Here is a 220,763-nt window from a genome sequence, read left to right on the forward strand (position 1 = left end):
CCAGGTCTAGCTCCTAGGGTTCCGTCTCACGACCGGCCGCTTCTCGTGCCGGGTCGCCCCCCCCTCTGCCTACGAAGGGCACCGCCATGCGTTACCGCACCCTCGGCCGGACCGGCATCGAGGTCAGCACCCACTGCCTCGGCACGATGATGTTCCAGGAGGGCTTCAACGGCGACCACGACGACTGCGTACGGATCGTGCACGCCGCCCTCGACCAGGGGGTCAACTTCGTCGACACCGCCGACATGTACGGGCGGGGCGAGTCCGAGGAGATCGTCGGCAAGGCGCTGCGCGGGCGGCGCGACGACGTCGTACTCGCCACCAAGGTGCACTTCCCGATGGGCGATGGCCCCAACAGGGGCGGAAACTCCCGGCGTTGGATACTCAAGGCCGTCGAGGACAGCCTCGCCCGCCTGGACACCGACTGGATCGACCTCTACCAGGTCCACTTCCCGGACCACACCACGGACATCGAGGAAACCCTCTCCGTCCTCACCGACCTGGTCCGGGCGGGCAAGATCCGGGCCTTCGGCTGCTCGAACTTCCAGCCGGACGAGATCGTCGAGGCGCACCACGTCGCCGAGCGCCGTGCCCTCGGCCGCTTCCGCACGGCGCAGCCGCCGTACTCGATCCTGGCGCGGGGCGTGGAGACCGCGCTGCTGCCGGTCGCCGAGCGGTACGGGATGGGCGTGCTGGTCTGGAGCCCGCTCGCCTTCGGCTTCCTCACCGGCAAGCACCGCAAGGGGCGGACGGCCGACCTGGACTCGGGACGGGCGGCGTTCCGCCCCGGGAACTTCGACCAGTCCCTCGCCGCGAACGCGGCCAAGTACGAAGCCGTGGAACAGCTTTCGGAACTGGCCTCCGACCTCGGCTGCACCCTGCCCCAACTGGCCGTGGCGTTCACCGTGGCGCACCCCGGGGTGACGTCGGCGATTCTCGGCCCCCGGACAATGGAGCAGCTGGAGGGCCTGCTGAAGGGGGCCTCGGTGGTACTGGACGATGCGGCCCTCGACCGCATCGACGCGATCGTCCCCCCGGGCACGAACCTCTACAACCCGGCGGCCTACCTGCCGCCCCGCTCCCTGACCGTACCGGCCCTGCGGCGCCGCCCGCTCGCGGAGCGCGCGGCGGACTAGCGGGCGGGGCCTTGCGGGGGGGGGGCCTTGCGGGGGGCCTTGCGGGGAGGGGGGCGGGGCCGGCGGCCCTCCCCATCTTGACGGCCCAAGCCCGTAGCCATACCGTGGCGCACGCGGCTAACACCGTTAGCCATGGTGACGGGTCGTCATGCGAGAGGGGCGAAGTGACTGACCGCGCGCAGCACATCATGGCCGCCGCAAGGGAATTGCTCGACGCCGAAGGGCCGGACGCCTTGTCGATGCGGCGCATCGCCGAGCGCGTCGGCATCCGGGCGCCCTCCCTGTACAAGCACTTTCCGGACAAGGCCGCCGTCGAGGCCGGGCTCCAGGCGCAGGGGATGACCCGCCTGACAGAGGACCTGGAGGCCGCCGAGGCCGAGATCGGTGCCGACCCGCCCCTGCTCGTGCTCGCCCACGCCTACCGACGGCACGCGCTCGCCGGTCCGCACCTCTACCGCCTCACCCACAGCCGCCCGCTCGCCCGCACCGCGCTCCCCGAAGGACTCGAAGACCGGGCGGCGCTGCCGCTGGCCCGTGCGGTGCAGGGCGACATCGACATCGCGCGTTCGTTCTGGGCATTCGCCCACGGCATGGTCGTGCTCGAACTCGACGGCCGCTTCCCGCCCGGCGCAGACCTGGACGCGGCCTGGCGCACCGGCTGCGAGGCCTTCGCCCAGGCCAAGAGGGCGGGTTCCCAAGGCAGTTGACGGTGAGCGTGGGGCCGTGATGGGCTTTCGCGACCCGTACGCCGGACGCAGTACGCCGGTACGCCCGTACGCCCGTACGCCCGTACGCCCGTACGCCCGTACGCCCATCAGCCCGTACGTCATGCGAGGAGCCCCGTGCAAGAGCCCCTGCCGCACCAGCAGACCACCGTCATACCCCCGCACATGTACGGCCTGCCGGGGGTGGGCTTCGGCGGCTATGCGGCGGGCCTGCTCGCCCGGTGCTTCGAGGGCGGCCCGGTGAAGGTGAGCTTCCGGCGCCCGCTGCCGCTGGGCACGGCGGTGGAGGTGCGGGCCGCCGAGGAGGGAACGTACGAAATCGCCGACGCGGAGGGGACGTTCGCCCGCGCGCAGGCGAGCGGCACCCTGCCGCCACCTCCCTCCATCCCCACCTGGGAGGACGCCCTGCGCGCCGAGAAGGAGCACTCGCTCGCGGACACCCCCTTCTACACCCCCGACTGCTTCGGCTGCGGCATGGGCCGCGCACCCGGCGATGGCCTGCGGCAGAACATCTCCGCGCTGCCGGAGCAGGAGATGGTCGCCACCACCTGGCGCCCCGACCCGGCGCTGAGCCCTGGCCGCGCGTCCCTCCCCGCCGAGCACGTGTGGGGTGCGCTGGACTGTCCCGCCGGATGGACCTGCCACCTGTTCTCCGCCGCCCCGCGCGGCACGGTCACCGCGTACCTCGCGGCCGAGGTGCTCCGCCCGGTCGTTCCGGGCGAGGAGTACGTGAGCTTCGCGTGGAAGATCTCGCACTCCGGCCGCAAGTACGTGGCGGGCAGCGCCCTCGCCACCCGCGACGGCGAACTCTGCGCCCACGCGGAGTCGCTCTGGCTGAGCCCCGCGACGCGCGCGGAATGACCGCTTCCGGACCAGCGGGAGCAGGGCGAATCCCCTTCGATCGGTTGTTCTGTCGTTCATTGGAGTGATTCCGGTTTAGCCGTACATTTTCGGCCACCTACGCTCCGATCCGTGACAGAAAGACACCACGGGCACGCCCCCGCCGAAACGGCGGACGTGATCGTCCTCGGGGCCGGTCCCGCCGGGCTCGTTCTCGCGAATCTGCTGCTCGACCAGGGCATCGACTGCGTCGTCCTGGAACGCGCCGACCGCGCCCACGTCGAGACGCGGGCCCGCGCCGGATTCCTCGCGGCCCACACCGTACGCATCCTGGAACGGCACGGGCTGGCCGACGGGCTGCGGCTGCGCGGCAAGGTCCACAGCACCTGCGAATTCCGGACCGAGGAGGGGCGGTTCCGGCTGGACTACGGCGCGTTGGGCAGCGGTGAAACGCATGTCGTGTATCCGCAGCAGGACCTCGTCAGCGACCTGCTGGCCCGGTTCGTCGGCGCCGGCGGGCAGGTACGTTTCTCCGCCGAGGCCACCGAGGTGCGCGACGCCGACGGCGACCGGCCCACCGTGCACGTCCGCGAGAGCGACGGGCGGCCCGCCCGCTGGCAGGGGCGGTACGTCGCCGGATGCGACGGCAGGCACGGTGCGGCCCGCCGCTCCCTGCCGCCCGGCGCGGTCCGCCGCCGGCACATCGACCACGGGATCTCCTGGCTGGGCCTGCTCGCCGAGGCCCCGCCCAGCCTCGACGCCGTGGGTTACGCGGTGCACGCCCGGGGATTCGCCGGGCACATGGCCCGTACCGACACGATCACCCGCTACTACCTCCAGGTCGCCCGCGGAACGCCCGCGGACTCCTGGTCCGAGGAGCGGATCTGGGACGAGCTGGACCTGCGGACGGGGGCCAAGGAGTACGGCCCGCTGACCCGCGGCCGGATCGTGGAGCGCGCGATCGTCGACCTGGAGTCGGACGTGCTCGACCCGCTGCGCCACGGCCGACTCCTGCTGGCGGGCGACGCGGCCGCGCTCATCAGCCCGTCCGCCGCGAAGGGGGCCAACCTCGCGGTGCTGGAGGCGGAGTTGCTGGCGGGGGCGCTCGGCGACGCGCTGCAACGCAATGACGGCGCGGGCCTGGACGCGTACTCCGCGAAGTGCCTGGCCCACGTCTGGCGGGCGCAGGAGTTCTCCCGCTGGATGATCGAGCTGCTGCACGATCCGTCCGGCTGGCACGGCGGCCCGGCGGGGCCGACCGGGCCGACCGGGCCGATCGGGTCGACCGGGCCGATCGGGCCGACCGGGCCGGAAGACGTCGACGGCCCGTCCGAAGAATCGTTGTTCCTCGACTCCTTGCGCCGCTCCCGCCTCGCCTCTCTCGCCACCTCACGCCGCCAGCAGGACTGGTTCGCCACTCGCTACGTGGGCCTGTGAGCCGGGGCAACCGCCCCGCTCGCGTACCCGCGCATCCGCGCCACCCCATCTCCCACGCACGCTTGAGGATCTCCCCTGCCATGAACACGACACTCACGAGCGACCCCGAAGCACTGAGCGACCCCGCAGAGCTGAGTCATCCCGCAGCGCTGGGCGACCCCGCAGAACCGCGCGACACCACGGACGTCGCGCGGCTGCGTGCCGCCGTCGGCTTCGTCAGGGAGCAGGACGTCGCCACGCTCCTTCCCCTGCTGCTGCCCGGGCTCGACCCGGACGGACCCGAGCTGCGGTCCGTCCTGGAGCACTGCCGGTTCTGCCATGCCGCGCTGCTCGTCTTCCCCGCTGACGACGCCGCGCTGCCCGCCCTGCTCGCCGACTGCGGGCTCGACGCCTCCGCCGAGCCGCGTCCGAGTGTGGTCGTACGCGACCGCCTCGCCCGGCGGCACGGGCTGCCGCCCGCCGGGCTGGACGTCACCATCCACCGCCCGCCGGTGCCGTCCGCCGAGGGCGACCGGCGGACGGTGGAGGTGTTCGCGCTGACCGTCGCACCCGGTTCCGCCGCCGAGACGATCGCCGCCGAGGAGCGCGCCCACCAGCACGAGACGCACGTCGCCTTCCAGGCGGTACGTCCCGACCCGCTGGTCCTGCGCGGCCTGCACGCCGCCTTCCTCGGCCACGGCGCGACCCCCGACGGCGGCGGCTACAACCACCACGAGAACGGCACCGTCCTCTACTTCACGGTGCCCGCGCGGTCCCCGTCCCCGTACCGCCGCATCGAGCTGTACGCCCCCGGCGACCACCGCGACCTGCTGGCCGCCCACCTCGCCGACCAGCAGTCCCGGCAGCCTGCCGAAACGCTCCTGCGCCAGATGACCGGCGCCTGGACCACCCAGGCCCTGGCGGTCTGCGCGCGGCTCGGGCTGGCGGACGTGCTGCGTACGGACGAGACCCTGGACGCGGTGGAGCTGGCACAGAAGCTCGGTGCCGACCCCGGGAGCCTGACCTCGCTGCTGCGCTACCTCACCATGCTGGGCGCGGTCGCCGAACGGCCCGACGGCTTCCGGCTCACCGGACGCGGCACGCTCCTGCGCGAGGACACGCCCGGGTCCATGCGGGCGCTGGCCCTGATGTACGGCGGGCCCTTCTACCGGTCGTTCGCCGAGCTGGAGCACACGGTGCGCACCGGCGAGGTCGCCTTCGACCACCTGCACGGCGAGAACCACTTCGACCACTTCGCCCGCGACCCGGAGCTGGCGGACCTGTTCGACCGGTCGATGGCGGCGAGTTCGCGGATGTTCGAGCCGCTGCCCGCGCACCCGGTGTTCGTCGCCGCCGCCGCGCGTACGGCCCGTACGACCGTGGTGGACGTCGCGGGCGGCACCGGCGAGCTGCTGGCGCGGGTACTGGCCGCGCACCCGTCCCTGCACGGGGCCCTGCTGGAGCGCCCGCAGACCATCGACGCCGCCCGCGTCCTGCTGACCAAGGCGGGCCACGGCGACCGGTGCGCCTTCCACCCCGGCGACTTCGCGGACGTGCCCGCGGGCGGCGACGTCTATCTGCTCTCCCGGGTCCTGCACGACTGGGACGACGACCGCTGCCGGGAGATCCTGCGGCACTGCGCCGACGCCATGCCCGACCACGCGGACCTGCTTGTCGTCGAGCGGATCCTCCCCGACGACGGCGCGCCGTCGCTGGCCACGGCGTGGGACCTGCACATGCGGTGCAACGTGGGCGGCCGCGAGCGCCGGGCCGAGCACTTCGCGCGGCTGTTCGCGGACGCGGGGCTGGTGCTGGTGGACCGTGCGCCGTTGCCGCTTGACGCATCGGTTCTTCAGGTGCGGAAGGTGCTTTAGGTACGGAAGGTGCTCTAGGTAAGCAAGAGGGGTGCGCCCTCCGTATGGCCCACGGGGTCCAGGAGTTGCCCGGCGGCCCGGGCCAGCGACGTCAGTGTGCGTCGCCGGTCCGGGGTCCAGGCGGTCGCCATGCGCTGATGGACGGAGATCACGCCGACGAGGACGCCGTGCCGGGTGGTGACGGGCAGCGACACCACCGCGCCGACCCCGGCGTCCCGGACCGCGTCCATGGCGGGGGTGCCCAGGAAGACCGGGGAGTGGAGCACTTCCTCGACAAAGACGGGCGCCCGGTCCAGGGCGGCGACGCCGCAGGCGGTGTCGCGGTCGTCGACGGTGGCGAAGAAGTCGAGGAAGGGCTGGTGGAAGCCGCGCTGCGAGGTGAGGTGCAGCAGCCCGGTGCCGGGTTCGAGGAGTTGGGCGTTGCCCATCGGGGCGCCGGTGATCCGCAGGGCGAGGGCGAGGGCGTCGCGCAGCAGGGCCTGCCGGTGGCGGTAGTCGTCGCGGGAGAACAGCCCGACGGGGGTGAGGTCGACCCGCAGCCCGGGGTGCCCGCCGCTGAGCCGCAGGGTGCGCAGGACCTGGCTGCGGGCGCTTTCGACCACCAACTCTCGGCCGATTGACCGGAGTTGCTGCGCGGCGCCTGCCATCAGATCCAGGGCGTCCGGTGAGCAGAAGGTGACCTGGCTCAGGTCGAGGGCGAGCCGCCGGGGCGTGCCGGTGAGGGTACGCAGCAGGCGGGCGAGGGAGTGCAGGCAGGCCAGATCGAGTTCGCCGGCGACGCGCAGGGTGATGCCGCGTCCGTCGTTCACGGTCACGGTGAAGCAGGCGGCGGGTCCGAGAGTGGCCCAGCCGACGCCGCCGACGGGTGCGGGAGGCTCCAACTCCCGTACGGATATGGCCGGTTCGCGATCATCACCTCGCAGCAGGACGTCTCTCACCCCGTGCCGTGCGGCCTGCGACTGCGTTGTGCCCATGAGGCACCATCCCACCAATGCACCCCACGAATCGGCCACAAGCTCGCAATTGACCCCCGAAGGGTCAATGATTCAACTTCCGTGTCCGACTTTTTCGGGCACCTCGGCAGGGCGAGGCGGGCCGCGCATCACCCCTGGGGGAGAATGCCGGAATGAGACATGTGTTCGCAGGAATACCGGAGTTGGCGGGCGCCGCCGTCCCCCGCACCGCAGTCGTCGTCGATGTCATGCGTGCCTTCACCGTCGCCGCCTGGGCCTTCGAGCGGGGCGCCGAGAAGATCGTCCTGGCCGCCACGCTGGACGAGGCACTCGCCCTCAAGCACGCGAACCCCGGCTGGCTCGCGCTGAAGGACGGGGCCCTGGAGGAGGGCTTCGACGCGGTCAACTCCCCCGCGCTGCTGCGGTCGGTGGACCTCTCCGGCCGCACCGTGGTGCAGAAGACGACGGCGGGGACGGTGGGCGCCCTGGCCGTAGCCGACGCGCCGCTGATCCTCTGCGCGAGCTTCGTGGTCGCGGGGGCGACGGCCCGGGTGCTGCGGGAGCGGGGGGCCACCGAGGTGACGTACGTGGTCACGGGCGAGGACGGGCGCGCCGACGAAGACCTGGCCTGCGCCGAGTACGTCGCCGCGCTCGCCGGAGGCTCGGCAACCGAGGCGGATCCGTACGTCGAACGCGCCCGGAAGTCACAGGCCGCCGCCGAACTCACCACGGGCGTACGGAGCGGCTCGCACCCGGAGGACGTCGAACTCTGCGTGCAGACGGACCGCTTCCCCTTCGCGATGGAGGCCCGCAGGGAGGGCCCGCTGATGGTGCTGCGGCCGGTCGCCCCGCAGGCCTGAGCCGCCGCTGCCTTCAGCCGAGCAACGGGCCGACGAGCGCCCGCAGTTCGGCCGCCCCCCGGTAGTGGTGGCCGGTCAGTCCCGCCTCGGTCGCCGCCGAGACGTTGGCGCGGGTGTCGTCCACGAACAGGCAGCGTTCCACGGGTACGCCCACCAGGCGGGCCGCTTCCGCGAAGACGCGGGGGTCGGGTTTGGCGATGCCGAAGCGGGAGGTGTTGAACACCGCGTCGAAGGCGTCGGCCAGGCCCTTGGCCGCCAGGTAGGACTCCAGGCGGGTGGTGGCGTTGGAGACCAGGACGACGGGCACCCTGACCCTCAACGCGCCGAGCAGGTCGAGGAGTTCGGCGTCGATGCGGCCGCTGAGTGCGCTCCACTCGCCGACCAGGGCGCGCGCCCGGTCCGCCGAGCCGCAGGTCGCCGTCAGCGCGACGGCGACCTGCGCCCGCCACTCCTCGTCCGTGAGGCGGCCCGTGACCGCCGCCTCCAGCAGCCCGTCCTCGAACGCTGCCCCGGCCAGGGTCCCTTCGGGCAGGCCGCGGGCGCGGTCCAGGGCGGACATGCCGTCGGGGTCCCAGAGGTTCAGTACGCCGTCGAAGTCGACGAGGACGGCGGCGAAGGGCGGGGGCCCCATGGGGTCCGTGGATTCCGTGGCTTCCATGGGGAGGGATGATGCCAGCCGCCCCTCCGCCCGCTCACACCGGCAGGTGCCGCGCGAAGAAACCCCGCACGAGCTGGGACACCGCCCCCGGACGCACCGTCCCGACCATCCCCGCCCGCTGCTCGGCCGTCATCAGGCCCGCCCGCCGAAGCTGCGGGACGAGGGCCGCGTAGTCGGTGAAGGCCCAGTGGTTGGCGTGGGCGAGTTCCCGGCGGGCGACGGGGCCGCCGTGGGCGAGGAGCGCGGACCAGGAACGGTCGAAGCGGGCGTCGCGGAAGCCGTCCGTGCCCGCGAGGAGCAGCGGGCGGTCCGGGCGCTGCCGGGCCACGGGGAACAGCTCGCCGTCCAGACCGTCGAGGTAGCCCTCCATGTTCACGGCGGCGACGACCCGCCGGTCCTCGTGGAACGCCTGGGCGACGGCGGTGCCGCCGGCGGAGTGCCCGTACAGCCCGGCCCTCCTCAGCCCCAGTGCGTCCAGCACGAACCGGAGATCGGCCACCCGGGTCCCGATCATGGTGCGGAAGCCCGCCGCGTCCATGTCCGGGCGCAGCTCGGTGATCCGTACGCGCTCGGAACGTCCGGGTCGCACTCCCGGGAACTCGACCTGACTGGCGTCGCCGGGGTGGTCGACGAGGACGACGTTCCAGCCGTACGAGACGAGTTCTGCGGCCAGGACGCTGCCCATGGTGCGGGAGTCGCCGCCGCCGGGGCTGTGGAGGAGGGTGGGCCGCCGGCCGGGCAACGGGGCGGTGCCGGTACGGGCGTGGGTGAGGGTGGCGGCCCAGTCGACCCCGGCGGCGGGCAGGAACGGCGCGCGCACCATCGGCGCGAGGTCGGTGAAATCCCGGGCCTCGGCGGGCGTGAGCTGCGGCAGCCGCGGTTGCCGCCCGCCGGGCACGGTCGGCCGCAGGAGGGTGACCATGAGCTCACGGACGCCGATCGCGGGCGTCCACGGGTCGTTGCGGCTGCGGTCGACGAGATACCGGATCTCGGCACCGACACCGTACGGCCCGGTGGGCGCGGGCAGCCGAAGCCGCATCCCGTTCGAACTGGCGAGGGCCTGCGCCGGATTGAGGGCTGCGCCCCCCAGGGCCAATGCTGCGGCGACACCGCCCTTGACGAAGGTACGGCGGCCGGGTGCGGGGTTGTCAGTCATGGAAGGCATCCTGGTGACGGGCCCGTCACGGGGACGAGGCTTACGACCGGAGCCGAAAGGCTTGCGCCGAACGGGCCGAACGACCTGAACGGGGGGACCCGCATCACCAGGATCCACTTCACCGCGGCCGACCTCGCCCGTGTCCGGTTCGCCCCGCGCCCCTCGCCCGTTCCCGAGCTGCACGCGGCCCTCATGTCGCTGGCCTCCCCGCACCCGGACCCGCTCTTCGCCCGCTGGCGGAGCCGGTTGCTGCGGTCGCTGCCCCGGGCCGCCGAGCCGCTCGCGGACCTCGTGCCGGGCGGACGGCCGCCCGCGTTCCTCGACGTGCTGGGGGACACGCTGGACGAGGGGTGCGCGCTCATCAGGTCCGCCGAGCCCGCTCTCGTACGGGAAGGGCTGGAGCAGGCGTACGGTCCGCAGCCCGCCCCGCCCTGGATACGCGCCCTGCACGCGGGCGAGCCCGAGGGCTGGCGCACCTGGGAGCGGGCCCAGCGGGCGGCGTACGAGTCGGCCCTCGCTCCGGTCTGGCCGCTGGTCCAGGACCTGCACCGGGCGGAGTTCACCCGCCACGCGCTCACCGTGGCGGAACAGGGCCTGGGTGCGGCCCTGTTGGCACTGGTCCCGGGTTCGCGCATGAACGAGGGGGTCTGGGAGTGGCCCTCGGCGGGCCCGGACGTACACCTCGCCGGGCGCGGACTGCTGCTGCGACCGACCTTCCACTGGCGGCACGGCCCCCTCGTCCAGGACCTCCCGGACCGGCCGGTCGCCCTCGCCTGTCCGGCGGGCCCAGGCCTCCCGCTCCTCGCCCTCACGGAGCCGGAGCCGGGTCCGCCCGCAGACGACCCGCTGGCGGGGGTCCTGGGCCGCACCCGGCTCGCCGTGCTGCGCGCCCTCGACGAGCCGCAGACCACCACGGGCCTCGCCGCCCGCACGGGCGTGAGCAGCGCGACGGCCTCCTCGCACGCCTCGGCGCTGCGTGCGGCGGGCCTGCTGACGACGACCAGGACGGGGCTGTCGGTCAGACATGCGCGCACTCCGCTCGGGGAGTTGTTGATCGGGGGGACGTCCTGGCCGAGGACCAGGGCGGTGTCCGAGCCGGTCGACCCGGCGGGACAGAGGCACCGGCGCTGATTCAACGTAAAGTGTTTCAACGTTGAGATATTCTGTGACCATGAACAAGGCCACGGACCCTGCCCCTGCCCCTGCCCCTGCCCCTGCCCCTGCCCCTGCCCCTGCCCCTGCCCCTGCCCCTGCCCCTGACACTGACGCGGACGAAGCGACCTCCGCCCCCCGCACCGACTCGGTCGACGCGATCATCGACCTCTGGACCCATGAGCGCCCCGACTTCACCGACGCCCTCTGGCCCGTCGAGGTCCTCGGCCGGCTCCAGCGACTCGGGGTCGCCCTGGAGAAGGAGTTCCGTGCCTTTGCCCTCGAACGCGGTCTGGAACTGGGCGAGTTCGACATCCTGAGCACACTCCAGCGCTCCGGCCCCCCGTACGAACTGACCGCCGGCGCGTTCCGCAAGGCGGCCATGGTGACCTCGGGCGCGATCACCAACCGCATCGACCGCCTGGAGGCCAAGGGCCTGGTCGAGCGGGTCCGGGGCACCGAGGACCGCCGCTCGGTGAAGATCCGCCTGACCGAGAAGGGCCACGAGATCACCCGCGCCTACATGACGGACCACCTCGCGAACGAGGCCCGGTTGCTCGCCCCCTTCGACCGGGACGAGTGCACGGACCTCGCCGACAAACTCCGCCGCCTGCTGATCTCGCTCGGCGACACGAGCATCAAGTAGCGCAGCCGGAAACGGCCTACGCGCCTACGCGTCTATGCGCCTATGCGGCGAACCCCACGTTCGTCACGTACTCGTACTGCCCCCAGTCCGATCCGAGATCGACGACCGTGTCGTCCCAGGCCGTCTCCAGACCGCCCGTGTCACCGGCCGCCCAGGCGGTCACGAGCGCGTCCCAGTCGCGGACGTTCATCGTGCGCATGCTCAGCACGCGCTTGTGGGGCTGGGGCACCTGGGACTGGTTCAGCGGGTGGATCTCGATGCGGGTGCCGCGCCCGTCCCGGTTGAGCCGCTTGAGCAGATGCTTGGCGACGTTCTGCCGCCGTACCGCCGTGTACGCCCGCTCGATCTTCTCCAGGCTGGCCCGCGACGGCTGCCGCTTCCCGTCCCGCCAGGCCTTGAGGGTGCGGTCGGTCACGGTCAGGCCCGCGGCCTTGGCCGCCCGTACCGCATGGGGGGTACGGGTGAGGTAGTTCAGCCGGGCCGTCCAGCCGCGCTTGGCCGTGACGGGTGTGGCGATGCCGCCCGCGAGCCGGTCGAGCTGGTTGGCCACGGCCTCGCCGCCCTTGATGCCCCGCGCGCCGAACAGGCCGAATTGAATGCTCTTCTCGGGCACTGACTAGCTCCCCTCCCCCACCGTGTACGTGTCCTTCACCTTGACCTCCGTAACCCCCCTGCCCTCGGGAAAGACACGACGCCAGTCGCCGATGACGTGCAGTTCGTCGGTACCCATGGCCCGCACCACATGCAGCCCTTCCTCGTGCGCCTTCCACGCCTTCATCCACAGGTTGGCGAAGGCCTGCGAGCGGATGAGGTGCATCCAGTCCTGCCGGTACAGCTCCCGGTTGTAGTTCGACTCCCCCATGGTCGAGACGAACTTGGAGTACATCGCCTTCACGTACTCCAGTGTCACCTCGTCGTCCGCCTCGATCGCCCTCGCCCGGGCGTCGGTGAGCGTGACGCGGAACTTCTCCAGGAGGTTCTCGGTCGATCCGGAGGTGTACGACTCGTGGATCTCGGGGGGTTCGCAGAGCCGGTGCTTGGGCCCGGACAACCGCAGCAGGAGCCGCAGCGTCGGCTCGGTCACCCAGAGCGGACCGGGCTCGTCCCGGTTGCCGATCGGGTTCGGGAGTACGTCCTCGTACTCCCACTCCGGCGGGGTGATGAGATGCACCCCGGCGCGCCGCCGGTCGTGCTCGAAGCCGCTGGAGTGCTCCAACTGGCCGATCGGGAGGTGGGTCTTGAGGGCGGAGAGATAGGCCGCGTTCATGTCGAGCGCGGTCACCTCGTGCGCGCCACCGGGCAGCACGCGCCGGGTCCACTTGGGCCGCGCCTCCCAGACCTGATCCGCCCCCTTCGCGGTCTGCTTGCGCAGGATCTTCGGCAGCGCGGGGTGCGCGACGACGTCGTACCTGGCCCCCTTGCGGGTCTCGTCCAGCAGGACCATGGCGTCGGGGATGGCGTGCTTGACCAGGGCCGCGGTGGCGTCGTCGACGTCGCCGCCGTGGTCGGCGAGGGCGGCGGCGACGGCGCGGGTGACGAGTTCACCGGGACCGCTCTCCTCCTGAAAGGCGCGGCCACGGGGCTTGCGGGGGGAGGCTTCGGGGGCGGGGGCTTTCGGAGCGGGGACTTTCGGTGCGGGTTCGGCGGCGGTGCACTCGGCCGGGTCCAGGTGCTGGGCAAAGCCGTCGATGCGCTGGGCGGCGGGGTTCCCGCACAGGACGCACGGCTCGGGTGCGGCGAGGACCTCGACGTCGTCGTCCACGGCGGCAGCAGGAACCGGGGCCTCCTCCGCTTCCGCCTCCTCCTCGGCCTCAACAGCCTCCGCATCCTCAATGGCCTCCGGGGCCAACTTCGCCCGGAGCCCGTCCAGCAGGTACGCGTACCGCTTGCGCACCTCGCCGACCGGGTCGCGCCCCGTCTCCCACCCGGAGACGGTGCTCGGGCTGACTCCGAGGGCCTCGGCGACGCGGGCCTTGGAGAGGTGTGCACGTTCGCGCAGGTCGCGGCGCTCGGCGGGATCGGGCAGCGGGACTTGGGGGGCCACGCCGGACAGCAGTGAGTCGATGGCGTCGAAGTCACTGGAGTCATTCATGGGGTCGGCCCCTTTGCCCGGGAGGAGGTGGTGCGTGCGGTAGTACGTCGATGATGGGCGTCCGGCAACGCCTCGCACGCCCGCGTCGGCCCGTCCAGCAGGTCGAGCGGGCGGACACCGTAGTGGGCGGCGAGGGCGTCGACGTCGTCGAGCTGCCAGGCGGCGGCCCCGGACTGACGGCGCGAGACCTGGGTCTGCGTCAGTCCGAGTATGTCCGCGACGGTGCGCTGCGAGTGGCCGGTCGCCTGCATCAGTGCGGCGACGGTCAATCGCAGCGACTCCTGCAACGTCAGTCCCGTGGGGCCCATGGGGCCGACCCTACCAATCCCTCATGCGAGTTCCGCATGAGACCTCGCTCTCGGGTCAGCCCCATGGGTAATCCGAATGACGACACTCACTCACCCAGCACCATGTACAACCGGGTGCCGTGCGGCCGGAAGCCAACCCGCTCGTAGATGCGCCGGGAGTGCTCGCTCTCGTACTCCAGCCAGACGGAACCGGCCCCTCGGGCGAAGAGGGTCCCGGCCAGTGCGGCGGTGACGGTGGCGGCGATGCCCTGCCGCCGGAAGGCGGGACGGGTGCCGACGCCCGCGAGTTCGGCGGTGCCGACGGAGGGGGCGGAGCAGGTGGCGGCACCGGCACAACTGCCGTCCGGAGCACGGACGAAGCGGACGGCCCCGCCACCCGACTCGATCCGCCGCATCCTGACCGCGCCGGCGGCGGAGGCGTCGCCGCCGTACACCTCGCAGAGGGCGGCGTCGACGGCCGCGAACTCGGCGTCCGTGGAGGGGACTTCGACAAGATGACCGGTGCCCGTCGGCACGGCGAGCGTGTCAGGGGTGCACACCAGATACGAATGCACCGCTTCGGTCGTGAACCCCGCACGCCGAAGGGCGCCCTCGACCGCCGGAGCCCCGTCGGGGGCGAACTCCAGCCGGGGCACGAGCCCGCGCGCACGGAACGCGCCGATCAGGTCGGCGACGTCCCGGGAGGTGGGGCGGGCGCCGGGGAGAGGGGTGGCGTAGTTGAGGAAGGGGCTGCGGGTGGAGGGGTCGAAGCCCGCGACGAATCCGCCGATTTCGAGGGGTTCGGGGCGACGGCGGAGGTTGTGCACGGCGAAGCTCTGGACGTTGGTGTCCATGGTGGAAATGACCTCACGAAGGTGGACGGCGTGTGTACGGGACGGTTGATCACGTCCGCCGTACGCCACTGAGCGCGCGCGGGGCCTGGAAGGCGGGGCGACGGTCAGGGCCGACGGCGGGCACGGGGGCTCGCCGCGTTCATTGGCGTCAGTCCTTCGGAGATGCGGTGGCCCGGGAATCGGGCTGCGGGCACGATCTCATGCGCGGCGCTGCACGGGCAAGGGGATTGCGCGGGGCACCCACCCGGGGGGATGGCTGCCCGAAGGGCATGCCATCAGGGGCGCGGGGCTGTGTCGATTTGCGGCTCCGCCGCGTGGGCGCGACCAGCCACGACGCACCCGCACAGGACCGGGGCCACGAACCAACCCGCACGGGACCGAGACCACCCACGCCCCCGCACGGAACAAGAACCCCACCCCCGCCCAGCCTCGCGAGTTTAGGTGAAGGGGTGGGTCTGGGGCGGCCCGCCGCAGGCGAAACCAGGAGCAAGGAGCCCCACCAACAACCGCCGAACCGTGTCCACGAACAAGGCCGAAGCATCCACCCCCACCTCCCCCGAAAGCGCATCGCGCACATGCGGATGCCCCTCCGCCGCCCGCACCAGATACGCCGCCTGCGCCGCCCCCCTGCCCTCCGCCCCCACCTGAAGCTCCACCCTCGCAAACTGCGCCACCACCGCATTCACCAACGCCACCACCTGAAGCTTCACCGGCCCCGGCAGGGCCACCGGAGCCAGCGCCGCCAGCACATGCTCCAGGTGATCCACCCCCCGCGGCCCCAGCCGCAACGGCTCGGGCGGCAGGTCGACGAGCCACGGATGCCGCAGGTGAAGCTCCTTGACCCGAACGGCGAGCGCGGTGAGGTCGGCCACCGGGTCCCCTGTGAGCGCCTCCTCCCCGACTTCCGCGACGACCGCGTCCGCCATGAGGTCGAGCAGGTCGTCGCGCCCGGCGACGTACCGGTAGAGGGACGCCTGCCCGGTCCCCAGCGCCTGGGCGACCTGACGCATGGAGACCGCCGCGAGGCCCTCCCGGTCCGCCAACTGAACTGCGGCAGCGGCCAGTTCGGCACGGCTGCGCACGGCGGCGGGCCCTCGGGACCCCCGCTCGGGCCGGTCCCAGACGGTGGTCTGCTCCTGCGGCACTGGCACTCCTCCTGACATCCGGCTCCCCTTCCGGAACGGGATCCGGATGCCCTATCCTAAAACTGCGAACACCGATCGCAGTTTCTGAGTCCGACCAAGAATCCGACCGAGAGACGAAAGCAGGCATCCCATGACCCCGCCCTCCCCCTGGGGCCCCCTCCGCTGGGCCACCAACGGCCCCGTCCGCCTCGCCTTCGACGAATGGACGGAACCCACCGAACAAACCACCCCGACAAACCCGGCCGAACCCCTCCTCCTCGCCACCGGCCTCGGCGCCAACCGCTTCTGGGTGCCCGACGGCCTCTGCCGCCTCCTCGCCGCCCACGGCTTCACCGTCGTCCGCTACGACCAGCGCGACGGCGGCCAGTCCACCCACCTGCCGCCCACCGAGGCCCGCAACCCCATCGCCGCCCTGTTCGCCAAGCGCCAGACCGCGTACACCGCCGAGGACATGGCCGACGACGCCATTGCCGTACTCGACGAACTGGGCTGGGAATCGGCCCACTTGGTCGGCGTCTCGCTGGGCGGCGCGATCGTGCAGCGCGTGGCGCTGCGCCACCCGGAGCGGGTGCGCACGCTCACCACCATGGCCTCGGTGCCGGGCGACGTCGCGGGGCTCAAGGCCCTTCCGTACATCAGGCTCGGCACGCTCGCGAAGTTCGCCCGGCTGAAGTTCCCGGACACCCCGGAGGGGACGATCGCGGCGGGCGTCGAGGTGACCCGCCTGCTCGCCTCCCCGCAGCGCCCCTTCGACCCGGCGGTCACCCGCAGGGCCGTCGAGGCCAACCCGGACGCCGGGGTGTACGACGGGGAGGCGCAGAGCCGCCAGATCGGGGCGCAGTGGCACGGTCCGCCGATCAGCGGCATCACCCGCCCGCTGCTCGTCCTGCACGGCGAGGACGACCCTCTGATCAAGCCCCGCGCGGCGAAGGCCATCGCGTCCCGGGTGCCCGGCGCCCGGATGGTCCCGCTGCCCCGGGTCGGCCACGAGGTGCCGGAGCCGTCGTGGGAGCGGATCGTGGCGGAAATCCGGCAGCTGGCGACGCGACAGGCCGCGTAGGGGCAGGGTGCGCAGGGCCTGGGTGCGGAAAACCTCACCCGGGCCGACGGCAACCCTCATACCGGCGCTGAGCTGCGATTCCTAGCGTGGAAGGCGGTCGGGGCGAAGGGCTCCGGCCGCAGACCCCGGGAGCCGCCGTGCACCACACCGTCCTCACCATGTCGCCCTCGCCCGAACCCGCCGACGGGATCGCCGGATGGGCCGCCGGGCTCGTCGAGACCCTGGGCGGGCCCGGGGCCGGGGCGGCCATCGCGCTGGAGAACCTCTTCCCGCCGCTGCCGAGCGAGGTGATCCTCCCGCTGACCGGTTTCGCCGCCGGGCAGGGGACGATCACACTCGCCTCGGCACTGTTCTGGACCACGCTCGGCTCGGTGGTGGGGGCGGTGGTCCTGTACTGGCTGGGCCTGCTGTTCGGGCGGGACCGCATGCACGCGGTGTGGGCGCGGCTGCCGCTGGTGAAGCCGGGCGACCTGGAACGCACGGAGGTGTGGTTCGCGCGGCACGGGACCAAGGCGGTGTTCCTGGGCCGCATGGTGCCGATCTTCCGCAGTCTGGTGTCCGTACCCGCCGGAGTGGAACGGATGCGGCTGCCGGTGTTCGTCGTGCTCACCACTCTGGGCAGCCTGATCTGGAACTCGGTTCTGGTACTCGCCGGTTACTGGCTCGGCGACGGCTGGGAGGTCGTGGAGTCCTCGGTGGGGGTGCTGTCGAAGGTGGTGCTGGTGCTGGTCGTGGTGGCTGTCGGGGTGTACGTGGCGGTACGGGTCCGGAACCGCTCGGCGGGGGCCAGGCACCGGCGGGCGTCGTGAGGCGGGACGCGGGCGGAACAGCCTCCCGGGGGTGGCCCCCCGGGACGCCCCCCGGTGATCTTGCCGGTGCCCGCGCCGGCGGGCTAGGCTCGGTCCCCGTGCAGTCCTCCGGTACGGGTCAACAGGGCGCCGCCACCGGGGAGTTCACCGCCACCCCCTGGCCGCGCCGCGCCCTCGGCACCCTCGCCGGATGCGGCACGGCCCTCCTCCACGCGGGGTACTTCCTCCTCGCCGGCACACCCCTCGCCCCCTTCCTCCTCTGGCCCCGCACCCGTACCACCGCCCTCGGCGTGCTGCTCGGCGGGGCCCGCCGGCTGACGGGTCTGGAGCGCGGCCGCCGGTCCTCCTTCTTCGGGGACCGCTTCCCCGCCCCCGCCGGGCCGCCCGGCCCCGAGGCCCTGCGCTACCTGGCCGTCCGCACCGGCACGGGCCTGCTCCTCACTCTGGTACTCGCACTCCTCCTCTTCGGCGTCGTCCTCGCCGGAATCCTGGCCCTCCGCGCGGTGCAACTCTCGCTCGGCGTGGGCCAGTTGGTGTCCCAGGCAGCCCTGGGCGGAGTGCTCCTGTTCCTCGATGTACAGGGCCTGTACGCCCTGGCCGCACTGGACACCCGTACCGCACACGCCTTCTTCGGACCGTCCGAGCGGGAACTCCTCCAGCGCCGCATCGACGAACTCGCCACCAGCCGGGCGGCCGTCGTCGCCGCCGTCGACACCGAGCGCCGCCGCATCGAACGCGACCTCCACGACGGCATCCAGCAGCGCCTCGTCGCCCTGTCCATGCTGCTCGGCCGGGCCCGCCGGGGCCGCGCCCGGGACCCCGAACGCGCGGACGCCCTGCTCACCCAGGCGCACCAGGAGACCCAGGACGTCCTCGCCGAACTGCGCGAGGTGACCTGGCGGGTCTACCCCTCCGCACTGGACACCCTCGGGCTCCAGGAGGCGCTGGGCGGGGTGTCGGAGCGGTGCGCCCTGCCCGTACGCACGGAGTACGACGTGGACAGGCCACTCCCCCAGCCGGTACGGACGGCCGCGTACTTCGTCATCTCGGAAGCGGTGACCAACGCGGCCAAGCACGCACAGGCGTCGAAGATCGGCGTACGTGTCCAACTCCTCTCCTACACACTCCACTTGACGATCACCGATGACGGCCGGGGCGGGGCGGACCCCGCCGGCGGCGGGCTGACCGGGCTGCGCAGCCGGGTGGCCGCGTGCAACGGCGTCCTGCGCATCGACAGCCCCGCCGGGGGTCCGACCACCATTGCCGCGGAGCTGCCGTGCACGTGATGATCGCCGAGGATTCGACGCTGCTGCGCGAGGGCCTCGTACGCCTGCTGATGGAGGAGGGCCACGAGGTGCCCGCCGCCTGCGGGGACGCGGTGTCGCTCCTCGCGGAGATGGAGGCGGGCCGCCCCGACCTCGTCGTCCTGGACATCCGGATGCCGCCGACGCACACGGACGAGGGCCTGCGTGCGGCGCTGGAGATCCGGGAACGATGGCCGGAAGTAGGGGTACTGGTCCTCTCCCAGCACATCGAGCGCCGGTACGCGGCGCAGCTGCTGGACGCGGGGGCGAAGGGGGTCCCCCCTGCTCGAGCGGAGCCGAGAGCTTGGGGGAGAGTCGGCTATCTGCTCAAGGACCGGGTCGGTCAAGTGGAGGAATTCCTCGACGCGTTGGAGCGGGTGCACGCCGGGGGAACGGTGCTGGACCCGGAGGTCGTACGACAGCTCGTCCTGCGTACGACCCACGGCGACCCCCTCGCCCGCCTGACCCCGCGCGAGCGAACGGTGCTGGAGGCACTGGCCGAGGGCCACACCAACACGGCCATCGCGCGGAAGCTGCACCTGTCGCTGAGCGCGGTGGAGAAGAACCTGGCCGCCGTCTTCGACAAGCTGGACCTCCCCCAGGAGGGCGGCTACAACAGACGGGTCCTCGCAGTCCTGCGCTACCTGGAGTCGTAGCCGGACGCAGCTGTCGGCATGCCGTCGAGGGCGCGTCGGTGACGTGTCGGCGGCTGCTGAGAGCGTGGGCCGCATCACCGTCTTCGCACGTGAGAGGCCCCTCACCATGTCGTACACCCCATCCCAAGCCCCCTGGGACGTCCACCGCCTGCCGCGCGCGGACGACCGCATCGTCCTGGTGACCGGCGGCAACGCGGGCATCGGCTACTTCACCGCCGAACAGCTCGCGGCGACCGGCGCGACCGTCGTGCTGGGCTGCCGGAGCGCGGCGAAGGCCGAGGCCGCGACCGCTTCGATACGTTCACGGGTCGCCGGTGCCCGGGTGCGGGGCGTCCGGCTGGACCTGGCGGACCTCGCCTCGCTGGGCAAGGTCGCGGGGGCGCTCGGGGTGGAGCGGCTCGACGCGGTGGTGCTCAACGCCGGGGTCGCGCGGGACGATCCGCCGCGCGAGGAGACCGCGGACGGCCACGAGCTGATGTTCGGCACGAACCACCTGGGGCACTTCGCGCTCACGGCCTGGCTGATGCCGCTGCTGACGGCCGCTCCGGCGGGACGCGTGGTCACCGTGGGAAGTTTCGCGGCGAAGTCGGAACGGCTGGACCTCGACGACCTCCAGTCCCGTCGGGACTACGCGCCCAAGCGCACCTACGGGCGCTCCAAACTCGCACAGATGCACTTCGGCCTCGAACTCGACCGCCGGCTGCGGTCCTTCGGCAGCAGCGTGACGAGCGTGGTGGTGCACCCCGGGGGCGCGCTGGACTCCCTGACGCCGTCCCGGCCGCCGGTCCACGTCCGTACGGCAGGTGCACGGGTGGGAGCGGCACCGGCGGCACTCCTCGTCCAGGGCAAGGACGCGGGGGCGTGGCCGGCGGTACGGGCGGCACTGGATCCGTCGGTGCACGGCGGCGAGCTGTGGGGGCCCCGCGTCTTCGGCCTGCGCGGCGAACCACGGCGCGAGCGGCTGTGGGAGCACTTGGCGGACGTCCCGACGGCAGGACGCCTGTGGGCGACGAGCCGGGAGCTGACCGGGGTCGATCCGGCCTGAGCTCGCTCTGTGCACGGGTGCGGGAACCGCTCAGTGCACGGCCTCGTCGAGGAGCCCCGACGCGACGTCCGCCGCAGCGCGGACGAACTCCCGCACGCTCTTGGCCGTGTTGTCCTCCCGCCAGATCGGCCCCCGCTCGATCGGCGGGGCGTCCCGCAGGGGTACGTAGGCCACGTCCGGGCGGGGGTAGTAGTGGCGGGAGTGTTCGCCCACGGGCAGGACGCCGCGGCCCATCGCGACCAGGGTCAGCATCTCGGAGAAGGAGCCGCCGGCCGGGCCCTTGGGGACGGGGCGGCCCGAGGGGGTGAAGTCCGGGGTGCGGTCCCGTTTGAAGCCGGCCGAGGTGACGTCCGGGTACTGGACCACCGGGTGGTCGGCGAGCGCTTCGAGGGAGAGCGACTCCTCGCGGGCGAGCGGGTGGCCGGCGGACACGGCCAGGACGCGGTTCTCGGTGAGCAGGACCGGGCCGCGGGCCATCCCGTCGAAGGGGTACGAGGCGATCAGGACGTCGATCGAGCCGTCCACCAGGCTGGAGCGGGAGTTGGCGAGCTGCACCTCCCGTACGTCGACCCGGCAGTCGGGGTGGCGTTCGGTGAAGAGCGCCACCACCTTGAGGAGCGGCGGCGCTGTCCACTCGCCGAGGAAGGCGACCCGCAGTTCGCCGGTGACGCGGCGGCTGGCCTGGGACGCCCTGCGCAGGGCATCCTCCATACCGGCGACCAGCGGAGCCAGGTCGTCGGCCAACTGCCGCCCGACGGGGGTGAGTCGGACCGTCCTGCTGGTCCGCTCGAACAGCGGGCCGCCGACCCGCCGCTCCAGCTTCTTGACCACCTGGCTGACCCGGCCGGTCGTGATGTGCAGGTGCTCGGCGGTACGGCCGAAGTGCAGCTGCTCGGCGAGCGTCAGGAACGTCTCGATCTCCACGCGCTCCAGCACGAGCCCCCCCGTTCGTTGAATCTGGCTCAACGATCGTATGGCAATCCGGCGTTGATCGCGTACGGCTCCCGGCGGATCGTAGAGACCGCAAGAACATCCGCCCCACGCACGCACCGACCCAACGAAGGAACACCGTGAACCTGCACATCAAGGCCTTCGACCACCTCGTCCTCAACGTCTCGGACGTCGAGAAGTCCCTGGCCTTCTACGCCGGACAGCTCGGCCTGGAGCCGGTGCGCGTCGACGAATGGCGGGCCGGGAAGGTCCCGTTCCCGTCGCTGCGCGTCACCGCCGAGACCATCATCGACCTCATGAGCCGCCCCCGGGGCGAGTCCAACGTGGACCACATCTGCCTGACCGTGGAGCCGCTGGACTGGGCGGAGTTCATCGCCTCGGGGGCCTTCACCGTCCTCGAAGGCCCCGTCGACCGCTTCGGCGCGCGGGGGACCGCCACGTCGGTGTACGTCCAGGACCCGGACGGCAACACGGTGGAGCTGCGCTGGTACCCGCAGGACGCGGCAGCCTGACGGCTTTCCTTCCGCTTCATTCCGCGAAGCAGCCTGACCGCCTTCATGCGGCAGCCTGTCCGCTTTCATGCGGCAGCCTGTCCGCTTTCACTCCGCGAACAAGCCCAGCGCCTCCCCCAGGGGCGCCGTCAGCTCCAGGGTTTCGAGCACGGTGAGCAGTTGCCGCTCCTCGTACCGGAAGTGGTTCTCCATGATCGCGCCGATGCCTTCGAGGTGCTGGTCGAGCTCCTCGGGCGGCGCGGCCCGCGCGACGGCCGCGCGCAGGCCGCCGATCAGGTGGGCGATCATCGAGTGGTCCTGCTCCAGCGAACGCAGCACCGGGCGCAGTTCCGGGTGGGCTGCCGCGATGGCCGGGAAGAGGGTGCGGTCCTCGCCCTGGTGGTGGCCGTCGAGAGCGGTGCAGAAGCCGTGGCAGTACAGCAGGAGTTCACGGGTTGCGGCTTCGCCGGGGGTGCCCGTCGCGAGGGACGCGCGGGTCAACGACAGCGCTTCCCGCATCTTCTGGTGCACCCGGCGGATTTCCTGGCTCCAGGCCACGAGCCTGGTCGTCTCGCGCTCAGACACGCGAGAACGAAGGACGCGATGCGTACATCGACGGTCTCCTTCGGTTCGACGCCTCCATGCCTGACACGGTCTGCCACCGGCACGCGACGTTGATCGAACCCTAACCCCGCACGACAGGCCGCGGCCAGCCCCTTTCCCGAAGGCCCCCGCCGATCCCCGGAACAGGAAGATCCTCCTCCGCTCTTCCCATGGGCTTGCTCCACCATGTACCTTGCATCGCATGGAACCAGGTGAATCGACCAAGCAGGCGCGGGCAGCGGCCCAACTCCGCAAGGGCGTCCTGGAGTACTGCGTCCTCGCACTGATGCGGGACAGGCCCCGTTACGGCGTGGAACTCCTCCACGCCCTGGAGGAGTCCGGCGCACTGGCCACCAGCCAGGGCACGGTCTACCCCCTCCTTTCCCGGCTGCGCCGCGACGACCTGGTCACCACCACGTGGCAGGAGTCGTCCTCCGGGCCGCCCCGTCGCTACTACGCGCTCACCGACAGCGGCCGTGCCGCGCTGGAGGAGTTCACCCGCGTGTGGCCCGGGTTCCGCGACGCCGTCGACACCTTCCTCACCTCCCCCCACCTGCCCGGCACCCCCCACCACTCCCCCGGAGATCCCGCATGAAGACCACGTCCGACCTCGTGCACGACTACCTCGCCGCCGTCGAGCGCGAGGCGTCCGCGCTCCCCGCCGAGCGCCGCCAGGAACTCGTCGCCGACCTCGCCGAGCACATAGAGGTGACACGTGCCGAGCGCCCCGATGCGGAGGTCGGCCAGATCCTCGCGGAGCTGGGCGATCCCCGTACGATCGCGGCGACGGCACTGGCCGAGGCGGGCAACGCCCCCTCCTGGGGCACCCCGGCCCCGGCCGGCCCGCCCGCACGCCGGGGCAAGGTGCACCCGGTGGTCCCGCTCCTGCTGCTCACCCTCCCGCTCTTCGTCACGGCACTGGTCCCCGTCATGGACCTCGCCTCGCTCCTGTGCGGCCTGCTGCGGATCACGGGTGCGGTCCTGCTCTGTACGTCGGTGCACTGGACCGGCGTCCAGAAGACCGCCGGCGTGCTGCTCACCCTCGTGGTGCCGAGCACCGCCGTCCTCCTCTGGCAGGAGACGACCATCGCCCCGGCCGGCGACACTCCGGCACTCGTGGCCAACCTGGTGATGGTGGCCGTGGTGGCGGTCACGGCGGGGTGGCTCTGGCGGACCCGCCGCGCCTGAACCGCCGGCGGCGGACGAATGCCCCCGCCCGTGCTCAGCCGACCGCGACCTCCGCGAGGAAGTCGCCGATCAACTGCCCGAGCAGTTCGGGCCGTTCCAGGTGTACGTCATGCCCGGCGCCCTCGACGCACACCACCCGCGCCCCCGGGTGCCGCTCCAGCATTCCGTCGACCTCGTGCTGCGACATGAACCCTTCCTCCCCGCGGACGACCAGGGTGGGGCAGTCCACGCGCCCCCACTCCTCCCAGAAGGCGCGCAGGGCGTTCTCGGCCAGGGAGTCCACCATCACGTCCCGGTCGAAGCGCGGCCACCAGCCGCCGTCCCGCTCCTCCAGCCCGTCCGCCCACCCCTCGCCGACCGGCCCGCCGCCGAGGAAGCGGACGGCCTCCTCCCGGGAGGGGAAGGGCACGGGCCAGGAGTCGAGCCAGCCGCCGATCTCGCCCGGGGTCTGCGGGTTGGGCCCGCCGGGCCCCGCCTCCACGAGGACGAGTCCGCGGAAGCGCCCCGGGTGGGCGGCGGCGGCCAGCAGAGCGGTGTGCCCGCCGAGGGACTGGCCGACGAGTACGGGCCGGTCGAGGCCGAACCGGTCGGCGACCGCGAGGGCGTCGGCGACGTGGGCGGCCCGGGAGACGTCCCCGGGGCGGCGCTCGCTGCCGCCCTGGCCCCGCTGGTCGAAGGCGACGAGCCGAAGGGCGGGATCGAGGTGCCGGGCGAGCGGCTGCCACTCGCCGGAATGCCCGGCGAGCCCGTGCAGCAGCAGGAGGGCCGGGGCACCGGGGCCGCCCCGGCCCGTCGCCGTACCCGGCCGGTCCCGGCAGGCGAGTCGGACGCCGTCACGGACGAGCGGGGATGCGGACCAGGGCATGGCGGCGGGCTTCCTCACGGCGGCGTACGGGGGTGGCCCGCAGGCTACCTGCCGAGGTGAGGAGCTGGAGGGGCCGGGCCCGACGCCTGCCCGGCACAGAGGCGGAGCGGCTCGCAGGCTTCCCCCCCCCTTCCCCCTCCAGCACTCGGAAGTCAGCCGCGCTGCACGAGACTGCCGGTGCCGGTGCCGGGGCGGGCCGCGAGCCAACTCCGCCAGACGTGGACCGTGTTGGGCACCTCGGGGCGGTCGAGGAGCCGGAGGACGTAGCCGGCGTGCCGCCGCGCCCACGGGTCGTCGGACCGGGCGGCACTCTCCAGCCTGCCGCGCAGATCCTCACTGTCCACGGCGCGGGCAACACGCACGTACTCGCGGTCCTTGCAGCGGTATGCCCTCCGCACGACGATCTCGACCAGGTCGGTGAGCTTCGCCCTGACCGTCTCGTCGTGGCCCGCCACTGCCAGGCCCCGTATGAGGCCCTGCTTCGTGCCCCACGCCTTGGCGTGCCGGGTCCACTCCTGCGGATACCTCGCTTCCCACTCCAGGAAGAGGAGCGCGTAGGGCAGACCCTGCCAGCTCCCGACGGGTCCGGCCGGGCGGTTCCACAACGCGTCGGGCAGCGCATGCCTCCCGGCTTCGACGTACCTCCCGTACGCCTGACGGAAGGCCGGATCCTGCCACTTCTCCTGTCCGCCGCCCGGCAGCGTGGAGCGCCACACCTCGTTGTACCGGGCAAGGGCGTCCTGGACGTTCGCCCGCGCACGATCAAGACGGCGCAGTGCCGCCGCGCGCTCGGCCGGATCGTCGGCAATCAGCCCGAACGCCCAGCCGAGCCGCGCTTCCCATGCCTGGGCTTCATCGATTCCCACGCCCACCCCCGCGTCCGCTTCCACACGGCAGATCATCCCCCGGCCACGGGATTCAGTGCTCTGCGGGGGGCCGGGGGGCCGGGGAACTCACGGCATGTCGTACGGCCCGTTGACCCGCCCGTCGACCGGGAGCGTCAGCGCGAGCGCATCCAGCGCGCTCGCCGGAGCGATCAGGTTCGCGGTCCCGCCCCGTGGCACCGCGAGCCGGGGTACCCCGCCGAGGGCACCACCGGGCACGCGGGCGGCTACCGGCCGCCCTCCGGCACCGCCATGCCGCCGCTCCTCCTGGACGACGACGAGGCCACCGCCACCATCGCCCGGGACGGCGAAGGGCCCACCTGCGCACCGTGGCCGACCGCACCCTCCGGGCGACCGGCGGTCAGTAGGGTGCGAGGGCGCAACGCGCGTACTCCCCGACGAAACGAGGCCGAACCCGGATGCCCCCGAACGCCCACGTCGCCGACGGGTCCCTCGCTTCCCGCCGCGCCGTGCACACCGAGATCTCCGCCGCCCTCGCCCACCGCAGCGACCGCGCACTCGTGGAACTCCTGGAGAGGGCAGGGCAGTCGGGGCACGGCATCGGCGGGAAGACCGCCGTCCTGGAGCTCGCCGGCCGGCGTGTCTTCGTGAAGCGGGTCCCCCTCACCGCCCTGGAACTCCGCCCCGAGCACCACCGCTCCACCGCGAACCTCTTCGACCTGCCCGCCTTCCTGCACTACGGAGTCGGAGCGGTCGGCAGCCCGGGGTTCGGGGCCTGGCGGGAGCTCGCCGTGCACGCCATGACGACGGACTGGGCGCTCTCGGGCACATACGAGGGCTTCCCGCTCCTGCATCACTGGCGCGTGCTGCCCGACACGACTCAACTGCCCGACGAACTAGCGGACATCGACCGGGCGGTCGCGTACTGGGGCGGCGACACCCGCCTCCGCCACCGGATCGAAGCCCTCCGGGACTCCCCCGCGAGCCTGGTGCTCTTCCTGGAGCACGTCCCCCACAACCTGCACCAGTGGCTGGCCGAACAGACGGCCGCCGGGGAAACAACCACCGAGCGGGCCTGCGCGCTGGCGGAACGGGACCTGACCACCGGGATCTCCTTCATGGCCGCCCACGGCCTGATCCACTTCGACGCCCACTTCGAGAACATCCTCACCGACGGCCGCCGTCTCTACTTCACCGACTTCGGCCTCGCCCTGAGCGACCGCTTCGCCCTCTCCCCTGCCGAGGCCGCCTTCGCCGCCCGCCACCGTACGTACGACCACGCGTACGCAGTCTGGCACCTGGTGAGCTGGCTGGTCGCCGACCTGTACGGATCCGGGCCCGAGGAGCGCGCCGCACGCATCCAGGCGTACGCACGGGGCGAAACCCCCACCGGCGTCCCGGACCGCGTGGCCGCGCTCCTCACCCGCGACGCCCCGCTCGCGGTGCGGTACGGGGACTTCCTCGACCGCTGGCGAAAGGACGGCCGGGAAACCCCCTACCCCAACGAGGAGGTCCGTCGGCTCGCCGGCCAGGGGAAGCAGCCCCTCAGCCCTCCCTCCGGAGGATCAAGTCGCCTGCCCGCATGAGGACTTCGGTGCGGGTGCGGCCCCCGTGACCGGCGGCCAGCGAGTGGTGGCCGATCGCCACGCAGAAGGCGATCAGGCTGCGGGCCTCGATCTCGTCGGGGTCCTCGCAGAAGGTCGCGAACATCTCGCGCAGCAGGTCCATGCGGCGGTCGTCCACCCTGCGCAGCCGCGCGGCCACCGACTCGTCGCGGCGGGCCCAGTCCCGTACCGCCAGGTCGATCGGGAGCAGCCGGTCGTCAGAGAAGGTGAGCTTCCCGGCGAGCGTCGCCTTCGACCTCGGGTCGCCGCCCTCGCGCTCGACGCGGGCGATCACGTCGTCGGTGCACTCCCGCTCCCAGGTGTCGAGCATCGCGTCGAGCAGGGCCTCACGGTCGGCGAAGTACCCGTAGAAGCCGCCCTTGGTGACGCCGAGCCGCTTGGCCAGCGCCTCGACGCGGACGGCCGCCGGGCCGCCGTCGGCCAGGACCCGCAGGCCCTCCTCGATCCATGCGCCGCGCGGTGTGCGAGCCGCTCCCACGATGTGTCCCACCTCACTCGTCCACCGGATATACGCAACCGTACAACCGTCCTAGCCTGATGTTGTACGCAAGCGTATATCGGGGGCGGCGGACCGTACCCCGGCGCAGGAGAGGCGGCTCAGGCCATGAAACTTCCCCGTACCTCCCACACCGAACTCCCTTGGCGCATCCACGGCATCGCCCCCGACTTCGACGTCGAGGACGTCTGGTCCTTCCGCACCCCGGGCGCCGGGCCCGACGACTTCCCGGTGATGCTGCGCGCGATGCGCGAGGGCGGCCGACTCGACCAGCAGCCCGCCGCCGCCCGGTTCCTGTTCGCCGTGCGCTGGAAGCTGGGCGCGCTGCTGGGCTGGGACAAGGAGAGGGCGGGGCTCGGCGGGCGCGTGCGGCCGCTGCGGGACCGGCTGCCGGAGGAGTTGCGGGCCACGACGGAAGGCGTCGAGAAACAGGGCCCGTTCAGCCCCGTGTTCCAGTTGCCCGACGAGTGCGTGCTGGAGCTGGCGAACGGGACCGTGCACACGCTGATGCACCTGGGCTGGGTCCCGGCCGTCGTCGGCACGGGCGACCACGAGCTGCGGATGGCGGTGCTGGTCAAGCCCAACGGCCGGTTCGGGAAGCTGTACATGGGCTTCATCGCGCCGTTCCGGTACGCGGTGGTCTACCCGGCGCTGACCCGGATGTGGGAGGGCGCCTGGCGGGACCGCGAGCGGCTGCACACCGGGACCGACGGCACGACCGGCCAGCAGCGATGAGCGCCCGGCTCGTACGGACCGTCGTCCCGGCGACCCTGGCCGGGGCCCTGCTCGCGCGCGGCGTGGGCGGCTACGCCCTCAACAGGGGCTCCACGGAGGGCTTCCGCAAGTGGAACTCCGCCCTCTACTCCCCGCTGCGCTTGGGCCTCGCCGCCCTGGCGGGCACGGTCGCGGTCTCCGCCACCCGCCGCGCCTGCGGGCGCGGGTAGAACGCTCGTCCCATGCACCACCCCGCGAGCGACGGTAGAACGCTCGTCCCACTCACCGCACCGGCAGCACCAGCTTCCCCGTGGTGCGGAGGAAGAGACCGGGGAGGGCCCGGTGCTTCCAGTCGGTGGGGTTGAGCCCGCAGGCGTACCGCCGGACCTTCCGCTCGGCGTGACGGCGGGGCGGCCGTCACCGGTCCGCCCCGCCCCGTACCGCATCCGCCCGGATCAGACGACCCCGGAGTTCGTGATCGTGACGGGGGCCTTGGTGGTGCCCTCCGGGGAGCCCTGGGCCTCGGCCTTGCGGACGACGTCCATGCCCTTGACGACCTTGCCGAAGACGACGTGCTTGCCGTCCAGCCACGGGGTCGCGGCGGTGGTGACGAAGAACTGGGAGCCGTTGGTGTTGGGGCCGCTGTTGGCCATGGAGAGGGTGCCCGGCTCGGTGTGCTTCAGGGAGAAGTCCTCGTCCTTGAAGGTGTCGCCGTAGATGCTGCGGCCGCCGGTGCCGTTCCCGGCGGTGAAGTCGCCGCCCTGGAGCATGAACTCGGGGATGATCCGGTGGAAGGTCGAGCCCTTGTAGCCGTAGCCCTTCTCGCCGGTGGCCAGGGCGCGGAAGTTCGCGGCGGTCTTCGGGGCGACGTCGTCGCGCAGGGCGAATTCGATGCGGCCGGCGGACTTGCCGTCGATGGCCACGTCGAAGAAGACGTTCTTGCCCGGGGCGGCGGGCTTGCCCGACGTGGACTTGTCGGCGGCCTCGGGAGCGTCGGCGCCGGAGCAGCCGGTGAGGAGCGAGGCCGCCAGAAGGGCGGAGGAGAGGAGTACCGAGCGACGGCGCACGTGTGCGGGCCTTCCAGGTGAGAGCGAGTACGAGCGGTACATGTTCTCCCGGACCCGGCCGGTGTCCGAAATGGCACCACGCCGGTCACCCGGACGGTGTCCTCACCTGGTCGGCCCGCTCCCCGCCTTCAGCGCCAGCTGCCGGAGCAGATCGGCGGACGACGTGTCCGTACGACCCGAATCGTGCACCTCCGCCAACTGGTGGAAGGCGAAGGCGAACACGCTCACCAGGCGCGCCGTCGACCTCCGCAGCTCGCGTTCCTCCTCCTCGGAGAGCCCTTCCGGAAGCGCCCCCTCCAGGAGTTCGGCCACCAGCTGCCCGACCACCCGCCCGTCCGCCGGATCGTGCCCGTGCGCATCGTGCCCGAGCGGATCACGGTGGATGTCCCGGAACCACTCGCCACTCTGCGTCAGCACGCCGATCACCCGGGAGAGCATCTCTTGTTCGTTCATGGTCCGGAGCGTACGGCGATGCGCGCCGCCGTACGCCCCGAACCCGGGCGATCTCACACGGCAGGCTGCTGCTGCGTGACGCAGTGGATGCCGCCGCCGCCCGTACCGAGCCGGTCGATGTTCAACTGCTCGACCGTACGGCCCGGATAGAGGCGGGCGAGGGTGGCCTTCGCCGCCCGGTCGGCCGTGGTGTCGCCGAAGTGGGCGCTGATGACGGCCCCGTTGCAGAGGTAGTAGTTGGCGTAGGAGGCGAGGAAGTCGGGGTTGGTGGAGCGGATCTTGTCGTAGTCGGGGCCTTGCAGCTGCTGGACCGCGATCGGGGTTCCGCTTGCGGTCGTGGCGGTGGACAGGATGCGCTGCTGCTGGCGGGCGTCGCGGGCGTACGCGTCATTGTCCGAGGCGAGCGGCATCTGCACGAGTGCCTTGCCCGGAGCGAGGAAACGCGAGGTCGCGTCGACGTGGTCGTCGGTGATGTCCTGCCCGCGCACCCCGTCGAACCAGATCACCTTCGACGCCCCGTACGCGGTGCACATCGCCGCCGCCAGTTGCTGCTCTGTCTTCCCGGGGTTCCGGTTGCGGTTGACGAGACTGCTGCGGGTGGCCATGAGGGTGCCCGCGCCGTCCTGTTCGACGGCACCGCCCTCGCCGACGAGTCCGGCGCGGGTGTACGGGACGCCGACGTACGCGGCGATCCGCTCGGCCACCAGGGCGTCCTTGGCGTGGGTCTGCTTGTTGCCCCAGCCGTTGAAGCCCAGGCCGACGGCGTCGAGGCCGCCCGCCCCGTCCGTACGGAAGACGGGACCGGTGTCGCGCGTCCAGCAGTCGTCGACCGGGATCGTGGTGAGCACGGCCACCGAACTCCCGCACAGCGAACGGGCCTTGGCGGCGCTCGCCGGGTTGGCGCACATCACCACGGGCTCGTACTTGGCGACCGTACGGGCGATGAGCGCGATGTCGGCCTGGACGCCGCCCAGTTGCCCGCCCCAGATGCCCGTGCTGTCGGGCCAGGTCATCCAGGTGCGGGTGTGCCGGACCTCCTCGCCGGGGACCCGGAAGGCGGCTGCGGCGGCGGGCCGGGCGCTCGCGGAGCCGGTGGAGGTGCCCGCGAGGGCGGCTCCGGCGGCGGTCAGTCCTGCGGCGGCGAGGAAACGGCGGCGGTTGATGTCAGGTCGGTTCACGTGTGCCTCCTGAAGGGGCCGTGCCTGAAGGGTGGAATGTGCCTGACGGGACGTGCCTTGCGGGTGGTGCTGTACGGGCGGTGCCTTACGAGGTCGCACCCGACCGTTCCGACACCGCCAGCTCCTGCCGCGCCTCCGCGATCCGCCCCGGGTCCCAGCCCGGATGCGGTACGGAGTCCAGGAGCAGCCGCGTGTACGGGTGCTGCGGCGCGGCCAGCACGTCGGACGTGGGCCCCGCCTCGACGACGCGACCGTGGCGCATGACGAGGAGCTCGTCGGTGACGCACCGGACCACGCCGAGATCGTGGGTGATGAAGAGGTAGCCGATGGGGGTCTGTTCGCGGATGTCGGCGAGCAGGTTGAGGATCTGCGCCTGCACGGACACGTCCAGCGCGGCGACGGCCTCGTCGAGGACCAGCACCTCCGGCTCGACGGCGAGGGCCCGCGCGATGGCGACGCGCTGCCGCTGCCCGCCGGACAGCTGCCGGGGCAGCGCTTCGGCGGCCCGCGCCCCGAGCCCCACCTGGTCGAGGAGTTCCCGGATGCGCGGCACGGGGTCCCGCTCGGGGAAGTGCAGCCGCAGGGTTTCGCGGAGGACGTCCTCGGCGCTGGTCCTGGGGTCGAGGGAGAGGTACGGGTCCTGGAAGACCATCTGCACCTGGCGCGCCCCGGCCAGCCGCCGCGCCCGCCCCCGCAGTCGCGCGGGTCGCACTCGTCCCCGTACCCGGACCTCTCCCGCGTCGGCCGACTCCAGCCCGACGACGATCCGCGCGGTGGTGGTCTTGCCGGAGCCGGAGCCGCCGACGATGCCGAGGGAGGCGCCCTCGTTCAGGGTGAAGGACACGTCGTCGACGGCGTGGACGTCCCCGAAGGTGCGGTGCAGGCCACTGACCTGGAGGAGTGGCTCAGGCATCGGCGGGGGTCCCTTCTGCGACGAGCCGGTCGGTGTGGTGGCAGGCGGCGAGGTGTCCGGGCCGCGCGGGGTCGGGCAGGGGTTCGGGTGCGCGCTCGCGGCAGAGGCCGGTGGCGAGGGGGCAGCGCTCGGCGAAGGCGCATCCTTCGATCGTCGTACGGAGATCCGGCGGCTGCCCCGCGATGGCGGCGAGCCGCCCGCCCTGCGCGGTGGGGCGCGGGGTGGAGGCGAGGAGGGCGGCGGTGTACGGGTGCCGGGGCCCGGCGAAGAGGGTCTCGGCGGGGGCGGTCTCGGCGATGCGGCCCGCGTACATGACGTACACCCGATCACTGATGGCGGCGGCGAGGTCGAGGTCGTGCGTGACGAACAGCAGCCCGGTGCCGAAGCGCTCCCGCAGCTTGGTGAGCAGGGCGATGACCTCGGCCTGGCTGACGACGTCGAGGGCGGTGGTGGGCTCGTCGGCGAGGAGGAGTGACGGATCGCCCATGAGGGCGGCGGCGATCATGACGCGTTGCAGCATGCCGCCGGAGACCTGGCTCGGGTACTTGCCGAGGGCGGACGCGTCGAGGCCGACGGCGTCGAGGAGTTCGACGGCGCGGGCGGTCGCCGCCTCCTGTTTCGTGCCGGCCGCCCGGAGCCCCTCGGTGAGGAAGTCGCCGATGCGGCGCAGCGGGTTGAGGGCGGCGCGGGGGTCCTGGAAGACCATCGCGACATCGCCGGTGCGCAGGGCGCGCAGGCGGGCGGCGCTCATGGTGAGGGTGTCCTCGCCCTCCACGCGGACGGTTCCGGAGGCGATGGCTCCGGGCGGCAGCAGTCCGAGGGCGGTGCGGGAGGTGAGGCTCTTGCCGGAGCCGGACTCGCCGACGAGGGCGACGGTCTCGCCGGCCCCGACGGTGAGGTCCACGCCGTCGAGGACGGGCCGGGCGGTGCCGGGGAGGGTGAGCCGGAGGTCCTGGACCTGCAGGACGGGCACGGGAGTTGGGGTCACTTGTCTCTCCTGGCGACTCGGTCGGCCCAGCGCTCCCCGACCACGTTGAACGCGACGACGGTGAGCACGACGAGGACGCACGGCAGGATCGCGGAGAGCGGGTAGCCGTACTGGACTGCGGTCTGCCCGTCGAAGACCATGCGCCCCCAGTCGGGGGTGAGCGGCGGCACGCCGAGCCCGAGGAAGGACAGTCCGGCGAGGTCCATCAGCGCGTAGCCGAAGTTGACGGCGGACTGGGCGAGGACGACGGGGGCGATGTTGGGCAGGATGTGGCGCAGGCAGATCTGGAGCGCGGAGTGCCCTTGGACCTGGTAGGCGCTGACGTAGGGGCGGGCGCGTTCGGCGAGCACGAGCGACCGGGTGAGCCTGCTGACGTACGGCACGTAGGCGACGCCGAGTGCGGCGACGGGGGCGATCAGCCCTTCTCCGTACATCGCGATGACGAGGATCGCGAGCAGCACGCCGGGGAACGCGAAGACCAGCTCGGTGGACCGGGACAGCAGCGAGTCGACCCACCCGCCGCGCCACGCGGCGACCATGCCGACGGCGATCCCGGCGACGGTGGAGAAGACGACGACGCCGAGCGGTCCGAGGAGGGAGGTGCGGGCCCCGGCGATCAACCGGGAGAGGGTGTCGCGGCCGGCGACGTCGGCACCGAGGAGGTGCTCGCCGGAGGGCCCGGCGAGGGCGGAGCCGAGTTCGGCGGAGTTGGGGTCGTGGGGTGTGATCCAGGGCCCGACGAGGGCCGCGAGGACGACGAGACCGACGACCACGAGACAGGCGAGGTGGAGCGGGGAGCGGCCGGACGCGGCACGGAGTTTCGCGAGCCCGGGTCTGCGGGTGAGGGTGGCGGCGGTCATGCGGACCTGCCTTGTTCGCGAGCGGTCAGGGCATTCATGCGGCGGCGCTCCTCGTACCGAGCGTGATCCGGGGGTCGACCAGTGGCAGCACCAGGTCGACGAGCAGGTTGACAGCCATGAAGATGCCGACGATGAGCAGGGAGACGGCCTGGACGGTCGGGAAGTCCTTGGTGCTGGTGGACAGTTCGAGGAGCTGGCCGATGCCGCCGATGCTGAAGGCGGTCTCCACGAGGACCGTGCAGACGAGCAGGGTGGAGACGATGAGCCCGCCGGTGGTCAGCAGGGTGCCGAGCGAATTGCGCAGCACGTGCCGCCGGATGACGAGCCGCTCGGGCACTCCCCGGCTCCGCGCGACGGTAACGTGCTCGCTGTCGAGGGCTTCGAGCATGGCGGTACGGGTGACCCGGGCGAGCAGCCCGATCAGGTACAGCGCGAGCGCGACGGCCGGAAGGGTCAAGTGAAAGACCATGTCCCAGAACCCGTCACCTGCCCCGCTGCTCGGGAACCACCCCAACTGCACCGCGAAGAGCCCCTGAAGCAGCACGGCGGCGACGAAGGACGGCGTACCGATGGCGAGCGTGGTCGCGACGAGCACGGCGGAATCCACCGCTCCACCCCGCACGGCGGCAACCCGCCCGAGCAGCAGCCCGACCACGACGACCACCACGAGAGCCATCCCGACCAGCATCAACGTGGTCGGCAGCCGGTCCGCGAGGAGCCTGGAAACGTCGGTACGGTACGTCAGCGAGCGGCCGAAGTCCCCCTGGACGACGTCCCCGAGCCAGCGCACGTAGCGCAGCGCGAAGGGGTCGTCGAGGTGGTACCGGGCGTTGATCGCGGCGAGGGCCTGGGGCGAGGCGGACCGCCCGGAGAGCAGGAAGCTGGCGGGGCTGCCGGGTGCCAGGTACATGGCGCCGAAGACGGCGAACGAGGCGACGAGCAGCGTGAAGACCATCTCCACGAGCCGCCGCAGGGCGAATCTGCCGAAACCCAGGAGGCTTGCGACGCTCATGACGCGGCCCCCACTTCGGCGGCCCACGGGTAGTACATGTACGAGATGGTGGTGGGGGCGCCGGTGATCCTCTTGTTGAGGAAGACGGCGGTGGGCCACTCGGCGACCGGTATCCAGGGCAGTTGTTCGGAGGCGTGCCGCTGGAGCTCGGCGACGGTCTTCAGCCGTGCGCCACGGTCGTACGTCCCGACCGCACGGTCCACGAGCGCGTCGTACCGCTTGTCGCTGTAGCCGGAGAGGTTGAGGTAGGCGCCGGTCTTGAAGTTGGTGAGCAGGTCGAGCGGGTCGGTGATGGAGTCGTAGTACGTCAACGGGAACATGTCGATCCCGACGCGCGACTCCGGATCGGTGAAGAGCGCGGTGAAGGCATTGGGCGCGATGGACTTCAGCCGGACGTCGAGCCCGATGCGGCTGCCGGCGTCCTGGACGGCGGTGGCGAGGAGGGAGACGTCCTGGCCGATGGAGCTGGTGGCGATGGTGACGGTCTTGCCGGTCGCCCCCGCCTCCTTGACGAGCGCCCGAGCCTTCGCCAAGTCCCTTTTGGTGGACGGAAGTTGCCCGAACACGGACTTCATCGTCTCCGGGGACGCACCCGCCCAGGCCGCACGTGAGGTGACGGAATGCGTCGGGGTGCCCCCGCCGCCGAGCCCTGCGTACACGAACCCGGAGCGGTCGAGCGCGAGCGACAGCGCCCGGCGGACGCGCACATCGCCCAAGGCGCCCTTCATATTGGTGATCCCGAGGTTGACGGTGCTGAGGCCCTCGCCGAAGTACAGCTTCCCGACGCCGCTCTCCCGCAGCCGCTCGTAGCTCTCGGTGGGGATCAGATACCCGCCGTCCGCCTCACCGCTGAGCAGGGCGTTCGTACGGGAGGAGGCGTCGGTCAGGAACTTGAACACCACGTGCTTCGACTTGGCCCGGGCCCCCCAGTACCCCTCGAACCGGTCGAGCCGCAGCGACTGCCCCTTCTTCCACGTCCCGAGGGTGAAGGGCCCGGTGCAGGCGAGGCTGCCGGAGGTGCCGTAGTCCCGGCCGGCCTTCTCCACCCCGTCCTTGGAGGCGACGACACCGGCGGCGGTGGCCATGTACTGGGGAAACTGGGAATCCGGCTTCTTCAGCTTCACGGTCACCTGGAGCGGTCCGGACTTCTTCACGGAGGCGACGTTCTCGAAGTTCTCCGCCCAGGCGGCGGCGTTGTCGGGGTCGCGCTGCCGGTCGAGGCTGAAGACGACATCCTCGGGGGTCATGGTCCGCCCGTCGTGGAAGCGGACGCCGTCGCGGAGGTCGTACACCCAGGTGAGGGGGTCGGGCTGGGTGGCGCTGCGGGCGAGCCCGGGCTCCAGGGTGAGGGAGGGCGACCACCGCATGAGGCTCTCGCAGACGTTGGAGAGGACGGTGTTCTGCGGGTAGTCGAAGGCGACGGTGTAGTCGAGGGTGGGCGGCTCGGCGTACACGGCCCAGGTGAAGGAGTCGATCTCCCCGGCAGCACGGGGAGTGCCCTGGGAGAGCCCGACGGCGGCGGCGCGCGTGGCGGGCGGCCCGGCACAGGCAGTGACACCGAGCCCGAGCACCGCAGCAAGAACCACAATCCTGGACCGACATCGCCCCTCCGGAACACGGGGTGGTGGCATGGGTCCACCTCTCTCTGAGCCTGTAGGAACGCGCCCCGTCAGGGGCGCGGGGAACTGCGCGAGCAACCACAACGAACCCGCAGGGCAACCGCTCACCAAGCCGCACGGCGAGCGCTTTAGGGAAAGGGGCGGGTCAGGGGCCAAAACCGGGGGCCCGGGGGCAGCGCCCCCGGATTGAACAGCAACCCCCACTCACCCGCACCCAGCCCCACCTACCTCCCCGCAACCACCGGAACCTGCTGCGTAATGCAATGCACCCCACCCCCACCCCACGCCACCACCGGCGCCGCAACCCCCACGACCTCCCGCCCGGGATACGCCCCCGCCAACACCTCCAGCGCCGCCGCGTCCTCCTCCACCCCGGCCACGGGAACAACGACTCCCCCGTTCGCGACGTAGTAGTTCAGGTACGACACCTCGACCCGCACCCCCGCGACCTCCGCGAACACGGTCTGCGGAACGTCCACGATCTCCAGCCCCCGCCCCCGCGCATCCGTCGACGCCTCCAGCACCGCCCGGTTCGCCCGCATCCGTGCATAGTCCGGGTGCTCCGGATCATCGGGCAGGGAGACAACGACCTTCCCGGGCGCCGCAAACGCACAGACCCCGTCCACGTGCCCGTCCGTCTCCGTGTCGAGCAGCCCCCCGTACGGCAGCCAGATCACCTTCTCGACGCCGAGCTTCGCCTTCAGCTCCACCTCGATCTCGTCCCGCGTCATGCCGGGATTCCGGTTCGGGTGCAACAAACACTGCTCCGTGGTGATCAGCGTCCCCTCCCCGTCCACGGTGATCGCCCCGCCCTCCAGAATCATCTCGGAGCCGATCCGCTCCACCCCGAGGTGCTCCAGCAGCAGCCCGCTCACCCGGTCATCGGCGTCGAAGGGCGCGTGCTTCCGCCCCCACGCGTTGAACCGGAAGTCGACGCCGGCCCGCCGCCCCTGCCCGTCCAGCACGAAGAGCGGTGCCGAGTCCCGGAACCACGAGTCGTCCAGCGGCAGTTCCACCACCCGGACCCCGTCCTCCCCGCACCACGCGCGGGCGTCGTCCCCGAATCCGGGCGGAGCCACCATCGTGACGGGCTCGAACCGCCCGATCGTCCGCGCGACCTCCGCGTACTCCTTCTTCACGGCGTCCAGAACGCCTTCCCACAAATCCTCACGGGTGGGCCATGCCATCAGGCACCCCTCGTGCTCGGACCACTCTGCGGGCATACGGAATTCAGTCATCACTGCACTCATTTCACTGAAAAGGAATCTCTGAAAAGAACCGAAGAGAACTGGAAATAAACCCGAAGGAAATCAGAGGAAATACAACCGACTGAGCGAAACCTCATCCGCCGCCTCGGACCGCAACGCCACCCCGTCCAGCGTCACCAGCCCGTCCCGCCCGTCCACCTGCACCGCACCGAGCCGGTTGTTCCCGACCAGGTCCGCAGGCCCGATCCCCCGCGTCCCCCGCACGGCGACCCTCCGCCGCCGCGTCGCCATGTCGTCGTACGGCCTCCCGAACGACCCGGAATCAGCGGCGGCCTTGCTGACGAAAGCCACCGAAAGGTCCGCCGGAGTGGCCCCGTGCGCACCGAACAAGGGCCCCAGCACCAACGGTTCACACGTGTCCGTGGCGGCATTGGGATCCCCGGTCACGCCATAAGCAGGAAATCCGGCCTTGATGACCATCTGTGGCTTCGCCCCGAAAAAGGCCGGCCGCCACAGCACCACGTCCGCCAGCTTCCCGACTTCCAGCGACCCGACCTCGTGCGAAAGCCCGTGCGCAATGGCCGGATTGATGGTCAGCTTGGCGACATACCGCAGCACTCGCGCATTGTCGTCGTCCGGCCCGTCCCCCTCCAAGGGGCCCAGCTCGCGCTTCATCTTCCCGGCCATGGCGAAGGTCCGGCGTACGGTCTCGCCCGCCCGCCCCATGCCCTGCGCGTCCGACGAGGTGATCCCGATGGCGCCGAGGTCGTGCAGGACGTCCTCGGCCCCCATCGTCCCGGCCCGGATCCGGTCCCGCGCCATGGCGGCATCACCGGGCAGATCCGTCTTCAGCGCGTGAACGGAAACGATCATCCCGTAGTGCTCCGCCACCGCATCCCGCCCGAAGGGCAGCGTCGGATTCGTCGACGACCCGAGGACGTTCGGCACGCCGGCCATCTTCAGCACATTCGGTACGTGTCCCCCACCGCACCCCTCGATGTGGAGGGCGTGGATGGTCCGCCCCTCCAGCACCCGGAGGGTGTCCTCCACCGACAGGCACTCGTTCAGCCCGTCGCTGTGCAGGGCGACCTGCACGTCGTGCTCCTCGGCCACCCGCAGCGCGGTGTCGAGGGCCCGCGCGTGCGCCCCCATGTCCTCGTGGACCTTGAACCCGGACGCCCCGCCCTCGGCCAGCGCCTCCACCAGCGGCGCCGGGTCGGACGCCGAACCCCGGGCCAGGAAGCCGATGTTGACCGGCCAGGCGTCGAAGGCGTTGAACGCGTGCCGCAGCGCCCACGGCGAGTTGACCCCCACCCCCCAACTCGGCCCGATCTCCTGCCCGATGATCGTGGTGACACCGCTCGCGAGCGACGCCTCCATGATCCTGGGCGAGAGCAGGTGGACGTGCGTGTCGACGGCCCCGGCGGTGGCGATCAGCCCCTCGCCCGGAATCATCGTGGTCCCGGTTCCGACGACCACCTCCACCCCGTCGACGGTGTCGGGATTCCCGGCCCGCCCGATCGCGTGGATGCGGCCTTCGCGGATCCCGATCGACGTCTTCCGGATCCCGAGGACGGCGTCGATCACCAGCACGTTCGTGATGACCATGTCGCACGTCTCGCGGACGGTCGCCGCCTTGAGGTGCATGCCGTCGCGGGCGGTCTTGCCGAAGCCCGCGAGGAACTCGTCGCCGGGCCGCTGCGAGTCCGACTCGACGCGCACGACCAGCCCCGAGTCACCGAGCCGGACCCTGTCCCCCGCGCGGGGCCCGTGCACGGTGGCGTACTCGTACGGGTCGATGTGCCGGCTCTCGCCCGGCGCGCAGTGCTCGCTGTGCCTGCTCGGCCGACTCATACCCGTACCCCTTCCGAACGGCCCGTCCCCGACCCGGCCGACCTGTCCGACCCGTCCGACCCGTCCGCTTCCGTCCTGTCCGCACCCAGATATCCGCAGGCCACAGCCCTCTTCAAGGCCAGTTCTCGAGCCCCGTCGGCATCCAGCGGACCGTCCACGAGACCGGCGAACCCGACCATCACCCGGGCACCCCCGATCGGGACGAGCCCGACCTCGACGTCCTGGCCCGCGTCGAAGCGGGTCGACGCCCCGGCGGGGGCGGCGAGCCGCATGCCGTAGGCGGCGGCGCGGTCGAAGTCGAGACGCGGGTTGGCTTCGAAGAAGTGGAAGTGGGAGGTGACGCTGACGGGGACCGTCGCCGTGTTCCGCACGGTCAGGGTGACGACCGGCTCGGGAACCACGGCGGTCTCCGGCCCGGGCAGCAGGGCACCCGGCGCCTCGTCGTTCCTGGCCTGCGCGTCGTCCCCGCTGCGCGCGCCGAACGGGTCCGCCACGGCGGCGAGCCGCGTCCCGTCGTCGAAAACGGCCTCGACCATCACCTCGGTGACCACGTCCACGACACCGGGCAGCACGTCGGCCGGACCGAGCACGGCCCGCCCCCGCTCGATCGCCTCGGCGAGCCGCAGCCCGTCACGGGCGCCCTCGCACACGGTGTCGGCGACCAGCGCGGTCGCCTCGGGAACGTTGAGCCGCAGGCCGCGGGCCCGGCGGGCCCTGGCCAGTTCGGCGGCGGTGAACAGGAGCAGACGGTCCCGTTCGGTGGGAGTCAGTGGCATGCCGGTCACTGTGGCACTGACTGAAAATTCAGTCAAGAGTCATGACGTACGGGAAAACACCTACGCAGCACGGCCGCACACGGCCGCGCACAACCCCCGGACTGGCCCCCTACTGCTGCCGCAGCCCCGCCACCTCGACCTCGATCGCCTCCGTCACCAGCGCACGGGCGTGCTCGATACCGAGGCTGCCGCTCAGCCAGCGCATGCTCAGCCCCTGGATCAGCGCGGTGAGCCGCTCGGCGGCGGAGGCCAGCGAGGCCGGCGAGGCCAGCGGCCGCACCTGCCCGAGGAGGACCGCCACCTCCTGCACCCACTGGAGCGTGGCCCGGGCCAGGTCCTCCCTCAGCACGGGGTCGAACACGGCGCTGGCCTGGAGTTCTCCCCAGGCCGAGCTGTTCTCCCGTACCTCAGGGGTGTCCTGGAGCTCCAGCAGCAGCACCTGCTCCAGCTCCTCGCGCGGGCCGAGCGGCTCGGCGTCGGGGTCCTCGGTGCTGGTGTAGCGCTCGGCGCGGTCGTTGATGAACTCCAGCGTGTGACGCAGGATGCCGGTGCGGTCCTTGAAGTGGTAGTAGATGAGGCCGGTGGAGACGCCGGCCTCGGTGGCCAATTCCTCCACGCGGAGCCCGCGGACCCCGCGCCGGGCGATGACCCGGGCGGCTGCTTCAAGGATCTGAGTGCTACGAGACGCCATGCCGCAAACCCTATCCGGCCTGTCAGGACACCCGGGGCGGCCGCCCATCACCCCACCACCCCTCCCACCTGCGAAACCTTCCCCGACCTGCGGAAACAGCCCCGCCCGCCCTCTTCTCAGCTTGACTGAAAATTCAGTCAATGTCAGAGTGGCGTCCGTCCACCCCCACATCCGCGCGTGCCCCTCCCGGAGGCGTCCTCCGGGCCCACAGGACTGCACCCGCGTGAACGTCGGGCCCGCGATCCCCGACCACGCGCGCGTCACGCACGCGCCGCGTACCCCGGCCGGATATAACCGCGCCAGCCCATGATCGGAGCCACCGTGTCCCCCCTCCTCCCCTCCCGCCGGCACCCCTCCCGCCGTACGACCCTGCGCGCCTTCGCCGGGATCGGCGGCGCGCTCGCACTCGGCGCCACCGCCTGCGACCCCGACGACGCCCCGCGCGGCAACGCCGCGAACACCCCGGCGGCCGGCGACTCCCCCACCGCGAAGCCCGAGTCCGGCCGCCGCTTCGGCGCCGAGTGGGACAGCCACACCCGCACCTTCATGTCCTGGCCGGCGCTCGCCTCCGTCTGGGAGGACGACCTCCCGTACGTACGCGAGGACATCGCCCGCATCGCGCGGGCGGTCGGCGAGTACGAGGCGGTGGTCATGATGGCCCGCCCCGACCAGCAGGCGGCGGCCCAGAAGGCGTGCGGCAAGGACGTACAGGTCATCCCCCTCGCGGTCGACGACCTGTGGGCGCGCGACACGGTCCCGGTGTTCGTGGAGGACGGCGGCAAGGTCGTCGGCGTCGACTTCAACTTCAACGGCTGGGGCAACAAGCAGGAGCACACCAACGACGCCAAGGTCGGCCGCACCCTGCTCACCAAGTACGGCATCCCCCGCGTGCAGGCCCCGCTCGTCGCCGAGGGCGGCTCCTTCGAGACCGACGGCGAAGGCACCCTTCTCGTCGCCGAGAGCTCGATCGTCAACGACAACCGCAACCGCGGCAAGAACCGCGACCAGATCGAGAAGGAACTGATCCAGACCCTGGGCGTCGAGAAGGTCGTGTGGCTGGCGGGCGTGCGCGGCCAGGACATCACCGACGCGCACGTGGACTCTCTCGTACGGTTCACCGCGCCCGGCGTCGTCCTGCTCGACCAGGCCTTCCCGGGCACGCCCCCGGACTCCTGGTCCCGCTCCGCCGACCAGGCCCGCTCCGTACTCAGCAAGGCCACCGACGCCCGCGGCCGGAAGTTCGAGATCATCGACCTCCCGCAGCCGGACCTGGACCGGATCACCGGCGAGGGCGACGACTTCGTCTCCACCTACGCCAACTTCTACATCGCCAACGACTCCGTCTTCCTCCCCAAGTTCGGGGACCGCAAGGCGGACGACCGGGCGAAGGGCATCCTCCAGGACCACTTCCCCAAGCGGGACATCGTCCAGGTGAAGATCGACACCATCGCCTCCGGCGGCGGCGGAATCCACTGCTCCACCCACGACCAGCCCGGAAAGCCCGCCGCCTGACCATGGCCACACCCCCGCCCGCCCGGCGCCCCGTCCTCTTCGGCACGCTCCTGGTCCTCCTCACCGTCGCGGTCGCCGTACTCGGCGGCCTCTGGCTCCAGTTCGGCGAGCGGGAGGACCAGGACGCGCGCACGACCGTGGGCGGCTCGGCCCCGGACCGTATCGACATCGACGCGTCCGTCCAGCGTGTGGACGCGCTCGCCAGGGAACTGGTGCTGCGCGTCCGCGTCACCCCGCGCGGCGCGTACGCGGAGGCGGGCGGGGTCTCCCCCACCGAGGACCTGACCCTCCAGACCTCCCCCTCGGTCCGCGGCGACCTGACCTTCCTCGCCCACCGCCGCATCGCGTCCGTCGACGTACCGGTCACCCTCACGGGCGGGGCGGTCACCGACTATCCCTTCGACACCTACGAGACCGACCTGGAGTTCGGCACGATGCTGGCCGGGGAGCCGGTCCCCGTCCGTATGTCGCTCAGCAACTCCGACACCCTCTTCGCCCTCGACGTCGAGGGCACGGCGGTGCGGGACGCGGCGGCGTTCACGGCGGACGTGTCGCGCTCGCGGAGCGTGCTGGTGTTCGCGGTGTTCATGATGTGCGCGATGTGGGCGCTGACGGTGGCGGTGCTGCTGGGCAGTTGGTTCCTGGTCCGCAGCCGCAAGGGCCTGACCTGGCCGGCGCTGAGCTGGATGGCCGCGACGCTGTTCGCCTTGGCCGCCTTCCGCAACGCGGCCCCCGGCACCCCGCCCATCGGCAGCCTGCTCGACTACCTGGCCTTCTTCTGGGCGGAGATCCTGATCGCGTTCTGCGTGATCGTGGTGGTGGTGAGCGGTGTCCGCCGCGAGGACCAGACCCCGTCCTGAGCCACCTCACTCCTCCAGTCGCGCCAGCCACGGATGCCCGGGATGTACGAGGTCCAGCCACCCGCGCAGGGCCTCCCGCCGCGCCTGCCCCAGCCGGGGCAGCATCGCGTCGAAGTCGGCCCGGTCCTTGTCCCGTACCGCCTTCGCCTTGAAGAGCAGCACCAACTCCGGCACCAGATAAGGAATCCCGCCCTCCGCCCGCCCGACGACCCTCTCGTACGGCAACCGCACCCGGGCATCCCGCCGGCAGACCCACATGCCGTCCTCGTGCGGCTCCCGGAACACGTCGAACAGGTACCGCCCGCTCGCGGGCTCCCGGAACCAGGTCTGATGGGCGGCCGCCAGCGCCTCGGCCCCGGCCTCCTCCCAGACCTGGCCGGACCCCACCACGTCGCACGCCAACTCCGGGAAGAGCGCCCGCACTTCCTCGAAGTCGCCCTCGGGCACGGCGATCTCCAGGTCCCCGTACTCGCGCGTCCGCTCCCCCAGGAACAGGTCCAGCGCCCACCCGCCTGCGACGTACCAGGGCGTCCCGATCCCGTCCAGCCGCTCCGCGAGCTGCCCGGGCAGCCAGGAGTGCGCCCACCGGGCGTCAAGCTCGTCGTCGTCGAACACGGCACCACCGGGCGGGAGGTTCTCAGTCATCCGCTCAACCTACGACCGTGGGCAGGGAGCGCCACCGGCTCGCTCCCCCTGTCATGGGAGCGAAGCCCACAGGTCGTCGTGATTCTCGGGATCGGGCCGGTCGGGGTGGAGCATCATGCGGACGCAGCGGTGCAGTCCGGTCTCCTGGGATCCCCCGGCGGCGGCCATCCGGGGCAGGTTCTCCATGGCGTGGGCGCGTTCGTCGGAGGCGAGGTCGTCGACGGTGGTGCGCAAGTCGTCGGGGGCGGGCTCTCCGGTGAGGCAGAGCCGGCCGATCGCGGTGGCCAGCCGGATCTCGGGCGCTTGGGTCGGGTCCTGCCGCCATGCGCCGGTCGGCGTGTGGAGGGGGTGCGGGTTGCTTCGGCAGCGGCGGGGCCAGCGGCACCAGCGGCACGGTGTGGAACCAGTACACCGCAGGCCCCCCGGGGCGATGGGGGTGTCCGGGCTGGGCTTCCCCTGAGCTTGCGGGACTCGCCGCAGGTCCGCTTGGGGTGCGGTGTGGGGTGGGGTGGTATTTCGGCACCCGGTGCCGGGGCGGGGTTTTCCCTACCCGCCCCTTCCCGTAACCCTGCGGGGCTGGGAACGGGTCCGTGCGGGGGCGTCGTGGCTGGCGTTTTGCGCAGTTCCCCGCGCCCCTGGAAGGGGCGCGGGGAACTGCGCAAGCAACCACCCACCCAGCCGCGCGGCTGAGCGCTTTAGGTGAAGGGGCGGGGCTGGGGCGAAAATGCCCCGTTACCGGCCAACCGCACAGCGCGGCCCCACCCCCGGCGACCCAGCCCACCACCCTGCGAACTCCCGCACGACCGTCCACCCGGTGGCCGCAGACAGCGCCCGCCCTTCCCCTCCGGTGGCGCTCCGCATCGACCGCCCCGCCCCTGACCCGGGTCCCGCGCCACCCGGCACCAACGCCCAGGAGCAGGTCATGCCACCCCCGCCGGACCCACCTGCCCGTCCCGGAAGGCCGCAAGCGCCAGACGCTGGGCAATCGCCGGAGCCCGGTCGTCGGGCGAGGCGGTGCCGATCGCGTACACGGCACGGCTGTTCAGGTCAGGAGTGGCGAAGACACCGGCCTTGTAGCCCGGGTCGCTCCCCGTCTTGCCCCACAGGAGGGTGCCGTCGGGAAGCGGGAAGGACATCAGCACGGTGCTGTAGCAGGCGGTGCCCTTTGCCGGACCCTGGTTGCAGTTGGAGGCGTCGGCGTACGGCAGCGGCTTGCCGTCGGCGCCGCGCGGGACGGCGAAGAGCTCGGCCTGCTGGGCCGGGCGCAGGAGACGCCCGCTGAACAGGCCGGTGATGAAGCGGTCCAGGTCGGCGGTGGTCGACGTCATGCTGGCGGGCAGGCCGCCCTGCTTGTTGACGTCGACGAGGCGCCCGGTGCTGCGCGGCAGATAGCCCGGGAGGTACGGGCGGGGCACGGACGTGGCGCGCCCCGGCACCGAGGTGGCCGTGTCGCGCATCCCGAGCGGCTTGAGGATGCGCTTGGTCACCTCGTCGTGGAAGGAGTGGCCGGTGAGGGTCTCGATGAGCTTGCCGGCGATGCGGTAGCCGAAGGAGTTGTACTCCTGCTTGGTGCCGGGGCTGAAGCGCGGCCCGGGCCCCGGGCGCCCCTCGGGGCGCAGCGTCTGCTGGATGCTCCTCTCGAAGCTGAGGGAGTCGAAGCGGCCGTCGATCACCGCGTCCAGAGGGGTCGCCGGTGCGCCGTCGAGGTCCTGGGGCAGTCCGCTGGTGTGGTTGAGCAACTGCCGTACGGTGACGGGGGACTTGAACCTGTCCTCGGGCAGCAACCCCGGCAGGTAGTGCTGGACGCTGCGGTCCAGATCGACACGCCCCTCGGCGGAGAGCTGGAGGAGTATCACGGCTTCCATCGGCTTGCCGATGCTGCCGATCCGGAAGTGTGCCCTGCTGCTCACACGCTTGCCGGTCACAGCGTCGCCGGAAGTCCCCCGCCACATCTGACCGCCGCGGTGCACCTCGGCCACGACACCGGCCGCACCGTCGTCCGGGCGCAGGGCGATCGCCTCACGCAGGGCTGCACGGTCCAGCCCCGGGGAAGCACCCGCAGCCGCCTGGGCAGGACCACCAACAGCACACAGTGCAACGGCAGTTGTGACGGCGGCCAGGGAAACGGCCGACAGACGACGCAGGGACATACGGACTCCGCTCGGGAAGGCATGGCACCGGGAACTGGTGTTCCTGGTGGTGAACCCGAGTCTTCCGGCCCGGACGCCCCGCTCGATTCGGGATCACCCTGACCCGCCCCTGAGTCCCCCCTGACGATCACCCTGGCCGTCCGCAGGCCCCGACGTACGGGTTGGGCCCCCTCCCCTCACGGATGCATCCTCGCCCCCTTCAGGACCTTGTCGACGGCGTTCTTCGGGCCGTACACCGCGAGGCCGACCAGGTCGAGGTCGGCCCGGCCCACGGCTCGTACGGCAGCGCGGTTGTCGCGGTCGTTGCCCGTACGGAAGAGGTCGGACGTGAAGACGGACACCGGCAACTCCCTCCCCAACGCCTTCGCATGAGCTGCCGTCAGACGCTCCTTCGTGCCCTCGAAGACCAGTACCGGCTGGCGGAACATCGGCAGGTACCCGGTGTCGTCCGCGTCCGCGTAGGGCTCGCCGATCACCTCGGGGGCGACGGTACCCAGACCGCTGACCAGGAAGGCGGTGACATTCAGCCGCTGCCAGGTCTCCAGGTCCTCGCGCAGCAGAACCGCGATCTTGGTGTCGAAGCGGACGGGGACGACTTCAGCAGGGGTCTCGTTTCTCATGCGTCGAGACTCGCTCGTCGGGCGGCGGCCCGTCTTGTACGTTCCTAGCGTGAGCCCCGCAGTCCCCCGGCGTGCGACGCCACCGGAAGTATCCGCCTGGCAGCCCGCGGTGCCGGGTGTCGTGGAGGTGTTCCACGCCCACTTCACCGAGCACGCGTATCCCATGCATGTGCACGACGCCTGGACGCTGCTCATCGTCGACGACGGGGCCGTACGGTACGACCTGGACCGTTTCGAGCGCGGCACCCCCGGCGACACCGTGAGCCTGCTCCCGCCGCACGTCCCGCACAACGGCTCGCCCGCCACCGCGCACGGCTTCCGCAAGCGCGTCCTGTACCTGGACTCGACGCAGCTCGGCGAGGACCTGATCGGCGCGGCGGTGGACGACCCGGACCTCGCGGACCCTCAACTGCGCACCCGCATCGGACAGTTGCACGCCTCCCTCGCCCACCCCGGCGACTCCTTCGAGTCGGAGAGCCGGCTCGCGCTGATCCGCGAACGCCTCCACCTCCACCTGCGCCCCCGCCTCCTCCTCCCCGCTCCCACCCCCTGCCTCCGGGTCGCCCGGGACCTCCGCGACCTGCTCGACGCCCGCCTGCACGAGGGCGTCACCCTGGAGGAGGCCGCCGGTCTGGTGCACGCCCACCCCACCCATCTCGTACGGGCCTTCAGCAGCGCGTACGGGATCGCCCCGCACCAGTACCTGATGTCCCGCCGCGTCGACCACGCCCGCCGGATGCTGCTCGACGGACGGCCCGCGGGCGAGGTGGCGACGGCGGTCGGCTTCTACGACCAGTCGCACCTGACCCGCCACTTCAAGAGGGTCGTGGGCACGACGCCCGGCCGCTACGCGAAGGGCCCGCACAGGTCGGCGGCCGATCACCCCGGGTCCGATCACCTCGGGTCCGATCGCCCCGGGTCCGATCACCCCGCATAGGGTCCCGGTCATGAGCATCGACCGGACCGCACCCGAACCCGCCCTCGCCGCCTGGGCGCGCATCGAGACTTGGCTCCAGCAGCATGCGCCCCGCACCTTCGCCGCCCTGCCCGCCCCAGCCACCGAGGAGGAGCTCCGCGCGCTGGAGGAAGCCCTCGACCTGCGGCTCCCCGCCGACGTACGCGCCTTCTACGCGGTCCGCAACGGCACCGGCCCGGCCGCCGACTTCGACTGGCCGACCTCCGTCGACGACCCCGACCCGACCGGCTACTTCCTCCTCGGAGGCAGGGGCATCGGCCCGCTCTCGAACATCCCTCTCTGGTTCCAAGGCCCCGTCTCCGGCCTGTGCGACGACGACCACCCCGAGCAGCGTCAACTGCCCCTCACGGTCAGCGACCCGGACGGCTTCTACGGCACGTACGTGGACTGCAGACGCCCGCCCGCCGGGCGGCACGCTCGACCTGCACAAGGGGATGGGCCAACTGGCCCTGGAGAAGGCGGGTTTGCTCGGTGAATTTCAGGAGCTGTCCCGTCCCGAGGGGCAGGCCATGCGCATCCTGGACCCGGACGGCACGGTCCTGCGCGACTGGCGGCCGGACCCGGACGAGCAGGCCAACCCGGAGATCGACCGCGGCCGTCTCCGCGACCTGCTGCTCGGGCCGTTGGAGGTCCGGTGGGGGCGTACGGTCAACGAGGTGATCCCGGGTGGCCCCGACGGCACCCTGGTCCGTTTCGCGGACGGGGAGGAGGAGGCGTACGACCTGGTCGTCGGCGCCGACGGCGCCTGGTCCCGGACCCGGGCGGCGGTCTCGCCCGTGGTCCCGCAGTACACGGGCGTCAGCCTGATCGAGACTTCGCTCGACGACGTCGACACGCATCACCCTGACCTCGCCCGGCTGGTGGGGGACGGTTCGGTGGCGGTGTACGGGGTGAACCGCTCGGTGGTGGCCCAGCGCAACAGCGGGGGCCATGTGAAGGTGTACGCCCAGTTCCGCGCGCCCGTGGACGGGCTGACCGGACTGGATCAGGCCGACGCGGATGCCGTACGGGCGCATTTCCTGACCCTGTTCGACGGCTGGGCCGGGCCCGTCCTCGACCTCTTTCTGCGCGGCACGGCCTACGTCCCCCGGGCGCTGCACACCATGCCCGTGTCCCACACATGGGCGCACGTCCTCGGGGTGACGCTGCTGGGCGACGCCGCGCACCTGATGCCGCCGCTGGGGGCCGGGGCGAACCTCGCGCTCCTGGAGGGTGCCGAACTGGCCGAGGCCATCGCCGCCGCGCCCGCCACGCCCGGCGCACTGGACGAGGTCGTCCGTAGCTTCGAAACCCGCATGTGGCCCCGGGCCGAACGCTGGGCCGGCTTCACCATCACCGGGCTCTCCCGCCTGGTGAGTCCCGACCCGGCCCAGGCCCTGGCGGTCTTCGACGCGGTCCAGCAGTAACGGTCCGAGGGGACAGGGTGCACCCCCGCCGCCCAGGAGGGTGACGGGGGTGCACTTGGTGCGGGAGGGGTCAGTGGGGCTGGGGTTCCCGGGACTCCGACGGGATCGAGACCTCGACCGTCCGTCCGCGCTTCGTCCGCAGCCTCGTCACCGCCACCCCCGCCGCGACGACCGCCGCGATCAGCGGTACGAGAAGGGCCGCCCGGAAGCCCCCGATCTGCTGGGCGGGCGAACTCCCCTGCTTAGCCGGCGCGTTGACCGTCGTCACTGCCGAGAGCCCGAGCGCCGAGCCGAACTGGAAGGACGTGTAGAGCAGCCCGCCCGCCAGGCCCTGCTCCTCCTCCGCGATGCCGTCCGTCGCGACGATCGTCAGCGGACCGTACGCCAGTGAGAGGGCGAGTCCCAGCAGCATCGACGGGAACATCAGGGCGTACGACCGGTCCACGCCCAGCGGGAGGAAGAGGGCGTACGAGAGGGAGGCCAGGACCAGACCGCCCAGGATCACCTTCGCGTTGCCGAAGCGGTTCACCAGGCGCGGGGTGAGCGTCGGCGCGAGGATCGCGTCGATGCCGATCGCCAGGAGCGCGAAGCTGGTCGCGAGGGTGGACCAGCCGCGCAGTTCCTGGAGGTAGAGCACGGCGATGAACTGGAACCCGAAGAATCCGCCCGCGAAGAGCAGTCCGACGATGTTGGCCCGGACCAGGGCCGCGTTGCGCAGGATGCCCAGGCGGACGATCGGGGACGCCGAGCGCCGTTCGATCACCACGAAGGCGGCGAAGAGGAGCAGGCTCGCGGCGAGGGTGCCCACCGTCCACAGCGCTCCGGTGTGCGAGGCGCGCTCGACGCCGAGCACGAGCAGGACGATCGCGGCGGTGACGGTGACCGCACCGGCGAAGTCGACCCCGTACGGGCTGCGTTCGGGGCGTTCGCCGCGGGGCAGCAGACTGAGCGCGCCGATCAGGATGGCGAGGGAGAGGAGCACCGGGGCGAAGAACACCCATCGCCAGTCGACCGAGGTGAGCAGGCCGCCGACGACCAGGCCGATGGAGAAGCCGCCGGCGGCGGTGCCGGAGTAGACGAGGAGAGCCTTGTTGCGCTGGGGCCCCTCGGCGAAGCTCGTCGTGATGATCGACAGGCCCGCCGGGGTCATGAACGCGGCGGCCACCCCGGTGACGAAGCGGGCCAGGATCAGCATCCAGCCCTCCGTGGCGAAGCCGCCGAGCCCGGAGAAGAGCAGGAAGACGGTCAGCCAGAGGAGGAACATCCGGCGGCGGCCGAAGAGGTCGGCGGCGCGTCCGCCCAGCAGCATGAAGCCGCCGTAGCCGAGGACGTACGCACTCATGACCCTCCCCCGTTCTCGGCTACGCTCGAACGGGAGGTGCCCCCTCCAACTGCCCGGTGGTCAGGTCCATTTCGGACCTGATGGAGGGCAGGGCGACGTTGAGCATGGCGACGTCGATGCCCTCCAGGAAGATCGCTCCGCAGAGGACGAGGCGGACGCCCCAGGCGCGTCTGTCCATCCGTGGGACGCCGAGCGGTGAGACACCAGATGGTGATGTGGACATGACATGACTCCTTGCGGAAGGCTGGGGATGGGAGGGGGACGGGGACGAGGGAGCCGCGCGGGGGTTACGACGCGCCGCCCGGCTTCCGCAGGGCCTCGATCACGCTCGCGTAGCTGTCCTGGCCGTGGCCCTGCGCCTTGGCGCGCAGCATCGACGCCTTCAGGAGCTCGGGCAGGGCGTTGTCGACGCCACGGGCCTCGGCGGCGTGCAGCAGGTGGTCGATGGTGGCGATCTGTACATCGACGGTGGCGTCGTCGCCCGGGTACTCACCGGCGTCGATCTGGGCGGCGTAGGTGTCCATGAAGACGCTGACCGTCTTCAGCCAGCGCAGCGCGACCTCGGTGTAGGCCTTGGCCTCGATCTTCTCCGCGCCGACCACGGCGGTGCCGTGCAGCCAGCCGTTGAAGGTGGCCCACATGAGGCCGAGGAGGGCGGAGTCGTAGAGCGAGGCGAGGCCGGGGTCTTCGCCCAGGTGGATCGGGTCGCCGAGGGCTTCGAGGGTGGGGCGGTGGGTGGCGAAGACGGCGGGCGAGCCGCTGTAGAGGAACATCACCTCGGGGGTGCCGACGCCGGGCGGGGTGGTCATGATGCCGCCGTCGAGGTAGTCGACGCCGTGCTTCTCGGCCCAGGCGGCGGCCTCGTGGCCCTGCTCGGGGGAGCCGGAGGTGAGGTTGACGAGGGTCTTGCCCGCGAGGGATGCGGCGAAGGGGTCCAGGACGCCGAACAGTGCGTCGTAGTCCAATACGCAGGCGATGATCAGCTGGTTGGAGGCGGCGGCCTCCTGCGGGGTCGCGGCGAGACGGGCGCCCCGGTCGACCAGCGGCTGGGCCTTGCCGGGGGTGCGGTTCCAGACGGTGACCTCGTGGTCGCGGTCGAGGAGGGCGGCGGCCAGGGCGGAGCCCATGTTGCCGAGACCGAGGACGGTCACTGCCTGCTTGCCGTTTGCTGACGAGGTGTCAAAAAACATTCCATTGCTCCGTGTTCGGCCGCTTTCGCGGTGTTCGATCTCGTGAAACAAAGATCGCAGGGCACGGGGGACGGCAACAGTGACAGCGGTGACGCCAACCACCAAATTCCTGCCACGTCTTGGGGCGGGCTGCGTCTAGGCTGCACGGCATGAGTCCTGGTTCCGTGGCCGTCGTCGTACCGGAAGACATCGGGGTCCCCTCGTGGGACCTGTACGAACTGAGCATCCCGCTCACCGTGTTCGGGCAGCCGCCGCCCGACCTGACCATGCCCTGGTACGACTTGAAACTGTGCCGGGTGGAGGCCGGCAGCGTTGCCGGTGCCGGGTCCGAGTACGGGCTGTCGCTGCGCACCCCGTACGGGCTGGACGACCTGGTCGGCGCGGACACGGTGATCGTGACGTCGGTGCCCGACCCCGTGGTCGAGGAGGGCGTGCCGATGGATCCGGCGCTGATCGACGCCCTGCGCCGGGCCCAGGCGTCGGGTGCGCGGATGATGTCGCTGTGCACCGGGGCGTTCGCGCTCGCCGAGGCGGGCCTGCTCGACGGGCGGCGTGCCACGTCGCACTGGCTGCACAGCGGCCAGCTCGCCGCCCGCTATCCGAAGGTGGAGGTGGACGACTCGGTGCTGTACGTGGACGACGGCGACGTCCTCACCAGCGCCGGTGTCACCGCCGGCCTCGATCTGTGCCTGCACCTGGTCCGCCGCGACCTGGGCGCGCACGTGGCGAACCAGCTGGCCCGGCGGATGGTGGTGCCCGCGCACCGGCCGGGCGGGCAGGCGCAGTTCATCGACCTGTCGGTGCCGGACGACGACTGCGGGAGCCTGAACCCCGTGCTGGACTGGGCCCGCGCCCACCTGGACGAGCCCCTGACCGTCGAGGACCTGGCCCGGCGGGCGGCGATGAGCCCGCGCACCCTGCACCGCAAACTCCAGGCGGCCACCGGCACGACGCCGTTGCAGTGGCTGCTCAACCAGCGCCTGGGCCGGGCCCAGACCCTCCTGGAGTCGACGGACCTGCCGGTGGAGAAGGTGGCGGAGCTGAGCGGCCTGGGCACGGCGAACAACCTCCGCCACCACTTCCTCAAGCAGATCGGGGTCTCCCCCAGCGACTACCGCCGGGCCTTCCCCCGCACGCTCGCGAGGGCGTGAGGCCCCGGGGGGTGCACTACCGAGGGCTGCGCTACCGAGGGCAGCGCTACCGGAGGCTCTCCACCTCCCTCTCCCACGCCCCGGCGAACACCTCGTGCAGCGGTGCCACCGGCAGAATCCGCAGGAACGGGGCCAGGATCTGGTCCCGCCACAGCGGCCGCACCCCGTACGCGGTCAGCTTGGCGGTCTCCAGCGGCAGGTGCGGCGCCTTCAGCTCGGTCCACTCCCCCGGCAGGAACAGGGTCCGCCCGGCGCGGGCCCGCTTGGCCTCCAGCACCGCGCCGGTCGCGAGGAGTTCGGCGCGCACCTCGGTGTGCCGCTTGGGGGTCCAGCCGTTCCACCGGCGGACGTCGCGGTCGGTGGGGGCGGGGAGTGCGGCGAGCTGGAGGTAGAGGGCCGCCGCGTCCTCGCCGGTGCCCAGGTGCGTGGCCGCGCGGGCGACGAGGTCGGGGCAGGACTGCCGGGGGTCCGCCTCGTACGCCCCGTCCGGTACGGTCCCGGAGCGCGCCCGGTGCATCATCCGTTCCAGGCCGCCGCCGGGCAGCAGCGGTTCCAGCCGGGCCAGTTCGTCGGTCAGGCCGGTCTCCTCGCCGAGCCTGCGCAGGGCCTCGGGGCTTTCGACCAGTGCGGGCCGCAGGTAGGCGGCACCGCTCGGGGCGCAGACGACGAGCGCCCCCGAGTCGTACGGGACGACGTCGAACGGCCCCTCCTTCTTGCGCGCGTCCATCGCCACCGGCAGCCGCCGGGGCCCGAACCGCTCGGCGATGTCCTCCGGGGTGCCCTCGACCTTGCCGAAGCGCAGCTCCACCAGCAGCTCGGGGCGGGCGAGTTCGGCGCGCATCCGCTCGTGGAGGTCGTACGCTCCGGCCGCCGCCGGGTCGCCGACGGGGCGGTCCGTCCACGCCCAGGCGAGGGAGGCCGCGATCAGCCCGTACGGGAGGCCGACCGGGGTGCGGTACGGCAGCGGGGGGCCGGCCGGGGGCACGGCCCTGACCTCGACGCCCGCACCCCAGGCGCTGGCCGCCAGTTCCCAGTCGACGGCGGGCACGGGCGCGGCGCCGTCCGCGTCGAAGCCGCCCGCGAGCCGCCGGGCCCACACCTCCCCGAGTCCGAGGCCGGCCTCCAGGGCGTCGGCCGTGGTGTCGTCGACGGCCGGCCTGGCCCCGAGCCGCTCGCACCAGACCGCTGCCATCCGCTCCACGGCCGCGTCGATTCCGCCGGGCCGCCACAGCTCGGTGGGGTCCTCGGGCATCGCGGTGGCCAGGAGGGCGCGGCGGCCGTCCGCGCCGAGGCGGTTGCGGAGGAACACGTACGTCTCGGCGGTCTGCGGGGTTGCCTTGTACGGCGCCTTGCGGGCCAGCGCCAGGTCCGCGTCCCGGTCGGGGCCGCCGACGAGTCCGGCGACGACCAGTCGCGCCAACCCGCTGCGTACGCCGGTGAGTTGGGCGAAGCGGGCGGCTGCGGACTCGGGCAGCGGGACCGGGCCGTCCGTGTCCACGGCCGCGACGAGTGCCCGTAGCCGGGTGGCGTCGTCCCGTTCGATGTGCACGAGCCGGGCCTCGGGGAGGGGTTCCGCCGTGCCGGTGCCGACGGCCGTCACGTACCAGCGCTGGTTGCCTCCCGCCCGCATCCCGGCCGACGCCACCGCCGCGCCCTCGGCCCGCAGCGCGTCCAGGGCCTCGGGGCTGTCCGTGCGGCCGGTCCACCAGCGGCTGCCCCGTCGGGCGAACGGCTGCTCGGCCCAGGTGTCCAGGAGGGCCAGCAGCGCGGCCCGGGAGGCGTCGGGGGTCGGGGCCACCGCGGCCCGCCAGGCCGCCGCGTCGATCGTGCCCAGCAGCTGCGACCAGTCGTGCGGCGGTGCGGGCGGGGAGAGGCGGCGCACCTCCTCCCCGACCGTCCCGGCCAGGCAGGCTCCGTCGGTGGCCAGGGCGGTGAGCGTCGCCGGGAGGGACACGTCCGGGCCGGGGCGGTGCGTGTCGCGGGTGCCGTCGGTGACGAGCCCGTGCAGGGCGGGGACGAGGTCGGTGTCGGGGGCCGCCCGGCGCGGGGTGGCGGGCGGGGCCGCGGCGAGGAGGGCGACGCGGCGGTGCAGTTCGCGGCGGCGTGTCTCGACCCGGGCCGCCCGCCGGGCCACGGCCGCGACCGCCTCGACCAGGACCGGGTCGGTGACGGCGGGCAGTGTGCGCTTCACCGCGAGGGGAAGGGAGTCGGGGTCGGTCAGGGCGGCGGTGAGCAGGGCGTCCGCCGTGTGCTCGGTGACGGTGCGCAGGGCCCGGGAGGCGGCCGGTTCGCGGGTGCGCAGCAGGTACCAGAAGGCGGGCGGGAGGGCCGTGCCGCCGGAGACGGTGGCCTGGCGGCGGGAGTTGACGGGGCGGGAGCGGTGGGGGGCGGTGTGTCCGTCCAGCTCCCAGAGGAGGGTGCCGTCCGCCGTGTAGGCGCGTACTCCCGTACGGGTCTGGGACTCGGCGAGGACGACGTCCTCCACGGCGCCTTCCGGGGCGGCCCACAGGCCCCACGGTTCCTGGCCGGGGCGGTCGATGTCGAAGCGGGCGGTGCGGCCGTCGATGCTTTCGACCCGGTAGTGGTCGGGGGCGTGGTCGCGGTGGCGGGTGCGGAAGAGGATGCGGGTGCCGACGAGGCCGTCCTTGGCGCCGAGCGGGGAGCCGGTCAGGCCTGCGGGCAGCGGGGCGAGCTGGAGGGCTTCGCGGGCGAGGGACAGGTCGGCCTCGGTGGCGGGGTCCGGGGCGCGGCCGGGGAAGTCCGGCAGGGGGCGGGCGCCCTGGGGTTCGCCGGTGACCCGGTGGACGGATTCCCAGGGTTTGCGGCCGTAGACGGCGTTGGTCCAGACGTGGGCGCCGTCGCTGAGCTGGAGTTCCTCGCGGTCGATGCCGGAGGTCTCGCCGGGCCGCAGCACGCGCTGCCCGGCGTGCCGTCCGCCGCCGTCGGCGGTCTCGAACTGGAAGCCGTACGCGCCGTCCAGGCTGCCGTCGAACGGGACGAGGCCACCGCATTCGTCCGGGGTGAAGGGTTCGTTCGGGCGGTCGGCCCACACAGCCGTGTCGCAGTAGTAGGGGCTCGGCTTGCGGGTCCAGCTGACGAGGAAGGAGCCGCCGACGTAGTGGACGGCGTACATGCTCGCGCCGTCCGGGATCGTGAAGCGGCAGGAGCCGCGCTCCCCGTCGGGGGCAACGGCGACGGCCCGGTCCCGGCCGAAGACGGTCAGCACCGGCCAGGTGGAGGTCACGCCCTCCACCCCGGGCAGGGGGCCTTCCTCGTCCGTCGCGAGCTGTGCGTAGGCCGATTCCAGTGCGGGCCAGGCCAGTTCCTCGGGCAGCCCGGCCGCCAGCGAGCGGCGCAGCGTCCCGGCTGCGCCCGCCGTGTCGAGGGCGTCCGCGATGCCGTCGAGCGCCGACACCGTGGGCCGGTCCAGGACGGTCTCCAGCTCGGCCACCGCCTCTTCGGCCCCGGCCATGCCGCCGCCCCCGACGGTGTCGACCAGCTTCCCGACACGGGCGGCAACCCCTTGGGCGATGCCCTCGTTGCCGGGCAGCAGGGTGACCGCCGAGCCGGGACGCCGGCCGCGCGCGGCGTACCGACTGGGCAGCAGATCGGCATGCACGGTGCCTTCGAGGCGGGGCCCGAACACCGGGTCGGCGGCGAGGGCGGCGAGGTCGCGGCGCGACTCCGCGCCCCAGAAGCGCATCCTGATCTCCGCCCCGGGGTCGACGACCTCGGCCCCGGCCGCGAGGCAGGCGTCCAGCACGTCGGCGTCGAAGCCCTGCCAGTGGTAGCGGGTGGTGTGCAGGGTGACCGGGGTCTCCGAGGCCCGCAGCCGGGACCCCAACCGGCCGATCAGCTCCAGGAATTCCCCGGGCACCCGCTGCCGGGAGACCCCGCCGCCGGACTGCGCCGCGTACTGGTACATCCGTACGAAATGGCCCACCCAGCGGGCCACTCCGCCGTCCGGCACGACGCGACCGGACGCCATCGCCTCGCTCGCCCCGCAGGCGTCGAGCAGGCGCAGCCATGCGCCGCCGTCGGTGACGCCGTCCGGGAAGACGTCGAGGAGGCCGGCCGCGACATCGTCCGTGGGCCGGTGGGCGGCGAGCAGCGGACGGGCGGCGGTCAACAGGGCGTCCGGCACGGCCTTCTCGCGGGCCGCGGCGAGGATCGCGCCGATCGTCCGGGCGGCTTCGGCGTCGCCGTGCCCGGCCGGTTTGGCGGCGGCGCGCACACGGCGCACCAGGTCGGCGGGGAGGTCCGCCGGGGAGCGCGTCCAGGCGAGCAGGAACTCCTCCAGCGCCGTGTACGCCTCGGCCGGGGGCAGGGAGTCGGAGAGGAAGCGCTGGTGGGCGGCCAGTTCCTTGGCGGGGACGGCCCCGCAGCGGGCGAACAGCAAGGCGTTGGCGATCCGGTACGCGGGGACGACCGCCAGCGCGTGCTCCGCCTCGGCGGCGCGGGCCGCCGCATAGGCACGGCCGGCGGCGCGGCGGCCGCTGCTGCCGTTGCCGAACAGGCGGTGTCCGACCGTGTCCCAGAACCACGGCAGGTGCGGCGGGGGCAGCCGCCGCGCCCGCACGGCCATCGCGTCGACGAACCGGCCCGGCTTGGACCAGGTCCTGGACAGCTCGCCGTACAGACCGTCGACCAGTTCGCGCGCGGCGTCGGCCGTGCCGGGATCATGGGCGGCGGCCCAGTCGGCGTACGTGGTGGAGACGTGCGCCTTTCCGGCGAGGGGCAGAAGTCCGTCGTACGAATCGGTCATGTTCTGGATCGTCGCACGCGCCACTGACAACGCCCCGGGTCCCCCCGACTACCACCAGTAGGCGGGGTACTTGTGGTCGACCCGGTCCACCTTCCCGACCAGCACTCCCGCGCCGACGATCACGAGCGTGGCCAGCGTCAACAGCCCCAGGAAGTGGAGCGGCGGAGGGTCGGTCAGCACCACGACGACGGCGGTGGCGGAGGCGGGCGAGTGCGGGGTGCGCGCCCAGGCCATCGCGCCGATGGTGAGCCCGGCCGCGACCGCCGCCGTCCACAGCGAAGCGCCGCCCACCGCGACGGCCGCGAGCCCGATGCCCGCCGAGATCAACTGTCCGCCGACGACGCTGCGGGGCTGGGCCAGCGGCAGGCCGGGGGCGGCGAAGACGAGGGCGGCGCTGGCGGCCAGCGGGGGTATGAGCAGGGGTTCGTGCAGGACGACGCCGAGCGCGACGAGCAGCAGCATCACGGCGACTCCGCACACGGTCATGGCCGCGACGGTCGACAGGGGCGCGCGGGCGGGGGCCTTCCCGGCGAGCACGGCGACACACCTCTGCCACCGTGTGGGACGACAGCCGGATTCCACCGACGCCTGCACCTCGGGGGTGGTGATGTTCAGGGTCGAGGCGTCGGGCACGAACGTTCCTTCCATGGTGTGCCGCCGGTCAGGGGCGGGCTGATCGTCGAGGGCTGACAGACCAATGTACGAGGTCAAGCCCTTGACGCCCCTGTCGGGGGCACTCACCCCGGCTGCTCGTACCGCTGGAAGACCTTCCGGCTGTCGGAGACGAACGGCCACTCGCGCATCGCCCGGCGGAACGCGTCCCTGTCCAGCCAGTCGTACCAGTCGACCTCGCCGGGGTCGGGGGTGACGGGCCCCGTCACGAGGGCCTCGTGCACGGCCAGCCAGTACGGGCTGATCTCGCCCCGGCAGAGGAAGGAGAACAGGGGCCGGACCGGAGCCCGTACCCCCAGCTCCTCCTCCAGCTCCCGTTCCGCGGCGGCCTGATAGCTCTCGCCGGCGTTGACCGCACCGCCGAGCAGCCAGTTGTACTGGCCGGGGAAGCGGGACACGGTCGGTGGCCGCCGGTGCACGAGGACGCGCCCCTCGCCGTCCCTGCACACGGTGGTGGCGACGCGGTGCAGCCAGCCCTCGCGGATGGCCTGGCTCCGGTCGACGATCCCCAGGACGCGGTCCTGGTCGTCGACGCGATCGACGAATTCGGCCATGGTGGGGTCCCCTCCCGGCAAAGGTCAGGCGGCGCCCGGCCGGACCGCCCGCATCGTCCACTCCAGCACAGCCTCCGTCCCCTCCGGCTCCGCCCACCCGTTCACGATCGCCAGAAGGCGGAGGTAGCGGTCGCGGCGCGGGTCGTTCATCCGCTCCAGCCGGGCCGACAGCCGGGCCCTCAGATCCGGCCCGTCCGGGCACGCGACGATGCGCGCGTAACGTCCCGCCAGCTCCGACGCGATGGCCGCCCCTTCCGCCGAGGCCGGATCGACTCCGGCGGCCAGTGCCGGTTCCGCCAGGGAACGTACGGTCTCCGCGAGCACCCGGGGCATACCGGGCCGGTCGTCCCGGGCCCGGTCGGACGCCAGGTCCAGGGCCGTCGCGTGCAGGCTCGCCCGGAACCCCGCGTCCTGCAGGAGCTCCGCGAGCTCCACCCACGCCTCGATCTGCTCCGTCGAGGGGTCGTCGGGCAACTCGGGCGTCATGGAACGGATGACCGCTCCGAAGGCGGGATGGGCGTGCAGCCCTTCGAAGGCGGCGTCGAGGAACTCGCCGATCATCCGGCGCCGCTCCTCCTCGGACAGCTTCGCGAAACGGTGCATGAGGTCCAACTCCTCGGGTGTGGAACCGCGTCGCGCCGCAGCGGTGAGTACCGCCCGGCGCAGCCGCAGGGTACGGATCTGTACGTCGACGGCCTGCGCGTGCGCCGCCGCGACGTCCGGCAGCGCGGCCTCCTGCTCCACGACCCTGCGGACGTCCGGCAGGCCGAGGCCCAGCTCCCGCAACGTACGGACCAGGTCGAGACGGGCGACGGCGTCCGCGCCGTACAGCCGGTGGCCGTGTGCGGTGCGGCCGGCGGGGACGACGATCCCGGCGTCGGAGTAGAAGCGGATGGTCCTGACCGAAAGGCCGGTGCGGCGGGCGAGCTCGCCGATGGGGTGGAGGGGGCCGTGGTTCATGGGGCCAAGCCTGCGGTCTCCACCCACTGGAGACGCAAGCCCCGTCCCCTCAGCCCGAGTCGGTCGGCTCAGCCCGAATCGGTCGACCAGCTCGACTTGTCCGCGTGCGGGCCGATCACCAGGTCCGGGCACGCCTGGCACAGCGCGTCCGCCAGGAGCAGCGGGTCGTTCGCCGGGAGGGCGAAGCCCGCGCGGGTGCGGTACGTCCGCCCCGCGACCCGCACCTCCAGGATCCGGTCGCCGCTGCTGTCCACCGACCGGTACCCCACCGTGAGCGGCCGCACCGCCGTCACCGACGCGAGTGGCCGGGTGATCCGTTTCCCGTTGCGGCGTACGAGGACCAGCTCGCCCCGCGCCCCGATCTCCGCCGCGACCACCGCCCGCCGGTCCCGCACCCACGGCGGAATCAGCAGGCTTCCCCAGAACACGCCGAACACCCCGCCCAGCACCAGCCCCGCCCACGGCTGCGTCGCGGTGATCAGCCCCACGGGCACCACGTGGAAGAGCGTGACGACGACGCCGTCGCTCCAGTCCCGTTGCCTCGGATGTTCACTGCGGTACGTCTCCCAGCGGAAGGCACGGGGCTCGGCGTCCTGCGGCTGCGCCGCGTCCTCGGTCACCGGCCCAGCATGACGGCCGAGGCCGCACCCCGGAAGGGCCCCTGCCCGGCAACCTGCAAGCCCAGCCCCGCAAGCGCCTCCTCCCCTTCTTCGGCGTACCCTCCCGGGGCCGGGGCCGCCCCGACACGACCGCCCCAACCTCACCCCGCGAAGTGCCCCTGCACACCAACCCGAAAGCCCAGCCCCGCAAGCGCCTCCTCGCCCGCCTTCGCGTGCTCTCCCCCGGCCAGCACCAGCGTCCGCGCCGCCTGGTACGGGCAGCCCGCCGCCTCGAAGTCCCTTGCCACGCGCAGCAGTCCCGGCACGTCCCCCGCCCTGAGCGCCGCCGCCCGCTCCACCTGCGCCGATGCCACCGGGTTGCCTTCGACCACCTCGCGCGCGGCGGCGATCCGCGCCTCCGCCTCCGGGTGCCCGGCGAGCACGGCCGCCTCCGCGCGCAGCGCGACGTACCAGTGCAGCCAGATCCACGACACCCACTTCCACACCTGCTCAGGCTCCGGCGCGACCCGTCGCAGTGCCGCTTCCGCATCGCCCTGGTGCAGCAGGTGCATCGCTTCGAAGACCGCCCCGTACCCGTACCGGTACTCCGACTCGGTGCCCGCCTCGCCGACCAGCGCGAGCCACCGCGCTCGGGTCTCCGCGTCGCCGCGCAGCCCGTGGATCATCGCGGCGGCCGCGGCGGCGGGGCCGAGCGAGAACGACCGCTGCCGCCCGCTCTGTTCCCACGCGTCGAGGAACCGCGTGCCCCCGGCGACCACGCCCTGCGCGTTGCCCGCGAACGCGTCCGCGACCAGCAGCCAGGAGGTGGCGTAGTGGCCCACTTCGGCCAGCATGGGCAGCTCGGCGAGCCGTGCGCCCCAGCGCCGGGCCGCCGGCAGGTCGCCGACGCCGACGGCCGTTCCGGCGGCCATCGCGAGTGCGTCGGTGAGTTCGTGCGCACTGGCAGGGGTACGGGGGGCTGCCGCGAGGACGTCGATACGTCGCCGGGCCGCGTCGGCGGCTGCGAAGCTCTCGCCCGCCCAGGTGCGGGCGCCGGAAAGGGCGTCGAGGGCGGCGGACTCCGCCACCGGGTCGCCCGCACGGCGGGCCAGGTCGACGGCCCGCTCGGCGTACGCGACGGTCTCCTGCGCGGTGTTGTCCGCGCCCCCCTGCACCGCGCCGAACGCGTCCGCGAGCACGGCGGCCTCGGCGAGGGCGACTCCGGCCTCGGCGGCGAGGTCGTCCGACTCCCCTGCCAGCTTCCGCGCCTGCCCGAGGACCCCGGTGGCCTCCGCCGCGGAAGGCAGTTCGGCGAACTCGCTGGAGAAGCGGTACGCGACGGTGGCCGCGGCCGCGAGATCCCGGGCGGCACCGGCGGTGTCCCCACCGCGCCGGGCGACTTCCCCGGCGGCCAGGTGCAGCCGGTACATGTCGTCCCCGTGCCGTCGGCAACCGGCGACTCCGGCGGCGTGCCGCAGGGCGTCGGCGGCTGCGTGCACGGGGATCCGGGAGAGGTCGGGGCACGCCGCGCGGGGTGCTGTCCCGCCGCCCAGGGGCGCGCCAGGATCCGTGCCCCCGTCGGGTGCCCCTTCCAGGGGCATGGCCCGGGCCGAGGTGCTCCGGCCCTCCGGCGTCGTCGTGACGTGGGCGGGCGGGTGGTCCCCTGACACCGCCTCAACCGGCACCGCCAGCTCTGCCGCCTGCTCGTACCGCTGTTGGGCCTCGCCCAGCAGGTTCGCGGCGAACGTCAATTCAGCCAGGCGCAGTGCCAGTTCGTGGGCCTCGGACGGGCGGGCGGGCTCGGTGGCGGTCCAGGCGAGTGCCGCGCGCAGGTCTCCGGCCAGGGCGTCGAAGCGGGCGCGCCAGTCCGCCCCCGTGTCGGTGGTGCCGAGGTCGGCGGCACCGGCCAGGCACCAGTCCGCGTGGCGGGTGCGCGTGTTCAGGAACTCGTCCGCCTCCGCGAGGCGTTCCGCGCCGTACTGGCGGATGGTCTCCAGGGCCCGGTAGCGGGTTCCGTGGGCGGAGGGGACGACCGTGAGCAGGCTCTGTTCGGCGAGGCGGCCGAGGCCGTCGGCGACCGACTCCGGGGTGAGCGGGGCGTACCCGGCGACCTCGCCCGCCGCCTCCGCCGTGAACGGCGCGACGAAGGCCGAGACGCGGCGCAGCAGTGCCCGGTCCGCCGGGTCGAGGAGGTCGTGGCTCCAGTCCAGGGCGGCGCGGACGGAACGGTGCCGGTCGTGGGCGCGGGGGCCGCCGGAGAGGACGCGGAGCTGGTCGGAGAGGCCGGCGGTCAGGCCGTCGAGGCCGAGGGTCGCCCAGCGGGCGGCCGCGAGTTCGATGGCCAGGGCCATGCCGTCGAGGCGTTCGCACAGGGCCACGACTCGGCCCCGTACCGTCGGATCGGGCGGCAGGCCGACGGCCGCCGCGCGTTCCATGAAGAGGCTGACGGCCTCCGACGCGTCGCCGCCCTCGCGGGACAGCGGCGGCACCGGGTACACCCACTCGAAGGGGACCAGCAGGCGGGCCCGGCTGGTGACCAGCACGTGCAGGTGCGGGCAGGCGCCGAGGAGCCGCTCCAGGAACGGGCCCACCCCGTCGCGTACTTGCTCGCAGTTGTCCAGTACGAGCAGGGCCCGGCGGTCGGCGAGCGTGGACAGGAGGGACTCGTCGATGTCGCGGCCGGGCTGCTCGCCGACGCCGACGGCGGCGGCGACCGTGGCGGCGAGGCGGGCCGGGTCGGTGACCGGGACCAGGTCGACGAACCACACGCCGTCGGTGAAATACCCCTCTGCCTCGGCCAGTTGGGCGGCGACCGTCAGGGCGAGGCGGGTCTTGCCGACCCCGCCGGGGCCGACTGCGGTCACCTCCCTGCGTGCCTTCACGGCCTCGGCCAGTTCCTCCCGCTCGCGGACCCGGCCGACGAACGCCGTCAGCGGGGTGGGCAGGACGGGGGCGGGCGAGGACGGCCGGTCCCGGTTCTGCTCGGCCGCGTGCCGGGAGAGCGCGCGGCGGTCCGGCACCTCCAGCTTGCGCAGCAGCGAGGAGACGTGCGACTCCACCGTGCGTACGGAGATGAACAGGCGGGCGGCTATCTCGGCGTTGCTGAGGAACTCCCCCAGCAGGGCGAGCACTTCGGCCTCGCGGGCCGATATTGCCGGGGGCGAGGGGTCCACGGGTCTGGGCACGGGGTCATTATCCGCAGGGGGTTTGCGGGCGGGATCTGTGGTGGCCGTCCGTGCCGGATCGGTAGTGGCCGTCCGTGCTGGATCAGTGGTGGCTTTCCGTGGTGAGCACGGAGGCGGCCGCTGGGCCTCCCGGGGGAGTCTGTGACCACGAAGAACGAACACCGACCCACCACCCCCTCGGGAGAAGCCATGACCACCGGAATCAAGACCGTCCTGCACCCCGTCTCCGACCTCGCCAAGGCGAAGGCCGTGTACGCCGCGCTGCTCGGCGTGGAGCCGCAGACCGACGCGCCCTACTACGTCGGCTTCGACGTCGCGGGCCAGCACGTGGGCCTGGTGCCGGGCGGCGGCCCGCAGGGCCTGACCTCGTCCCTGGCGTACTGGCACGTGAGCGACATCGAGGCGAAGGTCGCGGAGCTGACCGCCGCCGGGGCCACGGTCCTCCAGCCCGCCCAGGACGTCGGCGGCGGCCGCCTGGTGGCGACCCTCTCCGACCCGGACGGCAACCTCATCGGCGTCCTCCAGGACTGACCGCACCGGCCGGGACCGGAAAGGCCCCGGCCGACCCCACCCCCCTCGCGAAGGACGGCACCCCGTGACCACTCCGCCCCGCTCCCCCGCCGAACGCCGCCGCGACACCGAGCACCGGCTGACCCACGACATCGACCTGTGGGTGGCCAGCGCTTCGGCGGACGGCGTGCCGCACCTGGTACCGCTGTCCTTCGAGTGGGACGGCGAGACCCTCCTGCTGGCCACGCCCGCAGCGAGCCCGACCGGCCGGAACCTGACCTCCGCCGGGACCGCCCGGCTCGGTCTCGGCCTCACCCGCGACGTGACGCTGATCGAGGGCGAGGTCGAGGTCCTGGAGCTGGACGCCCTGCCGAAGGAGCGGGCCGACCGGTTCTGCGCACGAACCGGCTTCGACCCCCGGGCACTGACTACTGCGTACCGCTGGTTCCGCGTCACCCCGCACTCGATCCAGGCCTGGCGCGAGGCCGACGAACTGCCGGGCCGGACACTGATGCGGGAGGGGAACTGGGTGGTCTGAGCGCGCCACCGGCCCGCCCTCGGGCGGGACGAGGTCGGCGAACCGTTCCCCCCGGGGGCGCGGGCGGGTCGTCTCCGCCCGCGCTCCGGACGCTCGCTCACACAGGCGGAGCCTCCACCTCCCTTTCCGGCTCGGGGGCCGGGGCCTGTTGGGGCAGGGGGGTGCGCATCCGTACCGCCTCCGTGTCGGCGTCGTTGTGGCGGGTCGCCCAGTTCTCCAGGGTGGTGCGGCACGCGTGGTCGAGGTGGTGGACGGTGGTCAGGTCGAGCTCTATGGGGCGGTCCTGCGGCAGCGCCTCCAGTGTTTCCAGGATGCGCGGCAGGCGCAGGAAGGTGGCGTTGCCGGTGAGGGTGACGATGAGCCGGCCGCCGGTCAGTTCCCGTACGTGCACCTGCACGTGGGAGGTCTCCCAGGCGACCTTGACGATCGCCAGGGCGAGCCCGATGAGCACGCCCTCGAACATGTTGGTCACGACGATCGCGATCGCCGTGGTGGCCAGTACGAGCGCTTCCCCCCGGTGCGCCCGTGCCAGCGGCACGAGGTCCTTGACCGGCAGCAGCTTGAACCCCGCGTGGATCAGGACGCCCGCGAGGGCGGCCAGGGGGATGATGCCGAGCGCTGCGGGCAGCAGGACCGCGAAGAGGAGCAGCCAGCCGCCGTGCACGACCCGGGAGAGCGGGGTGCGCGCCCCCGCCTGGACGTTGGCGGAGCTGCGGACGATGACGGCGGTCATCGGCAGCGCGCCGAGCACGCCGCAGACGGTGTTGCCGACGCCCTGGGCGACGAGTTCCTTGTCGTAGTGGGTGCGCGGGCCGTCGTGCATGCGGTCGACGGCCGCCGCGCTGAAGAGGGATTCGGCGGAGGCGATGAGCGTGAACGCCAGGACCGTACCGAGGACGGCGAGGCTGCCCAAGTTGGCCAGGTCGCTCGCGCCGGGCGGCTGGACGGCGTGGAAGAGGCCCTTGACCGTGACGTTCTCCAGCCGGAGCGGGAGGACGAGTCCGGCCACGGTCGCCAGGGCGACGGCCGCCAGCGGGGCGGGCACGACCCGTACGGCGGCGGGCAGCTTCGGCCAGATCACGAGCACGGCGATCGTGCCGAGCCCGACGGCGGCGGCGGTGAGTGCGGCCGGCGAGGTGACCGTGTCGGCGGCCAGCCCCGGCAGTCCGGTGAACTTCCCGATGCCGGACAGGGGTTGGTCGGCGCCGGTCATGCTGTAGAGCTGCCCGAGGATGAGGACGAGCCCGATGCCGGCCAGCATGCCCTGGACCACGGACACGGAGATGGCACGGAACCAGCGCCCGCACTTCAGCAGCCCGAGCCCGATCTGCAGCACGCCGGTGAGCAGCACGATCGCGCCGAGCATGCCGAGCCCGAACTCCCGTACCGCTTCGAAGACGAGCACGGTGAGCCCGGCGGCCGGGCCGCTGACCTGGAGTGCGCTGCCCGGCAGCAGTCCGACGACGAGCCCGCCGACGATGCCGGTGACGAGGCCGAGTTCGGCGGGGACTCCGGAGGCGACCGCCACGCCGACGCACAGCGGCAGGGCGACCAGGAAGACGACGAGTGAGGCGAGGAGGTCCTGTCGGAGGACGCCTGGTTCACGAAGCGCGCGGTAGGGCGCGCGGAAGGAGGAGGTGAGGGTGGACTTCACGGTGGGGGTCCTGTCGTGAGAAGCGGGCCGGACGTCGGGGTTCGGCCGTTCTCACAGCGGGACGAATGCAGGCCGCACGCCTGCGGGTCGAAGGTCGGCGCCGGTGGTCGGAGCGTGCGCCGTCACGGTCCCGGTGTGCACCTCGTAGTACCAGGCGTGCAGTGTCAGCGAGCCGTCGGCGATGCGCCGGGCTATGCAGGGGTAGGCCCGCAGCCGCTCGACTTGTGCGAGGACGTGCGCCTGTACGGCTTCGGCGACGTCCGGTGTGGCGGGGGCGACGGTGCGCACGGCACCCTCGGGGTCGACGGCGTGCTCCAGCCAGTCGCGTACGGCCGGTACGGACGACAGGTCCTCGCCGCGCACCAGCGCGCCGACGGCCCCGCAGTGCGAGTGCCCGCAGACGACGACGTCGCGGACGCCGAGCACGCTCACCGCGTACTCGATGGTGGCGGCCTCCCCCTGCGGGAGGGGTGCCTGGTACTCGGGCACGACGTTTCCCGCCGTACGGAGTTCGAAGAGTTCGCCCGGGCGGGCCCCGGTGATGAGGGCGGGTACGACCCGCGAGTCGGAACAGGTGATGAACAGGGCTTCGGGCGACTGCCCGGCGCGCAGGGCCTCGAAGGCCGCTGTGTTCCGAGGGTCCGCGACATGGGTGGCGGCGAAGGAACGGGCGTTGTCGATCAGTGACTTCATGGTGGCCTGCCTCCTGCGTCCCTGCCGTGGGGGGCGGACGCGGTGTGGTCGGGTCGATGGTCTTACGGGAAACAGCCTTCAGGGCTCCCGTGACTCTCACTTTGCCATCACATTAACCTTTGATGACAGGGCCTATTCCTGCCAATTTTTGAGTAAATACCGTCCCTGAACTGGGAGTTGGTCAAGTTCTCAAGCGTTGGTCAATGTTCGATCGACAGTTTTGGCGAGAAAGTGAGCACATTCCGCTTACTTTCGCGCTGCTTGCGCGGCAGCCGTCAAATGACCGGTGTCCCGCCCCCCGGAAATCGAACAGCGCACGGCCGGAAGTCGACTCCGGCCACCCCCGCACCATTGATCGACCGAGGCCCCACCCGCTTCGATGTCCCCTGCCGGACCGCCTGTCGCGGCCCGGTCACCGACGAGGGGGGAACGAGAAGCCCGTGAGCCACTCCCGAAGAACCGCATCCGCAGGTACGTCCCGAAGACACCGGACACGACGCCGGACACCCGGCACTGCCGCGCTCATCGGCGTCGCAGCACTCACCGGCGTCACCCTGTCCGCCCCGGGCACCGCCCACGCCGCCCCGGACCCTTCGACGATCGAAGTGACGCCGGGCCGGGGCACCTCGACCCCGGCGCTGGTGCGCGGCCTCCGCGAGGCCGCGCCCGCCACCGGCAGCGCGCCGGACGCGGCCCGGACGTACCTGAGCCGCCAACAGGGCCGCTACCGCATCGCCGACCCCATCCGCGACCTGACCCCGGCGGGCAGTACGGCCACCGGCGGCCAGGAGACCGTACGGCTCCAGCAGAAGCACCGGGGGGTGCCGGTGCTGGGCGGCCAGTACGTCGTACGGATGGAACGCAAGGGCGGCGAGCGGGTCGTCACCGGCACTTCGGGCAAATACTTCACCGGCCTGACCGCGAGTACGACGCCGCAGGTCGAGGCCGCGCTGGCGGTCGAGCGCGCGGTGGACGCGACCCGCACCCGGCTCACCGAGCGGAAGTTCTCGGACGAGGACCCGGTGCTGGAGGGCACCGCACGCGGTCTGGTCGTCCTCCCGCAGGGCCCGGGCGTCCTCACCCACCACGTCACGGTGCGCGGCACCGACCCCGCGAGCGGCGAACCCGTGCTGAGCGAGGTGTACGTCGACGCACGCGCCGGGTATCCGGTGCTCCAGTACAGCGGCATCAAGACGTTCACCGCACCGCGCGCGGCGCAGGGGAAGCCGCCGCTCCGGGCCACGCAGGGCAGCGGCACCAAGCTGGACGGCAAACCCGTCACTCTCGACGTCGAGCGCGACGAGACACGCGGCCTGTACGTCCTGCGCGACCGCACCCGCCTCCCCCAGGACGACGGCTACGACCGCACGCTCTCGACCTGGGACGCACGCGGCAAGTGGGCGAGCGATGTGTCCGGGCGCTGGCCGGAGGGCATCCAGGAGTTCTCCTCCCCCACCCCCGCCTTCGGCGCGGACGCCACCGAGGCGGGCGCGGTCGACGCGCACTGGGGAGCGGCCCAGGTCTTCGACTACTTCAAGGCCAAGCACGGCCGCGACAGCCTCGACGGCCGGGGCATGACCATCAACTCCCTAGTGGGCATCAGCAGTTACGGCATGCCGTATGTGAACGCCTTCTGGGACGGCCAGAAGATGGTGTACGGCATCGGCGACGAGGAGTACCTGCCGCTGTCGGCCGGCCTGGACGTCGTCGGCCACGAGATGACGCACGCCGTCGTCGAGACGTCCGCGAACCTGGTCTACGCGGGCCAGTCCGGCGCGATGAACGAGGCGATCGCCGACTACTTCGGGAACGCGATCGAGACCGCCGCGTACGACGTCCCGGTGACCGACCCCGAGTCGGGCCTGGTCGGCGACCGCCTGTGCCGCACCAAGGGCCCGCGCGCGTGCGCCCTGCGCGACCTGGGCGACGGCCGCACCACGACCGGCTCGTTCGTCGGCGTGGGATACGCCAACGACAACGGCGGCGTCCACCTCAACTCCACGATCTTCGGCGGCGCCCTGTGGGACGCCCGCAAGGAACTGGGCGCCGACCTCGCCGACCGCATCGTCTACAAGGCACTGACCCAGTACCTCACCCCGGTCGACGGCTTCACCGAGGGCCGCACGGCCGTACTGGCAGCAGCGAAGGACCTGAAGGTGACGGCCGCCCAGCAGAAGGCCCTCGCCCGCGCCTTCACCGCGCACGGCATCGTCCCCGGCTGGGAGCAGGCCCTCGGCATCGATTCCGAGAAGCTGTTCGGCCGCGTCCAGACCGCCGACACGCACCTCGGCGCGGGCGGCGGCTGGTGGGCGGCCTCGAAGTCGAACGAGTCGGGCTCGGAACCGTACTCCGTGTGGGCCGGACGCGTCGACGGCAAGGGGCAGAAGCTCCTGATGAGCCCCAACGACGGCCGCTACCACGTCAATCCGGCCACCGACGGCAAGACGGTGGTCTGGCAGGCGGTCGGCCCCGGCGGCACGGAGGTCCTGTCCCGGCCGATCGCCGGCGGCGTGATCAAGAAGCTGTGGGAGGGCCGGGCCACCGGCAGCTCACTCGACGTCGACGGCGACCTGGTGGCGTTCGACTACTACAACCACGGCGGCCGCACGGGCGTGAAGTACCTGAGTCTGAAGGACCCTTCGAGGATCGAATCGATCGGCGGCGGCACCTACCACCGCGCGCACGGCTCCTCGGCACGCAACGGCAAGGTGGCCTACCAGGAACGGCGCCGGGTGTCCCTCACGAGCACGAGCACGGGCACGGGCACGGACACGACACGCGCCGCCGAATACTCCCTCGCCACACGCCTCCTCGACGTCGCGACCGGCGAGAACATCATCGTCCAGGAGAACCCGAGCGGCACCAGCCTCGGCCCGACCGCCCTCAACGGAACCCACCTCTTCTGGCTCCTGGACGACGGCTCGGCGGAAGGCAGGACCACTCTGCGCCGCGCCGACCTCTCCGGCACCAACATCGTCGACCTCACCCCTCAGACGGGCCCGAACGCCCTCAACATGTACGATCTGACGGTCTCCTCGGACACAGTCACCGTCGGCGCGTACGTCCCCGACACCGAGATCCGGAACGAGTCGACCGCCAAGCTCCACCAGTTCGCGGCCTCGGGCGCACCGGACCCGTACAGGGGCCGCGTCTCCTGCAACCGCGGCGAACAGACCGCCGCAGCAGCAGCATCCGGAACCCAGGTCATCTGGCTCGACGCGACAACCGGCACCCCGGACGTCGTGACCCGAAAGTCCCCAAGGGGTCGCTGCGGCTAGCGCCCCTTCAGGGGCGGGACCGGGGCGAAATCGGGGGTCCGGGGGCGGAGCCCCCGGCCTCCACCCCAACCCACCCCCACCCACCCACTAAGCTGCAAGAACTCCACGGGGGAAGCCGGTCAAAATCCGGCGCTGACCCGCAACGGTAGGCGGACCCCAAGACCCCGCAAGCCCGATCACCCGCGGAGCGACCCGCACGAGTCAATTCGCCGTGGACTGCGAAAGACGCTGCACCGAAGGCGTCCCGCACGCCCCGGCCCGCCGCTTCCCTCGCCGTACCCCCACGGCCCGAGGCGAAAGCGATCCTGCCCCGTGGCCACCTCCGTCTCCACCGCACGCCATCCCGTCACGGCACGCACCGGCCCCGCGCCACCCCGCCGAATGCCCCTTCCCCTCCTCGTCCCCGCCCTCCTCGCCGCGACACTCGTCTCCCTCGTCTGCGGCGCCGGCCTCGGCGCGTCCGGCCTGACCTGGTCAGAAGTCCTGCGCTACCTGTGGGCGGGGCTGAGCGGCGGCTCCATATCCCCGGACGAGGTCCCCGCGTACACGATCGTCTGGGAGCTGCGCTTCCCCCGCGCCGTCCTCGCCGCCGTCGTCGGCGCGGGTCTGTCCGCGATCGGCATCGCCGTGCAGGCCATGGTCCGCAACGCCCTCGCCGACCCGTTCGTCCTGGGCATCTCCTCGGGCGCGGCCGTCGGCGCGAACGCCGTCCTGCTCTTCGGGGCGCTCGGCGCACTCGGCGTGTGGGCGCTGTCGACAGCGGCCTTCGTCTCCGCGCTCGCCGCGATGGCCCTCGTGTACGCCGTCGCGCGCACCCCGCGCGGTCTGACACCTCTGCGTCTCGTCCTCACCGGCACCGCCATGTACTACGGCTTCTCGGCCATCACCACCTTCATGGTGTTCGCCGCCGAACGCGGCGAGGCGGCCCGCTCCGCCATGATGTGGCTGCTGGGCAGTCTGGGCGGCGCGAGCTGGGGCTCCGTGCCCATCGCGGCCGTGGCGGTGTGCGGGGGTCTGGCCCATCTCGCGTGGTCCGCGCGCCGGTTGAACGCCCTCGCGATGGGCGACGAGACCGCCGCCGCGCTCGGGGTCGACGCGGGCCGGTTCCGTAAAGAACTCTTCGTCGTGTGCGCGGCCGTGACCGGTGCGGTGGTCGCGGTCAGCGGGGCGATCGGCTTCGTGGGGCTGATGGTTCCGCATGCGGTACGGATGCTGGTGGGCGCCGACCACCGGCGGCTGCTGGCGGTGGCACCGCTGCTCGGCGCACTGCTGCTGATCTGGGTCGACGTGCTGTCGCGCACCGTCCTCGCACCCGTCGAACTGCCGGTCGGCGTGCTGACGGCGGCGGTCGGGGTGCCCTGCTTCGTCCTGCTGATGCGGCGCAACTCGTACAGCTTCGGGGGCGCGTGATGCGTACTCGTCACCGTGTCGCCGGAGGTGCCTGATGCGTACCGAAAACAACGGCTCCGGAGGTGCCTGATGCATATCGAAACGACAGCCCTCTCCGTCGAGATCTCCGGCGCCCGCCTCGTCCAGGACATCTCGCTGCACGCCGCCACCGGCCAGTTCGTCGGGCTGGTCGGTCCGAACGGCAGCGGCAAGTCCACCCTCCTGCGCACCGTCTACCGCGCCCTGCGCCCGACCTCCGGCAGCGTCCTCCTCGACGGCGACGACCTGTACGGCATGAGCGCGCGGGAGAGCGCGCGCCGGCTGGCCGCGCTGCCCCAGGAGGCCACCACCGAGTTCGACTTCACGGTCGCCGAGGTGGTCGCGATGGGCCGCGTCCCGCACCAGCGCGCCCTGGCCCGCGCCACTGCCGAGGACCTCGACACCTGCACCACGGCCCTCGCCCAGGTGGGCGCCGCGCACCTCGCCGACCGGGGTTACCTCACCCTCTCCGGCGGCGAGAAGCAGCGCGTCCTGATCGCCCGCGCGCTCGCGCAGCAGCCGCGCGCCCTGATCCTCGACGAGCCCACCAACCACCTGGACATCGCCCAGCAGCTGGAGGTCCTCTCCCTGGTGCGCGGCAGCGGCCTGACCGTCCTCACCGCACTCCACGACCTCAACCTCGCCGCGCTGCACTGCGATCTGCTGTACGTCATCGAGTCCGGCCGCATCGTGGCCTCCGGCCCTCCGCACGACGTGCTGACCCCGGACCTCCTCGCGGACGTCTTCGGCGTACGGGCCCACCGTGTCCGGCACCCGGAGACCGGCGCGGTGCAGCTCCTCTTCGACCGCCTCCTGCCCACCCCTTCCTAAGGACCCCCGCACCTCATGCGCACCCGCACCCTCCCCCTCGCCGCACTGCTCCTGACCTCCCTGGTCTCCCTCACCTCCCTCACTGCCTGCGGCGCCCAGGTCACCGACGCCAAGCCCGACGCCAAGCCGTCCGGCGACTCCCACTACCCCGTCACGATCACCAACTGCGGCGAGAAGCAGACGTACACGAAGGCCCCGCAGCGGGTGGTCACGAACGACGTCGGCATCACCGAGATCATGTTCGCGCTCGGCCTGGAGAAACACATGGCGGGCTTCGTGATGCCGGACGACAAGGGCGACCTGACCTCCGTCCCCTGGAAGGACGGCTACACGAAGACGAAGTGGCTCTCCAAGAAGCAGATCAACAAGGAGATGGCCCTGGACGCCCGCGCCGACCTGGTCTTCGCGGGCTGGAACTACGGCTTCAACGAGGGCGAGGGCTTCACCCCGCCCGACCTGAAGAAGGTCGGCATCGGCTCCTACCTCCTGAGCGAGTCCTGCCGCAACGGCACGAACGCCCAGTCGCGCGGCGTCATGCCGCCCCTGGACGCCCTCTACACGGACCTGCGCAACCTGGGCCGTGTCTTCGCGGTCGAGGACCGGGCAGAGTCCCTGATCACAAAGTTCCGCAAGCAGGTGGCGGACGCGGAGTCCAAGGCCCTGAAGGGCGCGGACCGCCCCCGCGTCTTCCTCTACGACGCGGGCACGGACAAGCCGTTCACCTCGGGCCTGTACGCGGCGCCGCACGACATCATCACGCGGGCGGGCGGCGACCACGTGATGAAGGACCTGAAGGACAGCTGGGCGACGGTCGGCTGGGAAACGGTGGTCGAACGCGACCCCGAGGTCATCGTGATCAACAACTACGGCGACACCACGGCCGCCCAGAAGCGCGCCTTCCTGAAGTCCTACGCCCCACTCAAGAACGTCTCCGCGATCAAAAACGACCGCATCGTCGTCCTCGACTACGCAGAACTGGTCGAAAGCCCCCGCAATCCGGAGGCAATCGCATCTCTGGCGGCGAACTTGCGCAAGCTGATGGGCAAGTAAGCGACGGCTTGACAACCGGCGTTGTCAGTCCCTGCGGGCACACTGACGCCATGAACACCACCGAGCCCGCATGGGTGGAGTCGCTGGGCGGCCCCCTGATCGTCGTCCCCGTGTCAGTGTTGCCCGCCTGGCACGGCTCGACATCGTCCGAATCCACCACGCCCCCGGACGACTACGACCGCGCCTGCGCGGTGGACGACGCCCTCTCCGCGGCGATACCCGTGCACGGCACAGGCGTACAGGCCCTGGTCCTGGCCGACGAACCCGCCACCACCTGCTACCTCCCCGAGCACCGGGCCTTCCTCCGCTGGCTGGGCGCCGAGTCGACGGAAGACCTCATATCAGCGGCGGAGACCGTGCTCGCCGACCCCGCCACGGCGTGGGACGACTGCGGCTCCTGGACGACGGACGGACCGGCTGTCCTCATGGACGCCGTCGCATCGGGCTCCGAAGTCTCAGCCTCGGAACCTGACTTCGAACAGGCCCCGGTGCCGGTGCCCGCCGGCCGGTGGCGGGTCCGTGCAGTCCACACCGAGGTCGACGCGGGCACCTGGGTCGGCCTGGTCCAACTGCTCCCGCCGGAAAGCTGCCCCGACGCGCCGTCGCCCGGCGACGGTGAACTGGTACTCCAGGCATGGGGGCAGGTCACCGCGTGGCTGGAGGCACATGCCCGGGTTGCGGCTGTCCCCTTCCTCCTCGGCCCCGCCGGGATGGAGCGTGTTCATGGGGACCGCGTGCACCTGGCGGAATCGGTGGCCCGAGCAGCACCCGAGGATCCCGGCTTCGTGCTCTGGCGCAGGGAGTGGGTGCCGCTTGCGGCGACGGCCGACGACTACGCCGGGGCGTTCCTCGACACCAGCACCGGAGCCGTCGGTTCCTGGAGCGAGGCCGAGGGGGCGACCGAGAACACGTACCCCTCGCTGGCGGCCTTCCTCCAGGACCTGGCGGACGGCATGCCGGGGTTCGGACGGCCTGTGCACCCACGCCCCGAGGACGCCCCGCTGCGCGACTGGGCCCATGCGAACGGCTTCCTCGTCAACGATCGGGGCCGCGTCCCGAGCTCGATACGGGAGGCGTACGAGAGGGCTGAGGGCCATCGGGAGTGACGCAGGGGCGCCCTGCAGGCTCCCGCCGAACCCATCGGCCTCAGGCGATGAAGCCCCCGTTCGGCGTCCGGCCGAAGGCCGCCGCCAGGACGGGAGCCAGGTCCGCCTCGGGGACGGCGGCCCGTACCTCGGGAAGCACCCGGGCGAAGTCCTCGTCCGTGATGACGCCGAGGTGCTCCTGCCTCAACCCGTATATGACCTGCACGAGTTCCGGCCGGAGCCCCATCCAGTCCCGGCTGGTGCGGACCTCCTCCGCCACCTGTTCCATGAACCACCGCATGACCTCGTACGGAACGTGCACGTGCCCCGCGCCCGGATCGAAGCACACGGTGGGTTCCCGGGCCGGGTCCTCGTCGGGGACGATCGCGAGCGCCACGGTGCGCTGGTCGGCGACGCGGTCCAGTTCCAGGTACCAGGCGTCGTCGGGCACGGAGTAGAGGACGGTGATCGCATAGTCGCCGTCGGCGTGCGGGAGATGGGGCATGTCCGCATGCTGTCCGGCCGGCGCACCGCCCGCTACCCGATTTTCACCACCCTCGCCCAGTCCGGTGGGCCCGACGGGACGTAGTCCGGGTCGTCCTCGTCCCAGGAGGAGTTCTCGTACGGGCGGTCGAAGAGGCCGACCACCGTGCGGCAGGAGGGACGGGCGGACGGCCACGGCGTGTGGCCGTCGGTGAGGGCCACGACCACGTCCGGGCGCGGGCGGGTCCGCAGTGCCGTGGCGAATCCGGTACGGAGATCCGTTCCGCCCCCGCCCACCAGCGGAATTCCCTCCGCCCGGCACAGGGCGTGCACGGTCTGGGGCGCCGCGTCGCAGGACAGCACCGTCACCAGGTCGCGTCGCCCGCCCACCGCCCGCGAGATCGCGGCGACTTCGAGCAGGGCGCTGCCCAGTTCCGCGTCGCTGACGGACCCGGACGTGTCGATGACGACCGTCACCCGGGGCGGCACCCGCCGCAGGCTCGGCAGCACCGCCCCGGGCACGCTCACCGAACGGCGCGAGGGGCGCCCGTACGAATAGTCGTCCCCCGCCCCCGACCCCGAGGCCGCCGAACGGATCGCCGCACCGAGCAACTCCCGCCACGGCTGCGGCGGGTGGAACGCCTCCTCCGCCCATCGCTTCCACCCCTCGGGAGCGTTGCCGGGTCGGGACGACAGCCCCTGGGCGACCCGGAACCGTACGGCGTCCCGTTCCTGGGCGTTGAGGCCGTGGGCGCCGTCGGGCCCGAGGTCCCAGGGGCGCTCGCAACCGTCGGCGCCGCTGCCGCAGTCCAGCCAGGTGAGGTCGTCGGTGCGCTGGCCGAGACGGAACTGGCGGAGGTAGTCCTCCATCAGCTCGCCGTCACCGAGGCCCAGCCGCTTGGGGGTGACGGCCCCTTCCGGCTCCACGAGTCCGTCCCCGAACGCGTCGTCGTTGATCTCGCAGTCGGCGGCAATGTTCATGCGCAGCCGGTCGCCGGGACCGGTCAGGTCCCGGGCGCGGGCCACACGGTCGCTGCGGCCGTGGTGGTCGCGCAGCAGATGGGACACCTCGTGCACCCACACGGCGGCCAACTCCTCGACGGGGGTACGGTCGACGAACCCCGGGGAGACGTAGCACCGCCAGTACCGGTCGACGCCCATGGTGGGCACGGCCCGGGAAGCGACGGGGTGCAGCGCGAAGAGCGCGGTGGCGAGGTAGGGCCGCGCGCGGACGGCTTGCAGCCGGGCGGCGAGCAGCTTGTCGAGGTCGAGGTCGAGGGGGGTGTCGGGAAGCGGGCCCGGGCCGGGAACATTCCGGGGCTTGGGCTTGGGCTTGGGCTTGGGCTTGAGCTTGGGCCCGGTCCAGGGCTTGGGCTTGGGCTTGGGCCCCTGGCTCGGGGCGGCCACCTGATGCGGACCGGGACCGGGACCAGTACCAGGACCGGGACCGTCCCCCTCCCCCGCCGCCCCCTTGGTCGACGGGGCCGCCCCAAGGGGGCGGAACGGGCGGCCCGACCGATCCGGGCCCGCCCCGGCACCGCCCTCTGCCCGCACCCCCGACACCGGCCCGCCCCCCGCAGCCTCTCCCCTCATCGGCCCGCCTTCGCCAGCGCCGCCACCCGGCCCGCCGCCCGATCCGCCCGCCGCGAAAGCTGCACGACCCCCGCAAGCCGCTCGATCGACGCCGGTACGTCCCATTCCTCCTGCCGCAAGGAAGCCAGCGTCGTCGCCGGCACGACGACCAGGTCCGGCGCCCCCGTCTCCATCGCCCGCACCAGCACCTCCCACGCCGCATCCCACCGCGCCTTCTCCGGGCGCTTGCGGACCGCCGCGACCACCCCGTCCAGCACCGCCTGCCGCAGATCCCCCCGCTCCGGCAGCTCCGCACCGGCCGGGTCGGCGAGGACGGACTCCGGGTCCGGCAGGTCCATCCGGTCCACGCTCGCGAGGAGTTCGAGCCCAGGACCGTCCCCGACCGTCCCCCTGACCAGCAGCGACAGCACTTCCCGCGACGCCCCCGCCGCCGTCGCGAACGCGATCAGGCTCAGCGTCATGTCCCAGCTCCGGGGCGACGGCCAGGCCCCGCCGCGCCGCGTCTCACTGTTGGGCAGCCGGTGGACGAGCTCAGGCCTGACCTCCAGCAGCCCGCACACCGCGCGCCGCGCGAACGCCACCGCCTCCGGCAGCTTCCGCGGATCGAGCTGCGGCAGGCTCGCGCGCGGCCACGTACCGCCGAGCCCCCGTACGACGACGTCGTGGTCGTGCGTCCAGTACAGGTGCACGAACCGGTTGGCGAGCGGCGGACTCAGCTCCCACCCGTCTGCCGCCGAGGAACGCGGGTTGGCGGCGGCCACGATCCGTACACCGGGCGGCAGCCGCAGCGCACCGACGCGCCGTTCCAGTACGAGACGCAGCAGCGCGGCCTGCACTGCGGGCGGCGCGGTGGACAGCTCGTCCAGGAACAGCAGCCCGCGCCCCGCCTCGGCGAGCCGCACGGCCCAGTCCGGCGGGGCCATCGGAACGCCCTGCGTGGCGGGATCGTCGCCGATGACGGGCAGCCCGGAGAAGTCCGACGGCTCGTGGACGCTGGCGATGACGGTGGTCAGGGGCAGGTCGAGCGACTCTGCGAGCTGGGTGAGCGCGGCGGTCTTGCCGATACCGGGCTCGCCCCACAGCAGTACGGGCAGGTCGGCGGCGACCGAGAGCGTCAGAGCTTCCAGCTGAACGTCCGCGCGGGGCTCGGTGCTGCTCGTCCGGAGCAGGGCCAACAGGTCCTCTGCGACGTCCAGCTGAGGGAGAGAAGGGGCATTTACTGACATACGGCATCACCTCTGGGTACGAGAAGGAACCACCGGACGTGCGCCCGGCGGGGCAGAACGGAAGATCAGGCCCTCGGCAGAGCCTCAGCAAGTCCTCGGGAGGGACGGGGAAGGCGGCCTCACGGGTGGCCGACGGACCTCGCCCCACGCGGGCGGTACGCGGTCGGATGCGACTGCCGCCGGTGCCAGGCGAATTCGCTCCAGTGGCGCCCGGGCTCCTCGATCCCCGCCCGGAACAGCCCGTACGCGATCCGCCGCCGCGCGGCCTCCGCCAACTCCTCCTGGAGCGCCCCGCTGCGCAACGTCGCCGCAGGCCCGAGCAGCCCCTCGACCACTGCGAGCGCACCGGCGACATCGCCGTGGTCAAGGCGTTCACGCACACCGGAAAGGCAGTGGGGATTGCGATGCGCCTCGTCGATCGCACGCAGACAGGGCAGCGGAGTTCCGGTCAGTGCGACCAGCAGCTCCTCGCGCCGCAGTTCGGCGGGATCGTGATCGAGCGGCACCAGCACCCCGTCGACCAACCCGATCCGATGCCGCGCTCCCCGACAGTCGACGTACCGGGGCTGCCCGGTGGGCGACACCTCCGCCGCCGGAGCAGGCTGATACTCCGGTACGAGTACGGAGCCGACCAACGGATGCAGCCCCCCGGCGCCGATCAACCCGGCACGCAGCAGCCCGAGATCGGGCAGCACCCAGGTCGCCGCGTCGGGCAGCACCGGCAGCCCGGACTCCAGCGGCCCGGCGTCGGCCCGCAACTCACCGCTCCCGGCATACACCAGCACCCGGTGCCGCCGCCCGACCCGCACCTGGACGACTCCGGTGTCCCGTCCCTCGGCGGGGAGGTCCTGGAGCAGGAGGCGGGCCTCCTCGACCCACCGGTCCACCGCGAGGGACTCCCGGTGCGGCAGATCGGGCAGTTGCCCGGGGCGCGGGCCGACTCCTGCCCGTGCCCCCAGCTCCCCCACCTTGCGGGCGTCCCACAGATGCCGGTGCAGGTCGAAGCGGAAGCGGCGGTCGGGGTGGGCGGCGGCCCGGGCGCCGTCCCACAGCGCCAGGCTGACTCGCTGCCCGGCGTCCGCCCAGGCGGGCGGCGTACGGACGACGAGCCACACGGCATCCGTCCCCGCCCCCTCGTACCGGGCAAGCGGAATGGTCAGCCCGGGGCGGACGAGCCCGTCGGGGGCGATCCGGGGCAGGTGCCAGCGCAGCAGATCGGGCACCAGGCACCGCAGGTCGTCGCGCACACGGGCCACGAGTTCCTTGCCGTACGCCTGTCGCACGTCCCGAAGCGGAATGTCGACGTCGACACCGGCCGCCGCGCACGCCCCGGCCCAGTCCCCGGCCCGGCGCCGGACGGCAGCGGTCTCGATCATGGAGGGCGGCACGGCGAACCTGCGGACACGCAGCCACATGGAGAGCCGGGCATCCGGCGGACTGTGCGGGCCGGGGGGAGCCAGGTGAGGCGAAGAAGAAGCGGAGAGAGCCTCGGAAACGGGTCCGGACTCCGGAAGAGGGCGGGCATCCACCGCCGCGTACTCAGTGAGCATCAGCACTCACCTTGCGCGGACGGGGCCCCCAATCGGCATACCGAAGAAGTAGTCATCGCCGGGAGCATAACCACAAGCCTGCGGAGTCGGCCAGCACTTTTCTCCACCCCTCGCCCCAAGTGCCGTCACACCCCCGCCCGTTCCCACCTCCTGAGCACCCGGGGCGCAGCGTGCGGAGCGGGCCAGATCTGGAGGCGTATCTGCTCCATGGTCGCGGGCGACCGGCCGGATTCGATGTCCGCGGCGACTGCTGCGGCGAGGTTGCGCCGGGCGGCCCGGACCCGTATCCATCCCTCGGGGACGTCGAAGCGGGCCGCGTCGTCGAAGTAGTCGCTGCATCCCAGGACGACCAACTGCCCGGACGGAGCGTCGAGTCCCGCCTCGACGACGTGGTCGTAGGCGTCGATGTCGTCGGCGGGTTCCTCGGTGAGGACGTGGACCTCGACGGCCACCGTGACGTTGACGGCGGTGCCTATGCCGATCAGTCCGTCGGCGACGGCGATTCCGTCGGCCACGGTCCGGTCGGTCCAGGCCTCCCCGAGGTCGTCCTCGGACTCCTCGTCCTGGACGTGGATCTGGTGGTAGTCGGCGAAGAGTTCGAGTTCCGTGACCATGGACCCAGCGTGCCACGGGGGTCTGACAATCCCTCCTCCGGGCAGGCACATCTGCCCCAAGGCCCCCCGCCCCGGGACCCCGGCTCAGGACGTGAAAACGCCCGCGTTCTCCCGCGCCCACTGCGCGAACGTACGCGCCGGCCGCCCCAGCAGCGAAGCCGTCGTCTCGGCCACGGGTTCTGCCTTCCCGTCGGCGGCCTCCCACCCCTTGAGCAGCGAGGAGACCATCGGCGCGGGCATGAAGGCGGTCATCTGCCGCTCCTGCTCGGCCCGGGAGATCCGCTCCACGGCGACCTCGCGGCCGATCGCGTCGCCGATGGCCGCGAGCTGCTGCCGGAAGCTGAGCGACTCGGGCCCGGTGAGGGCCAGGGAGCGGCCGGTGAGCGCGTCGCCGGTGAGGGCGGCCACCGCGACATCGGCGACGTCGTCCGGGTGGATGAACGCGAACTCGGCCTCCGGGAAGGCGAGCTGGACCGGCAGCGACTGGGTGATGGTGCGCGCCCAGCTCCGGGCGTTGCTGTCGAACGCACCCGGCCGCAGGAACGTACAGGTCAGCGCCGATTCGGCGAGCGCACGCTCGACCTGGGAGTGGTGGAGCGCGAGCGGATCGCTCTCCGCACCCGGTGCGAGGACCGAGGAGGACGACAGCAGCACGATGTGCGCGACCTCGGCGGCGACGGCGGCCTTGATCAGGTCGTCGATGCCCTCGGGGTTGGGGTAGAGGAAGACCTGCCGGACGCCGTCGAGCGCGGCGGCGAAGGTCTCCGGCCGGTCGAGCACCAGCTCGACGGTCTCGACGCCGTCCGGAACGGTCAGTTCGGCGGGACGGGCGCTGGCGGCGCGGACGGGGAGGCCGGTGGAGTGCAGCCGGTCCACAACGGCACGGCCGATCTGGCCGCGTGCGCCGGTGATGAGGAAGGTCACGAGAGACTCCATTGTTTGTTTTTCGACATATGCATGCTGACACGCACACGTTTTCACGTCAACACATGTCTGCCTGAACTCATCTAGGTACGATGTCGGCCATGACGAAAAACGCACCCGAATCCGCCGACGACCTGCTGAACGCCGCAGGTCCCGCCCTCGGCAAACTGCGGCGGTCCTCCCTGCTGGACGTGGCGAACCCCATCTCCGCCAAGGACCTGAGCCGCACGCTGGTGCTCAACATCGTCCTGGAGGCAGAGCAGGCAGGGCTGGCAGAGCAGGCGGGTCGGTCGAAGCAGGCTGGGCAGACGGACCCGCCCGCGGAACCCCGCGAGATCACCGTCGGCGGCATCGCCGCCCACCTGGGCGCGGACCCCTCCGTCGCCAGCCGGATGGTCTCGGACTGCATCGGGGCGGGTTACCTGGTCCGCGCCGCCTCCCAGCGGGACGGCCGCCGCACGGTCCTGCACCTCAGCGAGGCGGGGCGCGAGCTGATGGCCCGCTTCCGCCGCCACCAGCGTTCCGCCTTCGAGGCCATCACCGCGGATTGGGCCGAGACCGAGCGCCTCGAATTCGTCCGCCTCCTCCTGAAGTACGTGGCCTCCCAGGACGCCCTGCGCCCCTCCCGCTGAGCACACCCGCCCCTGCGGCCCACCTCTACGGCTTGCGCCACACCAGCGTGTACCGCCAGAACAGCCCCCTCCGCAGCCTCGCCCCCGGCAGCAGCGCCCGCGCCTCGCCCGCGATCCGGGCGAAGCCCATGTCCGGGGCCCGCACCGGAGCGGTCATCGAGGCGGGCCTGACCACCTTCCGCCCCTTGTTCCTGACCAGCGCCATCACGACGTTCGCCGGCAGCGAGGCCAGTCCGTACGCGTAGTCCGCCGCCGATTCCTCACGCGCGCACCCGACCACCACCAACGTCCCCCCGGGCGCGAGCCGTTCCGCGAACACCTCCAGTGCCTCCCGGAACGGCAGGTGGTGCAGCACCGCTACACAGGTGATGACGTCGTACGGCCCGGGCGGCAACTCCTTCACCGCGTCCCCCACCGCGTAGCTCACGGGCAGCTCCGGCGGGGTGAGCTTCCGGGCCCGCTCCACGATCCCGGCGTCGGAGTCGACTCCGCGCACGGTCCCCCCTCGTACCGCCAGCGACCGCACCAGGTCCCCGCTCCCGCACCCGATGTCGAGCGCACTCCCGAACCGCGCGGGCAACTGCCGGAGGATCCAAGGGTGGTAGTGGGCGTTGTGGTCCCAGGGCCGCTCGGCATGGAACCGGTCGAGGGCCCGGAGGAATCGCTTCAGCGGTCTCGTCATCCGAGGATTCCATCACCCCCGACAGGACCGCTCCGCCCCCGGCCCGGCGAAGATGGCCGGATGGATCACAGCGACACAAGGACCATGGCAGCGGCGGCCCCCCTCCTCGATCGCGCCCGCGCCCTGTGGGCGGAACTCGCGGGCGTGCCGGTGCAGTTCGGATCCGCCGGTGACGAGCGGGTCCTGGTCTCGCCCGCGTCGCGGTGGTGTCCGCCGTCGTGGTGCGGTTTCGTACGGATGGGGAGTGCGGCCCTGGTGACCGTGCCGGACCGGAGGACCGCCCTCCGGGTGTCGGAGGCGACGCACGGCCTGCCGCCCGAGGCACTCGTCGACCCGGCGCGCCTGTCCCTGCCCCTGCGGGAAGTCCTCGGTCCCGCCGCCCTGTTCTACGCGGACCGGAACACCTTCCTCCCCTCCCACCCCTCCCACGAAGGGGCCGGCGTCGAGCAGCACCCCGACGCCGCCCGCGCCCTGGGACCGCTGCTGGCGCGGGTCGACCGGGCGGACGCCGACGAGAGCGCGCTGGCGGACATCGACTCTCCCGCCTTCTGCCTGAGCAGCGGCGGCGAGCTCGTGGCCGCCGCCGGATACGAGGTCTGGCCCGGACCGGCCGCGCACCTGAGCGTGCTGGTCGCGCCGGACCTCCGGCGGCGCGGCCTGGCCCGTACCGTGGCGTCGGCAGCGGTGGCCCATGCGCTGGACGCGGGGCTGCTGGCGCAGTGGAGGGCGCGGCCCATTCCCTCGCAGCGGGTGGCACGGGCGCTGGGCTTCCAGGAGTTGGGGGCGCAGTTGAGCGTGCGGATCTAGCCCCGCACCCCCACCGTGCCTTTCACCCCACCCGCATCTCCAGCACCTGCCCCGGCCACTCCCCCACCACGAACGGCTCGGTGCGGACGAAGCCGTTCCGCTCGTAGTACGCGACCAGCTCGCCCCCGCCGCCCGCCCAGCAGTCGACCCGGAGCAGGTCCACCTCGGCCTTCCGGGTCACCTCCACCGCGTGGGCCAGGAGCACCGAGCCGATGCCCTGGCCGACCCGCTGCCGGTCGGTGATCAGCAGGCGGACGTACCGCTCGGGCTCGGTGATCGGGGCGATCTCGACCTGGGGTCCCGGCTCGGTGCCGAGCACCACCGCGCCGACCAGCGCACCGTCCAGCTCGGCGACGTACGCCTCGTGCTCGGTCGTGTAGCGCTCGACCCGTTCCACGCCGCCGGGCTTCTGCGAGTACGGAGTCGTGCCCCACTGCTGGGTGTTGCCGCGTGCGTTCATCCAGGCCACGGCCCCGTCGAGCAGGTCGAGGATGGCCGGTACGTCGTCGATGCAGCCGGGGCGGATGTGAAGTGCGGGGCTGGTGTGAGTCATGGGGGAAAGCCTAGGGACCGGTGCCGCGCGGGTAAACCGTTGGCCGACTCCCCTGTACGGGACCTACGTTGGGCCTCATGGGCCATGCGAAGACCTCGTACGTCTGCCTCGACTGCCGCGTCTCGTACAAGCAGCCGTACGACTGGAAGCACGACCGGCAGCGGATCTGTCCGCGCTGCACCGAGCCGTTGATCCACGCCGGTTCGGCCTTCGCCGCGCCCAAGCGGCGGGACGTCAACGCCTGGCGGGCGCTCGGTGTGCTGCTCCACGCAGGAGTCGGATTCCACAGCAGCTGCTGCGGCGGGCCCGGCTTCCGGCCCCGCACCGTGCGCGAGGTGCGCGAGCGCCTGACCACGGGCCGCCGCACGGGCACGCCCGACGCACAGGCACTCACCTGGCGGGACATGCCGTAGGGGGAGGGACCGGACCGGCCCCTCCCCCTCGCCTGCGTGTGCGGCTACTGCCTGCCCGCCCCCGCCTCCAGGGGTCGCACCCTGAGCAGAGCCCGGGTCGGGAACGCCGTCGCGACCACGGTGAGCAGAACCGTTCCCACCGCCAGCGGCACGGCGACCGCCATCGGAATGTGGGGGCCCGACCCCGTGACGCCCCGTGCGATCGGCAGCAGCGTGATCCCGGCGATCGCGGACCCGAGGATCAGCCCGGTCCCGGCGACCAGCAGCGCCTCCCAGCGCATCATGCCCCTGACCTGGCGGCGGGTCGTGCCGGACAGCCGCAGCAGCCCGACCTCACGGCGGCGCTCCAGGACCGTCATCACGAGGGTGTTGACGGCGGCGACGGCGGCGAACCCGCCGAGCACCGCCGCCATGACCGTGTTCGCCCACGCGCCGAGTTCCTGGGCGAGGTCGGCCTGGACCCCGTACCCGGCCGCATCACTGACGGCCGCCGAGGGAACGAACCGCTGCAAGTCCTTCGCCAGCGCTCCCTGTTCGGCCCCGGCCTTCGCCGCGACGAGCACCTGGGTGTCGTACGGAGCCGTCACATGCGCCACCACGTCGGCCCGCGGAAACAGCACCAGGCCCACGCCCAGACCCCTGTCGTACGTCGCCACCACCTTCGGCGTCACCTTCGTCCCGTCACCGAGGCGCAGCGGGACGCGGTCACCGGTCCGCACGCCCAGGTTCTCGGCGAACCTGGCGTCCAGGGCGACGGTGTTCTTGGCCAGGGCCCCGAAGGAACCGCTGGTCAGCCCCAGGTCGAGCACCTTCGGCAGGGCGGCGGGGTTGCCGGAGACGCCCAGGGCCGGCGCCGTCGCCAGGTTCTGCATGGACTCGTAGACCACCCCGGTACGGAGGATTCCGGTGGCGCTCTCGACGCCCGGAAGCGCGGCTGCGTACCCGGCGGTCTCAGCCGGAAGGCCGGCGCCGGAACCGGCGGTCAGGACGCGGTCGGCGACGACCGCCTCGGAGACATTGCGCGCCGAGGCTTCGCGGATGCTGCTCTGCATGAAGACGAGCGTTCCGCAGAAGGCGATCACCATCACGATCGGCGTGATCGCGGACGCCAAACGCCTCGCATTGGCCCGGGTGTTGTCCGCGGACAACGATCCGGACGCCCCCAATGCGCCCGATTTGAGCGGAAAAGAAAGGAATCCTGTGCCCAATTGAGCAATTATCGGGCCCAGCAGAGCCACCCCTACCAGGAAGCACATCACCACCCCGAGCGCGGTGACCGCGGCCGCGTCACCACCGAGCTGCGAGGCGACGGCCGCCATCGCCGCGCCTCCCGCACAGAACCCGATGCCGAATCCGACCCGCACCTTGCCCAGCGTCGCGGACGGCACGGCCGCCTCACCCAGCGCCAGCCCCGGCCGCAGTTTCGACGGCTTGCGGGCGGCGAGGCGCCCCGCACCGAGGGCGGACAGGACACTGATCAGCACGGCGGCGACGACCGGCAGCACGCCCGTCTCCAGCGAGATCTGCGGCGGCACCGCACCCCGCTCCACCAGCTCGTCGAACCACCAACGGGCCAGCGCGTATCCGGGAATCGCCCCCAACAGCCCGGCTGCCGGAGCCAGCAGCATCGCCTCGGTCGCGATGGTCCGCCGGATCTGCTTCGGCGTCGCACCGATGGCCCTGAGCAGCGCGAACTCGCGGGCGCGCTGGTTCGTGGCGAGGGCGAGGGTGCCCATGACGACGAACACGGCGGTCATGGCGGCGATCCCGCCGAACGATCCCCCGAGGCCCAGCAGATACGTCTTGCCCGCCGCGAGCGCGGGGAACTCGGCGCCGCCCCGGTCCGCGCCGGTCAGCACCTGCGCCTTGTCCCCGACGGCCTGCTCGACCTGCGCGGCGAGCGCGTCCGCGGCCGTCCCCGGCTTCGGGGTGACGAGGATGGCGTCGGCCTTTCCGGGGTGCCCGGAGAGCCGGTCGGCGGTCGGCGCGGCGAACCAGGCCTGGGTGCCGAGCGGTGAGGGGGCGGCCAGCCCGGAGACGGTGTAGGTCCCGGTACCGCCGGGGGCGGTGAGACGGATGCGGTCGCCGGTCTTCACCCCGGCCTGCCCGGCGGCCTGCCGGTCGAGCACGACTTCCCGGGCGGCGGGCGCGCGGCCCGCGACGAGGGATCCCGCGGCGGCGATGTTCCCGCCGGTCAGCGAGCGGCTCTGCTGCTTCGCCGCCTGCTGCTGAACGGGGAAGGACGCGTCCGGCACCGCCGAGGCGACACCGGGGCGGGCGGCGATCCGTACCGCCAAAGCGGTGTCCACCCGACCGCGTTCGGGCAGCGGGGCGTAGATCGTCTGCTCGTTCTCACTGCCCCGGTTCACGGTCAGGGAGGTGTAGGGGTCCGCCGCGACGACGACGGGGGCGTGCGCGTACCGCACCGGGTCGGCCTTCGCGAGGATGCCGGTCTGGAGGAGGGCGCCGCAGCCCGCGAGGACGGCGGCACCGAGGAGGAGGGCGACGAAGCTGCCCACGAAGGAGGCCGGGCGGAAGCGGACCGCCGCCCGGGCGAGGCCGTTGCTCACGCCGCGACTCCCGCGAAGGAGCGTGCGGTGGCGAGGTCTGCCATGCGCGCGGCCACCGACTGCGGGTCGGGGCGGTGCAGTTCACCGGCGAGCGCGCCGTCGGCGAGGAAGAGGACGCGGTCGGCGTGCGAGGCGGCGACCGGGTCGTGGGTGACCATGACGACGGTCGCGCCCAGGGAGTCGACCGCCCGGCGCAGCAGCGCCAGCACCTCCTGCGCGGCCTGCGTGTCGAGCGCGCCGGTCGGTTCGTCGGCGAAGACGACCTCGGGGCGGGTGATCAATGCGCGGGCGATGGCGACGCGCTGCTGCTGCCCGCCGGAGAGCTGGCCGGGACGGCGGTCGCCGTGCGCGGGCAGACCGACCTCGGTGAGGAGCTGCTGGGCCAGCGCGCGGTCCTGCCTGACGCCCGCGAGGCGCTGCGGCAGCAGGACGTTCTGGGCGACGGTCAGGGAGGGCAGCAGGTTGAAGGACTGGAAGACGAAGCCGATGCGGGAGCGGCGGAGTTCGGTGAGCCGGTCCTCGCGGAGGCGTGCGATGGACTCGCCGCCGAGGAGCACGTCGCCGGAGGTGGGCCGGTCAAGGCCGGCCGCGCACTGGAGGAAGGTCGACTTCCCGGAGCCCGAGGGGCCCATGACGGCGGTGAAGCCGCCGCGCGGCAGGGAGAGGTCGATGCCGCGCAGGGCGTGCACGGTATTGGAGCCGCGCCCGTAAGTGCGGACGACGGAGCGCAGCTCGACGGCGGCGGGTGCGGGCGGCTGGAAGCCGGCCGAGTACCCCTGGGCCGCGGGGTGCTCCGGGTACGCCGGGGCGGTGTGGTGCTCCGGGTACGCCGGGGCCTCGCTCCTGGGGCGCTTCGTACGCGTCTCGGTGTGCGTGCGGTCTCGACGCAAGGCCATGACGTCCCTTTCTGCACGGCTCGCTCGCAAAGGTCCGAGCCGGGGTGGTGTGGTGCTGCTGGTGCGTGATGTCTCCACCGTAGAAATCCGCGACCGCGGGAGGAATGGGGTCAGCCACGCTCTGTGGGGTGGTGCTAGCCCCCCTGCGCGAGCGGGGTTCAGGCTCCTCGGTTCCCGCTTTTCCGGAAAGAAATGCAAAGCCTTGTGAAGGTGCCGTGAAGCACTAAAACCGCAGGTCAGACCGGAAATAGCGAGGCGTTAGCGGAACGTAAGCGGAACGACAGGACAGGGGCTGAAGCTGAAGGCAGACCAGGTGCTTGCACGTTGCACCGACCAGTCCGCCGCACTCCAGGGGGAGCCCCACATGCGTACGTCCGTCCGTCGTCCCGCCGTTCTTGCCGCCGCCGCGGTCGCCGCCCTCAGCCTCTCGCTCACCGCCTGCAACGGTGACGACAAGGCCGCCGGAAGCGCCGCTTCCCCGTCCGCCGCCTCGGAGCAGTCGTCGCCGGGGGCGACCGCCGGAACGGACAAGTCCGCCGACCCGAGCGCCGACGGCAAGACCTCGGACAAGGCTTCGGACGGCAAGGGCCAGGCCAAGGACGGCGCGGGTTCGGGCAGCGCATCCGGCTCCGGCAGGACGGGCTCCTCCGCCTCCCAGGCCGGCGCCAAGAAGTCCGGCAAGGGCAACGCCCCCGCCTGCACCGTCGACGACGTGAAGATGTCCGCGAAGACGAACGCCGAGCCGCCCTTCAGCTACCTCGAGCTGACCGCCAAGAACACCTCCGGCCGCACCTGCCAGCTGGTGGACTACCCGCAGGTCACCTTCGGCGACTTCCACACCGCCAAGGTCATTCCGGCCGTCGCCAAGAGCAAGCCGGAGGTCCCGATCGTGCTGGAGCCGGGCGCGCCCGCCTACGCCATGATCAAGATCAACTACGGGGGCGTGGACGAGGACAGCGTCCAGCTCAAGGAGTTCAACGTGCAGGTCTTCGCCAAGGGCGGCGGCCCCCAGGAGGGCGCCGAGATCGTCTCCGTGCCGCGCGGCTTCCAGGTCGACGAGAAGAACGCCAAGACCGGCTACTGGACGTACGAGTTCCGCAACGGCGCCGACGACTTCTAGTCCCTCGGGGCCAGTCACCCCGGGCTCCCAGCCACCCGGGGCCCGACGCCCCCTCTCGTCACCTTGGGCCCGACGCCCCTCCCCCAGAACGGCCGCCCCGTACGGATCCCCCATCCGGACGGGGCGGCTCCCTTTTGCCTGACGGCGGCTGCGAGAAAGGTCCCTGACGGGTCATGACATCCTGGAGCGTCACGACTCGCCGGAGGGGATCGGCGAGCATCCGGGAGCTCCGAGGCTCCTGGGGGCTTTGGGGTTACGGGGAACATCGATGAGGCTCTGCTTCCTGGTGGAAGAGCACTACCGGCACGACGGCATGCCCCGCGAGGTGATCGGCCGGCTGACCTCCTGGGGTCACCGGGTGGACGTGGTGCGACCGGGCGGCTCCCTGCTGGAGATGGGCGAGGCGGTACGGGCCGGGACGCACGACGCCTGGGTGCTGAAGACCGTCTCCGGCGGCCCCGGGCTCACCCTCCTGGAAGCCGCCGCCGAGGCCGGGCTGACCACCGTCAACGACGCCCGCTCGATACGTCGCGTACGCGACAAGGCCCTGGCGGCGGCGATCGGCCGCAGCCACGGTCTGCCCCTCCCGCCGACCTACGCGGCGGCCTCCCCCCAACTCCTCACCGCGATACCCGAATCGGCATACCCGCTGGTCGTCAAGCCCGCCGACGGCAGCGCCGGTCGCGCGGTCCACCTCGTCCCCACCCCTCAGCGACTCACCGCACTGCTCCCCGAACTGTCCGGCGAGGGCATGCTGATCGCCCAGCCCTACGTACCCAACGCGGGCGTCGACCTCAAGGTCTACAGCGTCGGCGGCGAGCTGTACGCCACCGAGCGCCGCTCCCCGCTCCACCCCGACCACCCGGCACGCGAACGCCGCGTCGTACTCCCGGCCGAGGTCGTACAGACCGTCGTACGGGTGGGGGAGGTGTACGGGCTCGATCTGTACGGAGTGGACGTGCTGCTGGGGCCGGACGGGCCGGTGGTCGTGGACGTGAACGACTTCCCCAGCTTCCGCCGGGTCCCGGACGCGGCGGGACAGGTGGCACGGGCGGTGCTGGAACTCGCGCGGAGGGGACCGGAGTTGCCGGTGATCGGCGACGCGGGGGTGTCGAGAGTTGAGTCCCTTCAGTCCCTTTCGGGAGCGAATCAGTACATTTCAGGCTCAGATAAGGACGTTTCGGGTGCCGTGCGGGCTCATTCGGTCCCTTCACGGTCCCTTTCGGGGGTGGTTCAGTCCCTCCCGGACCCCGTTGAGTCCCTCCCGGTCCCTGTTGAGTCCCTCCCGGACCCTGTTCAGTCCCTTTCGCGGACGGCGCCCCTCGGTACGCCGATGCAGGTGGTCTCGGGTGAGGGCATATGAGGGTCGGACTGATCACGCCCCGGCCGGATCATCCGCTCCTGGCCGCGACCTCCGCGCTGCTGACCGCCGCCGGTCACGAAGTCCTCGTACAAGATCCTTTCTCGGAGGACGCGGAGACAGAAGCGGACGTCTACCTCCTCAAGGCCCGGACACCCCACGCACTCGCCCTCGCACGTGCGCTGGAGCGGCGCGGTGCCCGAGTGGTGAACTCCGCCGGAGCGACGGCACTCCTCCAGGACCGTACGACCATGGCGGGCCTGGCCCGGAGCGCCGGACTCCCCTTCGCCCCCACCCGTACCTTCGCCTCGCTCGCCGACTTCGCGGCGGGCCCTCCGCCCGCCGGGCCCGTGGTGGTCAAGAGCCGCCACAGCCGCAAGGACGACCTGGTCGCCCGCGTCGACACCCCTCGCGACCTGCGGGAACTGGCCGCCCGGTACCCGCACGAGCCCGTCGTGGTCCAGGAGTTCGTCCCGAACGACGGCTGGGACGAGAAGCTGTGGGCCGTCGGCCGGCACGTCTTCTCCGCACACCGCCGCTCCGAACTGGCCCTCGACGAACTCGACGAACTGGACGACTTCGGCACCCCGCCCGCGCCCCGCGACCGGACCGGCCTGGTGCACCGGGTGGGCGAGGTGTTCGGGCTCCAGGTGTACGGGGTCGATGTGATCGGTACGGAGGACGGCACTCCGCTCATCGTCGACATCAACGCCTTCCCCGGCATCCGGGGCCAGGCGGGCGCCCCCGAGGCACTGGCCGCGCTGACACTGGAGCCGGGCACGGCTACCCTTCCCACATGTCGATCATGAACACGACCAACGACGCCCAACTCGCGCTGTCCGCCGCCCAGTCGGGGTCCGCCGTGGTCCGCAAGCTGTACGGGGCTCCGCTGGACCGCGTCGAGAAGTCCGCCGGGGACTTCGCCACCGAGGCGGACCTGGCGGCCGAGCGCACCATGCTGGACCTGCTGCGTGCCGCGCGCCCCGAGGACGCGGTGACGGGCGAGGAGAGCGGGGCCACCGGGACGGCCGACACGCGGCGCCGCTGGCTGGTCGACCCTTTGTGCGGCACGTTGAACTACGCCGTGCAGAACATGCTGGTCGGAGTGAACGTCGCCCTGCGCGAGACCGGTTCGGGGATCACGGCGGCAGCGACGGCCGACCCGTTCAACGACGAGGTGTTCTGGACGGACGGCACCCGCGCCCGCCTCCGCAGGGGCGATACGGACACCGACCTGCGGCCGTCCCCGGACTCCTGCCTGGTCGACCTGAACCTCGACCCTCCGTTCCCCGCCTTCCCGCCTGCCCGTCTGCTCACCGCCCCCGGCTTCGCCGAGCGCTTCCGGCCGCGCGTGGTCTCCACCACCCTGGCGCTGGCCTGGGTGGCGGCCGGCCGCCGCGCCGCGTACGTCACCGACGGCGGCGACCTGCGCGAAAGCGTGCACTTCGCAGCCGGAATCGCACTGTGCGAGGCGGCGGGATGCACGGTGACGGGCCTCGACGGCCTGCCGCTCGCGTCGAGTGCGGGTGGGCTGGTGGCTGCGGCGGACGCGGCGACGCATACGGCGCTGATGGAGCTGATCCGGCGCGCGTAGCGGCAGGTCAGGCCGCAGCCGCGAGCCGGAAGCGCACGCCGGTCGTCTCCTCCGACAGTTCCCAGAGCCTGCGGCCGGTCGCGGGATCGGCCGCGGCCGGGGCGATCTCCACGCGCTTCGGCGCGCCCCGGAGTTCCGCGAGACCGCCGGGCCCGATGAAGTCGCCTCCCGCCACCCCTTCGGCGGTCGCGGCGTACAGCTGGGGCAGCGCGCCCCGTTCCGGCGACTGGGCGAGGAGCGGGTTGCCGATGCGCCCGAACACCAGGCGCCAGATACCGATCGGCCCGTTCAGCTGAAGTCCGGTGGCGGTGTATCCGGGGTGGGCGAGCACACTGCGCACGGAACTTCCCGCCCCGGCCAGCCGACGGTGCAACTCATGGCCGAAGACCGCATTGGCCAGCTTCGACTGGTTGTACGCCCCCATGGCGGAGTACGCACGCGCACCGTGCAGATCGTCGAAATCGATCCGGGCCTTGCGGTGATTGACCGAACTGACCGTCACGACACGGGCGTCACCCCCGCCCTGAGCTGCGGCGTCGAGCAGGTCGAGCAGTAAGCCCGTGAGGGCGAAGTGGCCGAGGTGGTTGCAGGCCAGTTGCAGCTCGTGCCCCTGTGCGCTGAGCGTGCGGGGCGGGGCCATCACTCCGGCGTTGTTGACGAGGACATCGAGGCGGGTGCGGTCGGCGTGCAGCCGCTCGGCGAAGGCGCGTACGGAGTCGAGGTCGGCGAGGTCGAGGCGGCGCACTTCCAGGCGGGCGTCCGGCAGTTGTTCACGCAGGGAGGCCACCGTCCGGTGGCCCTTGGCCTCGTCCCGTACGGCGAGGATCACTTCCGCACCACGCCGGGCGAGGGCGCGGGTGGTGGCGAGACCGAGTCCGCCGGTGGCGCCGGTGACGACGCACAGACGGCCGCTCTGGTCGGGAATCCGCTCGGCGGTCCAGGGCTGGGGAGAGTCGAGTTCCTTCATGCGGCAGAGAATGCCGTTGGTGTCACTTGGTGTCAAGACGCTACCGAGTGCCACTCTCGGCATGTTGTGTAGCATGGCCGCATGACCTCCCGCCCCGAAGCCGCCGTCAGCCTGGCCGAGCGCAAGCGCCGGCTCGTCGCGGACGAACTCGCCGAAGCGGCCATGCAGTTGCTGGCCCAGAAGGGTTTCGACGCGGTCACCGTGGACGAAATCGTGGCGGCGGCCGGAGTGTCGAAGCGGACGTTCTTCCGGTACTTCGCATCCAAGGAAGACGTCGTCGTACGCTTCCTCGCCGACCTGGGCTCCGGCATCCGCGCGGAACTCGCGGCCCGCCCGGCGGACGAATCCCCGTCCCTGGCGCTGCGGCACTCGGTCTCGGTGCCGTTGGCCGCCTGCGCGGACCACTCGGACCGGGCACTGCACGTGGTCCAGCTGATCCTTCGGACACCCGCCCTGCACGCCCGCTTCCTGGAGCGCCAGGCGCAGTGGCGCGAGGACCTGACCGAGGAACTGGCCGCCCGTCACGGACTGGACTCCGCCTCGGCCCTCTACCCAGCACTGGCCGCCGGGACCGCGCTGACCGCCTTCAACACGGTGCTCCAGCACTGGAGCGAGAGCGACGGCGACCGTGACGCCCTGCAACTGATCGCCGAGGCCTTCACCGTGATCGCCCCGGCCCTCGACGGCCCGGACTCCGGCACGTCGGCCGTCTGACCCTCCTCGGCCCGTACCCCTGCGGCGGAAATCACCGCGGTGACACGAACCCCGACTCGTACGCCGCGATGACAGCCTGCGTCCGGTCGCGCGCCCCCAGCTTGGCGAGGATCGCGCTCACATGAGTCTTCACCGTCTCGGCACCCACCACCAGCTTCTTCGCGATCTCCAGGTTGTTCATGCCCCTGGCCATCAGCCTGAGTACCGCCTCCTCCCGCTCTGTGAGCGCCGCCCGGCGCATGGACTCGCGTGCCTTGGTACTGCCGTACTCCGCGGCCAGGGCACGCACCGCCGCCGGGAACAGCAACGACTCCCCCTCGGCGACGAGCCGCACCGCGTTGACGACTTCGGCGGGCCGGGACCGCTTCAGCAAAAACCCGTCGGCCCCCGCGCGCAGCGCCTCGTACACGTACTCGTCGTTCTCGAAGGTGGTAATCACCAGGATCTTCGGCGGATCGGTCACCGTGCGCAGCACGGCGCGCGTGGCCTCTATGCCGTCCATCAGCGGCATCCGTACGTCCATCGCCACGACGTCCGGGCGCAGTTGCCGCACCAGTGGAATGACGGCAGCCCCATCTGCTGCCTCGCCTACCACCTCGATGTCGGGCTGGGCCTCCATCACCACACGCAGTCCGGCACGGACGAGGGGCTCGTCGTCGACGAGAAGAACGCGGACGGGCATCGGACCACTCCCCTTCATGCTCGTGCCGAGAGCGGCAGGCTCGCGTGCACCCGCCACTCCCCGTCGTACGGACCGGTCTTGGCGCTGCCTCCCAGAAGCACCGCCCGCTCCCGGATGCCCCGCAATCCGCTGCCGCCGCCCATCGATGCGGCGGTAGCACCGAGGGGATTGGTCACCGCGAGCTCCAGCCTGCCCTCGACGACCTCGATCCGCACCCTGACCGGTGCCGGGCCCGCATGCCGCAGCACGTTGGTCAGCGACTCCTGAAGAATGCGGTACCCCTCGCGCGAGACGGGGGCCGGCAGATCGGCCAGGGTCGGGGGCAGTTCGGCGTGCACATCGTTGCCGGAGGCCCGCGCGGAGTCGAGGAGTCGGTCGGCCTCGGCGAGTGTCGGACGGCTCCCGACGGGGACGTCGGACTCCCGCAGGACACGCAGTACGCGCTCCAGGTCGTCCAGGGCGTCCCGTCCGGTCTCCTCGATGGCGGCCAACGCGCGTTCGGTGAACGCGGGGCTCCCCGCTTCCCGGGCGGCCCCCGCCTGCACCACCGCCACGGTCAGGGCGTGGCCGATGGAGTCGTGCAGTTCGCGGGCGATGCGGTTGCGTTCCAGCAGTTGTTCCGTCCGCTCCTCCAGGGCGGTCAGCCGCTCCCCCGGGGAGGGGCCGAGCATCCGGTGAGCAATGACCATGATCAGTTCACCCAGGCCGACGAGAACACCGAGTCCTGCCAGCAGGGGGATCGGGGCGAGCAGGGCGTACTGCCAGTGCGACTGCGCCACCGTGAGCAGTTGGGCCGGTCCGGTGCCACCGCTGATCGACGCGGAGATCAGGTCGAGGGTGAGCATGGGCGCCCACACGGCGGCGAGAAGAGCCACGGTGCTGAGGAGCAGCCGTATCTCCAGCCACAGCACCGTCCGGCCCCGGTCCCGCCAGGTCACGGACGGCGCGGCCCGTATGACGGAATGCGGCCTGCCCCGCAGGCGCAGCGGAACAAGGAGCAGCTGCGCCTGGACTCCCTCGGCGAGCCGCACGGCGGGAATGAGCCCGAGCGGTATCAGCAGCAGCGCGACCACCCAGGGGTCGTCGGGCATGACGTACATCCACACCGCTAAACCCAGCACCGGGATGAGCAGGTGCACCCACCTCGCGTAGGTGACCTGCCGGGTGAACGGCCGGACCAGCGGCCGGATCAAGCGCATCATGCGTCCATCCTGGCAGCGGTCGGGAGGGTCGCGGCTCCCCCATTTGGGGGAGCCGCGACCCTCGGACGGGGGAGGCGGGCCACCGGGACCGACGGCCAGCCTTGAATCATGACAACCATCCAAGTCCACCGGCTCACCAAGCAGTTCGGCTCCCGACGGGCCGTTGACAACCTCACCTTCCATGTCCGTCCCGGCCGGGTCACGGGATTCCTGGGACCCAATGGAGCGGGCAAGTCCACCACCATGCGGCTGATCTTGGGCCTGGACCGGCCAACATCCGGCACGGCCACCATCGGCGGCCGGCCCTACGCAGCCGCTGACCACCCACTGCACGAGGTCGGCGCGCTGCTGGACGCCCAGGCCGCACACGGCTCCCGTTCGGCCCGCAACCATCTGCGCGCCCTCGCCACGAGCAATGGCATAGGGGCCCGTCGGATCGAAGAAGTTCTGGAGGAAGCAGGCATCGCCCAGGATGCGGGGCGGCGGGTCAAGACGTTCTCGCTCGGCATGCGCCAGCGCCTGGGCATAGCCGCCGCCCTGCTCGGAGATCCTGGCGTGGTCCTGCTGGACGAGCCGTCGAACGGCCTGGCCCCAGAAGGGATCATCTGGATCCGGGAGTTGATGAAACGCCTGGCCCGCGAGGGGCGCACCGTCCTGGTCTCCAGCCACCTGATGAACGAGACGTCGTCCTTCGCCAACCACCTCGTCGTCCTCGGACGCGGCAGGCTGCTCGCCGACATGCCGATGCGGGACTTCCTCGACACCGGCAACCAGCCCCGGGTCAGCCTGCGCACCACCGAACCCGATCGGCTGCGCACAATCCTTGCCCGCACGGGCCTGACCCCGGTCCGCTCGGACGAGGACCGCTGGTCCGTCGAAGGCACCACGGCCGAACAGATCGGGGCGACGGCAGCGCGCGAGGGCATTCCCCTCCTCGAACTCTCCGACGAGCAGACCACCTTGGAGGACGCCTATCTGGCGCTCACCGCTCGCGAAATCGAAGAAGAAAGCACGGCATCCACCACGTCCCCCACCAGCCAGGAGACCTGACCCATGACCCCCACCGCCGTCCTGCACTCCGAGTGGATCAAGATCACATCGGTCCGCTCCGTCCGCGGCTCACTGCTCGCGATCCTCCTGTCCACCGTCGGCTTCACACTTCTGGCCTTCGCGACGATGAGCGAGTCCGACCGGGCGGGCAACGACCTCCTCGCCGGCGCCTTCACCGCCCTCAACTTCGGGCAGCTCGCCGCCCTCGCCTTCGGCGCGACGGCCATGTCCTCCGAGTACCACAACGGAGCCCTGCGCCTCTCCCTCATCGCCGTGCCCCGCAGAGGCCTCTTCTACGCGGCCAAGACGGCCGTGATCGGTGCCCTGGCCCTCACCATCGGCTGGGTGACCACCTTCACCGCTTTTCTGGCGGGCCAGGCACTCCGCGGTGACCAGGCGATCGGCCTCGACCACCCCGGCGCGGTGCGTGCCTGCATGGGCGCAGGCCTCTACCTCGCGCTCATGGCTCTGATCGCCACCGGCCTCACCGCACTCCTGCGCAGCGCCGTGGCGGTCCTCGGCATCCTGATCCCCTTCACCCTGCTCGCCTCGTTCATCTTCGTGGACGTCTCGGGCGTCGCCCAGTTCCTGCCGGACCGCGCGGGTCAGCAGTTGATCCACCAGAACCCCACCGGCTCCCTCGGAGCCTGGACCGGGCTCGGTGTCACAGCCCTCTGGGCGGCTCTCTTCCTGCTGATCGGCTGGTGGTCGATACGCCGCCGCGACGCGTGAGCCGAACGGCTGGGTCCCACTGCGGGGCGTGCCGGTCACGCTCACCGTGCTCAGCTCACCGCCCAGCACGGCTACCTCCCCCCGTCAGCCGCACCTCCACCGTGCACCACTGGGTCGGCAACCTCACCCCCGTCCGCCCGAAGCGGTCGAGCACGACCTCGTGCGGGCCGGGTTCGAGCCCTCGCCCACGCACCCAGCGGGCATCGAGGTGCGTGACGCGGTACGGGTCGGCGCGGTCGCCGACAAGGGTGGCCACGCTGCCGCGCGTATCGGCCTCGCGTATGCGGGCCGCGAGGTGGCAGACGGCCCAGACGTTGGCGCCGGTGGCGGGACCGGCTTCGATTCCGGTACTACGACGGATCCAGGCCGATGCCGCGAGAGCAGCGGCGTCCGGCACCGGGACGACGAGGTCGATCACGTCGGGGACGAAGCCGGGTTCGGTCCGGGGGCGGCCGATGCCGGGAACGCGGGAGGGCACTCCGGTGGCATGGTCGGGGCAGTTGCTCGCCCAGGAGGGAAAGTAGGCGGAATGTTCCGCATCGACTCCGGCGAGGCTGCCGGTGGGATGCGCCGACTCGTCCTTCGCATAGACGTCGATGCCCCGAAAAGCGGGACGCGGCAGTTCGAGCCGGAGCAGCTGGGTGGGCCGTGGGAGTGCCCCGTCAACGAGGCCGTCCGCTCGCACCCGCTCGAGTGCTTCCACCGTCCACGCGTCCGATCCAGAAGCCGCCATGTCCGGTTGCTCGCAGAATGGGCCGAATGCAGCGCCTGGAGTTCCTGACCTATTCCGCGAGCGGACAAGCCCCCGCGTACGTCCTGTGCGGCTTCCGTGTCGACGGCGTCGATCTGCGTACGTACGTCACAGAAGCCAGCCGCGCACACTGGCACCGCGAGTACGAGACCGACGTCCCGAGCCGGGCGGAGCGGGAGAAGTCCCTGCTCATCCAGCACCGGGGGCTGCCTCTCGGCCAACTCGAAGACCCCGTGCGGCATTTCCTGGGCGAGCCCGCCGGGGACTTCTCCCGCGAGGCCGTGGCGGAACTCGTCGGAGCGCCCGCGCCCCTGCCGCCCGGCACCACTCCCCTGCTGAGCTGCCCTTGCGGCATCTGGCAGTGCTGGCACCTGCTGGGCGTCATCACCCTCACCGCGCGGACCGTCACCTGGTCCGGCCTGCACCAGGGGCGTCGGCCGGAATGGGGCGTGCTCGCGGGCCCCTTCACCTTCGACCGTTCCTCGTACGAGCACGCACTCGCCCACCCGACCCGCCTGACGAACGACCCGCTGGCGCCGCTGGACGAGTAGCCCCCTCAACCTCAGCGCACGTCCGCGAGCTCCTCCAGCAGGCGGCGCTTCGGGCGTGCGCCCACCATCGACTTCACCGGTTCACCGCCGCGGAAGACCATCAGTGTCGGCATCGCCAGCACTCCGTACGCCACGGTCGTCTCCGGGTTGGCGTCGACGTCGATCTGCACCACCTTCAACCGGTCCCGCTCCTCCTCGGCGATCGCGCTCAGCACCGGTGCCAACTGGCGGCACGGCCCGCACCAGTCGGCGGTGAATTCCACCAGCACCGGGAGGCCCGCACCCAGCACCTCGTTCCCGAAGGTCGCGTCCGTGACCTCGTCCACCCCTGCTGCCTTGATCATCGTGATCCCCTTCCCTCGTGTCGGCCCTGTTCGTCCTGCCACGCACGGCCCAGCTCGCAGAGCGGCTCCGGCCCTTCCGGAAGTTCCGCCTCCGCGCGGACCAGCTGTGCGCCGACCTGCTCGCGCACGGCCCGCAACTCCTCGATCAGCACGTCGAGTTCCGCCAGCTTGCGCCGGTAGACGTCGAGCGACGCCGGACAGGAGTCCCCCGCCGGGTGCCCGGCCTGGAGACACTCCACGAACGGACGCGTCTCCTCCAGCCCGAATCCCACGTCCTGGAGGGTGCGGATCTGCTCCACGAGCCGCAGATCGTCGTCCCCGTACACGCGGTACCCGTTGACCGAACGCCGCGCGGGCAGCAGCCCGCGTGCCTCGTAGTACCGCAGGGTCCGGGTGCTGACCCCGGCCCGTTCCGCCAGCTCGCCGATGCGCATGGATACGACGCTAAACGTTGACCCCGACGTCAAGGCAACGTGCCGGCCTCCGGCTCCCGGAACCTTCGCGAGCGGTACGGAACCCCCGACAGCGAACCGGCCCCGTAGCGCAGCGCCAACTCCCGCACCGTCGCGGCCAGCCGGTCCCGGAGTTCCGGCGGCCCCACCACCTCGACGTCCGTGCCGAGGGCGAGGAAGGCACCGTGCGCGTGGTCCAGGGACTCGACGGGCAACACGGCCCGTGTCCAGCCGTCGGGCTCGGGCACACCGGTGGTCTCCAGCGCCCTTGCCGCCACACCGGTCAACCGGGCACCGGCTCCCGGCGCGAGACGTACGACGGCCTCCCCCTGGTACAGCCGGGCGTGGAAGTCCGCCTGGTACTGCTGCCAGTACGAAGCCAGCTCGAAGCCCTCCGGGACCTCGAACTCCGCTCCCCCGTCCGCAAGCCGGAGAATCTGGTCCACCCGGTAGGTGCGCGGCCCCTTCCCGCCCGCTCCGGCCACGACGTACCAACGTCCCGCCTTGAGCACCAGCCCGTACGGATCGAGCCTGCGCTCCACCTCCGTCGGCTCCTGCCACCGCCGGTACAGGACCTCGATCGTCCGCCCCTGCCACACCGCCTCCGCCACCTGCGAGAGGTACGGCACCTCGTCGGCCGGCGCGTACCAGCCGGGCGCGTCCAGATGGAACCGGGAACTCATCCGGTCCGCCTGCTCGCGCAGCTCGGAAGGCAGCGCGGCCCGCAGCTTGCGCCGGGCCGCCGCCAACTCGGCACCGAGGCCGAGCGCGGCGGCCGGACCGGGCACCCCGGACAGGAAGAGGGCCTCCGCTTCCGGGCTGTTGAGCCCAGTGAGCCGCATCCGGTACCCGTCGAGAAGCCGGTATCCCCCGCCGTGCCCCGCATCCGCGTACAACGGCACACCCGCCGCGACCAACGCCTCCACGTCGCGGTAGACGGTACGCAGCGACACCTCGAGCTCGGCGGCGAGCTGGGCGGCGGTCATCCGGCCCCCGGTCTGGAGCAGGAGCAGGATCGACAGAAGACGACTGGACTTCACTGTCACACGGTGTCAGCAGAGCGCCCCTACCGTCCACCCATGCCATTCAAGGAGAAGCACCTCTGGACCCTGCCGCCGATCGAGTCCGGCGGCCGCCGCATCAAGCGCTACCACGTCAGCGGCGACCCGGCCGGAATCCCCGAGGACATCGAGAAGGCGGCTTACGCGATCCTCCCCGACCTGCTCCCGCCCCCGGACGGCACGCCGCCCGCCACCTTCGTCGTCCTCCACAAGGGCGGGGACACCGGGGCGTACATCAACGCCTACAGCTGGGCCTGGGACAACGCGCTGCACTTCGACGGCGCGGCAGCGGGCCAGCCCGTCCTGGGCTGCCCCGACCAAAACCCCACCCACTTCGTCCGCCTGCGCCCCCACCGGAACAACGCCCTGAACCTCTTCGGCTGCGTCTGGGAGCTCCCACCCCTCCTCCACGAACGCAACGCCTGGGTCCGCCACATGCTCACCCCGAACACCCCGGACCTCGACGCCTACCTGTCCGACTCCCTCACCGCCCTCGACACGGGCCTGAACCCCGCACCGCCTCCCTCCGGCACCCCCGTCAGCCACAGATCCGCTTGACCATCGACTCCCCCGCCCCGGCCGCCGCCCGGTAGAAGTCGCCGAGTGCGTCCAGGTCGTCGACCAGCGACTTCTCCCACTCGGTGTCCCAGCTGCGCGAATGCCCCACGCTCCGTACGAGCTCCGCCGCCCGCCGCGGGTTCCCGGCCAACCACGCGGCGTGGTCGGTGCGACCCAAGACTCCAGCGACGGCGAAAACCTCCGTCGGGGTGAGCAGGGTGACGGCCTCGTACTCCTCGACCTCGTTGTCCGGGGTGATCCAACTGCTGCGGCGCATCTCGCCTCCGAACACCGCGAGCCCGGCCGTCTCGGCCTGCTCCGGAGTTCCGGCGTGACACTCCCTCAGCACCCGGTCCATCAGTTCGCCGTGGAAGTCCACGCCCATGGCTAGCCCGGCGGCCCACACCTCGGGCGGCTCGTCCCAGCACTCGACCATCCGCTCCAATTCCGCGGTCGTCGAAGCCGCCACCACCTCGGCCGGAGCCCTCCGCCAGTAGAACTGCACACTCATGCCCGTCCCCTTCCCCCATGCTTCGACCACCGTGCCGAGCAGCGTACGCACAGCCACTGACACAACCCGCCCGACCTGCGAAGATGCCGTCATCGGCGGACCGACCGGCAGTGACCGGAGGCAGGCCCAGTGAGCGAGACAACGGCGATCCACCAGGTCAGCGAGCAGGACCTGCTGCGACGAAGACACACCTGGCTGCTCACCGGCGCCGCCGCCCTCCTCGCCCTCCTCCTGGCAGCGGGCGTCCAAGCAGGCCAGGACGGCGGCCTGTTGTGGGTGGCGCGCGCCTTCGACCACCCGCTCGTCATCACCCTGGCGATCCTGGGACTCCTGGAGCGGGCGGCCTACGTCGGCCTGAATCATCCCGTCGCCCGCGCCCTGGCCATCGCCCTCGGTCTCCTGACCGGACTGATCACGCTGGTCTCGGTGACATACGTCCTTGTCATGGGCCTCTGGTCCACCACCGTCAGCAGCGAGAACGCCCCGGGCCGCACAGACCGCCGCGTGGTCGTGGAGTCGGTGCCCGGCATACTCGACCCGCTCTGGGAGGCGTACGTCTTCGAGGGCGCGGGCCCTTTCCAACGCCACTGGAAGCTCGGTTTCTTCAACGGCGACGACCCGGACAACGAGCTGACCGATGCCACCTGGTCCGGCCCCTCCCAAGTCCGCATCGTCACCGGCGACGGCCACGCCCACCTCATCGATCTCGACCCGGAGAGCGGCCGGCCGACCCGGCCCCTGAACCGGGGCTGAGAGTCCGCCCGCTCTCGGCCGAAAAGCGCAGTGAATCCGGTCGCGTCCGGCATGCGAAAAGGCGGAGCAGGACAGGGCACGGGCGTGTGACACTCCCCCCATGCTGGGTGTAACCGATCTTCCGACCTACCTCATAGGTCTCGTCCTGATAGTTCTGCTGCCAGGACCGAATTCGTTGTACGTACTGTCCGTCGCGGCCCGCCGCGGCGTCCGCTCCGGCTACACGGCCGCAGCGGGCGTCTGGTGCGGCGACACCGTGCTGATGGTGCTCTCCGCCGCCGGAGTCGCGTCCCTGCTCCAGGCGAACGCGCTCCTGTTCGGCATCGTGAAGTACGCCGGAGCCGGCTATTTGACCTGGCTCGCGATCGGCATGATGCGGGCCGCATGGTCGATGTGGCGCACCCGGCACGAGAAGGCCGAGGCCGACACTCCGGCGGCCGAGGCCCCGGCCGCGGTCGAACGCCCGTACCGGCGCGCTCTTGTGATCAGCCTCCTGAATCCGAAGGCGATCCTCTTCTTCATCTCCTTCTTCGTCCAGTTCGTGGATCCGGCCTACGCCTACCCCGCGCTCTCCTTCGTTCTCCTCGGAGCGCTGGCCCAGCTGGCGAGCTTCCTCTACCTCACCGCCCTGATCTTCAGCGGCACCCGGCTCGCCGCTGCCTTCCGTCGCCGCAAGCGGCTCTCGGCGGGTGCGACCACGGGCGCCGGGGTGCTCTTCCTCGGCTTCGCGGTGAAGCTGACACTGGCCAGCGCCTGAGCCCGTTGACGCCGTTGACCTCGGCCGAACGCCCGGAGACGCCTTCGCGCTCCGGGCGTTCGCCGTGTGTCCGTGACGCCATACGTCCGGAGTTACGGCTTCCGGGCCACCCACAGCGTCCTCGACGTCACGACCGTGAGGTCGTCACGGTGCAGGATGTTCTGCGGCCCCTCCTGGTCGAGGAGCGCGGCGAGCGCGGCAAGGTCTTCGGCGCCGAGCAGTTCGGCAAGGCGGTCCCGCAGCCGCTGCAAGGTGGCCTGCGCGTACCTCCCCGTGGCGGCGGGCAGCGGTGCGGACAGCCGGATGTCGAAACGCCGCTCCGTCTCGACGGCGAACCCGGCGGCCGCCAGCCGCTCCCCCCAGTCGGCGCCGAGGTGCGGCACCGCCTCGGCGTGCTGGTCCGCGACGGCCGCGTACAACCGCTCCTCCAGCCCAGGCCTGCCGAGCGCGACCTCCAGCTCCTCGGAGAGGAACCGTGGAAACGGGGAGGCGTCCATTTCCGCCACCGCCAGCAGCCCACCGGGCCGCAGCGTCGCCAACAGATCCGCGAGCGTACGCTCCGGGTCGCTCAGGTGGTGCAGCGACGCGGAGGCCCACACCAGGTCGACGGGTCCGAGGCCCTCGGGCCAGGCGGTGTCCAGATCGGCTTGTACGGTACGGACCCGGTCCTCGGCGACACCGGCCGCGGCCACCTTGGCGGTGACGCGCCGCAGCATCTCCTCGGAGAGGTCGACGGCGGTGACCTCGGCCCCCTTGAACTGCTGGAGCAGCGCAAGCGTGCCGGTACCGGTGCCGCTGCCCAGGTCGAGAATGCGGTGCGGCGGCGCGTCGGCGGTCAACTCGGCAAGCAGACCGGTGACCTCGGCGAGGTAGGAGTGCAGGACCTCGGCGTCGAGGTCGAGGACTTCGGCGAGCGCGGCCTCATCGGCCTCGGAGTGCCCGCCGTGCCCGTCGTGTCCGGCACCGTACTCATGACCGGCACGATGCTCGTGACCGTGCCCGGCATCTTGCCCCGAGTGCCCAGCACCGTGCCCGTGCCCATGTCCGTGCGCCTGGTTCCCCGGGGCCCCATTCTGCTGCGCCATCCGACCTGCTCCCGACTCTTCGTTGCGGCTCCCCGTGCTTCCGACGGTACGCCAGGCTTGCGCACCCGGCATACAATCTTGCGCATGACGCAAGACGGAGAACTCGACAACCTGGTCCGCAAGAGGATCAGGGGCCTGCGCCTGGCCAAGGGCTGGTCCCTGGACGAGCTCGCCACCCGCTGCTACCTGAGCCCGTCCACGCTGAGCCGCATCGAAACGGGCCACCGCCGGATCGCCCTCGACCAGCTCGCCCCGATCGCCCGCGCGCTGGGAACCTCCCTCGACCAGCTCGTGGAGACGGTCGCGGACGACGACGTGGTGATCCGCCCGCAGCGCGACGAGGCGCACGGCCGAACCACCTGGCTGCTGAGCCGGGAACCGGGCCCCCAGGGCATGAGCGTGGCCCGCATGCGCCTCACCAAACCGGCCCCGCGGAGCAGCGCGGAATCCCAGCGGGTCCACCCCGGCAAGGACTGGTTCACCGTGCTGTCCGGCACGGTGGAACTCCTCCTCGGTGACCGGACGATCCTGGTCGAGGCAGGTGAGGCAGCGGAGTTCTCGACGATGATCCCGCACGCGTTCGGCGCGTACGGCGGGCCCGCGGAAATGCTCTGCATCCTCGACCACGACGGCGAGCGCACCCATCTGCACCCGAAACCCTGAAAGGAACAGCCGCGTTGCCCACCCGCCCGGCAGTCCCCCGGAAGAAACCCGTCCTGCTGGCCCTCCTGCTCCTGGGGTTCGCGCTCTGGATCACCGGAATCTGCGTCTCCATCGCCCACGAACCCCCGGAGGGCTCCCCGTCGGCCGACACCCTGCGCACGGACCTCACCGAAGCCGTACGGGACCGGGACGCCGACCGCCTCCAGAACCTCTTCGCCCCGGACACGGTCGGCGACGACTACGCGGAAACCCTCCTGCCCCGCCTCACCGACGCGGGCGTGACCAATCCCCCGGCGACACGACAAGCAGCCGCCGACGGCGATTTCCTCCACCTGAAAATCCACCCGAAGGCCACCGCCCCCGACGGCCGCCCTACCTGCCTGACCTGGCAGGTCACGCAGGCGGACGACCGCTGGTACGCCGACGGAGTCCTCCCGCTCACCCCTCCGGCCTGCCCTTAGCTCCCGCTCGGCCGCGCCGTCCGATGACGTACCCACACGTTCGGCTCGACGTACACCGCCCGATCGTGCTCCAAGGAGCACTGCACCGGCACGAGCGCCCCGGGAACCTCCACGTCCCCGTCCGCCTCGAAGGGCAGCCCGGTCCACTTCCGCCATTCGGCCAGCGAGCCGCTCACCGTCATCGACGCGGGCGCGACCTTCTGCACCGTGCCGCCCGCCTTGACGTGCACACGCAGCCACGGGTCGACGGGCAGCCCGTCCTCGCGCAACTCCTGTACGTACGAGGACATGGGCACCGTCGGACGCAGGTGCTTGGCGTTGGGGCGCACCGGTGCGAGCAGGGTGTCGTGCCCCTGCCCGCCGACGGCCCCGCGCATCGCGTCGAGCATGCGGTACGACAGCCCCCGGCCGAGATAAGCGGCGTCGATCGTGATTTCCAGCGCACTGGCGACCGTCGGCAGGTTCCCCAGCCGCCGGTCGGCGAACGCCCACAGCAGCACCTGGTCCCAGCCCCCGTCGGGCGTTTCCTCACGACCGTCCAGCTCCGCGTTGAACGGCACACTGAACCCACGCGCGACAACGCGGTCCCCGTCCGTGGCGACCACGCAGTACTCCGGGAACTCCTCGACCACCCGCCCGAGCAGCGCGTTCACAACTGGCTCGTACGAGGTGAACTCCGGCCAGGTGTCGGCGATTTCGTACGCCCGTCCGATCAGTTCGGGACGCTCGGCGAATGGGCTGATGCGAATGCTGTCGTTCTCGATCACGAACCGGATCCTCCCCTACCCGAACCGGCTTGACCAGCGGTTTTCTACCGCACGTCGTCCCACGCCATCGAGCTCATCCGCCACCCGGTCGGCGTCCGGAGGAACTGGGTCGTCTTGCGGCCCGCCCCCTCGAACCACTCGCCGTCGCGGAAGCCGGACTTGCCGTACTCGCTGAAGCGGTGCGCGACCGCCCCGAAGATCTCGGTCCGCTCGGCGACCTCCCACTCCGAGAACTCCGTCAGCGTCCCGTCACCCAGCATCCGTTCCCGGGGAGCCACGAAGCCGTCGAGGTCGTAGATCACGGGCTCGTCGCCGGCGTTGCTGATGATCATCCCCTCCGGGATGAACACCTCCCGTACGACGCCGACGTTCGCACGCCGCCCTCCCCGGTTGTCGAACGCACCGAGGAAGACCTCCATCAGCCGGTCGAGTTCCGCCTTCACTCCGGCCACGCACTCCTCCGACGCCCCGGAGTCCAGAAACCACGCCGACTCGGATTCCGCTTCCCCCGCACACGACTCCAGCACACCCGACTCCCCACCCGAGGGCCGCGTCCAGCACGCGCCCACCGCGCCCGATGGTCGCCCACCACCGCCCCACGGACAAGCCCACCGCCGCGCGGAGCCGCCGTCAGACCGCCGCGCACTCCCGGTGTTCCACCGCCGCCGCCACGTCCAGCACCGTACGGGCGAGTGCTTGTGGGTCGGAGAGGGTCGAGAGGTGTCCCAGCCCCGGCCACACCGTGAGGCGACCGTCGCGGCAGGCGTTGAGGAAGGCGCGTTCGTCGCTGCGGAAGGGGTCCCGGGAGCCGTTGACCAGCCAGACCGGACCGGGATATTCGGCGAGCAGGGCAACCGGGTCCGTGCTGGTGATGGCGTCCGCCACGTCGCCCATGACCTCGCAGGACAGCCCGCCCGCACTCATGGCCGCCGCCGCGGGCGCGGGGAGGATGCGCCTGAAGCCCCGGACGCTGAGCCACTCGGCCGTATCGGGATACCGGGCCCCGAGGTGGAACTGCCCGCGGAAGAGCGACGCGTACACACCACGGGGCCTGACCGTGCACCCGAGGGCCAGCACGCCCGCCACCCGCTCGGGACAGCGGGCCGCAGCGGCGATGGAGACGTACCCGCCCGTGGAGAGGCCCACGAGCAGGGCCCTGCCGCCGAGTTCGTCGACAGCTTCGGCCACCGCGTCGACGGCGGCGTCCATGGTGAAGCGCTCCCCGCGTCGGCGCCCGTGACCGGGCAGATCGGGTGCGACCGTCCGGCGGTGCCCGCTGCGGGTGTCGACGGCCTCCCTGACGGGCTGCCACATCGTGCCGCTGACGCGGACACCGTGCAGGAAGACAAGAGGCAACGCCGATGCGTTGGATTCCATGGCTTCGTTGGGTTCCATGGCAAGAAGCTAACACCAAGTGCAACGCAACGTTGCGTTGTTTTCGGGCTCTTTGCCTTGTTAGGCTCGACAGCCATGAACGCCGAACCGCACCCGCCCGCCGCCGGCACGGGACTCGCGCCCAAGAAGCGCATCAGCGCCCCCCGCAAATCCCAGGAGATCTTCGACGCCACACTCGATCTCCTCCGGGACAAGGGGTACGAGGGCCTGACCGTCGAAGGCGTCGCCGAGCGTGCCGGGGTCAACAAGACGACCCTCTACCGCTGGTGGCCCTCCAAGGGGGCACTCCTGGGTGCCGCCCTCGTCAACGGCACGCAACTGGGCTTCCCGCTCCCCGACACGGGCTCGCTCCAGGGCGACCTGGAGGCCGTCCTGGGTTCCGTCGTCAGCCTGCTCACCGCGCCCGCGGCCTCAGGAATCGCGATCGCCGCACTCGGCGCCATCACCCAGAGCCCCGAACTCGCCGCCCATGCACGGAGTTTCTTCGCCGACCGGCTCGCCAAGGAACAGCCGATCCTCGACCGCGCGATCGCCCGCGGGGAGCTCTCCCCCGCGACGGACCCGGCTCTCCTGATGCACCTCATGGACATGCTCGCCGGGGCCGCCTGGCTGCGCGTCGCCTTCCGGCAGCTCCCGCTGGACAAGGAATTCGTCGCGCGTACGGTCCGCACCGCCCTGCACGGCGCACTCGTGCGCCCGTAGCAAGCCTCACGAAGCAGGCCCAACCGCACACAAGACGCAGGCTCAGGCGTTGCCGCCCTCCATCGCTTCCCTCAGCTTCGCCACCGTCGCGGCGGCCGCCGCCCGTTCGGTCGCGTCGTCGCTGGTCCGGGACCGCTCCTCGAGCAGTACGACCGCCGCTTCGAGCACTCCGACGTGCACCGGGACCGTCCGTACGCCCGCGAGGGCCGCCCGCGCACGGTCCGCGGCGGAGTCCACGACGGTCCCGGGACCGGACGGGATCAGGGTCGAGACGCCACGTCCGAGCGCAGGACGGTCTCGGTCGCGAAACGGCTGCTGCGCCGGGGATGAGGTCACCCGGCCAGTTTCTCCCATCGGGACCCGCCCGGATCCCACACCGTCAACGCCTCAAACGCCACGCCGACGGGCACCGCGTCATGGCGTCATGCCGTCTCAGGGCATCGCTATGGCCGCGGCCGAAGCACCCTGCTGCGAGCGCGGCGTCTTCTCGCCGACCTTCTGCGGATCGATCGTGCGCGGGTCGACGGCCTCGCCGGGCGCGCCCTCCGCGTAGTAGCCGCCGGGGGCGGTGTCGCGGTCGTGCGGCAGCAGGAAGAAGACCCGGCGCTTGTGCAGACCGCTGTCGGGGTCGGCCTCGGCGTGCTCGTCCAGCTCTGTGTAGCCGACGAGACGGCCGTCCCGGGCGTACCGCGGCTTGCCGCGGCGGCGGGGTGTCTTGTCGAGAGCCTGACGCACGTAGTCGAGGTCGTCGGGGCTCTCCAGCCACACCACCGCATTCTCGTGGGCGAGATCGCTCTCGTTCAGTAGCGAGCTCATGGCTGAAGCCCCTCCTCGTTGTGTCCGGCCACGCACCGGCCTCGGTTTTCTCGCTCCGGGCCGGGTCCGTTCTTCGGGTCCCGTGTGTGCGTCTGCCCGGAGGCTCGGTACCCATCGTAAGGCTGCCCGCTGTCAAGGCACAGTGCACGAATGGGCGTCATGTGATTGCCGGGCCGTTCGAAACGCCGGAAACGGCCCCCGCGACCGCCGGATCGTCCTCGTCCGAGAGCAGGCCAAGACCCGGGTAGTACTTCTTTCCGCTGGACTTCATCATGTCGTTCGGCGATGCCAGACCGAGCTCCTGCCGGATGCGGCTGGCGAAAGAACGTGAGGTCGCGGGCCTGATTCCCTCACTGGCGTTGCACCAGGTGCCGTACGCGGCATAGAGCACACCCTGCTCGACGCGGAGGTCGGAGAAGCGGTCGGGCCCGTTCGCGGTGGGCGGGCTCTTGACGCAGCACTCCTTGAGGAATCGGCCGATGTGGTCCTCGGTCGACTCGTACGCCTCGGTGGCCATACGTACGGAATCGGGACCTGTGAGCGGGTCCCGGGTCTCCAGGTAACTCATCGCACCCTCGATGAGCCAGTGGAGGATGCCGGGGCCCTCGTCCCGTACGAGCTCGAAGGCCAGGTTGTCGATCTTGTGCTTGTTCGGCACCACGCGCTCGAACGGGATGAGGCGGATGCGCCGCCAGAAGGCGTGTCCGCCGGTGCCGACCTCGGGGCGGTGGTTGCCGAGGAGCCACAGCTTGTGGGTGGGCGCGAAGGAGAAGTAGTCCTGTCGCATTCGGCGAGCCTTGATGCGGTCGCCGCCGGTGAGGAGCTTGACCCGGGACTCGTCGAACTTGTCGTTGGGCTTGAGCTCGGAGCAGACCATGATGCGCCGGCCGTGCAGTTCGGTGAGCTCGGTGGAGTGCTCGGAGAACTTGCCCTTCTCCATCAGGAATCCGGGCGGGGCCGCGTCCGCGTAGTCGCCGAGGATCTGGATCATCACGTCGAGCAGCACGGACTTGCCGTTGGCGCCCGCGCCGAAGAGGAAGGGCAGGACCTGCGCGCCGACGTCCCCGGTGATCGAGTAGCCGAGCAGCAGGTGCAGGAACCGGATGGTCTCCAATCCCTTCTCGTCGTCGCCGAAGGTGTCGTGCAGGAACTTGTGCCAGCGCGGGGTGGGCATGTTCTCGGGGGCGACACTGGTGGCCCGCGAGTGCATGTCCTTGACCGGATCGGGCTTGTGCATGTCGCCGGTCTGGAGGTCCACGACCCCTTCCGGGGTGCACAGCGCGTATGCGTCGCCGTCCAGGACGTCCGGGTCGAGGGTGAGCGCGGGGGACGCCTTGGCCTGCGTGAGCAGGGCCTTCATGCCGGGCGTCGACATGGTGCGCTTGCGGTGGGCGTAGAGCTCACGGTCGCTGAAGAAGCCGCGCGGGTCCTGCGCGGGCATCTGCTCGGCCATGTCGCCCGCCGCCCACAGCGCGGCCTTCTCACCGCCGGTGCGCTTCCACCGGTACTGGTCCCAGGAGTACCAGCCCAGCCCCTCGACATGGCGGAACTGGTCGCCGTACAGCTGGGCGAACAGCTTGGCGTTCCCCCGGTCGGTGAGCATGTGCGGGAGCTGGCCGAGTGTGTCGTACGACTCGTGCACGGCCAGCGGTCCGGGCGCGGCGGCGTGGCCCGACACCTGTTGGGCGGGCAGCGCGGTGCTGGCGGTCGCGGTGTCCGAATCCGGTTCGGGAGCCGGGAATTCGAGCATCTGCTGAGCGGCGGCAGTGGCGTCGAAGCTCGTGCTCTCGGCGCTGCTCATGGGCGTCCTTGGGGGTGGAGCGGTCGGGTGGCACCTGCGGCAAGGGCGGAGTCGATGATCGTGGTGTTGCGCTGCGGCTGGTGCGGGCGGGCCGTCAGGGCCGCCTGGATCAGGAGTTCACGTACCTGCGGTTCCGCGAAGTGGCCTCCGGCCACCAGCCCGCCCGCCGTGTACGCGGCCCTGTTGAGCTTCTCGGAGAAGCTCGCCCCCTCCGGGATCGCCGCACAGGCCGCGACCTCGGCCAGGAGAGGCTCCAGAAGCCGCTGTGCCGCCCTGGGAGCACTCGGGACGCGCAGGCGGGGGAAGGGGACGGTCGAGGGCGCCAGAGGGGCCTTCAGGGCTTCCAGTGGCTTCTGTGGGGTCCTGAGCGCCCTCGGGGCCTGTACGTCGCCGGGGGCCCGCGTGACGGCGGGAGCCTGGGCCCGGACCTGGACGACATGCCCGGTCCGGGTCAGTTCGTCGGCGAGCCAGTCGGGCAGGGGCGCCGGCATCCGGGCGTCGCCGACCGGCGCGTAGGTCCCCTGGGGGATCCGGTTCGTGGGCGCGACGATGTAGCCGTTGTCCGCACGGATGTCGACCTGCCAGGCCAGGGCGACCTTGGGGCTCGAACCCGTGGAGGAGCGGAAGCGGGTCTCGGGGCGGGTGTTCCGGTACCAGATGTGCAGACCTCCCGAGGGAGTGCGTACGCGGAGAGTCGTTTCGTCCTTCGCCGGGTCCTGGTGGCCGCGGTAGGCCGCCAGCAGGGCCAGCGTGTCGAAACCCGAGGCGAGTCCCGTCAGGTCGACGCGCGGGTCGATGTGAATGCCCGGCAGGAGCCGGTTGCGGTGCGGCACTTCGGCGCTGTGCGCATCCACGTCCAGCACGACGAGTCCTGCGGGGCCGCAGGCGACGCCCACTCCCATCGTCGGGTGCTCCCCCCACCAGTCGTCGATCCGGGCCGCGTTGGTGGTCGCGGCCCGGAAACCGTGGCACCAGCGGCCTGCGGGGATGCAGGGGCAGTCCCGGGTCTGGTGACCGATCTCCCTGCATTTGTTGCAGTTGGCGGCAGGTGTCTTCCGGCCCGGAGCCAACGGGTGCACCGGCCAGCCGTTGCCTGCGCACCAGCGGGCAACGTCGTGTGCCCGCACAGTCCCTGGAGGGACTGGGGTACTGGTCTCACCGTGGCGCGGCACGCGGTCGTCCTTGTCGGGGTCAGAGGTCGTGCGTTCTAGTGCTTTCAGTCCCTGTCAGTAAAAGCGCTGGTCAACGCCCTATTGGCACCTGCATGAGGGACTGAAGGGACTGAACTTTCCTATGAGCTCCTGAGCCTAGCGCAAGGGTGGGCAATCTCCGCGGGGAACTGCCGTTGTATCAGTTCTTCAGTCCCTTGAGTCCCTTTGAGCCCTCGGCGGGTGGGCGATCTTCGTACCGGCCTGGTCATGGCCTGGTACCGGGGCGTCCTGCGGGGGCGTCGGGTGCCCCCTGACCGTACGTCGTACACATATCCGGCAGTAGGTCTTTTCTCCGTCCTTCCTGCGAGAGGGACGGAAGGGTCGGGGACGGAACGGTTCAGTCCCTCCCCTTCAGTCCCTCGGTAAACCTGCAGGTCAGCGGGTTGTCCGTGCATCAGACGGGGACTGAAAGGGACTGAAGGGACTCAAAATCCTAGTTATGAGCGCTCCAAGCACATACCTGCCTTCTACACGCGTCCGCATACACACGCGCACACAATTGGGATGGATACTGCAAAGTTGAGTCCCTTCAGTCCCTCAGTCCCTTGATCAGATTGCGCTTAACCCCTCTGACCTGGCCTTTTACCGAGGGACTGAACGGAGGGACCGAACTGTTCCGTCCCTGCGGCTTCAGTCCCGAGCACGCGTCGCCCGTACCAGGAATGAACCTCACGACCGAAGAAGGCACAGGTGTTCCCAAGTCGGAACTTCAGTCCCTTCCGGTCCCTGCCTGCCGGCTTCAGTCCCTCGCGCGGACCGCCCAGCAGGTTTCCGGCGACAGCAACGGGTGCTCAGGAGACGGGCCTGGCGGTCAGCCCTGCCGCAGGGACCACGTGCGTACAGGAAGCCCAGGGGGACTGAGGGACTCAAGGACTGGGAAAATCAACTGCGGCACGGATGCGTCGGGTCTTTCCCGGCTGTGCTTCGCCGCCCTCGGTCCGTCGACTGTGTCCCGTCAGGACCGGGTCGGGGTCCCTGTTCACAAGGTCGGGCTCTGTCACTCGTACGAGCTGAATTTCGCATCTGCAACGTCTGAGGGATGTTCCTGCGATGTCTGAGTGCCGATAGATCGGGCATACGCCTGCCTCAAGGCGGTACAACCGATCATGGATTGGGGCGTACGCGCATGAACAGCAAGCAGTTGACCCAGCAAACGGCTGAGAAGAACGGCCGGCCGCAACTCCCGCAGGCGTCGCCGCAGCGCTTCTCCGGGACGACCAACCCGTTTCCCGGCGGTGCCTGGCGAGAGCCTGTGTCCAGGGTGACATCGGACCGCATGCCCGGGCCGACCCAGGGTTGGGGCACCGAAGGCGTCGCGCATGCCCGCAGGGCGGCGAAGGCATTCACCGACGGTCTCTCCCCCGCACCCGCTGCGGACGCCGCCGACTCCCTCGTGCTGGTCGTCTCCGAATTGGTGACCAACGCGGTACGACACGGGGGAGGTCGCTACACCCTCGCGTTCTCCGCGTCTGCCGAAACCCTCACCGTGGCGGTGGGTGATCCCAGTCCCGAACTCCCCCACGAACGCACTCCCGACCTGGACGACGGAAGCGGGGGCTTCGGCTGGCACCTGGTGCAGCTCCTGGCCCGCGAAGTGACGATCGTCCCGGCACGCAGTGCTCGTCCCCGTTACGCACCCAGGTTCAAGACCACCGACTCGGGCACGGCACCGGTCCAGGGCAAGACGATTCGCGCGGTACTCCCCCGGTAGCGAACGGCTTTTCCCGTACGGCAGTCACAGCCCGGACTCGCCGCTTAGCGTGAACTTATGATCGAGCCCTCCGCCTCAGAACCTTGGGAAGCGTCCGCGCCCGGTGTCCTGCGACTGCCATCCGGACGACTGGTCAGGGGGCGAGGACTACGCGGTCCCCTGCCTGCGGGACCCTCGCCGACGTACGCGATCTACCTTCTCGGCAAGCGGCCTCCCGAAGTCCCCTGGGAAGCCGCTTGGCTGCGGTGGCCCGACTTCCGGCTGCCCGCCGACCGCGTCCAGGCCCGGGAACTGCTGACCGAGGCCTTGGCAAGGGCGACCGGCGACCGGATTGAGCTGGCCTGTGCAGGCGGGCGTGGACGCACGGGCACCGCACTGGCCTGTCTCGCGGTCCTCGACGGTGTCCCGCCCGAGGACGCGGTCGGATTCGTGCGCGAGCACTACGATCCCCATGCCGTCGAGACCCCTTGGCAGAAGCGCTACGTCCGCCGCTTCACCGCCTGACCCGTCCTCCGTACGCCACTCACCGAGGCGGCAACAACTCCTCGGCCGCAGTCGCCACCACCGCGGCCGCGACAGCCGCGAGTGCGGGCGAGTCCAGCTTCCACTGCTGCCAGAACAGCGGTACGTCCATGGTGCGGTCGGTCGCGAGCAGGGTCAGCGCTCCCGACCGCAGCAGGGGCAGTGCGTGGGACTCCGGTACGAGTCCCCATCCGAGCCCCGCGACGACGGCGGCACAGAAGCCCTCGGAGGTCGGCATGTAGTGCCGGAACGAGCTCGCGGTCACCGGGGGCGTGCTGTCACCGGCCAGTGACCGCAGGAAGATGTCCTGGAGTTCGTCCCTGCGGTCGAAGGACATCACCGGCGCCTCCCTGAGCCGGTCCACGAGCCGGCCCGACGAGAGGTGCCGCTCCTCGAACTCGGGGCTGGCCACCGGCAGGTACCGGGCCAGACCCAGCGCGCGCACACTGCAACCCGCCACCGGATCCGGCGAAGAGGTGACCGCTGCCATCACCTGCCCCTCGCGCAGGAGTGCAGTGGTGTGACCTTCGTCCTCACGATGCAGCTCGAAGCAGAGGGGAGGATCCTGCGGAACCCGGGTCAGGGACGGCAGGAACCAGGTCGCGAGCGAATCGGCGTTGACAGCGATGGCCAGTCTGGTCGGCCCCTGCCTCTCCCCCGGCCCCGCCGCGAGCCCCAACTCGTCCCGCGCCCCGCGCTCCAGTAGAGCGAGCTGGCGGGCGAACCGCACGACCACCTGCCCCGACTCGGTGGGCCGCACCGGCTTCGACCGCATCAACAGCACCCGCCCGGTGCGCTGTTCCAGGGCCTTGATGCGCTGGCTGACAGCGGACGGGGTCAGGTGCAGGGCGGAGGCCGCGGCATCGAAGGTGCCCTCGTCGACGACCGCGAGCAGGGTGGACACCTGGTCCAGAGGAAGCTCTTCCATCATGAGCGCTAATGGTACGTAAGAATCTTTAGCTGGACTGAATCCTTGGGGTTCCCTAGCGTCGACGGCATGACAGACAGCACCTCGGGGATCATCACCGCCCTGCTCGCGGGTTTCGGCACCGGACTCGCCCTCATCGTCGCCATCGGCGCACAGAACGCCTTCGTCCTGCGGCAGGGAGCCCACCGCCACGCGGTCCTCGCGGTCGTCGCGATCTGCGCCGTGTCCGATGCGGTCCTCATCGCGCTCGGAGTGACGGGCGTCGGTGCGTTCGTCACGGCCTGGCCCGCCGCCCTCACCGTGGTCGGTCTCGCCGGTGGCGCCTTCCTGATCACGTACGGGGTCCTGGCCGCCCGCCGGGTCCTGCGGCCCTCCCCCGACGCCGCCCTCACAACGACCGGCAAAGCCACCGGCTCCGCTCGTGCCGCGGTGCTCACCTGTCTCGCCATGACCTGGCTCAACCCCCACGTCTACCTCGACACCGTCCTCCTGCTCGGCTCCGTCGCCTCCGACCACGGTTCCCTGCGATGGGCCTTCGGAGCGGGCGCGATGCTGGCGAGCCTGACGTGGTTCGCCAGCCTGGGGTACGGGGCGCGGCTGCTGAGCGGGCTGCTGGCGAAGCCGGGTGCCTGGCGGGTGCTGGACGGAGTGGTCGCCGTCACGATGGTGGCCATGGGAGGGATGCTGGTCGCCGGAATCTGACCTGGCCAGAGCCCTCCTGAACCCCTCACGCTCCGTCAAAAGCCGCTGCTGTCAGCCGACACGCAGCGTATTGACCGCACCAATGTCACCAAAAACCCCACGGAGGTGAGTAAGGTAACCGCATGACCGTCCCATACGCCCCGGACGACCGGGAAAAGGTAGTAGCGAAGCTCCCCGCCTCCCTGCGCCAGGAACTCAAAGTCAGAGCAGCCGAGTTGGGCGTCGACATCAAGGATGCCGTCACCGAAGGCGTGCAGGCGTGGCGTTCGGGCGACACCGAATACCCCATCGTCGACACCACCGGCGGCAGCTCCTTCTCGACGTACCTGCCCACAGGCCTGTACGGGGAGTTCAAGGACGACTGCAAGGAACGCGGCCTCCCCTTCAACCAAGGCATCGCCCAGGCCATCCGCCTGTGGCTCGGAGCCCACCCCTCCCCCCGTCGCCCCGCCCGCCCCAACGGCGCACGCCGCATCATCTTCGGCAACCAGAAGGGCGGCGTCGGCAAGACCGCCACGTCCTCCGGTGTGGCCCAGGCCCTCGCCGAGGGCGGCAACCGCGTCCTGCTCATCGACTTCGACCCGCAGGGCCACCTCACCAAGCAACTCGGCTACCAGCTCTTCGACATCGAGGAGCCCAGCCTGGCCAAGCACATGCTCGGCGAGGCCAAGGGCGACCTGCGCGAGCTGCTCGTCCCGATAGAGGAGAGCGGCTTCGCGGGCCGGCTGTTCCTGCTGCCCGCGTGCAAGGACGCGTTCCTGCTCGACGCGAAGCTTGCCACCAGCCGCTTCGTGAGGGTCAAGGAGACCGCCCTGGAGAAGGCCATGGAGCCGCTGGAGAAGGAGTTCGACTACATCGTCGTCGACTGCCCGCCCAGCCTCGGCTACTCCATGGACACCGCGCTCTACTACTGCCGCACCCGGGAGGACGAGGAGCCGGAGACCTCCGGAGTCTTCGTGCCGGTGCTCGCGGAGGACTCGTCCGCGGACGCCTACGACATGCTCTACGACCAGATCCAGGATCTGACCGCGGACATGGAGGTCGAGATCACCATGCTCGGCTTCATCGTCAACATGTACGACAGCCGCAAGGGCTACATCGCCACGTCCTCCCTGGACAGTTGGAAGGCGATCGGCGACCCGCCGGTCATCGGCATCATGCCGGAGCGCAAGGAGCAGCGTGAGGCCGTCCGCCTCAAGCAGCCGCTCCTCAGCTACGCACCCGACTGCGAGCAGTCCGAGATCATGCGCACCATCGCACGGAGGATCACCTCATGAGCGTCGCCGACCGCCTCGGCACCGGCTCCTCGTTCGGAGGCGTACCGCGCGGCCGCAGCGCCCGCGGACGCGCCAAGGCTCTCGTCCAGGGCGACGTGCCCGAGTACGAGCTGTCCCGCATCCGCCTCGAAGAAGTCGCCCCGACCCCCCTGAACCCGCGCCGCAACTTCGGCTCGGAAGAGGAAATGACCCGCTTCGGCGAGGAGTTGCGCAACACGCAGCTCGCCGCCTGCGTGGCCATCTCCCGCAAGGCCTACCTCCAGGTGTGGCCGCAGCACGAGTTGGCCGTGGGCGACGCCCAGTACGTCCTGATCAACGGTGAGCGCCGCTACCGCTGCGCCCTGCACGTGGGTCTGGAGTCGTTGGACTTCGTCGTACGGGACGACCTGGCGTCCTCGCGCGAGGCCTTCATAGACCACCTGCTCAAGGAGAACCTGGAGCGCGAGGACTTCGACGTCGTCGAGCGGGCCCGGGGCGTGCAGCAACTGGTGCTGGTGTGCAGCGAGGAATCGCCCTCGGGTGCTCGTGCCCGGGCCGCCAAGCGGCTCGGCCGCGACCGCTCGTGGGTCACCAACCAGCTCGCGCTCCTGGACCTTCCGCAGGACCTGCAGAACATGCTCAGCATGGGTTCGCTGCCTGAGCGGGACGGGCGGTTGCTGGCCCGACGGCTGAAGGAAGAGCCCGGACTCAGCGTGCCGGCCCTTCTTCAGTACCTCGGCGACTACCGGGAGCAGGAGGCCAAGACCCGCGAAGAGGTCAAGGCGGCTGCCGACCAGATCAAGAAGCGGGGCCAGAGCGCCGTCGAGGACGCCTTCACGCAGAAGAACGCGGAGCTCGCGGCGGAGCAGGCCGAAGCAGAGCAGGTGTTGTCCGCGGACAACATGCCGCAGCCGGTGTGGCAGGACGCCCCGGCCCCGCGCACGCCGGAGCCCGCTGCACCGGTGACGGCCGAGGCCACGGCACCAGTCGCAGTTCCGGCTCCGGCTCCGGCGCCTGTCGCGGCCCCCGCGCCGACGCCCGCACCGGCGAAGACCGTTCCGGAACAACCCGCGGTGGAAGCCGAGTTGTTGTCCGCGGACAACAACTCCCCGCGACCTGCGGCCCAGAAGAGCAACATCGCCGCTCCTGACGACGACGGGGACGACGAGTCGGCCGGCGACGGCGGGGCTGCATCCGTACGCTCCGAGGCGTCCCGACGACTCGTGCAGCAGCTCGGTGCCACCCCCAAGGAGCAGGCGCGCACTCTGGCCGCAGGTCTCAGCAGTGACGAACTCGTCGCCCTGATCGAGGAATTGCACCACCACATGTGAGGCTCCTCCCCCGGACCCAGGGAGTACCGGACTCAGGAGCACAGGACCCAAGGGGCACGCACCCGGCCGATCACGCCGGGGCGTGCCCCTTCGGCGTTTCCGGCTGCCCACCTTGCAGATGCCTCCCGAGTTGCGAGCCGGACACATCCATGCGGGGCCCCGGCAACTGTGTGAAACCGCAACCACCAAGATCAGGTTCGGCATATCTTCACCCGCATGGACATAGGTGAGTTGTTGGGGTCGGGACGCAGTGCAGAGATCTTCGCGCTCGACGAGCAGTGGGTGCTGCGCAGAAACCGGCACGGCGGGGACACGGCAGAAGAGGTGGCCGTCATGGCCCACCTGGCAGCGCACGGCTATCCCGTACCGGCTGTTCGCGCCGCTGAGGTGCCGTCGGAGATGGTCATTCAGCGGCTGTACGGCAAGACGATGCTCCAGGCCTTCGTCTCCGGAGAGATCACCGAAGAGGCAGCAGCGACGATCGTCGCCGAGCTCCTGCACAGCCTGCACAAGGTTCCCGCCAGGGTCTCCACCCACCCTCAAGACCGGATCCTGCATCTCGATCTGCATCCGGACAACGTGATGCTGACGGCCGAAGGGCCGATGGTCATCGACTGGTGCACGACCGCCGAGGGACCGGAGGGACTGGACTGGGCAATGACCGCACTGATCCTTGCCGAGGTGGCGGTCGTCCCGTGTCCGCCCGAAGCCGGACCGCAAGTCGCAGCCATGGCAACCGGAGCGCGGATGATGCTCACGTCACTCCTGGAGCGGCGAGGCAGTGGGATCGACCTGGACGACGCGGGCTCCGGTTGCCTTGCACGTGCGCGTGCCCGCCGGGCCGAGGACCCGAATCTGAGCCCTGAAGAGATCGGCCGCTTGGACGAGGCGGCTTCCCTGGTTGCCACCTTGGCCGCTTCCACGTCCCCGTTGTTGTCCGCGGACAACAACACCGGTGGCTGACCCTCCTCTGTTGTCCGCGGACAACACGGTGAGGTTGCCTTCTTCGTCCATGACGCTCCCGGCAAGCACCATGAATCCACTGTCTCTGGTGTCTCGCTGTTGTCCGCGGACAACAGAATTCGACGGCCGGCTCGCACTCTGAGTGCTGTCTGGTGTTGTCCGCGGACAACACCAGACAGCACTCAGTCTTCTCCGACGTGAGAAATTCGGGTGTCTCCGAGCCGGTGCTGAACGTCCTGAAGAAGCAGTTGGAGCAGCTCCGCCAGCCGGTCCTGCTGCTCACTGCTGAGGCCGCCCATCAGCTCTGCCTCCCGGCCCAGCACCTGATCGACGGTCTCCTCCACCAGGTCGTGCCCGGTCCGGGTCAGCGTGACGTGGACCGTGCGTGGCCGCCCTTCGCCCGGGCGTCGCGTGACGAGACCTTCGCGTTCCGCGCGGGCGACCCGCTGGGAGATGGCGCCCGCCGTGACCAATGAGCGTCGGCTGAGCTCGCGGGTGCTGAGGGTGTAAGGGGCGCCGTTTCTCCGCAGCACGCTCAGAAGATCCAGGGTGGCGGAGTCCACACCGGCTTGAGCGAGCACACGCCTGCGGTCGTCGCCGAGAAGCTTGGCGAGCCGCCAGATGGGAGTGACGATCCCGATCGAAGAGACGGGAGTTCCGGGGCGCTCCCGCTCCCAGGCGGCTGCGATTTCCTGGACGGGATACGTCGACGCACCGTCCGTCGGGTACTGCCCGCTGCTGTTTGTGTTCACCGGTTCCCTTGCCAAGACACCTCTCCCCTGTTTACGTTTAGAACTAAATTTAGGCCTGAACGAGAGCTGTTGGGAGGCATCGTATGTCACGTACCGTTCTGGTGACGGGCGGCGGAACGGGCATCGGCCGAGCTGTTGCCGAGTACTTCGCCGCGCAGGGAGACACGGTTGTGATCACGGGTCGGCGGTCCGGGCCCCTCAAGGAGGTGGCTGCGCAGAGCGCCAATGTGCGTGCCGTGACGTGTGACCACACCGATCCGGATGCGCTCGGCCGGCTTCTTGCGGAGCTTCCCGAGCACATCGATGTGCTGATCAACAACGCCGGAGGCAACACCGACCTTGATGCCGAGTCCGGATCAGAGGCGGATCTGATGTCGTACGCCCGAGCTTTCCGGGCGAACCTTGAGGCGAATCTGATCAGTGCGGCTCTGACGACCAAGGCTCTGGAATCCCGATTGTCGGCAGGCGGGTCCGTCGTGCAGATCGGGTCCATCGCTGCCGATCAGGCCTCGGGCTCCTACGGCGCCGCCAAGGCCGGACTCGCCAACTGGAACCTGAACGTCGCGGCGGAGCTGGGGCCTCGTGGCATCACGGCCAATGTGGTGTCGCCCGGCTACATCGCCGATACCGAGTTCTTCCGAGACCGTCTCTCCGATGAGCGTCGCAGCGCTCTGGTCGAGGCCACCGCCACGGGTCGGGCCGGGGTGCCCTCGGACATCGTGGGCGCCGTTGCGTTTCTTGCTTCGTCGGCCGCGCGACACATCACCGGCCAAGTCCTGAACGTGAACGGCGGGGCACGGAGTACCCGGTGATGTCGGAGGCCGGCGGGTGACTCGGCTGAAGGTGGCCGGGTTGTTGTCCGCGGACAACAAGAGATCTGTTGTCCGCGGACAACAACGGATCTGTTGTCCGCGGACAACGCCGGGTACTCGCTGACGGCAGTGGGGGAGTGGTGGCCGAGCGGACCGGTGCGTCTCGGGAGAGGTGTCCCTCGAGATGTGTTGTCCGCGGACAACAGCAGCGCTGGGGCTGCGCGACGGCTCAAAATGAGCAAATTTCTTAAGTGCCGCAAAATTGGGCAAAAATCGACCCACAGAAAGGGCCCTCAGGGGCCCGAACTCGGAGGGGGTGGTGTGACGGGGTCATTGGGCCCGCCGGAGGCGCTCAGCGGGGCTCCTGGGCGTTTTGGGTCCCTCCGTGAGGCCCTGAGAGGGCCCGAATGCGCGGTTTTCGCTCAGCCGGGCCCCCTGAGCACTTCAGGCGAGCGGGATCACCGTTCTGAACTTTCCACCGGGAGACTGCTCGGGAGTTTCCTGCGCCCGCTCGATGGTCAGCCTCGCGAGCTTGTTGTCCGCGGACAACACTTTCAGCTCCCGCTCCACGGATTGCCATACGAGGTCCGGCTCCGCACCCTCCGCCAGGCGCAGCCGTACTCGGAGTGCCGAGGAGGCGGTCTGCTCGATCTGGAACAGCTCCACTCCCGGCGTGCGGTCGAACAGCGTGCTCAGCGCCAAGGGGCTGATCCGGACCTCGTCGCCGGAGATCCCGGGGAAGGTCAGGATGTCGCCCGCGCGGCCCTGTACCCGGATCGCCGGGAGCGGGCTGCCGCAACGGCAGGGGTCCGGATTGAGCAGAACGCTGTCCTCGAGGTCGTACCGCAGGAACGGCTGCACACGGTTGGCCAGGTTGGTGACGAGGACGGTGTGGGAGAACTGGCCGGGCGGGGTCGGCCGATAGTCCGCGTCGACCGGTTCCACAACGGCCCAGTCGGAGTTGACGTGGTACCAGCATTCTGCGCAGCTGTAGCTGAGGTAGGTGCACTCGGTGGCCCCGTACACCGTGCGGACCACCGTGCGGTCTCCGAAGGCCGCGGCTATTCGGTCGGTGTCCGCCGTGGTCATCGTTTCGCCCGCAGGTTGCACCAGCACGGGGTCGATGGTCAGGCGTCCCGCCTCCCGCTCCGCGGTGAGCAGCATGATCGTGCTGGTGTAGCCGATGATGACGGCCGGCCGGTACGCGTTGAGCTGGGCGACCAGTTCGGGCAGCGGCGTGTGCACGGAGAATGCACGGAGAATGCGCGGAGGATCTTGTTGCGCCAGCCCCCTTCGCGGGCCGCACGGCGGTTGCCGGCGAAGCCCACGTAGTGACCGCCGACCGCGACCAGTTGGGCGAACCGGCCACCCCGGGCCGCAGCCCGCAGGATGCCCGAGGGGCCCAGCCAGGTGGCGAGGGCCTGCGAGGTGAGCGCGGCACCAATGTCCATGTACCGGTCGTCAAGGACGAACAACCCGCGCCGACCGCTGGTTCCGGAGGTGGTGGCCACCATGTACCGGCCCAGGAACCGTTCTCCGATCCGCTCCGGGGTGTCGACGAAGTCGCGGACCTTGTCGTAGGTGATGTCCCGGTCGGTGGCCCAGTCGTCGAACTGCTCCATTAACCGGCGTTTGTCGGTGACGGGGAGCAGCGTCGGGTCGTCCACCCGCTGGGGGAGGCTGCTGTAGAGATCGCGGTAGTACGGGGACCCGGTGCGGGCGCGGGCCACGGCGTCGGCCAGTCGGGCTTGTTGGCGGCGGGCGAGTCCGTCGATGCCCTGCTTGCGGGCTCGTCGGATGTCCGGACCGAGCCACGACATGTTGCCGGGTGCGTTGTCCTGCGTCATTGTTGTGCGCTCCTTCGCGAGGCGGTGGGCCTGGGAGAGGGGGAAGAGGGGGGTGTGACGGGGAAGCCGACCTGGTGGAGGACGGCGAGGAAATAGGCCTCGATGTCCTTGGCCTCGGTGGTGTCGGGGTACGCGGCCAGATGCTGGAGTGCCGCACCGCTGAGCACCAGTTGGAGGGTCTCCGGGTCGCTGTGCGGGGGGAGTTGGCCTGTGGCGCGGGCTCTTTCGAGAGTGTTGCGGACTGCGTGACCGCGATGGCTTCCGTGTGCCGAGTGGTAGGTGTGAAGCAGCTCGGGGAGGTCGTCCACCGTGCCGTAGAGACGACGGACGAGACGGCGGGAGCGGGGCTCGCTGAGTTGTCCGGCCCAGTCCCTGACCATGGAGGGAATGTCCGGCCAGCTCAGTGCTGCGGGATCCGTGTCCTGGTACTCCCACTCGATGGCGTGTACCAGCAGATCGGTCAGGTTGGGGAACCTGCGGTACACGGTCGCGCGCGTGACTCCGGCACGGCGTGCGATCTGCTCGATGCTGGTCGCGCTCATGCCCCGCTCGATGAGCAGGTCCAGTGCTGCGACGAGGATCGCCTCGTCCGCCGCACGACTGCGCGGGCGCCCCGGGGAACGGGGAGGGGAGACTCCGGGTTCAATCGTCATGGGAAAACGATACGGTACTGCATCGTATTTAATCCAGAGGCCCCTGAGAAGGGAACGGGCATTAGCCTGACCCGCATGGAAGAGAGCAGTGGGACCGGCGGGGACAACGGGCTCGGCCTGATCGACGGTGTCGAGATCGTCGCCTTCCCCGACGGGCGGGCCTTCGAAAGCTGGCTGGACGTCAACCACGCACGCCAGGAAGGCATTTGGGTCAAGGTTGCGAAGAAGAAGTCCGGGATTCCGTCCGTGACCGACGGTGAACTCGTCGACATCGGGCTGTGCTTCGGCTGGATCTCCGGGCAGCGCCGTTCGCTCGACGGGGACCACTACCTTCAGCGGTACGTGCCACGCCGTCCCCGGAGCCTGTGGTCGCAGGTCAACGTCGACAAGGTGGCGTTGCTGCTTGCCGAGGGGCGGATGCGCGAGCCGGGAATGGCCGAGGTGCGCAAGGCACAAGAGGACGGACGCTGGACGAAGGCGTACGAGTCGCAGAAGACCGCCACCGCACCGCCCGACCTGGCGGCTGCACTCGATGCCGATCCTGATGCGCGGAAGGCCTTCGACGCGCTCGACAGGACGGCCCGTTACCAGTTGATCCTTCCGCTGCTCCAGGCCCTGACGCAGAAGGCCAGGGAGGCACGGCTGGAACGGGTGTTGAGCGTGCTGAGGTCGACGGAAGGCGGCTGAGCCCGGTGCTGCGGGCCGCGGGCACACGGCGACCGGTGCCGACGTCGCCGTTGGGGGAAAGAACCGGCCGTTGACGTGTTCCGCATTCAGAATGGGGAGGCGTCCGTGTTGCTCGGAGCCGGGCGAATCGAGTTGGGCGACGTCCTCGAAGAGTGCGAAGGCGGCCCGCAGCACACAGGGAGGCACCACGATGAGCAGGGCCAAGAGGGCGGACGCGGGATCGTCCGTGCCGCACGTCGCCGACAGCCATGACCTGATCCGTGTGCACGGGGCGCGTGAGAACAACCTCAAGGACGTCAGCGTCGAGATTCCCAAGCGTCGGCTGACGGTGTTCACCGGGGTCTCCGGGTCGGGCAAGAGCTCGCTGGTGTTCGCCACGATCGCCGCCGAGTCGCAGCGGCTGATCAACGAGACGTACAGCGCCTTCGTGCAGGGCTTCATGCCGACGCAGGCCCGGCCCGAGGTCGACGTGCTCGACGGGCTGACCACCGCGATCATCGTCGACCAGCAGCGCATGGGGTCCGATCCCCGCTCGACCGTGGGCACTGCCACGGACGCCAATGCGATGCTGCGCATCCTCTTCAGCCGGCTCGGGAAGCCTCACATCGGTTCGCCCAGCGCTTTCGCCTTCAACGTCGCCTCCGTGAGGGCGAGCGGGGCGATCACCGTCGAGAAGGGCGCCAAGAAGACGGTCAAGGCGACCTTCAACCGGACCGGCGGCATGTGCACCCGGTGCGAAGGCCGGGGCGCGGTCTCGGACATCGACCTCACCCAGCTCTACGACGACACGAAGTCGCTGGCCGAGGGTGCTTTCACCATCCCCGGGTGGAAGTCCGACAGCTTCTTCACCGTGCGGGTCTACGCCGAGTCGGGCCTCCTCGACCCGGACAAGCCGATCCGCAAGTACACCAAGAAGGAGTTGCAGGACTTCCTGTACCACGAACCGGTCAAGGTGAAGGTCGAGGGAGTCAACCTCACCTACGAAGGGCTGATCCCCAAGATCCAGAAGTCGTTCCTGTCCAAGGACCGGGAAGCGATGCAGCCGCACATCCGCGACTTCGTGGACCGGGCGGTCACTTTCACCACCTGTCCCGAGTGCGACGGCACCCGGCTCAGCGAACTGGCCAGGTCCTCGAAGATCAAGAAGATCAGCATCGCCGACGCCTGCGCCATGGAGATCAGGGACCTGGCCGAGTGGGTCCGAGGTCTCAAGGAGCCCTCCGTGGCACCCCTGTTGGCCGCCTTGCAGCACACCCTGGACTCGTTCGTGGAGATCGGGCTCGGCTACCTCGCGCTCGACCGGCCCGCGGGCACTCTCTCGGGCGGCGAGGCGCAGCGCGTCAAGATGATCCGCCATCTCGGCTCCTCGCTGACCGATGTCACCTACGTCTTCGACGAGCCCACCATCGGTCTGCACCCCCACGACATCGAGCGGATGAACGACCTGCTGCTGCGGCTGCGCGACAAGGGCAACACCGTGCTCGTCGTGGAGCACAAGCCGGAGACGATCGTGATCGCCGACCACATCGTCGACCTCGGCCCCGGTGCGGGTACCGAGGGCGGCACCGTCTGCTTCGAGGGCACCGTCGAGGGGCTGCGGACCGGCGGGACCGTCACCGGCCGCCACTTCGACGACCGGGCATCGCTCAAGGCGGAGGTGCGCAAGCCCACCGGGAAGCTGGAGATCCGCGGAGCGTCGACGCACAACCTGCGTGACGTCGACGTGGACATCCCGCTCGGCGTGCTCACCGTCGTCACCGGTGTGGCAGGGTCCGGCAAGAGCTCCCTGGTGCACGGGTCGATCCCGGCGGGGGAGGGGGTGGTGTCGATCGACCAGAGCCCGATCCGTGGTTCGCGGCGGAGCAACCCGGCGACGTACACGGGGCTGCTCGATCCGATCCGTAAGGCCTTCGCGAAGGTCAACGGAGTGAAGCCGGCGCTGTTCAGCGCCAACTCCGAAGGTGCCTGCCCGGTGTGCAACGGCATCGGCGTCATCTACACCGACCTGGGGATGATGGCGAGCGTCTCCACCCCCTGCGAGGAGTGCGAGGGCAAGCGGTTCCAGGCGTCGGTACTGGAGTACAAGCTCGGCGGCCGAGACATCAGCGAGGTGCTGGCGATGTCCGTGGCGCAGGCCGAGGAGTTCTTCGGCTCGGGGGAGGCGAGCACGCCTGCCGCGCACCGCATCCTGGACCGGCTCACCGACGTCGGACTCGGGTACATCAGCCTCGGCCAGCCGCTGACCACCCTGTCCGGCGGCGAACGGCAGAGGCTCAAGCTGGCCACGCACATGTCGGAGAAGGGCGGCGTCTACGTCCTCGACGAGCCGACGGCGGGCCTGCATCTCGCCGACGTCGAGCAGTTGCTCGGCCTGCTCGACCGGCTCGTCGAAGCGGGCAAGTCGGTCATCGTCGTGGAACACCACCAGGCGGTCATGGCCCACGCGGACTGGATCATCGACCTCGGGCCCGGTGCCGGCCACGACGGCGGGCAGATCGTCTTCGAGGGAACCCCCGCCGAACTGGTCGCCGCCCGGTCCACGTTGACGGGCGAACATCTCGCCGAGTACATCGGCGGCTGAGCGGGTTCTCGCGGATGCCGGATGTCAGTGGGGGATGGGATGGTGGGGCACATGACCGGGACCGACCTCAAGAGGGACCTGCACCAGTACCTCAAGTCCGCACGGGAGGCGCTGCTTTGGAAGGCCGAAGGGCTCTCGGAGTACGACGTCCGTCGTCCCCTGACCCCGACCGGAACCAACCTGCTGGGTCTGCTCAAGCACCTGGCGGGTTGCGAGGTCGGGTACTTCGGCGACACTTTCGGGCGGCCGTTCACCGCTGAGGCGATGCCGTGGCTGCAGGACTTCGACGGCGACCCCACCGTGGACATGTGGGCCACCGCCGACGAGTCCCGCGCCTTCGTCGTCGGCCTCTACCGCAAGGCGTGCGCGCACGCGGACGCCACGATCGAGGCGCTGGAGTGGGACGCCATCGGCCGTGTCCCGTACTGGCCCGAGGACCGCAAGGAAGTCTCGCTGCACCGCGTCCTGATCCACATGCTCGCCGAGACCAACCGGCATGCCGGGCATGCGGACATCGTCCGGGAAACGATCGACGGAACCGCGGGACTTTTGGAGGGCAACGAGAACCTGCCCCCGGCCGAGAGGATTTCGTGGGCGAAGCACGTGGAGCGACTGGAGGGGGTGGCTCGGGAGGCGGCGCAGGCGGCGGGAGAGGCTCCCGGGAAGTAGGGGGTCAGTCCGTCGCGGCGGTGAAAGCTTCCTCGTGCAGTACGGGGACCACGGTCGAGGCGTCCAGTTCGCTTGCCACCGCGACGTCCTCGGGGAAGCCGTCTCCGGCGAGTTCCCTGCCGGAGGCGCAGGCGGCGAGGGAGGCGGGCACGTCGGTGGTCGCGGTGTACGTCGCTGCGGCAGCGGTGGCCTCCGGCGACAAGGCGGGCTGCCCGGCGCCGGAGGCCTCCCGCAGGGCGGCCAGTACGGCTCCTGCGCCCAGGAGGTCCTCCAGGGCGGGGCGGAGACTGCCGTCCGGCCAGCGTTCGCCCGCTGCGACCACCCCGACGGGGCGGTCCGGCCTGCCGTAACCCCGGGAGGCCAGCCACCGGCCCACGGCGGTGGCGTTCCGCAGACAGGCGGCGACGACGGGGGAGTCGCCCGCCGCCGCGGCGATGGCCGAGCCGTTGGGGGAGGGGAGGACCAGCCTCGGGGTGAACGGGGCGCGTCTGAGGGCGGCGGGGGAGAGCGACCAGGGGGAGGACGGCGAGGCCATGCGGCGTCCGACGGCGAGGTCCGCCTCGTGTGAGGCGGCGTAGGGAGCGGCGGTCTCGTCGCGCCAGCGGTACGGGAAGACCCGGGTGCCCGCCTCCACCGCGACGCTCACCGCCGTGGTGAAGGACAGGACGTCCACGACGACCAGGCAGCGCACCCCGCCGGCTGCCAGCCGTTCGGCACCCGTGGGGCCCCAGTCGAAACGTATGCCGTGGTCCGTCTGCTGAAACCAGGTGTCCATGACCGGCCATCCTGTCACTCGGTGAGGAGGGGACGGGGCGGAGGAACCGGACGGTGACGTGCTTCGCCCCTATGCAGTTCTTCGGTCCTTCAGTCCCTCGGTCCCTGTCTCCCGTTGACAAATGATAAGCACAAGCAGATCGTATGTGCATGCTTACTAAATTGGTGAGGTCGGCCTGGGTGTCGGGACCGGAGTGCGGCGGGGGCGGTCCGGTCCTGGTGAGCGTCACGGACTTCGTGCTTCACCGGGGACGGGATCTGCTCCCGGTCTACCGCGAGGGGCGTCGACTGGGCTCGCGCTGGCGGGAGTTGGACGGGGCGTACGGGATGTGGCTCTGGGCGCTGCCCGGTGCCCGCCGGTGCGGGGCCGTGGCCGTCTGGCGTGACGAGGCCGCGCTGCACGGGTTCGTCGGCTGGCCGCCGCACGTCGAGATCATGCGGGCGTACCGGGAGAAGGGCGCGCTGACGTCCCGCAGTTGGGGTTCCGAGGTGTCGGATCCCGCCGTTATCTGGGGCCGGGCCCGGGCGGAATTGCTGGTGCCGCCCGGGCCGCGACCGGGTGAGCGGTCGTCAGCGTAGGCCGATGGCTTCGGCGGGGCAGATGCCGACGGCCTCACGGGCGGCATCCGCGTCGGGGTCGGTCCTCGGCAGCCTGGGGCGCAGGATCTCGACCAAGCCTTCCTCGGGGTCCTGGTCGAACACCCCCGGCGCGGTCAGTGCGCACATTCCGGAGCCGATGCACCGGTCGCGGGAGGCCCGTACCTGCCACTCGTCGGTGGTGGAGTCCTTGGGGCGGTCCGGAGTCCAAGGTGACATCGCCTTACACCTCGTCCCAGGTGACGGGGAGGCTGTGCACGCCGAAGATGGTCTGGTTCGTACGCAGCGGGATCTCCTCCTCGGGGGCCGCCAGCCGCAGGGTCGGGAACCGGGTGAGCAGGGCGGGCAGGGCCACCTGCATTTCCACGCGGGCCAGTTGCTGGCCCAGGCACTGGTGGATGCCGTGGCCGAAGCCCACATGGCCGGTGGCCTTGCGGTGCAGGTCGAGGGTGTCGGGGTCGGGGAAGCGCAGGGGGTCGCGGTTGGCGGTCTCCATGGACAGGACGACGGTCTCGCCGGCCTTGATCAGCTTGCCGTTCAGTTCGACGTCCTCGAGAGCCGTCTTGGCGCCCGTGTGCGTGATGGTCAGGTAGCGCATCAGCTCCTCGACCGCCTGTGGGGCGAGGGCCGGGTCGTCGCGCAGGGCGGCGAACTGGTCCGGGTGGCGGAGCAGCGCGTACGTGCCCAGGGCCAGCATGTTCGCGGTCGTTTCGAGTCCGGCGCCGAGCAGGAAGCTGCCGACGCCGGTGAGTTCCTCGTCGGTGAGGTCGCTGGAGGTCAGGTCGCCGAGGAGATCGTCGGTGGGCTCGGCCCGCTTGGCGAGGACCAGTTTGTGCATGTAGTCCCCGAGCGCGGTCATCGCCTCGTACTGAGCCTGCTGGTCGGAGACGATCGAGGTCAGCTGCAACGCGCACCGCTGGAAGAAGTCGCGGTCGGTGGAGGGGACTCCCAGCAGCTCGCAGATCATCAGGGCCGGTATCGGCTGGGCGAATGCCTCGACCAGGTCCACCGGCCCGTCGGCCTGCGCCATCGCGTCCAGTTGTTCGGCGGTGATCTCCTCGACGCGCGCGGTGAGTTCCCGCATCCGGCGGACCGTGAACTTGCCCATGAGCAGCTTCCGGAAGCGGGTGTGCTCGGGGGCGTCCATCCCGGTCATGTCGCCTGCCGGGGCGGGCGGCAGTTCGCCGATGTCGGCGAAGGGGTAGTGCATCAGCTCGTATCGGGAGCTGAAGCGGGAGTCGGCGAACACCGCCCGGACCGTCTCGTACCCCGTGGCCAGCCAGCCGACGTGGCCGTCGGGGAAGGCCAGCCGAACCAGCGGGTCGCGCTCGCGCAGGGCGGTCATCTCGGCGGTGGGGTCGAAGGGGCAGCCCGTGTCGCGGCCGGTGGGGATGTGGGGCACCGGCTCGACCGGGGGCGACGAGGGGCGCGACGACATGGGGCAGGCGGCTGCGGACGTGGTCGACGTTTCGTGCTGCACGAATTCCTCCAGAGCGACAACAGAGGTGGACCTCACTGGTGGCACCAGAATGGCACCAGTGTGGCGTCACTGCAAGGGGTTCGTGGCGCAAGCCTGTGTCGAGTTGGCTCCTTGAGGGTGTGCTCAGGTGGGGAACGGCAGGTCAGGGGGTGTCGGTCGAGCCTCCACCGGGGCGGACCCGGAAGGCGTCAGAGGTCTTCGACGGCGGGGGCGCGGAGGCGGTGTCGTCCTTCTTCATCGCCTTCGCCTCGCTCTTGAGGATGCGGGCGGCCTTGCCCGCGTTGCGGGCGAGTTCCGGCAGCTTCTTCGCGCCGAAGACCAGGACGAGGACGATCAGAAGGATGGCGAGCTCGCTGATGCCGAACATCGGTGTCCGTTCCGTTGAAGGGGCTGTTGCTGCGGGGCGCGGGCAGGTTGCCCGCGCCCCGTTGGGAGCGTAGAGCCGTTCCGGAGTCTTCCGGGGCGCCCCCTGGGTCAGACGTTGACGCCGAAGTCCGAGGCGATTCCGGCCAGTCCGCTCGCGTAACCCTGGCCGACCGCGCGGAACTTCCACTCGGCGCCGTTGCGGTACAGCTCGCCGAAGACCATCGCGGTCTCCGTCGCCGCGTCCTCGCTGAGGTCGTAACGGGCGATCTCCGCACCGCCCGCCTGGTTCACCACGCGGATGAAGGCGCCCCGGACCTGGCCGAAGCTCTGTCCGCGGCTCTGGGCGTCGTGGATGGAGACGGGGAAGACGATGCGCGCCACCTGGGCGGGCACGGCGGCCAGATCGACCTTGATCGACTCGTCGTCGCCCTCGCCCTCACCGGTGAGGTTGTCGCCGGTGTGCTCGACCGAACCCTCCGGGCTCTTCAAGTTGTTGAAGAAGACGAAGTGCTGGTCGGAGAGGACCTTCCCGGCCTCGTCGACCAGCAGTGCGCTCGCGTCGAGGTCGTAGTCGGCGCCCGTGGTCGTCCGTACGTCCCAGCCCAGGCCCACCACGATGGCGGACAGGCCCGGGGCCTCCTTGCTCAGCGAGACGTTGCCGCCCTTGGCGAGGCTCACACCCATGTCGTTTCCCTTCCCGAGTGCCTGACGCCGCTCCGCGTGGCGTGCAGGGCAGAATTCCGAATCCGGAGTTGAATCTACAACACTGTAGAAGTTCAGTGTCCGGGTACGCGGCGCCGCGTACGATGCTCCGGCGTCCGTACGGCGATCAGCCGCTCACCGGATGGCGGGAAGACGAACCGAAGGGGATGCCGGAATGACGGACGGGACAGAGCCGGACGGGACGCGGAATGCCGACCGGAACGGCAGCCCACGCGAACGCAGGCGCGGGCAGGGCGAGTTGGAGGCCCAGGTGCTCGCCGTGCTCGGGGAGGCACCGGAGCCGGTGACCGCGGCCTGGGTGCAGGAGAGGCTCGGCGGCTCGCTCGCGTACACCACCGTCATCACCATCCTCACCAGGCTGTACGACAAGGGTGCGGTGACCCGCAGCCGGGTCGGCCGTTCCTTCGCGTGGACGCCCGTCGCCGACGGGGCGGGGCTGGTCGCGCTGCGCATGCGCAAGCTGCTCGACCGGGAGGACGACCGCGACGCCGTGCTCTCCAGCTTCGTCTCGGCGCTCTCCCCGGACGACGAACGGCTGTTGCGGACCCTGCTGTACGAGTCGGAGGCGCCCGGCGACGGCCCGGACCGGGGTCCGGGGCGCTGACACCATGGGCGTCTTCGTCTACCTGCCGCTGATCCTGCCGCTCACCGCCCTGCCCATCGCCCGCCTCGCCGAACAGCACCTCCACCCGCGCACCGCCGCCCGCCTGCTGACCGCCGTCGCCGCGATCCTCGCCACGTGCAGCACCGTCTGCCTCGGCCTCCTCGTGGTCGTCGGCACCGCCCAGCTCCCCGGGAACCCGCTGCCCGACAGCTGGTCCGACCCCGAGGTGCGCGCGGCCGTCCCGTACGACGAGATCGCGGGCAAGGCATCCATCGGCGCGCTCGCGCTCGTCCTGCTGACCTGCGCCTACACCCTGTACCGGCACTACCGGTACCGGTCTCGCGCACACCGCGTCCTGGCCGGGCTCGGCACCGCGTCCGAGGTCGCCGTACTGCCCGACGACCAGCCGTACGCCTATGCACTGCCCGGTACGCAGGGGCGCATCCTCGTCTCCACCGGCATGCTCGCCGCCCTCACCGACACCGAACGCCATGCCCTGCTCGCCCACGAGCGCGCCCATCTCGCCGGACGCCACCACCGCCTTCTCCTGGCGGTCCGGCTGGCGGGCTGCGCCAACCCCCTGCTGCGGCCCCTGCACCGGGTCGTCGGCTACTGCACCGAGCGCTGGGCCGACGAGGAGGCGGCCCGTGCGACGGGGGACCGCCGGGCGACGGCGCGCGCGGTCGGCAAGGCGGCGCTGGTCTCCCGCAAGGGGCGCGGCGCGGTCTTCCCCGGTCTGGCGGCCTTCGCGGAACCCGGACCGGTGCCGCGCCGGGTCGCGGCCCTGCTCGGCCCGCTGCCGCCCGCCAACGGGTGGCCCCCTGCCCTCACCTCGGCCGGCGTCGCCGCCCTGGTGGCCGCTGCCGGTACGGCCGCCTCCACCCTGTCCGCGCTCAACGCGGCCGTCGGGCTCTACGTCGTGCTGGAGGCGGCCACCTTCGGCTGACCCGGCCGGTGGTCGGTCAGCGGCGGGGCTTGCCGCGCTTGGGGGAGTTGCGGTTGCTCTTGGCGACGGCCCGGCCGCCGCCGGGCTTCGGCTTGGCGGCGGGCTTGCGGGGAGTCTGCTTCGGCTTGTCGGCGCGCTTCTTGGCGCTCTTGGCGTCGGGGGTGTTCTTGGGGAGGGCCGGGCCTCGGGTGCTGTTGACCGTACGGCCTCGTACGATCCCGATGAAGTGCTCCACCAGCTCGGTCGGCTCGCCGGAGTCGGTCTGGGCCCAGGACAGGGCCACCCGGGACTCCGGGGTGCCCGTGATCGTCCGGTACGTCAGGTCCTTGCGGTGGTGGAGACGGGCCAGGGACTGCGGCACGATCAGGACGCCCACACCCGCCGCCACCAGCTCGATCGCGTCGGCGGTGGTGGCCGGACGCTCCTTGGCGGGCACGCCCGGGGGCTGCTCCCAGTCCAGGGTGTCGTCGAGGGGGTGCAGGACCAGCTCGTCGGCGAGGTCGTCGGCGGTGATCTCCTCGACGGCCGCGATGACGTGGTCCTTGGGGATCACGACGACCGTCGTCTCCGTGTACAGGGGGATCGCGGCCAGGTCCGTACGGTCGACCGGGAGGCGTACGAAACCGGCGTCCGCGCCGCCCTCGCGCAGGACGTCGAACACCTCGGCCGGGGGCGCCGCGACCAGGGTCAGCGGGACGTCGGTCAGCCGCTCGTTCCAGATCCGCACCCACTTGGTGGGGGTCACGCCCGGGACGTACGCGAGCCGGAACGAGGGGGAGATGGGGGAGGGTGCTTCCGAGCCTGTCACGCGGGTCAGGTTACCGGCAGCCACCGGGGAGCACCCACGGCAGCCGTGCGGTCGGCGGCAGGGCGCCTGCGTGTGGTCAGCGGTAGGGCACATGCTCGATACCCTTGACACCATGACGTCGCACCAGAACACCCAGACCATGAAGCCCGCCACCGCGGCGAAGAAGCTGGGTGTGTACCTCGAAGCCACCCCCGCAGAGTTCCAGGAGGGCGCGGTTTCGCGTGCCGAGCTGACCGCGCTCCAGGCCGACCCGCCCCAGTGGCTCCAGGACCTGCGCGCCAACGGCCCGCACCCCCGTCCCGTCGTCGCCAACAAGCTCGGCGTCTCCATCTCCGGCCTCGCCCGTGGCGGTGTCACCGAGGCGCTCACCACCGAGCAGATCGACGCGCTGAAGGACGAGAACCCGGAGTGGCTCCAGAAGGAGCGCGCCACGCAGAACGAGGTCCGCAAGGAGACCGTGCGGATCAAGGAGATGAAGGCCGAGAAGGCCGAGAAGTCGAAGTAGCGGGGCTTCTCCCGGGACGTCCGGTCCGGCGGGACAGCGTGTTCCGCAGGTCTCTTCGCTGCGGGCCGCGAAGCCTGCCTGAGGGGCGGCGGCGCACGTCCCGTACGTACCTGCACAGTGCTCACCAGGGGTTACGTCCCAGAGGTGGGGCTTGTAGGAGTCTACGAAGCGGGGGGCTGAGCCTGCCGGGTTTTCATGTCTTTTACCCCTCGCTGCGGACCCCCGGTTGCCTGTGTACTCCCTCACACAAGGTGAACAACGAAGGGGAGTCATTGTGACCGCGTACGCCGAAGAGAAGAGCATCCAGGAGCTGGAGCGCACTTGGATGGACGAGGCGATCCGCATCGCCACCACCAGCGTGGCGAACGGCGGCGGCCCCTTCGGCGCGCTCGTCGCCAAGGACGGCGAGATCGTCGCGCTCGGCAACAACCAGGTGACCGCGAACCTGGACCCGACCGCGCACGCCGAGGTCAGCGCGATGCGCGCCGCCTGCAAGGAGCTGAACACCTTCTCGCTGGAAGGCTGTGTGCTGGTCACCTCCTGCGAGCCGTGCCCGATGTGTCTGTCCTCCGCGCTGTGGGCGCGCGTCGACCGGATCGTCTTCGCGGCCGACCGTGACGACGCGGCCGTGGCCGGTTTCGACGACCGGAAGTTCTACGACCTGTTCGAGAAGCGGTCCAAGGAGCTGTGGCCCGCGACGATCGAGCGCCTCGACGTGGCGAACCGGAACGAGCCGTTCGAGGCGTGGCTGGCGAAGTCGGACCGCGTCGACTACTGACGTCCGGTGTGAGGGGGAGGGGGTGGGGTACGGGGCGTACCCCACCCCCTCTTTTGTTACTGGCAGAACGCCGCGTCCAGCACCTTCAGCGCGTTGGCCGGGCCGTCCTGCGTCGGCGGCATGTTGGCCGTGAGGGCGAGGGAGGCCGCCCGGCCGTCGTCCGTGATGCCGATGCGGGTGGCATGGCCCGGGATGTCGCCGCCGTGGCCCCAGATCGCGCCGCCGCAGCTCAGCGGCGTACGCATCACGCCGAGCCCGTAGCGCACGCCCTTGCCGCCCCACTTTTCGGGCACCGGGACGGTTGTGCGCAGCTGCTTCAGCTGCGCGGGCTTCAGCAGTTTGCCGTCGAAGAGTGCGCCGAAGAAGCGGTTCAGGTCGCTGGGGGTCGAGACGATCTGGCCCGCTGCCCAGCCCCACGAGGGGTCGAGCTCGGTGAAGTCCACCAGCGGCGCCCCCGGCTTCGCCGCGTGGTACGCCTTGGGGTGCTTGCCGCGGATGCGTTCCTCGCCCACGGCCGGGAAGTACGTGTTCCGCAGCCCCAGGCGGTCGATGACGCGGTGGTGGATCTGCTCGGCGAGAGGCCGTCCGGTGACCTTCTCGATCAGCAGGCCGGCGAGCACGTAGTTGGTGTTGTTGTACGCCCAGTCAGTGCCCGGTGCGAACAGGGCCTTGTGCTTCAGCGCGATGTCGAGGAGCGTGCGGGGCTGGAAGTAGGTGTGACGGTCCTTGCCCAGGATGTCGTCGAGGATGTATTCGGTGTAGTTGGGCAGGCCGCTGGTGTGGTTGAGGAGTTGGCGGATCTTGATGTTGTGACCGTCGATGCCGTCACCGCGTACCAGGCCGGGGAGGTAGTCCTCGATGGGGGCGTCCAGGTCGACCTTGCCCTCGCCGACGAGTTGCAGGACGACGACAGCGGTGAAGGTCTTGGTGTTGCTGCCCGCTCTCACCCGGCCGTCGACGGGGGCGGGGGCTCCGGTCTTCAAGTCCCCTGTGCCGAAGGCGTAGTTGCGGGTGCGGCCGTCGCGGTCGACGGTGGAGGCGAGGACGGCCGGGTACTTGTCCTTCCGGACGAGATCGCGCAGGCCCTGGCTGAACGTCGAGTTCCGGGTGTCGGACGCGGAGGAGGCGGAGACGGAAGCGGCTGCGGGGGCCGCCGATGCGGGCAGGGTGCTGCCCACGGTGAGTGCGGCGGCGAGCGCGGCCACGGCGACGATTTTGCGTCGGCGGCCGGAGGCGGACGGGGTGCGTGCGGGGTGCTGCGGGGAACGTACCGTCATGGAGAACGCCTTCGAGGTGTGCGGGGCCGCAGTTGGCGGCCGGACTCCTCCAGACTCTCCGTTCAAGATCTACCGGCCCATACGGTCAGCAGGCGCATCCGGTTGGGGGGTAGCCCCCCGGCGTGGTGGGGTCAGGTGCACCAAGCCTCGGTCCTAGATCCAGCGGTACGGCGGTCCGGGACCGGGGGCCGAGGTGCGGGGCGGCATCGGCGCATAGCGTCATGGGCATGAAGGTCATCGAGCAGCCCGCAGAGTCGCAACAGCCCGCAGAGCCTGTGGAATCGGCGGATCCGGCGGAATCCGCGGAACCCGTCGTCGTTCCCCGCACCCCCGAGCAGCGGAAGCAGGACGTACTCGCCCGTCTGGAGCGGGAGACGGACATCTGGGTCGCCACCGCCGACGGGGACGGCGTCCCGTATCTGGTGCCGCTGTGGTTCCGGTGGGACGGGGAGGCGCTCTGGCTGGCGACCCGCACGACCAACCCCACCGGGCGGAACCTGCACGAGAGCGGCCTTGTCCGGCTGGCGTTCGGGCACACCCGGGACGTGGTGCTGATCGACGGGACGGTGGAGAGCTTCGGTGCGGAGGAGGTGCCGACCGAGGCGGCGGACGCGTTCGTCGCGCGCTGGGGCTGGGACCCGCGCCGGTCGGCCGGTTCGGCCAGGCCCTACGCGTACTACCGTGTGGTGCCCCGGGCAGTGCAGGCGTGGCACGAGGAGCACGAGCTGCGCGGGAGGCATCTCATGCGGGAGGGCGTGTGGGTGGTGTGAGGCACCGGGATCGCGGGTGGTGGCTGGCGGAGCTGTCCGATCCGCTGTACGTGGTGTGCCCGAGGTGCGGGGGACGCGCAACGGTGGTCATGCGTCCCGGTCTGCCGGCCCGCAGGTACTGCACCGACCCGCTGTTCATGCCGCGTCGGCTGGTCTGCGCCGCCGGGTGCGGGGCGACGGCCGGCTGGGAGGCCCCGTTGGTGGGGCGGGCGCTGGTCGGGGTGACCATGGGCGGCACCGAGGATCCGTGCTTCGGGCGGCCGTTGTGGTTGCAGACGCGGTGCGCGGGGCGGGTGTTGTGGGCGTACAACGAGGAGCATGTGGGTGTGCTGGCCGGGTACGTCGGCGCGCAGCTGCGGGAGCGGGGTTCGTCGAGCTCGACGGGGGCGATGATTCCGCGGCTTCCGCACTGGATGAAGCGCGCCGAGAACCGTACCGACGTGCTGGCGGGTCTGGACCGGCTGCGGGACCTCGCGGGCCGGTCGGCGCCCGAGGAGCGGTCGGACGCGGCGTACGTACAGGGGGAACAGCCCCGGGAGCAGCGGAACGTGTACTTCGGGGGCGGCTCCTTCTAGGGCGGGGAGCCGACTCGTACGAGGCCCGCTCGCTGTCGTGCCGTCACTTCCGTTCCGGCCAGAGGCTGACCGGCACCGTGCAGGACGTGCCTGCCGTGTCCGTGCCGTCGAGCTCGTCGGAGATGCGGCGCAGGGCGGCGACGAAGGCGTCGGCCGCCGCCGCGTCGCCCACGGCGGCGGACATGCGGGCGACCTCGGCGTCGACGATGGCCCGCCCCTGCCGTACCCCTTCGTGCCCCTGCTCCGTCAGCTCCAACAGGACGACGCGCTTGTGCACGGGGTGGGGTCTGCGGGTGATCCAGCCGAGGCGGTCGACCTGGGCGAGCGTCGTGTTCACGGTCTGCGGGGTGAGGCCCTGGCTGCGGGCGAGGTCCGCCGCCGAGAGGGGGGCGTGCTGCTGGAGGATCGCGGCGAGGGCGAGCTGATTGCAGGTGAGACCCAGTCCGGAGAGCCCGTCGTTGAGGGTCCGGTGCATGGACTGACTGGCCTTCCACAGTGCGTGGTGCAGCGTCTGCTGCCACGGGATCACGGGGGGATCCGCAGGTGGGGCGGGGGTCTGGTCTGCTGCCGGCATGGGTGTGCTCCTCGGGTGACGTGCTGTCGATCCTAGCCGTGACCCATCCCCTTCGCAGTGCTGCGAATGAGTTATCAGTAGTCCTGATAATGTCGCAGCACTGCGAATGAGAAAGAAGGCACACCCGTGTCCGCGACACCCGCCCCTCCCGCTACACCCCCCACACCCCCCGCGGCCGCGCGGCCCGCCATGACGGTGGCGCTCGCCTGCCTGGGGGTCTTCGCGTCGTACATCCCGATCGGCGGAGTCGCCGTCTCGCTGCCCAGCATCCAGCGCGGGCTGGGGGCCTCCACCACCGATCTCCAGTGGATCACCGACGCCTTCATCCTGACGACGGCGGCGTTCATCCTCACCTTCGGCCTGCTCGGCGACCTCTACGGCCGCAAGAAGGTGTACCTGGCGGGCCTGGCCTTCTTCGCCGTCGGTTCCACGGTCAGCCTCACCGCGAACAGTTCCCCGCAGGTCTGGGTGGGCCAGGCGCTCTCCGGAGTCGGTGCCGCCGCGCTGCTCACCTCGACGCTGGCGCTGATCAGCCACGTCCACCCGGACTTCCGGACCCGTGCCAAGGCCGTCGCCGCCTGGGTGGCGACCCTGGGCCTCGGCATGTCGCTCGGCCCGTTGGTCAGCGGGACGATCCTGGAAGCGGCGAGCTGGCCCTGGGTGTTCCTGCCGGGCCTGGTCGTCGCCGTGGCCGGCCTCGTCGCGGGCGCCCTCCTGCTGGAGGACTCGCGCGCCGCGCACGGCCGCGCCATCGACATCCCGGGCCAGATCGCGGCGGTCGTCGCCATCGCCGCACTCGTGTACGGCGTCATCGAGGGCGGTGCGGCGGGCTGGGGCGACACCACGGTCGTGACCGCGTTCGTCGTCGCGGCCGTCGGACTGGTCGCCTTCGTCGCCGTCGAACTGCGGTCGGCCTCGCCGATGCTGTCCATGCGGCTGTTCCGCTCGCGTGCCTTCAGCGGCGCGGGCGCCGTCATCATGCTGGCGCTGTTCGCGCAGGTCGGACTGGTCTTCGCGCTCAGCCTGTTCTTCGGTACGGTCCAGCACCTGTCGGCCCTGGAGATCGGCTGGCGCTTCCTCGCGCTCAACGGATTCGCGGTGATCCTGGGCCCGGTCGTGGGCCGGCTCATGGGCCGCGTGGCGCCCGGACTGATCCTGGCCGCGGGGCTCGTGGTCACGGCGGCGGGCACGTTCTGGCTCAACACCCTTCAGGCGGACACCGGTGCGGGCACGGTGATCGTGATCCTCGCGGTCATCGGCGCCGGGTTCTCCTTCGTGATGACGCCCATCACCGCGATCGCCGTGAGCAGCGTCCCGCACCACCTGGCGGGCATGGCCGGAGCGGGCAGCAACACCCTGCGCCAGGTCGGCGGCGCGCTGGGCCCCGCCGTCTTCGGCGTCGTCCTCACCAGCCACACCGTGAACTCCCTGCCCGGCAACCTCGCCGCAGCAGGGCTGAACGCCGCCGACCAGCGGTACGTGGTCGACGCCGTGACCTCGCAGGGCCTCGGTGCAGCGGGACACCTCGGCCTGGACGCCGGGGCGACCGGGCGGGCGCTGGACGCGTTCGGCACCAGTTTCAGCGGTGCGCTGCACGTCTGCACCACGATCGGCGGGGTGGGCCTGCTGGTCGCCGCCGCGATCACCGTGATCTTCATCGGCGTGCGCAGGCCGTCGGGGGAGGGCCGCAAGGTCGCCGCGAGCACTGCGGCACGCACGGCCCCGGAAGTGGTGGCGGAGACCGCCTGAGCGGACGCGGGCGGACGGCATGACCCCCGCCCGGCCCACCTGGGCCGGGCGGGGGTCATGCCGTGGGGTGGGGGAAGGGCTCGGACGGGGATGAGGCGGCGATGTAGGCGAGGCCGTCGTAGGTGGCGGTCAGGGTGACCGGGGTGTGGTGCAGGTGGTAGGTCCAGCGGGGGACCATCGCACCGAAGCTGCGGTGGGGGTGGGGGACGGCGGCCCATGCCCGGACCGGTTCGGGGGCCGTGCGCAGGTCCAGGAAGTGGTCGGTGGGGGTGGCCGAGGCGAGTTGGGCCTCGACGGTGTTGGGTGCGGGCGGGCCGATCCGGTGGGAGGGGACTTTCGCGTCACGGGTCCGGGCACGGCGGTTTTGCCAGGGGCCCGGCAGGGTGCGGCGGGCGCGGAAGGCGCCGCTGCCGAAGAGGAGGGCCAGGGCGTAGTAGGCGTCGCCGTGGCGGTCGCGGAGGTGGCTGCCGAGGGGGCGGAGTGCGCCGCCGCCGTGATGGGTGGTGCCGATGTGGCCGTTGTGGGCCCAGAGGGCGATCTTCGCGGAGGGCTCGGCCTCCAGGGCGTCGGCCATGTACCGGTCGCGGACGGCGAAGACGGTCTGCTCGGGGTCGGTGTGCTGCCGGGGGCGGGTGACGAGGTCGGCGGCCCGGACCAGATTGCGGGCGTGCCGCGCGGCGTCGGAACCGTACGGAGTGAGGAGGCGGGACAGTTCCTCGGCCCCGCGTACCAGTTGTCGTTCGGGGTCGGGCTGTGAGCCGGGGTGTGCGGTGGCGAGGGTGTGCAGAGGGGCGAGCAGGGCGGTGGCGCGGTTCCGTTCCGGGGCGGGGAGGCGGCCGAGGAGGGTGTCGAGTGCGGTGAGGGAGGGGCCGCACTTCTGCGGGTCGATGCCGAGGAAGCGGACCCGTTCGGATGCGGGCCGTTGTCTGTTGTACGTGCGCATCCACTCGACCATGGCCAGGACTTCGCGGGTCTGCCAGGTCCAGAAACCGAGCCCGGCGACGGCCTGTTCCGCGCTGCCGACGCCGGACCGGACATACGCGTCCACGGCGGGGGCGGCGGACTCGCTGGCCTCCATGGCGAGCGCGGTGCAGCCCAACTCGCGCACGAGGAACGCCAGTAGGCGGTGCTTCAGTCGGAAGAACTCGCGGGTGCCGTGCGTGGCCTCGCCGAGGCCGATGATCCGTACGCCGTCGAGGACCTGGCGCAGGGGCTGGAGGTCGGTGGTGGGCGCGTCGGCGGACAGGGAGCGGAGAGGGACGGCCGCGCGGGCCAGCGAGGCGGTCGTCGGGTCGGGGGAGGGGAGAGGCATGCCACGGGACGGTAGTCGTCCCGGTGAGCATGTGGAGAAGGGCTGCGAGGGGGTGGCGCGAAGTAGGTGCCGGGGGGCGCTCGCGCGGCGGGGGGCTGGTCAGGTCGTGAGGATCAGGGCGTGAAGATCAGGGCCACGTTGTGGCCGCCGAAGCCGAAGGAGTTGGCGAGGGCGGCTTTCCAGGGGCCCTTCCTCGGGGTGTTCTGGATGACGTCCAGGTCGATTCGGGGGTCGAGGCGGTCGAGGTTGCGGACCGCCGGGGCCAGGCCGTCGCGGAGGGAGAGGAGGGCGGAGAGGGCGCCCACCGTTCCGGAGGCGCCCAGCATGTGGCCGGTCATGGACTTTGTCGCCGTGACGGAGGCGTGCGTGCCGATTGCGGTGCGGATCGCTTCCGCCTCTGCCAGGTCGCCGGATGCGGTGGAGGTGGCGTGGGCGTGGATGTGGCCGATGCTGGTGGGGGAGATGTACGCGTCGCGCAGGGCGGCCTGGATGGCCTGGATCTGGCCGGCCGGGTCCGAGGCAGTGATGTGCTGCGCGCTGGAGGTCACCGCGCTGCCCGCCAGCGTTCCGTACGTACGGGGGTTGCGGCGGGCCCGTGCGAAGTCGGCGCGTTCGAGGACCGTGACGGCGGCTCCCTCGCCCATCACGAAGCCGCTGCGGTCCACGTCGAAGGGGCGGGAGACCGTCTCCGGGTCGGCGGAGTGGGGGGAGAGCGCCTTCATCTGGGCGAAGGCGGCGAGGGTGAAGGGGTGCACGCAGGCCTCCGTGCCGCCCGCGACGACGACGTCCGCCCGGCCCGCCCTGATCAGGTCGAGGCCCATGGAGAGGGCTTCGGCCCCCGACGCGCACGCGCTGACCGGGGTCCGGGCCCCGCCCTTCGCGCCCAGGTCCATGCTGACCCACGCGGCGGGTCCGTTCGGCATCAGCATCGGGACGGTGAAGGGGGAGAGCCTTCGGGGGCCGGACCGCTCGAACACGTCGTCCTGGCCGAGCGTGGTCAGAACGCCGCCCGTTCCGGTGCCGATCACCACCGCCAGCCGTTCGGGCTCCACCTCCGGCGCACCCGCGTCCCGCCACGCCTCCCGCGCGACCAGCAGCGCCAACTGCTCGCCCCGGTCCAGCTTCCGGGCCTCCGGACGCGGCAGGAGTGCGGCCGGGTCCTCGGTCAGCGTGGCCGCTATCCGTACGGGCGAGTCCTCGGCCCAGTCCTCCGTCAGGGCGCGGACCCCCGAACGGCCCGCCAGCATGCCCGCCCAGGTCGACTCCGCGTCCGCGCCCAGTGGGGTCATCGCCCCGATTCCGGTCACCCACACCTGGTCGTCCATGCTGTGCTCCCTCGACATCGTCTTGTTCGCTTCGTACACACGGGATGCGAGATCGCCCGTGTGGCTCACAGGAGTCTGTCAAGGAGAGGGCGGGCGGATGGGTGTCAGGGGTGTTGATTCGGCGGCTCGGGATTTGTTGAGTGCAGACAATTGCCTGCGAAGGCCAGGGAGTGGTCGAAGACGGCCTCCACCGTCGTGTCCGGTACGCCGTGCCAGCCGTGGTCGGCGTGCGGGACCGTCCAGAGGTCGACGGGGGAGCGCGATGTTTCGCGCAGGGCCGCCGCCAGGGACGTGCTGTGCGAGCAGTCGACCATCGTGTCCGCCTCGCCGTGGATCAGGAGGAAGGGCGGGGCGGCGGGATGCACGAGGAAGAGGGGGCTCGCCTCGCGGGCGCGGCCCGGGAGCTTGGTCGGGGCGCCGCCGAGCAGGAGTGCTTCGGGAGTTGCCGGGTTCTCCCGGGTGAAGGGGCCGCGCGGCGAAGTCAGGTCGCTCGGGCCGTACCAGACCACCGCCCCCGCGAGCCCCGGCGCGGTGAGGGCCAGCAGTGAGGCGAGGTGGCCGCCCGCCGACTCCCCCCACACCACCGTCCGGCCCGGGTCGACGCCCAACTCCGTCCCGCGCAGAGTGAGCCAGCGCAGCGCGGCGTGCAGGTCGTCGAGCGGGGCGGGGAACGTGGCCTCGCCGCTCAGCCGGTAGTCCGCGCAGGCCACCGCGAAGCCCGCCGCCGCGATGCGGGCGAAGGGGCCCGGGGACCAGCCGCGCGTCCGGAATCCCATGTCGTCGCGCCGCCCGCGCCGCCACGCGCCGCCGTGGACGAAGAGGACGAGGGGTGCGGGGGAGGGCGTCTCGGGGAGCCAGAGGTCGAGTTCGAGGGGGCGGCCGCCGGGGACCTCGGCGTACGGGACACCGCGCAACTGCCGTACGGAGGAAGGGATTCCGGGCAGTGGGGCGTGATCGGGGTGCGGGGCGGCGATCAGGTCCCGTACGGAGGGTTCCCGTACGGACGACTTCTGTGCGGGCGGAGTCGATTTCTGTGCGGGCGGAGTCGGTGTCACCGGGTCCGCCACTCGTGCTCCCGAAGGAAGCGCACGTCGAACTGCTCCGGCACGCTGCCGAACTTGTGCGGCTCCGGGACCACCGGCTCGCGCGGCAGGCCGAGCGCGTCGGCCGGAGCGCCGAGCGTCTCGAAGAACCGCTCGAAGGTGCCACCGGGACCCGCCGCGACACCGACGACCTGGCTGTGGTGGCGCTCCATGCGGTACGCGTGTGCGCAGTTCTTCGGTACGAAGCCGAAGTCGCCCGGCGTGAGCAGTTTCTCCTGCTGGACGCCCTCGGTGTCCTCGACGAACAGGCGCACCGCGCCCTGTGTGACGTAGAAGATCTCGTGGGTGTCGGCGTGCACATGTGCCGGGATGATGTCGCCCTTCGGGCCTTCCACGGTGAAGAAGTTGAAGGTGTTCTCGGTCTGCTCGCCGCCCGCGTAGACCGTGATCAGGTCGCCGAAGAGGTGCGCGCGGTCGCCGTCGCCCTTCTCGATGAAGTACGGCTTCGTGGGGTCGGCGGGTATCCGGGACGCGGTGCGGTAGCGGGTGGCGTACTCGATGGTCATGCGGACCCCTTGCGTCGTCCGGTGGCGATGGAATGTCAGGCAGCCTGACATAGAGGGGAGGTGAGGGGCAAGCCGTGTGAAGGGAGTTCGTCGGCGCGGATACGATTTCGGTCCCCGCCCGCGTCCACCTGAGCCCGCGTCCGCCCGAGCCCAAGCCCACCCGAGCCCGGCTCGGACGCCGCTTACCCGAGGAATTGCCGCAGCCCATGCCCCCGACCCGCCGCCACAGCTTTCCGCACCTGCTCAGCGATGCCCGGCGCTGGTTCGAGGAAGGGCTGCTGGCCGCGCTGGAGGAGGCCGGCGTCGCGCGCGTGTCGCCGACGCAGGTGCAGCTGTTCGCCGTACTCGACGAGGACGGCACGACGGTGTCGGAGCTGGCCCGGCGCATGGGCGTCACCCGGCAGACCGCCCACCAGGCGGTGCACGGGCTGATCGCGGCCGGCCTGCTCGAACAGCTCCCCGACCCCGCCTCCGCCCGGCGGCGCCTGGTCCGGCGGACCGAGGAGGGCGAGCGCACGCACCGCAGGGCCGAGGCGGTGCTCGCCCGGCTGGAGCGGGAACTCGCGGACCGGATCGGCGCGGACGCGGTCGCCGCGCTGCGGGCGGCACTGGAAATGGACTGGGGGAGTCCGGTCTAGGAGTGGGCGCCTATGCCTGCGGGCGCAGTTCCTCGCTCAAGGTGTTCAGCGCACGCAGGAAGCCACGGCGGTCGGCGGCCGGGAGCGCGGCGAGCGTGCGGTCCTCGCCCGCACGGATCTCCGTACGTACGGAACGGAGCACCTCGCGTCCCTCCTCGGTGATCGACAGCAGCCGTACGCGGCGGTCGGCCGGGTCCGGCAGGCGTGAGATCAGCCCGGCCTCCTGGAGTTTGTCCAGGGTGGAGATGATGCGCGTCTTGTCCGCGCCGATGACCTCGCACAGCGCCGCCTGCGTGCGCACCGGGCCGTCGCCGAGTGCGCCCAGCACCGTATAGCCCCACATGGTGAGGTCGTGGGCGGCGAGGACCGGCAGCTCCGCCTTGACGAGGGAATTGAGCAGCGGCTGGAGCATGGCGGCGAGGTCGCGGCTCCGGAGGTCGTCGGTCATGGGCGCATGGTAGTCGTTGACAGATGGTAGGCGGCGGTGGATCGTAAGCGCATGCGTATGAATGGGGAGCTGATCGCGCGGGATGCCGAGGCCGTACGAGTGAGCCTCGAGGTGGTGTCGAGGGTGCGCGCTGCGGATCTCGGCCGGCCGACTCCGTGCGCGGCGTGGACCCTGCGCGACCTGCTGGCCCACATGACCGCGCAGCACGAGGGGTTCGCGGCGGCGGCGCGGGGAGAGGGCGGGGCGGAGGTGTGGCGGCCGCGGGCGGACGCGAGCGATCCCGTCGGGGCGTACGAGGCCGCGGCGGGGCGGGTGCTGGCGGCCTTCGCGGAGCTGGGCGTGCTCGGACGGCCGTTCCTGCTGCCGGAGATCGACCCCGAGCGGCCCGTTCCCGGGGTGCGCGCGGTGGGCTTCCATCTGGTCGACTACGTGGTGCATGCGTGGGACGTGGCCCGGAGCCTGGGGGGCGGGGTGGAGTTCGGGGCCGAGGTGCTCGACGCTGCGCTCGCCGTGGCCCGGAAGGTGCCCGAGGGGGACGCCCGGACGGCGCCGGGTGCGGCCTTCGCGCCCGGGGTCGCGTACTCGTCGGCGGGCGGCACGGCGTTGGGCGAGATCCTGGCGCGCCTCGGGCGGGACCCCGGCCGTGATCTCTGAGCCTGCGAGCCGATTTATCCTGGGCTGACCGGGTACGCGCCCACAATGACCACCTACGTCGTCACCCTTCCCGGCACGCTCCTCGACAAGCTCACGCCCGCCGCCCGGGCGGTGCTGCTGCGCGAGTTGAGCCCGGCGGACCCCCGGCACACCGCGCTCGGCGAGGCGGAGGACCTCGACCGGCTGAGCCTGGACGAGGAGAACTCCACGTTCGTCATCCGGCTGGAGGTGCAGGCGGCGACCAGCGGGGAGGCGGAGCTGGAGGCGCGCCGGATCGCCGAGAGGGCGCTGCGGTCGGCGGGACTCGACGAGCAGGCGGCACCGATGGGGCCCGCGGCGATTTCCGGGATCGACACGGAGTGAGAGGCCGCGGGGTGAGAGGGCGCAGGATGAGAGGCCGCAGGGTGATGGGCCTTGGGGTGAACGGTTCGCACCGGAGGTGAGGTGCCCCGCCGGGGCTCTCCCCACCCGGCGCTCTCCCGCCCGAAGCACTCCCCGCACGACTATGGGAACCTTCGCACCCCCGCGCTACCCTCCGCCGCATGATTCCCACGGTCGTCTGGGGCACGGGGAACGTCGGCCGCGCGGCCATCCGCGCCGTCGACGCACACCCGGAGCTGGAACTCACCGCCGTACTCGTCCACGACCCGGCCAAGGTCGGGCGTGACGCGGGTCGCATCGCCGGACTGGAGCGGGAGCTGGGGGTGCGCGCGGTCGACGACGTCGACTCCGTGCTGGCCGCCCGGCCCCGCGCGCTCGTCTACGCCGCCTCCGGCGACATGCGCCCCGACGACGCCCACGCGGACGTCGCCCGGGCACTCCGTACCGGAGCGGTCGTCGTCACGCCCGCGCTGTACGCCCTCTACGATCCGCCGAGCGCCCCGCCCGAACTGCTCAAACCCCTCCAGGAAGCAGCCGAGGCGGGCGGCGGTGCGCTCTTCGTCTCCGGCGTCGACCCCGGCTGGGGCAACGACGTGCTGCCGCTGCTCATCAGCGGGCTCGGGAGCAGGCTCGACGCCGTGCGCTGCCAGGAGATCTTCGACTACTCGACGTACGAGCAGGAGGAGTCGGTCCGCGACCTGATCGGCATGGGGCATCCGCTCGACTACGTCGCGCCGATGCTGCTGGAGACCGTGCCGACCATGATCTGGGGCGGTCAACTGCGGCTCATGGCGCGGGCGCTGGGGGTCGAGATCGAGGAGATACGGGAGACGATGCAGCGGCGGCCGCTGGAGCGGACCGTCACCACGCGCACCATGGGCGAGTTCGCGGCGGGCACGCAGGGAGCGGTCCGGTTCGAGGTGCAGGGGATTGTGGACGGTGTGCCGAGGCTGGTGATCGAGCACATCACGCGCATCCACCCGTCCTGCGCGCCCGACTGGCCCTCGCCGCCCGACGGGACCGGCGCGCACCGGGTGATCGTCGAGGGGCGGCCGCGGATCGAGGTGACGGTCGAGGCGAGCGACGAGGACGAGAACCGTTCGGCGGGTGGCAACGCCACGGCGGTGGGGCGGCTGGTGAATGCCATCGACTGGCTGGTCGGGGCACCGGCCGGGATCTACGACGCACTGGACGTGCCCCTGCGTGCGGCGCGGGGGCGGCTGGGAAGGGGTTCGGCGTGAGCGGCATCGAGATCGACGTACCGGAGGGCAAGAATCCGATCGAGTACGTGTGGGGTGACATGGTGCCCGGCATCGGGCCCGCCGCGGCGAACTTCTCGCTGGCCGTGTACGCCCACACGACGCTCGGGCTCCGCGAGTTCGAGGCGGCGCGGCTGAGGATCGCGCAGGTCAACGGGTGTCTGTTCTGCCTGGACTGGCGGACGGACCGGGACGGCGAAAAGGTCGAGGAGGAGTTCGCGGCGGCGGTCGAGAACTGGCGGACTGCCGAGACGCTGGACGTGCGGACGCGGCTGGCGGCGGAGTACGCGGAGCGGTACGCGCTCGATCACCACGGCCTGGACGAGGAGTTCTGGGAGCGGATGACGGGCAGCTACGCGCAGGCGGAGATCGTCGAGTTGACGATGTCCCTCGGCTCCTGGCTGGCCTTCGGACGGCTCAACCGGGTGCTGGGGCTGGACGCGAGGTGCGTGCTGCCGGGTCATTGAAAGCGAGGGCGCGGGGCCCGGTCCGTCGCGGGTCCGGGATTCCGGGCGGATGCCTCTACCCTGAGCCTCGGAGCCGGCGGGATGCCGGGAGGTGGCGGGGGAAGGCGACGTGGCGCGTGGGTGAGCGAGGGGTACCCAAGTACTTGCAGGTCAAGGCGGCCCTGCTGACCTGGATCGACGACCTGGAGCCGGGGGCGGCCCTGCCCTCCGAGGTCGAACTCGCCCACGACTTCGCCGTGTCCCGGGTCACCATGCGCCGCGCCACCACCGAACTGGTCCTGGAGGGCCGCCTCACCCGCAGCCAGGGGAAGGTGACGCGGGTCGTGGGCGAGAAGATCCGCATCCCCGTGCTGCTGGGCCGCGGGCACACCGAGCAGATGCGGGCCGGCGGGTACGAGGTGAGCCGCGAGGTCCTCGACCACGGGGTCGCGGCGGCGGACCGGCGTGTGGCAGGTGAGCTGGAAGTGGCCCCCGGGGCCGAGGTGTTCGCGCTGCGCCGCAGGGTCGTGGCGCAGGGCATGCCGATCGGTCTGGAGACCACGTACCTCGCCCGGGCCGCCGACTTCGCCGCGCTCGACGCGCAGGAGCTGGCCGGGTCGACGTACGCACGGCTCACCGGACCGCTCGGCGTGACCCTCGCCCGTACCACCGAACGCGTCGAGACCACCCCGATCCCGCTGGAGGCCGCGCAGGCGCTGGACGCGTCGAGCGAGGTCACGGCGCTGGTGGTGCACCGGGTGACCGTGGACGCGGCCGGCCGCCCCGTCGAGTACTCCCATGTCCTCTACCGGGGCGACCGGATCACGCTCAGCTACACGCTGGAGAGGTGAGCGGCCGGGGTCAGGCCGGTCGCGGCGAGGACCGCGTCCACCGTCTCCGCGACGGTGAGGGTCGCGTTGTCGATCCAGATCCCCTCGCCGCCGAGTTCCGTGCGCATGGCCTCGTCCAGGGGTGACCAGTCGATGTCCAGGACCTTCGCGCGCGTGCGGTTGCGCTGCCAGGCCACCATCGGGCCGGGCGCCAGGAAGACGACGTGCAGCGGTACGGAGGTCAGCGTTTCGCGGTAGAAGTCCAGGTGGGAGCTGCGGACCACCACGTCGTCGAGCACCGGCAGAAATCCGGCCCGCGCGAAACTGCCCGCCAGCAGGCAGGCGTTGCGGGCCCGCAGGAAGATCTGCCGGTCGGCCTCCGGGGCCGGGGTCGGCGAGGGCCACTGTCCGCCGCTGACGATCATCCCCTGGAGCGCGTCCACCTCCACGTGCGCCGACGCCCCGAACCGTGCGGCCAGCGCGGCGGCCACCGTGGACTTGCCGCTGCCGGGTATGCCGGACAGCAGCACGGCTCCGGGCGCCGGTTCGCGGTCGAGGGGGGTGGGGTTCAGGCTCACGGGGCCTCCAGGCGTACGTCGAAGACATAGGGAGACGGAGCATATGTGGCGGGGCGGTCGGAGCAGTCGGGGAGGAGGAGGCCGGTGACCTGCGCTTTGGGTGGGAGGGGGACGGTGAGGCGGTAGAGGTGGAGGGTGCCGTCCGGGGAGGAAGCGGCCACGGGGTGCGGGGAGTCGGGGGCGTCCGTGTCCCAGGCGGGGATGTAGAGGTCGAAGGGGTGGCGGGTGCCGTCCGCGAGGAGTACGGCGCCGGGGCCGCCGCCGGGGTAGAAGGCGCTGCCGGCGAGGAGGGTGAGGGCGGAGCCCGTACCGGTGAGGCGGATGGCCTGGCCGCCGCAGAGGACGGCGTCGCCCTCGGTGCCTGGGGTGGTTCCGGCCAGGATTTCCGACGGCCAGGTCCGGCCGCCGCCGTCCGCGTTGCCCGACTCGCCGGTCGCGGTCCATTGCTTGGCCGCGTTCAGGTCCGGGTGGGGGACGGCCACGACTGTTTCGGCGTACGTTCCGCCGCCCGGCCAGCGGGCCTCGGCGGTCAGCCAGGAGGGGGTGCGGGGGGCGTCCGACGGGACCTCGACCCGCCACCGGCCGGGGCCGAGCGGCACCGACTTCCAGTCCAGGTCGGAGAACAGGTGCCAGGTGGTGCCGGGGGGTACGTTGCCGTGTGCCGTGACCAGGATGTCCGTGCCCGGCTCGGGCATGGCGGTGTCCGTGGTCAGGGTGAGGGCTGGGAGGCGACCGGACGTCACGTGCACGCCGTCCACTGCGAACCAGCCCGAACCCGTCGTCGTCAGCCGCCAGTGCAGGCGCATCTCGCGGGCGCCCGCAGGCACGTCGACGTGCAGGCGGAAGGGGCGGGCGACCGTTTCGGTGCCGTGGTTGGCGGTGTCGTGGGAGGGGCCGAAGCGGAGGAGCGGCTGCTCCGGGCCGTCGTCGAAGGTGGCGGTCACCGTGGCGTGGCCGTCCGCGTGCTGGCGGTAGTGGGCCATGAACTCGACGGTGAGGGATATCAGTTGGGTTGTGTCGTACGGGGCTGAGTGCAGCGTCGCGTCGAAGGGCGCCCCGTGGGCGCCGTCGCCCTGGCCGTGCCGGAGTGCAGCGTCGGCCACCGCGAAGACCCCGCGTGCGCGGACGAAGGTTTCCCGGCCGCGGGCGCGGGCCTGGGCGGTCCAGTGGGGGTCGGTGGTGAAGCGCCAGCCGGATTCGGGGTCGGTCGACCAGCCCGGGGGAGGGGTCGAGGTGGTGCCGCCGCAGGTGCCGAGGGGGATGAGGAGGGGGTCGTAGGCGGGGGAGAGGGCGGGGAGGAGGGTGTCGAAGGGGTCGGTGGGGAGCGGGAGTTGGACGGGGCGGCCGTCCAGGCCCCAGGCCGGGTCGAGGGGGACGCCGAGGTGGTGCAGGGCGGTGGGGGCCACGTCGACGGTGCGGACGTCGGGGCGGGAGGAGCCGGGGGTGATGCCGGTGCCGTGGGCGATGAGGCACCAGCCGCGCTCTGCCGGGGAGGGGCCGTTGTGGACCTCGCCGATGTCCTGGTGGCCGTGGTCGTTGGTGACCAGGATCAGCCAGTCCTCGTCGTCGTACGTCGGGCGGGCGCGGACGGTGTCGAGGAGGCGGCCGACGGCCCGGTCCACGGCGGCGAGGCTGTGCGCGTACCGGGGGAGGGAGGCGCCGCCCGCATGGCCGGCCAGGTCCAGGCTGCCGAAGTGGACGAAGAGGAGGTCGGGGGAGTGGGCGGAGAGGATCTCGGCTGCCAGCTCGGTGAGTTCGGCGTCCGCCGCGTCGGGGTCGTCCGTGTCGCAGTCGTAGCCGATACGGAGGTCGAGGGCGCCGGAGAGGATCGGCCCGCCGTACCACTCCTCCTGGTGGAAGGCGGTCCAGCAGGTGAGGGCGGCGGTGGAGTGGCGGGGGTCGTGCTGCTTGAGGCGGGTGAGGAGGTCGGGGAAGCGGGCGGAGCGGCGGGAGACGAGGTTGCCGTCGCGCACGTTGTTGCGGTCGGGCCAGACGCCGGAGAGGACGGTGGCCCAGCCGGAGCCGGAGCCGGTGACTCCGGCGGGGGAGCAGTAGAGGGGGGAGACGGCGAACATGCCCTCTCGGGCGAGGTCTTGGAGGTGCGGGGCGCGGGGGACGTGGTCGGGGCGGAGGCCGTCCAGGCCGAGGAGGAGGACCTTGCGGGGGCTGATGCCGGGCGGGGGTGTAGGGGTGGGGCGGGGGTCGGTGAGGCGGGTGGCGGGGGTGGAGGGGTAGGTGGGGCGAGGGGGCATGGGGGTTTCCTGGGAGTGTTGGGGGTTTCGCGGCTCTGCTGCGCGGGCGCGCACTTCCTGTGTGGGCGTGCCCCTTCAGGGGCGCGGGGAACTGCGCGACCAGCCACGACGCGCCTGCACGGAACCGGTCCCCTTGCCCCGCGGGTTTAGGTGAAGGGGTGGGGCTGGGGACCTCTTGGCCCGGCGGGCCGGGGCTTCACCTGCCCGGTGCCGGGAGGCGCCCCGAGGGCCCTGTGGCTGCGCGTGCCCGGCACCCCAGGTGCGGGCAGGGCCGGTGCCGGGGTGGGCCCGGATCGGGCGGGCCGCCCCCTTGCCCGCCCGTTCCGCCCCCGGGGGCGGCCCCGCCGCCCAAGGGGGCGAGGGAAGAGGGAGGAGGCGGGCGGCCCCGCCGCCCAAGGGGGCGAGGGGGAAGAGGGGAAGGGGCAGGGCACCTTGGGTGGCAATGAGGGGAGGCCGTCAGGCGGGTTGGGGGGTGGTGGAGTCCGGGGAAGAGGCCTCCGCCCCATGGGTCGCAGCCCCGGGGACGGACCCGGGCGTGGACCCCGAGATGGCCAGGGAGGTGGAAGGGTCGAAGAAGTGGAGTTCGGGGAGGGAGACCCGGAGGGAGGCCACGTCGCCGTCGCGGAGGCGGGTGCGTTGGTGGACGGTGGCGGTGAGGGTCGCCGCCGCCCCCGTGGGGTCGTCTTCGACCGTCGCGGAGTCGTCCAGGACCAGGCGGCTCCAGGAGGACGACCCTGGGACCGGGTTGACCAGGAGGGAGACCTCCCGGCCCAGGTCCTCCCGGAGTCGGACCTCCGCCCGGAGCAGGTCCCCCTCCCGGCCAGGACCCGCGAACTCCTCGTCCTGGAGGTGTTCGGGGCGGATGCCGACGACGACCTCCCGGCCGGCGTAGGAGGGCAGGTCCGGGTGCCGGGCCAGGACCTCCGGGGTCACCGTCAGCCGCGACCCGCCGAGCGCCACGGCCAGGGCGTCTCCGTCCCGGACGAGTTCGGCCCGTACGAGATTCATCGGCGGCGCCCCGATGAAGCTCGCCACGAAGAGGTCGGCCGGGGCGTCGTACAGGGAGGTCGGGGAGCCGACCTGCCGGATGCGGCCCTTGCTCATGACGACCACCTGGTCGCCCATGGTCATGGCCTCGGTCTGGTCGTGGGTGACGTACAGGGTGGTGGTCCCCGTGCGGCGCTGGATCAGGGAGATTTCCGCGCGCATCTGGACGCGGAGCTTCGCGTCGAGGTTGGAGAGGGGTTCGTCCATGAGGAAGGCCTCGGGGGAGCGGACGATCGCCCGGCCCATCGCCACGCGCTGGCGCTGGCCGCCGGAGAGGTTGGCGGGGCGGCGGTCGAGGAAGGGGGTGAGGCCCAGGATCTCCGCCGCCTCGCGGGTCCGCTTCTCCCGTTCCGGCTTGGGGACCTTCCGGGCCCGCATCCCGAAGGCGATGTTGTCGGCGACCGTCATGTGCGGGTAGAGCGCGTAGTTCTGGAAGACCATCGCGAGGTTGCGGTCGGCGGCGGCCGTCTTGTTGACCGGGGTGTCGCCGATGCGGACCTCGCCGCCGGTGATCTCCTCCAGGCCCGCCACCATCCGCAGCAGGGTCGACTTGCCGCAGCCGGACGGGCCGACGAGCACCGTGAAGGAGCCGTCCGGGACGGTCAGGTCGATGCCGGTGACGGCGCTGGTGCCGTCCGGGTAGGTCTTGACGACGTCCCGCAGTTCTATCGCGCTCATGAAGAGAACACCCCAAACACTTCAGACACTTCGAAGTCGGTCACAGGTAAAGGAGTTACTTGCCGCTGCCCAGCGTCAGACCCTCGATGATCTTGTTGGAGAGCCATGCGTACAGGACGAGGAGCGGCAGCAGGGAGATCACCACCCCGGCGAACAGCGCGGTCCAGTTGGTGTTGTAACGCATGTTCCCGTAGAGGTTCAGCAGGCCGATCGTCAGCGTGTACTTCTTGTCGTCGCCCAGGAAGGTCAGCGCGATCAGGAACTCGTTCCACAGGCCGATCGCCGTGATGATCGCGGCCGTCGAGAGACCCGGTCTGGCCAGCGGCAGCATCACCGTGAAGAAGGTCCGCAGGGTTTTGGAGCCGTCCATCGCCGCCGCCTCCTCCAGCTCGCCCGGCAGCGACCGGAAGAAGCTGACCAGCAGGAAGGTGGTGAAGGGGATGTTCATGCCGACGTAGATGAGGATGACGCCCCAGAGGCTGTTGATCATCCCGATCTTGCTGTACGCGAGGTAGATCGGTACGAAGAGGACCTGCACCGGCACCCCGACCGCCGCCGCCAGCACGAAGGTCAGCGTCCCCGAGCCCCGGAACTTCCACCGGGCCAGCGCGTACGCGCACGGCGCCGACACCGCCACCACCAGCATCGTCGAGACCGACACGACGAAGACGGTGTTGAGGAACGCGTCCGTGAGGTTGAAGAGCTGCACGGCGTCCACGTACGACTGCACGCGCGGCGACGTCGGCACCGACCAGGGGCTGGTGAAGACGGTCGCCTCGTCCTTGAACGACGCGACCACCAGCCACAGCCCGAGGATCAGGGTGCCCACCACCCACACCCACACGAACAGCCGCCCCGCGAAGAAGGCGACGTCCGTCACCGAGCGGCGGGCCCGCGAACGGGGCCCCTCGCGGGCGGGGCCTCGTACCGCATCAACGGGCTTCTCCAGTTGAGTGGTTGACACGCTCGCCTCGGTCTCCTTCGTGAGTGCCGTCAGTGCCCGCACTAGAACTGCACCGCCTCACGCCGGAAGGCCCGCCTGATCAGCGCCACGCTCACCGCGACCAGCAGCATCAGCATCACGGCGATGGCGCAGCCGTAGCCGTAGCTGAGGGAGCCGTTCAGCGGGTCGAAGGTCTCCAGGTAGAGGTAGATGGCGGGGGTCCAGGTGCGCTTGTCGGGGGTGGCTCCGGCTCCGGAGAAGGCGAAGATGAAGCCGAAGGTGTTGATCGCGCCGATCACCCACAGCACGGCGGCCGTGCCGATGACGTCCCAGGTCATGGGGATGGTGACGCGGACGAACTGGTGCCAGCGGGAGGCGCCCTCCAGCTCCGCCGCCTCGTAGTAGTGCGCGGGGATGCGGTCCACGCCCGCGCACAGCAGCGTCGTGTAGAAGCCGGTGCTCAGCCAGATCAGGCCGATCACGACGCTGGTGAAGATCCAGTCGGGGCCGAGCCAGACCCGCTTGAGCGCGCCCGCCCCCACCAGGTCGAGGAAGCTGTTGAGCAGCCCGGTCTGCGGGTTGAGCAGCACGCCCCACAGGATGGCGAGTGCGACCGGGATGACGATGTACGGGGCGAACATGACGGCCCGCGCGAACCGCTTGAACCGCATCTCGCGCAGGATCGTCATGAACAGGAAGCTGATCGCGAAGACGGCCGCGCCCCCGATGAAGAGGATCTTCAGCATCACCCAGAAGGTGTCGATGAAGTACGGGTCCTTGAGCAGCCGGGTGTAGTTGGCGAGGCCGATGAACTTGCTGTCCTCGTCGACGCCCTGTTCGTCGGTGAGCGAGACCCACAGGGTCGCGACCACCGGGGCGCCGAAGAACACGGCCAGCCACAGCACCGCCGGCCCGACGAACAGCAGGGTCGTCCATCGGCTTCGTTGCACGGTTCTCTTCCTTTCCTCGGCAGTACCGCGGGATCAGCGCTGCGTCGCCCAGAACTCCTTGGACGCCTTCGCCAGCTTGTCCAGGAAGTCGGGGGTGGTCTGCTTGCCGACGGACTTGAAGAAGTCGCCGTACACCGGGTCGATGACCTTGGTGATGTAGTCGGCCGGTGCGGTGCGTTCCAGGTTGCCCAGACGGGGCATGACCTTGGGGTTCTTCGCCAGCAGCGCCGTGACGTCCGCGAGCAGTGCGGGCGGGGTGACGTCGGTGCGCGGGGTGAGGGTCTTCGCGGTGTCCGAGAAGCCCTGCATCGTGGCCTTGCCGTAGAGGTGGGCCAGGAACTTCTTCGCGGCGTCCTTGTGCTTGGCCGCCTGCGGCACCACCCAGGACGTGGTGTCGGCCTCGACCAGGTCGTCGCCGGGGCCGCCCACGTTCGGGAACGGGGTGTAGCGGATCTTCGCGTCGGCCGCGCGGACCTTGTCGGTCTCCTTGGGCATCCAGGAGAAGTTCAGCGCGTACCCGCCCTTGCCCTGCGCCCACGCGTTCTGCGCGGCGGGGAAGGTGGTGCCCTCGTAGCCCTTGTTGAGGGCTCCGGCCGAGGTCAGGGCGCGGACCTGGTCGGCGGCCTTCTGGTAGACCTCGCCCTTCCAGGTCTCGCCGGTCTTGTCGGTGGCGGCCTTGGCCATGGCGTCGGGGCCGCCGTAGCGGGCCACCAGGTTGACGAACCAGAAGAAGTTGTAGCCCGCGACCGAGCCGTCCTGCTGGACCAGCGGCTGTCCGTCGGCCTTGAACCTGGCCGCCTGTGCGGTGAATTCGGGCCACTGGGCCGGGGGCTTGAGGTCGCGCGAGGCGAGCTGCTTCTCCTGGTACCACAGGCCGCCGACCACGTATTCGTACGGTGCGGCGTACGCCTTGCCCTCGGCGGTGTTGAGGGTCTTCAGCCCGTCGGGGATCACCTCGCCGACCGTCTTCGTCTCGCCGGGGATCTTCATCCCGTACAGGTCGTCGAGGGGCTCCAGCTTGAACTGCTTGAGGCGCATGGTGCCGCCCTCGATGATGTCGGGCGCGTTGCGGGCCTTGATCTGGTTGAGGATCTTGGCGTCGTTGTTGCGGCCCGCGTAGGTGGCCTTGACCTTGATGCCGGGGTTGGCCTTCTCGAACGCGGCGATGGCCTTGTTGATGACCTGGGCCTCGGGGTCCTGCGGGTTCCACTGCGAGACGTAGTCGACGGTCGAATCGCCGCCGGCCGAGTCCGTTCCCTCGCCGCACGCGGTGAGGGAGGCGGCCAGGGCCGCCGTGGTCAGAGCGACCAGGGCGGTGCGGCGGCGGGTGGTGAAGAGGGTGCGCGAGGGGGACATGGGATGCCCTTCGAGAGGGGTGAGGGACCTCAACCGATCGGATCCGGACGGAGATTGACCAGACAAGTGGGCCCGTCGGGCGACGTGGCTGATTCTGCGGATCGCGCACTTGTCTAGTCAATAGCTCGCGGGTTAACTTCCTCTACGAACCAGCCCACTTGACGCATCCAGATCCGTCCCGACGTCAACTCCCGCCCAGGTCAAGGGGGTTGTACGGCTCGCTCAGGCCGGTGCCCCATCCGATCGCCCCGCTCTGTTCGCCGGCGGTGCGCTGCCCGAAACCGGTGGTGTTGACCCTCCATGACCCAATCCGTCTCTCCCGCGGTGCCCGTCCCGCCCGCGGCCCGCACCGCGCACTCCCGGCCGGCCGCCACCCTGCGCCGCACCGTCCTCACCCTGGACGCGGCGTCCCTCGGGCCGGACAGCCCGCTGCCGCCGCTGCTCGGCGAGAGCGACATCAACACCGGGCTGAGCTTCGGCTGCGCCGTCAACGACCTCGCCCTGCGGGCCGGCTACGGACACGTCCCCGACGTCCTCCCGTACACCCTCCAGGACGGTTACGGCCGCGAACGAACCCCCACCGACACCCCCGTCGCCGTCCTGGAGAACGAGCATCTGCGCGCCACCTTCCTCCTCGACTACGGCGGCCGCCTCTGGTCCCTGGTCCACAAGGCCACCGGACGCGAACTCCTCTACCGCAACCAGGTGCTGCAACCGGCCAACCTCGCCGTCCGCAACGCCTGGCTGGCGGGCGGCGTCGAGTGGAACCTCGGCGTCATCGGCCACTCCCCGCTCACCTCCTCGCCCGTGCACGCCGCCCGCGTCGAGGGCCCCGACGGCGTCCCGGTGCTCCGGCTGTACGAGTGGGAGCGCATCCGGCGGGTCCCCTTCCAGGTCGACGCCTGGCTGCCCCCGGGCGCCGAACACCTCCATGTGCACGTTCGCATCAGCAACCCCAACCCCCGCATGGTCCCCATGTACTGGTGGTCCAACATCGCCGTCCCCGAGACCCCCGACGTCCGCGTGATCGCCCCCGCCGACGCCGCCTGGGAGATCAACTACGAACGCAAGGTCGGCTACGTCCCCGTCCCGGTCTCCTCCGGCACCGACCGCAGCTACGCCGCCCGCAGCCCGCTCGCCGCCGACTACTTCTACGACCTCCGCGAGGCCGACCGCCCCTGGATCGCCGCCCTCGACGGCGAGGGCACCGGCCTCCTCCAGACCTCCACCCGCCGCCAGCGCGGCCGCAAGCTCTTCTTCTGGGGACACAGCCAGGGCGGCCGCCGCTGGCAGGAATTCCTCTCCGGGACGGGGGAAGGCCCCCGCACCTACCTCGAAATCCAGGCAGGCCTCGCCGACACCCAGCTCGAATACCAGCCGATGCCGCCGCGCGCCTCCTGGTCCTGGCTGGAGACGTACGGTCCGGTGGCCGCCGACCCCGAGGCCGTGCACGGCGACTGGGCGCGGGCCAGGGCCGCCGTCACGGACGCGGTCTCCGACGTCGTACCGGAAGCCCATCTGGAGCAACAGCTGGCGCACGCCGCCGAGTTCGCGGACCGCGCGCCCGCCGAGCAGCTGTGGACCGGGTCGGGCTGGGGCGCCCTGGAGCAGGTCCGGCGCGCCACCCGGCCCGGCCGTGTTCCCGCCACGACCGGCACCCCGTTCGCCGACACCACCCTCGGCGAGGAGCAGGAGCCGTGGCTCGCGCTGCTGCGCACCGGGGAGTTCCCGGCCGGCGACCCGGCGGTGCCGCCGCGCGGACTCATGGTCCAGAGCGAGTGGTACGACCTGCTCACGGCCTCCCGCACCGAGGGCAACTGGACCGCCCTCTACCACCTCGGCCTGATGCGCTGGCACGCCGCCGACCGCAAGGGCGCCCGCGCCGCCTGGGAGGCGTCCGCCGCAGCCGCCCCCAACGCCTGGGCGCTGCGCAACCTCGCCCTCCTCGACCGCCTCGACGGCAACTCCGACACCGCCGCCGACCGCTACCTCGCCGCCGTCGCCCTCGCCCCCGGCGAACGCACCCTCGCCCTGGAGGCCGGGCAGGCGCTCCTCGCCGCCGACCGCCCCGACGCCTGCCGCCAGGTGCTCGACGCGCTGCCGGAACAGGCCCGCCGCCACGGCCGGGTCAGGCTGCTGCGCGCCCAGGCCGCACTCGTACTCGGCCAACTGGACGACGTACAGGAGGAGTTCGAGGCGGGGCTCGAGGTCGAGGACCTGCGGGAGGGGGAGCCCACGCTGGACCGGCTCTGGACGGACTACCACGCGAAGCGGCTCGCGGAGGCGGGGGCGGAGGGCGACGAGGAGGAGCTGCGGGCCAGGGCCCGGGCCGAGCATCCGTTGCCGTACGCGTACGACTTCCGCATGACCGACTGACCTGCGGGCCCCTTGGCTGCCCCCACATGCCCCGGGCGGCATCCCGCCGCCCACCGCCGGACGAGCGCGCCCACCGGGTCCTGTCCGGGACCCGGTGCACCCGACCCACCCTCGTGAAAGGTGAGTGTCCGCATGCACGCAACCCCCACCGCCCGGAAACCCCGCCGCGCCCGGACCAGAACGGTCCTCGCCGCGCTGACCGCAGCCTCCGCCCTCCTCGCCGGACTCGGCACGGCGAGTGCGGCGCCGACGCCCTTGAAGCCGGCCGCCGACAAGGTCCTCATCAACGACGAGTTCAACGGCAGCACCCTCGACACCTCCGTCTGGAGCGCGGGCGACTCCGACGTCAACAAGCCCACCGGCTGGATCTGGCGCTACCTCACCAAGCAGACCCCGGACGGCTCCGTCGCCCACCCCGACCAGGTGAAGCTCGCGGGCGGCGAGGTCGACCTCGGCCTGAGTGCGAACCCGTACCTGGACCACAAGTACCGGGCCGGGTACATCAGCACCCAGGGCAAGAAGAGCTTCCTGTACGGAAAGGTCGAGGCCACCATCAAAGTCTCCGGCGGCCTCGGGCTCTGGCCCGCCTTCTGGATGCTCCCCGCCGACACCACGCCCTCCGACATCGACAACAGCACCGCGCTGCCCGAGGTCGACATCTTCGAGATCCTCGGCACCGAGGGCTCCAAGACCGACTACATGACGCTCCACAACGTCCGCCCCGAGGACAAGACCGGCTGCACCTTCAAGACCACCGACCTGTCCGCCGGATACCACACCTACGGTCTGGACTGGCAGCCCGGGAAGATGACCTGGCTGGTCGACGGCGTGGCCCGCTGCACGACCACCAAGGCGGTGCCGAGCGAGCCGATGTTCCTCATCCTCAACAACAGCGCGGGCGGCTGCGCCAGTTGGGGCGGCTGCATCCAGCCGTCGACACCGCTGCCGAGCCACATGTACGTACGCAATGTGAAGGTCACCCAGCCGGACTCGCTGATGATCAACGACACGGCGGGCGGCGTGACGTACGGCGGCGCCTGGACGTACGGCGGCGGACGCGGCTACGGGGACTACGGCGACGACGTCCACTACACGCGCGCCAACGGTGACTCCGTCTCCTACACCTTCAACGGCACGGGCGTGGACTTCCTCACCGAGAAGTTCTCCGACCTGGGCACGGCGGACGTGTATGTGGACGGCACGCTGCGGACGACCGTCGATCTGACCTCGACCGCCCGGCAGGTCCAGCAGACCGTGTTCGGGATCTCCGGACTGCCGCAGGGCGTGCACACGGTCAAGGTGGTCAAGCGGTCGGGGACGTACCTGGTGGTGGACGCCTTCCGCACGCGCAGCTGAGTGGGCTGGGGGGAGCCGGGGGGTCGCGAAAAAACTTTTCGGCAGAGGTGCATGGGTGCTTCGGTCCGGGGAACAAGCCTCTTCGACCCGAGCTCGCAGGCACATCCCCCCGGCCTGCCGAGCATCCTGGATGCCCCGCAGTCACCCCCCCCGGCTGCGGGGCATCCGTCTGCCTGTCGTCTGTCCGCCTGTCCGGTCACCCCTGCTCGTGCAGGCAGGCCGTCATGTCTCCCGGCAGGGCGGGCACGAGGGCGGGCTCGAAACCGGTCCGGCACTCGCGGTAGCAGAGGCTCAGGACGAGGTGCTCGGTCCGGTGCGCGAACTCCGGGTCGGGGCCGTGCCGGAGGTCCAGCCGTACGAGCCGGGGCGGGCCGGTGTCGGGTGCGTCGACCACGTAGAGGCCGAGCGCGCCGTCCGGGGCGAGGGGGCGGCCGAGCCCTCGCGCCAGCGGCCGACGGGGTGCAGGTCGGGGGTGAGGGCGAGGAGGTGTCCCAGGTCGGGGGCGGCGGCGTAGAGGAGTCGGTGCGGGGTGTGCGGCGCGCGGGAGGAGTGTCGCTTCTTGAGTCCCTTCAGTCCCTCGGTCCCTCCGGGCGGCGGCCCCTCCGTCTCTCCGGGCGGCTCCGTGGCGGGGCCCTGGGCCGGTTCTCCCGTGAGGCCGTCCGTGTGGCAGGACGGCTAGCTGCCGTCCGGGGCCGGGACGAGCGGGTACAGGGTGGCGCGCTCCCCGGGAGCGATGGGGTCCGTGGGCGTCGTCGTCATCGCGGGCCCGCCGTCACTCGACGTACAGGGTGTAGAGGACCTTGCCGCCGCCCGCGCGGACCGTGAACTCCAGCGTGTGCGGGCCGGTGTCCAGCGGCAGGCCGAGCGAGTGTGCGACGGCGAACAGGTCGAGGCTGCCCGTCCCCGACCCGACCAGCGGGTGCGTGCCCCGGCCGTTCCCGGAGCCCCGTACCGGTGTGCCCGGAGGGCTGTTCGCCCGCCGCGTCTCCCTGGGCCGCCACCGGATTGACCGCCCCGCTCACGTACGGCACCGCGCTGCGCAGCTCGGTCAGGGTGCCCGCCGGTACGTTGCCCTGCGGGCCGCCGCCCGTACGGTACGAGGCCGAGACCGCCGCGCCCACCGCGGGCCCGTCGGCGAACTGCACCGTGCCACTGCGCCGGAACCGCACCCTGCCGTCGAGCACCGCCAGCTCCGCCCAGCCGTCCGCCGACCGGCCCTCCTGGGCGAAGGGGGAGGGGCCGGACACCGTCCCGCCCTCCGCCCCGGAGCCGGGCACCGCGGCGTACAGGCCGACGAGTCCGACCGGCAGCGGCGCGTCGAAGCCCAGGTACACGGCAGGGGTACGGTCCTCGACGGGCGCCAGCGGCGCGAAGGGCGCACCCCGTCAACGGGTCGCCTCCGTACGGTCGTCGAGGTCGAACCGGTTGAGGGCGAGGACCTGGCCGAGCTCCTGCGGGCCCGACGCGACCCGGTATCCGACCTTCACCCCCGCCAGCACGGGCGGAGTGGGCCGCACCAGGCCCACTCCGCCCGGTCCAGTCCGGTCCTGCCGCCGTCGTCGCCCTTGGTCAGCTCGGACCCGCAGCCAGTGGGCCCGCACAACCCGGCCTCCGCCCAGGTCACCACGTCGTGGTGGTCCCCGACGGACAGCGCCACCACCCGCACGGCGTCCCCCTGCCCGGCGAGCTGCCGCACCGCGGACGCCTTCTCGTCCGGCGGCGCGTCCAGCAGCACGATGTCCGGGCACAGCCGCCGGCCGGCGGCGCTCAGGAGCGAACGCGCCGGTGCTGCGGCCTTCCTGCAACTCCGGCTACGCCTTCCAGCCGGTGGCCGCCGCCCACGGTTCCGCGACCGTGATCACCAGGTCGACCACCGGGTCCTTCACGTCCGCGTACACGCCCGTGCTGTCGACCACCCCCGCGAGCGACTGCTTGAAGCGGGCGTACGCGGGGACCGCCTCGGGGTGCGCGCGGAACCAGTCGCGGAAGAGCAGCGCGAAGCGTTCGCCTGGCGAGCCCGTGCGGCGTACGTGCAGGTTGACGGCGGTGACGCCGTCCGCCGCGCGGCGCGTCCAGAGCCGCTTGGTCCAGTTCTCCGGGGCGTCGTCGAGACCTGCGGGGACGTGGTCGTTGCGGTACGGGGAGAGCCGGAAGCCGCGTGCCGCGAGGGGGCCGGCGAAGGCGGCCTCGACCGGCTCCAGGTCCGCGACGCTCACCTGGAGGTCGAAGACCGGCTTGGCGGCCATGCCGGGGATCGAGGTGCTGCCGATGTGCTCGACGCGCACGGCCAGGGGCGCGAGGGCGGCCAGCAGGTCCTGGGTGAGGGCCCGCCCCCGGGGCTCCCAGTCGGGGGAGTGCGGGACGAGGAAGGGCCGGACGGTGGCGGTGGGCGGTGCGGGGTTTCCGGTCATTCGGGGAAGTTTAGGCGGGGCGGTCGGTAGGGTGCGGGTGGTCGGGGACGCGGCGGAGGCGGGGAACGGATGACGGGTGTGTACGAGACTGAGCCGACCGGTGTCCACGAGGTCGAGGGACCCGGGGCCGCCGCCCCCGGTGACCCCCAACTTTCTTCCCACGCAACGCACTTCACCCTTCCCTGCGACGGCGAAGTCCTCTCCTGCGTCACGGTGCGGCCGGTGATTCCCGCCCCCGCCCCCCTCGCCGTCCTCGTCCTGCACGGCGCAGGCAACGGGGACAAACAGAGCCCCGCCGTCCTCGCCGCCGCCTTCGCCGACCGGGGGCATCACGCCCTCGCCTTCGACTTCTCCGGGCACGGCGACAGCACCGGCACCCTCGGCGGGCTGAGCCTGCGCCGCCGCTTCGAGCAGGCCCGTACCGTCGTCGACACCTGCCTGCCCACCGACGCGCCCCTGGTCCTCGTCGGCTTCAGCATGAGCGGGCAGACCGTCGCCGACCTCGCCGCGCACTACCGGAACCGCCTCGCCGCGATCGGCCTCGGGGCGCCCGCCGTGTACGCGGCGCAGGCCTGGCCGGTGGCCTTCGACGCCGGGTTCACCGGGATCATCCGTACGCCCGACAGCTGGCGGAAGTCCCCCGCGCTGGACGTCTTCCGGGAACTCCCGGAGGGCGTGCGCGCGGTGCTGGCCACGCCCGCCGTCGACGCGGTGATCCCGCCCGCCGTCACGGAAGCTGTGGACGAGGCGCTGGGTGCCTCGCGGGCGGAGTACGTGCGGGTCGTGCTGCCGGAGGCGGACCACCGGCTGAGCCTGTGGTTCGCGTCGGAGGCGAAGGCGCGGGAGGGGTTCGTGGACGTGCTGCTGGGCGGTGGCGGGCGGGTGTGAGGCCGCGTCGCGGAGTCGTGCGGTGGAGCCGTGCCGTGAAGCCGTTTCGTACAAGATCGGTTGAGGCTAGGTTGAGGCGTATGACCACCCCTCAATTCGCTCTGCGGAACGGCCGGTACAGACGATGAACGCACCCCTGACGCTCGCCGCCGAGGCCGTCCTGCATCCGTACCCCCTCATCCGCGGGGGCGGCCTCTTCCTCCTCTGCGTCGGGCTCGGCTTCCTGCTCGGCTGGATCTTCCAGAGCCGCTGGATACCCTTCGCGATCGGCGGTGGCGTCGCCGGGTTCGTCGCGAGCGGGCTGAGCGCGCTGCTGCCGTCGCTCGGGCCGACGTCGTTCGTCCAGATCGCGGGGCTCGTGGGGTCCTTCGTACTGGAGATGGGGCTGATCTATCTGGTGATCAGCAGCTACCAGAAGCAGCCGGAGGCCGAGCGGGACGACCGGCAGCTGATCCTCCGGATCCTCTTCGTCGTCGGCCTGCACTTCCTCACCATGGGCCTCGCGCACGGCCCCCTGATGACCCTCCTCGGCGCGCTGACCAGCGTGAACGCACTGATCGGGCTGTACGTGGCGAGGCGTGCGCCGGTGCGGGCGCTGGGCGTGAGCGACGCGGTGCTGAAGCTGGGATTCGGGGCATGGATGCTGCTGGCGTACCCGGCGGTGACCTTCGGCTGAGGCAGTCGGAGGCAGTCGGAGGCAGCCAGATGCCGCCGGAGGCCGCCCGGGCCGCCGATTCCGTCCCTCCCCCGAAGGAGTCCCTCCGTATGACCGCCCCCTTCACCGTCCCGCCCGCCTTCGCCGCCTCCTACCGCGACGAGAACGCGGCGGCCCCCGCCTGGCTAGCCGATCTGCCGCGCCTCGCGGGGGAGTTCCTGGAGCGCTGGGAGCTGCGGCCGGACGGTGCGCCCGGGCACGGCATGGCGTCGGTCGTCCTGCCCGTGACCCGTACCGCCGACGGCACACCCGCCGTGCTCAAGCTCCAGCAGGTACGGGAGGAGACCGTCGGGGCCGCGACCGCCCTGCGGACCTGGGCCGGAAACGGCGCGGTGCGTCTGCTCGCCCACGACCCGGCCACCGACACCGCACTCCTGGAACGCCTCGACGCCTCCCGACCCCTCTCCACCCTCGCCCGCACCCCCGAGGGCGAGGGCAAGGCCCTCCGGATCCTGGCCGGCCTGATGGCCCGCCTGACCGCCCCCGCCGCCCCGCCCGGCACCCGACGGCTGGCCGACATCGCCGCCGCGATGCTGGACGAAGTCCCGTCAGCGGTAAGGAAATTGGCCGACCCGGCGGACCGTGCACTCCTCGGGACCTGCGCGTCCGCCGTCACCGAACTCCTCCCGGAACCCGGCGACCGCCTCCTCCACTGGGACCTCCACTACGACAACGTCCTCGCCGGAGAACGCGAACCCTGGCTGGCCATCGACCCCGAACCCCTCGCGGGCGACCCCGGCTTCGACCTCTGGCCCGCGCTGAACAGCGACCCCGATCCGGCCACGGTGCTCCCCCGCTTCGACCTCCTCACCGAAGCCCTCGGCCTCGACCGCGCACGGGCGGCGGGCTGGACGCTCGCCCGCATCCTCCAGAACGCCCTCTGGGACGTGGCGGACGGCAACCCCGCCCTCGACCCGGTCCAGGTCGCCCAGGCGAAGGCCCTGCTGGGGAGGTAGGAAGGGGCTGGTGCGCCGAGCGGCGGCGGGTACATGCTGATTGCCATGACGACCACTGATCATGACGCCGCGACTCCTGACGCCGCGATTCCTGACCCCGCGACTCCTGACCCCGCGACCGCGCACGCCTGGTCCGCCGTGGGCGGCAGCCCGGAGCTCGTCGGGCAGGTCACGTACGAGAGCGCGGGCGACGTCCTGCCCGCCGTCCTGCCGGTACGGCAGATGGCGCGGGCCATGGTGGGCGCGTGCTCCCTGGCCGCCGCCGAACTGGCGGCAGCCCGCGCCGGGGGCGGGGCCGGGACGGCGGTCCCGCAGGTCCGGGTCGCGGAGGGCGCCGTCGCCACCGCCTTCCACAGCGAGCGCAACCTCCGTGTCGACGGCCGCGCGCCCACCAACTTCGCCCCGCTGTCCGGCTTCTGGCGCACCTCCGACAGCTGGGTGCGCACCCACGCCAACTACCCGCACCACCGCGCCCGGCTGCTGGCCGCACTCGGCCTCCCGGACGACGGCTCCCGCGACGACCGCGCCCTGGCGGACGTACTGGCCGCCGAACTGGCGACGCGAAAGGCGCACGAGGTGCAGGAGACGGTGTACGCGGCCGGCGGCCTCGCGGTGGCGCTGGCGGACCCCGCACCGGACGCCGCCTCGATCCCGCTGGTCGAGGTGCGCGAGGCGGGCGAGGACGGCTCCCGGCGGCTGAGCGCCTCCGCCCCCGTGGCGGCTCCCGCCGAAGGGGTACGGGTCCTGGACCTGACCCGGGTGCTCGCCGGACCGGTGGCGGGGCGGACGCTGGCGCTGCTGGGGGCGGACGTGCTGCGGGTGGACGCACCGCAGCTGCCGGAGGACGCGGACACGTACACCGACACGGGCATGGGGAAGCGTTCGACGCTGCTGGACCTCGGGGCGGCGGGCGACCGCGAGGTCTTCGAGGAACTGCTGGCCACGGCGGACGTGGTGCTCTCGGCGTACCGCCCGGGCGCGCTCGACCGGCACGGGCTCGCCCCGGAGGCGCTGCTGGAGCGCCACCCGGACCTGATCGTGGCGCAGTTGTGCGCGTGGGGGTGGACGGGGCCGTGGGCCGGGCGGCGCGGCTTCGACAGCCTGGTGCAGGTGGGGACGGGGATCGCCGCGATCGAGACGGCGGACCCGACCGGCCGCCCGGGCGCGCTGCCCGCGCAGGCGCTGGACCACGGGACGGGGTACCTGGTGGCGGCGGGCGTCCTGCGCGGCCTGACGGAACGTCAGCAGACCCGCCGGGGACGTCACTTGCGGTACTCCCTCGCCGGCACGGCCTCCTGGCTGATGCACGGGGTGCAGCCGGAGCCGCCGACGCGGGACGTGTACGACGCCCGGCGCTGGATGACGGCCTGCGAGTCCCCGTACGGGAAGCTCGACCACGCGCTTCCGCCCGTGGGCTACGCGGGCGGGCCCGGCAACTGGGAGCGGCCGGTGGGCCTGTGGGGCACGGACGCCCCGGCCTGGCGATGACGGGGCCCGAGGTGGCGGCCCTCCCCTTCCCGCGGCATCCGATCCGGGACGTCGTGGCGACGTACGTCCACCAGACGAGCTGCCCGGGGGACTTCGCGCAGGTCACCGTGGACTTCGAGCCGGGGGAGGCGGGCTTCGCCTTCGAGGTGGCGCAGGGGGCGAGGATTCCGCCGGACCCGGAGGCGGCGCACTACGTGGCGGCGCTGGAGGAGGGGCTGCGGGCGGAGCTGGCGGAACGGGTTCCGGGATGCGCGGTGGCGGTGGTGCTGCGGGGCATCCGCATCCACGAGGTGGACTCCCGGGAGGGCTCGTTCCGGCAGGCGGGGAGGGTGGCGGTACGGGTGGCACTGCAGCGGGAGTGAGAGGACGTCCCGAGCGGTGCCGGAAGGTATAGGCCTTCACCGCCACGCCGCCTTCACCGCCCTGCGGCCTTCACCGCCCCGCCCGCCTTAACCGCCCCGCCGCCTTCACCGCCCCGCCGCCAGCACCGCCGTGAGCCCCTCCCGCAGGTCCTGGACGAAGCGGTCCGGGACCTCCAGGGAGGGGAAGTGGCCCCCGGAGTCGGGTGTGTTCCAGCGCACGATCCTGCGGAACCGCTTCTGCGCCCAGGGGCGCGGGTACTTCTCGATGTCGCGCGGGTAGGTCGTGATCGCCGTCGGGACGTCGACCCGGAGGTCCGGGTCCAGCGAGTCGTGGCTCTCGTAGTAGATGCGGGCCGCCGACGCCCCGGTCCGGGTCAGCCAGTACAGGGTGACGTTGTCCAGGAGCCGGTCCCGGGAGATCGTCTCGAACGGGCTGTCCTCGGTGTCCGACCACTCCGCGAACTTGTCCAGGATCCAGGCCAGCAGCCCCACCGGGGAGTCGACGAGGGCGTAGCCGGTGGTCTGCGGGCGGGTCGCCTGCTGCTTCGCGTACGCCGCGCGGTGGTGCCAGAAGTCGTACGTCTCCTCGGTCCACCGGCGCTCGGCCTCCGTCAGGCCGTCCGTCGTCATCCCGGGCGGCGACTGCGCGACCGTCGTGTGGATGCCGAGCACGTGCTCCGGGAACCGGCTGCCCAGCACCGTGGTGACGACACCGCCCCAGTCGCCGCCGTGGGCCAGGAACCTGTCGTAAGCGAGCCGCCCCATCACCTCGACCCACGCGGCCGCGATCCGCTCCGTCCCCCACCCGGGGGCGTCCGGCCTGTCGCTGTGGCCGAAGCCCGGCAGCGACGGGACCACCACGTGGAACGCCGGAGCCTCCGCCTCCGGCGGGTCCGCCAGCTCGTCCACCACGTCCACGAACTCCGCGACGCTGCCCGGCCAGCCGTGGGTCAGGACCAGGGGAGTGGCGTCGGGGCGCGCGGACCGCCGGTGCAGGAAGTGGATGCCCAGTCCGTCGACGGTCGTACGGAACTGGCCTATCCGGTTGAGGCGTTCCTCGAACGGACGCCAGTCGTAGCCGGTGCGCCAGTAGTGCACCAGCTCGGTGAGATCGGCGAGCGGAACGCCCTGCTCCCAGCGGCCGGGGCCGGGCCCGGCCCGATGGACCGTCTCGGCCTCCGGCAGCCGCGCTGCGGCCAACCGGGCGCGCAGATCGGCGAGTTCGGCCTCGGGCGCGTGGGTCGTGAGGGTCCGTACGTCGGTGTTCGTGCGGGGCATGAGTCCTCCAGTCATCGGGGAACCGGCTAAGACGGTTCTAGCGGTCCCCTTCCCCCGAACGCAACCGGCTAAGCTGGTTCCATGCCTGCTGCCTTCCCCGACTTCCGCCTCGGCGCCGTGCTGGCGACCAGCTTCACGGGCACCCTGTCGGAGCGTCACGGCGACTCCGTGGAACGCATTCCCACACCTCGGCGCCTCGTCGACTGGCTGGCGGTGAGCGGCCTCACGGTGGACGCCTGCACGCCCGCCCAGCTCGAACTCGCCCGGGAACTGCGGGAGTCGATCCACGCCGCCGCGACCGCCGCCGCGCTCGGGGAGGCCCTGCCCGCCGCCGCCGTCCGCGTCATCAACGAACGCAGCGTCCAGGGGCGGGCCGCAGCGGTCCTCACCCCCGAGGGCGAACGGCGGTGGCGGCTCGGTCCCGACTCCTGCGTGGCGGACGCCCTCGGGGTGATCGCAGCCGACGCGGTCGACGTCATCGCGGGCGTACGGGACGGCAGGCTGGCCCTGTGCGCCTCGCCGACCTGCCTCGCCGCCTTCTTCGACACCAGCCAGAGCCGCACCCGCAAGTGGTGCGACATGAACACGTGCGGGAACCGGCAGAAGAAGGCCCGGTTCCAGGCGAACCGACGCGGAAAGGCCGCTGACCAGTGACCGATCACCACGCCCCGGCCTCCCCCGTGACCCCCGGCCCCCTCGCCGGGCCGCTCGCCCGGCCCGGTACTGCCCCCGACGTCTGGGCCTTGCGCGTCTCGGCGTACGACACGAGCGAGGAGACCGGCGACCCCCGTGCCCTCGACCTGCTCGACCCCGCCGAACGCCGACGGCACTCCGGCTTCCGGCGCGCCGAGGACCGGGCCCGGTATCTCGCCTCGCACGTCGCCCTGCGACGGCTGGCCGGGGCGTACCTGCGGCAGGATCCCGGCGCCGTCGCCCTCGGGCGGGAGGACTGCCCGCTGTGCCCCGAGCCCCACGGGCGGCCCTCGCTCCCCGGGACCGGGCTGCACTTCTCGCTCTCGCACAGCGGTGACCTCGTGCTGCTCGCCTTCGCGGCGACGCCGGTCGGGATCGACGTGGAGGTGCTGCCGCCGGTGGGGCAGGTCGACGAGGTCACGCCGGTCCTGCATCCGCGCGAGCGGGCGGAGTTGGCCGCGCTCCGGGCCGACGACCCCGCCCGCGCCGCCGCGTTCGGGCGCTGCTGGTGCCGGAAGGAGGCGTACCTGAAGGGCACCGGCACAGGTCTGGCCGTACCGCTGGACGGGACGTACGTCGGTGCCGGCGAGCGGCCGGGGGACGTGCCGGGGTGGCGGCTCGTGGACGTACAGGCGCCGGAGGGGTACGCGGCGGCCCTGGCGTACGCCACGGATGCCATCTGATTGCCATAGTGCAAACATCTGTTGCACCTAGATCAATCCTTGGCTACCTTTCCGATCATGTCCGCGAAGACCCCGCACCCCGTCACCCTCACCGGCCGCCACGTGCGCCTCGAACCTCTCACCGAGCAGCACCTCGGCGACCTGTTCCTGGCCGGCGGCCGGGACGAGGAGGTCTGGCGCTGGCTGGGTCCGACCCCGCAGACCGAGGCGGAACTCGCCGAGGTGCAGCGGACGGTGCTGGACGGCTCGTACGTCCCGTTCGCCGTGATCGACCTGGCGAGCGGACGGGCCGTCGGCTGGACGACGTACATGGACATCTCCGTCGAGGACGAACGGCTGGAGATCGGCTGGACCTGGTACGGACGCGCCCACTGGCGCTCCCCGGTCAACACCGAGTCAAAGCTCCTGCTCCTCACCCACGCCTTCGAGGACCTCGGTATGGGCCGCGTCCAGCTCAAGACCGACCACAGGAACGAACGCTCCCAGGCCGCCATCGCCCGCCTCGGCGCCCAGCGCGAGGGCGTCCTGCGCCGCCACCGCCGCCGCGCGGACGGCACCTGGCGCGACTCGGTCTACTTCTCGCTCCTCGCCGACGAATGGCCCGAGGCGAAGGCCCGCCTCAGTACCCGGCTCGCACTGTGACCGGCGCGGTCCGCCGCCGCAGCACCGCAACGCCCACAGCCAGCGCCCAGTAGACGAGCAGGGCGGCGGTCAGCGCGGTGTTGCCCCAGCCGACGGCGCTGTAGAAGTCGGCCGCGTCCGTCCCGAAGAACAGCGACGGCACGAAGGCGAGGTTGACGGCCGCCACGGCGTACGCCCAGTGGCCCGTCCAGCGCGGCAGTACGCCGCTGCGCAGGATCGCGTACCCGGCGGCCGTCAGCAGGACCGCCGTCAGGAGCCGGGCGACGGACCCGTGCAGCAGCATGTTCGCGTGGGCGAGGGTGCCGTCGACGGTCGGGTCCAGGGTCCCGCCGGGGTGTTCGAGCACGGTGCCCGCCTCGACGGACGCGGCGACGAGGGTGACGGTCACGTAGGCGGTGCCTGCGCCGAAGGCCAGGCTCGCGAGCCATTCGAAGCCGGGCCCGGCACCGCGGATCAGATGCCGCAGCCCGGTCAGGAAGACGAGGAGCGCGCCGCAGGTCAGCAGGTTGAGCAGGATGCGGGCGAGGACGTTCGAGGCGGGCGGGGCGCCGGAGTACACGAAGTAGAGCGGAACGCCGACGGCGGCGAGTAATCCGGCGGCGATGCCGGAGGCGGCCATGAGGCGGTGGATGCGGCTGTCGTCCATGACGTACGTCCTTCTTCCCTGGATCGGTGAATTGCTACGGGTTGGTGGTGTCCTACGGGTTGGTGGTGTGCGCGGGGTTGGTGGTGTGCTCGGCGACCCTCGCGTCGATGCCGTCGAGCAGATACCGCAGGCCGTGCCGGACGATCGGGGTGACGTCCCCGTCCTCCGCCTCGTCGAGCCCCTCCTCACCGGCCAGTGCGCACAGCGTGGGGAACCGTGCCGGGTCCAGACGCTCGGCCAGCACCTGCCCGTACGCCGCTGCGCCGTCCGGGTCGAGCTCGGTGGCGACGCGGGCGAGGTCGCGTACGGCACTCGAGACGAAGGTCGCGAGCGGAATGAGCTGCCCGCGCTCCACGCCCGCCTGCTGAAAGAGCGTCAACAGGGCCTCGAACCAGGCGAGTTCGTGCGGTCCGACCGGTGCGCTGCGGGTCGGGGTGTGCAGCATCCACGGGTGGCTCAGGTAGAGCCCCCACAGCGCCTCCACCCATGCCTCGACCTCGGTGCGCCAGCCGACGGCGCCGGATGCGGGCGGGTGTCCGATGGCGGCGTCGTTCATGGCCGCGACGAGCTGGTCCTTGCCGGGAACGTGCCGGTACAACGCCATTGCGGTGCACCCGAGTTCGGCAGCCACCCGCTGCATCGAGACCGCGTCGAGCCCCTCGGTGTCGGCCAGGGTGACGGCGGTGCGCACGATCAACGGGGCGCTCAGCCGCAGCCGGGGCTCCCCGGGGGAGTCGGACTGCGTACGCCACAACAGGTCGGCCAGGGAGGCGAGTTCGACGCCTGCGGCTGGCCGGGGGGTGCGAGGTGTGCGGGGCATGGGCCTCTCCGGGAGTGCTGTATACGCGATATACAAAGCGTACGTCATAAACTTCCAGGGTGGACGGGTCCGGAAGTGAACCCCCTTAATGCGTCCGGGAATTGGCTTCCTCGCCCGTACCCCTGCCTCTATGCTCTGGGGAACTCGACGCCAAGACGCGCTCGACACACGAGACGCCCCCGGGGGGTGAGACCGATGGACTTCACCGAGATCGCCATAGCCGTGATTACGACCGGCCCCGCCTATATCGCCGTCGGCTGGGCCATCCTCAAGGACAAGCACCAGCAGGCTGCGCCCTGTGCCCAGCACGCCGGATGCGGGCCGCAGGCCGACGCCGGCGAGCAGGGGGAGGGCCGGATGGGGTGCAGCCGAGTGGCTTCGACGGCTTGGGCCCTCGCGGCCTGACGCCCCTTCCTCCCGGGGCGGAACGCGTCACAGCCCGGCGCGCTCCGCCCGCAGTTCCGAACGTACGAGTTCCAGCAGGCGCCCCAGCCAGTTGCGGCCCGCCTCGCCGCCCCGGTGCCAGAAGGGGCGTGCGGGGGAGTCGGCGCAGTGCAGCGGCGCGTTCCCCGTGTTCAGCAACTCCTCGGCCAGATCGGCATGTTGGGCGAACTTCGCCCGCAGGATCCGCGACATCACCGCCAGGCGGACGTCCGCCCAGTGGGCGCGGCGCGGTGACTCCTCGCCCGCCTCGCGGGCCCGCGCCGGGGTCGGTGCGGAGCGGATCAGCTCGGCACGCCCCACGTCGTCCGTGGACAGCGCCCAGTAGGCGTGCGTCACGGTCGGGTACGTCACGCCGTCGACCTCGATCGGGGCCGGGTGGTCGTTGCGCAGCCGCGCGGCGGCCTGCTTCTCCGTCTGCCCGAAGGCGGGTTCCACCGTGACCGGGGGAGCGGGCGGCCCCTGCGGACCGTCCGCGTCCCGGCGCCGCTCGGCCACGCCCCGCCACTGGGCGTGCTCGGCGAAGTACCGTACGGCCTCCCCGTGGTCCTCCTCGTCGAAGCCCTCGTCCCCGCCGTCCGGACCGGCCGCCAGCACGCGGATCGGGATGTCCCGGGCGTCCATGTCGCCCAGGGCGTACGCGCGCAGGGACTCCGGAATCTCCAGGTGGGCGGCCCGGAGCGCGGCCCGGTTGGCCTCCGTGCGCTCCGCCAGGAAGACCTCGACGGCGGCGAGACAGCGTTCGGTCGAGGTGGGCCGCCCGGCGAGCCGTTCGACCTCGTCCCGCACCTCGCCGAGCAGCCACTCCGGCCGCGAGTGCGTTCGGACACCGGTCATGGTCCAGGAGCCGATGCGGTACGCGGCCGCCTTCTCCCCCTCCGTCGGCCCGGCGGCGATCCGCCCGGACCGCAGCAGCGCCGCGAACTCCTCGACCGTGACGAGTCGTTCGCCGCCCCAGTCGATCAGCCCGTCCGCGTACACGACGAGATCGGTGAGGTGCCAGGTGTCGCCGCCGCGGTGGAACACGTGCCGCCAGGTGCCGGGTATCCGCTCGCCGTCGACGTCGCGGTGGGTGGGGTTGCGCAGAGCCATGGGGACGACGGTATCGGCAGGCGTCAGCGCGAGCGTTCGGCCAGCGTCAGCAGGAGGTGGGCGGACTCCGGGCGCAGGAAGTCGGAGTGCGCCCCGGCGGGGGAGAGGCGGGTCCGGCGGCTGCCCCGGTAGAGCCAGTCCGCGTTGACGTTGACGACACGGTGGTCCAGGACGTGCTGCGGGTAGCTCACCTCCGTGCCGAGCAGCCGGGTCGAGAACTGGGGGACGGGGGCGGGCCCCACCCCCGAGTGCCCGATGCCCGGTTCGCCCTCGGCCCGCAGATGCCAGAAGCCGGTGGCCCGGTCCCAGCGGGAGTGGGTCAGGACGAGAGGGCCGCCGAGCGGTGCGCCGGGATGTTCGGCGGAGGGGAACAGCGAGGCGAAGTGCCGGACGAAGGCGTCCCGGGGCGCCGCCATCTGGAAGATCAGCGCACTGTCGACGGTGAACGGGTGCCGGGAGTCGCGCGGCACGCTCCAGGACAGGACCGGCGGCCGCTCGGCCGCCCGCTGCACCGCCTCGCACAGGAACCGGCCGCCGAACGAGTGCCCGACGAGGTGCAGGTACTGGCCGTGGCGGTTGGCGAGGACGGGCGGGGCGTACGGCGTGGTCCGCTCGTCGTCCAGATAGCCGAGCAAGTGCCCGATGACGTACGGCGCATGGCCCGCTCCGTCGGCGCTCATGGCGTGCGCCCGGTCCCGTACGAGACGGTAGCCGCCCAGGGTGGGGAGGCTGGACGACGGCCAGCGCACCACCACGCTCCACGGGCGGTAGCCCTTCGCCAGCCCGGGATAGCGGTCCGGGTGCGCCCGCCACAGGTCCACGGCCTGCCCGAGCAGCCGCGTCGTACAGCGCGCGGCGGTCGCGGGAGGGGTCTGCCAGCCGTGCACGTAGACATGGAGGTCCGTCGCCCAGTCCGGTATGCGCAGGTGCCGGGCGAGGTGGTCGGCCACCTGGTGGACGGGGACCGGGACACCCGCCGGTGTGCGGAGCCGTCCCTGCTCGTCGAGGTCGACCACGGCGGGTTCCGGGACGGCGGGTTCCGGGACGGCGGCGTCGAGCGGCGCGGCGGCGGTCATGAGGCGAGGTCCAGACGGCTGTGCAGACCGCAGTGCAGCGAATAGGTCAGCGCGAGGGGGTTGTGGAACTGCTTGGCGAAGGTCCTGACCAGGAGCCGGCTGATCTCGCCCGCCGTGTGCCGGCCCTCCAGGTACAGGTCGAGGAAGGAGTAGGCGTACTCCGAGGCGAAGACCTGCGGTATCTCGATCTGCGGGCCGAGCACGCCGTCCGCGCCGAGGTCGATCAGCGTCGCACTGAGGTGTTCGGCGTGCGTGCCGGACGACGTCTGACCGGTGTGGCAGGCGTTGAGCAGGACGAACGGCTTGAAGCGCTGCGGTTTGTCCCGCCACGGCCGGCGCTTGCGGTCGACCTTCGCGCTGTCGATCAGGTCCGCGTCGGACAGCTTGATGACCAGCCGCCGGTTGGGAGGGTCCTCGTCCGTGAACGTCCCGTGGCACCAGAAGTACATCAAGTCCTCGGGAAGCACTGCCGAGTTGAGGGCGTTCAGGAGGTCCTCGGCCTGTGTGCGGACGGTGAGCTGCGACTTCTGGTCCAGCAGGTCGCGTACGTCCGCCGCCCGGCCCACTCCGTCGAGGGTGGTGTCGGTGTTGAGGCTGGTCACCGCCCGCAGACGGGGCTCCAGCCTCATCTGCTGCACCCAGGACTGGGCGGTGCTGGTCTGTTCGATCTGGTGGCGGTGGCCGAGGAAGGCGTCCCAGGGGTCCTTGAAGAGGGAGGGGTTCACGGCGAGCATCGGCCAGGGCAGGGGGAGGTCCGAGTCGAAGCTGATCCGCAGGTTCTCCTCGTCGGCCAGGGCGCCCAGGAAGAACTCCCGGAAACGCCTCAGGCCGGAGCCCCTTCCGTCGAGCATGACGTCGAGGACGTCGAAGCCCTCCTCGGCGAGATTCTTCACGAGGGTCTCGACGAGCGGCGAATGCTGCGTCAGGTCGGTCCGCTCCGACAGCGGATGCCCCCCGATCCGGGAACCCGGCACCGGGTTCTCGTCGACGTGGTTGACGACCAGCCGATTCCACTCGTAACGAAGCGTGCTCGCCTTGCCGCGCAGGACGTCGAGCGACGTTTCCAGGCGGGCACTGGTCCAGCGTTCCCGCGCGGGCAGCCATGAGGCGCAGGCGGTGACCGACAGTGCGCCGTGGGCGGTGTGGCGCACGATGATCCGCAGGTCACGCGGGGCCTCGCGGCCCGGGTCACGCGGGGCGCGGGGCGGGCGCAGGGTGTACCCGGAGGACGGGTCGTGCACGATCGCGACGGCGAGTTCCTGTGGCATCCGGTTCAGTCGCTCCCTTGCTCCGGCACACTGCCGCGCACTTCGGGTACGTGGACCACCGTCTCCAGCTCCTGGAGCGCGAGCCCGGAGTCGTGGTCGTACACGGCGAACCGGAGCGGGTGCGCCCCGGGTTGCCGCGGGGTGAAGGCGAACACGGCGGACGGCCCGCCCGGTACGTACTCCACGGCGGCCGGGGCGACCACCGCATCGGTACGGCAGTCCGCCACGATCTCGACGCGGTCCAGGTCGGGGGCCGGGACGTCCTCGTTCCGCTCCAGACGCACTTCGATGGCGGAGGTCCGGCCGACGGCCGTCTCGTCGCGGAGCGTCAGCCGCGGCCGACGGGCGGGGCGGGCGGTGCGCAGGCGCCAGCGGAGCTCTTCGGTCTCGGGGTGGTCGGGGCCGAGGGCCCGCTCATGGCGGTCGAGTACGTCGTGCTGCTCCTCCGGGGCGACCGGTGCGTCGGACTCCAGCCGGGTGAGGACGAGTTCGGCGTGGCTCTCCAGGGTGTCCGGGTGGTCGGGGCCGAGCAGGCAGGCGCGGCCGGAGTGGACGGCCTGGAGCAGTCGGACTGCTTCCGTGGGGCGACCGGAGGCCCGGAGCGTGCGGGCCAGCTCGACGGCCGGGCTGGACTGTCCGCCGCCCCAGTAGTCGGCGTAGAAGTCGATCACCAGCCCGAGCCGCACCGCCTCCTCCTGGAGCGCGGTGAGTTCCGGCCCGTACTCTTCGGGCCCGTCGGCGCCCCTAGCGTCGAGCGCCGCCGCCCGCAGATGGACTTGTACGAGGCCGTCGAGGTCGCTCGGCCAGTACGGTCCGGGCCGCGACCGGCTCACGGAAGGGAGCAGCCCCTCCAGGACTTCGCGGGCCGCCTCGGGTTCCCCTCCTTGCAGCAAGGCGTGTCCCAGGTCGCCCCACGGGCCCCACGTACGAGGATGGTCCGCGCCGAACAGACGTACTACGTCGGCCACGGACTGCCGGGCCAGGGGCACCGCGCGGTCCGCGAGCCCGGAGTCGGCCAGTGTCCAGATCAGATGGCCCCGCACGCGGGACGTCCGGGTGTGCTCCTCCGGCAGCAGTTCCTCGCACTGCTTGCGCAACTCCTCCAGGAGATCCGCGGCCCGGACCAGGTCGCCGCTCTCCCGGACGGCGAGCGCCAGACTCAGCCGGCAGGACAACGTCTCGGTGTGGTCCGCGCCCCGGACGCGCTCGCTGTCGGCGACCAGGTCGAGCAGAATCCGCACGGCACTCTGCTGCTTGCCCACCCAGCGCTGCGCCCGGGCCCAGTCCTTGCGGGCCTCCAACGTCGAGTGGTGGTGCGGTCCGAGGACCCGGTCGCAGTCCCTGACGAGGTCCTCGCGGATCCGCAGCGACCTGCGGTAGTCGCCCGCGTGCCCACACGCCGAAGCGAGTTTGGAACGGGCTTCGAGTGTGCGCCCGTGGTCCCCGCCGACTGTCCGGGCACAGTCCTCCACGAGGAGTTCCGCGGCGCGCAGGGCGGGCCGGACGGTGGAGGGATTCAACAGGACCCAGACGAGATCGTCGCGCACTTCGAGCGTCTCGGCGTGATCGGGGCCCCAGTGGCGCTCGTGCTCCGCGTGCAGTTGGAACAGCTCGCGCAGGGCTCCCGTCCGGTCACCGGCGAGTTCGCGCTGCCTGGCCAGGGCCGTCCGGGCGTTCAGGACCTGCGGGTGACGGGCACCCAGGGCGCGGGTCCGGTCCAGGATCTGCTCGGCCAGGGAGACCGCCTGCGCGTACTCTCCCGCACGCTCCAGGGCGTCCGCGAGCAGGCTGCGGCTGTTGAGCGTGGTGATGTGCGCTTCCCCCAGCACCTTCGCCTGGTCGGTCACCAGGGCAGGCAACCCCGCCAGGGCGCGCCGGAGCCGGCCCGAGCGGAGCCAGGCGTAGAGCAGCCAGGCGCGTGCGTTGAGGGTGTCCACGTGATCCGGCCCCAGCACGCGGGTGCAGGCGTCCAGCAGAGGTACGGCGAACTCCTGGGCCAGGTGGTGGTTGCCTGCGGCGAGGTGCCCCGCGACGATGTCGCGCCGGATGTCGAGCACGTCGGGGTGGTCGTCCCCGTCGCGCGCGGACTGTGCCTCCCGCACGGCCGTCAGCACGGCCAGGGACGCTTCGTGCCGACCCGCTGTGCGCAGGATCAGTGCAAGACCCCGCCGGGAGCGCAGCGTGCGCGGATGGTCGGGGCCCCAGGTGCGGGTCCATCCGGCGATCGCTTCGAGGTACAGGGTCTCGGCCCGCGTGTGGTTCTGTGTGGTGGAGTGCGCGTTCGCCAGGGTTTCGAGAAGGACCAAGGCGTCCGGTGCCTCGTCACCCAGCAGCCGACGATACGTGTCGAGCAGACGCTGGAGCTCCGTGATGGCCTCGTGATGGCTGCCCGCCGACAGGTGGGCCAGTGCCAGACCGTGGAGCGCCGACAGTGTCTTGGACGTCTCGGCACCGGCGAGCCGCGTCCGGACGGCGACCAGTCGCTCGAACTCTTCGGCTGCCAGGACTCCTTGATCGGCCGACAGCAGACCCCAGGCGAACAGTTGGCGCGTGTAGAGCGTGTCCGGGTGCTCCTCGCCCTGCACACGCACACGGTCGGCGATCAGTTCGGTGAGCACGACGAACAACGGGCCGAAGTCGTAGGCATCCTGGAAGACGCAGCCGAGCATCTCGCGGGTGTCCAGCGTCTTCGGATGATCCGGGCCGTGGACCCGCACGTGGGCCTCCACCAGTTCCTGGTAGACCCGGACGGCATCCGCGTGACGACGTGCCCCGGCGAACAACCTGGCCAGGGCGCTCCGAGTGGCGAGGATGCGCGGATGGTCGGCACGGAGGAAGCCGTCCATGTCGTGGAGCAGGCTCTGCAGTTCCGCCACCGCTCGCGCGTGGTCGCCGTTCTCCTGGCGTGTGGTGGCGAGGACTTCGCGCACCTCCAGAACGTGCGGATGCCTCGGCCCCAGCAGGGCGACCCGGTCGTCCAGGACCTGGACGTAGAGAGCGACGGCTTCCGTGAACCGGCAGGCGGCGCGCAAGGTGTTGGCCAGCCTCACGCGCGCCGTGAGGGTGGCCGGGTGGTCCGCCCCCTGTGCCCTGGTGCGGTCGGTCACCAGCCTCTCGCGTTCGTCCAGAGCGCGACGGAGGTCTCCCGAGCGTTCCAGGGTCAGGGCGAGAGCGCCCCGGGCACGCAGCGTGTCCTGGTGCAGCTCCCCTCGTACCGCACGCAGACTCGCGATCACCGCCTCGTAGCAGACGGCCGACTGTACGTAGTCCTCCCGGAGCCCGTGCACCTCGGCGATGTCGTCCCGATAGTCCAGCGTCGCCGGATGATCCGGCCCCTGTGCCCGCGCGCTGTCCTCGGCCAGCGACTCGAAGAGGGGCAGCGCGACGTCGGGTCCGTCGGCGTCGATCACCGCGTAGGCGAGACCCTGCCTGGTGTCCAACGTGTCCGGATGGTCCGGCCCCTGCACCCGCGTCCGCGCCTCCAGCACCTGCTCGTAGATCTCCACCGCCACCCTCGGCTCACCCGCCGTCAGATGCGCCGACGCCAGCCACCCCCGGCTGGTGAGCGTGTCGGGATGGTCGGGGCCGTGGGCGGAACTCCGGTCCTCCACCGCCTGCCGGTACAGGAGCAGGGCCTCGGCATGGTCACCGGCCGTGAGACGGGCGTACGCCAGATTGGTGCGACTGGTGAGGGTGTCCCTGTGCCCGGCGCCCAGCACCCGTTCGCGGTCGGCCACCACCGAGGTGAACTCCCGCACCGCGTCCACGTGCCGCCCCGCCGTCTGGAGGGCGTACGCCAGCTCGTTCCGGCTGTGCAGCGTGTCCGCGTGGTCGTCGCCCTGGACACGGCGGCGGACGGCGACGACCTCCTCCAGCTCCGTCACCGCGCGCACGACCTCACCGGCCTTGCGGTACGCGTACGCCAGCCGCTCCCGGCTGGCCAGCGTCTCCGCAGCCTCGGGTCCGGAGACCGTCGTACGGTCCAGGAAGAGGTCCTTGCACAGGCCGATCGCCGTGACGGGGTCACCGGCCTTGGCATGGAGTTCGGCGAGACGGTCCCGGTGGCCGAGCGTGGTCTCGTGGTCCACCCCGCGCCAGCGCGAGTTGAGGTCGACGACCCGCTGCATCAGCGGGATGGCCAGAACGTGTTGTTCGCGTACGACCAACTCCGCCGCGCCCCGGTCGTACATGGCCACCAGCGCGGCAGCCGCTTCGGCGTCCTGTGCCGCCCCCGTCTCGGCCAGTGCCTGGATGTGGGTGAGGAAGGGGCCCACGTCCTTCGCCGCGCCCGACACGGCGGCGGCAAGGGCCCGTTCCGCCCGGTCGCGGGCGCCGGGGGACCGGGCGGCCGTCGCCCTGCGCAGTGCGCGCTGGAGCAGCCGGTGCAGGGTGATGCCGCCCGGGCCCAGGGCGACCAGGTGGTAGTCCCGCAGGGCGTCGAGAGCCGCCCGGTTCTCCCTCGCCCCGCCGTCCATGTGCGCGAGGACTCCCAGCGGCAGGGCTTCGGGGGCGTACCAGGCCAGTGCGTGCAGCAGGGGCACCGCCGCAGGATGCCGGGGCCGGATCGCCTCCAGGCTGGTTCGGCAGATCCGGTCCACGGCCCGGTCCGCCGCACTGTCCCCGCTGTGCCCGCTGTGCCCGCTGTGCCCGCTATCCCCGCTGTGCCCGGTCCGCGCGCTGCGGGCCAACTGTGCCCGGTAGGCGGCGAACCCGGTCCGGGTCTCCCGCAGATAGGCGCGGGCCTGCGCCAGCGCGAGGGGCAGATGCCCGAGGTCCGCCGCCAGGAGCTCGGCCTGGGTCTGCTCGGCCTTCGCGGGCGGGGACTGACCGGCCGGTTCCGCACCCGGACCGCAGAGCAGGTCCAGCGAGGCCTTCCGGCTGAGTACGTCCAGGCTGATCAGCTCGGTGCCTTCGAGCCACCCGGTACGGACCCTGCTCGTCACCAACTGGTGGCCCCGGGACAGGAGCCGGCCGAGGAACGGCGTGAGGTGCTCGGGCCGCTCGACGTTGTCGTACACGAGCAGCCAGCCGGAATGCGCCTCCAGCCAGGCCAGGGCCCACTCGGTGCGCTCCACCGGGGTGGCCCGCCGCGCCCACCCGGGGAACAGGGCGCGCGTGAGGTCGGCCAGCCCGGACGCGATCTGCTGCTCGCTCTCGGCGGTGATCCACCAGACGAGGTCGTACGTTGCGCGGCGCGCGTGCGCGTAGTGCAGCGCCAGGGCCGTCTTGCCGATGCCGCCCAGCCCGCTGACGGCGGCGGCCGAGTGCTGGGTGATGACCCCGCCGCCGTCGGCCAGGGAGGCGTCGACGTGGGCGAGTGCCTCCGCGCGGCCGACGAAGGGCTGCCGGGAGGGGTTGGGCAGGTTGTCCAGCGGCCGGCCGAGCGCGATCCGGGCGGCGGCTTCCTTCGCCTCGGGCGGCAGTACGGTCGCGCGCTGCTCGGCGTGGGGGTTGCTGCCGGGACGGGTGCCGTCGCCCTCCTGGCTCAGCGACAGGGGACCGCTCCGGGCACCCTCGACCGCTGCGGAGTGCGACTGCTCGGTGATGATCATCGCTCCCCCAGGCTGCTGACCACCTTCCCGCCTGCGCGCGGGCGACGCGGGAGGGCCACTCTAGGGACGGCGGCGAAGGCTGTCACGGAGGCGGGGGAAGGGAAGGGGACAACCGGCCAAATCCCTCAGCCCGGGAGGGATGTCAGGAGCCTCACGCGTCCCGCAGGTCCCGCTTCCGTGTCTCGCCCGCCCAGTCCGCGCGTACGGTCTGACCCCCGAGCCCCATGTGCGCGACCTCCTCCGCCGCCACCCCGATCACCTCGTCCAGCACCGCCCGCGACCGCAGCAGATCCGTGATCATGCCGTCGATGCGGGCCCGTTCCGCCGTGAGCTCCGCGAGCAGTCGCGGTGTGGCGACGGCGGAGGGGCCGCCGTCGGAGTCGCGCAGGCAGGGGAGGAGCTGGGCGATCTTCTTGCTGTGCAGCCCGGCCGCGTACAACTGCTGGATGAGGACGACCCGGTCCACCGCCCCCTCGGCGTACTCGCGGTGGCCGCCGGGCGTCCGCGTGGATCCGAGCAGCGCCTGCTTCTCGTAGTAGCGCAGGGAGCGCTCGCTCACCCCGGTGCGCTCCGCCAGTTCACCGATCCGCATGCCTCTACCTGCGCTTTCTCAGCGGGACTTGAATCTGACACCGGTGTCAACTTCTACCGTACGGGCATGACGAACACAGCCGCAGCAGCCGCCCTCTTCCAGCCCACCCGCCTCGGCCCCCTCACCCTCCCCAACCGCCTCGTCATGGCCCCCCTGACCCGCAACAGGGCCGCCGCCGACGGCACCCCCCTCCCGCTCATGGCCACCTACTACGCCCAGCGCGCCACCGCCGGCCTGATCATCGCCGAGGCCTCCCGGCCCAACGCCGTCAGCCAGACGTACGCCAACACCGCCGCCCTGTACACCGCCTCGCACGTCGCGGGCTGGCGGCGGGTGACGGACGCGGTACGGGGCGCGGGCGGCCGGATGTTCGTGCAGCTCCAGCACGGGGGGCGGGTCGGGCACCCCGACAACAGCGGGCTCGTTCCGCTGGCCCCCTCGCCCGTCCCGCTCCCGGACACCGTCCACACCGCCTCCGGCCACCAACCGGCCGTCGTACCGAGGGAGATGACCCCCGACGACCTCCGCGCCACCGTCGCCGACTTCGCCGAAGCCGCCCGCAGGGCGATCGAGGCGGGCTTCGAGGGCGTCGAGGTGCACGGCGCGAACGGTTATCTCCTGCACCAGTTCCTCGCCCGGAACACCAACCTCCGCACGGACGAGTACGGCGGATCGGTCTCCGGTCGCATCCGGTTCGTCGTCGAGGTCGTGCGGGCGGTCGCCGAGGCGATCGGCCCCGAGCGGGTCGGCGTACGCCTCTCGCCCGGCCTCACCGTCAACGGCATCGCGGAGGGCGACACCGACGCGATCTACGCCGCCCTCGTCCCCGCCCTCGCGGAACTCGGCGACCTCGCCCACCTCCACCTCGTGTACGCCGACCCCGACGCACCCCTCTTCCACCGCATCCGCGCCGACTGGCCCGGCACCCTCGTCGCCAACCCGGTCCTCCCCGCCGAGCAGATCCCCGCCGACGGCGGCCGCAGCGCGGCCGAACGCCTCCTCGCCGCCGGGGCCGACCTGATCTCCCTCGGCCGCCCCTTCCTCGCCAACCCCGACCTGGTCGCCCGCCTGCGCACGGGGGCGCCCGTCAATCCCGTACGCGACAAGGGCCTGATGTACGTGGGCGGGGAGCTCGGCTACACCGACTACCCGACGCTGACGCCGGCCAGTTCGCGCAGCGTCCGGCCGATGACCTCCACGCCCTCCGAGACCGTGCCGGCCGTGCCCGCCGCGTAGCCGAGGACGAGTCCGGGGCGGCCGGGGAGCTGGCGGTGCCAGGACAGGGGCTGGCACTTCACGCCGCGGGCGAGTGCGGCGGCAGCCAGTTCGGTGTCGGGGACGTCGTGGGCGTACGTCACCGTCAGGTGCAGGCCCGCCGCCGCGCCGTGCACCACCGCACCCGGCAGATGCCGGGCCACGGCGGCGATCATCGCGTCGCGGCGGCGGACGTGCCGGCCGCGCAGCAGCCGAAGGTGCCGCTCCAGATGGCCGGAGTCCATCAGTCGGGCGAGGACCAGTTGGGGGAGGACGGCGTTGCCGAGGTCGGTGAAGCGTTTCGCCTCGGTGAGCGGGCTCAGGTGGCGGGGCGGCGGCACCATCCAGCCGATGCGCAGGGCGGGGGCCAGGAGTTTGGAGACGCTGCCCAGGTAGCAGACGCGGTCGGCGAGGAGGGAGCGGAGGGCGGGGACGGGCGGGCGGTCGTAGCGGTGCTCGGCGTCGTAGTCGTCCTCGATGATCAGGTGGTTGTCCTCCGCCGCCCAGTGCAGCAGCTCACGGCGGCGTTCGCCGCTGGTCACCATGCCCATCGGGAACTGGTGGGCGGGGGTGAGGAGGACGGCGGGGGAACCGGTCGCGCGCAGTGCGTCGACGCGCACGCCGTCCTCGTCGACCGGCACGGGCGGGGTGGTGAGGTTCCCGTTGAGGAGGTGCTGCCGGGTACCGAGCGAGCCCGGGTCCTCGACGGCGACGCTGTCGATGCCGTCGGCGCGCAGCACCGGGTGCAGGAGGGTCAGCGCCTGCGCCGTACCGGCCACGATCAGTACGTCGTCGGGGCCGACCCGGATGCCCCGGCTGCGGCCCAGCCAGTCGGCGACGGCACGCCGCAGCAGGGGTGCGCCGCGCGGGTCCCCGTACCCGAGGTCCTCCGCCGAAAGACCGGCCAGCACCTCCCGCTCGGCGCGCAGCCAGGCCGCGCGGGGGAAGGCGGACAGGTCCGGCTGCCCGGGGGTGAGGTCGATCCGGGTCCGGGTGGCGCGCAGGGCGTCGAAGATCTCGGGGCCGGGAGGGCCGGTGAACAGGGACCGGTGGGGAGGTGTGCTGCGGGAGGGGGCGGGTTGTCGCCGGGCGACCGGTGCGGCGACGACCGTGGTGCCGCCGCGCCGGCGGCCCTCGACGTGACCGTCCTCGGTGAGCCGCCGGTACGCCTCGGTGACCACGCCCCGGGAGACGCCCAGTTCGGCGGCGAGGATGCGGGTGGGCGGCAGTTTGGCGCCGACGACGAGCCGCCCGTCCGCTATGGCGTCGCGCAACTGTTGGGCGAGCCAGTCCGCCTTGCCGCCCAAGGGGGCGCTGCCGAGGTCCAGTTGGAGGAAGTCGGAGCCGTGGGTGGCGAAAGTGCTGGTTGTTGTGGTGGTGGTGCTGGTCATGCGTCCCCCTTGCTCGCCGGACCCATGCTGCCACCTGGCCGGGCCCGACCGGTGAGGGGGACGCGCCCGGCCCCCGGCGGCCTACCTCGGGTCCTCGGTCCCGAAGGCGAACTCCGGGGCGGAAGGGGTGAGCACGGCCGATACCGGGGTGGTGGGCCAGTGCGTGGACAGCTCCTCGGTGAGGGACTTGAGCAGGGCGGGGACCGTGTCCGTCCCCCCTCCGTCGTGCATGGCTTCGGTGACGACGAGGATGCGGGAGGTGTGCGGGCCGACCGCCGAGTGGCCGCTCTGGCGGTTGGTCCAGCGGCGGGCGTGGGCCCGGTCGGCGGAGTCGACGAAGGTGACCTCGCCCGGGGCCGGGTGCTCGGAGTCGCCGCCGAAGGTGGTGTAGAGCTCGTCGCCCCGGGCGGGGCGCACCTCCAGGAGCGGGCCGGCGATGCGGTCGGCGTCCAGGGCGGCGACCGGGATTCCGTACGCGACGGAAAGGGCGTTGCACAGGTCGACCACGGGGTGGATGCGGGGGAGCGAGCCCTCCTTGCGGAGCCGCCGCAGGAGGGACTCGGAGGCGCAGCGGTACTGCGTCGGCTTGAGGCCGATGCGGGTGAACGTCCGCCGCCAGGCGAGGACTTCGGGGAACTGCCCCTCGGTGGATTCGGCGAGCCGGGCCAGCGCGCGGGCGGTGTACTCCGCGATCCGCTCGTCCAGGTCGGCGGCCGGGCCGACCCCGGGGGCGTAGAGCGCGCCCGCGCTCAGCTCCGGGTGGGCGGCCCAGATCGTATCGGCGTGACGGAAGCGCATGTCATGACGGACGTGGATGTCGTGACGGATGTGCATGTCCTGACGGACGTGGATGTCCTGGCGGATGTGCATGCTCAGGCCACCGCCAGCCGTGCGCTCAGGCCAACGAAGGACACGGCGAAGATGCGCCGCAGCGCGGTCATCACGCGGGGCCGGGCCAGCACCCGGTCGCGTACGGCGGCCGCGCAGATCCCGTACGCCGCGAAGACGGCGAAGGTCAGCACCATGAACACGGCGCTCAACTCCAGCATCGCGCCCAGCGAACCGGCCCGCTCGGCGGGCACGAACTGCGGCAGGAACGCCACGAAGAACATGGTCAGCTTCGGATTGAGCAGATTCATCAGCACCGCGGAGACGATGACCCGCCCCGCAGGCCGGTGCTCCACCTGCTGCCCCACCTCCAGCACGTCCTTGTCGCGCAGCGTCGACCACGCCATGTACAGCAGATAGCCGACGCCGAGGTACTTCACCACCTCGAACGCCACCGGGCTGGCGTGCAGCAGCGCGGCGAGCCCGGTGATGGACGCCAGCAGATGCGGTACGACGCCGAGCGTGCAGGCGAACGCGGCCACCACGCTCGCCCGGCGGCCGTGGGACAGCCCGGCGGCGAGCGTGAACACCACGCCGGGGCCGGGGGTGAGCACCACGGCGAGGGTGGTGAGCAGGAACGCGACACTCAAGGGGGACCTCCAGAAGCTCTCTTGGCCCTCCCACCCTGGTCCGCCCATGGTCTGCCGAGAAGGGCCAAAGATAACTCGCCGGACAGGTCCAATTCCAATGAGTTCACGGAGCGTCCGTTGTCAGACCCGGCGTCTACGGTGGGAAACACCTGAACCAACCGGGGGATTCACATGAACGACGACGTACACCTGAACGACGACGTACACCCTGACGTGGCCGACCTGCTCACGCTCGTGCCCGCGGACTTCGCGGGCGGCGAGCGGATCGACTGGGACGCGGCGGAAGCGGCGTTGGGCACACGGCTGCCGAGCGACTACAAGTCCGTGCTCGACGTGTACGGAATGGGCGACATCGACGACCTCGTCCTCGTGCCGGCCCTCCCCAGCTCCATACCGGCGTACGCGGACTTCCACATGGCGACCCAGACGGCCGAGCTCCACATCCTCTGGGAGTCGGGCCGGGGAATACCGGGCGTGACCCTCGGGCCCGAGGCGCTCCTCCCCTGGGGCACGGGTATGAACGCCAACGAGACGGGCTGGCTGATGAACGATCCCGACCCGGACCGCTGGCCCGTGGTGGCCTGGCGGCGCCACCACTCGGGTCAGGCCTGGGCGCTGTTCGAGTGCGGCATGGCCCGCTTCCTCACCCGCATGATGCGGGGCGAGTTCGAGGAGTGCCCGCTCGGCCACGAGTCGCTGTGGAACCGGACGGGCACCTTCGTCAGCTGGCGCGAGCAGGGCCGTCGTTACGTCGCGGGCCTGGACCCGAAGACGGGGGAGCCCGACCCGTTCGCGGGCATGTACCCCGTGGACGAGGCGGCCTGGACCCCGCGGGTCTCCGCTCAGCCCTGAGCGGAGGGTGCCGGGTCCGAGGCGAGTCGGGCGTGGAGGTGCTCGTCGTGGTACTCGCCGTCGCCGAAGCGGAACGAGGAGCGCAGTGTGCCCTCGGCCGGGAAACCTGCCCGCAGGCCGACCCGGCAGGAGGCCTCGTTCTCCACAGCGTGGGCGAGTTCGAGCCGCCGTACGTCCGCCGTGCGGAACGCCCACTCGGCCGCGACGAGCGCGGCGCGGGTCGCCAGACCCCGGCCGCGGGCGGCGGGCAGCAGCCAGTACCCGATCATCCCGAGCCCGTCCGAACGGTCCGTCCACCGCACGGTGAGCGCACCCAGGAACGAGACATCCCCCGACTCCGCCGCCGGGCCGTCGAGCAGCGCGAAGGTGGCGAGCGACCCGGCATCCCAGGCGTCACCGCGCACCCCGATCCACTTGGCCGCGGTTGCCCGGTCGGTGACGGGCAGGGGATTCCAGAGGGCTATCTGCGGGTCGGCCGCTGCGTCCGTCAGCCCCCGCACGAGCGCGGGCGACTCGACATCCTTCCGGCTCCAGGGCCGGAGGTGGGCATCACCGAGGTCGAGGGTGGTGGGCGTGAAGGTGCGGGGGTCCGCGGCGGGTGCGGTGGAGGTGCTCATGGGGCCCTTTCTAACGGGCTTTCACAGCTCCGGCCAGGGATTTTCGTGGGGGCAGGGGCAGGGGCAGGGGCAGGGGCAGGGGCTGTCCCGATGTGTGTCTCCGCCACGCGGGCGCACCTTTCCCGTGCGGGCCGCTTCACCTCCGTGCCCCTTCAGGGGCGCGGGGAACTGCGCGCCCAGCCACGACGCTCCCGCACGGAACCGTGCAATTGCCCCTGCGGGTTTAGGTGAAGGGGCGGGGCTGGGGACCCCATGGCCCGGCGGGCCGGTGCTTCACGTGCCCGGTGCCGGGAGGCGCCAGAGGGCCCTGCGCCTGCGCGTGTCCGGCGTCCGAGGCGCGGGCAGGGGCGGTACCGGGGTGGGCCGGGAACGGGCGGGCAAGGGGGCTGGGGAAGAGGGAGGAGGCGGGCGGCCCCTCCGCACAAGGGGTCCACGGGGAAAGGGGGAGGGAGGTCAGGTTCGGGCCAGGACCACGTATTCGCCGGCCGGGGACGTGCCCACCGGCTCGCGGGACCAGCCGCCGTAAATCCGCTCGACCGTGAAGCCCGCCGCCGCGAGGGAAGCGCGGAGGGTGGCCTCGGGGCGGAAGCGGAGGGTGGCGGTGCTGAGGAGTTCCGGGAGGCCGGGGGAGGAGGGGAAGGTGTAGTGGTGGGTGAAGGTGACGTTCTCGGCCGAGAGTGACGTGACCTCGGTCCAGGCCAGCACCCTGCGGCCGTCCGGGAGGACGACCTCGTGGCGGGAGTCGGTGGGGTTCCAGCGCTCCCAGCGGCGGTCCGCCGGGTCGCGGCTGTCGAAGATCAGGCGGCCGCCGGGGGTGAGCACGTCGTGCAGGAGAGCGAGGGTCTGCGCCCATTCGGCGTCCGTGAGGAGGAACTGGGCGACGTGTGCCGTCATGAGGGCGAGGTCGAAGGGGGCGTGGGGGAGGAGGTCGTCGAGCACCTCCGGGAGTGTCCCCGTCAGCCAAGTGACCTTCTCCGCATCCGGCTTGGTGCGGGCCGCCGCGAGTGCGGCCGGGGACGGGTCGATTCCCGTGACCGTGTGGCCGGCCGCCGCCAGGGCGAGGGTGACGCGGCCCGTGCCGCAGCCCAGGTCGAGCACGCGGGCGTGCGGGGTTTCGGCGGCGAGGGCGAGGAAGAGGGCGTCGTCCTCGCCCCACGGCGACTCGGCGTCGTACACCTGGACGAGCAGGGGGTCGCGGAACTCGGCCTGGAAGGGAGAGCCCGGTGTCATAGGAAGCGGCCGCTCGGGAGGTAGGGGGCGGGGGCGGCCAGGCCGCGCAGGGCCAGGTAGCCGTCCTGGAGGAGGTCGAGGCGGGCGGAGAGGCCGACGTCCACCGCCCAGTGGTTGGCGGCGGTGACGGCGGGCGGGATGCCGGTGGGTCGTCCGGAGGGGGCCGAGGCGAGGGCCTCCCAGAGCAAGGTGCGGGCGGTGGAGGGGTGTTGGGCCGCGAGGAGGTGGGTGCGGCCGCGGGGGTCGAGGTAGGCGTAGCCGGGGTTCTTGGGGTCCCGGGAGACGACGAGGCGCATCGTTTCCAGCAGGTGGAGGTGGTCGGGGCCGTGGCCCGCGCCCCGGAGGGCCGTGTCCAGGCGGTCCATCCAGTCGATGTCGTCCGGGGTGCCCTCGTGCAGGCCGGTGACGGCGGGGAGGGTGGTGCGGTCGACGGTGCCGGTCAGGCCCATCAGGGGATGGAGGGTGAAGCCCGCCCGCCAGTAGCGGCGGGTCGCGCCCGGGTGGATGGTGGAGATGAACATGCCCGGCCGGTCGCCCGCATGCGCCAGGACGGCGTCCATGAGGCGTTTGCCGATGCCCTTGCCCTGGAGGCCGGGCAGCACCCCGTACGTGATGAGGAGCCACAGCGGCCCCCGGTTCTGGGAGAGGGCGAAGCCCACCACGCGGTCCGTGCCGTCCTCGACCGCCACCCAGCAGCCCTCCGGATCGGTGGCCAGGAAGTGTCCCATCCGCTGGATCCAGAGGGCGGAGTCGGCGGCGGTGCGGGGTTCCGGTTCGGGCTCGCCCGCGCGCCTGCTGAGGCGGTCACCCTCCAGGAAGGTGGTGTGCGAGGCCTGTTCCGCCGAGGGGAGGTCGCTTGCGCGCATCAGCCGTGTGCGTACGGAATCCATCCGGCGACGGTAGCGGGGACGACTGTGGTCGGCACGCCGATTTTCACCGCCGCGCGCGCGTGGACGTTCAGCACGCCCCGTGGTTCCTACTGTCGCGCGCCCCGCTGCCGCGCCCGGTGCTTGGCGACGTGCAGACGGTTGCCGCACACGTTCGGGATGCAGTAGCAGCGGCGGCCCGCCTTGCTGGTGTCGACGAGCAGGCCCGTGCAGGTCGGCGACTGACAGGGCCGGAACCGGTCGTGGCCGAGCGTGCGCAGCACGCCGAGCAGTCCTGTCCCGATCAGGGCGGCGAGTTCGTCGGCGACGGATGCGCCGGGGGCGGTGGTGACGTACCACTGGAGCCGTCCGTCGGCGTCCCTGAGCAGGGAGAGTCCCGAAGTGGCCCTGGCGGCAAGGAGGTTGGCGCCCTCGACGACCTCGTCCTCGTCCTCTGCCGCCAGCAGTGCACGCGTCTCCTGGCGCAGGGTCAGGACCTCGGCGAGGTCGTCCTCGGTTGGTGCCGTTCCCGGCGGAAGTGCGTCAAGTCGTACCTCGCGTTCGGCGAGGAAGGTCGTCAACGCGTCCGGCCCGCCCAGGACTTCACCGATGTCCGTACGGACGGTGGCCGACGTGTTGACGAGGTCCGTGGCGACACCCGCCCCGGGAGCGTAATGCGAAAACAGTATCTTCAAACCTTACTCCCGTGTTAGCGTCATGCGTGAAAGGGAACTATACCTCTTAGTGCGCCGCGACAGCCCGGGCGCCGGGAAGGATCGTCGCCCATGCGCCCCCTCTTCCGCCGCGCCACCCGCACCCTCCGGGACGTGCTGTACGGCATCGACGCCGGGCACGCGATCAGGCACGGCGCGCCGACGCCGCCCCCGCCCGACTCGCCCCGTACACCAACGACGTCACCCACCCCGGGAGGAACCGTGAACACCCTGAAGCCCGTCAGCACCGCCGCCCTCCTCGCCTACCTCGACGGTCGCCAGACCCGCTGGCGCCTCACCCTCGACGCGGCCGTCGACGCCGCGGGCGACGACCCGCGCGCCCGCCTGCTCGCCGTCTTCGACGCCCTCCGCGAGTGGGCGTGCCGCTCCACCTCCGACGGTTTCCGCAGCAACGCCTTCATCCAGGCCCAGTACGAGTCCGACCGCCCGGACGGCGTCGCCCGCGCCGTCATCGCCGGGCACAAGCGCACCCTGCGCGACCGCATGCTCGTCCTCGCCGAGGCCACCGGCACCCCCGACCCGGGCCTCCTGGTCGACCAACTCCTCCTTGTCTACGAGGGTTCCACGGTCAACCACTCCCTCGGTACGGTCGCCGAGTCCGCCGCCAAGGCCCACCGCACGGCCCGCCAGCTGATCGCCGCAGCCACCCCGCAGCCGCTGGACGCCTTCTGGGCGGGCCGGGTCTGACGCACCAGACGCATGAGGAGGGGCGAGGGTTGTGGTCACTTTCGGGGATTGACGCGGTGGGGAACGGTGCGTTTGGTTCGAACGCGACTCCGGTGCCGAGCCGGGGCGAAGCTGTCCAACGGGGGATTCTGTGCTCAGAGTTGTACGTGGCGCGTCCATCGCCGTCCTCGCGGGAGTCATGGTCGCCGCCTCGGTGACCGCGACCTCGGCGGCGCCGAAGCCGAAGACCGAGCGAGTCTCGCTGTCCTCGACCGGGAAGCAGCTCCAGAAGGGGGTGAACCTCGCCGCGTTCAGTGTCGACGGCCGGTACGCAGCCTTCACGTCGGACGACTCCGCCGTGGTGCCCGGCGACACCAACGGCGTGGAGGACGTGTTCGTCCGGGACCTGCGCCGGGGAACCGTCGTGCGGGTCAATCTCGCCCCGGACGGCTCCCAGGCCGACGCCGGCTACTACGCCAAGGTGGCCATCAGCGCCAACGGCCGGTACATCGCGTACACCTCCGACGCGACGAACCTCGAAAAGTGGCCCGAGAAGCCCGCCCACGCGCAGGACGTCTACGTGTACGACCGGACCACCGGCCGCTCCGAGCGCGTCAGCGTCGGCCGGGGCGGTGCGTCCGCCCAGGTCTCCACGGACGACGGCATCGCCGTCTCCGACGACGGCCGCCACGTCGCCTTCGGCGCCTCCTCGCAGCAGATGGAGGGCACGCCGACGAGCGAGGTCTACGCCTACGTCGTCGACCGGCGCACCGGCACCGCCACACGGATCAGCGACCACATGCCGGCCGAGTGGACCCTGTTCAACGTCGGCATGAGCGCCGACGGCAGCCGCCTGTACTACGCGCAGGGCCACCCGCGCGGCGGCGACCGGGAACTGTGGGACGTCAACCTGCGCACCGGCGTGCAGAGACTGGTGAACGCCGACCCCGGCGGCGGCGTCACGGGCTGGGCGGGAGGCATGAGCTTCTCCGCCGACGGCGGCCTCCTCGCGTACATCACCAACGGACAGAGCGCGGGCAGCCCCGTCGACTCCTTCCTCTACGACACCCGCACCGGCAAGAGCCGCATGCTCACCCACGAGGGCAAGGGCGGGCTCGGCGGCCCCACCCTCAGCGCGGACGGCCGCCGACTGGCCTACATCGTCGAATCCCCCGCGGAACCGGGCGGCGGCACGGGCGACACGGTGGAGAACGTCTACGTCCGGGACCTCGCCACCGGCCGCACCCAGCTGGCTACCCCGAAGCATTCCGGCGGCCCGCTGACCAGCGGCTACGTGGGACCCGTGGACTTCGGCAACAAGGGGCGCGACCTCATGTTCGTCTCGTGGCAGCCCGACTTCGTCCCGGGCGACACCAACAACGGCTTCGACGCCTTCGTACGCCACCTGGACTGACGCCCGCTGGACTGACGCCCGCCCGCGCCCCGCCCTGCGTACGCTCGACGCATGACCACCTCGAACCCCACCCCGTACACCGTCCTGACCACCACCGCCGACAGCGAGGACAAGGCAGGTGAGCTGGCCGACCGCGTGATCGGCGAGCGGCTGGCCGCCTGCGCGCAGGTGTACCCGGTCCGGTCGGTGTACCGGTGGGAGGGGAAGGTCGAGCGGGCGCAGGAATGGCGGATCGACTTCAAGACACGCGGCGACCTGATCCCCGAACTCACCGCACGCATCGCGGAGTTGCACGACTACGACACCCCGGAGATCATCGCCGTCCCGGTGCTCGCGGGCAGCCCCGCCTACCTGGACTGGATCGGGGAACAGACCCGCTACGCCGGGGCTTCGTAGGGCGACCCGGGTGATGTTCCTGGTGGTGGCCGCGCCCGCCGGGTCGACTGTGACCGCCGCTGGCGGGCCCTCCGCCCCCGACGGTCCTGCCGAGGTCTCGCCGGTGGGGGTCGGCGGGGTGCCTGGCCGACCGGACGCCCGTACGGAAGACGACGCGGACGTCCCTACGGGCGGCGGCGTGGGCAGGACCGTACGGTGAACGGCCCCGGACCCGTCCGGACGGAAGCCTGAAGCCGGAGCCCGCACGGGACGACGGCTCTCGGGGCCTCGGGGCTGTCCCGGTGGTGAGTGTCCTGCCCGTCCGGGGCGCACCCCCTCCACCGGGCGGGGCACCCGTGGGCCCCCACCGGGTCTCGAACCGGCCCGCCCCGCACCCCCACTGCCCCTCACCCCCGACGCGGTCGAGGAGCCGCTCCTCACCGACGAGGGCCCACGGGCCCGCCGGCCGGCCTCTCCAACGCCACCCTCGGCAGCACCCGCCCCAGCGCCCCCGGCAGCCACCACGCCCGCGGCCCGAAGAGCTGCATCGCCGCCGGGACGATCAGGCAACGGATGACCACCGCGTCCAGCAGGATCGCCACCGCCAGGCCCAGCCCGAACTGCTGGAGCATCCGGCCGGGGCTCAGCACGAACGCGCCGAACACCACGATCATGATCGCCGCAGCCGCCGTGATGACCTTGCCGGTGGCGGCCAGGCCCTCGCGGACCGCGTGTACGTGGTTGCCCGTGCGCTCCCACTCCTCGTGCATGCGGGCGACCAGGAACACCTCGTAGTCCATCGAGAGCCCGAAGACGATCGCGAAGATCATGACCGGGATGAACGCCTCCACCGGCCCCGGCTGCACCCCGAACCACCCGTGCTGGAAGACCAGCGTGATCACGCCCAGCGCCGCCGCGATGGACAGGAGGTTGAGGAGCGCCGCCTTCAGCGGGATCAGCAGCGACCGGAAGACCACCATCAGCAGCAGGGTGGACAGCCCCACCACCAGCGCCACGAACAGCGGGATACGGTCCGCGACCGAGTCCGCGAAGTCCTGCGCGGCGGCGGTCGGCCCGCCGACCAGGTAGGTGGCTCCCGTGCGCTCGGCGAGTGGGGGGAGGGCGAACTCGCGTAGGTCATGCACCAGTTGGGCTGCGTCCTGGGGTGCGGTGGCGGGGAAGGCGATCACCGTGGAGACCGTGCCGTCGGAGGTGGGGAGGACGGGGCTGGTGGCGGCGACTCCCGGGGTCGTGGCGAGTGTCGTACGGAGTTGTTCCGCCGAGTCCCGATCGCCCTGGGTCACCACGACCAGCGGCCCGTTGAACCCCGGGCCGAACCCCTCCGCCAGGAGGTCGTACGCCTGACGGCTGGTCGACGACACCGGGTCGTTCCCGGCGTCCGCGAACCCCAGCCGCATCCCGAGCGCGGGTGCCGACAGCGCGAGGAGCACGGCGACGGCGGCCAGCAGCGCGGGCAGCGGCCGCCGCTGCACCGCCGACGCCAACTGCCGCCAACGGACGCCCTCTTGGCGAGGCTTCCGCTTGCGTACGGTGCGCTGGATCCGCCCGCCGAAGAACGCCAGCAGCGCGGGCAGCAGGGTCAGCGACGCCACCATCGTCACCAGCACGGTCAGCGCCACCGCCAGCGCCACCCCCTGGAGCGAGCCGAGTCCCAGCGCGATCAGCCCGAGCAGGGCGACGATCACCGTGCACCCCGCGAAGAACACCGTGCGCCCCGCCGCGTCCAGCGCGGTACGGGTGGCGTCCTGCGGGGAGGCCCCGGCGACGAGTTCGCGCCGGTAGCGGTAGAAGATCAGCAGCGCGTAGTCCACGCCGACGCCCAGGCCGACCAGCATCATGATCGGCGGAGTGAAGTCCGCGATCGTGAGCACGTGCGAGGCCAGCGCGATCAGCCCGACCGTGCCGCCGACCGCGAACACCGCCGTGAGCAGCGGAATCGCCGCCGCCACGAACGACCCGAAGAGCAGCACGAGCACCACCAGCGCGGCCAGCAGCCCCGCCCCCTCCGCCGCCCCGCCGCTCTCCTCCTGCGCCCCGCGCACCGCGTCGCCGCCGAGGGCGACGGTCACACCGGGGCCGGTGTCGCGGGCGGTGTCGATGATCCGTACGACGTCCTCCCGGGGCACGTCCTGGGACGCGGCGTCGAGCACAACCGTCGTGTACCCGACCGTCCCGTCCCGGGAGAGGGCCGATGCGTCGGCGAACGGGCTGCGGACGTCGGCCACGTGGGGCAGCTCCCGCACCCGGGCGACGGTCCGTTCGACGGCCCGGCGGTCGTCGCGCAGCCCGCCGGGGTCCTGGAAGACGATCTGCACGCTGCCGCCCGCCTGCGCGGAACCGTGCCGCTCCAGCAGGTCGGAGGCCGCCTGGGACTCCGTACCCGGCAGGGAGAAGTCGTTGCGGTAGGCGCTGCCGAGACCCTGGGAGCCGACGGTGATCACGGCGACCGCGAGCACCCACAGGAGGAGGGCGCCCCAGCGATGCCGCTGGGACCAGGCGGCAGACGGCCAAATGCGCCTGTGCGTGCGGGAGTTGGAGGCATGAGGAACTCGCTTCAGCGGTACGGACGGGACGCGCGGCCCGCACGCCGTACGCCGATCACCGCACCCAGCACGGCACAGCCCAGCGGTACGGCGACGAAGGCCACCAGGAGCGCACCGCCGCCGGCCACGTGCAGTGCCCGGCCCAGGACGAAGGCGCAGAAGCCGCCGACGGTCTCCGTGAACAGGAAACCGGCGGCGCCTCCGACCAGAAGTCCGATCAGGGCCAGGACGAACCGCGAGGGCGGGGCCGGCGGAGGTGCGCTCATGCCCCCACACTCCGCGTGCGCCCCGCCCCGGGTCGTCGCCCCGGGGCGGACACCTCGCCTACCGTGCTGGTTGCGGGGACGCCCGTACGACTACCGCCGGAGTTGCCTCCGTACGTACGCCGCCATCACCGAAGCGCCCTCGGCTCACGCGCTCGTCAGCACCACCAGCTGCTGCGTCGCCCGCGTCATCGCGACGTACCGGTCCACCGCCCCCTCGATGCCCTCGCCGAACTCCGCCGGGTCGACCAGCACTACCAGGTCGAACTCCAGGCCCTTGGAGAGCGTCGGGGTGAGCGAGCGTACGCGCGGCGAGTCCGGCCGGAAGTCCGCGTCGCCGATGACGCACGCCACGCCCTCGGGGTGCTCGGCGAGCCAGCCCGCCAGCACGGTGTCCAGATCTGCCGCCGAGCCGTGCACCACCGGGATGCCGCTGCTGCGGATCGACGTGGGGACGTTGGCGTCGGGCAGCGCCTCCCGGATCACCGGCGCGGCCTCGGCCATGACCTCTTCCGGGGTGCGGTAGTTGACGGTGAGCGAGGCCACCTCGATGCGGTCCAGGCCGATCCGCTCCAGCCGCTCCCGCCACGACTCGGTGAAGCCGTGCCGGGCCTGCGCCCGGTCGCCGACGACGGTGAAGCTGCGGGAGGGGCAGCGCAGGAGCAGCATCTGCCACTCGGCGTCGGTCAGTTCCTGCGCCTCGTCCACGATGATGTGCGCGAACGGGCCAGCCAGGACGTCGAGTTCGGCCGACGGCAGGCCGTCCTGGTCGATCAGGGTGTCCTTGATGTCCTGCCCGTGCAGCATGCCCAGCGCGCCCTCGCTCTCGTCGATCTCGACGTTCTGCAGGATGCTGTCCATGACGTCGGCCCGGCGCGCCCGCTCGGCGGCGACGGCCGCGTCGTGGCGCTGCTTGCGGGCGGACGCCCCGGAGTCGCCGAGCCGCTGACGGGCCGCGTCGAGGAGGGGCAGGTCGGAGACGGTCCAGGCGTGCGGGGCGTCCTTGCGCTGGAGCGCCCGTACCTCGTCGACCGACAGATGCGGGGCGCACTTGCGCAGGTATGCGGGCACCGACCACAGGTCGCCGACGAGCTCGGTGTGCTCCAGGAGCGGCCAGGCCTGGTTGAGGGTGCCGATCAGCTCGCGGTTCTGGAGCAGGGAGCGGCGCAGGAGCTGCGGCGAGACTCCGGAGGCGTCGTCGTCCTCCTCCTCTTCGTGCTTGTCCATGAGGATCGTGAGCAGCTCCTCGCGGATCTGGTCGCGGGCCTCGTTGTGCGGGGTGCCCGGCTCCACGGCGGCGAAGGCGGCGGCCCAGTCGGAGGCACTCAGCCAGACGTCGGCCCAGTGGGTGGAGACGGTCATGCCCTCGGTGGGCGGCTCCTCGTACAGGGCGACGGCGGGCTCGATCGCCCGCACCATCTCGGCCGTCGACTTCAGCCGGGCGATCTCCGGGTCGGCCTCGGGCAGCGCGGACGCGCCCTCGGCGACCAGGTCGGCCACGATGCAGGTCTGCACGCCCTCCTCGCCGAGGCTCGGCAGCACGTCGGAGACGTAGTCCAGGTACGGGCGGTGCGGGCCGACGAACAGGACGCCGCCGCGCCGGTGCCCCAGGCGCGGGTCGGCGTACAGCAGGTGGGCGGCGCGGTGCAGGGCGACGACCGTCTTTCCCGTACCCGGACCGCCGTCCACGACGAGGGCGCCGCGCGAGCCCGCGCGGATGATGGCGTCCTGGTCGGACTGGATGGTGGAGAGCACGTCCCGCATCCGCGAGGACCGCTCACCGCCGAGGCTGGCGATGAACGCGGACTGGTCGTCCAGCGCGGCGGCATGCCCCTTCAGGCCGTCGGCGGTGAACACCTCGTCCCAGTAGTCGCTGATCAGGCCGTTGGTCCAGCGGTACCGGCGGCGGCTGTCGAGCCCCATCGGGTGGGCGTGCGTGGCCGCGAAGAACGGCTCGGCGGCGGGGGAGCGCCAGTCGACCAGCAGCCGCTGCCCCTCGCTGTCGGTCAGCCCGAGCCGGCCGACGTACACGGGCGCGGAGCCGTCGGCGGGCACGAAGTGCCCCAGGCACAGGTCCAGGCCGAAGCGGCGCAGGGTGCGCAGTCGGGCGGTCAGCCGGTGGATCTCGGAGTCGCGGTCCATCGCCTCACGGCCGAGGCGGCCGGGGGCCTTGCGGGCGGTGTCGAGGTTCGCGGAGAGCTCGGCGATCGTCTCGGCGAGGCTCTTCGCGATGGCCGCGAAGTGCGCCTCGTCGGCGCCGGTCAGGGCGGGGTCGGCCTTGGCGGAGAGAGTGTCGGGCAGGTTGAACGCGCTGGTGGACAGGGGGGTGGTGGCGGCAGCTTCGGACAACGTGGCACGCAACTCGGGGATCTCCCACTTCTGCAAAATTCTGCTCGACTCGGCTCGGATTCGGTCGCTTCCGGCTGAGATCCGCGATTCTGCATCAGCAAGGGGGCCTTGCCGCAAGGCCCCCCATGAGTTATAAGTTAATAGTGGCAAGGAGAGCTCTGACTCCCTTGCCTTTCTTTTTGCCCGCCGGCGGATGTCCTGCATGCCGGGTCCTGCGTACCTGGTCCTGCGTACCTGGTCCTGCGTGCCCGGTCCCGTGCGCCTACTCGCCGCTGAGCCATCCCGGCCGCACCATGCCCGACTCGTAGGCCAGGACCACCAGTTGGGACCGGTCGCGGACGTCCAGCTTGGTCATGATCCGGCTGACATGGGTCTTCGACGTGGCGGGGCTGAGCACCAGCCGGGCCGCGATCTCGTCGTTGCTGAGACCGGCGGCGACCAGTTCCATGACCTCCCGCTCACGCGCGGTGAGGGCGTTGAGCCGGGGACTGGCACCGGGCGCCTTCACCCGCCCGGCGAATTCCGCGATCAGCCGCCGGGTGACGGAGGGGCTGATCAGGGCCTCCCCACGATGCGCGACCCGTACCGCACGCACCAGTTCCTCGGGCTCGGTGTCCTTCACCAGGAACCCCGTCGCGCCCGCGCGCAGCGCGCCGTACACGTACTCGTCCAGATCGAAGGTGGTCAGAATGACGACCTTCACGTCACCGAGCCGCGGATCGGCGGCGATCCGACGGGCGGCCTCCAGCCCGTCCACCCCCGGCATCCGGATGTCCAGCAGCACGACATCGGGCCGCAACGCCCGGCACTTTGCTACGGCCTCCTCCCCGTCACCGGCCTCCCCGACCACCTCCAGGTCGTCCTCATCCTCCAGGATCGACCGGAACCCGGCACGCACGAGACGCTGGTCGTCGGCGACCAGGACCTTGATCTTCGCGTTCATCACGGTGCTCCGTCCGTCTGCGTACGGGGAATGCGCGCCCGGACCGCGAACCCTCCGCCCGGACCGGGCCCCGCGGTCAACTCCCCGCCGAGCGCACGGGCCCGCTCCCGCATCCCGACGATGCCGCTGCCGTACGGACCGGGGGCGGCGCGGCCGTCGTCCGCGACCTCAAGCACCAGCCGATCCGGCGCGTACTCGACGCGGACGGTCACGGAGGTGGCGCGGGCGTGCCGGGTCACGTTGGTCAGCGACTCCTGGAGTATCCGGTACGCGGCAAGATCCACCTCCGTCGGGAGGGGACCGTCCACACTCCCCGTCTCGTACGTCATGACTTCCAGCCCCGCGAGCCGTGCACCGGCGACCAGGTCACCGAGCCGGTCGAGCCCGGCCGGGGGAGCGGTGGGGGCGGCCTCGTCGACCTGCCGCAGGACACCGAGGGTGGCACGCAGCTCCCGCAGGGCCTCACGGCTGGACTCCTTGATGGCGCCCAACGCCTCCTCACCACTCCCGGAACTGCTCTCGGAACGCTTCTGGATGCGCCGCAGGGCGGCCGCCGCCTGCACATGGATCAGCGAAAGATGATGCCCGACGACATCGTGCAACTCCCTTGCGATGCGCAGCCGTTCCTCGGTGGCGGCACGCTGCTCGGCCTCGCGGGCGAAGGCGAGGCGGGTGTGCCGGGCCCAGCCGAGGGCGACGGTGCCGACGAGCCAGCCGGTGAGCATGAAGAGGGCGACGCCGTTGACGGTGCGGTTGCCGGCGAGGGTGCCGATGCCGGTCCCGACGACGGCGAGCGCGCCGAGCGCGACCGCCGCGAGCAGGCGCCCCTGGGCCGCGACGGAGTACAGGGCGACGGCGAAGGCGGCCATGAGGGGCCCGTCGTAGGTGCTGACCAGGTAGTACGCCCCGGACCCCGCCCACACGAACACGCCGACCCCGACGGGCCACCGCCGCCGCAAGGCCAACGCCCCGCAGGTCAGGACGATGAGCCCCCACCCGAGACCGGTGACCCCCCAGGACTCGGTCCGCTCCCCGACGACCGACCGCAGACTCCCGACCGCGACCACCAGAAACACGACCCCGGCCAGCACGACATCCCCCTTCAGGTACGCGAACAACCCCCGCCGCACCCGCACATCCGCCCCGCCAGACCCACCCTCCAGGGGCGCGGGGAACTGCGCGAGCAACCCACCACGCACCCGCACATGCTCCCCGGCAGACCCACCCCCCAGGGGCGCGGGGAACTGCGCGCCCAGCCACCCACCCAGCCGCGCGGCGAGCGCTTTAGGTGAAGGGGCGGGGCCGGGGCAGCCCGCCGCAGGCGACCCCGCACGCCGGCTGCGGCGCGAACCGAACCCCCACCTCGACCGGCGCCGAGCCCCGGCCCCGGGCCCGATGGCCCCGGACTCCGCGAGGCCGCCGAGCACGGTGCCCGAAGCGGAAGGCCCGGCGCCCGAGCCGGAAGGCACGCCGCCAGAAGAGGAGGGTCCGGCACCCGAGTCGAGAGGCCCGGCGCCCGCGCCGGAAGGCACGCCACCCGAAGCGGAGGGCCCGGCGCCCGAGCCGGAAGGCACGCCGCCGGGAAGGGAGGGCCCGGCCCCCGAAGTCACGGACCCCGAAGGGAAAGGCGCGGAGCCGGAGTCACCAAGCCCCCGGCCTGGTTCGCTGGCCATACGTCCACCCTAAGCAGCCCTCAGCCCCCCGCCCCCACCCCCGCGAAGGATCCGCATCCCACCGCCCCGCAACTCCCGCCGTACGCCACCCCCCACCCCCACAACCCCCGCGGTACGCCAGCTGCCCGCCCCAGGCAGACGCCCCACCCCCGACCCCACCCCCACGCTGACTCCATGAACCCGGAACCCACGCTCCACCCCGCACCCCCACCCACCCTCGGCGAGCGCCTCCGCGCCCTCGACCGACCCCTCCTGGCCGGCCTCGTCCTCGTCGCCTGCCTCCGCCCCCTCTCCTCGATCGTCGGCCTCAGCGACGTACTCGGAAAGCCCGCCACCCCGCTGATCCTGACCGGGCTCATCACCCTGACCTGGATCGTCGTCCTCACCCGGCGCCGGGTGCGCGAACCCCTCCTCACCGGGGTCGCCGCAGGCGTGGGTTATGCGCTGGCCACCGTGATCCTCAGCGCGGTCCTCTCGCCGATCCTCACCGGCGAACTCCAGGGCCCACTGGCCCAGCCGATCGCGATCGTGCCGATCTTCCTGTTCAACGCGGGCTGGGGCGCCGTCTGCGGTGTGTGCGCACTGGGCCTGCGCAAGCTGCGGCGCGGATGAGCCGCATCGCCCCGCCCCGGCTACCGGAGCCGGGCCAGGAAGTCCCGCTGGCGGTCGAGGGCGCCGTCCGCGAAGAGGGAGCGCGGGGCGAAGAGCGCGGTCAGCACCGTCCGGGTCTCCGACTGCTCGACGGACCGCTTGAGGAGGGAGTGCGTGGCGTCGGGGAAGCGGTCCACGCGCAGGTCGCCCGCGGGCAGCTCCTTGCGGTAGACGGCCTCGGTCTCGGCCACGTCCACGTTGACGTCGTGCCCCGCCACGATCAGCTGCACCGGGACGCCCCGCAGCCCGCGCAGGTCGCGGGTGACGTCGGCGGTGTGGTTGCGGGAGACGAAGCCCCAGCGGTCGGCGGGCATCGGGGTGCGGTCGACGCCGGGGCCGAGGTCCAGGGCGGCCAGCTCGGACACGTACTCCTGATGGCTCGCCCCGCGTGCGAGCAGCGCGCGGGTCGCGTCGCTCAGTGCGACCTCGTCCCGGATCCGGGCGGGCGACGCGCCCTCGGCGCGCAGTTCGGCGAGGAGGTTGTAGCGGCCCTGCCGCTGCCAGTTGACGGCCGGTGCGACCGCCTGCACGAAGGCCACGCGGGTGCGGGCGGCGACCTTCGGCAGCACCCAGCCCGCCTGGCTCGCGCCCCACAGTCCGATCCGGTCGCCGTCGATGTCCGAACGGGCGCGGGCCCAGGCGACGGCGGCGGCGGTCTCGTCGGCGCGGTCGTCCATCGACTGGTCGAGCCAGTTGCCGGGGGCGCCCGCGACGCCCGGTTTGTCCCAGGAGAGGGAGGCATATCCGGCCCGGGCGTTGGCCTCCCAGAGGGGTTTGTAGCCGTCGTCGTGGGTGGCGTCGACGGGGCCGTCGCCGTGCACGTACACCACCAGTCCGTGGCGCGGGCGGCCGTCGCGCGGGGTGGCGAGGACGCCGTGCAGGGTGTGGTCGCCGTGACGGACGGTGACGCGCTGCTCGTCGAAGTCGTACGAGTTCTGCACGAGCACCACAGCGCCGAGCGCGCCGGTCACGACCAGCAGCGCGGCGAGGGTCCAGGCGAGCGGTCGGAGGAATCGCCGGAAAGGGGACATAGGAGTCCTTTCAGGGGTGCAGGGGGGACTCAAAAACTATTGCACATGGAACGACCGACGGTGAAATGATAGTTTTGGAGTCATGGAAACCTGGACAGGACGCCTGAAGCAGAAGGAGACGGACATGGAGGCGACACCCCGCGAAGGATCCGGTGGTGGTGTGACGCTGCTGCGCGGCCTTCCCGCCGGGACGGAGCGACGGGCCGCCGAGCTGTACTGGGAGGCCTTCGGGCGCAAGCTCGGACCCGCCCTCGACCCGCCCGCCAAGGCGCTGCCCTTCCTCGCCGCCCACTTCCACCCCGACCGCGCGGTCTGCGCACTCCTCGACGGGCTGCTCGTGGGCCTCGCCGGCTACCAGCTCGGCGGGCGCGCGCTGACCGGCGGTTCCGTGAGCGACGTACTGCGGACGTACGGACCCCTGCGCGGCCTGTACCGTGCCGCCCTGCTCGCCGTCTTCGAGCGGCAGGCCGCCGCCGGGGAACTGGTCATGGACGGCATCGCCGTCGACCCCGAGGCGCGCGGCAAGGGGATCGGTACGCTGCTCCTCGACGAAGTGGCGGCCGTCGCCGCCGAGCACGGCTGCCGCCGGATCCGGCTCGACGTGATCGACGTGAACCCACGGGCACGGGCGCTGTACGAACGCCGGGGCTTCGAGCCCGTACGGACGCAGTCGACCCCGTACCTGCGCGGACTGATGGGATTCGGAGCGGTGACGACCATGTACAAGGACATGCCGAAGAGGGCGGACGCGTGACCGACCGCGTGACTGACCGCCTGGCCGACCGCGTGACCGACCGCGTCGAGGTCCCCACCCGCATGCTCGTCCACGCCCTGATCCGCGAGGACGGCACCGTCGACACCGGCGAGCTCTACGGCGTCGCCGACGTGCTCGGCATGAGCGACCAGCAGGTGCGGCTCTGCATCAAACGCCTCGTCGCCGAAGGCCGCCTCACCCACGAGGGGCGCGGCCGCAAGGCCGTCCTGCACGCCACCGGGGACACCGTCCGCACCCTCGCCCCGCACCCCGACTTCCTCCGGCACGCCTTCCGGCAGGACGCCGGGCTCGCCCCCTGGGACGGCGTCTGGCACCTGGCCGCCTTCGCCCTCCCCGAGACGGAACGCGCCGCCCGCGACAGCCTGCGCGACACCCTCGTCCACCTCGGCGGCGCACCGCTGCAAGGCGGCCTCTACGTGAGCGCCAACCCCTGGGAGCCGTACGTCGAGGAGGCCGCCGACCGCTTCGGCGTACGGTCCGCACTCACCCTCCTCACCACCTCCGACCTGCGCCGGGGCGAACACCGCACCCCCGCCGAACTCTCCCGCGCCCTGTGGCCGCACGACGAGATCGCCGCCCGGTACGACCGCCTCGCCGCCGTCGCCCGCCCCCGCCTGGCCCGCCTCGCCTCCCCGGAGGTCCTCGACCCGCCGCAACTCCTCACCCTCGCGGTGGAGCTCGCCGCCGAACTCGGCCGCGCCATGGACCCGGACCCCCTCCTCCCGCCGGAACTGCTCCCCGCCCCCTGGCCGGGCGCGGAGGCGCGCACGCTGGTGGCGCGGTGCTGGGAGGCCCTCGACGTACGGGCGAAGGAGGCGGCGGCGGACTCCCCGCTGCTGTTCCGTGCCTACGCGGAGGCGGCGGGGGAGGCGGTCGCGGGGGTGCGGGACTGAGCGCGGGACCTGCCTCTGTCGTACGGGACTGAGCCGGGCTGCGGGCCCTAGACGGGCAGCGCCACCCGCAACTCCGCCAGGGCCGCCGCCTCCGGCGTCCCCTCCGCCGCGCTGTAGACGTGCACGACCAGCCCCGACTGGCCGGGCGCGGCCGGGACTTGGAGGGATTCGAAGTCCAGGGTCAGCGGGCCGGTCGCCGGGTGGTGCAGGCTCTTGCGGCCCGCCGCGCACATCGTGATCTCGCCGCTGTCCCAGATTGTCCTGAACTCCTCGCTCAGCGCGGTGAGTTCGGCCACGAGGGAGTTCAGCTCGGCGTCCTCCGGGTGCTGGCCGGTGGCCACGCGCAGCAGGCCGACCGCCTCCCGGGCGCGGGTCGCCCACTCGGGGTGGACGGTGCGGGAGGCCGGGTCGAGGAAGAGGAAGCGGGCGTTGTTGCGGTCGCGGCGGGGGTGCGGGCCGTCGAGACCGCCGACGAGTTCGGCGCCGAGGGCGTTCCACGCCACCGCGTCCAGGCGGTGGTCGGTGGCGATCACCGGCAGGTGGTCGAGCGAGCGGAACACCTCGCGCAGGACCGGGCCGACACGGGCCGCGGGTGCACCCCCGGACGTGGCGCGGGTACCCGCCCCGGCCAGTGTGTTCAGGTGCGCGCGTTCCGCCACGCCCAGGTCCAGCGCGCGGGCGAGCGCGTCGAGGACCTCGGGGGAGGGCTGGGTGGCCCGCCCCTGTTCCAGCCGTACGTAATAGTCGACGCTGATCCCCGCGAGCTGGGCCAACTCCTCACGGCGCAACCCCTGTACGCGACGCCGGCGCCCGGCGGCGATCCCGGCCCGCTCCGGCGAGACCCTGCCCCGGCGGGCCCGCAGGAACTCGCCGAGGGCGTGGCGGACGGGGGCGGCGGGGGAGGTGGTGTCTGCCGTACGCGTCATGCTCCCCAGTATGAACGGTGGCCCCCGAAGACGGCCCCGAAGGTGGTCCTCGCAGTACCAGGAACACCGGTCCACCGGTCGCAGAGGGTTCTGGCTGCGCGGCCGCGCCCGGGAGACCGTACGGACATGAACACGCGAACCCAGAACACCCCCCGCAAGGTCCTCCTCGTCACCGCCCACCCCGAGTCCCGCTCCCTCACGGCCTCCCTGTCCGCCTTCGCCGCCGACCACCTGCGCGCGGCGGGCCACGAGGTCCGGGTCTCCGACCTGTACGCGATGAAGTGGAAGGCCACCGTCGACGCGGACGACTTCCCCGACCTCGCGGGCGACGAACGCCTCGCGGTGATGGCCGAGTCCGGCCGGGCGACGGAGGAGGGCCGCCTGACCGCGGACGTCGCGGCGGAGCAGGAGAAGGTGCGGTGGGCGGACGCGATCGTGTTCCAGTTCCCGGTCTGGTGGTTCGGCCCGCCCGCGATCCTCAAGGGCTGGTTCGACCGGGTCTTCACGGCCGGTTTCGCGTACGGCCCCGGGCTCGTCCCGTACAGCGGCGCGGCGAGCGCGCTGCCGGGGCGGCGGGTGCTGCTGTCGGTGACGGCGGGGGCCCGCGGCACGGCGTTCTCCGACCGGGGCATCCACGGCAGCATCGCGGACGTCCTGCACCCTTTGCAGCACGGGCTGTTCGCGTTCACGGGCATGGAGCCGCTGGACCCGTTCGCGGTGTACGGCGCCAACGCGCTCCCCGTCGAGCACTTCGAGGAGGCCAAGCTGGCGTACGCCGCCCGCCTGGACGGCCTCTTCACGGACGAGCCCGTGCCGTACCGCCTGCTCTCGGGCGGCGACTACGACCACGACATGCGGCTGCTGCCGGGAGTGGAGGACCCGGGCACGTCGAGCCTGGACCGGCATGTGCGGGCGCGTGGCTGAAGGGGGCGGTCCCGGCGGGTCCGACCGGATGAACCACCATGCACCCATGGCTGATCACACCCCTTTCTCCCTGCACCGCCTCCCCGACTACACCCGCGCCGACCTGGTCCGGATACTCGGCGACTCGGACGACCCGTTCGGCGTCGCCGGGACCGGGCTGACCTGGCTGCCGAAGAAGGACCACTTCGGGCTGGTACGGGACGCGGACGGACGCCTCGTCGCCCACGCCGGCCTGCTGCGGCTGCCGCTTTCCGTCGGCGGCGCGGACTTCGAAGCCGTCGGCGTCGGCGGAGTGGCCGTCGCCCCCGACGTCCGGGGCCAGGGGCTTGCCCGCCGGATCGTCGCCGCGGCACTGGACCACGCCCGGACCCTGGGCCCGGACCGCGCCCTGCTCTTCTGCCGCCCGCCGCTGGCCGCCCTGTACGAACGCCTCGGCTGGCGGGAGGTGCGGGCCGAGGTCCGGGTCGAGCAGCCGGAGGGGGAAGTGGTGCTGATGCCGCTGCGGACGATGTGGACGCCGCTGAGGGAGGGGGCCGAGTGGCCGGAGGGGGAGGTGCGGTTGCGGTCGTTGCCGATGTGAGAGGCGGCCGTCGAGCAGCTCACCTCGGTCTGCCGGGACGTCCGTGGCGGCGGTGACGCTGTATGGGGTGGTGGCGGGAGTGAGGCAGGGGGCGCAGGGGAGGGGTCCGTTTGGGAGGATGACGGCATGAACATCACTCTGCGTCGGACGTGTGCAGCGTCAGTCGTCCTCGGTGGCATCGGCCTGATCCTCTGGCTCGGCTTCGGGCTGCCCCGGGACGGGGACGACCTCGGACTCTGGGCCCTGCGGGTCGGACTCGGCCTCGCCGGCCTCGGTGCCATTCACGGCGGCGTCCGGCTCATGTTCCCCGACCGGTCGGGAGAGAGCGACGCCGCGAACATGGTGTGATGATGGCCCGCATGACCGTCACCACCTCACTGACCTCACCGTTCTCCCTGCGCGACCGTATCGAGTCGTACTACGCCACCGTGCCCCTGCACTTCTCCCGGGCCGAGGACTTCGGTGCGCTGCGCCTCTTCGTACGCACCGGGCCCGGCGCCCCCTACTACGGCGGCCCGAACCACGCCCAGCCCGCCGCCCGGGCCCTCGCCTCCGCCGAGGAGATACGGGCCGTCCGTGCGCGGCAGCGGGAGCTGGGGGTGCCGGAGGCGTTCGAATGGCTGGCGGAGGTGGTGCCCGGGATGCGGGAGGCGGTGGAGGAGGCTCAACTGCCGGTCGCGGAAAGGCCGTTGTTGGTCCTTCCGGACGACTGCTCGCTGCCCGAGCCCGTTCTGCCGCCCGGCGTCACGCTGCGCGTCGTCGGCGCGGACGATCCCGCGCTGGCCGCCGTCCTCGCCCTCCCGGCGCTCGCCTTCGCGGCGGCGGGGACGGCCCTGGGGTCCGCCGGGCGCGAGGAGCTGGCGGTCGTCGCGGGGCGGATCGAGGCCGACGGCACGGTGGACACCGTCCGGCCCTCGCTCCGCGCCGGGCACAAGGTCCTCGTCGCCGCCTTCGCCCCCGACGGCACGCCGCTCGCCGCCGGGCACTACCACCCGGCGGCCGGGGCGACCGAGATCGGCGGGGTCGGCACCCTCCCGACCGCCCGCAGGCAGGGCCTCGGGGCGGCCGTGACGGTCGGGCTGGCGGCCCACGCGCGCGAGCACGGGGTGCGGGCCGTCTTCCTCGCGTACGCCGACGAGGCCGTCGCCCGCATCTACGCCCGCCTCGGCTTCCGCGCCGCCGACACCACCCTGCTCATCGCCAACCAGCCCGCCCGGGGCCAGTGACCCGGTGGCTCCCGCATACTGATCGGCGTGAACCAGGCGACGTGGCAGGGCAGTTGGGGAGAGTGGGCGCGGCGGGCGGTCCGTCCCGTGCGCCCGGTGTCCCCGTCCCCGGCGGTCGTCTCCGGGCTGTGCGCCCTCGCCGTTGCCGCCTCGCTCGTCGAATTCGTCGTGCGCCGCGGATCGATACCCCGGATGTTCGCGGAATCGGCCCAAACGGGTGGCACGTGGGTCCAACTGGCCGTGTTCATCGGGCTCTTGTGCCTGTGCGCGGGGCTGCCTCTCGCACTCCTGGGGTCGCGCCTCGCCGGGGTGGCCGTGACCGCCGCGAGCCTCGGGTCCGTGGCGGCCCTCGGCACGGTGACCGTCGCCGGTCTTGCGGCGCAGCTCGTCGCCCACCACCGGCTGGGGCGGCACGGGCACCCCGTGGCCGTCGTACTGCTGGCCGCACCCTTCCTCGTACTCGCCCTGGAGCGGCCGGGGGACGTACGCACCCTGCTCCTCGCCGTGCTCGCACCCATGGCGGCCTGCACCGGGCTCGCCCTGCGGTCGAACGAGCGCGACCGTGCGCACCGCGCCACCCACGACGTGATGCGCGACGTGCGGTGGGAGAACGCCGCGCGCGAGGAACGCGCCCGCATAGTGCGGGAGTTGCACGACGTCGTCGGGCACCACATCTCCATGATCTCCGTGCAGGCGGAGACCGCCCGGGTGGCCACCCCGGGCATGCCCGACCAGGGCCGCGAGCGCCTGCTCGGCATCGGCGACACCGCCCGGGCGGCGCTCACCGAGATGCGCCGCCTCCTCGGCGTACTGCGGGAGGAGCGCCACGACGACACCGCAGCCCCGGACACCGCCCGCCGCCCGCAACCGGACCTCGCCCGGCTCCACGACCTCCTCGACGAGGCACGCGCCGCGTCCGCCGTCTCCGTCCGGCTCGTCCTCGCGGGCGATCCCCGCCCGCTGGCCCCCGGGGTGGAGCTGGCCGCGTACCGCATCGTCCAGGAATCCCTCACCAACGCCCGCAAGCACGCCCCGGGTTCACCCGTCGACGTCGAACTCCACTACGCCCCCGAAGCTCTGCACGTACGCATCCGCGACAACGGCCCCGGACCGCCCGACACGCTCCCGGACGACCGCCACGGCCTCCTCGGCATGCGCGAGCGCGCCGGAGCGGTCGGCGGAGAGCTGCGGTCGGGCCCGGGGAACCACGGCGGCTTCACGGTCGAGGCCCGCTTCCCGGCCGACCCTGCCGCCTCGGGGACATCGCCCCCGTGGTCGGCGGACCGGCCGGGAGCGGGGTCCGTATCGTCTCGAACTTCCTGGTCGGGGCCTTTGCCGGGCTGATCGTGCTGGTGGTGGTCGCCACCGGCTTCGCGACCGTCGAGTACCGGCGCGGGCTGATCGGGGTCACCTTCGCGGCGATGCCGGGGCGCGGACGGGTGCTGGTGGCGAAGGCGCTGGTGGTGGGCGGGGTGGCGTTCGCCGTCGGGACGGCAGCGGCGGCGGTCATGGTGCCGTTCGGGGGAGCGCGGTCGGTCGCGGGCGGCTTCCCCGTCCTGACCGTGCCGACGGCGACCGAACTCCGGGTGATCGTCGGCACGGGCCTGCTGCTGGCCGTCGCGAGCGTCCTGGCGCTGTCCGTCGGGGCGGTGCTGCGGCGCAGCGCGGTGGCGATCACGGCGGTCGTGGCCGGCATGGTCCTGCCGTACCTCCTCGCGGCGGCGTCCGTCCTGCCGCAGCCGGTGTCGGACTGGCTGCTCAGGACAACTCCTGCTGCGGGCTTCGCGATCCAGCAGAGCGTCGAGCGTTACGACCAGGTGGTCACCGTCTACTCCCCGATGCACGGCTACTTCCCGCTGCCGCCGTGGGCGGGCCTCGGGGTGCTGTGCGCGTACGCGGCGGCGGCGTTCGGGGCGGCGCTGGTGCTGGTGAGCAGGAGGGACGCATGAGCGGGACGGCTGCTTTCCGCGCCGAGTGGACCAAGCTGCGGACCGACCCCGTGAACCTCTGGCTGCTCCTCGGCACGGTCCTCGTCACCCTCGCGGTGAGCGCCGGAGCGTCCCTCACCGCCCGCTGCGACGGCCCGGGTTGCGGCGGCGACCCCACCCGGCTCGGCCTCACCGGGTTCATGGCGGGGCAGGTCGTCGCGGCCGTCCTCGGAGTGCTGGCGGCCGGGAACGAGTACGGCACCGGCATGATGCACACCACGCTCGCGGCGATTCCGCGCAGGGGGACGGTCCTGCGCGCCAAGGCGGCCGTGCTCACGGCGGTCTTGCTCCCGACGGGAGCGGCGGGCGCCCTCGGCTCGCTGCTGATCGGCGGGGCCGTGCAGCCGGGCCGGGGCTTCACCGCGGCACACGGTCATCAGCCGCTGTCCCTGGCCGACGGCCCCGTGTTGCGCGCCGCCGTGGGGTCCGTCCTCTATCTCGCCCTGGTCGGACTGCTCGCCCTCGGCGTCGCGTTTGTCGTACGGAGTTCGGCGGCGGCCGTCGGCATCGTCCTCGGGCTGCTGTTCTTCCTCCCGGTCCTCGGGCAGGTGCTGGCCGACCCCGACTGGCAGCGGCTCCTCCAGCAGGTCGCCCCGATGCCGGCGGGGCTCGCCGTCCAGACCACCACGGACCTGGCCCGCCTCCCGATCGGCCCGTGGGAGGGCCTGGGCGTCCTCGCCCTCTGGGCCCTCGCGGCGCTCGCCTCGGGCCGGGTCCTCCTCCGTGTCCGGGACGCCTGATCGCTCCCGGCCCATCAGTCGAGGGCGCGTTGGCGCTGGTAGTGGCGGGCCACCCGGGCCCGGTTGCCGCAGGAGGGCTTGCAGTAGCCCTGGCGGCCGTGCCGCTGGACGAAGTAGCGCACGCAGCGCGGGGCGGTGCAGGCGCGGAGGTGGGCTCGCTCCGGCCCGGTGAGGAAGGTGATCGCGGCGCGGGCCAGGGCGGCGGTGAGGCGGTTGCGGGGGTCGGTGGGTGCGGTGGGGAGGAGGGTCTGGGTGAAGTCGCCGTCCTCGTACGTCAGTTGGGGGGCGGCCGGCTCGCGTGCGGCGGCGGTGTTGAGGCGGTCCAGGGCCTCCGGCACGGGGAGTAGACGGTGCGCGTCCGCCGGGCTCGGGGGCGCCGGGCTCACGGCCTGCGCGAACAGCGCCCGTACCGCTTGGCGGAGGGGGAGGAGGTCCTCCCGTACCGTCCCCGACTTCGCAAGGGCGGAGAGGTCGGCGGGGGTCAGCCCGAGTGTCTCTCCCTGAGCCCGCAGCCAGCGGACCGCGCCCTCCTCGCCCGCGTCGGACAGGTCGTCGGCGACCCCGCCGTTTCCGTCGTGGCGGACGGTGCTCGCCAACTCCAGTGCCAGGTGCTGCTGTTCCATGCCGGATGCTCCTCTCCCGCTTCTCGTGCCCTGCTTCTCGTGTCCCGCTTCTCGTGCCTCTTGATCGTCGCCGATCCGCATCCTACAGTCCCTAACGGAAACGTACTGGTTTCCCATTAGGGAGGATCGTCGTCATGACCACTCTGCTCGCCCAGATCAGCGACCTGCACCTGGACGGCAGCGCCCGCTCCACCGAACGCGCCGCCCGGGTCATGGACTACCTGCGCGCCCTGCCGCGCCCCGTCGACGCGCTCCTGGTCACCGGCGACATCGCCGACCACGGCACGATCGCCGAGTACGAGGAGGCGGCCCGGCTGCTGGACGTCCCCTTCCCCGTGCTCCCGTGCCCGGGAAACCACGACGCAAGAGCCGCCTACCGCAAGGGACTTCTGGGCGAGGAGCCGTCCGACGGCCCCGTCAACCGGCTGCACCACGTCGGCGGCACCGCCCTGCTCCTCGTCGACTCGACCCTCCCCGGGCGCGACGAAGGTCTCCTCGATCCGCCCACCCTCCGCTGGATACGGGAGACCCTCGACGGCCTTCCCGCCACCACCCCCGTCCTCCTCGCCTTCCACCAGCCGCCCGTCGTCCTCCACCACCCCCTCCCGGACGCCTACCTCCTCCAGAACCCGGAGGACCTGGCCGCACTGCTCGCCGCGTACCCGCAGGTCGTGGCCGTGCTCACCGGGCACGCGCACACCGCAGCCGCCACGACCTTCGCGGGTCGGCCGCTGATCGTGGGGCCCGCGGTGACGTGGACGCTGCGGCTGCCCTGGGAGGGCGACCAGGCGGCGGACCGCGAACAGCCGCCCGGCCTGGCCTTCCACGTACTGGACGACGAGCGGCGGCTGACCACGCACTACCGGGTGGTGCAGTGAACCTGGAGGGCCGAGGGTCCTTCAGGGTCGGGTCCAAGGGCCCGTGTGGGGGCCGGATCGGCGGGGGTGCATGGGAGATCCCTGCACGTGCCGCATGTCGGCGTTCCTGAGGCCGCGACATGCCCTCACGTTTCTCCGGTCCGCTCTTCGGCCGGTCCGCCACGGTCGGCGCAGGCCGCTTCGTACCGGTCCAGGACCAGCCGGGCCACCGCGTCGTGCGCGCCCAGTGGTGCGGACGCGACCGTTCCGGTCGTGGCGGCCGCCTTGCGGGCGAAGAAGCCAGGCGTCATCAGATAGCTCGACACCGCGACCTCCCGGTGTCCCTGTGCGTGCAGCGCCGCCACCGCGTCGGCCGGGGTCGGTGTGCCCCCGCACAGGTAGGAGGCGACGGCGGGGCGGCCCAGCCGGTCGGCGAGCAGGTCGGCCATGGCGGCGGTGTCGGCCCGCGACCGGGGGTCGGACGATCCCGCCGACGCGAGGACCACGGGCCCGTCCGCCGGGACCGCCGCCTCCCGGAGCCGGTCCGCAAGGGCGGAGGCGAGCAGTGGGTGTGGGCCGAGGGCCGCCGCGATCCGGGCGCGTACGTGCGGGGCGGCGGCCAGCGCTTCGGGGATGTCGATGCGCAGGTGAAAGCCGGTGCCGAGGAGGAGGGGGACCAGGACGACGTCGCCGTGCAGCGTGGCGAGCACGTCGGCGAGCGCGGGCCGGACGACGTCCACGTACGCCAGGACCACGGCGAGGTCCGGCCGCAACTCCCAAACCCGGCCGAGGAGTTCCTCGGTGGCGGCCGTGCCGTCGGGGTCGCGGGTGCCGTGCGCGACGGCGAGCAGGGGCGGCCTCATCCCGGGTCCACCGCCAGCCGGTACCCCCGCTTGGTGACTGTACGGATCAGTTTGCTGTACGGGCCCAGGGCCGACCGGAGCCGGCCCACCGCGGCCTCCACCACGTGCTCGTCCGTCGGCCGGGGCGTGTCGGGCGTGTCGGCGGGCCAGGCCCGGCGCAGGAGTTCCGCGCGGCTGAGGACGGTGCCGGGGTGCTCCGCGAGGGCGCGGAGGATCGCGGTGGGGAGCGGGGTGAGGTGCACGGTGCCCTCGGGGCCCCAGACGGCCGCATCTTGAACGGTCAAGTTGCCTTCAGCTGTTGCCAGTTGATGCCGGTGTCGATGCGGCAGCTCCTGGTCCAGAGTGCGTACGAGTGCCCCCAGCCGTCCCCGCTCCGGCCAGACACACGGTACGTCCGCCGCCAGCAGCGGCCGTGCGCACACCGGGCCGATGCAGGCGGCCAGGACGTGCGTGCGGAGGGCGTCCAGGACCTGCGTGCGGCGGCCCGCCCCGTCCGCCGTCGCCAGGAACGCGTCGATCGCGGGCGCGCTGGTGAACGGCAGCGCGTGCACCTCGCCGCGTACGGTCGCCTCGACCAGCCGCCGTACCGCGTCCGGATCGGCGGCCGGACCCCACCGGTACACCGGAACCTCCACGACCTCCGCGCCGCGCTCGCGCAGCGCCGCCGTGAACTCCGGGAGTGGAGCACCGTGCTCCTGCACGGCGACCCGCTTGCCCGCCAGGTCCCGGTCGAGCAGCCAGGCCAGCATCTCGTCCACGGCCTCCGATGCGGGCGCGTAACTCTCCCGCAGGCCGGACGCCCGGATCGCGCCCGTCGCCTTCGGGCCTCGGCTGATCACGGTCGCCCCGCGGCACGCCTCGACCAGGCGTGCGCCCGTGCCCCAGCCCTCGGCCGCGCTGATCCAGCCGCGCCAGCCGACGCCGGTCGTGGCGACGACGTAGTCCAGGGGGCGGGCGAGGCAGGCGTCGGTTGCGTCCCGTACGAGCGCGTCGTCGTCGATGGGCACGATCCGCAGCGCGGGCGCGGACAGCACCTTCGCACCGCGCCGCCGCAGCAGGGCTTCGAGTTCGTCGCGGCGCCGGTCGGCCGTGACCCCGACCGTCAGTCCGGTCAGTGAGCCCTCCGGCGGAACGGGCGTGGCGGGCGTCGCTGTTGTCATGGCCCGACAGTGGCCGAGCCGTGTTAAGCCGCTGTTGCGGAGGTGTCTCCTGGGAGTTAGCCCTGCGCTACGGGCATGTGTCCCTCGTCTCGCACGCCCCCTGCGGCGAAGTGAGCGCTCTGTTCCGTGCGTGCAACGCACGGGATGCGGGCGCGTAACGGCGCGCGGGCACGGTGAGGGCCATGAACCAGACCGCCGTCCCCTTTGTCGATACGCACTGTCCGTACTGCTCGCTCCAGTGCGGCATGCGGCTGCGCGGCCTGCCGTCGGGGGCTGCGCTGCCGGTGGAGGTCGTGGAGCGCCCCGACTTCCCGGTGAACCGGGGCGCCTTGTGCGGCAAGGGCCACAGCGCCGCCGCCGTGCTCGCGCCGGGCACCCGCCTCACGACTCCTCTCGTACGGGACGCCAAGGGCGGCCCGCTCCGGGAGGCGACCTGGGACGAGGCCCTGGACCGCGCGGCGGCGGCTCTGGCCGGGACCGGCGAACGGTACGGGCGCGACGCGGTCGGCGTCTTCGGCGGCGGCGCTCTGACGAACGAAAAGGCGTACCTGCTGGGCAAGTTCGCCCGCGTCGCATTGCGTACGGCCAACATCGACTACAACGGCCGCTTCTGCATGTCCTCGGCCGCCGCCGCGCACCGCAACGCCTTCGGTCTCGACCGGGGCCTGCCCTTCCCCCTCGCGGACGTCGCCCGAACCGGCTGCGTGATCCTCGTCGGCAGCAACCTCGCCGACACGATGCCGCCGGCCGTCCGCTACATACGCGAAATGCAGGAGAACGGTGGCTCGTTGGTTGTCGTCGACCCGCGCCGCACCCGCACCGCCGACCTCGCGGACCTGCACCTCGCCCCGGCCCCCGGCACGGACCTGGCACTCGCCCTCGGTCTCCTCCACCTGGTCATCGCCGACGGGCACGTCGACGCGGCCTTCGTCGCCTCCCGTACGAGCGGGTGGGAGGCGGCCCGTGCGGCGGCCATGGCGCACTGGCCGGAGCGGGTGGAGGCGATCACGGGGGTGCCGGTGGCGGGGCTGCGGCGCGCGGTCGAACTGTTCACTGCCGCCGGATCCGGCATGATCCTGACCGCGCGGGGGCCGGAGCAGCAGTCCAAGGGCGTCGACACGGTGGGCGCGTGGATCAACCTGTGCCTGGCCACCGGCCGCGCGGGCCGCCCACTCTCCGGGTACGGCTGCCTCACCGGCCAGGGCAACGGACAGGGCGGCCGCGAACACGGCCAGAAGGCCGACCAACTCCCCGGCTACCGCTCGATATCCGACCCGGCGGCGCGGGCGCACGTGGCGGAGGTGTGGGGGGTGGACGCCGGAGACCTCCCCGGCCCGGGGGTCTCCGCGTACGAACTCCTGGACTCCCTCGGCACGGAGGGCGGGGTGCGCACGCTGCTCCTGATGGGCTCGAACCCGGTCGTCTCGGCGCCGAACGCGCGCCAGGTGACGTCGCGGATCGAGGCTCTCGACACCCTGATCGTGTGCGATGTGGTCCTCTCCGAGACGGCGGCCCTCGCGGACGTGGTCCTCCCCTCCGCCCAATGGGCCGAGGAAACCGGCACGATGACCAACCTGGAGGGTCGGGTCATCCTCCGCCGCGCGGCCGTCGCCCCGGCGGGGCAGGCCCGCACGGACCTCCACATCCTGCACGATCTCGCCTCCCGGCTGGGCCACGAGAAGGGCTTCCCGGCCGACCCGGAGGAGGCCTTCACGGAACTCCGCGCGGCGTCGGCGGGCGGCCAGGCGGACTACTCGGGCATCGACTACGCGCGGATCGCGGCGGAGGACGGGGTGTTCTGGCCGTGCCCGGCGGGGGAGGACGACGCGCCCCACCCCGGCACTCCGCGCCTCTTCCTCGACCGGTTCGCCACGCCCGACGGGCGGGCCCGGTTCGCGGACGTCTCGCACCGGCCGGCGGGGGAGGAGCCCGACGCCGAATACCCGCTGTACCTCACCACCGGCCGTGTCCTCGCCCAGTACCAGAGCGGTGCGCAGACCCGCCGGACTCCCGAACTGAACCGTGCCGCTCCCGGCGCCTTCGTCGAACTGCACCCCCGGCTGGCGGAGCGGCTCGGGGTGGTGGAGGGGGAGGCGCTGGCGCTCACCAGCCGTCGGGGGCGGGCGACCGCACCGGCCCGGATCACCACGGGCATCCGGCCCGACACGGTCTTCATGCCGTTCCACTGGCCGGGCGAGTCCCGGGCCAACTCCCTCACCAACGACGCTCTGGACCCGCAGTCCCGCATGCCGGAGTTCAAGGTGTGCGCGGTACGGGTGGAGAGGGCGGTACGGGTGGAGAGGGCGGCCCCGTCCGGGACCGACTCCACTCCCGGTGCGGGCTCCGCCCTTCCGGAGGCGACCCGATGACCGCCGCCGCTCGCCGCATCGCCGTGGTCGGCGCCGGAATGGCCGCCGCCCGCCTCGCCCAGCAGGTCCTCGCCCAGGCTCCGCCCGGAACCCTGGAACTCACCCTCTACGGGCACGAGCCCCACGCCCCCTACAACCGCGCACTCCTCGCGGGCGTCCTCGACGGCCGCTACCCGCCGGAGGCCCTGACCCTCCCCACGGGCGGAGCAACCGTCCGTACGGGCACGGAAGTCACCGGCGTCGACACCACCGCCCACACCCTCCGCACCGCCTCCGGCGAAACGCTCCCCTACGACACCCTCGTCCTCGCCACGGGCGCCAACCCGGTCCTCCCTCCGATCCGCAACCTCCACACAGCCCCCCTCGGGCCCGCCCCCGCCCCTCACGGGCGCGCCGCAGCCCCCCTCGGGCGGCGCCCCTCTCCGCCCCCGTCCCCTTGGGCGGCGGGGCCGCCCCCCAGGGGCGGGACGGGCGGGCAAGGGGGCGGCCCCTCCCGCTCCCGGCCCACCGGGACACCCCCCGCCCAGCCCCCGACACCGGCCGACGCCCACGAGGGCCCGGCCCACCCCCGTACCGCCGCACCCCACGCCGACCTGAAACAGGGCGTCCACCCCTTCCGCACCCTCTCCGACTGCACTCGCCTCGCCGAGGCCACGGCAACCCTCCGAGCCAAACTCCCCACCACCCCGAGAGCCATCGTCATCGGCGGCGGAATCCTCGGCGTAAGCGCCACCCGCGCCCTCACCGCCCTCGGCATCCCCACCGAACTCATCCACCAGGCACCCCAGCTGATGGAACGTCACCTCGACGAACAGGCCGGCACCACCGTCCGCCGCGCCCTCGAATCCATGGGCGCCGCCGTCTACACCGACAACCGCGCCCGCGCCCTCCTCGGGGACGAGGCCGTCACCGGCGTCGAACTCGCCAACGGCCACGCCCTCACCTGCGACCTCGTCGTCCTCGCCTGCGGCGTCCGCCCCCGCACCGGCCTCGCCGGGGCCGCCGGGATCGAGGTCCGGCGCGGCATCGTCATCGACGACACGCTCGCCACCTCCGCCCCCGACGTGTACGCCATCGGCGACTGCACCGAGCACCGGGGCGAGATCCACGGCGTCACCGGCCCCGCCTGGGCCCAGGCCGACACCCTCGCCGCCCGCCTCTCCGGCAAGGACCCGAACGCCACCTACACCGGCGCGCACAGCACCGCCCGCCTCACCGCCGGCGCCCTCGAAATCGCCGCGTTCGGCGAGGTCACGGACGCTGCGGGAGACGCGCTCCGGCTCGCCGACGGCACCCGTGGCGCGTACGGCTCGTACAAGAAGCTCGTGATGCGCGGCGACCGACTGGTCGGCGCGATCCTCGTCGGCGACCTCGCCGCGATCGGCGAACTCACCCGCACCTACGAGAGGGGCGAGCCGCTGCCGCCGCGCCCCCTCGACCTGCTCGCCCCTCTCCCCGAAGGAGCCGCGCTGTGACGCACACCCAGGAATCCTCCAGGAAACTGGTCCTCATCGGCCACGGCATGGTCGGCCAGCGCTTCCTCGAAGCCTTCGCCGAGCGCGGCGGCCACGCCCCCGCCTGGCAGATCACGGTGCTCACCGAGGAGCCCCGCCCCGCCTACGACCGCGTCCACCTCACCTCGTGGTTCTCGGGCACGAGCGCCGACGAACTCTCCTTGTGGGAGCCGGAGTTCGGCGACAAGCACGGCATCGACCTCCGCCTCGGCGACCCCGCGACCGCCGTCGACCGCACGGCCCGCACGGTCACCTCCCGCTCCGGGGAGGTCTTCCCGTACGACGCCCTCGTGCTGGCCACCGGCTCGTACCCGTTCGTGCCGCCCGTCCCCGGCCACGATGCCCCGGGCTGCTTCGTCTACCGGACCATAGAGGATCTGGAGGCCATCCGTGCGGCGGCCGACACCGCCCGCGTCGGCGCGGTCGTCGGCGGCGGGCTCCTCGGCCTGGAGGCAGCGGGCGCACTGCGGGCGATGGGTCTGGAGACGCACGTCGTCGAATTCGCCCCGCGGCTGATGGCCCTTCAGGTGGACGACGGCGGCGGTGCCGTACTCCGGGAGAAGATCCAGGAGTTGGGCGTCACCGTGCACACGGGCGCCGGCACCCAGACCGTCGAGACCACCGCCGACGGCACCGTCACCGGCATGGTTCTCTCCAACGGTGCGACCGTCGACACCGACCTCGTCGTCTTCTCCGCAGGCGTACGCCCCCGGGACCAGCTCGCCCGCGACTGCGGCCTGCCCGTCGGCGAACGCGGCGGCATCACCGTCGACGCGAACTGCCGCACCGAGGACCCCGCCGTCTGGGCGATCGGCGAATGCGCCCTCGCCGTCGACGGCCGGGTGTACGGCCTGGTCGCCCCGGGCTACGCGATGGCGGAGACGGTCGCCAAGCAACTGACGGACGAACAGGGCGAGTTCACCGGCGCCGACCTCTCCACCAAGCTCAAGCTCCTCGGCGTCGACGTCGCCAGTTTCGGCGACGCCCACGGCACCACCCCCGACTCCCTCGAAGTGCTGTACGCCAACAGCCGCGAGGGCGTCTACAAGAAGCTCGTCATCGGCGCGGACGGCGCGCTCCTCGGCGGCGTCCTGGTCGGCGACACCGAGTCGTACGACCTCCTGCGCCCCCTCGCCCTGTCCGGCGCACCCCTCACCGCCCCGCCCGAGCAGCTCGTGCTGCCCGCCTCGATCGGCGCGGCCCCCGGCCCGATCGCGCTCCCCGACGAAGCGGTCGTCTGCTCCTGCCACAACGTCACCAAGGGTGCGATCCGCTCGGCGGTCGCCGACACCGGCTGCACGGACGTCCCCGCCGTCAAGAAGTGCACCCGCGCGGGCACCGGCTGCGGCTCCTGCGTGAAGTTCCTCACCACCCTCGTCAACGACGAACTCGCCGCCCAGGGCGTGGAGTTGAGCCGTGGTCTGTGCGCCCACTTCGACCTCACCCGGGCCGAGATCTACGAGATCGTACGCGTCAAGGGCATCACCACCTTCGCCCGCCTGATCGACGAACACGGCACCCCGGGGAGCGGACTTTCCGAGGGCTGCGAGATCTGCAAGCCCGTCGTCGGCTCCGTCCTCGCCTCCCTCAGCCCCGCCCTCGGCGACGGCGTCTCCGGCCACATCCTCGACGGCGAGCAGGCCGCCCTCCAGGACACCAACGACCACTTCCTCGCCAACCTCCAGCGCAACGGCTCCTACTCCGTCGTCCCCCGCATCCCCGGCGGCGAGGTCACCCCCGCCGGACTCATCACCATCGGCGAGATCGCCCGCGACTTCGGCCTCTACACGAAGATCACCGGCGGCCAGCGCATCGACATGTTCGGCGCGTCCGTCGACCAACTCCCGCTGATCTGGCGGCGATTGGTCGACGCGGGCTTCGAGTCGGGCCACGCGTACGGAAAGTCGCTCCGTACGGTGAAGTCCTGCGTCGGCCAGACCTGGTGCCGGTACGGCGTCCAGGACTCCGTCGCCCTCGCCATCGAGCTGGAACTCCGCTACCGGGGCCTGCGCGCACCCCACAAGCTCAAGTCCGCCGTCAGCGGCTGCGCCCGCGAGTGCGCGGAGGCCCGGAGCAAGGACTTCGGCGTCATCGCCACCTCCAGCGGCTGGAACCTCTACGTCGGCGGCAACGGCGGCATGACCCCCCGCCACGCCGACCTCCTCCTCACCGACGCCGACCACTCCACCCTGCTGCGCACCATCGACCGCTTCCTGATGTTCTACATCCGCACCGCCGACCGCCTGGAGCGCACGGCGCCCTGGATCGAGCGCATGGAGGACGGCCTCGACCACTTGCGGGCCGTGATCGTAGAGGATTCGCTCGGCATCTGCGCCGACCTCGACGCGCTGATGAGCCGCCACGTCTCGTCGTACGAGGACGAATGGCGCGCCACCCTCGACGACCCGGACCGCCTCGCCCGCTTCGTCTCCTTCGTCAACGCCCCCGGCACGCCCGACCCGACGATCCGCTTCGTGCCGGAACGCGATCAGATCCGCCCGGCCGACACCTTCGGCGAGACCTTCGTCGCCGGAGCCACCCTGGGAGTGAGGTCCCTCGTATGAGCACGGCAATCGTGCAGACCGCGATGGTCGAAGTGGCCGTGGGGGAGCGCGCGGTGGTCGAAGTGGCCGTGGGGGAGCAGTGGTTCCCCGTCGTCCCCTACGACTCCCTGGTCCCCGGCCGCGGCGTCGCCGCCCTCGTCGACGGCGAACAGATCGCCCTCTACCGCGACCGCACCGGCACCGTCCACGCGGTCGGCAACCGCGACCCGTTCAGCGGCGCGTACGTCCTCTCGCGCGGCCTCCTCGGCAGCCGCGACGGCGTCCCGGTCGTCCTCTCCCCGATGTACAAGCAGGCCTTCGACCTGCGCACCGGCGTCTGCCTCGACGAGGACGAGACCCCGGACGGCACCCCGGCCACCCTCCCGGTCTGGCCCGTACGCACCAACTCCCCGTCCCCCCAAGGAAGTTAGGCGCACCCCATGACGACCACCGTCCGCCCGCCCCAGCCCGCCGCCACCCGCCCGCCCCTCGACCGGTGGAACCCCGAGGACCCCGTCTTCTGGGCCGAGACCGGAGCCAAGGTCGCCCGCCGCAACCTGATCTTCTCGGTCCTCTCCGAGCACATCGGCTTCTCGGTGTGGAGCCTGTGGTCGGTCCTGGTCCTCTTCCTCGGCCCCGAGTACGGCATCGACCCGGCCGGAAAGTTCGTGCTGACCGCCGTCCCCACCCTCTTCGGCGCGGCGCTGCGGCTCCCGTACACCTTCGCC

At 72.0% G+C, this 220,763-nt stretch carries 221 protein-coding genes, 3 pseudogenes and 1 riboswitch (1 of these 225 only partly in view); of the genes and pseudogenes, 106 read left to right on the plus strand and 118 right to left on the minus strand.

Annotated elements, in window-relative coordinates:
• The first annotated feature begins 86 nt into the window (after positions 1 to 86).
• The 5 genes from IE269_RS15560 to IE269_RS15580 all read left to right on the plus strand — a co-directional run bounded on the left by IE269_RS15560 (position 87) and on the right by IE269_RS15580 (position 5,991).
• On the plus strand, positions 87 to 1,136 hold the full coding sequence (locus tag IE269_RS15560) for an aldo/keto reductase (RefSeq protein WP_189823538.1): 1,050 nt from the start codon (positions 87 to 89) through the stop codon (positions 1,134 to 1,136).
• 164 nt (positions 1,137 to 1,300) lie between these two features.
• A complete protein-coding gene (locus tag IE269_RS15565; RefSeq protein ID WP_229897727.1) occupies positions 1,301 to 1,843 on the plus strand; it encodes a TetR/AcrR family transcriptional regulator in 543 nt (180 codons plus the stop codon).
• Between the two features lie 135 nt (positions 1,844 to 1,978).
• Entirely contained in the window at positions 1,979 to 2,722 is a 744-nt protein-coding gene (locus tag IE269_RS15570) for a hypothetical protein (protein WP_189823539.1), read from the plus strand.
• Positions 2,723 to 2,833: 111 nt separating this feature from the next.
• Positions 2,834 to 4,138, plus strand: coding sequence for a 4-hydroxybenzoate 3-monooxygenase (locus tag IE269_RS15575; RefSeq protein ID WP_438817559.1), 1,305 nt, complete (start codon positions 2,834 to 2,836; stop codon positions 4,136 to 4,138).
• An 80-nt stretch (positions 4,139 to 4,218) separates the two neighbouring features.
• Positions 4,219 to 5,991 (plus strand): methyltransferase, encoded by a 1,773-nt coding sequence (locus tag IE269_RS15580; protein ID WP_189823540.1) that lies wholly within the window; start codon positions 4,219 to 4,221, stop codon positions 5,989 to 5,991.
• A 14-nt stretch (positions 5,992 to 6,005) separates the two neighbouring features.
• On the opposite strand, the gene IE269_RS15585 is transcribed toward IE269_RS15580, so the two are convergent.
• A complete protein-coding gene (locus tag IE269_RS15585) occupies positions 6,006 to 6,965 on the minus strand; it encodes a GAF domain-containing protein (RefSeq protein WP_189823541.1) in 960 nt (319 codons plus the stop codon).
• A gap of 152 nt (positions 6,966 to 7,117) precedes the next feature.
• On the opposite strand from IE269_RS15585, the gene IE269_RS15590 reads away from it, so the two are divergent.
• Positions 7,118 to 7,804: a 2-phosphosulfolactate phosphatase gene (locus tag IE269_RS15590; RefSeq protein ID WP_189823542.1), complete on the plus strand. Its 687-nt coding sequence runs from the start codon at positions 7,118 to 7,120 to the stop codon at positions 7,802 to 7,804.
• A 13-nt stretch (positions 7,805 to 7,817) separates the two neighbouring features.
• On the opposite strand, the gene IE269_RS15595 is transcribed toward IE269_RS15590, so the two are convergent.
• Both IE269_RS15595 and IE269_RS15600 read right to left on the minus strand, forming a co-directional pair.
• Entirely contained in the window at positions 7,818 to 8,462 is a 645-nt protein-coding gene (locus tag IE269_RS15595; RefSeq protein WP_229897729.1) for an HAD-IA family hydrolase, read from the minus strand.
• A 34-nt stretch (positions 8,463 to 8,496) separates the two neighbouring features.
• On the minus strand, positions 8,497 to 9,618 hold the full coding sequence (locus IE269_RS15600) for an alpha/beta hydrolase (protein ID WP_189823905.1): 1,122 nt from the start codon (positions 9,616 to 9,618) through the stop codon (positions 8,497 to 8,499).
• 192 nt (positions 9,619 to 9,810) lie between these two features.
• Here IE269_RS15600 and IE269_RS15605 point away from each other — a divergent pair, with 192 nt between their 5' ends.
• Complete coding sequence (locus IE269_RS15605; protein ID WP_308436948.1) at positions 9,811 to 10,749, plus strand: helix-turn-helix domain-containing protein; 939 nt, start codon at positions 9,811 to 9,813, stop codon at positions 10,747 to 10,749.
• A 40-nt stretch (positions 10,750 to 10,789) separates the two neighbouring features.
• Positions 10,790 to 11,416: a MarR family winged helix-turn-helix transcriptional regulator gene (locus IE269_RS15610; RefSeq protein WP_189823543.1), complete on the plus strand. Its 627-nt coding sequence runs from the start codon at positions 10,790 to 10,792 to the stop codon at positions 11,414 to 11,416.
• Positions 11,417 to 11,456: 40 nt separating this feature from the next.
• Here IE269_RS15610 and IE269_RS15615 read toward each other — a convergent pair whose 3' ends face one another.
• From IE269_RS15615 to IE269_RS15635, 5 genes are all read right to left on the minus strand, one after another.
• Positions 11,457 to 12,029, minus strand: a complete 573-nt coding sequence (locus tag IE269_RS15615; protein ID WP_189823544.1) for a transcriptional regulator — start codon at positions 12,027 to 12,029, stop codon at positions 11,457 to 11,459.
• Between the two features lie 3 nt (positions 12,030 to 12,032).
• On the minus strand, positions 12,033 to 13,508 hold the full coding sequence (locus IE269_RS15620) for a helix-turn-helix domain-containing protein (protein ID WP_189823545.1): 1,476 nt from the start codon (positions 13,506 to 13,508) through the stop codon (positions 12,033 to 12,035).
• Positions 13,505 to 13,816, minus strand: a complete 312-nt coding sequence (locus tag IE269_RS15625; RefSeq protein ID WP_189823546.1) for a helix-turn-helix domain-containing protein — start codon at positions 13,814 to 13,816, stop codon at positions 13,505 to 13,507. Before IE269_RS15625 ends, IE269_RS15620 begins: the two co-directional genes overlap by 4 nt.
• An 86-nt stretch (positions 13,817 to 13,902) precedes the next feature.
• Positions 13,903 to 14,649 carry a GNAT family N-acetyltransferase gene (locus IE269_RS15630; RefSeq protein ID WP_189823547.1) on the minus strand — a complete coding sequence of 249 codons (747 nt, stop codon included), beginning with the start codon at positions 14,647 to 14,649 and terminating at the stop codon, positions 13,903 to 13,905.
• A gap of 437 nt (positions 14,650 to 15,086) precedes the next feature.
• A complete protein-coding gene (locus IE269_RS15635) occupies positions 15,087 to 15,812 on the minus strand; it encodes a TetR/AcrR family transcriptional regulator (RefSeq protein ID WP_189823548.1) in 726 nt (241 codons plus the stop codon).
• A gap of 112 nt (positions 15,813 to 15,924) precedes the next feature.
• On the opposite strand from IE269_RS15635, the gene IE269_RS15640 reads away from it, so the two are divergent.
• The 5 genes from IE269_RS15640 to IE269_RS15660 all read left to right on the plus strand — a co-directional run bounded on the left by IE269_RS15640 (position 15,925) and on the right by IE269_RS15660 (position 20,668).
• Complete coding sequence (locus IE269_RS15640) at positions 15,925 to 16,854, plus strand: alpha/beta fold hydrolase (protein ID WP_189823549.1); 930 nt, start codon at positions 15,925 to 15,927, stop codon at positions 16,852 to 16,854.
• 158 nt (positions 16,855 to 17,012) lie between these two features.
• Positions 17,013 to 17,663, plus strand: a complete 651-nt coding sequence (locus IE269_RS15645; protein WP_189823867.1) for a DedA family protein — start codon at positions 17,013 to 17,015, stop codon at positions 17,661 to 17,663.
• Between the two features lie 98 nt (positions 17,664 to 17,761).
• Positions 17,762 to 18,949 (plus strand): sensor histidine kinase, encoded by a 1,188-nt coding sequence (locus IE269_RS15650; RefSeq protein ID WP_189823550.1) that lies wholly within the window; start codon positions 17,762 to 17,764, stop codon positions 18,947 to 18,949.
• Complete coding sequence (locus tag IE269_RS15655) at positions 18,949 to 19,623, plus strand: response regulator transcription factor (protein ID WP_189823551.1); 675 nt, start codon at positions 18,949 to 18,951, stop codon at positions 19,621 to 19,623. The genes IE269_RS15650 and IE269_RS15655 overlap by 1 nt, the downstream gene beginning before the upstream one ends.
• A gap of 106 nt (positions 19,624 to 19,729) precedes the next feature.
• Entirely contained in the window at positions 19,730 to 20,668 is a 939-nt protein-coding gene (locus IE269_RS15660; RefSeq protein WP_189823552.1) for an SDR family NAD(P)-dependent oxidoreductase, read from the plus strand.
• Between the two features lie 30 nt (positions 20,669 to 20,698).
• Here IE269_RS15660 and IE269_RS15665 read toward each other — a convergent pair whose 3' ends face one another.
• The gene (locus IE269_RS15665; RefSeq protein WP_189823553.1) at positions 20,699 to 21,604 is read right to left on the minus strand and encodes a LysR family transcriptional regulator; all 906 of its coding nucleotides are present in this window, start codon (positions 21,602 to 21,604) and stop codon (positions 20,699 to 20,701) included.
• A 140-nt stretch (positions 21,605 to 21,744) separates the two neighbouring features.
• Here IE269_RS15665 and IE269_RS15670 point away from each other — a divergent pair, with 140 nt between their 5' ends.
• A complete protein-coding gene (locus IE269_RS15670; protein ID WP_189823868.1) occupies positions 21,745 to 22,131 on the plus strand; it encodes a VOC family protein in 387 nt (128 codons plus the stop codon).
• An 87-nt stretch (positions 22,132 to 22,218) separates the two neighbouring features.
• Here IE269_RS15670 and IE269_RS15675 read toward each other — a convergent pair whose 3' ends face one another.
• Positions 22,219 to 22,695 carry a hemerythrin domain-containing protein gene (locus tag IE269_RS15675; protein ID WP_189823554.1) on the minus strand — a complete coding sequence of 159 codons (477 nt, stop codon included), beginning with the start codon at positions 22,693 to 22,695 and terminating at the stop codon, positions 22,219 to 22,221.
• 220 nt (positions 22,696 to 22,915) lie between these two features.
• Here IE269_RS15675 and IE269_RS15680 point away from each other — a divergent pair, with 220 nt between their 5' ends.
• Positions 22,916 to 23,308: a PadR family transcriptional regulator gene (locus tag IE269_RS15680; protein WP_189823555.1), complete on the plus strand. Its 393-nt coding sequence runs from the start codon at positions 22,916 to 22,918 to the stop codon at positions 23,306 to 23,308.
• The gene (locus IE269_RS15685; protein ID WP_189823556.1) at positions 23,305 to 23,901 is read left to right on the plus strand and encodes an HAAS signaling domain-containing protein; all 597 of its coding nucleotides are present in this window, start codon (positions 23,305 to 23,307) and stop codon (positions 23,899 to 23,901) included. The genes IE269_RS15680 and IE269_RS15685 overlap by 4 nt, the downstream gene beginning before the upstream one ends.
• 34 nt (positions 23,902 to 23,935) lie before the next feature.
• On the opposite strand, the gene IE269_RS15690 is transcribed toward IE269_RS15685, so the two are convergent.
• Both IE269_RS15690 and IE269_RS15695 read right to left on the minus strand, forming a co-directional pair.
• Positions 23,936 to 24,766, minus strand: coding sequence for an alpha/beta fold hydrolase (locus IE269_RS15690; RefSeq protein ID WP_189823557.1), 831 nt, complete (start codon positions 24,764 to 24,766; stop codon positions 23,936 to 23,938).
• A 152-nt stretch (positions 24,767 to 24,918) separates the two neighbouring features.
• On the minus strand, positions 24,919 to 25,632 hold the full coding sequence (locus IE269_RS15695) for a hypothetical protein (protein WP_229897732.1): 714 nt from the start codon (positions 25,630 to 25,632) through the stop codon (positions 24,919 to 24,921).
• 207 nt (positions 25,633 to 25,839) lie between these two features.
• On the opposite strand from IE269_RS15695, the pseudogene IE269_RS43155 reads away from it, so the two are divergent.
• Positions 25,840 to 25,944 (plus strand): annotated as a pseudogene (locus IE269_RS43155) (DNA-binding transcriptional regulator); the annotation flags it as partial.
• A 125-nt stretch (positions 25,945 to 26,069) separates the two neighbouring features.
• Positions 26,070 to 27,197, plus strand: a complete 1,128-nt coding sequence (locus IE269_RS15700) for a protein kinase family protein (protein ID WP_189823559.1) — start codon at positions 26,070 to 26,072, stop codon at positions 27,195 to 27,197.
• Here IE269_RS15700 and IE269_RS15705 read toward each other — a convergent pair.
• The gene (locus IE269_RS15705) at positions 27,157 to 27,714 is read right to left on the minus strand and encodes a TetR/AcrR family transcriptional regulator (RefSeq protein ID WP_189823560.1); all 558 of its coding nucleotides are present in this window, start codon (positions 27,712 to 27,714) and stop codon (positions 27,157 to 27,159) included. The two genes, IE269_RS15700 and IE269_RS15705, sit on opposite strands and share 41 nt — an antisense overlap.
• A gap of 126 nt (positions 27,715 to 27,840) precedes the next feature.
• On the opposite strand from IE269_RS15705, the gene IE269_RS15710 reads away from it, so the two are divergent.
• Both IE269_RS15710 and IE269_RS15715 read left to right on the plus strand, forming a co-directional pair.
• Entirely contained in the window at positions 27,841 to 28,467 is a 627-nt protein-coding gene (locus IE269_RS15710) for a DUF2867 domain-containing protein (protein WP_189823561.1), read from the plus strand.
• Positions 28,464 to 28,676, plus strand: coding sequence for a DUF3995 domain-containing protein (locus IE269_RS15715; protein WP_189823562.1), 213 nt, complete (start codon positions 28,464 to 28,466; stop codon positions 28,674 to 28,676). Before IE269_RS15710 ends, IE269_RS15715 begins: the two co-directional genes overlap by 4 nt.
• A 225-nt stretch (positions 28,677 to 28,901) precedes the next feature.
• Here IE269_RS15715 and IE269_RS15720 read toward each other — a convergent pair whose 3' ends face one another.
• The 12 genes from IE269_RS15720 to IE269_RS15775 all read right to left on the minus strand — a co-directional run bounded on the left by IE269_RS15720 (position 28,902) and on the right by IE269_RS15775 (position 41,065).
• The gene (locus IE269_RS15720) at positions 28,902 to 29,369 is read right to left on the minus strand and encodes a peptidylprolyl isomerase (protein WP_229897786.1); all 468 of its coding nucleotides are present in this window, start codon (positions 29,367 to 29,369) and stop codon (positions 28,902 to 28,904) included.
• Positions 29,370 to 29,615: 246 nt separating this feature from the next.
• The gene (locus tag IE269_RS15725) at positions 29,616 to 29,966 is read right to left on the minus strand and encodes a hypothetical protein (protein WP_189823564.1); all 351 of its coding nucleotides are present in this window, start codon (positions 29,964 to 29,966) and stop codon (positions 29,616 to 29,618) included.
• Positions 29,967 to 30,019: 53 nt separating this feature from the next.
• Positions 30,020 to 31,144 carry an agmatine deiminase family protein gene (locus IE269_RS15730; protein ID WP_189823565.1) on the minus strand — a complete coding sequence of 375 codons (1,125 nt, stop codon included), beginning with the start codon at positions 31,142 to 31,144 and terminating at the stop codon, positions 30,020 to 30,022.
• 85 nt (positions 31,145 to 31,229) lie between these two features.
• Positions 31,230 to 32,057, minus strand: a complete 828-nt coding sequence (locus IE269_RS15735) for an ABC transporter ATP-binding protein (RefSeq protein WP_189823566.1) — start codon at positions 32,055 to 32,057, stop codon at positions 31,230 to 31,232.
• Positions 32,050 to 33,045, minus strand: coding sequence for an ABC transporter ATP-binding protein (locus tag IE269_RS15740; protein ID WP_229897733.1), 996 nt, complete (start codon positions 33,043 to 33,045; stop codon positions 32,050 to 32,052). Before IE269_RS15740 ends, IE269_RS15735 begins: the two co-directional genes overlap by 8 nt.
• Positions 33,042 to 33,905, minus strand: coding sequence for an ABC transporter permease (locus IE269_RS15745; RefSeq protein WP_189823567.1), 864 nt, complete (start codon positions 33,903 to 33,905; stop codon positions 33,042 to 33,044). The genes IE269_RS15740 and IE269_RS15745 overlap by 4 nt, the downstream gene beginning before the upstream one ends.
• 34 nt (positions 33,906 to 33,939) lie before the next feature.
• Positions 33,940 to 34,917: an ABC transporter permease gene (locus IE269_RS15750; RefSeq protein ID WP_229897734.1), complete on the minus strand. Its 978-nt coding sequence runs from the start codon at positions 34,915 to 34,917 to the stop codon at positions 33,940 to 33,942.
• Positions 34,914 to 36,548: an ABC transporter substrate-binding protein gene (locus tag IE269_RS15755; RefSeq protein WP_189823568.1), complete on the minus strand. Its 1,635-nt coding sequence runs from the start codon at positions 36,546 to 36,548 to the stop codon at positions 34,914 to 34,916. The genes IE269_RS15750 and IE269_RS15755 overlap by 4 nt, the downstream gene beginning before the upstream one ends.
• A gap of 212 nt (positions 36,549 to 36,760) precedes the next feature.
• Complete coding sequence (locus IE269_RS15760) at positions 36,761 to 37,774, minus strand: agmatine deiminase family protein (RefSeq protein ID WP_189823569.1); 1,014 nt, start codon at positions 37,772 to 37,774, stop codon at positions 36,761 to 36,763.
• A gap of 72 nt (positions 37,775 to 37,846) precedes the next feature.
• Entirely contained in the window at positions 37,847 to 39,598 is a 1,752-nt protein-coding gene (locus tag IE269_RS15765) for an urease subunit alpha (protein WP_189823570.1), read from the minus strand.
• A complete protein-coding gene (gene ureA, locus IE269_RS15770; RefSeq protein WP_189823571.1) occupies positions 39,595 to 40,374 on the minus strand; it encodes an urease subunit gamma in 780 nt (259 codons plus the stop codon). The genes IE269_RS15765 and ureA overlap by 4 nt, the downstream gene beginning before the upstream one ends.
• 109 nt (positions 40,375 to 40,483) lie before the next feature.
• On the minus strand, positions 40,484 to 41,065 hold the full coding sequence (locus IE269_RS15775) for a TetR/AcrR family transcriptional regulator (RefSeq protein WP_189823572.1): 582 nt from the start codon (positions 41,063 to 41,065) through the stop codon (positions 40,484 to 40,486).
• Between the two features lie 321 nt (positions 41,066 to 41,386).
• Here IE269_RS15775 and IE269_RS15780 point away from each other — a divergent pair, with 321 nt between their 5' ends.
• Positions 41,387 to 42,577 carry an agmatine deiminase family protein gene (locus IE269_RS15780; RefSeq protein WP_229897735.1) on the plus strand — a complete coding sequence of 397 codons (1,191 nt, stop codon included), beginning with the start codon at positions 41,387 to 41,389 and terminating at the stop codon, positions 42,575 to 42,577.
• Between the two features lie 2 nt (positions 42,578 to 42,579).
• Positions 42,580 to 43,437, plus strand: a complete 858-nt coding sequence (locus IE269_RS15785; RefSeq protein ID WP_189823574.1) for a DUF4436 family protein — start codon at positions 42,580 to 42,582, stop codon at positions 43,435 to 43,437.
• A gap of 6 nt (positions 43,438 to 43,443) precedes the next feature.
• On the opposite strand, the gene IE269_RS15790 is transcribed toward IE269_RS15785, so the two are convergent.
• The 4 genes from IE269_RS15790 to IE269_RS15805 all read right to left on the minus strand — a co-directional run bounded on the left by IE269_RS15790 (position 43,444) and on the right by IE269_RS15805 (position 46,852).
• Positions 43,444 to 44,082, minus strand: a complete 639-nt coding sequence (locus tag IE269_RS15790) for a nucleotidyltransferase domain-containing protein (protein ID WP_189823575.1) — start codon at positions 44,080 to 44,082, stop codon at positions 43,444 to 43,446.
• 51 nt (positions 44,083 to 44,133) lie between these two features.
• Positions 44,134 to 44,316: a hypothetical protein gene (locus IE269_RS15795; protein ID WP_189823576.1), complete on the minus strand. Its 183-nt coding sequence runs from the start codon at positions 44,314 to 44,316 to the stop codon at positions 44,134 to 44,136.
• Between the two features lie 686 nt (positions 44,317 to 45,002).
• Positions 45,003 to 46,232, minus strand: coding sequence for a serine hydrolase domain-containing protein (locus IE269_RS15800; protein WP_189823577.1), 1,230 nt, complete (start codon positions 46,230 to 46,232; stop codon positions 45,003 to 45,005).
• A 176-nt stretch (positions 46,233 to 46,408) separates the two neighbouring features.
• Positions 46,409 to 46,852 (minus strand): DUF2000 domain-containing protein, encoded by a 444-nt coding sequence (locus IE269_RS15805; protein ID WP_189823578.1) that lies wholly within the window; start codon positions 46,850 to 46,852, stop codon positions 46,409 to 46,411.
• On the opposite strand from IE269_RS15805, the gene IE269_RS15810 reads away from it, so the two are divergent.
• The 3 genes and pseudogenes from IE269_RS15810 to IE269_RS15820 form a co-directional block, all read left to right on the plus strand.
• Complete coding sequence (locus IE269_RS15810) at positions 46,851 to 47,789, plus strand: helix-turn-helix transcriptional regulator (RefSeq protein ID WP_189823579.1); 939 nt, start codon at positions 46,851 to 46,853, stop codon at positions 47,787 to 47,789. The genes IE269_RS15805 and IE269_RS15810 overlap by 2 nt on opposite strands.
• 10 nt (positions 47,790 to 47,799) lie before the next feature.
• A complete protein-coding gene (locus tag IE269_RS15815) occupies positions 47,800 to 48,303 on the plus strand; it encodes an SMI1/KNR4 family protein (protein WP_189823580.1) in 504 nt (167 codons plus the stop codon).
• Positions 48,221 to 49,234: pseudogene (locus IE269_RS15820) on the plus strand (FAD-dependent oxidoreductase); the annotation flags it as partial. The gene IE269_RS15815 and the pseudogene IE269_RS15820, both read left to right, overlap by 83 nt.
• A gap of 70 nt (positions 49,235 to 49,304) precedes the next feature.
• On the opposite strand, the pseudogene IE269_RS15825 reads toward IE269_RS15820, so the two are convergent.
• Positions 49,305 to 50,754, minus strand: a pseudogene (locus tag IE269_RS15825) (MFS transporter).
• A 109-nt stretch (positions 50,755 to 50,863) separates the two neighbouring features.
• Positions 50,864 to 51,766, minus strand: a complete 903-nt coding sequence (locus tag IE269_RS15830; RefSeq protein WP_189823582.1) for an NAD(P)-dependent oxidoreductase — start codon at positions 51,764 to 51,766, stop codon at positions 50,864 to 50,866.
• A 149-nt stretch (positions 51,767 to 51,915) separates the two neighbouring features.
• Here IE269_RS15830 and IE269_RS15835 point away from each other — a divergent pair, with 149 nt between their 5' ends.
• Positions 51,916 to 52,917, plus strand: coding sequence for a GlxA family transcriptional regulator (locus tag IE269_RS15835; protein ID WP_189823583.1), 1,002 nt, complete (start codon positions 51,916 to 51,918; stop codon positions 52,915 to 52,917).
• A 46-nt stretch (positions 52,918 to 52,963) separates the two neighbouring features.
• Here the strand turns inward: IE269_RS15835 and IE269_RS15840 are convergent, their stop codons facing one another.
• From IE269_RS15840 to IE269_RS15865, 6 genes are all read right to left on the minus strand, one after another.
• On the minus strand, positions 52,964 to 57,682 hold the full coding sequence (locus IE269_RS15840; RefSeq protein ID WP_229897737.1) for a hypothetical protein: 4,719 nt from the start codon (positions 57,680 to 57,682) through the stop codon (positions 52,964 to 52,966).
• Between the two features lie 48 nt (positions 57,683 to 57,730).
• Positions 57,731 to 58,315, minus strand: coding sequence for an HPP family protein (locus tag IE269_RS15845; RefSeq protein ID WP_308436949.1), 585 nt, complete (start codon positions 58,313 to 58,315; stop codon positions 57,731 to 57,733).
• A 104-nt stretch (positions 58,316 to 58,419) separates the two neighbouring features.
• Positions 58,420 to 58,908: an NUDIX domain-containing protein gene (locus IE269_RS15850; protein ID WP_189823585.1), complete on the minus strand. Its 489-nt coding sequence runs from the start codon at positions 58,906 to 58,908 to the stop codon at positions 58,420 to 58,422.
• Positions 58,909 to 58,932: 24 nt separating this feature from the next.
• Complete coding sequence (locus tag IE269_RS15855; protein ID WP_189823586.1) at positions 58,933 to 59,868, minus strand: helix-turn-helix domain-containing protein; 936 nt, start codon at positions 59,866 to 59,868, stop codon at positions 58,933 to 58,935.
• A 68-nt stretch (positions 59,869 to 59,936) separates the two neighbouring features.
• Positions 59,937 to 60,488 carry a hypothetical protein gene (locus IE269_RS15860; RefSeq protein WP_189823587.1) on the minus strand — a complete coding sequence of 184 codons (552 nt, stop codon included), beginning with the start codon at positions 60,486 to 60,488 and terminating at the stop codon, positions 59,937 to 59,939.
• A 140-nt stretch (positions 60,489 to 60,628) separates the two neighbouring features.
• A complete protein-coding gene (locus tag IE269_RS15865; protein ID WP_229897738.1) occupies positions 60,629 to 63,652 on the minus strand; it encodes an ATP-binding protein in 3,024 nt (1,007 codons plus the stop codon).
• Positions 63,653 to 63,841: 189 nt separating this feature from the next.
• Here IE269_RS15865 and IE269_RS15870 point away from each other — a divergent pair, with 189 nt between their 5' ends.
• Positions 63,842 to 64,183 carry a VOC family protein gene (locus IE269_RS15870; RefSeq protein ID WP_189823588.1) on the plus strand — a complete coding sequence of 114 codons (342 nt, stop codon included), beginning with the start codon at positions 63,842 to 63,844 and terminating at the stop codon, positions 64,181 to 64,183.
• Positions 64,184 to 64,247: 64 nt separating this feature from the next.
• On the plus strand, positions 64,248 to 64,700 hold the full coding sequence (locus IE269_RS15875) for a pyridoxamine 5'-phosphate oxidase family protein (RefSeq protein WP_189823589.1): 453 nt from the start codon (positions 64,248 to 64,250) through the stop codon (positions 64,698 to 64,700).
• A gap of 97 nt (positions 64,701 to 64,797) precedes the next feature.
• On the opposite strand, the gene IE269_RS15880 is transcribed toward IE269_RS15875, so the two are convergent.
• Positions 64,798 to 66,354, minus strand: coding sequence for a SulP family inorganic anion transporter (locus IE269_RS15880; protein ID WP_189823590.1), 1,557 nt, complete (start codon positions 66,352 to 66,354; stop codon positions 64,798 to 64,800).
• A gap of 51 nt (positions 66,355 to 66,405) precedes the next feature.
• Positions 66,406 to 67,047, minus strand: a complete 642-nt coding sequence (locus IE269_RS15885; RefSeq protein ID WP_189823591.1) for a carbonic anhydrase — start codon at positions 67,045 to 67,047, stop codon at positions 66,406 to 66,408.
• Positions 67,048 to 67,487: 440 nt separating this feature from the next.
• On the opposite strand from IE269_RS15885, the gene IE269_RS15890 reads away from it, so the two are divergent.
• The 5 genes from IE269_RS15890 (at position 67,488) to IE269_RS15910 (ending at position 74,740) form a co-directional block, all read left to right on the plus strand.
• Positions 67,488 to 70,325, plus strand: coding sequence for a M4 family metallopeptidase (locus IE269_RS15890; RefSeq protein ID WP_229897739.1), 2,838 nt, complete (start codon positions 67,488 to 67,490; stop codon positions 70,323 to 70,325).
• A 108-nt stretch (positions 70,326 to 70,433) separates the two neighbouring features.
• Positions 70,434 to 70,507: riboswitch (cobalamin riboswitch) on the plus strand.
• Positions 70,508 to 70,637: 130 nt separating this feature from the next.
• Positions 70,638 to 71,735, plus strand: coding sequence for a FecCD family ABC transporter permease (locus IE269_RS15895; protein WP_438817560.1), 1,098 nt, complete (start codon positions 70,638 to 70,640; stop codon positions 71,733 to 71,735).
• 69 nt (positions 71,736 to 71,804) lie between these two features.
• Entirely contained in the window at positions 71,805 to 72,584 is a 780-nt protein-coding gene (locus tag IE269_RS15900; RefSeq protein ID WP_189823594.1) for an ABC transporter ATP-binding protein, read from the plus strand.
• Between the two features lie 15 nt (positions 72,585 to 72,599).
• Positions 72,600 to 73,634: an ABC transporter substrate-binding protein gene (locus IE269_RS15905; protein ID WP_189823595.1), complete on the plus strand. Its 1,035-nt coding sequence runs from the start codon at positions 72,600 to 72,602 to the stop codon at positions 73,632 to 73,634.
• Between the two features lie 50 nt (positions 73,635 to 73,684).
• The gene (locus IE269_RS15910) at positions 73,685 to 74,740 is read left to right on the plus strand and encodes an Imm21 family immunity protein (protein WP_189823596.1); all 1,056 of its coding nucleotides are present in this window, start codon (positions 73,685 to 73,687) and stop codon (positions 74,738 to 74,740) included.
• Between the two features lie 40 nt (positions 74,741 to 74,780).
• Here the strand turns inward: IE269_RS15910 and IE269_RS15915 are convergent, their stop codons facing one another.
• The 6 genes from IE269_RS15915 to IE269_RS15940 form a co-directional block, all read right to left on the minus strand.
• Positions 74,781 to 75,224, minus strand: a complete 444-nt coding sequence (locus IE269_RS15915; RefSeq protein ID WP_189823597.1) for a hypothetical protein — start codon at positions 75,222 to 75,224, stop codon at positions 74,781 to 74,783.
• 32 nt (positions 75,225 to 75,256) lie between these two features.
• The gene (locus tag IE269_RS15920; RefSeq protein WP_229897791.1) at positions 75,257 to 76,459 is read right to left on the minus strand and encodes a vWA domain-containing protein; all 1,203 of its coding nucleotides are present in this window, start codon (positions 76,457 to 76,459) and stop codon (positions 75,257 to 75,259) included.
• Positions 76,460 to 76,791: 332 nt separating this feature from the next.
• Complete coding sequence (locus IE269_RS15925; RefSeq protein WP_189823599.1) at positions 76,792 to 78,021, minus strand: AAA family ATPase; 1,230 nt, start codon at positions 78,019 to 78,021, stop codon at positions 76,792 to 76,794.
• A 119-nt stretch (positions 78,022 to 78,140) separates the two neighbouring features.
• Positions 78,141 to 79,436, minus strand: a complete 1,296-nt coding sequence (locus IE269_RS15930; RefSeq protein ID WP_229897793.1) for a hypothetical protein — start codon at positions 79,434 to 79,436, stop codon at positions 78,141 to 78,143.
• 260 nt (positions 79,437 to 79,696) lie between these two features.
• The gene (locus IE269_RS15935) at positions 79,697 to 80,185 is read right to left on the minus strand and encodes a hypothetical protein (RefSeq protein WP_189823601.1); all 489 of its coding nucleotides are present in this window, start codon (positions 80,183 to 80,185) and stop codon (positions 79,697 to 79,699) included.
• Between the two features lie 84 nt (positions 80,186 to 80,269).
• Positions 80,270 to 81,109 carry an NAD(P)H-binding protein gene (locus IE269_RS15940; protein WP_189823602.1) on the minus strand — a complete coding sequence of 280 codons (840 nt, stop codon included), beginning with the start codon at positions 81,107 to 81,109 and terminating at the stop codon, positions 80,270 to 80,272.
• A 101-nt stretch (positions 81,110 to 81,210) separates the two neighbouring features.
• On the opposite strand from IE269_RS15940, the gene IE269_RS15945 reads away from it, so the two are divergent.
• Positions 81,211 to 81,741, plus strand: coding sequence for a MarR family winged helix-turn-helix transcriptional regulator (locus IE269_RS15945; RefSeq protein WP_189823603.1), 531 nt, complete (start codon positions 81,211 to 81,213; stop codon positions 81,739 to 81,741).
• A 25-nt stretch (positions 81,742 to 81,766) separates the two neighbouring features.
• Here the strand turns inward: IE269_RS15945 and IE269_RS15950 are convergent, their stop codons facing one another.
• Positions 81,767 to 82,423 (minus strand): class I SAM-dependent methyltransferase, encoded by a 657-nt coding sequence (locus IE269_RS15950; RefSeq protein WP_189823604.1) that lies wholly within the window; start codon positions 82,421 to 82,423, stop codon positions 81,767 to 81,769.
• Positions 82,424 to 82,507: 84 nt separating this feature from the next.
• On the opposite strand from IE269_RS15950, the gene IE269_RS15955 reads away from it, so the two are divergent.
• The gene (locus IE269_RS15955) at positions 82,508 to 83,230 is read left to right on the plus strand and encodes a GNAT family N-acetyltransferase (protein ID WP_189823605.1); all 723 of its coding nucleotides are present in this window, start codon (positions 82,508 to 82,510) and stop codon (positions 83,228 to 83,230) included.
• 22 nt (positions 83,231 to 83,252) lie between these two features.
• On the opposite strand, the gene IE269_RS15960 is transcribed toward IE269_RS15955, so the two are convergent.
• Positions 83,253 to 83,783, minus strand: coding sequence for a GNAT family N-acetyltransferase (locus IE269_RS15960; protein ID WP_189823606.1), 531 nt, complete (start codon positions 83,781 to 83,783; stop codon positions 83,253 to 83,255).
• Positions 83,784 to 83,860: 77 nt separating this feature from the next.
• Here IE269_RS15960 and IE269_RS15965 point away from each other — a divergent pair, with 77 nt between their 5' ends.
• Complete coding sequence (locus tag IE269_RS15965) at positions 83,861 to 84,196, plus strand: deoxyxylulose-5-phosphate synthase (protein ID WP_189823607.1); 336 nt, start codon at positions 83,861 to 83,863, stop codon at positions 84,194 to 84,196.
• Between the two features lie 44 nt (positions 84,197 to 84,240).
• On the opposite strand, the gene IE269_RS15970 is transcribed toward IE269_RS15965, so the two are convergent.
• Positions 84,241 to 86,766, minus strand: coding sequence for an ABC transporter permease (locus IE269_RS15970; RefSeq protein WP_189823608.1), 2,526 nt, complete (start codon positions 86,764 to 86,766; stop codon positions 84,241 to 84,243).
• Positions 86,763 to 87,662: an ABC transporter ATP-binding protein gene (locus IE269_RS15975; RefSeq protein ID WP_189823609.1), complete on the minus strand. Its 900-nt coding sequence runs from the start codon at positions 87,660 to 87,662 to the stop codon at positions 86,763 to 86,765. The genes IE269_RS15970 and IE269_RS15975 overlap by 4 nt, the downstream gene beginning before the upstream one ends.
• 364 nt (positions 87,663 to 88,026) lie before the next feature.
• Here IE269_RS15975 and IE269_RS15980 point away from each other — a divergent pair, with 364 nt between their 5' ends.
• The 4 genes from IE269_RS15980 (at position 88,027) to IE269_RS15995 (ending at position 91,736) form a co-directional block, all read left to right on the plus strand.
• Positions 88,027 to 88,782, plus strand: a complete 756-nt coding sequence (locus IE269_RS15980) for a DUF4232 domain-containing protein (RefSeq protein WP_189823610.1) — start codon at positions 88,027 to 88,029, stop codon at positions 88,780 to 88,782.
• 268 nt (positions 88,783 to 89,050) lie between these two features.
• A complete protein-coding gene (locus IE269_RS15985) occupies positions 89,051 to 90,145 on the plus strand; it encodes an ATP-grasp domain-containing protein (protein WP_189823611.1) in 1,095 nt (364 codons plus the stop codon).
• Positions 90,142 to 90,951 carry an ATP-grasp domain-containing protein gene (locus tag IE269_RS15990; RefSeq protein WP_189823612.1) on the plus strand — a complete coding sequence of 270 codons (810 nt, stop codon included), beginning with the start codon at positions 90,142 to 90,144 and terminating at the stop codon, positions 90,949 to 90,951. The genes IE269_RS15985 and IE269_RS15990 overlap by 4 nt, the downstream gene beginning before the upstream one ends.
• Positions 90,939 to 91,736 (plus strand): inositol monophosphatase family protein, encoded by a 798-nt coding sequence (locus tag IE269_RS15995; protein ID WP_229897740.1) that lies wholly within the window; start codon positions 90,939 to 90,941, stop codon positions 91,734 to 91,736. Before IE269_RS15990 ends, IE269_RS15995 begins: the two co-directional genes overlap by 13 nt.
• A 7-nt stretch (positions 91,737 to 91,743) precedes the next feature.
• Here the strand turns inward: IE269_RS15995 and IE269_RS16000 are convergent, their stop codons facing one another.
• Complete coding sequence (locus tag IE269_RS16000; protein ID WP_189823613.1) at positions 91,744 to 92,703, minus strand: oxidoreductase; 960 nt, start codon at positions 92,701 to 92,703, stop codon at positions 91,744 to 91,746.
• Between the two features lie 81 nt (positions 92,704 to 92,784).
• On the opposite strand from IE269_RS16000, the gene IE269_RS16005 reads away from it, so the two are divergent.
• Positions 92,785 to 93,417 (plus strand): TetR family transcriptional regulator, encoded by a 633-nt coding sequence (locus tag IE269_RS16005; RefSeq protein WP_189823614.1) that lies wholly within the window; start codon positions 92,785 to 92,787, stop codon positions 93,415 to 93,417.
• A 31-nt stretch (positions 93,418 to 93,448) separates the two neighbouring features.
• Here the strand turns inward: IE269_RS16005 and IE269_RS16010 are convergent, their stop codons facing one another.
• Both IE269_RS16010 and IE269_RS16015 read right to left on the minus strand, forming a co-directional pair.
• Entirely contained in the window at positions 93,449 to 94,099 is a 651-nt protein-coding gene (locus tag IE269_RS16010; protein ID WP_189823615.1) for a response regulator transcription factor, read from the minus strand.
• Between the two features lie 14 nt (positions 94,100 to 94,113).
• A complete protein-coding gene (locus tag IE269_RS16015) occupies positions 94,114 to 95,301 on the minus strand; it encodes a sensor histidine kinase (protein ID WP_189823616.1) in 1,188 nt (395 codons plus the stop codon).
• Between the two features lie 108 nt (positions 95,302 to 95,409).
• Between IE269_RS16015 and IE269_RS16020 the strand changes: the two genes are divergently transcribed.
• Complete coding sequence (locus IE269_RS16020; RefSeq protein WP_189823617.1) at positions 95,410 to 96,351, plus strand: ABC transporter ATP-binding protein; 942 nt, start codon at positions 95,410 to 95,412, stop codon at positions 96,349 to 96,351.
• Positions 96,352 to 96,354: 3 nt separating this feature from the next.
• Positions 96,355 to 97,083 (plus strand): ABC transporter permease, encoded by a 729-nt coding sequence (locus IE269_RS16025; RefSeq protein ID WP_189823618.1) that lies wholly within the window; start codon positions 96,355 to 96,357, stop codon positions 97,081 to 97,083.
• 55 nt (positions 97,084 to 97,138) lie between these two features.
• Here IE269_RS16025 and IE269_RS16030 read toward each other — a convergent pair whose 3' ends face one another.
• Positions 97,139 to 97,816, minus strand: a complete 678-nt coding sequence (locus IE269_RS16030) for a hypothetical protein (RefSeq protein ID WP_189823619.1) — start codon at positions 97,814 to 97,816, stop codon at positions 97,139 to 97,141.
• Between the two features lie 26 nt (positions 97,817 to 97,842).
• Here IE269_RS16030 and IE269_RS16035 point away from each other — a divergent pair, with 26 nt between their 5' ends.
• The gene (locus IE269_RS16035; RefSeq protein WP_189823620.1) at positions 97,843 to 98,385 is read left to right on the plus strand and encodes a hypothetical protein; all 543 of its coding nucleotides are present in this window, start codon (positions 97,843 to 97,845) and stop codon (positions 98,383 to 98,385) included.
• Between the two features lie 11 nt (positions 98,386 to 98,396).
• On the opposite strand, the gene trxA is transcribed toward IE269_RS16035, so the two are convergent.
• From trxA to IE269_RS16050, 3 genes are read right to left on the minus strand one after another with little or no spacing between them, the layout of a single operon-like run.
• Positions 98,397 to 98,729 carry a thioredoxin gene (gene trxA, locus IE269_RS16040; RefSeq protein WP_308436950.1) on the minus strand — a complete coding sequence of 111 codons (333 nt, stop codon included), beginning with the start codon at positions 98,727 to 98,729 and terminating at the stop codon, positions 98,397 to 98,399.
• Positions 98,726 to 99,163 (minus strand): MerR family transcriptional regulator, encoded by a 438-nt coding sequence (locus IE269_RS16045; protein ID WP_189823621.1) that lies wholly within the window; start codon positions 99,161 to 99,163, stop codon positions 98,726 to 98,728. Before IE269_RS16045 ends, trxA begins: the two co-directional genes overlap by 4 nt.
• 29 nt (positions 99,164 to 99,192) lie before the next feature.
• A complete protein-coding gene (locus tag IE269_RS16050; RefSeq protein WP_189823622.1) occupies positions 99,193 to 100,221 on the minus strand; it encodes a helix-turn-helix transcriptional regulator in 1,029 nt (342 codons plus the stop codon).
• A gap of 39 nt (positions 100,222 to 100,260) precedes the next feature.
• Between IE269_RS16050 and IE269_RS16055 the strand changes: the two genes are divergently transcribed.
• Positions 100,261 to 100,800, plus strand: a complete 540-nt coding sequence (locus tag IE269_RS16055; RefSeq protein WP_189823623.1) for a hypothetical protein — start codon at positions 100,261 to 100,263, stop codon at positions 100,798 to 100,800.
• On the opposite strand, the gene IE269_RS16060 is transcribed toward IE269_RS16055, so the two are convergent.
• Complete coding sequence (locus IE269_RS16060) at positions 100,781 to 101,311, minus strand: hypothetical protein (RefSeq protein WP_189823624.1); 531 nt, start codon at positions 101,309 to 101,311, stop codon at positions 100,781 to 100,783. The two genes, IE269_RS16055 and IE269_RS16060, sit on opposite strands and share 20 nt — an antisense overlap.
• Before the next feature lie 129 nt (positions 101,312 to 101,440).
• Between IE269_RS16060 and IE269_RS16065 the strand changes: the two genes are divergently transcribed.
• Together IE269_RS16065 and leuE are read left to right on the plus strand one after the other, a co-directional pair.
• Positions 101,441 to 102,064, plus strand: coding sequence for a hypothetical protein (locus IE269_RS16065; RefSeq protein ID WP_189823625.1), 624 nt, complete (start codon positions 101,441 to 101,443; stop codon positions 102,062 to 102,064).
• Between the two features lie 100 nt (positions 102,065 to 102,164).
• Positions 102,165 to 102,821: a leucine efflux protein LeuE gene (leuE, locus tag IE269_RS16070; protein ID WP_189823626.1), complete on the plus strand. Its 657-nt coding sequence runs from the start codon at positions 102,165 to 102,167 to the stop codon at positions 102,819 to 102,821.
• Between the two features lie 92 nt (positions 102,822 to 102,913).
• On the opposite strand, the gene IE269_RS16075 is transcribed toward leuE, so the two are convergent.
• A complete protein-coding gene (locus tag IE269_RS16075) occupies positions 102,914 to 103,906 on the minus strand; it encodes a class I SAM-dependent methyltransferase (RefSeq protein WP_189823627.1) in 993 nt (330 codons plus the stop codon).
• A gap of 84 nt (positions 103,907 to 103,990) precedes the next feature.
• On the opposite strand from IE269_RS16075, the gene IE269_RS16080 reads away from it, so the two are divergent.
• The gene (locus tag IE269_RS16080) at positions 103,991 to 104,569 is read left to right on the plus strand and encodes a helix-turn-helix domain-containing protein (RefSeq protein ID WP_189823628.1); all 579 of its coding nucleotides are present in this window, start codon (positions 103,991 to 103,993) and stop codon (positions 104,567 to 104,569) included.
• 14 nt (positions 104,570 to 104,583) lie between these two features.
• Positions 104,584 to 105,030, plus strand: a complete 447-nt coding sequence (locus IE269_RS16085) for a hypothetical protein (protein WP_189823629.1) — start codon at positions 104,584 to 104,586, stop codon at positions 105,028 to 105,030.
• Here the strand turns inward: IE269_RS16085 and IE269_RS16090 are convergent.
• From IE269_RS16090 to IE269_RS16100, 3 genes are all read right to left on the minus strand, one after another.
• Positions 105,027 to 105,797: an N-acetyltransferase gene (locus IE269_RS16090; RefSeq protein WP_189823630.1), complete on the minus strand. Its 771-nt coding sequence runs from the start codon at positions 105,795 to 105,797 to the stop codon at positions 105,027 to 105,029. The genes IE269_RS16085 and IE269_RS16090 overlap by 4 nt on opposite strands.
• 44 nt (positions 105,798 to 105,841) lie before the next feature.
• Complete coding sequence (locus tag IE269_RS16095) at positions 105,842 to 106,249, minus strand: DUF4440 domain-containing protein (RefSeq protein ID WP_189823631.1); 408 nt, start codon at positions 106,247 to 106,249, stop codon at positions 105,842 to 105,844.
• Positions 106,250 to 106,427: 178 nt separating this feature from the next.
• Positions 106,428 to 107,192 carry an alpha/beta fold hydrolase gene (locus IE269_RS16100; RefSeq protein WP_229897741.1) on the minus strand — a complete coding sequence of 255 codons (765 nt, stop codon included), beginning with the start codon at positions 107,190 to 107,192 and terminating at the stop codon, positions 106,428 to 106,430.
• Between the two features lie 75 nt (positions 107,193 to 107,267).
• Between IE269_RS16100 and IE269_RS16105 the strand changes: the two genes are divergently transcribed.
• Positions 107,268 to 107,894, plus strand: a complete 627-nt coding sequence (locus tag IE269_RS16105; RefSeq protein WP_189823632.1) for a TetR/AcrR family transcriptional regulator — start codon at positions 107,268 to 107,270, stop codon at positions 107,892 to 107,894.
• Between the two features lie 42 nt (positions 107,895 to 107,936).
• On the opposite strand, the gene IE269_RS43160 is transcribed toward IE269_RS16105, so the two are convergent.
• From IE269_RS43160 to IE269_RS16125, 4 genes are all read right to left on the minus strand, one after another.
• On the minus strand, positions 107,937 to 108,131 hold the full coding sequence (locus IE269_RS43160) for a hypothetical protein (RefSeq protein ID WP_229897743.1): 195 nt from the start codon (positions 108,129 to 108,131) through the stop codon (positions 107,937 to 107,939).
• A gap of 195 nt (positions 108,132 to 108,326) precedes the next feature.
• A complete protein-coding gene (locus IE269_RS16115; protein ID WP_189823634.1) occupies positions 108,327 to 108,710 on the minus strand; it encodes a DUF6009 family protein in 384 nt (127 codons plus the stop codon).
• Between the two features lie 157 nt (positions 108,711 to 108,867).
• Positions 108,868 to 110,511, minus strand: a complete 1,644-nt coding sequence (locus IE269_RS16120) for a DNA primase family protein (protein ID WP_189823635.1) — start codon at positions 110,509 to 110,511, stop codon at positions 108,868 to 108,870.
• The gene (locus IE269_RS16125; protein WP_438817561.1) at positions 110,508 to 111,683 is read right to left on the minus strand and encodes a bifunctional DNA primase/polymerase; all 1,176 of its coding nucleotides are present in this window, start codon (positions 111,681 to 111,683) and stop codon (positions 110,508 to 110,510) included. Before IE269_RS16125 ends, IE269_RS16120 begins: the two co-directional genes overlap by 4 nt.
• Positions 111,684 to 112,998: 1,315 nt before the next feature.
• On the opposite strand from IE269_RS16125, the gene IE269_RS16130 reads away from it, so the two are divergent.
• Entirely contained in the window at positions 112,999 to 113,433 is a 435-nt protein-coding gene (locus IE269_RS16130; protein WP_189823637.1) for an ATP-binding protein, read from the plus strand.
• 57 nt (positions 113,434 to 113,490) lie between these two features.
• Positions 113,491 to 113,937 (plus strand): protein-tyrosine phosphatase family protein, encoded by a 447-nt coding sequence (locus IE269_RS16135; protein ID WP_189823638.1) that lies wholly within the window; start codon positions 113,491 to 113,493, stop codon positions 113,935 to 113,937.
• 19 nt (positions 113,938 to 113,956) lie between these two features.
• On the opposite strand, the gene IE269_RS16140 is transcribed toward IE269_RS16135, so the two are convergent.
• Positions 113,957 to 114,883 (minus strand): LysR family transcriptional regulator ArgP, encoded by a 927-nt coding sequence (locus IE269_RS16140; protein WP_189823876.1) that lies wholly within the window; start codon positions 114,881 to 114,883, stop codon positions 113,957 to 113,959.
• Between the two features lie 69 nt (positions 114,884 to 114,952).
• On the opposite strand from IE269_RS16140, the gene IE269_RS16145 reads away from it, so the two are divergent.
• From IE269_RS16145 to IE269_RS16160, 4 genes are all read left to right on the plus strand, one after another.
• Positions 114,953 to 115,585 (plus strand): LysE/ArgO family amino acid transporter, encoded by a 633-nt coding sequence (locus tag IE269_RS16145; RefSeq protein ID WP_189823639.1) that lies wholly within the window; start codon positions 114,953 to 114,955, stop codon positions 115,583 to 115,585.
• 122 nt (positions 115,586 to 115,707) lie between these two features.
• Positions 115,708 to 116,862 (plus strand): ParA family protein, encoded by a 1,155-nt coding sequence (locus IE269_RS16150; protein WP_189823640.1) that lies wholly within the window; start codon positions 115,708 to 115,710, stop codon positions 116,860 to 116,862.
• A complete protein-coding gene (locus IE269_RS16155; RefSeq protein ID WP_189823641.1) occupies positions 116,859 to 118,172 on the plus strand; it encodes a ParB/RepB/Spo0J family partition protein in 1,314 nt (437 codons plus the stop codon). Before IE269_RS16150 ends, IE269_RS16155 begins: the two co-directional genes overlap by 4 nt.
• 216 nt (positions 118,173 to 118,388) lie before the next feature.
• The gene (locus IE269_RS16160; protein WP_189823642.1) at positions 118,389 to 119,135 is read left to right on the plus strand and encodes a phosphotransferase; all 747 of its coding nucleotides are present in this window, start codon (positions 118,389 to 118,391) and stop codon (positions 119,133 to 119,135) included.
• Between the two features lie 182 nt (positions 119,136 to 119,317).
• On the opposite strand, the gene IE269_RS16165 is transcribed toward IE269_RS16160, so the two are convergent.
• The gene (locus IE269_RS16165; RefSeq protein WP_189823643.1) at positions 119,318 to 119,887 is read right to left on the minus strand and encodes a MarR family winged helix-turn-helix transcriptional regulator; all 570 of its coding nucleotides are present in this window, start codon (positions 119,885 to 119,887) and stop codon (positions 119,318 to 119,320) included.
• Between the two features lie 83 nt (positions 119,888 to 119,970).
• Between IE269_RS16165 and IE269_RS16170 the strand changes: the two genes are divergently transcribed.
• Entirely contained in the window at positions 119,971 to 120,699 is a 729-nt protein-coding gene (locus tag IE269_RS16170) for an SDR family NAD(P)-dependent oxidoreductase (RefSeq protein WP_189823644.1), read from the plus strand.
• A 444-nt stretch (positions 120,700 to 121,143) separates the two neighbouring features.
• Here IE269_RS16170 and IE269_RS43165 read toward each other — a convergent pair whose 3' ends face one another.
• The 3 genes from IE269_RS43165 to IE269_RS16180 are packed head-to-tail and all read right to left on the minus strand — an operon-like array spanning position 121,144 to position 123,199.
• Positions 121,144 to 121,944: a hypothetical protein gene (locus tag IE269_RS43165; protein ID WP_229897744.1), complete on the minus strand. Its 801-nt coding sequence runs from the start codon at positions 121,942 to 121,944 to the stop codon at positions 121,144 to 121,146.
• Positions 121,827 to 122,546: a phenylacetate--CoA ligase family protein gene (locus IE269_RS43170; RefSeq protein ID WP_229897745.1), complete on the minus strand. Its 720-nt coding sequence runs from the start codon at positions 122,544 to 122,546 to the stop codon at positions 121,827 to 121,829. The genes IE269_RS43165 and IE269_RS43170 overlap by 118 nt, the downstream gene beginning before the upstream one ends.
• The gene (locus IE269_RS16180; RefSeq protein ID WP_189823645.1) at positions 122,543 to 123,199 is read right to left on the minus strand and encodes a TetR/AcrR family transcriptional regulator; all 657 of its coding nucleotides are present in this window, start codon (positions 123,197 to 123,199) and stop codon (positions 122,543 to 122,545) included. The genes IE269_RS43170 and IE269_RS16180 overlap by 4 nt, the downstream gene beginning before the upstream one ends.
• Before the next feature lie 75 nt (positions 123,200 to 123,274).
• Here IE269_RS16180 and IE269_RS16185 point away from each other — a divergent pair, with 75 nt between their 5' ends.
• From IE269_RS16185 to IE269_RS16195, 3 genes are all read left to right on the plus strand, one after another.
• Positions 123,275 to 123,886, plus strand: coding sequence for a YdeI/OmpD-associated family protein (locus IE269_RS16185; RefSeq protein ID WP_189823646.1), 612 nt, complete (start codon positions 123,275 to 123,277; stop codon positions 123,884 to 123,886).
• A 190-nt stretch (positions 123,887 to 124,076) separates the two neighbouring features.
• On the plus strand, positions 124,077 to 126,467 hold the full coding sequence (locus tag IE269_RS16190; protein WP_189823647.1) for an ATP-binding cassette domain-containing protein: 2,391 nt from the start codon (positions 124,077 to 124,079) through the stop codon (positions 126,465 to 126,467).
• A 51-nt stretch (positions 126,468 to 126,518) separates the two neighbouring features.
• Positions 126,519 to 127,136: a DinB family protein gene (locus tag IE269_RS16195; protein ID WP_189823648.1), complete on the plus strand. Its 618-nt coding sequence runs from the start codon at positions 126,519 to 126,521 to the stop codon at positions 127,134 to 127,136.
• A gap of 4 nt (positions 127,137 to 127,140) precedes the next feature.
• On the opposite strand, the gene IE269_RS16200 is transcribed toward IE269_RS16195, so the two are convergent.
• A complete protein-coding gene (locus IE269_RS16200; protein WP_189823649.1) occupies positions 127,141 to 127,911 on the minus strand; it encodes a 2-phosphosulfolactate phosphatase in 771 nt (256 codons plus the stop codon).
• Positions 127,912 to 128,090: 179 nt separating this feature from the next.
• On the opposite strand from IE269_RS16200, the gene IE269_RS16205 reads away from it, so the two are divergent.
• Complete coding sequence (locus tag IE269_RS16205; protein WP_229897746.1) at positions 128,091 to 128,489, plus strand: hypothetical protein; 399 nt, start codon at positions 128,091 to 128,093, stop codon at positions 128,487 to 128,489.
• Here IE269_RS16205 and IE269_RS16210 read toward each other — a convergent pair.
• The 4 genes from IE269_RS16210 to IE269_RS16225 form a co-directional block, all read right to left on the minus strand.
• Positions 128,481 to 128,726, minus strand: a complete 246-nt coding sequence (locus IE269_RS16210) for a ferredoxin (protein WP_189823651.1) — start codon at positions 128,724 to 128,726, stop codon at positions 128,481 to 128,483. The genes IE269_RS16205 and IE269_RS16210 overlap by 9 nt on opposite strands.
• A gap of 4 nt (positions 128,727 to 128,730) precedes the next feature.
• Positions 128,731 to 129,945: a cytochrome P450 gene (locus tag IE269_RS16215; protein ID WP_189823877.1), complete on the minus strand. Its 1,215-nt coding sequence runs from the start codon at positions 129,943 to 129,945 to the stop codon at positions 128,731 to 128,733.
• Between the two features lie 184 nt (positions 129,946 to 130,129).
• Positions 130,130 to 130,354, minus strand: a complete 225-nt coding sequence (gene tatA, locus IE269_RS16220; protein WP_189823652.1) for a twin-arginine translocase TatA/TatE family subunit — start codon at positions 130,352 to 130,354, stop codon at positions 130,130 to 130,132.
• Between the two features lie 107 nt (positions 130,355 to 130,461).
• A complete protein-coding gene (locus tag IE269_RS16225; protein ID WP_189823653.1) occupies positions 130,462 to 131,037 on the minus strand; it encodes a TerD family protein in 576 nt (191 codons plus the stop codon).
• A 193-nt stretch (positions 131,038 to 131,230) separates the two neighbouring features.
• Here IE269_RS16225 and IE269_RS16230 point away from each other — a divergent pair, with 193 nt between their 5' ends.
• Positions 131,231 to 131,680, plus strand: coding sequence for a BlaI/MecI/CopY family transcriptional regulator (locus IE269_RS16230; RefSeq protein WP_189823654.1), 450 nt, complete (start codon positions 131,231 to 131,233; stop codon positions 131,678 to 131,680).
• A gap of 4 nt (positions 131,681 to 131,684) precedes the next feature.
• On the plus strand, positions 131,685 to 132,626 hold the full coding sequence (locus IE269_RS16235; protein ID WP_189823655.1) for a M56 family metallopeptidase: 942 nt from the start codon (positions 131,685 to 131,687) through the stop codon (positions 132,624 to 132,626).
• Positions 132,627 to 132,642: 16 nt separating this feature from the next.
• Here IE269_RS16235 and IE269_RS16240 read toward each other — a convergent pair whose 3' ends face one another.
• Entirely contained in the window at positions 132,643 to 133,434 is a 792-nt protein-coding gene (locus IE269_RS16240; protein WP_189823656.1) for a LysR family substrate-binding domain-containing protein, read from the minus strand.
• Positions 133,435 to 133,525: 91 nt separating this feature from the next.
• Here IE269_RS16240 and IE269_RS16245 point away from each other — a divergent pair, with 91 nt between their 5' ends.
• Together IE269_RS16245 and IE269_RS16250 are read left to right on the plus strand one after the other, a co-directional pair.
• Positions 133,526 to 133,939: a DUF5997 family protein gene (locus IE269_RS16245; protein WP_189823657.1), complete on the plus strand. Its 414-nt coding sequence runs from the start codon at positions 133,526 to 133,528 to the stop codon at positions 133,937 to 133,939.
• Positions 133,940 to 134,264: 325 nt separating this feature from the next.
• Positions 134,265 to 134,717, plus strand: a complete 453-nt coding sequence (locus tag IE269_RS16250) for a nucleoside deaminase (protein WP_189823878.1) — start codon at positions 134,265 to 134,267, stop codon at positions 134,715 to 134,717.
• Between the two features lie 56 nt (positions 134,718 to 134,773).
• Here the strand turns inward: IE269_RS16250 and IE269_RS16255 are convergent, their stop codons facing one another.
• A complete protein-coding gene (locus IE269_RS16255; RefSeq protein ID WP_189823658.1) occupies positions 134,774 to 135,994 on the minus strand; it encodes a serine hydrolase domain-containing protein in 1,221 nt (406 codons plus the stop codon).
• A 227-nt stretch (positions 135,995 to 136,221) separates the two neighbouring features.
• Here IE269_RS16255 and IE269_RS16260 point away from each other — a divergent pair, with 227 nt between their 5' ends.
• Both IE269_RS16260 and IE269_RS16265 read left to right on the plus strand, forming a co-directional pair.
• A complete protein-coding gene (locus IE269_RS16260) occupies positions 136,222 to 136,764 on the plus strand; it encodes a pyridoxamine 5'-phosphate oxidase family protein (protein ID WP_189823659.1) in 543 nt (180 codons plus the stop codon).
• 89 nt (positions 136,765 to 136,853) lie between these two features.
• Positions 136,854 to 137,339 carry a hypothetical protein gene (locus tag IE269_RS16265; protein ID WP_229897747.1) on the plus strand — a complete coding sequence of 162 codons (486 nt, stop codon included), beginning with the start codon at positions 136,854 to 136,856 and terminating at the stop codon, positions 137,337 to 137,339.
• Positions 137,340 to 137,382: 43 nt separating this feature from the next.
• Here the strand turns inward: IE269_RS16265 and IE269_RS16270 are convergent, their stop codons facing one another.
• Positions 137,383 to 137,913, minus strand: a complete 531-nt coding sequence (locus IE269_RS16270) for a MarR family winged helix-turn-helix transcriptional regulator (RefSeq protein ID WP_189823661.1) — start codon at positions 137,911 to 137,913, stop codon at positions 137,383 to 137,385.
• Between the two features lie 126 nt (positions 137,914 to 138,039).
• Here IE269_RS16270 and IE269_RS16275 point away from each other — a divergent pair, with 126 nt between their 5' ends.
• The gene (locus tag IE269_RS16275) at positions 138,040 to 139,662 is read left to right on the plus strand and encodes an MFS transporter (RefSeq protein WP_229897749.1); all 1,623 of its coding nucleotides are present in this window, start codon (positions 138,040 to 138,042) and stop codon (positions 139,660 to 139,662) included.
• 55 nt (positions 139,663 to 139,717) lie between these two features.
• On the opposite strand, the gene IE269_RS16280 is transcribed toward IE269_RS16275, so the two are convergent.
• The 4 genes from IE269_RS16280 to IE269_RS16295 form a co-directional block, all read right to left on the minus strand.
• The gene (locus IE269_RS16280) at positions 139,718 to 140,974 is read right to left on the minus strand and encodes an erythromycin esterase family protein (protein WP_189823662.1); all 1,257 of its coding nucleotides are present in this window, start codon (positions 140,972 to 140,974) and stop codon (positions 139,718 to 139,720) included.
• A 113-nt stretch (positions 140,975 to 141,087) separates the two neighbouring features.
• Complete coding sequence (locus IE269_RS16285) at positions 141,088 to 142,299, minus strand: beta-ketoacyl-[acyl-carrier-protein] synthase family protein (protein ID WP_189823663.1); 1,212 nt, start codon at positions 142,297 to 142,299, stop codon at positions 141,088 to 141,090.
• A 104-nt stretch (positions 142,300 to 142,403) separates the two neighbouring features.
• Entirely contained in the window at positions 142,404 to 143,354 is a 951-nt protein-coding gene (locus IE269_RS16290) for an alpha/beta hydrolase (protein WP_189823664.1), read from the minus strand.
• Positions 143,351 to 143,908 carry a quercetin 2,3-dioxygenase gene (locus tag IE269_RS16295; protein ID WP_189823665.1) on the minus strand — a complete coding sequence of 186 codons (558 nt, stop codon included), beginning with the start codon at positions 143,906 to 143,908 and terminating at the stop codon, positions 143,351 to 143,353. Before IE269_RS16295 ends, IE269_RS16290 begins: the two co-directional genes overlap by 4 nt.
• Before the next feature lie 206 nt (positions 143,909 to 144,114).
• On the opposite strand from IE269_RS16295, the gene IE269_RS16300 reads away from it, so the two are divergent.
• On the plus strand, positions 144,115 to 144,546 hold the full coding sequence (locus IE269_RS16300) for a MarR family winged helix-turn-helix transcriptional regulator (protein WP_189823666.1): 432 nt from the start codon (positions 144,115 to 144,117) through the stop codon (positions 144,544 to 144,546).
• Positions 144,547 to 144,556: 10 nt separating this feature from the next.
• Here the strand turns inward: IE269_RS16300 and IE269_RS16305 are convergent, their stop codons facing one another.
• On the minus strand, positions 144,557 to 144,994 hold the full coding sequence (locus IE269_RS16305) for a MarR family winged helix-turn-helix transcriptional regulator (protein ID WP_189823667.1): 438 nt from the start codon (positions 144,992 to 144,994) through the stop codon (positions 144,557 to 144,559).
• 51 nt (positions 144,995 to 145,045) lie between these two features.
• On the opposite strand from IE269_RS16305, the gene IE269_RS16310 reads away from it, so the two are divergent.
• The 5 genes from IE269_RS16310 to IE269_RS16330 all read left to right on the plus strand — a co-directional run bounded on the left by IE269_RS16310 (position 145,046) and on the right by IE269_RS16330 (position 148,585).
• Positions 145,046 to 145,648, plus strand: coding sequence for a TIGR03086 family metal-binding protein (locus IE269_RS16310; protein ID WP_189823668.1), 603 nt, complete (start codon positions 145,046 to 145,048; stop codon positions 145,646 to 145,648).
• Between the two features lie 45 nt (positions 145,649 to 145,693).
• Positions 145,694 to 146,011 (plus strand): hypothetical protein, encoded by a 318-nt coding sequence (locus tag IE269_RS16315; RefSeq protein ID WP_189823669.1) that lies wholly within the window; start codon positions 145,694 to 145,696, stop codon positions 146,009 to 146,011.
• A gap of 179 nt (positions 146,012 to 146,190) precedes the next feature.
• A complete protein-coding gene (locus IE269_RS16320; protein WP_189823670.1) occupies positions 146,191 to 147,270 on the plus strand; it encodes an NAD(P)H-dependent amine dehydrogenase family protein in 1,080 nt (359 codons plus the stop codon).
• A 5-nt stretch (positions 147,271 to 147,275) separates the two neighbouring features.
• Positions 147,276 to 147,755, plus strand: a complete 480-nt coding sequence (locus tag IE269_RS16325; protein ID WP_189823880.1) for a carboxymuconolactone decarboxylase family protein — start codon at positions 147,276 to 147,278, stop codon at positions 147,753 to 147,755.
• A 116-nt stretch (positions 147,756 to 147,871) separates the two neighbouring features.
• Entirely contained in the window at positions 147,872 to 148,585 is a 714-nt protein-coding gene (locus IE269_RS16330) for a GntR family transcriptional regulator (RefSeq protein WP_189823671.1), read from the plus strand.
• Here IE269_RS16330 and IE269_RS43175 read toward each other — a convergent pair.
• The 6 genes from IE269_RS43175 to IE269_RS16355 form a co-directional block, all read right to left on the minus strand.
• A complete protein-coding gene (locus tag IE269_RS43175) occupies positions 148,567 to 149,142 on the minus strand; it encodes an AAA family ATPase (protein ID WP_229897796.1) in 576 nt (191 codons plus the stop codon). The two genes, IE269_RS16330 and IE269_RS43175, sit on opposite strands and share 19 nt — an antisense overlap.
• Positions 149,139 to 151,394 carry an alkaline phosphatase family protein gene (locus IE269_RS43180; protein ID WP_268253598.1) on the minus strand — a complete coding sequence of 752 codons (2,256 nt, stop codon included), beginning with the start codon at positions 151,392 to 151,394 and terminating at the stop codon, positions 149,139 to 149,141. Before IE269_RS43180 ends, IE269_RS43175 begins: the two co-directional genes overlap by 4 nt.
• A gap of 456 nt (positions 151,395 to 151,850) precedes the next feature.
• Positions 151,851 to 153,119, minus strand: a complete 1,269-nt coding sequence (locus IE269_RS16340) for an ABC transporter ATP-binding protein (RefSeq protein WP_189823672.1) — start codon at positions 153,117 to 153,119, stop codon at positions 151,851 to 151,853.
• A 55-nt stretch (positions 153,120 to 153,174) separates the two neighbouring features.
• On the minus strand, positions 153,175 to 154,083 hold the full coding sequence (locus IE269_RS16345) for a carbohydrate ABC transporter permease (protein WP_189823673.1): 909 nt from the start codon (positions 154,081 to 154,083) through the stop codon (positions 153,175 to 153,177).
• A 41-nt stretch (positions 154,084 to 154,124) separates the two neighbouring features.
• A complete protein-coding gene (locus IE269_RS16350; RefSeq protein WP_189823674.1) occupies positions 154,125 to 155,012 on the minus strand; it encodes a carbohydrate ABC transporter permease in 888 nt (295 codons plus the stop codon).
• Between the two features lie 33 nt (positions 155,013 to 155,045).
• Positions 155,046 to 156,368, minus strand: coding sequence for an ABC transporter substrate-binding protein (locus IE269_RS16355; protein ID WP_189823675.1), 1,323 nt, complete (start codon positions 156,366 to 156,368; stop codon positions 155,046 to 155,048).
• Between the two features lie 300 nt (positions 156,369 to 156,668).
• On the opposite strand from IE269_RS16355, the gene IE269_RS16360 reads away from it, so the two are divergent.
• Positions 156,669 to 158,744 (plus strand): DUF5107 domain-containing protein, encoded by a 2,076-nt coding sequence (locus IE269_RS16360; RefSeq protein ID WP_229897753.1) that lies wholly within the window; start codon positions 156,669 to 156,671, stop codon positions 158,742 to 158,744.
• Between the two features lie 132 nt (positions 158,745 to 158,876).
• A complete protein-coding gene (locus tag IE269_RS16365) occupies positions 158,877 to 160,100 on the plus strand; it encodes a family 16 glycosylhydrolase (protein WP_189823676.1) in 1,224 nt (407 codons plus the stop codon).
• Between the two features lie 196 nt (positions 160,101 to 160,296).
• Here the strand turns inward: IE269_RS16365 and IE269_RS16370 are convergent, their stop codons facing one another.
• The 4 genes from IE269_RS16370 to IE269_RS16385 all read right to left on the minus strand — a co-directional run bounded on the left by IE269_RS16370 (position 160,297) and on the right by IE269_RS16385 (position 162,511).
• Positions 160,297 to 160,494 carry a hypothetical protein gene (locus IE269_RS16370; protein ID WP_189823677.1) on the minus strand — a complete coding sequence of 66 codons (198 nt, stop codon included), beginning with the start codon at positions 160,492 to 160,494 and terminating at the stop codon, positions 160,297 to 160,299.
• A gap of 361 nt (positions 160,495 to 160,855) precedes the next feature.
• The gene (locus tag IE269_RS16375; protein WP_189823678.1) at positions 160,856 to 161,434 is read right to left on the minus strand and encodes a hypothetical protein; all 579 of its coding nucleotides are present in this window, start codon (positions 161,432 to 161,434) and stop codon (positions 160,856 to 160,858) included.
• 149 nt (positions 161,435 to 161,583) lie between these two features.
• Complete coding sequence (locus tag IE269_RS16380) at positions 161,584 to 161,835, minus strand: hypothetical protein (RefSeq protein WP_189823679.1); 252 nt, start codon at positions 161,833 to 161,835, stop codon at positions 161,584 to 161,586.
• 76 nt (positions 161,836 to 161,911) lie between these two features.
• A complete protein-coding gene (locus IE269_RS16385; RefSeq protein ID WP_189823680.1) occupies positions 161,912 to 162,511 on the minus strand; it encodes a GrpB family protein in 600 nt (199 codons plus the stop codon).
• 69 nt (positions 162,512 to 162,580) lie between these two features.
• On the opposite strand from IE269_RS16385, the gene IE269_RS16390 reads away from it, so the two are divergent.
• The 5 genes from IE269_RS16390 (at position 162,581) to IE269_RS16410 (ending at position 166,920) form a co-directional block, all read left to right on the plus strand.
• On the plus strand, positions 162,581 to 163,399 hold the full coding sequence (locus IE269_RS16390) for an alpha/beta hydrolase (RefSeq protein WP_189823681.1): 819 nt from the start codon (positions 162,581 to 162,583) through the stop codon (positions 163,397 to 163,399).
• 124 nt (positions 163,400 to 163,523) lie between these two features.
• Positions 163,524 to 164,075 (plus strand): DUF6609 family protein, encoded by a 552-nt coding sequence (locus tag IE269_RS16395; protein ID WP_189823682.1) that lies wholly within the window; start codon positions 163,524 to 163,526, stop codon positions 164,073 to 164,075.
• A gap of 89 nt (positions 164,076 to 164,164) precedes the next feature.
• On the plus strand, positions 164,165 to 165,070 hold the full coding sequence (locus tag IE269_RS16400) for an aminoglycoside phosphotransferase family protein (protein WP_189823683.1): 906 nt from the start codon (positions 164,165 to 164,167) through the stop codon (positions 165,068 to 165,070).
• Between the two features lie 45 nt (positions 165,071 to 165,115).
• Positions 165,116 to 166,558, plus strand: coding sequence for a CoA transferase (locus tag IE269_RS16405; protein ID WP_189823684.1), 1,443 nt, complete (start codon positions 165,116 to 165,118; stop codon positions 166,556 to 166,558).
• Complete coding sequence (locus IE269_RS16410; protein ID WP_189823685.1) at positions 166,555 to 166,920, plus strand: hypothetical protein; 366 nt, start codon at positions 166,555 to 166,557, stop codon at positions 166,918 to 166,920. Before IE269_RS16405 ends, IE269_RS16410 begins: the two co-directional genes overlap by 4 nt.
• A gap of 105 nt (positions 166,921 to 167,025) precedes the next feature.
• Here IE269_RS16410 and IE269_RS16415 read toward each other — a convergent pair whose 3' ends face one another.
• Positions 167,026 to 168,198 (minus strand): epoxide hydrolase family protein, encoded by a 1,173-nt coding sequence (locus IE269_RS16415; protein ID WP_189823686.1) that lies wholly within the window; start codon positions 168,196 to 168,198, stop codon positions 167,026 to 167,028.
• Between the two features lie 81 nt (positions 168,199 to 168,279).
• Here IE269_RS16415 and IE269_RS16420 point away from each other — a divergent pair, with 81 nt between their 5' ends.
• Genes IE269_RS16420 through IE269_RS16430 form a run of 3 tightly spaced genes read left to right on the plus strand, consistent with a single transcriptional unit; the run spans position 168,280 to position 170,216 of the window.
• Positions 168,280 to 168,852 (plus strand): CGNR zinc finger domain-containing protein, encoded by a 573-nt coding sequence (locus IE269_RS16420; RefSeq protein WP_189823687.1) that lies wholly within the window; start codon positions 168,280 to 168,282, stop codon positions 168,850 to 168,852.
• Positions 168,849 to 169,574 carry a 4'-phosphopantetheinyl transferase family protein gene (locus IE269_RS16425; RefSeq protein WP_189823688.1) on the plus strand — a complete coding sequence of 242 codons (726 nt, stop codon included), beginning with the start codon at positions 168,849 to 168,851 and terminating at the stop codon, positions 169,572 to 169,574. Before IE269_RS16420 ends, IE269_RS16425 begins: the two co-directional genes overlap by 4 nt.
• Positions 169,575 to 169,631: 57 nt before the next feature.
• Entirely contained in the window at positions 169,632 to 170,216 is a 585-nt protein-coding gene (locus IE269_RS16430) for a GNAT family N-acetyltransferase (RefSeq protein WP_189823689.1), read from the plus strand.
• Here IE269_RS16430 and IE269_RS16435 read toward each other — a convergent pair.
• Both IE269_RS16435 and IE269_RS16440 read right to left on the minus strand, forming a co-directional pair.
• Positions 170,194 to 170,862, minus strand: a complete 669-nt coding sequence (locus IE269_RS16435; protein WP_189823690.1) for a hypothetical protein — start codon at positions 170,860 to 170,862, stop codon at positions 170,194 to 170,196. The genes IE269_RS16430 and IE269_RS16435 overlap by 23 nt on opposite strands.
• Before the next feature lie 52 nt (positions 170,863 to 170,914).
• Positions 170,915 to 171,682: a TetR/AcrR family transcriptional regulator gene (locus IE269_RS16440; protein ID WP_189823691.1), complete on the minus strand. Its 768-nt coding sequence runs from the start codon at positions 171,680 to 171,682 to the stop codon at positions 170,915 to 170,917.
• Between the two features lie 195 nt (positions 171,683 to 171,877).
• Between IE269_RS16440 and IE269_RS16445 the strand changes: the two genes are divergently transcribed.
• The gene (locus IE269_RS16445) at positions 171,878 to 172,087 is read left to right on the plus strand and encodes a hypothetical protein (protein ID WP_189823692.1); all 210 of its coding nucleotides are present in this window, start codon (positions 171,878 to 171,880) and stop codon (positions 172,085 to 172,087) included.
• A gap of 27 nt (positions 172,088 to 172,114) precedes the next feature.
• Here IE269_RS16445 and IE269_RS16450 read toward each other — a convergent pair whose 3' ends face one another.
• The 5 genes from IE269_RS16450 to IE269_RS16470 form a co-directional block, all read right to left on the minus strand.
• Positions 172,115 to 173,215: an NADAR family protein gene (locus tag IE269_RS16450; protein WP_189823693.1), complete on the minus strand. Its 1,101-nt coding sequence runs from the start codon at positions 173,213 to 173,215 to the stop codon at positions 172,115 to 172,117.
• 23 nt (positions 173,216 to 173,238) lie between these two features.
• On the minus strand, positions 173,239 to 174,291 hold the full coding sequence (locus IE269_RS16455) for a hypothetical protein (RefSeq protein ID WP_189823694.1): 1,053 nt from the start codon (positions 174,289 to 174,291) through the stop codon (positions 173,239 to 173,241).
• A complete protein-coding gene (locus IE269_RS16460) occupies positions 174,288 to 175,559 on the minus strand; it encodes a CHAT domain-containing protein (RefSeq protein ID WP_189823695.1) in 1,272 nt (423 codons plus the stop codon). The genes IE269_RS16455 and IE269_RS16460 overlap by 4 nt, the downstream gene beginning before the upstream one ends.
• 5 nt (positions 175,560 to 175,564) lie before the next feature.
• A complete protein-coding gene (gene fxsT / locus IE269_RS16465; protein WP_189823696.1) occupies positions 175,565 to 181,111 on the minus strand; it encodes an FxSxx-COOH system tetratricopeptide repeat protein in 5,547 nt (1,848 codons plus the stop codon).
• Between the two features lie 151 nt (positions 181,112 to 181,262).
• A complete protein-coding gene (locus tag IE269_RS16470; protein WP_189823697.1) occupies positions 181,263 to 181,703 on the minus strand; it encodes a MerR family transcriptional regulator in 441 nt (146 codons plus the stop codon).
• Between the two features lie 66 nt (positions 181,704 to 181,769).
• On the opposite strand from IE269_RS16470, the gene IE269_RS16475 reads away from it, so the two are divergent.
• Positions 181,770 to 182,939: an alkene reductase gene (locus tag IE269_RS16475; RefSeq protein ID WP_189823698.1), complete on the plus strand. Its 1,170-nt coding sequence runs from the start codon at positions 181,770 to 181,772 to the stop codon at positions 182,937 to 182,939.
• On the opposite strand, the gene pdxR is transcribed toward IE269_RS16475, so the two are convergent.
• The 3 genes from pdxR to IE269_RS16490 all read right to left on the minus strand — a co-directional run bounded on the left by pdxR (position 182,849) and on the right by IE269_RS16490 (position 185,826).
• On the minus strand, positions 182,849 to 184,348 hold the full coding sequence (gene pdxR, locus IE269_RS16480) for a MocR-like pyridoxine biosynthesis transcription factor PdxR (protein ID WP_189823699.1): 1,500 nt from the start codon (positions 184,346 to 184,348) through the stop codon (positions 182,849 to 182,851). The two genes, IE269_RS16475 and pdxR, sit on opposite strands and share 91 nt — an antisense overlap.
• An 81-nt stretch (positions 184,349 to 184,429) precedes the next feature.
• A complete protein-coding gene (locus tag IE269_RS16485) occupies positions 184,430 to 185,218 on the minus strand; it encodes a B3/B4 domain-containing protein (RefSeq protein WP_229897757.1) in 789 nt (262 codons plus the stop codon).
• Between the two features lie 2 nt (positions 185,219 to 185,220).
• A complete protein-coding gene (locus IE269_RS16490) occupies positions 185,221 to 185,826 on the minus strand; it encodes a LysE family translocator (protein WP_189823700.1) in 606 nt (201 codons plus the stop codon).
• A 171-nt stretch (positions 185,827 to 185,997) separates the two neighbouring features.
• On the opposite strand from IE269_RS16490, the gene IE269_RS16495 reads away from it, so the two are divergent.
• A complete protein-coding gene (locus IE269_RS16495; protein ID WP_189823701.1) occupies positions 185,998 to 186,678 on the plus strand; it encodes an SMI1/KNR4 family protein in 681 nt (226 codons plus the stop codon).
• Here IE269_RS16495 and IE269_RS16500 read toward each other — a convergent pair.
• The 4 genes from IE269_RS16500 to IE269_RS16515 form a co-directional block, all read right to left on the minus strand.
• Complete coding sequence (locus IE269_RS16500) at positions 186,669 to 187,295, minus strand: GNAT family N-acetyltransferase (RefSeq protein WP_189823702.1); 627 nt, start codon at positions 187,293 to 187,295, stop codon at positions 186,669 to 186,671. The two genes, IE269_RS16495 and IE269_RS16500, sit on opposite strands and share 10 nt — an antisense overlap.
• Before the next feature lie 453 nt (positions 187,296 to 187,748).
• Positions 187,749 to 188,525, minus strand: a complete 777-nt coding sequence (locus tag IE269_RS16505) for a class I SAM-dependent methyltransferase (protein WP_189823703.1) — start codon at positions 188,523 to 188,525, stop codon at positions 187,749 to 187,751.
• Positions 188,522 to 189,415: a GNAT family N-acetyltransferase gene (locus tag IE269_RS16510; RefSeq protein WP_189823704.1), complete on the minus strand. Its 894-nt coding sequence runs from the start codon at positions 189,413 to 189,415 to the stop codon at positions 188,522 to 188,524. The genes IE269_RS16505 and IE269_RS16510 overlap by 4 nt, the downstream gene beginning before the upstream one ends.
• A gap of 86 nt (positions 189,416 to 189,501) precedes the next feature.
• The gene (locus tag IE269_RS16515; protein ID WP_189823705.1) at positions 189,502 to 190,086 is read right to left on the minus strand and encodes a CGNR zinc finger domain-containing protein; all 585 of its coding nucleotides are present in this window, start codon (positions 190,084 to 190,086) and stop codon (positions 189,502 to 189,504) included.
• 90 nt (positions 190,087 to 190,176) lie between these two features.
• On the opposite strand from IE269_RS16515, the gene IE269_RS16520 reads away from it, so the two are divergent.
• The 3 genes from IE269_RS16520 to cutA all read left to right on the plus strand — a co-directional run bounded on the left by IE269_RS16520 (position 190,177) and on the right by cutA (position 192,601).
• Positions 190,177 to 190,812 (plus strand): hypothetical protein, encoded by a 636-nt coding sequence (locus IE269_RS16520; RefSeq protein WP_189823706.1) that lies wholly within the window; start codon positions 190,177 to 190,179, stop codon positions 190,810 to 190,812.
• Between the two features lie 130 nt (positions 190,813 to 190,942).
• A complete protein-coding gene (locus IE269_RS16525) occupies positions 190,943 to 192,205 on the plus strand; it encodes a TolB family protein (RefSeq protein ID WP_189823707.1) in 1,263 nt (420 codons plus the stop codon).
• A 51-nt stretch (positions 192,206 to 192,256) separates the two neighbouring features.
• Positions 192,257 to 192,601, plus strand: a complete 345-nt coding sequence (gene cutA, locus IE269_RS16530; protein WP_189823708.1) for a divalent-cation tolerance protein CutA — start codon at positions 192,257 to 192,259, stop codon at positions 192,599 to 192,601.
• 416 nt (positions 192,602 to 193,017) lie between these two features.
• On the opposite strand, the gene IE269_RS16535 is transcribed toward cutA, so the two are convergent.
• The 5 genes from IE269_RS16535 to IE269_RS16555 form a co-directional block, all read right to left on the minus strand.
• Positions 193,018 to 195,057 (minus strand): MMPL family transporter, encoded by a 2,040-nt coding sequence (locus IE269_RS16535; protein WP_229897758.1) that lies wholly within the window; start codon positions 195,055 to 195,057, stop codon positions 193,018 to 193,020.
• Between the two features lie 98 nt (positions 195,058 to 195,155).
• Complete coding sequence (locus tag IE269_RS16540; RefSeq protein WP_189823885.1) at positions 195,156 to 195,410, minus strand: hypothetical protein; 255 nt, start codon at positions 195,408 to 195,410, stop codon at positions 195,156 to 195,158.
• Between the two features lie 144 nt (positions 195,411 to 195,554).
• Positions 195,555 to 197,756, minus strand: a complete 2,202-nt coding sequence (gene helR, locus IE269_RS16545) for an RNA polymerase recycling motor ATPase HelR (RefSeq protein ID WP_189823709.1) — start codon at positions 197,754 to 197,756, stop codon at positions 195,555 to 195,557.
• A 262-nt stretch (positions 197,757 to 198,018) separates the two neighbouring features.
• The gene (locus IE269_RS16550) at positions 198,019 to 198,699 is read right to left on the minus strand and encodes a response regulator transcription factor (protein WP_189823710.1); all 681 of its coding nucleotides are present in this window, start codon (positions 198,697 to 198,699) and stop codon (positions 198,019 to 198,021) included.
• Positions 198,699 to 199,790, minus strand: coding sequence for a sensor histidine kinase (locus IE269_RS16555; protein ID WP_229897761.1), 1,092 nt, complete (start codon positions 199,788 to 199,790; stop codon positions 198,699 to 198,701). The genes IE269_RS16550 and IE269_RS16555 overlap by 1 nt, the downstream gene beginning before the upstream one ends.
• Positions 199,791 to 200,546: 756 nt before the next feature.
• Here IE269_RS16555 and IE269_RS16560 point away from each other — a divergent pair.
• Positions 200,547 to 200,984: a hypothetical protein gene (locus IE269_RS16560; protein ID WP_189823711.1), complete on the plus strand. Its 438-nt coding sequence runs from the start codon at positions 200,547 to 200,549 to the stop codon at positions 200,982 to 200,984.
• 20 nt (positions 200,985 to 201,004) lie between these two features.
• On the opposite strand, the gene IE269_RS16565 is transcribed toward IE269_RS16560, so the two are convergent.
• Entirely contained in the window at positions 201,005 to 202,054 is a 1,050-nt protein-coding gene (locus IE269_RS16565; RefSeq protein WP_189823712.1) for an alpha/beta hydrolase family protein, read from the minus strand.
• Between the two features lie 124 nt (positions 202,055 to 202,178).
• On the opposite strand from IE269_RS16565, the gene IE269_RS16570 reads away from it, so the two are divergent.
• Together IE269_RS16570 and IE269_RS16575 are read left to right on the plus strand one after the other, a co-directional pair.
• The gene (locus IE269_RS16570) at positions 202,179 to 202,808 is read left to right on the plus strand and encodes a GNAT family N-acetyltransferase (RefSeq protein ID WP_189823887.1); all 630 of its coding nucleotides are present in this window, start codon (positions 202,179 to 202,181) and stop codon (positions 202,806 to 202,808) included.
• 32 nt (positions 202,809 to 202,840) lie between these two features.
• Positions 202,841 to 203,722: a PaaX family transcriptional regulator C-terminal domain-containing protein gene (locus IE269_RS16575; protein WP_308436953.1), complete on the plus strand. Its 882-nt coding sequence runs from the start codon at positions 202,841 to 202,843 to the stop codon at positions 203,720 to 203,722.
• Positions 203,723 to 203,769: 47 nt separating this feature from the next.
• Here the strand turns inward: IE269_RS16575 and IE269_RS16580 are convergent, their stop codons facing one another.
• Positions 203,770 to 204,648 (minus strand): helix-turn-helix transcriptional regulator, encoded by an 879-nt coding sequence (locus IE269_RS16580; RefSeq protein WP_189823713.1) that lies wholly within the window; start codon positions 204,646 to 204,648, stop codon positions 203,770 to 203,772.
• A 126-nt stretch (positions 204,649 to 204,774) separates the two neighbouring features.
• On the opposite strand from IE269_RS16580, the gene IE269_RS16585 reads away from it, so the two are divergent.
• The 7 genes from IE269_RS16585 (at position 204,775) to IE269_RS16615 (ending at position 210,106) form a co-directional block, all read left to right on the plus strand.
• Positions 204,775 to 205,572, plus strand: a complete 798-nt coding sequence (locus IE269_RS16585) for an NAD(P)H-dependent oxidoreductase (protein ID WP_189823714.1) — start codon at positions 204,775 to 204,777, stop codon at positions 205,570 to 205,572.
• Positions 205,573 to 205,618: 46 nt separating this feature from the next.
• Entirely contained in the window at positions 205,619 to 206,152 is a 534-nt protein-coding gene (locus IE269_RS16590; RefSeq protein WP_189823715.1) for a GNAT family N-acetyltransferase, read from the plus strand.
• Between the two features lie 126 nt (positions 206,153 to 206,278).
• Complete coding sequence (locus IE269_RS16595; protein WP_189823716.1) at positions 206,279 to 206,500, plus strand: hypothetical protein; 222 nt, start codon at positions 206,279 to 206,281, stop codon at positions 206,498 to 206,500.
• Positions 206,501 to 206,511: 11 nt separating this feature from the next.
• Entirely contained in the window at positions 206,512 to 207,378 is an 867-nt protein-coding gene (locus IE269_RS16600) for a GNAT family N-acetyltransferase (protein ID WP_189823717.1), read from the plus strand.
• Positions 207,379 to 207,405: 27 nt separating this feature from the next.
• Positions 207,406 to 208,722: a sensor histidine kinase gene (locus IE269_RS16605; protein ID WP_229897763.1), complete on the plus strand. Its 1,317-nt coding sequence runs from the start codon at positions 207,406 to 207,408 to the stop codon at positions 208,720 to 208,722.
• Positions 208,650 to 209,327, plus strand: a complete 678-nt coding sequence (locus IE269_RS16610; RefSeq protein WP_189823718.1) for a hypothetical protein — start codon at positions 208,650 to 208,652, stop codon at positions 209,325 to 209,327. Before IE269_RS16605 ends, IE269_RS16610 begins: the two co-directional genes overlap by 73 nt.
• Positions 209,324 to 210,106 (plus strand): ABC transporter permease, encoded by a 783-nt coding sequence (locus IE269_RS16615; protein WP_189823719.1) that lies wholly within the window; start codon positions 209,324 to 209,326, stop codon positions 210,104 to 210,106. The genes IE269_RS16610 and IE269_RS16615 overlap by 4 nt, the downstream gene beginning before the upstream one ends.
• Positions 210,107 to 210,120: 14 nt before the next feature.
• Here the strand turns inward: IE269_RS16615 and IE269_RS16620 are convergent, their stop codons facing one another.
• Positions 210,121 to 210,729, minus strand: a complete 609-nt coding sequence (locus tag IE269_RS16620; RefSeq protein WP_189823720.1) for a CGNR zinc finger domain-containing protein — start codon at positions 210,727 to 210,729, stop codon at positions 210,121 to 210,123.
• A 134-nt stretch (positions 210,730 to 210,863) separates the two neighbouring features.
• On the opposite strand from IE269_RS16620, the gene IE269_RS16625 reads away from it, so the two are divergent.
• Positions 210,864 to 211,607: a metallophosphoesterase gene (locus IE269_RS16625; protein WP_189823721.1), complete on the plus strand. Its 744-nt coding sequence runs from the start codon at positions 210,864 to 210,866 to the stop codon at positions 211,605 to 211,607.
• 125 nt (positions 211,608 to 211,732) lie between these two features.
• On the opposite strand, the gene IE269_RS16630 is transcribed toward IE269_RS16625, so the two are convergent.
• A complete protein-coding gene (locus IE269_RS16630; protein ID WP_189823722.1) occupies positions 211,733 to 212,449 on the minus strand; it encodes a sirohydrochlorin chelatase in 717 nt (238 codons plus the stop codon).
• A complete protein-coding gene (locus IE269_RS16635; protein WP_189823723.1) occupies positions 212,446 to 213,609 on the minus strand; it encodes a uroporphyrinogen-III synthase in 1,164 nt (387 codons plus the stop codon). Before IE269_RS16635 ends, IE269_RS16630 begins: the two co-directional genes overlap by 4 nt.
• A gap of 182 nt (positions 213,610 to 213,791) precedes the next feature.
• On the opposite strand from IE269_RS16635, the gene IE269_RS16640 reads away from it, so the two are divergent.
• The 5 genes in view from IE269_RS16640 to IE269_RS16660 are tightly spaced (at most 47 nt apart) and all read left to right on the plus strand, a layout consistent with a single transcriptional unit that may run on beyond the window.
• Positions 213,792 to 215,978: a molybdopterin oxidoreductase family protein gene (locus IE269_RS16640; RefSeq protein WP_189823724.1), complete on the plus strand. Its 2,187-nt coding sequence runs from the start codon at positions 213,792 to 213,794 to the stop codon at positions 215,976 to 215,978.
• On the plus strand, positions 215,975 to 217,453 hold the full coding sequence (locus IE269_RS16645) for an NAD(P)/FAD-dependent oxidoreductase (protein ID WP_189823725.1): 1,479 nt from the start codon (positions 215,975 to 215,977) through the stop codon (positions 217,451 to 217,453). Before IE269_RS16640 ends, IE269_RS16645 begins: the two co-directional genes overlap by 4 nt.
• Positions 217,454 to 217,500: 47 nt before the next feature.
• Positions 217,501 to 220,056 (plus strand): nitrite reductase large subunit NirB, encoded by a 2,556-nt coding sequence (nirB, locus tag IE269_RS16650; protein WP_229897798.1) that lies wholly within the window; start codon positions 217,501 to 217,503, stop codon positions 220,054 to 220,056.
• Positions 220,053 to 220,466, plus strand: coding sequence for a nitrite reductase small subunit NirD (locus IE269_RS16655; protein ID WP_229897765.1), 414 nt, complete (start codon positions 220,053 to 220,055; stop codon positions 220,464 to 220,466). The genes nirB and IE269_RS16655 overlap by 4 nt, the downstream gene beginning before the upstream one ends.
• A gap of 9 nt (positions 220,467 to 220,475) precedes the next feature.
• Positions 220,476 to 220,763, plus strand: partial view of a nitrate/nitrite transporter gene (locus IE269_RS16660; RefSeq protein WP_189823727.1) — the 5' end (the start) only. Its footprint extends 1,056 nt past the window's final position; the window shows 288 of its 1,344 coding nt (coding positions 1–288); its start codon is at positions 220,476 to 220,478; the stop codon falls past the right edge of the window.

The organism is Streptomyces spiroverticillatus (assembly GCA_014650415.1).
In the GTDB taxonomy this organism is placed as follows: domain Bacteria; phylum Actinomycetota; class Actinomycetes; order Streptomycetales; family Streptomycetaceae; genus Streptomyces; species Streptomyces spiroverticillatus.

Bases quoted from the DNA above. Each gene is read 5' to 3' on its own strand.
- IE269_RS15560 (WP_189823538.1), top strand. From the start codon at position 87: ATGCGTTACCGCACCCTCGGCCGGACCGGCATCGAGGTCAGCACCCAC.
- IE269_RS15580 (WP_189823540.1), top strand. From the start codon at position 4,219: ATGAACACGACACTCACGAGCGACCCCGAAGCACTGAGCGACCCCGCA.
- IE269_RS15585 (WP_189823541.1), bottom strand. From the start codon at position 6,965: ATGGGCACAACGCAGTCGCAGGCCGCACGGCACGGGGTGAGAGACGTC.
- IE269_RS15590 (WP_189823542.1), top strand. From the start codon at position 7,118: ATGAGACATGTGTTCGCAGGAATACCGGAGTTGGCGGGCGCCGCCGTC.
- IE269_RS15595 (WP_229897729.1), bottom strand. From the start codon at position 8,462: ATGGAAGCCACGGAATCCACGGACCCCATGGGGCCCCCGCCCTTCGCC.
- IE269_RS15600 (WP_189823905.1), bottom strand. From the start codon at position 9,618: ATGACTGACAACCCCGCACCCGGCCGCCGTACCTTCGTCAAGGGCGGT.
- IE269_RS15605 (WP_308436948.1), top strand. From the start codon at position 9,811: ATGTCGCTGGCCTCCCCGCACCCGGACCCGCTCTTCGCCCGCTGGCGG.
- IE269_RS15610 (WP_189823543.1), top strand. From the start codon at position 10,790: ATGAACAAGGCCACGGACCCTGCCCCTGCCCCTGCCCCTGCCCCTGCC.
- IE269_RS15620 (WP_189823545.1), bottom strand. From the start codon at position 13,508: ATGAATGACTCCAGTGACTTCGACGCCATCGACTCACTGCTGTCCGGC.
- IE269_RS15625 (WP_189823546.1), bottom strand. From the start codon at position 13,816: ATGGGCCCCACGGGACTGACGTTGCAGGAGTCGCTGCGATTGACCGTC.
- IE269_RS15630 (WP_189823547.1), bottom strand. From the start codon at position 14,649: ATGGACACCAACGTCCAGAGCTTCGCCGTGCACAACCTCCGCCGTCGC.
- IE269_RS15635 (WP_189823548.1), bottom strand. From the start codon at position 15,812: ATGTCAGGAGGAGTGCCAGTGCCGCAGGAGCAGACCACCGTCTGGGAC.
- IE269_RS15640 (WP_189823549.1), top strand. From the start codon at position 15,925: ATGACCCCGCCCTCCCCCTGGGGCCCCCTCCGCTGGGCCACCAACGGC.
- IE269_RS15645 (WP_189823867.1), top strand. From the start codon at position 17,013: ATGTCGCCCTCGCCCGAACCCGCCGACGGGATCGCCGGATGGGCCGCC.
- IE269_RS15655 (WP_189823551.1), top strand. From the start codon at position 18,949: ATGATCGCCGAGGATTCGACGCTGCTGCGCGAGGGCCTCGTACGCCTG.
- IE269_RS15660 (WP_189823552.1), top strand. From the start codon at position 19,730: ATGTCGTACACCCCATCCCAAGCCCCCTGGGACGTCCACCGCCTGCCG.
- IE269_RS15680 (WP_189823555.1), top strand. From the start codon at position 22,916: ATGGAACCAGGTGAATCGACCAAGCAGGCGCGGGCAGCGGCCCAACTC.
- IE269_RS15685 (WP_189823556.1), top strand. From the start codon at position 23,305: ATGAAGACCACGTCCGACCTCGTGCACGACTACCTCGCCGCCGTCGAG.
- IE269_RS15690 (WP_189823557.1), bottom strand. From the start codon at position 24,766: ATGCCCTGGTCCGCATCCCCGCTCGTCCGTGACGGCGTCCGACTCGCC.
- IE269_RS15700 (WP_189823559.1), top strand. From the start codon at position 26,070: ATGCCCCCGAACGCCCACGTCGCCGACGGGTCCCTCGCTTCCCGCCGC.
- IE269_RS15710 (WP_189823561.1), top strand. From the start codon at position 27,841: ATGAAACTTCCCCGTACCTCCCACACCGAACTCCCTTGGCGCATCCAC.
- IE269_RS15715 (WP_189823562.1), top strand. From the start codon at position 28,464: ATGAGCGCCCGGCTCGTACGGACCGTCGTCCCGGCGACCCTGGCCGGG.
- IE269_RS15725 (WP_189823564.1), bottom strand. From the start codon at position 29,966: ATGAACGAACAAGAGATGCTCTCCCGGGTGATCGGCGTGCTGACGCAG.
- IE269_RS15735 (WP_189823566.1), bottom strand. From the start codon at position 32,057: ATGCCTGAGCCACTCCTCCAGGTCAGTGGCCTGCACCGCACCTTCGGG.
- IE269_RS15745 (WP_189823567.1), bottom strand. From the start codon at position 33,905: ATGACCGCCGCCACCCTCACCCGCAGACCCGGGCTCGCGAAACTCCGT.
- IE269_RS15750 (WP_229897734.1), bottom strand. From the start codon at position 34,917: ATGAGCGTCGCAAGCCTCCTGGGTTTCGGCAGATTCGCCCTGCGGCGG.
- IE269_RS15755 (WP_189823568.1), bottom strand. From the start codon at position 36,548: ATGCCACCACCCCGTGTTCCGGAGGGGCGATGTCGGTCCAGGATTGTG.
- IE269_RS15760 (WP_189823569.1), bottom strand. From the start codon at position 37,774: ATGACTGAATTCCGTATGCCCGCAGAGTGGTCCGAGCACGAGGGGTGC.
- IE269_RS15765 (WP_189823570.1), bottom strand. From the start codon at position 39,598: ATGAGTCGGCCGAGCAGGCACAGCGAGCACTGCGCGCCGGGCGAGAGC.
- ureA (WP_189823571.1), bottom strand. From the start codon at position 40,374: ATGCCACTGACTCCCACCGAACGGGACCGTCTGCTCCTGTTCACCGCC.
- IE269_RS15775 (WP_189823572.1), bottom strand. From the start codon at position 41,065: ATGGCGTCTCGTAGCACTCAGATCCTTGAAGCAGCCGCCCGGGTCATC.
- IE269_RS15785 (WP_189823574.1), top strand. From the start codon at position 42,580: ATGGCCACACCCCCGCCCGCCCGGCGCCCCGTCCTCTTCGGCACGCTC.
- IE269_RS15790 (WP_189823575.1), bottom strand. From the start codon at position 44,082: ATGACTGAGAACCTCCCGCCCGGTGGTGCCGTGTTCGACGACGACGAG.
- IE269_RS15800 (WP_189823577.1), bottom strand. From the start codon at position 46,232: ATGTCCCTGCGTCGTCTGTCGGCCGTTTCCCTGGCCGCCGTCACAACT.
- IE269_RS15810 (WP_189823579.1), top strand. From the start codon at position 46,851: ATGCGTCGAGACTCGCTCGTCGGGCGGCGGCCCGTCTTGTACGTTCCT.
- IE269_RS15805 (WP_189823578.1), bottom strand. From the start codon at position 46,852: ATGAGAAACGAGACCCCTGCTGAAGTCGTCCCCGTCCGCTTCGACACC.
- IE269_RS15815 (WP_189823580.1), top strand. From the start codon at position 47,800: ATGAGCATCGACCGGACCGCACCCGAACCCGCCCTCGCCGCCTGGGCG.
- IE269_RS15830 (WP_189823582.1), bottom strand. From the start codon at position 51,766: ATGTTTTTTGACACCTCGTCAGCAAACGGCAAGCAGGCAGTGACCGTC.
- IE269_RS15835 (WP_189823583.1), top strand. From the start codon at position 51,916: ATGAGTCCTGGTTCCGTGGCCGTCGTCGTACCGGAAGACATCGGGGTC.
- IE269_RS15840 (WP_229897737.1), bottom strand. From the start codon at position 57,682: ATGACCGATTCGTACGACGGACTTCTGCCCCTCGCCGGAAAGGCGCAC.
- IE269_RS15850 (WP_189823585.1), bottom strand. From the start codon at position 58,908: ATGGCCGAATTCGTCGATCGCGTCGACGACCAGGACCGCGTCCTGGGG.
- IE269_RS15855 (WP_189823586.1), bottom strand. From the start codon at position 59,868: ATGAACCACGGCCCCCTCCACCCCATCGGCGAGCTCGCCCGCCGCACC.
- IE269_RS15870 (WP_189823588.1), top strand. From the start codon at position 63,842: ATGACCACCGGAATCAAGACCGTCCTGCACCCCGTCTCCGACCTCGCC.
- IE269_RS15885 (WP_189823591.1), bottom strand. From the start codon at position 67,047: ATGAAGTCACTGATCGACAACGCCCGTTCCTTCGCCGCCACCCATGTC.
- IE269_RS15900 (WP_189823594.1), top strand. From the start codon at position 71,805: ATGCATATCGAAACGACAGCCCTCTCCGTCGAGATCTCCGGCGCCCGC.
- IE269_RS15905 (WP_189823595.1), top strand. From the start codon at position 72,600: ATGCGCACCCGCACCCTCCCCCTCGCCGCACTGCTCCTGACCTCCCTG.
- IE269_RS15910 (WP_189823596.1), top strand. From the start codon at position 73,685: ATGAACACCACCGAGCCCGCATGGGTGGAGTCGCTGGGCGGCCCCCTG.
- IE269_RS15915 (WP_189823597.1), bottom strand. From the start codon at position 75,224: ATGCCCCATCTCCCGCACGCCGACGGCGACTATGCGATCACCGTCCTC.
- IE269_RS15925 (WP_189823599.1), bottom strand. From the start codon at position 78,021: ATGTCAGTAAATGCCCCTTCTCTCCCTCAGCTGGACGTCGCAGAGGAC.
- IE269_RS15930 (WP_229897793.1), bottom strand. From the start codon at position 79,436: ATGTGGCTGCGTGTCCGCAGGTTCGCCGTGCCGCCCTCCATGATCGAG.
- IE269_RS15935 (WP_189823601.1), bottom strand. From the start codon at position 80,185: ATGGTCACGGAACTCGAACTCTTCGCCGACTACCACCAGATCCACGTC.
- IE269_RS15945 (WP_189823603.1), top strand. From the start codon at position 81,211: ATGACGAAAAACGCACCCGAATCCGCCGACGACCTGCTGAACGCCGCA.
- IE269_RS15950 (WP_189823604.1), bottom strand. From the start codon at position 82,423: ATGACGAGACCGCTGAAGCGATTCCTCCGGGCCCTCGACCGGTTCCAT.
- IE269_RS15955 (WP_189823605.1), top strand. From the start codon at position 82,508: ATGGCAGCGGCGGCCCCCCTCCTCGATCGCGCCCGCGCCCTGTGGGCG.
- IE269_RS15960 (WP_189823606.1), bottom strand. From the start codon at position 83,783: ATGACTCACACCAGCCCCGCACTTCACATCCGCCCCGGCTGCATCGAC.
- IE269_RS15965 (WP_189823607.1), top strand. From the start codon at position 83,861: ATGGGCCATGCGAAGACCTCGTACGTCTGCCTCGACTGCCGCGTCTCG.
- IE269_RS15975 (WP_189823609.1), bottom strand. From the start codon at position 87,662: ATGGCCTTGCGTCGAGACCGCACGCACACCGAGACGCGTACGAAGCGC.
- IE269_RS15980 (WP_189823610.1), top strand. From the start codon at position 88,027: ATGCGTACGTCCGTCCGTCGTCCCGCCGTTCTTGCCGCCGCCGCGGTC.
- IE269_RS15985 (WP_189823611.1), top strand. From the start codon at position 89,051: ATGAGGCTCTGCTTCCTGGTGGAAGAGCACTACCGGCACGACGGCATG.
- IE269_RS15990 (WP_189823612.1), top strand. From the start codon at position 90,142: ATGAGGGTCGGACTGATCACGCCCCGGCCGGATCATCCGCTCCTGGCC.
- IE269_RS15995 (WP_229897740.1), top strand. From the start codon at position 90,939: ATGTCGATCATGAACACGACCAACGACGCCCAACTCGCGCTGTCCGCC.
- IE269_RS16000 (WP_189823613.1), bottom strand. From the start codon at position 92,703: ATGAAGGAACTCGACTCTCCCCAGCCCTGGACCGCCGAGCGGATTCCC.
- IE269_RS16005 (WP_189823614.1), top strand. From the start codon at position 92,785: ATGACCTCCCGCCCCGAAGCCGCCGTCAGCCTGGCCGAGCGCAAGCGC.
- IE269_RS16010 (WP_189823615.1), bottom strand. From the start codon at position 94,099: ATGCCCGTCCGCGTTCTTCTCGTCGACGACGAGCCCCTCGTCCGTGCC.
- IE269_RS16015 (WP_189823616.1), bottom strand. From the start codon at position 95,301: ATGATGCGCTTGATCCGGCCGCTGGTCCGGCCGTTCACCCGGCAGGTC.
- IE269_RS16020 (WP_189823617.1), top strand. From the start codon at position 95,410: ATGACAACCATCCAAGTCCACCGGCTCACCAAGCAGTTCGGCTCCCGA.
- IE269_RS16025 (WP_189823618.1), top strand. From the start codon at position 96,355: ATGACCCCCACCGCCGTCCTGCACTCCGAGTGGATCAAGATCACATCG.
- IE269_RS16030 (WP_189823619.1), bottom strand. From the start codon at position 97,816: ATGGCGGCTTCTGGATCGGACGCGTGGACGGTGGAAGCACTCGAGCGG.
- IE269_RS16035 (WP_189823620.1), top strand. From the start codon at position 97,843: ATGCAGCGCCTGGAGTTCCTGACCTATTCCGCGAGCGGACAAGCCCCC.
- trxA (WP_308436950.1), bottom strand. From the start codon at position 98,729: ATGATCAAGGCAGCAGGGGTGGACGAGGTCACGGACGCGACCTTCGGG.
- IE269_RS16045 (WP_189823621.1), bottom strand. From the start codon at position 99,163: ATGCGCATCGGCGAGCTGGCGGAACGGGCCGGGGTCAGCACCCGGACC.
- IE269_RS16055 (WP_189823623.1), top strand. From the start codon at position 100,261: ATGCCATTCAAGGAGAAGCACCTCTGGACCCTGCCGCCGATCGAGTCC.
- IE269_RS16060 (WP_189823624.1), bottom strand. From the start codon at position 101,311: ATGAGTGTGCAGTTCTACTGGCGGAGGGCTCCGGCCGAGGTGGTGGCG.
- leuE (WP_189823626.1), top strand. From the start codon at position 102,165: ATGCTGGGTGTAACCGATCTTCCGACCTACCTCATAGGTCTCGTCCTG.
- IE269_RS16075 (WP_189823627.1), bottom strand. From the start codon at position 103,906: ATGGCGCAGCAGAATGGGGCCCCGGGGAACCAGGCGCACGGACATGGG.
- IE269_RS16080 (WP_189823628.1), top strand. From the start codon at position 103,991: ATGACGCAAGACGGAGAACTCGACAACCTGGTCCGCAAGAGGATCAGG.
- IE269_RS16100 (WP_229897741.1), bottom strand. From the start codon at position 107,192: ATGGAACCCAACGAAGCCATGGAATCCAACGCATCGGCGTTGCCTCTT.
- IE269_RS16105 (WP_189823632.1), top strand. From the start codon at position 107,268: ATGAACGCCGAACCGCACCCGCCCGCCGCCGGCACGGGACTCGCGCCC.
- IE269_RS16115 (WP_189823634.1), bottom strand. From the start codon at position 108,710: ATGAGCTCGCTACTGAACGAGAGCGATCTCGCCCACGAGAATGCGGTG.
- IE269_RS16120 (WP_189823635.1), bottom strand. From the start codon at position 110,511: ATGAGCAGCGCCGAGAGCACGAGCTTCGACGCCACTGCCGCCGCTCAG.
- IE269_RS16130 (WP_189823637.1), top strand. From the start codon at position 112,999: ATGCCCGGGCCGACCCAGGGTTGGGGCACCGAAGGCGTCGCGCATGCC.
- IE269_RS16135 (WP_189823638.1), top strand. From the start codon at position 113,491: ATGATCGAGCCCTCCGCCTCAGAACCTTGGGAAGCGTCCGCGCCCGGT.
- IE269_RS16140 (WP_189823876.1), bottom strand. From the start codon at position 114,883: ATGGAAGAGCTTCCTCTGGACCAGGTGTCCACCCTGCTCGCGGTCGTC.
- IE269_RS16145 (WP_189823639.1), top strand. From the start codon at position 114,953: ATGACAGACAGCACCTCGGGGATCATCACCGCCCTGCTCGCGGGTTTC.
- IE269_RS16150 (WP_189823640.1), top strand. From the start codon at position 115,708: ATGACCGTCCCATACGCCCCGGACGACCGGGAAAAGGTAGTAGCGAAG.
- IE269_RS16155 (WP_189823641.1), top strand. From the start codon at position 116,859: ATGAGCGTCGCCGACCGCCTCGGCACCGGCTCCTCGTTCGGAGGCGTA.
- IE269_RS16160 (WP_189823642.1), top strand. From the start codon at position 118,389: ATGGACATAGGTGAGTTGTTGGGGTCGGGACGCAGTGCAGAGATCTTC.
- IE269_RS16170 (WP_189823644.1), top strand. From the start codon at position 119,971: ATGTCACGTACCGTTCTGGTGACGGGCGGCGGAACGGGCATCGGCCGA.
- IE269_RS43170 (WP_229897745.1), bottom strand. From the start codon at position 122,546: ATGACGCAGGACAACGCACCCGGCAACATGTCGTGGCTCGGTCCGGAC.
- IE269_RS16180 (WP_189823645.1), bottom strand. From the start codon at position 123,199: ATGACGATTGAACCCGGAGTCTCCCCTCCCCGTTCCCCGGGGCGCCCG.
- IE269_RS16185 (WP_189823646.1), top strand. From the start codon at position 123,275: ATGGAAGAGAGCAGTGGGACCGGCGGGGACAACGGGCTCGGCCTGATC.
- IE269_RS16190 (WP_189823647.1), top strand. From the start codon at position 124,077: ATGAGCAGGGCCAAGAGGGCGGACGCGGGATCGTCCGTGCCGCACGTC.
- IE269_RS16195 (WP_189823648.1), top strand. From the start codon at position 126,519: ATGACCGGGACCGACCTCAAGAGGGACCTGCACCAGTACCTCAAGTCC.
- IE269_RS16200 (WP_189823649.1), bottom strand. From the start codon at position 127,911: ATGGACACCTGGTTTCAGCAGACGGACCACGGCATACGTTTCGACTGG.
- IE269_RS16210 (WP_189823651.1), bottom strand. From the start codon at position 128,726: ATGTCACCTTGGACTCCGGACCGCCCCAAGGACTCCACCACCGACGAG.
- IE269_RS16215 (WP_189823877.1), bottom strand. From the start codon at position 129,945: ATGTCGTCGCGCCCCTCGTCGCCCCCGGTCGAGCCGGTGCCCCACATC.
- tatA (WP_189823652.1), bottom strand. From the start codon at position 130,354: ATGTTCGGCATCAGCGAGCTCGCCATCCTTCTGATCGTCCTCGTCCTG.
- IE269_RS16225 (WP_189823653.1), bottom strand. From the start codon at position 131,037: ATGGGTGTGAGCCTCGCCAAGGGCGGCAACGTCTCGCTGAGCAAGGAG.
- IE269_RS16230 (WP_189823654.1), top strand. From the start codon at position 131,231: ATGACGGACGGGACAGAGCCGGACGGGACGCGGAATGCCGACCGGAAC.
- IE269_RS16235 (WP_189823655.1), top strand. From the start codon at position 131,685: ATGGGCGTCTTCGTCTACCTGCCGCTGATCCTGCCGCTCACCGCCCTG.
- IE269_RS16245 (WP_189823657.1), top strand. From the start codon at position 133,526: ATGCTCGATACCCTTGACACCATGACGTCGCACCAGAACACCCAGACC.
- IE269_RS16250 (WP_189823878.1), top strand. From the start codon at position 134,265: ATGGACGAGGCGATCCGCATCGCCACCACCAGCGTGGCGAACGGCGGC.
- IE269_RS16255 (WP_189823658.1), bottom strand. From the start codon at position 135,994: ATGACGGTACGTTCCCCGCAGCACCCCGCACGCACCCCGTCCGCCTCC.
- IE269_RS16260 (WP_189823659.1), top strand. From the start codon at position 136,222: ATGAAGGTCATCGAGCAGCCCGCAGAGTCGCAACAGCCCGCAGAGCCT.
- IE269_RS16265 (WP_229897747.1), top strand. From the start codon at position 136,854: ATGCGTCCCGGTCTGCCGGCCCGCAGGTACTGCACCGACCCGCTGTTC.
- IE269_RS16270 (WP_189823661.1), bottom strand. From the start codon at position 137,913: ATGCCGGCAGCAGACCAGACCCCCGCCCCACCTGCGGATCCCCCCGTG.
- IE269_RS16280 (WP_189823662.1), bottom strand. From the start codon at position 140,974: ATGCCTCTCCCCTCCCCCGACCCGACGACCGCCTCGCTGGCCCGCGCG.
- IE269_RS16285 (WP_189823663.1), bottom strand. From the start codon at position 142,299: ATGGACGACCAGGTGTGGGTGACCGGAATCGGGGCGATGACCCCACTG.
- IE269_RS16295 (WP_189823665.1), bottom strand. From the start codon at position 143,908: ATGACCATCGAGTACGCCACCCGCTACCGCACCGCGTCCCGGATACCC.
- IE269_RS16300 (WP_189823666.1), top strand. From the start codon at position 144,115: ATGCCCCCGACCCGCCGCCACAGCTTTCCGCACCTGCTCAGCGATGCC.
- IE269_RS16305 (WP_189823667.1), bottom strand. From the start codon at position 144,994: ATGACCGACGACCTCCGGAGCCGCGACCTCGCCGCCATGCTCCAGCCG.
- IE269_RS16310 (WP_189823668.1), top strand. From the start codon at position 145,046: ATGCGTATGAATGGGGAGCTGATCGCGCGGGATGCCGAGGCCGTACGA.
- IE269_RS16315 (WP_189823669.1), top strand. From the start codon at position 145,694: ATGACCACCTACGTCGTCACCCTTCCCGGCACGCTCCTCGACAAGCTC.
- IE269_RS16320 (WP_189823670.1), top strand. From the start codon at position 146,191: ATGATTCCCACGGTCGTCTGGGGCACGGGGAACGTCGGCCGCGCGGCC.
- IE269_RS43180 (WP_268253598.1), bottom strand. From the start codon at position 151,394: ATGCCCCCTCGCCCCACCTACCCCTCCACCCCCGCCACCCGCCTCACC.
- IE269_RS16340 (WP_189823672.1), bottom strand. From the start codon at position 153,119: ATGAGCGCGATAGAACTGCGGGACGTCGTCAAGACCTACCCGGACGGC.
- IE269_RS16355 (WP_189823675.1), bottom strand. From the start codon at position 156,368: ATGTCCCCCTCGCGCACCCTCTTCACCACCCGCCGCCGCACCGCCCTG.
- IE269_RS16360 (WP_229897753.1), top strand. From the start codon at position 156,669: ATGACCCAATCCGTCTCTCCCGCGGTGCCCGTCCCGCCCGCGGCCCGC.
- IE269_RS16365 (WP_189823676.1), top strand. From the start codon at position 158,877: ATGCACGCAACCCCCACCGCCCGGAAACCCCGCCGCGCCCGGACCAGA.
- IE269_RS16385 (WP_189823680.1), bottom strand. From the start codon at position 162,511: ATGACCGGAAACCCCGCACCGCCCACCGCCACCGTCCGGCCCTTCCTC.
- IE269_RS16390 (WP_189823681.1), top strand. From the start codon at position 162,581: ATGACGGGTGTGTACGAGACTGAGCCGACCGGTGTCCACGAGGTCGAG.
- IE269_RS16395 (WP_189823682.1), top strand. From the start codon at position 163,524: ATGAACGCACCCCTGACGCTCGCCGCCGAGGCCGTCCTGCATCCGTAC.
- IE269_RS16400 (WP_189823683.1), top strand. From the start codon at position 164,165: ATGACCGCCCCCTTCACCGTCCCGCCCGCCTTCGCCGCCTCCTACCGC.
- IE269_RS16405 (WP_189823684.1), top strand. From the start codon at position 165,116: ATGACGACCACTGATCATGACGCCGCGACTCCTGACGCCGCGATTCCT.
- IE269_RS16410 (WP_189823685.1), top strand. From the start codon at position 166,555: ATGACGGGGCCCGAGGTGGCGGCCCTCCCCTTCCCGCGGCATCCGATC.
- IE269_RS16415 (WP_189823686.1), bottom strand. From the start codon at position 168,198: ATGCCCCGCACGAACACCGACGTACGGACCCTCACGACCCACGCGCCC.
- IE269_RS16420 (WP_189823687.1), top strand. From the start codon at position 168,280: ATGCCTGCTGCCTTCCCCGACTTCCGCCTCGGCGCCGTGCTGGCGACC.
- IE269_RS16430 (WP_189823689.1), top strand. From the start codon at position 169,632: ATGTCCGCGAAGACCCCGCACCCCGTCACCCTCACCGGCCGCCACGTG.
- IE269_RS16435 (WP_189823690.1), bottom strand. From the start codon at position 170,862: ATGGACGACAGCCGCATCCACCGCCTCATGGCCGCCTCCGGCATCGCC.
- IE269_RS16440 (WP_189823691.1), bottom strand. From the start codon at position 171,682: ATGCCCCGCACACCTCGCACCCCCCGGCCAGCCGCAGGCGTCGAACTC.
- IE269_RS16445 (WP_189823692.1), top strand. From the start codon at position 171,878: ATGGACTTCACCGAGATCGCCATAGCCGTGATTACGACCGGCCCCGCC.
- IE269_RS16450 (WP_189823693.1), bottom strand. From the start codon at position 173,215: ATGGCTCTGCGCAACCCCACCCACCGCGACGTCGACGGCGAGCGGATA.
- IE269_RS16455 (WP_189823694.1), bottom strand. From the start codon at position 174,291: ATGACCGCCGCCGCGCCGCTCGACGCCGCCGTCCCGGAACCCGCCGTC.
- IE269_RS16460 (WP_189823695.1), bottom strand. From the start codon at position 175,559: ATGCCACAGGAACTCGCCGTCGCGATCGTGCACGACCCGTCCTCCGGG.
- fxsT (WP_189823696.1), bottom strand. From the start codon at position 181,111: ATGATCATCACCGAGCAGTCGCACTCCGCAGCGGTCGAGGGTGCCCGG.
- IE269_RS16470 (WP_189823697.1), bottom strand. From the start codon at position 181,703: ATGCGGATCGGTGAACTGGCGGAGCGCACCGGGGTGAGCGAGCGCTCC.
- IE269_RS16475 (WP_189823698.1), top strand. From the start codon at position 181,770: ATGACGAACACAGCCGCAGCAGCCGCCCTCTTCCAGCCCACCCGCCTC.
- pdxR (WP_189823699.1), bottom strand. From the start codon at position 184,348: ATGACCAGCACCACCACCACAACAACCAGCACTTTCGCCACCCACGGC.
- IE269_RS16485 (WP_229897757.1), bottom strand. From the start codon at position 185,218: ATGCACATCCGCCAGGACATCCACGTCCGTCAGGACATGCACATCCGT.
- IE269_RS16495 (WP_189823701.1), top strand. From the start codon at position 185,998: ATGAACGACGACGTACACCTGAACGACGACGTACACCCTGACGTGGCC.
- IE269_RS16500 (WP_189823702.1), bottom strand. From the start codon at position 187,295: ATGAGCACCTCCACCGCACCCGCCGCGGACCCCCGCACCTTCACGCCC.
- IE269_RS16505 (WP_189823703.1), bottom strand. From the start codon at position 188,525: ATGACACCGGGCTCTCCCTTCCAGGCCGAGTTCCGCGACCCCCTGCTC.
- IE269_RS16510 (WP_189823704.1), bottom strand. From the start codon at position 189,415: ATGGATTCCGTACGCACACGGCTGATGCGCGCAAGCGACCTCCCCTCG.
- IE269_RS16520 (WP_189823706.1), top strand. From the start codon at position 190,177: ATGCGCCCCCTCTTCCGCCGCGCCACCCGCACCCTCCGGGACGTGCTG.
- cutA (WP_189823708.1), top strand. From the start codon at position 192,257: ATGACCACCTCGAACCCCACCCCGTACACCGTCCTGACCACCACCGCC.
- IE269_RS16540 (WP_189823885.1), bottom strand. From the start codon at position 195,410: ATGAGCGCACCTCCGCCGGCCCCGCCCTCGCGGTTCGTCCTGGCCCTG.
- IE269_RS16550 (WP_189823710.1), bottom strand. From the start codon at position 198,699: ATGAACGCGAAGATCAAGGTCCTGGTCGCCGACGACCAGCGTCTCGTG.
- IE269_RS16560 (WP_189823711.1), top strand. From the start codon at position 200,547: ATGAACCCGGAACCCACGCTCCACCCCGCACCCCCACCCACCCTCGGC.
- IE269_RS16565 (WP_189823712.1), bottom strand. From the start codon at position 202,054: ATGTCCCCTTTCCGGCGATTCCTCCGACCGCTCGCCTGGACCCTCGCC.
- IE269_RS16570 (WP_189823887.1), top strand. From the start codon at position 202,179: ATGGAGGCGACACCCCGCGAAGGATCCGGTGGTGGTGTGACGCTGCTG.
- IE269_RS16580 (WP_189823713.1), bottom strand. From the start codon at position 204,648: ATGACGCGTACGGCAGACACCACCTCCCCCGCCGCCCCCGTCCGCCAC.
- IE269_RS16585 (WP_189823714.1), top strand. From the start codon at position 204,775: ATGAACACGCGAACCCAGAACACCCCCCGCAAGGTCCTCCTCGTCACC.
- IE269_RS16590 (WP_189823715.1), top strand. From the start codon at position 205,619: ATGGCTGATCACACCCCTTTCTCCCTGCACCGCCTCCCCGACTACACC.
- IE269_RS16595 (WP_189823716.1), top strand. From the start codon at position 206,279: ATGAACATCACTCTGCGTCGGACGTGTGCAGCGTCAGTCGTCCTCGGT.
- IE269_RS16600 (WP_189823717.1), top strand. From the start codon at position 206,512: ATGACCGTCACCACCTCACTGACCTCACCGTTCTCCCTGCGCGACCGT.
- IE269_RS16615 (WP_189823719.1), top strand. From the start codon at position 209,324: ATGAGCGGGACGGCTGCTTTCCGCGCCGAGTGGACCAAGCTGCGGACC.
- IE269_RS16620 (WP_189823720.1), bottom strand. From the start codon at position 210,729: ATGGAACAGCAGCACCTGGCACTGGAGTTGGCGAGCACCGTCCGCCAC.
- IE269_RS16625 (WP_189823721.1), top strand. From the start codon at position 210,864: ATGACCACTCTGCTCGCCCAGATCAGCGACCTGCACCTGGACGGCAGC.
- IE269_RS16630 (WP_189823722.1), bottom strand. From the start codon at position 212,449: ATGAGGCCGCCCCTGCTCGCCGTCGCGCACGGCACCCGCGACCCCGAC.
- IE269_RS16635 (WP_189823723.1), bottom strand. From the start codon at position 213,609: ATGACAACAGCGACGCCCGCCACGCCCGTTCCGCCGGAGGGCTCACTG.
- IE269_RS16640 (WP_189823724.1), top strand. From the start codon at position 213,792: ATGAACCAGACCGCCGTCCCCTTTGTCGATACGCACTGTCCGTACTGC.
- IE269_RS16645 (WP_189823725.1), top strand. From the start codon at position 215,975: ATGACCGCCGCCGCTCGCCGCATCGCCGTGGTCGGCGCCGGAATGGCC.
- nirB (WP_229897798.1), top strand. From the start codon at position 217,501: ATGGTCGGCCAGCGCTTCCTCGAAGCCTTCGCCGAGCGCGGCGGCCAC.
- IE269_RS16655 (WP_229897765.1), top strand. From the start codon at position 220,053: ATGAGCACGGCAATCGTGCAGACCGCGATGGTCGAAGTGGCCGTGGGG.